Annotated in this window: 200 protein-coding genes and 1 pseudogene (1 of these 201 only partly in view); 117 read left to right on the forward strand and 84 right to left on the reverse strand. The window is 44.9% G+C overall.

All coding sequences use genetic code 11. The annotated features are described in order from the left end of the window. From OC193_RS22870 to maiA, 6 genes are all read left to right on the forward strand, one after another. Positions 1-2362, forward strand: the 3' portion of a protein-coding gene (locus OC193_RS22870; RefSeq protein WP_048660534.1) for a response regulator. Its footprint begins 71 nt before the window's first position; 2362 of the gene's 2433 nt are visible here — the last part of the coding sequence; its start codon lies off the left edge, out of view; it ends in the stop codon at positions 2360-2362. A 324-nt stretch (positions 2363-2686) separates the two neighbouring features. Continuing rightward, entirely contained in the window at positions 2687-3346 is a 660-nt protein-coding gene (locus tag OC193_RS22875) for an HAD family hydrolase (protein WP_048663992.1), read from the forward strand. A 389-nt stretch (positions 3347-3735) separates the two neighbouring features. Next, on the forward strand, positions 3736-4809 hold the full coding sequence (gene hppD, locus OC193_RS22880; RefSeq protein ID WP_016798489.1) for a 4-hydroxyphenylpyruvate dioxygenase: 1074 nt from the start codon (positions 3736-3738) through the stop codon (positions 4807-4809). Beyond that, entirely contained in the window at positions 4802-5932 is a 1131-nt protein-coding gene (locus OC193_RS22885; RefSeq protein ID WP_048660536.1) for a homogentisate 1,2-dioxygenase, read from the forward strand. The genes hppD and OC193_RS22885 overlap by 8 nt, the downstream gene beginning before the upstream one ends. 12 nt (positions 5933-5944) lie before the next feature. Beyond that, positions 5945-6982, forward strand: a complete 1038-nt coding sequence (locus OC193_RS22890; RefSeq protein ID WP_048660537.1) for a fumarylacetoacetate hydrolase family protein — start codon at positions 5945-5947, stop codon at positions 6980-6982. A gap of 21 nt (positions 6983-7003) precedes the next feature. Continuing rightward, positions 7004-7708: a maleylacetoacetate isomerase gene (gene maiA, locus OC193_RS22895; RefSeq protein WP_048660538.1), complete on the forward strand. Its 705-nt coding sequence runs from the start codon at positions 7004-7006 to the stop codon at positions 7706-7708. 211 nt (positions 7709-7919) lie between these two features. On the opposite strand, the gene OC193_RS22900 is transcribed toward maiA, so the two are convergent. Then, the gene (locus tag OC193_RS22900) at positions 7920-8849 is read right to left on the reverse strand and encodes a carbamate kinase (RefSeq protein WP_048660539.1); all 930 of its coding nucleotides are present in this window, start codon (positions 8847-8849) and stop codon (positions 7920-7922) included. 614 nt (positions 8850-9463) lie between these two features. Here OC193_RS22900 and OC193_RS22905 point away from each other — a divergent pair. Both OC193_RS22905 and OC193_RS22910 read left to right on the forward strand, forming a co-directional pair. Further along, positions 9464-9997, forward strand: a complete 534-nt coding sequence (locus OC193_RS22905) for a DUF2975 domain-containing protein (RefSeq protein ID WP_048660540.1) — start codon at positions 9464-9466, stop codon at positions 9995-9997. Positions 9998-10006: 9 nt separating this feature from the next. After that, on the forward strand, positions 10007-10222 hold the full coding sequence (locus OC193_RS22910) for a helix-turn-helix domain-containing protein (protein WP_048660542.1): 216 nt from the start codon (positions 10007-10009) through the stop codon (positions 10220-10222). 228 nt (positions 10223-10450) lie between these two features. Here OC193_RS22910 and OC193_RS22915 read toward each other — a convergent pair whose 3' ends face one another. Next, positions 10451-12457, reverse strand: a complete 2007-nt coding sequence (locus OC193_RS22915) for an acetoacetate--CoA ligase (RefSeq protein ID WP_048660544.1) — start codon at positions 12455-12457, stop codon at positions 10451-10453. A 199-nt stretch (positions 12458-12656) separates the two neighbouring features. On the opposite strand from OC193_RS22915, the gene phhA reads away from it, so the two are divergent. From phhA to OC193_RS22940, 5 genes are all read left to right on the forward strand, one after another. Beyond that, entirely contained in the window at positions 12657-13451 is a 795-nt protein-coding gene (gene phhA / locus OC193_RS22920) for a phenylalanine 4-monooxygenase (protein WP_048663990.1), read from the forward strand. Continuing rightward, entirely contained in the window at positions 13441-13779 is a 339-nt protein-coding gene (locus OC193_RS22925) for a 4a-hydroxytetrahydrobiopterin dehydratase (RefSeq protein WP_048663988.1), read from the forward strand. The genes phhA and OC193_RS22925 overlap by 11 nt, the downstream gene beginning before the upstream one ends. Before the next feature lie 343 nt (positions 13780-14122). Further along, positions 14123-16696, forward strand: coding sequence for an HD domain-containing protein (locus tag OC193_RS22930; RefSeq protein WP_162200899.1), 2574 nt, complete (start codon positions 14123-14125; stop codon positions 16694-16696). 372 nt (positions 16697-17068) lie between these two features. Next, positions 17069-17278, forward strand: a complete 210-nt coding sequence (locus OC193_RS22935) for a DUF3283 family protein (RefSeq protein WP_008216860.1) — start codon at positions 17069-17071, stop codon at positions 17276-17278. Positions 17279-17374: 96 nt separating this feature from the next. Beyond that, the gene (locus OC193_RS22940) at positions 17375-18091 is read left to right on the forward strand and encodes a YebC/PmpR family DNA-binding transcriptional regulator (protein WP_017057670.1); all 717 of its coding nucleotides are present in this window, start codon (positions 17375-17377) and stop codon (positions 18089-18091) included. Positions 18092-18257: 166 nt separating this feature from the next. On the opposite strand, the gene OC193_RS22945 is transcribed toward OC193_RS22940, so the two are convergent. After that, a complete protein-coding gene (locus OC193_RS22945; protein ID WP_048663985.1) occupies positions 18258-18509 on the reverse strand; it encodes a DUF2798 domain-containing protein in 252 nt (83 codons plus the stop codon). Positions 18510-18594: 85 nt separating this feature from the next. On the opposite strand from OC193_RS22945, the gene OC193_RS22950 reads away from it, so the two are divergent. After that, a complete protein-coding gene (locus OC193_RS22950; RefSeq protein ID WP_048663984.1) occupies positions 18595-19494 on the forward strand; it encodes a LysR family transcriptional regulator in 900 nt (299 codons plus the stop codon). Between the two features lie 17 nt (positions 19495-19511). Next, the gene (locus OC193_RS22955) at positions 19512-20387 is read left to right on the forward strand and encodes an NAD(P)-dependent oxidoreductase (protein ID WP_048663982.1); all 876 of its coding nucleotides are present in this window, start codon (positions 19512-19514) and stop codon (positions 20385-20387) included. Between the two features lie 85 nt (positions 20388-20472). On the opposite strand, the gene OC193_RS22960 is transcribed toward OC193_RS22955, so the two are convergent. After that, positions 20473-21702 (reverse strand): ROK family transcriptional regulator, encoded by a 1230-nt coding sequence (locus OC193_RS22960; protein WP_048663980.1) that lies wholly within the window; start codon positions 21700-21702, stop codon positions 20473-20475. A gap of 223 nt (positions 21703-21925) precedes the next feature. On the opposite strand from OC193_RS22960, the gene OC193_RS22965 reads away from it, so the two are divergent. From OC193_RS22965 to sodC, 8 genes are all read left to right on the forward strand, one after another. Continuing rightward, positions 21926-23449 carry a glycoside hydrolase family 32 protein gene (locus OC193_RS22965; protein ID WP_048660550.1) on the forward strand — a complete coding sequence of 508 codons (1524 nt, stop codon included), beginning with the start codon at positions 21926-21928 and terminating at the stop codon, positions 23447-23449. Between the two features lie 225 nt (positions 23450-23674). Next, entirely contained in the window at positions 23675-24727 is a 1053-nt protein-coding gene (fba, locus tag OC193_RS22970; RefSeq protein ID WP_048660554.1) for a class II fructose-bisphosphate aldolase, read from the forward strand. An 18-nt stretch (positions 24728-24745) separates the two neighbouring features. Next, positions 24746-25600, forward strand: coding sequence for a PfkB family carbohydrate kinase (locus tag OC193_RS22975; protein ID WP_048660555.1), 855 nt, complete (start codon positions 24746-24748; stop codon positions 25598-25600). Beyond that, positions 25579-26235: a nucleoside/nucleotide kinase family protein gene (locus OC193_RS22980; RefSeq protein WP_048660556.1), complete on the forward strand. Its 657-nt coding sequence runs from the start codon at positions 25579-25581 to the stop codon at positions 26233-26235. The genes OC193_RS22975 and OC193_RS22980 overlap by 22 nt, the downstream gene beginning before the upstream one ends. A gap of 42 nt (positions 26236-26277) precedes the next feature. Continuing rightward, positions 26278-27723, forward strand: a complete 1446-nt coding sequence (locus OC193_RS22985) for a sugar porter family MFS transporter (protein WP_048660558.1) — start codon at positions 26278-26280, stop codon at positions 27721-27723. A 397-nt stretch (positions 27724-28120) separates the two neighbouring features. Beyond that, positions 28121-29641 (forward strand): catalase, encoded by a 1521-nt coding sequence (locus tag OC193_RS22990; RefSeq protein WP_048663972.1) that lies wholly within the window; start codon positions 28121-28123, stop codon positions 29639-29641. A 113-nt stretch (positions 29642-29754) separates the two neighbouring features. Then, complete coding sequence (locus OC193_RS22995) at positions 29755-30219, forward strand: ankyrin repeat domain-containing protein (RefSeq protein ID WP_048663971.1); 465 nt, start codon at positions 29755-29757, stop codon at positions 30217-30219. A gap of 38 nt (positions 30220-30257) precedes the next feature. Then, positions 30258-30770, forward strand: coding sequence for a superoxide dismutase family protein (gene sodC / locus OC193_RS23000; protein ID WP_048660561.1), 513 nt, complete (start codon positions 30258-30260; stop codon positions 30768-30770). Between the two features lie 89 nt (positions 30771-30859). Here sodC and OC193_RS23005 read toward each other — a convergent pair whose 3' ends face one another. Continuing rightward, a complete protein-coding gene (locus OC193_RS23005; protein WP_048660562.1) occupies positions 30860-31789 on the reverse strand; it encodes a LysR family transcriptional regulator in 930 nt (309 codons plus the stop codon). A 127-nt stretch (positions 31790-31916) separates the two neighbouring features. Here OC193_RS23005 and OC193_RS23010 point away from each other — a divergent pair, with 127 nt between their 5' ends. The 14 genes from OC193_RS23010 to rlmJ all read left to right on the forward strand — a co-directional run bounded on the left by OC193_RS23010 (position 31917) and on the right by rlmJ (position 50211). Further along, positions 31917-32354, forward strand: coding sequence for a carboxymuconolactone decarboxylase family protein (locus OC193_RS23010; protein ID WP_048663970.1), 438 nt, complete (start codon positions 31917-31919; stop codon positions 32352-32354). Positions 32355-32624: 270 nt separating this feature from the next. Next, the gene (locus tag OC193_RS23015; RefSeq protein WP_048660564.1) at positions 32625-33299 is read left to right on the forward strand and encodes a hypothetical protein; all 675 of its coding nucleotides are present in this window, start codon (positions 32625-32627) and stop codon (positions 33297-33299) included. An 86-nt stretch (positions 33300-33385) separates the two neighbouring features. Beyond that, the gene (locus OC193_RS23020; protein ID WP_048660565.1) at positions 33386-34084 is read left to right on the forward strand and encodes an ABC transporter ATP-binding protein; all 699 of its coding nucleotides are present in this window, start codon (positions 33386-33388) and stop codon (positions 34082-34084) included. Then, positions 34072-35361, forward strand: a complete 1290-nt coding sequence (locus tag OC193_RS23025; protein ID WP_048663969.1) for an ABC transporter permease — start codon at positions 34072-34074, stop codon at positions 35359-35361. The genes OC193_RS23020 and OC193_RS23025 overlap by 13 nt, the downstream gene beginning before the upstream one ends. Next, a complete protein-coding gene (locus tag OC193_RS23030) occupies positions 35354-36136 on the forward strand; it encodes an outer membrane lipoprotein-sorting protein (RefSeq protein WP_048663968.1) in 783 nt (260 codons plus the stop codon). Before OC193_RS23025 ends, OC193_RS23030 begins: the two co-directional genes overlap by 8 nt. 9 nt (positions 36137-36145) lie before the next feature. Further along, the gene (locus OC193_RS23035; protein ID WP_048663967.1) at positions 36146-37438 is read left to right on the forward strand and encodes a hypothetical protein; all 1293 of its coding nucleotides are present in this window, start codon (positions 36146-36148) and stop codon (positions 37436-37438) included. Further along, complete coding sequence (locus OC193_RS23040; RefSeq protein WP_048660569.1) at positions 37438-38472, forward strand: sensor histidine kinase; 1035 nt, start codon at positions 37438-37440, stop codon at positions 38470-38472. Before OC193_RS23035 ends, OC193_RS23040 begins: the two co-directional genes overlap by 1 nt. A gap of 72 nt (positions 38473-38544) precedes the next feature. Continuing rightward, positions 38545-39366, forward strand: a complete 822-nt coding sequence (locus OC193_RS23045; protein WP_048660571.1) for a LytR/AlgR family response regulator transcription factor — start codon at positions 38545-38547, stop codon at positions 39364-39366. A gap of 175 nt (positions 39367-39541) precedes the next feature. Further along, positions 39542-42304 (forward strand): M16 family metallopeptidase, encoded by a 2763-nt coding sequence (locus tag OC193_RS23050; RefSeq protein WP_048663966.1) that lies wholly within the window; start codon positions 39542-39544, stop codon positions 42302-42304. 325 nt (positions 42305-42629) lie between these two features. After that, the gene (locus OC193_RS23055) at positions 42630-45398 is read left to right on the forward strand and encodes a M16 family metallopeptidase (protein ID WP_048663965.1); all 2769 of its coding nucleotides are present in this window, start codon (positions 42630-42632) and stop codon (positions 45396-45398) included. Between the two features lie 270 nt (positions 45399-45668). Then, on the forward strand, positions 45669-46133 hold the full coding sequence (locus OC193_RS23060) for a hypothetical protein (protein ID WP_048660665.1): 465 nt from the start codon (positions 45669-45671) through the stop codon (positions 46131-46133). Positions 46134-46403: 270 nt separating this feature from the next. Next, the gene (secD, locus tag OC193_RS23065) at positions 46404-48203 is read left to right on the forward strand and encodes a protein translocase subunit SecD (RefSeq protein ID WP_080967405.1); all 1800 of its coding nucleotides are present in this window, start codon (positions 46404-46406) and stop codon (positions 48201-48203) included. Between the two features lie 2 nt (positions 48204-48205). Next, entirely contained in the window at positions 48206-49144 is a 939-nt protein-coding gene (secF, locus tag OC193_RS23070; protein ID WP_004732672.1) for a protein translocase subunit SecF, read from the forward strand. 200 nt (positions 49145-49344) lie between these two features. After that, positions 49345-50211 carry a 23S rRNA (adenine(2030)-N(6))-methyltransferase RlmJ gene (rlmJ, locus tag OC193_RS23075; RefSeq protein ID WP_048660574.1) on the forward strand — a complete coding sequence of 289 codons (867 nt, stop codon included), beginning with the start codon at positions 49345-49347 and terminating at the stop codon, positions 50209-50211. A gap of 269 nt (positions 50212-50480) precedes the next feature. Here the strand turns inward: rlmJ and OC193_RS23080 are convergent, their stop codons facing one another. From OC193_RS23080 to OC193_RS23095, 4 genes are all read right to left on the reverse strand, one after another. Next, on the reverse strand, positions 50481-51302 hold the full coding sequence (locus tag OC193_RS23080) for an HNH endonuclease (RefSeq protein ID WP_048660575.1): 822 nt from the start codon (positions 51300-51302) through the stop codon (positions 50481-50483). 207 nt (positions 51303-51509) lie between these two features. Next, positions 51510-52598: an alkene reductase gene (locus tag OC193_RS23085; protein WP_048663963.1), complete on the reverse strand. Its 1089-nt coding sequence runs from the start codon at positions 52596-52598 to the stop codon at positions 51510-51512. 58 nt (positions 52599-52656) lie between these two features. Further along, a complete protein-coding gene (locus OC193_RS23090) occupies positions 52657-53850 on the reverse strand; it encodes an MFS transporter (protein ID WP_048660577.1) in 1194 nt (397 codons plus the stop codon). Between the two features lie 85 nt (positions 53851-53935). Next, a complete protein-coding gene (locus OC193_RS23095) occupies positions 53936-54619 on the reverse strand; it encodes an SDR family oxidoreductase (protein ID WP_048660578.1) in 684 nt (227 codons plus the stop codon). A 125-nt stretch (positions 54620-54744) separates the two neighbouring features. Between OC193_RS23095 and OC193_RS23100 the strand changes: the two genes are divergently transcribed. From OC193_RS23100 to OC193_RS23120, 5 genes are all read left to right on the forward strand, one after another. Next, positions 54745-55668 (forward strand): LysR family transcriptional regulator, encoded by a 924-nt coding sequence (locus OC193_RS23100; protein WP_048663962.1) that lies wholly within the window; start codon positions 54745-54747, stop codon positions 55666-55668. Positions 55669-55787: 119 nt separating this feature from the next. Beyond that, positions 55788-56180: a GFA family protein gene (locus OC193_RS23105; protein WP_048663961.1), complete on the forward strand. Its 393-nt coding sequence runs from the start codon at positions 55788-55790 to the stop codon at positions 56178-56180. Positions 56181-56208: 28 nt separating this feature from the next. Continuing rightward, positions 56209-56670, forward strand: a complete 462-nt coding sequence (locus OC193_RS23110; RefSeq protein WP_048663960.1) for an OsmC family protein — start codon at positions 56209-56211, stop codon at positions 56668-56670. A 127-nt stretch (positions 56671-56797) separates the two neighbouring features. Further along, complete coding sequence (locus OC193_RS23115; RefSeq protein WP_048663959.1) at positions 56798-58030, forward strand: MalY/PatB family protein; 1233 nt, start codon at positions 56798-56800, stop codon at positions 58028-58030. Positions 58031-58249: 219 nt separating this feature from the next. Continuing rightward, positions 58250-58594, forward strand: a complete 345-nt coding sequence (locus tag OC193_RS23120) for a ribosome recycling factor family protein (RefSeq protein ID WP_048660583.1) — start codon at positions 58250-58252, stop codon at positions 58592-58594. Positions 58595-58752: 158 nt separating this feature from the next. On the opposite strand, the gene OC193_RS23125 is transcribed toward OC193_RS23120, so the two are convergent. The 16 genes from OC193_RS23125 to OC193_RS23200 all read right to left on the reverse strand — a co-directional run bounded on the left by OC193_RS23125 (position 58753) and on the right by OC193_RS23200 (position 71340). Further along, positions 58753-58992 (reverse strand): RNA recognition motif domain-containing protein, encoded by a 240-nt coding sequence (locus OC193_RS23125; protein ID WP_048663958.1) that lies wholly within the window; start codon positions 58990-58992, stop codon positions 58753-58755. A 107-nt stretch (positions 58993-59099) separates the two neighbouring features. After that, positions 59100-59765, reverse strand: a complete 666-nt coding sequence (locus OC193_RS23130; protein ID WP_048663957.1) for an SDR family NAD(P)-dependent oxidoreductase — start codon at positions 59763-59765, stop codon at positions 59100-59102. Between the two features lie 242 nt (positions 59766-60007). Next, positions 60008-60271, reverse strand: coding sequence for a hypothetical protein (locus tag OC193_RS23135; protein ID WP_017061275.1), 264 nt, complete (start codon positions 60269-60271; stop codon positions 60008-60010). 226 nt (positions 60272-60497) lie between these two features. Then, positions 60498-61040, reverse strand: coding sequence for a DUF3833 domain-containing protein (locus OC193_RS23140; RefSeq protein ID WP_048663956.1), 543 nt, complete (start codon positions 61038-61040; stop codon positions 60498-60500). Then, positions 61037-61612 (reverse strand): chalcone isomerase family protein, encoded by a 576-nt coding sequence (locus tag OC193_RS23145; RefSeq protein ID WP_048663955.1) that lies wholly within the window; start codon positions 61610-61612, stop codon positions 61037-61039. The genes OC193_RS23140 and OC193_RS23145 overlap by 4 nt, the downstream gene beginning before the upstream one ends. A 3-nt stretch (positions 61613-61615) precedes the next feature. Continuing rightward, entirely contained in the window at positions 61616-62137 is a 522-nt protein-coding gene (locus OC193_RS23150) for a DUF2878 domain-containing protein (RefSeq protein ID WP_048663953.1), read from the reverse strand. Beyond that, positions 62115-63395, reverse strand: coding sequence for an SAM-dependent methyltransferase (locus OC193_RS23155; RefSeq protein ID WP_048663951.1), 1281 nt, complete (start codon positions 63393-63395; stop codon positions 62115-62117). Before OC193_RS23155 ends, OC193_RS23150 begins: the two co-directional genes overlap by 23 nt. A gap of 105 nt (positions 63396-63500) precedes the next feature. Beyond that, entirely contained in the window at positions 63501-64307 is an 807-nt protein-coding gene (locus tag OC193_RS23160; protein ID WP_048663950.1) for a DUF1365 domain-containing protein, read from the reverse strand. Next, entirely contained in the window at positions 64304-65575 is a 1272-nt protein-coding gene (locus OC193_RS23165; RefSeq protein WP_048660593.1) for an NAD(P)/FAD-dependent oxidoreductase, read from the reverse strand. The genes OC193_RS23160 and OC193_RS23165 overlap by 4 nt, the downstream gene beginning before the upstream one ends. A gap of 2 nt (positions 65576-65577) precedes the next feature. Then, positions 65578-66309, reverse strand: a complete 732-nt coding sequence (locus OC193_RS23170) for an SDR family NAD(P)-dependent oxidoreductase (RefSeq protein WP_048660594.1) — start codon at positions 66307-66309, stop codon at positions 65578-65580. After that, positions 66309-66740 carry a nuclear transport factor 2 family protein gene (locus OC193_RS23175; RefSeq protein WP_048660595.1) on the reverse strand — a complete coding sequence of 144 codons (432 nt, stop codon included), beginning with the start codon at positions 66738-66740 and terminating at the stop codon, positions 66309-66311. The genes OC193_RS23170 and OC193_RS23175 overlap by 1 nt, the downstream gene beginning before the upstream one ends. Before the next feature lie 14 nt (positions 66741-66754). Further along, positions 66755-68200 (reverse strand): deoxyribodipyrimidine photo-lyase, encoded by a 1446-nt coding sequence (gene phrB, locus OC193_RS23180; RefSeq protein WP_048663949.1) that lies wholly within the window; start codon positions 68198-68200, stop codon positions 66755-66757. Continuing rightward, entirely contained in the window at positions 68197-69144 is a 948-nt protein-coding gene (locus OC193_RS23185) for a YbgA family protein (RefSeq protein WP_048663947.1), read from the reverse strand. The genes phrB and OC193_RS23185 overlap by 4 nt, the downstream gene beginning before the upstream one ends. A 144-nt stretch (positions 69145-69288) precedes the next feature. Beyond that, positions 69289-69969: a ChrR family anti-sigma-E factor gene (locus tag OC193_RS23190; protein ID WP_048663946.1), complete on the reverse strand. Its 681-nt coding sequence runs from the start codon at positions 69967-69969 to the stop codon at positions 69289-69291. Next, positions 69962-70609 carry a sigma-70 family RNA polymerase sigma factor gene (locus OC193_RS23195; protein ID WP_048663944.1) on the reverse strand — a complete coding sequence of 216 codons (648 nt, stop codon included), beginning with the start codon at positions 70607-70609 and terminating at the stop codon, positions 69962-69964. Before OC193_RS23195 ends, OC193_RS23190 begins: the two co-directional genes overlap by 8 nt. A gap of 110 nt (positions 70610-70719) precedes the next feature. Further along, positions 70720-71340: an LON peptidase substrate-binding domain-containing protein gene (locus OC193_RS23200; protein WP_048660600.1), complete on the reverse strand. Its 621-nt coding sequence runs from the start codon at positions 71338-71340 to the stop codon at positions 70720-70722. Positions 71341-71592: 252 nt separating this feature from the next. On the opposite strand from OC193_RS23200, the gene OC193_RS23205 reads away from it, so the two are divergent. Continuing rightward, on the forward strand, positions 71593-71979 hold the full coding sequence (locus tag OC193_RS23205) for a tautomerase family protein (RefSeq protein ID WP_017070218.1): 387 nt from the start codon (positions 71593-71595) through the stop codon (positions 71977-71979). A gap of 125 nt (positions 71980-72104) precedes the next feature. Here OC193_RS23205 and OC193_RS23210 read toward each other — a convergent pair whose 3' ends face one another. Then, positions 72105-72902, reverse strand: a complete 798-nt coding sequence (locus tag OC193_RS23210) for a DUF4344 domain-containing metallopeptidase (RefSeq protein WP_048663943.1) — start codon at positions 72900-72902, stop codon at positions 72105-72107. Positions 72903-73228: 326 nt separating this feature from the next. Here OC193_RS23210 and OC193_RS23215 point away from each other — a divergent pair, with 326 nt between their 5' ends. Together OC193_RS23215 and gltS are read left to right on the forward strand one after the other, a co-directional pair. After that, entirely contained in the window at positions 73229-73585 is a 357-nt protein-coding gene (locus tag OC193_RS23215) for a YibL family ribosome-associated protein (protein WP_017060971.1), read from the forward strand. Positions 73586-73900: 315 nt separating this feature from the next. Then, on the forward strand, positions 73901-75127 hold the full coding sequence (gene gltS, locus OC193_RS23220; RefSeq protein WP_048660602.1) for a sodium/glutamate symporter: 1227 nt from the start codon (positions 73901-73903) through the stop codon (positions 75125-75127). Between the two features lie 201 nt (positions 75128-75328). On the opposite strand, the gene norW is transcribed toward gltS, so the two are convergent. From norW to OC193_RS23240, 4 genes are all read right to left on the reverse strand, one after another. After that, entirely contained in the window at positions 75329-76498 is a 1170-nt protein-coding gene (norW, locus tag OC193_RS23225) for an NADH:flavorubredoxin reductase NorW (RefSeq protein ID WP_048663941.1), read from the reverse strand. Between the two features lies 1 nt (position 76499). Continuing rightward, entirely contained in the window at positions 76500-78005 is a 1506-nt protein-coding gene (gene norV / locus OC193_RS23230; protein WP_048663940.1) for an anaerobic nitric oxide reductase flavorubredoxin, read from the reverse strand. Between the two features lie 294 nt (positions 78006-78299). Then, complete coding sequence (locus OC193_RS23235; protein ID WP_048663939.1) at positions 78300-78956, reverse strand: NAD(P)H-dependent oxidoreductase; 657 nt, start codon at positions 78954-78956, stop codon at positions 78300-78302. A 291-nt stretch (positions 78957-79247) separates the two neighbouring features. Beyond that, positions 79248-80114 (reverse strand): hypothetical protein, encoded by an 867-nt coding sequence (locus OC193_RS23240; protein ID WP_048663938.1) that lies wholly within the window; start codon positions 80112-80114, stop codon positions 79248-79250. Between the two features lie 617 nt (positions 80115-80731). Here OC193_RS23240 and OC193_RS23245 point away from each other — a divergent pair. The 3 genes from OC193_RS23245 to OC193_RS23255 all read left to right on the forward strand — a co-directional run bounded on the left by OC193_RS23245 (position 80732) and on the right by OC193_RS23255 (position 84543). Continuing rightward, a complete protein-coding gene (locus OC193_RS23245; protein WP_048663935.1) occupies positions 80732-82624 on the forward strand; it encodes a PTS mannitol transporter subunit IICBA in 1893 nt (630 codons plus the stop codon). A gap of 183 nt (positions 82625-82807) precedes the next feature. Then, positions 82808-83956 carry a mannitol-1-phosphate 5-dehydrogenase gene (locus OC193_RS23250; protein ID WP_048663933.1) on the forward strand — a complete coding sequence of 383 codons (1149 nt, stop codon included), beginning with the start codon at positions 82808-82810 and terminating at the stop codon, positions 83954-83956. Between the two features lie 50 nt (positions 83957-84006). Continuing rightward, positions 84007-84543, forward strand: coding sequence for an MltR family transcriptional regulator (locus OC193_RS23255; RefSeq protein ID WP_196299425.1), 537 nt, complete (start codon positions 84007-84009; stop codon positions 84541-84543). Positions 84544-84841: 298 nt separating this feature from the next. On the opposite strand, the gene nagB is transcribed toward OC193_RS23255, so the two are convergent. Further along, positions 84842-85642, reverse strand: coding sequence for a glucosamine-6-phosphate deaminase (gene nagB / locus OC193_RS23260; protein ID WP_008216780.1), 801 nt, complete (start codon positions 85640-85642; stop codon positions 84842-84844). 581 nt (positions 85643-86223) lie between these two features. Continuing rightward, positions 86224-86577 (reverse strand): DUF413 domain-containing protein, encoded by a 354-nt coding sequence (locus tag OC193_RS23265; protein WP_019819999.1) that lies wholly within the window; start codon positions 86575-86577, stop codon positions 86224-86226. A 154-nt stretch (positions 86578-86731) separates the two neighbouring features. Here OC193_RS23265 and OC193_RS23270 point away from each other — a divergent pair, with 154 nt between their 5' ends. Next, positions 86732-87622 (forward strand): LysR family transcriptional regulator, encoded by an 891-nt coding sequence (locus tag OC193_RS23270; protein WP_029405267.1) that lies wholly within the window; start codon positions 86732-86734, stop codon positions 87620-87622. Between the two features lie 193 nt (positions 87623-87815). Here the strand turns inward: OC193_RS23270 and OC193_RS23275 are convergent, their stop codons facing one another. After that, positions 87816-88019, reverse strand: a complete 204-nt coding sequence (locus OC193_RS23275) for a hypothetical protein (protein WP_048660610.1) — start codon at positions 88017-88019, stop codon at positions 87816-87818. 236 nt (positions 88020-88255) lie between these two features. Between OC193_RS23275 and OC193_RS23280 the strand changes: the two genes are divergently transcribed. From OC193_RS23280 to OC193_RS23290, 3 genes are all read left to right on the forward strand, one after another. Then, positions 88256-89632, forward strand: a complete 1377-nt coding sequence (locus OC193_RS23280) for an AlkA N-terminal domain-containing protein (protein WP_048660611.1) — start codon at positions 88256-88258, stop codon at positions 89630-89632. Positions 89633-89657: 25 nt separating this feature from the next. Beyond that, entirely contained in the window at positions 89658-90140 is a 483-nt protein-coding gene (locus tag OC193_RS23285) for a methylated-DNA--[protein]-cysteine S-methyltransferase (RefSeq protein ID WP_048663930.1), read from the forward strand. 171 nt (positions 90141-90311) lie between these two features. Continuing rightward, positions 90312-90698, forward strand: coding sequence for a hypothetical protein (locus OC193_RS23290; protein ID WP_048663929.1), 387 nt, complete (start codon positions 90312-90314; stop codon positions 90696-90698). On the opposite strand, the gene nhaD is transcribed toward OC193_RS23290, so the two are convergent. Together nhaD and OC193_RS23300 are read right to left on the reverse strand one after the other, a co-directional pair. Next, complete coding sequence (gene nhaD, locus OC193_RS23295) at positions 90695-92134, reverse strand: sodium:proton antiporter NhaD (RefSeq protein ID WP_048663927.1); 1440 nt, start codon at positions 92132-92134, stop codon at positions 90695-90697. The genes OC193_RS23290 and nhaD overlap by 4 nt on opposite strands. Positions 92135-92383: 249 nt before the next feature. Next, positions 92384-92560 (reverse strand): hypothetical protein, encoded by a 177-nt coding sequence (locus tag OC193_RS23300; RefSeq protein ID WP_017061524.1) that lies wholly within the window; start codon positions 92558-92560, stop codon positions 92384-92386. Between the two features lie 526 nt (positions 92561-93086). Here OC193_RS23300 and OC193_RS23305 point away from each other — a divergent pair. The 4 genes from OC193_RS23305 to OC193_RS23320 all read left to right on the forward strand — a co-directional run bounded on the left by OC193_RS23305 (position 93087) and on the right by OC193_RS23320 (position 95830). Beyond that, positions 93087-93824 (forward strand): nucleoside recognition domain-containing protein, encoded by a 738-nt coding sequence (locus OC193_RS23305; RefSeq protein WP_048610036.1) that lies wholly within the window; start codon positions 93087-93089, stop codon positions 93822-93824. Then, positions 93824-94291: a YjiG family protein gene (locus OC193_RS23310; RefSeq protein ID WP_004737023.1), complete on the forward strand. Its 468-nt coding sequence runs from the start codon at positions 93824-93826 to the stop codon at positions 94289-94291. Before OC193_RS23305 ends, OC193_RS23310 begins: the two co-directional genes overlap by 1 nt. Before the next feature lie 619 nt (positions 94292-94910). Beyond that, positions 94911-95297 carry an MAPEG family protein gene (locus OC193_RS23315; RefSeq protein ID WP_048660615.1) on the forward strand — a complete coding sequence of 129 codons (387 nt, stop codon included), beginning with the start codon at positions 94911-94913 and terminating at the stop codon, positions 95295-95297. An 8-nt stretch (positions 95298-95305) separates the two neighbouring features. Then, the gene (locus OC193_RS23320; protein WP_048663924.1) at positions 95306-95830 is read left to right on the forward strand and encodes a hypothetical protein; all 525 of its coding nucleotides are present in this window, start codon (positions 95306-95308) and stop codon (positions 95828-95830) included. A 42-nt stretch (positions 95831-95872) separates the two neighbouring features. Here OC193_RS23320 and OC193_RS23325 read toward each other — a convergent pair whose 3' ends face one another. Together OC193_RS23325 and OC193_RS23330 are read right to left on the reverse strand one after the other, a co-directional pair. Further along, a complete protein-coding gene (locus tag OC193_RS23325) occupies positions 95873-96508 on the reverse strand; it encodes an START domain-containing protein (protein WP_048663921.1) in 636 nt (211 codons plus the stop codon). Between the two features lie 181 nt (positions 96509-96689). Then, the gene (locus OC193_RS23330; protein WP_048610296.1) at positions 96690-97166 is read right to left on the reverse strand and encodes a YHS domain-containing (seleno)protein; all 477 of its coding nucleotides are present in this window, start codon (positions 97164-97166) and stop codon (positions 96690-96692) included. Between the two features lie 110 nt (positions 97167-97276). Between OC193_RS23330 and OC193_RS23335 the strand changes: the two genes are divergently transcribed. Next, positions 97277-98101: an AraC family transcriptional regulator gene (locus tag OC193_RS23335; protein ID WP_048663918.1), complete on the forward strand. Its 825-nt coding sequence runs from the start codon at positions 97277-97279 to the stop codon at positions 98099-98101. A gap of 230 nt (positions 98102-98331) precedes the next feature. After that, positions 98332-99210 carry a 6-pyruvoyl trahydropterin synthase family protein gene (locus tag OC193_RS23340; protein WP_048663916.1) on the forward strand — a complete coding sequence of 293 codons (879 nt, stop codon included), beginning with the start codon at positions 98332-98334 and terminating at the stop codon, positions 99208-99210. Positions 99211-99307: 97 nt separating this feature from the next. Here OC193_RS23340 and OC193_RS23345 read toward each other — a convergent pair whose 3' ends face one another. Both OC193_RS23345 and OC193_RS23350 read right to left on the reverse strand, forming a co-directional pair. After that, complete coding sequence (locus tag OC193_RS23345; protein WP_048663913.1) at positions 99308-100348, reverse strand: acyltransferase; 1041 nt, start codon at positions 100346-100348, stop codon at positions 99308-99310. Between the two features lie 122 nt (positions 100349-100470). Beyond that, positions 100471-101427, reverse strand: a complete 957-nt coding sequence (locus OC193_RS23350; protein ID WP_048663911.1) for an AEC family transporter — start codon at positions 101425-101427, stop codon at positions 100471-100473. Between the two features lie 160 nt (positions 101428-101587). Between OC193_RS23350 and OC193_RS23355 the strand changes: the two genes are divergently transcribed. Together OC193_RS23355 and OC193_RS23360 are read left to right on the forward strand one after the other, a co-directional pair. Next, positions 101588-102181: a TetR/AcrR family transcriptional regulator gene (locus OC193_RS23355; protein WP_048663908.1), complete on the forward strand. Its 594-nt coding sequence runs from the start codon at positions 101588-101590 to the stop codon at positions 102179-102181. 175 nt (positions 102182-102356) lie between these two features. Further along, positions 102357-103205, forward strand: a complete 849-nt coding sequence (locus tag OC193_RS23360; RefSeq protein WP_048660625.1) for an alpha/beta hydrolase — start codon at positions 102357-102359, stop codon at positions 103203-103205. Positions 103206-103327: 122 nt separating this feature from the next. Here OC193_RS23360 and OC193_RS23365 read toward each other — a convergent pair whose 3' ends face one another. Together OC193_RS23365 and OC193_RS23370 are read right to left on the reverse strand one after the other, a co-directional pair. Further along, complete coding sequence (locus OC193_RS23365) at positions 103328-105868, reverse strand: glycosyl hydrolase family 18 protein (RefSeq protein WP_048663907.1); 2541 nt, start codon at positions 105866-105868, stop codon at positions 103328-103330. 394 nt (positions 105869-106262) lie between these two features. Beyond that, the gene (locus OC193_RS23370) at positions 106263-106727 is read right to left on the reverse strand and encodes a DUF2850 domain-containing protein (protein WP_048660628.1); all 465 of its coding nucleotides are present in this window, start codon (positions 106725-106727) and stop codon (positions 106263-106265) included. A 308-nt stretch (positions 106728-107035) separates the two neighbouring features. Between OC193_RS23370 and ppnP the strand changes: the two genes are divergently transcribed. After that, complete coding sequence (gene ppnP, locus OC193_RS23375; protein WP_017057600.1) at positions 107036-107317, forward strand: pyrimidine/purine nucleoside phosphorylase; 282 nt, start codon at positions 107036-107038, stop codon at positions 107315-107317. Positions 107318-107534: 217 nt separating this feature from the next. Here the strand turns inward: ppnP and OC193_RS23380 are convergent, their stop codons facing one another. After that, positions 107535-108407 carry a pirin family protein gene (locus tag OC193_RS23380; protein ID WP_048660629.1) on the reverse strand — a complete coding sequence of 291 codons (873 nt, stop codon included), beginning with the start codon at positions 108405-108407 and terminating at the stop codon, positions 107535-107537. A gap of 158 nt (positions 108408-108565) precedes the next feature. Between OC193_RS23380 and OC193_RS23385 the strand changes: the two genes are divergently transcribed. Beyond that, on the forward strand, positions 108566-108850 hold the full coding sequence (locus tag OC193_RS23385) for a hypothetical protein (RefSeq protein WP_048614058.1): 285 nt from the start codon (positions 108566-108568) through the stop codon (positions 108848-108850). Positions 108851-108875: 25 nt separating this feature from the next. Here the strand turns inward: OC193_RS23385 and OC193_RS23390 are convergent, their stop codons facing one another. Further along, entirely contained in the window at positions 108876-110066 is a 1191-nt protein-coding gene (locus tag OC193_RS23390) for a diguanylate cyclase (RefSeq protein ID WP_053083655.1), read from the reverse strand. A 315-nt stretch (positions 110067-110381) separates the two neighbouring features. Between OC193_RS23390 and OC193_RS23395 the strand changes: the two genes are divergently transcribed. The 7 genes from OC193_RS23395 to OC193_RS23425 all read left to right on the forward strand — a co-directional run bounded on the left by OC193_RS23395 (position 110382) and on the right by OC193_RS23425 (position 120774). Next, positions 110382-110720: a DUF1840 domain-containing protein gene (locus OC193_RS23395; RefSeq protein WP_048660631.1), complete on the forward strand. Its 339-nt coding sequence runs from the start codon at positions 110382-110384 to the stop codon at positions 110718-110720. A gap of 394 nt (positions 110721-111114) precedes the next feature. Further along, on the forward strand, positions 111115-112509 hold the full coding sequence (gene uhpT / locus OC193_RS23400; protein ID WP_048660632.1) for a hexose-6-phosphate:phosphate antiporter: 1395 nt from the start codon (positions 111115-111117) through the stop codon (positions 112507-112509). A gap of 189 nt (positions 112510-112698) precedes the next feature. After that, entirely contained in the window at positions 112699-113307 is a 609-nt protein-coding gene (uhpA, locus tag OC193_RS23405; protein ID WP_048663905.1) for a transcriptional regulator UhpA, read from the forward strand. Then, positions 113307-114803 carry a signal transduction histidine-protein kinase/phosphatase UhpB gene (uhpB, locus tag OC193_RS23410; protein ID WP_048663903.1) on the forward strand — a complete coding sequence of 499 codons (1497 nt, stop codon included), beginning with the start codon at positions 113307-113309 and terminating at the stop codon, positions 114801-114803. Before uhpA ends, uhpB begins: the two co-directional genes overlap by 1 nt. An 8-nt stretch (positions 114804-114811) precedes the next feature. Then, positions 114812-116152, forward strand: a complete 1341-nt coding sequence (uhpC, locus tag OC193_RS23415) for an MFS transporter (RefSeq protein ID WP_048663902.1) — start codon at positions 114812-114814, stop codon at positions 116150-116152. A gap of 298 nt (positions 116153-116450) precedes the next feature. Next, the gene (manA, locus tag OC193_RS23420) at positions 116451-117656 is read left to right on the forward strand and encodes a mannose-6-phosphate isomerase, class I (RefSeq protein WP_048663900.1); all 1206 of its coding nucleotides are present in this window, start codon (positions 116451-116453) and stop codon (positions 117654-117656) included. 202 nt (positions 117657-117858) lie between these two features. After that, positions 117859-120774, forward strand: a complete 2916-nt coding sequence (locus OC193_RS23425) for an alkaline phosphatase family protein (RefSeq protein ID WP_048663898.1) — start codon at positions 117859-117861, stop codon at positions 120772-120774. A 27-nt stretch (positions 120775-120801) separates the two neighbouring features. On the opposite strand, the gene OC193_RS23430 is transcribed toward OC193_RS23425, so the two are convergent. Beyond that, the gene (locus tag OC193_RS23430; RefSeq protein WP_048663896.1) at positions 120802-121272 is read right to left on the reverse strand and encodes a GNAT family N-acetyltransferase; all 471 of its coding nucleotides are present in this window, start codon (positions 121270-121272) and stop codon (positions 120802-120804) included. A gap of 147 nt (positions 121273-121419) precedes the next feature. After that, complete coding sequence (locus OC193_RS23435; RefSeq protein WP_048663894.1) at positions 121420-122598, reverse strand: DUF5666 domain-containing protein; 1179 nt, start codon at positions 122596-122598, stop codon at positions 121420-121422. 84 nt (positions 122599-122682) lie between these two features. Here OC193_RS23435 and OC193_RS23440 point away from each other — a divergent pair, with 84 nt between their 5' ends. Together OC193_RS23440 and OC193_RS23445 are read left to right on the forward strand one after the other, a co-directional pair. Further along, the gene (locus OC193_RS23440) at positions 122683-123351 is read left to right on the forward strand and encodes a response regulator transcription factor (RefSeq protein ID WP_048663893.1); all 669 of its coding nucleotides are present in this window, start codon (positions 122683-122685) and stop codon (positions 123349-123351) included. Beyond that, positions 123323-124600 carry a sensor histidine kinase gene (locus OC193_RS23445; protein ID WP_048663891.1) on the forward strand — a complete coding sequence of 426 codons (1278 nt, stop codon included), beginning with the start codon at positions 123323-123325 and terminating at the stop codon, positions 124598-124600. The genes OC193_RS23440 and OC193_RS23445 overlap by 29 nt, the downstream gene beginning before the upstream one ends. A 74-nt stretch (positions 124601-124674) precedes the next feature. On the opposite strand, the gene OC193_RS23450 is transcribed toward OC193_RS23445, so the two are convergent. From OC193_RS23450 to OC193_RS23460, 3 genes are all read right to left on the reverse strand, one after another. After that, positions 124675-124932, reverse strand: coding sequence for a YdcH family protein (locus OC193_RS23450; protein ID WP_009846137.1), 258 nt, complete (start codon positions 124930-124932; stop codon positions 124675-124677). A gap of 207 nt (positions 124933-125139) precedes the next feature. Then, positions 125140-126129 carry an oxygen-dependent tRNA uridine(34) hydroxylase TrhO gene (trhO, locus tag OC193_RS23455; RefSeq protein WP_048663890.1) on the reverse strand — a complete coding sequence of 330 codons (990 nt, stop codon included), beginning with the start codon at positions 126127-126129 and terminating at the stop codon, positions 125140-125142. A gap of 261 nt (positions 126130-126390) precedes the next feature. Further along, positions 126391-127539 carry an aminotransferase-like domain-containing protein gene (locus tag OC193_RS23460; RefSeq protein ID WP_048663889.1) on the reverse strand — a complete coding sequence of 383 codons (1149 nt, stop codon included), beginning with the start codon at positions 127537-127539 and terminating at the stop codon, positions 126391-126393. Between the two features lie 115 nt (positions 127540-127654). On the opposite strand from OC193_RS23460, the gene OC193_RS23465 reads away from it, so the two are divergent. Then, positions 127655-128524: an AraC family transcriptional regulator gene (locus OC193_RS23465; protein ID WP_048663888.1), complete on the forward strand. Its 870-nt coding sequence runs from the start codon at positions 127655-127657 to the stop codon at positions 128522-128524. Between the two features lie 24 nt (positions 128525-128548). Then, the gene (locus tag OC193_RS23470; protein ID WP_048663887.1) at positions 128549-128791 is read left to right on the forward strand and encodes a hypothetical protein; all 243 of its coding nucleotides are present in this window, start codon (positions 128549-128551) and stop codon (positions 128789-128791) included. A 163-nt stretch (positions 128792-128954) separates the two neighbouring features. On the opposite strand, the gene OC193_RS23475 is transcribed toward OC193_RS23470, so the two are convergent. The 3 genes from OC193_RS23475 to OC193_RS23485 form a co-directional block, all read right to left on the reverse strand. Further along, positions 128955-131810 carry an FAD-binding and (Fe-S)-binding domain-containing protein gene (locus tag OC193_RS23475; protein WP_048663886.1) on the reverse strand — a complete coding sequence of 952 codons (2856 nt, stop codon included), beginning with the start codon at positions 131808-131810 and terminating at the stop codon, positions 128955-128957. Positions 131811-132239: 429 nt separating this feature from the next. After that, positions 132240-133379 (reverse strand): FMN-dependent L-lactate dehydrogenase LldD, encoded by a 1140-nt coding sequence (lldD, locus tag OC193_RS23480; protein ID WP_048663885.1) that lies wholly within the window; start codon positions 133377-133379, stop codon positions 132240-132242. Positions 133380-133584: 205 nt separating this feature from the next. Next, positions 133585-135276, reverse strand: a complete 1692-nt coding sequence (locus OC193_RS23485) for an L-lactate permease (protein WP_048663884.1) — start codon at positions 135274-135276, stop codon at positions 133585-133587. 233 nt (positions 135277-135509) lie between these two features. Between OC193_RS23485 and OC193_RS23490 the strand changes: the two genes are divergently transcribed. The 10 genes and pseudogenes from OC193_RS23490 (at position 135510) to OC193_RS23535 (ending at position 148094) form a co-directional block, all read left to right on the forward strand. After that, positions 135510-136427: a LysR family transcriptional regulator gene (locus OC193_RS23490; protein ID WP_048663883.1), complete on the forward strand. Its 918-nt coding sequence runs from the start codon at positions 135510-135512 to the stop codon at positions 136425-136427. A 62-nt stretch (positions 136428-136489) separates the two neighbouring features. After that, positions 136490-136679, forward strand: a pseudogene (locus OC193_RS23495) (prolyl oligopeptidase family serine peptidase); the annotation flags it as partial. Positions 136680-137040: 361 nt separating this feature from the next. Then, positions 137041-138324 (forward strand): carbohydrate porin, encoded by a 1284-nt coding sequence (locus tag OC193_RS23500; RefSeq protein ID WP_048663882.1) that lies wholly within the window; start codon positions 137041-137043, stop codon positions 138322-138324. Positions 138325-138905: 581 nt separating this feature from the next. Further along, positions 138906-139913: a LacI family DNA-binding transcriptional regulator gene (locus OC193_RS23505; protein ID WP_048660655.1), complete on the forward strand. Its 1008-nt coding sequence runs from the start codon at positions 138906-138908 to the stop codon at positions 139911-139913. A gap of 18 nt (positions 139914-139931) precedes the next feature. Further along, the gene (locus tag OC193_RS23510; protein WP_048663881.1) at positions 139932-141179 is read left to right on the forward strand and encodes an ABC transporter substrate-binding protein; all 1248 of its coding nucleotides are present in this window, start codon (positions 139932-139934) and stop codon (positions 141177-141179) included. A 67-nt stretch (positions 141180-141246) separates the two neighbouring features. Then, positions 141247-142233, forward strand: coding sequence for a carbohydrate ABC transporter permease (locus OC193_RS23515; protein ID WP_048663880.1), 987 nt, complete (start codon positions 141247-141249; stop codon positions 142231-142233). Positions 142234-142279: 46 nt separating this feature from the next. Beyond that, positions 142280-143128, forward strand: a complete 849-nt coding sequence (locus OC193_RS23520) for a carbohydrate ABC transporter permease (RefSeq protein ID WP_179946899.1) — start codon at positions 142280-142282, stop codon at positions 143126-143128. 17 nt (positions 143129-143145) lie between these two features. Further along, entirely contained in the window at positions 143146-144495 is a 1350-nt protein-coding gene (locus OC193_RS23525; protein ID WP_048663879.1) for a GH1 family beta-glucosidase, read from the forward strand. Next, positions 144495-145586 (forward strand): ABC transporter ATP-binding protein, encoded by a 1092-nt coding sequence (locus OC193_RS23530; protein ID WP_019826228.1) that lies wholly within the window; start codon positions 144495-144497, stop codon positions 145584-145586. Before OC193_RS23525 ends, OC193_RS23530 begins: the two co-directional genes overlap by 1 nt. Positions 145587-145679: 93 nt before the next feature. Next, positions 145680-148094: a GH36-type glycosyl hydrolase domain-containing protein gene (locus OC193_RS23535; protein ID WP_048663878.1), complete on the forward strand. Its 2415-nt coding sequence runs from the start codon at positions 145680-145682 to the stop codon at positions 148092-148094. Between the two features lie 59 nt (positions 148095-148153). Here the strand turns inward: OC193_RS23535 and OC193_RS23540 are convergent, their stop codons facing one another. Continuing rightward, the gene (locus OC193_RS23540; protein WP_048663979.1) at positions 148154-149101 is read right to left on the reverse strand and encodes an aldose 1-epimerase; all 948 of its coding nucleotides are present in this window, start codon (positions 149099-149101) and stop codon (positions 148154-148156) included. Positions 149102-149165: 64 nt separating this feature from the next. Here OC193_RS23540 and OC193_RS23545 point away from each other — a divergent pair, with 64 nt between their 5' ends. Together OC193_RS23545 and OC193_RS23550 are read left to right on the forward strand one after the other, a co-directional pair. Continuing rightward, positions 149166-152240 (forward strand): GH116 family glycosyl hydrolase, encoded by a 3075-nt coding sequence (locus OC193_RS23545; RefSeq protein ID WP_048663877.1) that lies wholly within the window; start codon positions 149166-149168, stop codon positions 152238-152240. 97 nt (positions 152241-152337) lie between these two features. Continuing rightward, complete coding sequence (locus OC193_RS23550; RefSeq protein WP_048660661.1) at positions 152338-153351, forward strand: LacI family DNA-binding transcriptional regulator; 1014 nt, start codon at positions 152338-152340, stop codon at positions 153349-153351. Positions 153352-153534: 183 nt separating this feature from the next. On the opposite strand, the gene OC193_RS23555 is transcribed toward OC193_RS23550, so the two are convergent. Both OC193_RS23555 and OC193_RS23560 read right to left on the reverse strand, forming a co-directional pair. Continuing rightward, complete coding sequence (locus OC193_RS23555) at positions 153535-155163, reverse strand: ABC transporter ATP-binding protein (RefSeq protein ID WP_048663876.1); 1629 nt, start codon at positions 155161-155163, stop codon at positions 153535-153537. A gap of 12 nt (positions 155164-155175) precedes the next feature. Beyond that, positions 155176-155670 (reverse strand): hypothetical protein, encoded by a 495-nt coding sequence (locus tag OC193_RS23560; RefSeq protein WP_048663875.1) that lies wholly within the window; start codon positions 155668-155670, stop codon positions 155176-155178. A 240-nt stretch (positions 155671-155910) separates the two neighbouring features. Between OC193_RS23560 and OC193_RS23565 the strand changes: the two genes are divergently transcribed. After that, positions 155911-158271 carry a Lon protease family protein gene (locus tag OC193_RS23565; protein ID WP_048660664.1) on the forward strand — a complete coding sequence of 787 codons (2361 nt, stop codon included), beginning with the start codon at positions 155911-155913 and terminating at the stop codon, positions 158269-158271. A 161-nt stretch (positions 158272-158432) separates the two neighbouring features. Here OC193_RS23565 and OC193_RS23570 read toward each other — a convergent pair whose 3' ends face one another. Next, positions 158433-159179, reverse strand: coding sequence for a flagellar brake protein (locus tag OC193_RS23570; RefSeq protein WP_048663874.1), 747 nt, complete (start codon positions 159177-159179; stop codon positions 158433-158435). A 274-nt stretch (positions 159180-159453) separates the two neighbouring features. Here OC193_RS23570 and OC193_RS23575 point away from each other — a divergent pair, with 274 nt between their 5' ends. The 3 genes from OC193_RS23575 to OC193_RS23585 are packed head-to-tail and all read left to right on the forward strand — an operon-like array spanning position 159454 to position 162039. Continuing rightward, on the forward strand, positions 159454-159738 hold the full coding sequence (locus tag OC193_RS23575; protein WP_048658906.1) for a GNAT family N-acetyltransferase: 285 nt from the start codon (positions 159454-159456) through the stop codon (positions 159736-159738). Positions 159739-159749: 11 nt separating this feature from the next. After that, positions 159750-160868, forward strand: coding sequence for a phosphotransferase (locus tag OC193_RS23580; RefSeq protein WP_048663873.1), 1119 nt, complete (start codon positions 159750-159752; stop codon positions 160866-160868). Further along, the gene (locus OC193_RS23585) at positions 160858-162039 is read left to right on the forward strand and encodes an MFS transporter (protein ID WP_048658908.1); all 1182 of its coding nucleotides are present in this window, start codon (positions 160858-160860) and stop codon (positions 162037-162039) included. Before OC193_RS23580 ends, OC193_RS23585 begins: the two co-directional genes overlap by 11 nt. A 100-nt stretch (positions 162040-162139) precedes the next feature. On the opposite strand, the gene OC193_RS23590 is transcribed toward OC193_RS23585, so the two are convergent. Continuing rightward, positions 162140-163054 carry a DMT family transporter gene (locus OC193_RS23590; protein WP_048663872.1) on the reverse strand — a complete coding sequence of 305 codons (915 nt, stop codon included), beginning with the start codon at positions 163052-163054 and terminating at the stop codon, positions 162140-162142. A gap of 414 nt (positions 163055-163468) precedes the next feature. On the opposite strand from OC193_RS23590, the gene OC193_RS23595 reads away from it, so the two are divergent. After that, the gene (locus tag OC193_RS23595) at positions 163469-164377 is read left to right on the forward strand and encodes a LysR family transcriptional regulator (protein ID WP_048663871.1); all 909 of its coding nucleotides are present in this window, start codon (positions 163469-163471) and stop codon (positions 164375-164377) included. An 80-nt stretch (positions 164378-164457) separates the two neighbouring features. Here the strand turns inward: OC193_RS23595 and OC193_RS23600 are convergent, their stop codons facing one another. The 3 genes from OC193_RS23600 to OC193_RS23610 all read right to left on the reverse strand — a co-directional run bounded on the left by OC193_RS23600 (position 164458) and on the right by OC193_RS23610 (position 168431). Further along, positions 164458-165978 (reverse strand): DUF1254 domain-containing protein, encoded by a 1521-nt coding sequence (locus OC193_RS23600; protein ID WP_048663870.1) that lies wholly within the window; start codon positions 165976-165978, stop codon positions 164458-164460. Positions 165979-166476: 498 nt separating this feature from the next. Then, complete coding sequence (locus OC193_RS23605; protein WP_048658912.1) at positions 166477-167400, reverse strand: LysR family transcriptional regulator; 924 nt, start codon at positions 167398-167400, stop codon at positions 166477-166479. 137 nt (positions 167401-167537) lie between these two features. Beyond that, positions 167538-168431, reverse strand: a complete 894-nt coding sequence (locus tag OC193_RS23610) for a DMT family transporter (RefSeq protein ID WP_048658913.1) — start codon at positions 168429-168431, stop codon at positions 167538-167540. A 124-nt stretch (positions 168432-168555) separates the two neighbouring features. Here OC193_RS23610 and OC193_RS23615 point away from each other — a divergent pair, with 124 nt between their 5' ends. Together OC193_RS23615 and OC193_RS23620 are read left to right on the forward strand one after the other, a co-directional pair. Then, positions 168556-169038: a MarR family winged helix-turn-helix transcriptional regulator gene (locus tag OC193_RS23615; protein ID WP_017054932.1), complete on the forward strand. Its 483-nt coding sequence runs from the start codon at positions 168556-168558 to the stop codon at positions 169036-169038. A 275-nt stretch (positions 169039-169313) separates the two neighbouring features. Then, entirely contained in the window at positions 169314-169616 is a 303-nt protein-coding gene (locus tag OC193_RS23620; protein ID WP_048658914.1) for a hypothetical protein, read from the forward strand. Positions 169617-169644: 28 nt separating this feature from the next. Here OC193_RS23620 and OC193_RS23625 read toward each other — a convergent pair whose 3' ends face one another. Beyond that, complete coding sequence (locus tag OC193_RS23625) at positions 169645-170550, reverse strand: LysR family transcriptional regulator (protein WP_048658915.1); 906 nt, start codon at positions 170548-170550, stop codon at positions 169645-169647. 203 nt (positions 170551-170753) lie between these two features. Between OC193_RS23625 and OC193_RS23630 the strand changes: the two genes are divergently transcribed. Further along, positions 170754-171191, forward strand: coding sequence for a DoxX family protein (locus OC193_RS23630; RefSeq protein WP_048658916.1), 438 nt, complete (start codon positions 170754-170756; stop codon positions 171189-171191). 128 nt (positions 171192-171319) lie between these two features. Here OC193_RS23630 and OC193_RS23635 read toward each other — a convergent pair whose 3' ends face one another. Continuing rightward, positions 171320-171760, reverse strand: coding sequence for a GlcG/HbpS family heme-binding protein (locus tag OC193_RS23635; protein WP_008220964.1), 441 nt, complete (start codon positions 171758-171760; stop codon positions 171320-171322). A 103-nt stretch (positions 171761-171863) separates the two neighbouring features. Beyond that, positions 171864-173489 carry a malate synthase A gene (aceB, locus tag OC193_RS23640; RefSeq protein WP_048663869.1) on the reverse strand — a complete coding sequence of 542 codons (1626 nt, stop codon included), beginning with the start codon at positions 173487-173489 and terminating at the stop codon, positions 171864-171866. A 313-nt stretch (positions 173490-173802) separates the two neighbouring features. Between aceB and gcl the strand changes: the two genes are divergently transcribed. The 5 genes from gcl to OC193_RS23665 all read left to right on the forward strand — a co-directional run bounded on the left by gcl (position 173803) and on the right by OC193_RS23665 (position 179754). Then, on the forward strand, positions 173803-175575 hold the full coding sequence (gene gcl, locus OC193_RS23645; protein ID WP_048613984.1) for a glyoxylate carboligase: 1773 nt from the start codon (positions 173803-173805) through the stop codon (positions 175573-175575). A 116-nt stretch (positions 175576-175691) separates the two neighbouring features. Next, complete coding sequence (gene hyi, locus OC193_RS23650) at positions 175692-176468, forward strand: hydroxypyruvate isomerase (protein WP_048663868.1); 777 nt, start codon at positions 175692-175694, stop codon at positions 176466-176468. A 37-nt stretch (positions 176469-176505) separates the two neighbouring features. Continuing rightward, on the forward strand, positions 176506-177402 hold the full coding sequence (locus OC193_RS23655; RefSeq protein WP_048663867.1) for a 2-hydroxy-3-oxopropionate reductase: 897 nt from the start codon (positions 176506-176508) through the stop codon (positions 177400-177402). Between the two features lie 260 nt (positions 177403-177662). Next, complete coding sequence (locus OC193_RS23660) at positions 177663-178973, forward strand: glycerate kinase type-2 family protein (protein WP_048663866.1); 1311 nt, start codon at positions 177663-177665, stop codon at positions 178971-178973. A gap of 163 nt (positions 178974-179136) precedes the next feature. Beyond that, positions 179137-179754: a TetR/AcrR family transcriptional regulator gene (locus OC193_RS23665; RefSeq protein ID WP_048663865.1), complete on the forward strand. Its 618-nt coding sequence runs from the start codon at positions 179137-179139 to the stop codon at positions 179752-179754. Positions 179755-179816: 62 nt separating this feature from the next. On the opposite strand, the gene OC193_RS23670 is transcribed toward OC193_RS23665, so the two are convergent. Then, entirely contained in the window at positions 179817-181067 is a 1251-nt protein-coding gene (locus tag OC193_RS23670) for a sensor histidine kinase (RefSeq protein ID WP_053083654.1), read from the reverse strand. 56 nt (positions 181068-181123) lie between these two features. Continuing rightward, positions 181124-181822 (reverse strand): response regulator transcription factor, encoded by a 699-nt coding sequence (locus OC193_RS23675; protein ID WP_048663863.1) that lies wholly within the window; start codon positions 181820-181822, stop codon positions 181124-181126. Between the two features lie 193 nt (positions 181823-182015). Between OC193_RS23675 and OC193_RS23680 the strand changes: the two genes are divergently transcribed. The 4 genes from OC193_RS23680 (at position 182016) to OC193_RS23695 (ending at position 188563) form a co-directional block, all read left to right on the forward strand. Then, on the forward strand, positions 182016-182849 hold the full coding sequence (locus tag OC193_RS23680) for an efflux RND transporter periplasmic adaptor subunit (protein ID WP_048663862.1): 834 nt from the start codon (positions 182016-182018) through the stop codon (positions 182847-182849). A 2-nt stretch (positions 182850-182851) separates the two neighbouring features. Next, complete coding sequence (locus OC193_RS23685; RefSeq protein ID WP_048663861.1) at positions 182852-185914, forward strand: efflux RND transporter permease subunit; 3063 nt, start codon at positions 182852-182854, stop codon at positions 185912-185914. Between the two features lie 194 nt (positions 185915-186108). After that, a complete protein-coding gene (locus OC193_RS23690) occupies positions 186109-187545 on the forward strand; it encodes an amidohydrolase (RefSeq protein WP_048663860.1) in 1437 nt (478 codons plus the stop codon). 274 nt (positions 187546-187819) lie between these two features. Next, the gene (locus tag OC193_RS23695; protein WP_048658929.1) at positions 187820-188563 is read left to right on the forward strand and encodes an oligogalacturonate-specific porin KdgM family protein; all 744 of its coding nucleotides are present in this window, start codon (positions 187820-187822) and stop codon (positions 188561-188563) included. Positions 188564-188683: 120 nt separating this feature from the next. Here the strand turns inward: OC193_RS23695 and OC193_RS23700 are convergent, their stop codons facing one another. Next, positions 188684-189328 carry a MurR/RpiR family transcriptional regulator gene (locus OC193_RS23700; RefSeq protein WP_048658930.1) on the reverse strand — a complete coding sequence of 215 codons (645 nt, stop codon included), beginning with the start codon at positions 189326-189328 and terminating at the stop codon, positions 188684-188686. 171 nt (positions 189329-189499) lie between these two features. Between OC193_RS23700 and OC193_RS23705 the strand changes: the two genes are divergently transcribed. The 6 genes from OC193_RS23705 (at position 189500) to manA (OC193_RS23730) (ending at position 198388) form a co-directional block, all read left to right on the forward strand. Beyond that, positions 189500-190903, forward strand: coding sequence for a PTS fructose transporter subunit IIC (locus tag OC193_RS23705; protein ID WP_048658931.1), 1404 nt, complete (start codon positions 189500-189502; stop codon positions 190901-190903). An 83-nt stretch (positions 190904-190986) separates the two neighbouring features. After that, positions 190987-193644 carry a glycoside hydrolase family 38 N-terminal domain-containing protein gene (locus tag OC193_RS23710; protein ID WP_048658932.1) on the forward strand — a complete coding sequence of 886 codons (2658 nt, stop codon included), beginning with the start codon at positions 190987-190989 and terminating at the stop codon, positions 193642-193644. Positions 193645-193655: 11 nt separating this feature from the next. Further along, positions 193656-195356, forward strand: coding sequence for an alpha-amylase family glycosyl hydrolase (locus OC193_RS23715; protein WP_048666219.1), 1701 nt, complete (start codon positions 193656-193658; stop codon positions 195354-195356). Between the two features lie 3 nt (positions 195357-195359). Further along, positions 195360-195980 carry a fructose PTS transporter subunit IIA gene (locus OC193_RS23720; protein WP_048658934.1) on the forward strand — a complete coding sequence of 207 codons (621 nt, stop codon included), beginning with the start codon at positions 195360-195362 and terminating at the stop codon, positions 195978-195980. Between the two features lie 13 nt (positions 195981-195993). Then, positions 195994-197157 (forward strand): glycerate kinase, encoded by a 1164-nt coding sequence (locus OC193_RS23725; RefSeq protein ID WP_048658935.1) that lies wholly within the window; start codon positions 195994-195996, stop codon positions 197155-197157. A gap of 43 nt (positions 197158-197200) precedes the next feature. Then, a complete protein-coding gene (manA, locus tag OC193_RS23730) occupies positions 197201-198388 on the forward strand; it encodes a mannose-6-phosphate isomerase, class I (protein WP_048658936.1) in 1188 nt (395 codons plus the stop codon). A 164-nt stretch (positions 198389-198552) separates the two neighbouring features. Here the strand turns inward: manA (OC193_RS23730) and OC193_RS23735 are convergent, their stop codons facing one another. The 6 genes from OC193_RS23735 to uraH form a co-directional block, all read right to left on the reverse strand. Further along, a complete protein-coding gene (locus tag OC193_RS23735; protein WP_048663858.1) occupies positions 198553-200949 on the reverse strand; it encodes a hypothetical protein in 2397 nt (798 codons plus the stop codon). Between the two features lie 189 nt (positions 200950-201138). Further along, the gene (locus OC193_RS23740) at positions 201139-202377 is read right to left on the reverse strand and encodes an alpha-xenorhabdolysin family binary toxin subunit A (RefSeq protein WP_048658938.1); all 1239 of its coding nucleotides are present in this window, start codon (positions 202375-202377) and stop codon (positions 201139-201141) included. Positions 202378-203144: 767 nt separating this feature from the next. After that, positions 203145-204509 carry an 8-oxoguanine deaminase gene (locus OC193_RS23745; RefSeq protein ID WP_048658939.1) on the reverse strand — a complete coding sequence of 455 codons (1365 nt, stop codon included), beginning with the start codon at positions 204507-204509 and terminating at the stop codon, positions 203145-203147. Between the two features lie 162 nt (positions 204510-204671). Further along, the gene (locus OC193_RS23750) at positions 204672-206123 is read right to left on the reverse strand and encodes a nucleobase:cation symporter-2 family protein (RefSeq protein ID WP_048663857.1); all 1452 of its coding nucleotides are present in this window, start codon (positions 206121-206123) and stop codon (positions 204672-204674) included. A 225-nt stretch (positions 206124-206348) separates the two neighbouring features. Continuing rightward, the gene (locus OC193_RS23755; RefSeq protein ID WP_048663856.1) at positions 206349-207692 is read right to left on the reverse strand and encodes an NCS2 family permease; all 1344 of its coding nucleotides are present in this window, start codon (positions 207690-207692) and stop codon (positions 206349-206351) included. A 512-nt stretch (positions 207693-208204) separates the two neighbouring features. Continuing rightward, on the reverse strand, positions 208205-208558 hold the full coding sequence (gene uraH / locus OC193_RS23760; RefSeq protein ID WP_004732855.1) for a hydroxyisourate hydrolase: 354 nt from the start codon (positions 208556-208558) through the stop codon (positions 208205-208207). A gap of 398 nt (positions 208559-208956) precedes the next feature. Here uraH and puuE point away from each other — a divergent pair, with 398 nt between their 5' ends. The 5 genes from puuE (at position 208957) to OC193_RS23785 (ending at position 213432) form a co-directional block, all read left to right on the forward strand. Further along, the gene (puuE, locus tag OC193_RS23765) at positions 208957-209877 is read left to right on the forward strand and encodes an allantoinase PuuE (RefSeq protein ID WP_048663855.1); all 921 of its coding nucleotides are present in this window, start codon (positions 208957-208959) and stop codon (positions 209875-209877) included. A 23-nt stretch (positions 209878-209900) separates the two neighbouring features. Beyond that, a complete protein-coding gene (uraD, locus tag OC193_RS23770; RefSeq protein WP_017061596.1) occupies positions 209901-210416 on the forward strand; it encodes a 2-oxo-4-hydroxy-4-carboxy-5-ureidoimidazoline decarboxylase in 516 nt (171 codons plus the stop codon). 123 nt (positions 210417-210539) lie between these two features. Next, positions 210540-211526, forward strand: coding sequence for an allantoicase (gene alc, locus OC193_RS23775; protein ID WP_048663854.1), 987 nt, complete (start codon positions 210540-210542; stop codon positions 211524-211526). A gap of 14 nt (positions 211527-211540) precedes the next feature. After that, the gene (locus OC193_RS23780; protein WP_048663853.1) at positions 211541-212101 is read left to right on the forward strand and encodes an ureidoglycolate lyase; all 561 of its coding nucleotides are present in this window, start codon (positions 211541-211543) and stop codon (positions 212099-212101) included. A 14-nt stretch (positions 212102-212115) separates the two neighbouring features. After that, on the forward strand, positions 212116-213432 hold the full coding sequence (locus tag OC193_RS23785) for a urate hydroxylase PuuD (protein WP_048663852.1): 1317 nt from the start codon (positions 212116-212118) through the stop codon (positions 213430-213432). A gap of 189 nt (positions 213433-213621) precedes the next feature. Here OC193_RS23785 and OC193_RS23790 read toward each other — a convergent pair whose 3' ends face one another. Continuing rightward, positions 213622-214068, reverse strand: a complete 447-nt coding sequence (locus OC193_RS23790) for a TetR/AcrR family transcriptional regulator (RefSeq protein WP_048663851.1) — start codon at positions 214066-214068, stop codon at positions 213622-213624. Between the two features lie 219 nt (positions 214069-214287). On the opposite strand from OC193_RS23790, the gene OC193_RS23795 reads away from it, so the two are divergent. Continuing rightward, positions 214288-214506: a hypothetical protein gene (locus OC193_RS23795; RefSeq protein WP_132970713.1), complete on the forward strand. Its 219-nt coding sequence runs from the start codon at positions 214288-214290 to the stop codon at positions 214504-214506. Positions 214507-214594: 88 nt separating this feature from the next. On the opposite strand, the gene OC193_RS23800 is transcribed toward OC193_RS23795, so the two are convergent. Both OC193_RS23800 and OC193_RS23805 read right to left on the reverse strand, forming a co-directional pair. After that, positions 214595-215335 carry a MipA/OmpV family protein gene (locus tag OC193_RS23800; RefSeq protein ID WP_048663849.1) on the reverse strand — a complete coding sequence of 247 codons (741 nt, stop codon included), beginning with the start codon at positions 215333-215335 and terminating at the stop codon, positions 214595-214597. A 708-nt stretch (positions 215336-216043) separates the two neighbouring features. Next, positions 216044-216718 (reverse strand): M15 family metallopeptidase, encoded by a 675-nt coding sequence (locus tag OC193_RS23805; RefSeq protein ID WP_048663848.1) that lies wholly within the window; start codon positions 216716-216718, stop codon positions 216044-216046. A 219-nt stretch (positions 216719-216937) separates the two neighbouring features. Here OC193_RS23805 and OC193_RS23810 point away from each other — a divergent pair, with 219 nt between their 5' ends. The 3 genes from OC193_RS23810 (at position 216938) to OC193_RS23820 (ending at position 218820) form a co-directional block, all read left to right on the forward strand. Further along, complete coding sequence (locus OC193_RS23810) at positions 216938-217177, forward strand: hypothetical protein (RefSeq protein WP_048663847.1); 240 nt, start codon at positions 216938-216940, stop codon at positions 217175-217177. A 31-nt stretch (positions 217178-217208) separates the two neighbouring features. Then, a complete protein-coding gene (locus OC193_RS23815; protein WP_080967407.1) occupies positions 217209-217676 on the forward strand; it encodes a GrpB family protein in 468 nt (155 codons plus the stop codon). A 619-nt stretch (positions 217677-218295) separates the two neighbouring features. Then, positions 218296-218820 carry a hypothetical protein gene (locus OC193_RS23820; protein ID WP_048663846.1) on the forward strand — a complete coding sequence of 175 codons (525 nt, stop codon included), beginning with the start codon at positions 218296-218298 and terminating at the stop codon, positions 218818-218820. On the opposite strand, the gene OC193_RS23825 is transcribed toward OC193_RS23820, so the two are convergent. The 10 genes from OC193_RS23825 to OC193_RS23870 form a co-directional block, all read right to left on the reverse strand. Then, a complete protein-coding gene (locus OC193_RS23825; protein ID WP_048663845.1) occupies positions 218817-219698 on the reverse strand; it encodes an AEC family transporter in 882 nt (293 codons plus the stop codon). The two genes, OC193_RS23820 and OC193_RS23825, sit on opposite strands and share 4 nt — an antisense overlap. Before the next feature lie 287 nt (positions 219699-219985). Further along, on the reverse strand, positions 219986-221320 hold the full coding sequence (guaD, locus tag OC193_RS23830; protein WP_048663844.1) for a guanine deaminase: 1335 nt from the start codon (positions 221318-221320) through the stop codon (positions 219986-219988). Between the two features lie 59 nt (positions 221321-221379). Next, complete coding sequence (gene xdhC, locus OC193_RS23835) at positions 221380-222261, reverse strand: xanthine dehydrogenase accessory protein XdhC (RefSeq protein WP_048666220.1); 882 nt, start codon at positions 222259-222261, stop codon at positions 221380-221382. A gap of 65 nt (positions 222262-222326) precedes the next feature. Then, a complete protein-coding gene (gene xdhB / locus OC193_RS23840) occupies positions 222327-224717 on the reverse strand; it encodes a xanthine dehydrogenase molybdopterin binding subunit (RefSeq protein ID WP_048663843.1) in 2391 nt (796 codons plus the stop codon). Further along, positions 224710-226155 (reverse strand): xanthine dehydrogenase small subunit, encoded by a 1446-nt coding sequence (gene xdhA, locus OC193_RS23845; RefSeq protein WP_048663842.1) that lies wholly within the window; start codon positions 226153-226155, stop codon positions 224710-224712. Before xdhA ends, xdhB begins: the two co-directional genes overlap by 8 nt. A gap of 445 nt (positions 226156-226600) precedes the next feature. After that, positions 226601-227335, reverse strand: a complete 735-nt coding sequence (locus tag OC193_RS23850; RefSeq protein ID WP_017630710.1) for a GntR family transcriptional regulator — start codon at positions 227333-227335, stop codon at positions 226601-226603. A 194-nt stretch (positions 227336-227529) separates the two neighbouring features. Beyond that, complete coding sequence (locus OC193_RS23855; protein ID WP_019821260.1) at positions 227530-228216, reverse strand: DNA-3-methyladenine glycosylase I; 687 nt, start codon at positions 228214-228216, stop codon at positions 227530-227532. 97 nt (positions 228217-228313) lie between these two features. Next, entirely contained in the window at positions 228314-228811 is a 498-nt protein-coding gene (locus OC193_RS23860; protein WP_048663841.1) for a GNAT family N-acetyltransferase, read from the reverse strand. 42 nt (positions 228812-228853) lie between these two features. After that, positions 228854-229480: an HD domain-containing protein gene (locus OC193_RS23865; protein WP_048663840.1), complete on the reverse strand. Its 627-nt coding sequence runs from the start codon at positions 229478-229480 to the stop codon at positions 228854-228856. A 196-nt stretch (positions 229481-229676) separates the two neighbouring features. Continuing rightward, the gene (locus OC193_RS23870) at positions 229677-230336 is read right to left on the reverse strand and encodes an HAD family hydrolase (RefSeq protein ID WP_048663839.1); all 660 of its coding nucleotides are present in this window, start codon (positions 230334-230336) and stop codon (positions 229677-229679) included. Positions 230337-230686: the final 350 nt, after the last annotated feature.

Below are 230686 nucleotides of genomic sequence, written 5' to 3' on the forward strand. Positions count from 1 at the left end.
CTTATTCACAGTTATAGTGACAGGTCTAGGGTTGTATGTAGAGTACCAAAGTCGAGTTTCTTTTATTAGTTCTCAGATCGAACAGGTTAAGTCTGGCTATCTTTCTGGCTTAACGGCCAGTTTATGGGTTGAAGATCGAGATCAGTTGCTTGTACAAGCTGAAGGTATCTCACGTCTTCCTTCAGTTAGTTACCTTCTTATCGAAAATCCTGATGAGAAAATTCTAGAATTAGGTCAAAAGACCGAAGGTCAGTCTTATTCCCAGTCTTGGGAAATGGTGCATCAGATGGGGGGCTCAGACTTCCAGTTAGCGACGCTCACGGTGCAGTCTGATTTGAGCATGATCCTCAACGACTTTGAAGAGCGTGTTCTCTTATTGCTTGCCTTCGAAGCCGTTAAAATCTTCTTATTGTCTCTAGTTTGTTTAACTATCGTGTATCGTCTGGTCGTAAAACGTTTAATGACCATGTCTTCTCAGATCAACCAGCAACAGGTTGAAGACAACAAACCGCGCTTCATAACACCAACCGAATCTACTTATAGCGACGAGATCTCGACATTAGAGAGTAGTTATAACCAGTCTGTTGAACGTATTCGTCAACAGTATCAAGAGTTGATTAAAGCTAAAGAGACGGCTGAAGTTGCCAACCGTAACAAGAGTGAATTCTTGGCTAACATGAGCCACGAGATCCGCACCCCAATGAATGGGATTATCGGGCTGTCGTCTCTACTTTCCGAAATGGATATGCCCAAAGAGCAAAAAGAGTACGTCAACATGCTCAATACCTCTTCGCTAACTCTTCTAGACCTTATCAATGACATCTTGGATTATTCGAAAATTGAAGCGGGTCGTTTAGAACTTCAGCAAGAACCGATGAAAATGATGGGCATTGCTGCCGATGTAGAGTCGACCTTCAGAGTCAAAGCCGAACAAAAAGGGCTCAGATTCCAGCTGGCGATTGATCCTAAGATCCCAACCATGGTGATTGGCGATGGAACCCAGTTAAGACAAGTCCTGAATAACCTAGTCGGCAACGCAATCAAATTTACTGAGCATGGTCATGTCACGCTCTCACTTCGCTTGGAAGAAGTCATCGAACCAGAACAAAAGCTCAGAATGAAATTTGAGGTTACCGACAGTGGTATCGGTATCGCAGAAGACAAGCAACAATCGGTGTTTGATAAGTTTCAACAAGCTGATGGCAGTACTACGCGTATTTACGGAGGCACCGGGCTTGGTTTAACGATATGCGATAAGATCGTAACCCTAATGGGCAGTAAGCTTGAGCTAACCAGTGTCGAAGGTAAGGGAAGTACATTCTACTTTACTGCTGACTTTGACCCGTGTTTGGACGTCGACGAGAGCAACATTGATTTTAATAAAGTCTCTGTTCTACTGGTTGATGATAGCCAGCTGAACATGCGTATTACCTCTACACAGCTTCAGTCATTTGGCGTGACCTCCAAGTGCTGTGAAACCGCTACTCAAGCGTTAGATCTGGTTTCAGAGTCTGTGGCGAAGTCGTCACCTTATGATCTGGTGTTGATTGATAAAGTCATGCCTTCCATTGATGGGTTCCAGCTAGCAAGAAGCTTAATAGAACTATTTGGTAAAGATTGTCCTAAGTTGGTAATGATCTCTGCCGACCCAAGAAAACAAGATGAAGTACGCGCTAAGCAAGTGGGGTTTGTTGCATACATTGCTCGTCCTTATCAAGATAACCAACTTAAATGGACCGTCAGTGAGGTACTCGCAAGATCGGCGGATACCTCAACCTTCACCTATCCAAACAGAGGTGAAGTCGCATTCAAAGACAATGAACCTGTGCCGCTCACCAAACCTGAAGCAGTTGTTAAAGAGACGTTGACAGCCTCTGTTAAAGCCACACAAACAGATAAACAAGTTCTAATCAAAGAAGAGCCAAAGCCTGAACCCGAAGCCGTTTCGTTTAGCGGTAAGGTATTGGTGGTTGAAGACTCAAGAGTGAACCAACAAGTCGCCAAAATGATGCTCAAGAAGTTGGGTTTTGAAGTCGACATCGCAGACAACGGTAAAGTTGGAGTCGAGAAATTCAAATACAATGAGTACGTGATGATTTTTATGGATTGTCAGATGCCGGTTCTTGATGGCTTCGAAGCGACTAAACAGATTCGAGCGCTGGAGGAGGGAACTTCTAAACATATTCCTATCGTTGCGCTCACTGCCAACGTTGTACAGCGAGACAAGCACTTGTGCTTCGATGTGGGGATGGATGAGTTTTTACCTAAGCCTGTTAATCAAGGCAAGCTGAGAGAGATTGTCGCGAGCTTTATGTCGAAAGAGACGGAATCGAGCAAGGAACATGAGCAGAAAATTGTTTAGGTTCAACTAGCTGACGTCTCGCTAAAGCATACTCAATCAAATAAAACTCCGACTGAATCCGTCGGAGTTTTTTTAGCTAATTAGTACTTGGTTAGCTAATACATATTGAGTTAATCAAAACATTTAGTTAGCCAATGCACCGCTTATCAATACAGATTGAATTCATAAGCTGTTGTACTTAAGACATAAGCAAGGAACGGTTGTCATATGGGTGAAATGCAACTGCCACGAAAATACGCTTAATTTGTCACAATTTCGTAATAGCATACTGCCAACTTGAACTCCTGTTTAACCTTAACGAAATTCAACCTGTGAGAGCCTAAGATGTTCAAACCTTTGTATGTATTTGATATGGATGAAACGCTGATCAATGCCGATGCAGCGATGCTCTGGAATGAGTTCTTGGTTGAAAAGGGCATTGCCACTGCGCCTAACTTTATCGAAGAAGATCAGCGCTTAATGGGCCTGTATTCGGAAGGTAAGCTGAACATGGAAGATTACCTCACGTTCGCTATGCAGCCATTGGCGGAAATGCCAACAGAGCAAGTGACCGCCTTGGTTGAAGAGTGTGTCGAACAGCATATTCTGCCTAAGCAGTTCAAACAGTCGAAACCTTTGATTAAGCAGTTAGAGAATGATGATATCGACATGTTGATCATCTCAGCCAGCGTTACTTTCCTAGTAGAAGCGGTCGGTCGCAAGATTGGTATCGAGAACGCACTCGGTATCGATTTAGTCGAAAATCAAGGCCGTTTCACGTCTCAAATATCAGGCGTGCCAAGCTACCGTGAAGGTAAAGTGACGCGTTTGAAAGAGTGGTTAGACAATCAAGAAACCAACTACTCAGACATTCACTTTTATACCGATTCAATCAACGACTTACCTTTGTGTGAACACGCTGATTTTGCGTATCTAGTGAATCCATGCCCGCGTTTGAAAGCACTGGCCGATCAACCGAACTGGTCGATTCTCAACTGGGATTAACGCGAATCCTATATTCGAATTAGATTCGTTTTAGCACTTATCAAGCCGCTGACTACAGCGGCTTTTTTGCATCATCAGTCTAATATTCGATTTATCGCCTTAGCTGACAAAATTACACATGTAACAATTCAATAACATCTCTTACTCTGCTGTAAATCAAACCACCATCTTTCAATCCCTTGATAGCACTCACTTTCTTGTCGTTGTTATTTGCCTGTAACAAATATTTTACAAATTGACGGGTTTTTAGCGTGATTGCCCATTTCCTTGCATGCATTCCAATCTGCCGGCTTGTGGGCCAAATTTAATTAAGGATAAAAAACACACAGCACTTCTTTAGCAATAAGAAGTCACGTAATACAAAACCAATAGGTACAAGGAGAAAGTTCATGGTGGAGTCATACAACCCGCTTGGCACGGATGGATTCGAGTTTGTTGAATACACGGCCGTTGACCACAAGGGAATTGAGCAACTTAAAGCGCTGTTTGTGTCACTTGGTTTTGCTGAGATCGCCAAGCACCGCTCAAAAGAAGCTTGGCTGTATCGACAAGGTGACATCAACTTTATCGTCAATGAACAGCCTCACAGCCAAGCGGAAGCGTTCGCTAAAGTGCATGGGCCATCGGTATGTGGCATGGCGTTTCGTGTCAATGAAGCAACGGCTGCAATGGAGCAAGCGTTTAAGGGCGGCGGTGAAGAGTACAAAACGGAAATAGGGCCGATGGAACTGAGCATCCCTGCCATTTACGGCATCGGTGAAAGCCTGCTCTATTTTGTGGATCGTTATGGCAAGCAGAGCATCTACGACGTTGATTTCCGATTCTATGATGACGCGCAAGAGCGCATGGCGAAAGCGGATGTTGGCCTTTACGAGATCGATCACCTTACGCATAACGTGAAACAAGGCAATATGGATCTGTGGTCTGGTTTTTATGAGCGTATCGGCAACTTCCGTGAGATTAGATACTTCGATATTGAAGGTAAGCTGACCGGCCTTGTGAGCCGCGCAATGACTTCACCATGTGGCAAAATCCGCATCCCTATCAATGAGTCTTCAGACGACAAATCACAAATTGAAGAGTTCATCCGTGAATATAACGGTGAAGGCATTCAACACATCGCACTTGCTACAGATGACATCTACAAAACAGTGAAAACCCTGCGTGATCGCGGCATGGACTTTATGCCAACCCCAGATACTTACTATGAGAAAGTTGACGATCGTGTGAAAGGCCACGGGGAAGATACCGATCTGTTGCGTGACCTACGCGTTCTGATTGATGGCGCGCCGACCAAAGACGGCATCTTGCTGCAAATTTTCACGCAGACGGTAATCGGGCCTGTGTTCTTTGAAATCATTCAGCGTAAAGGCAACGAAGGCTTTGGTGAAGGTAACTTCAAGGCGCTGTTTGAATCGATTGAAGAGGACCAGATTCGTCGAGGAGTATTAGACGATGCATAAATGGATCTCATTTCCTCATCGGGAGGGTGTGTGCTCTAAACAAGCGCACGCCGACTTCCCCGAAGAGGCAATCTATGAGCGAGAGGCGGGCCGAAGTGGTTTCTTCGGCCCTGCTGCTCACTTTCATCACCAACACGCCCCAACAGGTTGGTCGGAGTGGGAGGGCGATTTACGTCCTCGCGCTTTTGATTTTACGCTGGTGGAGAAAGCTAGCCAGATAACCCCTTGGGCGGTGCCTCATCTTTTGCACAACGCAGACTGCAAAATCCGCGTATGGCGCATGGATGAGAAGATGGATTTCTTGGTGCGTAACTCTGACGGTGATGAGCTGCTGTTCATTCATCAAGGCAGCGCCGATCTCTATTGTGACTATGGTCATCTAGAGGTGAGTGAAGGGGATTACGTGATGATCCCGCGCTCAACCAACTGGCGCTTGGAGCCAAGCGAGCCGATGTTTATCTTGATGATTGAGAACACAGACGCGGCTTACTCGTTGCCAGAGAAAGGCATGGTCGGCAATCACGCGGTATTTGATCCGGCGGTTCTTGAAATCCCGTCGATCAACGATCAATTCCGCGCTCAGTATTCTGAAAACCAGACTCAGGTTCAGGTGAAGCGCCACGACAAAGTCAGCGTGATCACCTATCCGTTCAATCCATTGGATGCAATTGGCTGGCATGGCGACTTAGCGGTGGTGAAAGTGAATTGGCGCGATATCAGACCGCTGATGTCGCATCGCTACCACTTGCCACCTTCTGCACACACTACCTTTGTTGGCGCAGGCTTTGTGGTGTGTACCTTTGTGCCGCGCCCGATTGAGAGCGATCCAGGTGCGCTGAAAGTACCGTTCTACCACAACAATGATGATTACGATGAAGTGCTTTTCTATCACGCTGGTGACTTCTTCAGTCGCGATAATATTGAAGCGGGCATGGTGACCTTCCATCCAGCTGGCTTCACGCATGGGCCTCACCCTAAAGCCTTTAAGGCAGGTCAGGCGCATAAGAAAAAGTTCACCGATGAAGTCGCGGTGATGATCGATACTCGCCATGCACTGCAGTTCTCTGACGAACTTGATAGCGTTGAGAACAAAGAATATGTCTACAGTTGGCAAGAGAAGTAAGGGGCAACAAGGATGAAATTAGCAACCAAGAAAAATGGCACTCGCGATGGCCTATTGATGGTCGTGAGTAAAGATCTCAAACAGTGCGTGCCAGCGACGGAGATTTTCCACGCAATGCATCTTGCACCCACCATGCAGGTAGCCTTGGATAACTGGGACAGCGTTGCTCCTCAGTTAGAAGAGTTATACACCTCGCTCAATAACGGGCATGTGACGGGAAGTGAAGTGTTTGCCACTCAGTATTGTGAATCACCATTGCCACGCGCTTATCAATGGGCGGATGGCAGCGCCTATGTAAACCACGTTGAGCTGGTGCGTAAGGCGCGTGGTGCTGAAATGCCAGAAAGCTTCTGGGTTGACCCACTCATGTATCAAGGTGGCTCAGATGCGTTTATCGGGCCGCGTGACAATATTGAGTTTGCCAGTGATGAATGGGGTATCGATTTCGAGGGTGAAGTCGCGGTTGTCACCGGAGATGTACCAATGGGTGCCAGTGCCAAGCAAGCGCATGATTCGATCCGTCTGCTGATGCTGGTGAATGATGTATCCCTGCGCGGCTTGATTCCGGCTGAGCTCGCGAAAGGCTTTGGTTTCTTCCAGTCTAAGCCCTCTTCAGCGTTTTCTCCGGTTGCCGTTACGCCTGGTGAGCTAGGTGAACAGTGGAAAGGCAGTAAGGTACACCTGCCACTGACTTCAACCTACAACGACACACCTTTTGGGTGTCCTAATGCAGGTGTGGACATGACCTTCAATTTCGCTGAACTGATTGTCCATGCTGCGAAAACTCGCCCACTGTCGGCAGGTGCAATCATAGGCTCAGGTACGGTATCGAATAAGCAAGGCACTGACCACGGCACCTCAATTGCCGAGGGCGGAGTGGGTTATTCATGCATTGCTGAAGTTCGTATGATTGAGACGATTCGCGATGGTAAGCCGTCGACTCAATTTATGTCGTTTGGTGACTCGATCAAGCTTGAGATGTTTGATGAGGCGGGTGATTCCATTTTTGGTGCGATAGACCAAAAAGTGAGCCAGTATCGAGCGGTATAATCCACGTAATAGGGTTTCAGTATGAGCGAGAGCATCGTGAACAAGAACATTGTACTTTACGGTTACTGGCGCTCTTCGGCTGCCTATCGGGTGCGTATTGGGTTGAACCTAAAGCAACTCAAATACGAGTCTAAATCGGTGCACTTGGTGCGTAATGGCGGCGAGCAGCATGATCCACAATATCGCGATCTCAATGCTAGTGAATTAGTGCCTGTGCTGGTGGATGGTGAAGTTCAACTCAATCAGTCGCTGACGATCTTGCAATACTTGGACGAAAGCTATTTGTGTGAGAGCAGCCCAGACACCTCGCTCATTCCAGAGCAAGTGCCGCTGCGCTATCAAGCGTTGGCAATGGCTCAGGACATTGCGATGGAAATTCACCCTCTGAACAACCTGCGCGTGTTGCAGTATTTGGAGCGGGAATTGTCGTGCGAGCAAGAGGCAAAAATGGATTGGCTTCACTATTGGATGAGCCAAGGCTTTTCAGCGCTAGAAGAGAAGCTTTCTAAGCATCGTCAAACACACGGTGATTCAGTTTATAGCCTGACCGATTCACCATGTATTGTCGATATCTGCTTGGTGCCGCAGGTGTATAACGCGCTGCGCTTTGGCGTTGATATGTCACCGTATCCGTTGATTAACTCGATTGTTGAGGCGTGTAATCAGTTGCCCGCTTTTATTGAGGCGATGCCAGAGAATCAGGCGGATGCGAATGAGTCCATGTAGATTCATTGATGTAAACGCAAATACTCTTCCCTTGCGCTACCAAACCGTTTCTTGAAAGAAGCTGTTTCCAAAAATAAAAATATTAAATGCAGTGAGTGAATGAATATTTATCCCATTTGGTACTAATATGGCCTTAATAAAAAAGCCTCGTTATTAAATAAGAGGCTTTAACCCAAGGTTTTATATTAGTGGTGATTATCATTCGATAATGCTAATAATAAATAATACCTTCGCCTTTCGTAATTAGAGTACCAGCTTCATTGGTGATTATTTTATCTAAATCAAATAGTGAACCAATCGCCGCATTACCCAATCCAGCTTCAACGAATTTACAAACGGCATCAATTTTTGGCCCCATAGAACCAGCAGGGAATGAAAATTCTGCTAAACCAGCAGGCGTTGCTTGCTTCATTTCTGCTTGGTCTTCTTTACCATAGTTACGGAAAATCGAACCATCGGTTAAGATAATAAATAAGTCAGCATGGATTTTTTCAGCCAGTAATTCAGCCGTAAGATCTTTGTCAATTACGCACTCTACGCCAGTACTCTTACCTTGCTCGATACTCACGGGAACACCGCCGCCGCCACAAGCGATAACAAGATTTTCTGTATCTAGAAGAGTTTCAATTTGCTGAATTTCAACAATGTTTTTGGGCAGAGGAGAAGGCACAACGCGACGGTAGTACTCGCCATCAGCTTTAAATTGCATTGTGCTCTGAGCCATTAACTCTTTAGCTCGTTGCTCTGTATATACAGGGCCAACAAATTTAGTCGGGTTAGCAAACGCAGGGTCTTGTTTGCATACTTCCGTTTGCGTGACTAGCGTCGCTACGTCTAATTCAGGGTCAATGTTTCTCAGCTCTTGTTGTAACATGTAGCCCACCATGCCACAGGTTTGAGAGCCGAGTACATCCATTGGGTATGGTGTCGTCTCTGGCGAATATTCGCTATAAGCTGCGTTTTGCTCCATCAACAAACCCACTTGTGGGCCATTACCATGAACGATAACAATCTCATGCTCGCGTGCTATCGCAGCAATACTCGCCGCTGATTTGATGATATTTTCACGTTGGTTCTCAGCCGTTAATGCTTGGCCTCTTGCTAAAAGAGCGTTACCGCCTAAAGCTAATACTATGCGCATGATAATGTCTCCGATCATTTAATAATGATTTTAGTTATTTTACGTAGGGATTAACCGCTTGTTTCTAATTAGATTCAAGCTTATTAATAACAATGACTAGGTTTTGTTAATTACTCTTAAGTAATTAACATGCCGAGATAGTATGGGAAAATAATCGTTCTAAATGTGATAGCCATCAAATTATCATTTCACTAGAAATGGAGCGGTGGAAAAGGAAATTATTATTATTCGATTAAATATCCATAAGCTTGTGTGTAATCTAGCGGTGGCGTCTTTTTTGGTATAAATGATTCGTCTTTAGTGAATATTATCTCTGGCTATAAAATGATTAATTTTCTAATTTTGTTTTAAATATGACGTTCAGATCTCATTAAGAAGTTTAGAAAAGGTACGGGGTCAAACTGAGGCGAGGGTTCACGAGCTGCTTGGATCTAAGTCTTCTTTAGCATTTTCTCCGGTCGCATTTACACCCGATGAACTTGGCGAAGAGTGGAAAGGCGGTAAGGTGCACTAGAATGAAATCGATAAGTTCTTATCGTAAAGCGATAATTTCTTATCGATTTTTATGTTTTATCTGTTAGTATCACGTCATCGCAATCAAATGAGCAATCATCATGAATAATCTACAAAACATTCGAATCCTTAGTAATCGTTTATTAATCGTCTTATGGGCAGTACTTATTATTAACCCTATCTTTACCCTGATTATGTGGTTTGGCAGTGTCTATGTGCCTAATAACGAGTATATCTCTTCAGAATTCTCTTTTCCTATTGAACTTCCTTTAAGCGCTGGCCATGCCACTATGGGTTACTTGGTCGTTAACTTAACTGTAATCGTAGCGTCATTAATCACCTGGCAATTGATCAAATTATTTCAACGATACAGCAAAGGGGAGATTTTTGGCCTCAATAATATTCACCACTATAAAGCTATTGGGAATCTAGTAGTTCTTTACGTATTGGTTGGCTGTTTAGATGGTTTATTATTAGGGCCAGCGTTAACCTATGGTCAGCAAGATATGAGCTTTACTTTTGACATCGCAGACAGTGACGTTGCATTACTGATTTCTGGTATTATTATACGCTTAATTGCTCAAGTTATGACTGAGGCCAAAGAGCTTCATGATGAGCAATCTCTAACGATTTAGGGACTCAATATGTCTATAGTAATTAATTTAGATGTCATGCTCGCAAAAAGAAAAATGCGCTCAAATGAATTAGCAGCGTTGATAGGTATTACTGAACAAAATCTATCCATATTGAAGCGAGGAAGAGCAAAAGCAATTAAACTGCAAACTCTTGATACCATTTGCCACCACTTGCAATGTCAGCCCGGGGACATTCTTGAGTATGTCTACGAAGACCATGACTAGACACATATCGTAACAAGATGTAAGTGTCTATATAAATGATAGCTCCTATTAATCGCTTACTGTAGTGGCGCACTGAATTTGACGTCTTAGGTTGAGGTGTAACTATAGTGGCAGACGGATTTTTTCCACCTACCAAAATATAGCGAATACGAAGATCAGAGAAGCCCTCCACGGTGTTCATTCGTGGAGGGCTTTCATTTCTAAATTACGCTCTTTTATGCCTAAGCGCTAAAGCGAAACAACGCGCTTTATCTCTTCCAAAACCTTGGCGTTAGCAATGGCACCGAGATTTTCTACATTCTTACCATTTACAACCTGTTTCACCGCCAACTCCACCAACTTACCAGAGCGCGTTTTTGGCACATCGCTGATCGCAAATATCTGGCTTGGCACATGCCTTGGTGAGCATGATGATTTGAGTTTACTTCTGATGGCTGTCAGTAACGTTTCATCTAGACTCACATCTTGCTGCAGTTGGACAAACAGCCATATCTGCTCATTGCGGTCGACATCTTTACCGACGGCGATGGAATCTATGATGCCCTCAATGTTGTTCACTTGTTGGTAGATCTCAGCAGTACCAATACGCACACCACCAGGGTTGAGTGTGGTGTCGCCTCGCCCGTAGAACAGATAACCGCCATGCGCGCTCTGTGCGACCTCGTCACCGTGATGCCATACATTTTCGAACCTGTCCCAATAAGTGCTGTGATAGCGCTCTCCGGTGTCATTCCAGAAGCCAACTGGGAAATTGGGGAGGGAATTGGTACACACCAGTTCACCACGTTCGTGATCGACTTTATGGCCCGTTGAATTGAATACCTTGATGTCGACGCCAAGCCCTGCCTGTTGGCACTCACCGCGATACACTGGCGAGATAGGGTTACCCAACACAAAACAGCCACAAATATCGGTACCGCCAGAAATGGATGCTAAATGCAGGTCTTGTTTGATGTGTTTGTAAACGTAATCAAATTGCTCTGGGTAAAGCACAGAACCTGTTGAGCACAGTGTTCTTAAATGAGGCAGAGAGTGGTTTTCTAATGGCGAGAGCTCTGCCTTCTCGATCGCTTCTAGATACTTGGCTGAGGTGCCAAATGTCGATACGTCAGCTCGCTGCGCCAAATCCCATAGAACATTGGGTTGCGGGTAAACCGGGCTACCATCAAAGATCACTAAACAAGCGCCGCTGGCAAGCGCAGAGACGTGCCAGTTCCACATCATCCAACCACAAGTGGTGTAGTAGAACACGCGGTCGTTTGGCTTAACATCGCAATGAAGCTGATGCTCTTTTAGGTGGTTGATGGTGGTGCCACCAACCGAGTGAACAATACATTTTGGCTTGCCTGTTGTGCCGGAAGAGTAGAGTACAAACAATGGTTCATTGAAGCTGACACGCACAAATCGTACAGGTTGTGGCTGATAATGATTGATCATGCTGTGCCAGCTTCGAATCGACACATCATTTTCAAAGTCATTCCTTCCCAAGTAACCGATCTGACACACCTGTTTTAGCTCGGTTAAGTGCTCGATGATTTCACGGTTCTTGTCCGTCATATCGAACGTTTTGCCATTGAAGGTATAGCCATCACAGGTGAACAGCACCTTGGGTTTCACTTGGCCAAATCGTTCAATCACACTCTCGACACCAAAATCAGGCGAGGTCGATGTCCAAATCGCGCCCAAGCTGGTGGTTGCCAGCATCGCTATTACGGTTTGTGGCAGATAGGGCGTATACGCAGCAACCACATCACCTTGCTTCACTCCGCTATCGACAAGCCATTGCTGAACGCTAGAGACCGTTTCACACAGGGTTTTCCATGTATAACTCTGTTGTTCGCCACGTTCATTCTCAAACCAAATCGCCAGTTCATTAGGCATGGTGTGCGCCAAACTCAGCAAGTTCTCGGCGTAGTTTACTTGTGCATTGGGAAACCAAACCGCATCACGATTCGATTTAGGCTGCTGCCAGCGGCTCTCACCTTGAGCTTTGATTGTCTCGCTTTCTGCCTTGTTAGTAGAGCCTTGCGAGCCAACCATTCCACAAAACTGCCACACGTTTTTCCAAAACGATTCCGGATGTTCTACAGACCATTGATGGAGTTCGGCGTAGCTTTTTACGTCCCTATCTAGGTTTAACCCAGATTGTTCAAGGCTATCGATAAATCGGGTTAAGTTGGCATCGGCGATACGCTGCTCGCTTGGCTGCCAAATGGGCTTATTGCTTTCGTGCATTCCTTTACCTTTAACAAAAAGTTAACGTTTTCAGTCTGGTATTTAGGTTTTACAAAGTCAAAAGTTCAGCAAAATAAGCGTCTGGCGGAATTGTGTAAATAAAATGTTACACGATCGCCTGTTTCGAAAAATCGCGCAAATTGGCGCTTATAAGGAGTGGAGATAGGCTTAAAGTGAGACATTCGAAAGGAGGTGTGTAATGACTCAATATCATTCTAAGCCCGTGAGCCAAGAGGGATGGGTTGAGTGGAGCCTCGAAGAAGATGCCATTTGGCACGACTTGGTGAAAAGGCAACTGGACGTCATTAGTGACCGCGCTTGTGATGCCTATTTGCACGGTTTGACCCTGCTGGATCTGCCATTAGACAGAGTTCCTCAGCTTCCAGAGATAAATAAAGTGCTAAAGGAAACAACAGGTTGGCAGGTTCAGCCTGTTCCGGCGCTAATCGATTTCGACCGTTTCTTTGATTTGCTCGCTAATAAGAAATTCCCCGTCGCGACATTTTTGAGAACGCGAGATGAGTTCGATTACTTACAAGAACCTGATTTCTTTCATGAAATTTTTGGTCACTGTGCCATGCTTACTAATGCTGATTTCGCAGCATTCACTGAGCATTATGGAAAACTAGGCCAAGCTGCGACATCAAAACAGCGCGCTTATCTTGCCCGTTTGTATTGGTTTACGGTCGAGTTCGGTTTAGTAAAAGAAAGCCAACAACTGAAAATCTATGGCGGTGGCATTCTCTCGTCTCCGGCGGAAACCATGTACGCATTGGGCGGTGATTTGGCGGTTCGCGAGCGGTTCGATCTGCAAACGGTTTTAAGAACTCCTTATCGCATCGACATCATGCAGCCGAAATATTACGTGATCGACGAGCTGTCTGAGCTCTTCAAAATCAGTCAGGAAAACCTATTACAGCAAGCTGATCTCGCGATTGATGCGGGGTTACTACCACCACTTTTTGAACCCAAGGAACCAACAAATGTTGAATGAACAAAAATGCGAAGCCTGCAGTATCGACGCGATTGCCCTGAGTAAAGGCGAGCAACAATCTTTACTGTTGGAGTTGTCTGATTGGCAGATCATGGAAAGAGACGGCATCCCACAGCTTGAGAAGGTGTTTAAGTTTAAGAACTACAAGCAAGCATGGGCATTCAGCAACAAAGTGTCAGAGTTGGCAGAAGAAGAGTTCCACCATCCTTCGATCTTATTGGAGTGGGGCAAAGTCACCGTCACTTGGTGGAGTCACTCAATCAAAGGTCTCCACAAAAATGATTTCATCTGCGCCTCACGCTGCGATGTATTCGCGGTGAGTGAGTAGCCACTGATTAAACCAAGAGAGGTTGATGCAAAAAGCTGCCAATGTTCGTTCAGCCGAATGTTGGGAGCTTTTTAGTCTATCAAGGGCAAACGAAGAAATTAGAAATCTCATTCAGTTCAATGCTAATAAGTAAGGTAATCGTATTATATACTCGATTGCTTCCGCTCTAAAAGTTAAGCATTGGTGTGCAAAAATAGCATAGTTGGTTACGTGCATATTTCTTAACCAGTTCATCCATTCATGATTAAGTGCAAATAAATGCAATGAAATAAGATATCAAGATTCTTCTCATTAAATTCATATGTTATTATTTATCAAATATATCAAGAATTTAGGTGGAAATTTGCTTTCATACCAACAAACTTATACTTGGAAAAGTACTTTAGGGATTACTGATGACGGTAACCAGAACGCTATAAATCGCTTAAAATCCAACTTTGAAGAAATGCGTACCAAAGTGGCTGTTTTAGCGAACGAAATCGCTTCCTCACTCCCTGATTTTACAGTTCATGATATCTCGCATATCGATTCATTGTGGGAAATGGCTGATATTATCTGTGGTGATGACTATCCACTTAATCCGATTGAAGGTTTTGTCTTGGGAGGTGCATTTCTTTTACATGATGTTGCTATGTCTATCCAGTCATATCCTAATGGCGTAAGTGATTTAGAGAAACTAGATTTATGGAAAGATACAGTAGTTCAACGGCATAAGGCTTTGGGCATACCCGCCCCTAGCCGTTTTGAGTATGAGGAATTAACGCCGCAGATTAGAGATTACGTAGTTTGTACACTTTTACGTAAACTTCATGCTGAAACGGCGGAAAAAATTGTTAATTTTTCGTGGCCTAATAAAGTCGATCAGTCACCAACTTTTTTGATCAACGATGTCGAGATACGTCAAGGACTTGGGCGTCTCATTGGTAAAATTGCCCATAGTCACTGGTGGGATTTAAATAAAGTAGAATCCGAATTCGAACGACAAATTGGTGCGCCAGGTTGGTGTTCAAGAGAATGGAAAGTCGACCCTTTGAAAGTAGCATGTGTTCTAAGAGCTTGTGATGCTTCACACATCGATGCAAGAAGAGCCCCTTCATTTCTAAGGACTGTTAGAAAGCTTGACCCATATTCTGATTTACATTGGGACTTCCAATCAAAGCTACTTAAACCTTATCTGTCCGGTGAAAGCTTATATTACAGTTCTGCAAGTTCTTTTCCTGTAGAAAGTGCTGATTCGTGGTGGTTGTGTCACGAAGCTCTCGAAATGATCGACAATGAGCTACGGTCTGTTGACTCTTTATTAACAGATAAACAAATGCCTCGTTTCTCTGCTAGAAGGGTCTTTGGTGTGGAATCACCAGAACGGTTGACTTCTTTAATCCCGACCGATGGATGGCAGCCAATTGATGCAACTATTCACATAGGTGATTTACCGAGCATCATCCGCTCCTTAGGGGGCTATGAACTATACGGAAATAAGCCAGAGACGGCTCTTCGTGAGTTAATTCAAAATTCATCTGATGCCATCAAGGCTAGGAGAAAACTTGAAGGACGCGATAATGAATGGGGTAAAATTCAGATAACAGCATTTCAAGAAAGTAGCGCTATAGCGATATCGATAGAAGATAATGGAATCGGTATGTCTTTAGATGTGATCAAGAAATACTTATTTGATTTTGGCTCAAGTTACTGGAATTCAGAGTTACTGCAAGAAGAACATCCAGGATTGATTTCTAAAGATGTCCCTCATACTGGTAAATACGGAATCGGTTTCTTTTCTATTTTTATGATGTCGGATCAAATTAAAATTATTACAAGAAAGTGCACTGATTCACAACAGAGTACCAAGGTCATTGAGTTTAGGGAAGGTTTGTCCAGAAGGCCAATTATACGAAATGCTCGAACAGATGAGTACTTGATTGATGGTGGAACAAAGATATCTCTCAATATTAATGATAATAGTATAATTGAAAGGTTATTCCCAAAAAATGAAGATTTTCAAACAGATTTAGTCATTATCTGTAATAGACTCGCACCTGCTTTAGATGTTGATTTACATATATCAGACTTAGTACATAATACTGAAGTTACACATACTGCTAACAGTTGGATGAAAATGTCTGATCCAGATTTTTGTGCTTATATGAATACAATTAGGCCTCCTCACTTACGTCTATCTGATACAAATTATGATAATGAATTAGCTACTAATGTTAAGTTCTTGTACGACGAATCAGGAAAGCCAATTGGTAGAGGATGGATTAGACGTAAACCTTATTCAGAAAGTGTCCCTGGCCTAATTGTGGTAAACGGGCTAACAGAAGGCGGACTTCGTAACGTATCAGGTATATTTTTTGCAAGAAATGAGAATGCAGCAAGAGATGTTTGCTCGTTAATTGCGACAAATGACGAACTTGGAAATTGGGCAACAGAGCAGTTTGAGTTAGCTAAAAAACTATTCGATAACGATAAACTCTTCGAGTGTAGCTCATTCATGAAATCACACTATGCAAGGAATAAAGATATCCCTTTCATAAGCTGTAAAGATCGACAATATAGTGAATTAGAATTCATTGATCATATCAAAGATATAGACAAACTGATTGTCACTAATCACTATTTTATGAAAGGTTCAGCTTCTACTTATGATAACTTAGAAATCTACGATAACGTTTATTTTATTGATTTGCATGGAAATGAATCAGTATATCAACTCAATGCTCGAAGAATTGATAATTATCAAGAAATAGAAAAGAATAATGCATTTTACCGTGTGTCAGAACTATTATCTGAAGCTTGGGGGATGGATGTTGATTTTATAGTTGAAAAGCATCGTGATCGTCATAATAATATACCAATTGCAAAGAATAATAATATAGAGCTAAGTGAGTATGGGTATGTTTTTGATAGGATATAATAGAAACTAACTGTCCACACTAGTTCAGCGTATTACTTAATAATATGTGTAGATATGGCGATGGATTTCTAGTGCAGATTGAGCAATAAGATCTGTTAATACTTATTGTGACTTTACAATTTTTCCTGACGGTATACTTGTAAAGTCGCGCTGTGTTTGAATTGACCACCGCAAGCCCACATATCGAAATTTTGCTTTTTGCTTTGTTTCAACAGTTCGATCAAATGTACTTTTCCGCCCCAACTTGACCTGCATCAGTGACTTGTTTGGTTTCGGGTCTCATAAACCCTTTCTGTTACTCATAGTATTGGTTTTATGAGGCTGCTCTATGATATATTTCTCGGCCAAGTGTATTACAGACGAAGGCTAGCAATGTCTATCAACCTTTCACTCCTTCCACCCAGCGAGAAAAATAAAATCGAACTGGATAAGCAAGCATCGTTTCTTGTATGGAAACTGAAGCAAGCGAAATGTGGCCCTGAAGCCATTGTTGAAGAAGCAATGAAGCTAGGTGACCCAGATGAAAAGGTGTGGTTTGAACAGTCTGTAGAAAAATACAAACGGGTAATGGGTGTCGCATAAACGCAGACAAACCTTGCCCAGCAATGCTGTAGAATTGAAATGACACAGTAATTTGCTAGAATTTGCACCGTTAATTGAATCAGAGAGAAGATCCCGATGGGAAGAAGTTTTGAAGTGCGCAAGGCCTCAATGGCGAAAACTGCAGGCGCAAAAATTAAAGTTTATTCTAAATACGGTAAAGAGATTTACGTACTGGCTAAGAACGGCAGCTCTGACCCAGACATGAACCTACCTCTTAAGCACCTGATTGCTAAAGCGAAGAAAGACCAAGTACCAGCTCACGTTATCGACAAAGCGATCGATAAAGCGAACGGCGGCGGCGGTGAAGACTTCCAACCAGCTCGTTACGAAGGTTTTGGCCCAGGTGGCACAAGCGTAATCGTTGACTGTCTAACTGACAACGGCAACCGTACTTTCCAAGACGTTCGCCAATGTTTCGTTAAGACTGGCGCGAAAATCGGTGTTGAAGGTACTGTTTCTCACATGTTCGCTCACCAAGCTGTATTCCAGTTCAAAGGCGAAGACGACGAGATCATCCTAGAAACGCTAATGATGGAAGACGTAGACGTGACTGACGTTGAGCTAGAAGACGGTGTTATCACTGTATTCGCTCCAACGACTGAGTTCTTCAAAACGAAGACTGCACTAAACACTGCGTTCCCAGAGCTAACTCTAGACGTTGAGGAAATCACTTTCGTTCCTCAAACGACTACGCCAGTAGCTGAAGAAGATTCTGAGAAGTTCCAGAAGTTCTTAGACATGCTTGACGACTGCGATGATGTTCAGCAGGTTTACCACAACGCTGAGCTGTAATCTTTACAGTAACAACAGTTATTAAAAAAACCGAGCCTAGTGCTCGGTTTTTTTATGGGCGCAATTCAGGCGTTTATCCATGAACAGCGTTTTTTGAACGCATCTCTTTGATCGCAGCCTCTTAATGATATTGTCTAGAACATAGCTCCTGAACATTAACCCTTGATCATCGTTCCGTGATCTCAGGTTTGCAAAGCGTTCTCGGGCGACAAATCCATGCAGAGAGTTTTCTGATCAAAGGGAGCACGGTGAGGTTGAGCACGATGGCACACGGCCAAGCAATGAAAAAGCTTTGCATCCAGATTGGCGGCCATTCGCGGCTGAACCCCATTTTGTAGCCAGAAATTAACCCAGACATGATGGTCGCCATGGTCAGGGAGGATAAAATCGCGGTTACCCAAAATTGTTTGTTGTTCATATTATGTTTCTCCCGTGATTTTCTGTTGTTGATGAGATAAGGTTACTCCTATCCATTAATGAGAAAAATAGGCACATATAGAAGTATGAATTCCATATTTGGAAACATTGATGATCTGTTCTTATTCTGTGCAGTGGTTGAAGAGGGCTCTTTGCTATCAGCCTCGAAACGGCTGCAACTGCCTGTGTCGACTATGTCACGTCGGTTAACCGCATTGGAAGATCGCCTTAATATCCGACTTTTGGAAAAGAAAGGTCGTGAGCTGGTGGCCACTAAAGATGGTGAAGCGGCCTTTGCAGCGCTGAGTAGCAGCATGGAGTCACTGCATCAAGGGTTTAGTAGCTTGCTTGAAGAGCGCGATGCTATCCAAGGCAAAATAAAGCTCGCGGTGCCTCATAACTTCTATAGCGGTTTTCTTCGCCCGACTGTCGAGCAATTCCTTGCTGAGTACCCAAAAGTACAACTCAACCTCATCTTGAGCCAACAGCAAGTGGTGCCTGAAACCGATCGTGATTTGTTGATCACGTTTCAAATTTCCGACATGGACGGCATGATTGCGCGACCACTCTTTAAGGCCAAGCACGGATTTTTTGCGAGCCAAGAGTATCTGGATTCTCGTGAAGAGATTAAAAAGCCAGACGATCTCGAGCATCAAGAGTGGATTAATGTCGATGATGTGTTTGATATGCCGCTCTACAAATCTGGTCAGTTAGAGCAGATGGTGACGATCAAACCTAAGTTCATCGTTAACGATATTTATGCGGTTGCGGCCGCTGCGCAAAAGGGATTGGGCATCGCCTCACTGCCTTTTCGTCATGTTTCTCCGGAAATGAATCTGATTCAAGTGCTCCCTGAGTATCATCGGGGTGATCGCCAAGCATATTTAGTGTACAAAGAAAGAAAATATCAGCCGAAGGCTTTGACTTTGCTTATCGAGACCTTGATTGAGAGCGTTCGCTCGTTCCATCACGATGAGCTGAGTTAAATGAAAAGGAGAAAGAAATGAAAGTAAGTTTTATCGGGCTAGGCGTAATGGGTTTCCCAATGGCAGGCCACCTAGTCAAAGCCGGTTTTGAGGTAACGGTATTTAACCGCACTCATAGCAAAGCACTAGACTGGGCTGATAAACACCAAGGTAAAGCCGCTGAGAGCGTAGCTGAGTGTGTCGCTGAAGCCGACGTAGTATTAGTTTGTGTTGGCAACGATGACGACGTACGCAGTATGACAACCAGCGAAACAGGCGCACTGGCAGCAATGAAGCCAAACGCGATTCTTGTTGACCACACCACAACGTCGGCAGTCCTGTCTGAAGAGCTTGAAGTCGCTGCGAAGGAAGCTGGTGTTCGCTTCATGGATGCACCAGTGTCTGGTGGTCAAGCGGGCGCAGAAAACGGTGTGCTAACTATCATGTGTGGTGGTGAACAAGAGCTATTCAACGACCTTCAACCTGTATTCGAAGCTTACGGAAAATCGTCGGTTCTGATGGGTAAAGTCGGCCAAGGCCAACGCGCAAAAATGGTTAATCAGATCTGCATCGCGGGTGTATTGAACGGTTTATCTGAAGGTTTGGTACTTGCTGAAAAATCAGGTTTGGATATCCCAACTCTGGTTGATTGTCTTAAAAACGGCGCAGCAGGCTCATGGCAGATGGAAAACCGCGCTACCACAATGGCGCAAGACAAGTTCGATTTCGGTTTCGCAATTGATTGGATGATCAAAGACTTAGGCTTCTGCCTAGATGAAGCAGAGCGCCAAGGCATCCAGCTTCCACTGACTGAAAAAACCAACAACGCATACAAGGCATTGTCTGCCGAAGGACAAGGCCGCATGGATACATCAGTATTGATGAAAGCTGTCGTTGAAGAGACGAAGAAGTAGCAAGACAGAAGTAATTGAAGCTTCGTTTAGATAACTAAAAATAGCCGCTGATTAGTGGCTATTTTTTTGTTTGTGTTAGCTAACTTTATTTAGAACTTTCAGGTGTGTTGGTGGCTTTAATCCCTAGATGTGCTAAAGGCAGAAGTAGCTCATTTGACATCACGTTGTGATAGTTACCTTTATGAACCAAATCTTCATCACTTTCATCAAGAACCAGTTCGATATTGCTTGCCAGATCCGGAAGCAATAAACGAAATGTGTATTCCTTTACACGATTTAAGAAATCAGCCCCTAATTGCGTCAGTTCATCACCAATTACCACTAAATCAGGGTTTAATTGGTTAATATTGTTCACTAATCCATGTGCTAAGCACTTAGCTAAGTAATCAACCGCGTTTATCGCAGCAGATTCTCTGTCATGAAATGCATTTACTACCATTTCAAAGTCCGCGGATACTAATGAGGCCTCTTCCTTGTAACGTTCAATCAAGGCCGTTGTTGAACTATACAGCTCAAGGCAACCTAGATTGCCACACTTACATTGCGGCCCTTGAAAATTGATCGATGTGTGACCAATTTCTCCAGCCGTCCCTAAACTACCGTGATAAACCTGCCCTTCAATCACTAAGCCCGAACCGACCCCCTGCCCAAGAGAGACATACAGTAAAACGCTTGCTTCATAAGTGCTTTGTAGCTGGCGCCAAACCGCGAGTGCAGCCAATTTTGCATCATGGCCTGCATAGATTGGATAGTCTGGAAATTGCTCTCGCATGTGGGAAATAAAATCAACATCTTGCCAATTTTTTGCGTCGGTCATCAGTATAATTTTATTATCTTGCTCTAAGAATGGGCCGGGCATCGCAACCGAGATCCCTAAAACATCACCTTCCTGCTCATTCAGAACATCGCTCACTTGCTTGGTCAAATACTCGATCAGCTCTTCTGGGCTATTATCAGTATTAATTGGTTTGACTATGCTGGTTAGCGAAACACCATTGAGATCGTAGGTATCAATTGAGAAGTTAGTACGCTGTATTCGAACGGACACAATTCGTAGATGTTGGGTATTGAACCCCAGATAGATAGAGCTTCGACCACGTGCCGCTTTTCGCACACCAGTTTCAACAATAAGTCCTTGTTCTATTAGAGGTTTTATCGCTCTAGTTACCGTCGCTTGGTCAAGTCCAACCAATTGGCTGATCTCTTTTCTGGAGCAACTACCACTATTGTGAAGTGCATTAAGAATGACGCGCTTATTATGATTTTGTACATCATCTAACGAAACGCCCAGTCCGCTTCTCATAGGCTTATTCATAGTTCTCCTGACCAATTTGATCTGCAATAACGTTCCAATGGATCTACACAATATATAGAAAAAGTTAAGTTTCAATAAAATCATATAGTTAGAAATTGAGTCTACTTTACTTATGTGAGCGCAATCTCAAGTTCATCATACTATATTTGTTAGCTGCAATTAAATGAAATATATTTGATTGCAGGTTGCAATTAAATATATTTCGATAACATTGGAGGTCCTTGTGGTATTCGATAAGAAGAAGCATCAGGCAATTATTGATCAAGTTGAAGAATACATCGCTGAGCATAAAGATACGGTTAAGCAGCACCATTGGCGTGAACATTACCATTACCAAGCACCGGTAGGCTGGATTAATGACCCGCATGGACTGATTCAATATCAGGGTAAATACCACCTTTTCTATCAACATCATCCTTTTACTGGCAAGTGGGGAACCATGCACTGGGGACATGCAGTCAGCGAAGATCTCATTCACTGGGAAACACTGCCAGAAGCTTTAGCACCAAGCGAAGAATATGACGGCTGGGATGGCGGAGGTATCTTCACGGGTAGTGCTGTGAATAACGATGGTGTGATGACTCTTTTCTATACGGGATGTGCACAAGCTCGCCAAGTTCAATGTATGGCAACGTCGACTGATGGCGTTAACTTTGACAAATATGACGGGAACCCAATCTTATCTGATCCACCAGAGGGAATTAATCTACATGACTTCCGCGATCCAAAGGTTTGGAAGCATGAAGGCTCATGGTACATGGTGACCGGTGTAACAGATGGCGTGAGCGATCTAATTAACCCATCAAACTACGAGACCAATGGATTCGGTAAAGTCTGCCTTCACAAATCAGACAATTTAACCGATTGGGAATTCGTAGGTTATTGTGTAGAGAGTATGGGCGAACTCGGGACAATGCTTGAGTGCCCAAATATCTTCAAATTGGGTGACAAACACGTCCTTATGTATTCACCTATGGGTATGCAACAGCGTCAAGTAGTTTACCTTGTTGGTGACCTTGATTACCGAACCGGTAAGTTCCATTGGTCTACGATGGGCTCTCTAGATTGGGGATTCGACTACTACGCACCACAAGTGTTCGATGATGAAAATGGGCGCACTCTCATTCAAGCTTGGATTGGTTCATGGCCATTCATGCCATGGTGTGATGGCACTTACGATACCAGTGAACTGGGTTGGTACGGTAGTATCACTTTGGCCCGAGAAGTCTCTTTATGTCACGATGGGAAACTGAAGTTCACGCCTGTGCAAGAAGTTGAAAAATTGCGCCATTCGCCAAAAAGACATACAGAGCTCCAGTTAAACGATGGTGAAAAATTCGCATTTGAAGCTGGTGATAATGTTCACTGTGAAATCATTGCGGACATTGACCTAGCTGCTAGCGATTGTGACAGCGTTGTATTTGAAATTCGCAGTAAAGGTGAGCAGAAAACACTGATTGAGTTGGATCTAAAGAAAGGCGAATTGGCTTTTGATCGTACTCAATCGGGCAGTCGTTCGGCCTTACGTAGAACATGTCCACTAGAGTGTGCGAGTAAAGATCGAGCAAACATCCGTATCTTTATGGACAGTATTTCTGTTGAAATCTTTACCGATGGCGGCCGTACTGTGATGACCAATAACATCTTCTCTGATGAAGATAGTGCAGGTCTCTATGTATACGCTAAGAACGGTAATGCAAGAATTGAGACACTAAAAACATTCGGTATGAAAAGTGTTGCTGAGTAACTGATTCAGCTTTCTCCTTCTTCTTTTTAGCCCAGCTTATTGCTGGGTTTTTTTGTCCCTCAAAAAATATTCTCTTAGAAAAAGTCCTTTTTATCCAATTCAAATAGCGATCCTCAAAACAAAAACACGATCCTTTTCACATTCTAAATTCTATTTAATTGTTTCTTGCAATTAAATTGAGTAAATTTAATTGCAAGAAACAATTAAATCACTTTGGAGAAGAAAATGGCTATCGTTACACTAAGACAATTACTGGATCACGCAGCAGAAAATGGTTACGCAGTTCCAGCATTCAACATCAGCAATATGGAGCAAGGACTTGCTATTGTTCGCGCGGCAGCAAAATGTAATTCAGGTGTCATTCTGCAGGCGAGCATCAATGCTCGTAAAAGCTACGCTGGTGACGTGATGCTTTATAAGATGGTTTGCGCTCTCGCTGAGATGTTCCCGAAAACACCAATCGTTCTTCACCAAGATCATGGCAATAGCGAAGAAACATGCTTGTCAGCAATTCGCCACGGTTTTACATCGGTAATGATGGATGGCTCATTGGAGCGTGATGCTTCAACACCAAGCAGCTACGATTACAATGTAGATATTACTTCTCGTATCGCTCAATCTGCGCACTGGGTAGGTGCTTCAGTTGAAGGTGAGTTGGGTTGTATTGGCTCTTTAGAAACTGGTGAAGCTGAAGCTGAAGATGGCGTTGGTGCTGTTGGTATCCTTGAAAAGAGCCAACTGCTAACAGACCCAGATCAAGCCGTTGATTTTGTGAAAAGAACAAAGGTTGACGCACTAGCTATCGCTTGTGGTACAAGCCATGGTGCTTACAAGTTCACTCGCAAACCGGATGGCGATATCTTAGCGATGAACGTTATCGAAGAAATTCACTCGAAGCTCCCAACGACTCACCTAGTTATGCATGGTGCCTCATCGGTTCCTCAATACCTTCAAGATATGATCAATGAGAATGGCGGTGAAATGCCTCAAACATATGGTGTGCCAATCGAAGAAATTGAGCGCGGTATCAAACATGGTGTTCGTAAGGTAAATATCGATACTGATTGTCGTATGGCGATGTCTGGTCGCTTCCGAGAACTAGCGATGAAAAACCCACAAGAGTTTGACCCTCGTAAGTTCCTATTAGCAGGAATGGATGAGCTAACGGCACTTTGTTTAAACCGATTTGAACGATTTGGTTGTGCTGGTCACGGTGACAAGATTACACCAATTTCTATGGATGATATGGCTGCACGCTACGCTAGCGGTGAGCTGTAATTCAAAGGAGTTCTACGTATGGGAAATTGTGTATTTATAGGCAGAAGCACGATTGATTTGATGAGCTTTGTTGAAGTGATGCCTGATCCTGATCAAAAGGTGAATGCAATTGCTGATTTTATTGGTGGTGGGGGGTCTGCACTCAATGCTGCCATTGCATGCAACGCATTAGGCTCTGATGTACACCTTTGGACATGTTTAGGTAAAGATCACCTCTATAAATCGATAGTGACAGCAGAGCTTAATGAACACGAAATTTCGGTTGTGGATTTAAGTTTAGACGATGAATACCAGCTACCACTATCGAATATTATCTCTGCAAAGCAAACGGCATCTAGGCTCATCGTCAACGCCAGTCAGCCCGATTGCGAAAAGGTGATGAGTTTAGACCCGAAGTGGCTAGATAATGCAAAGCTCGTATTACTTGATCAATATGAGCATCCGTTTGTTAGCGCAAACGTACAAGCTTTGGCTGAGTTTACTGGGGATATTGTGTTAGACGCTGGTACTTGGAAATCGCACAGCGACCAGTTTTTATCTCTCTGTACAATCCCTATTGTTTCAGAGGAATTCACCAATGGTGACAAAGACAAAATGCAGGCACTTTGCGACCAATACGGGATCAAAAAGTGGGCAATGACGCTGGGCGACAAAGGTGTTTTTTATAGTGATGAGTCCGGTAGCGGGTTAATCCCTGCACCTAAAGTGGATGCTATCGATACGCTAGGTGCTGGAGATATTTTCCATGGGGCTTTTTGCCATTACTACTCGGAGAGTCAAGATTTCCAAGGCTCTCTGAAGAAAGCTAGTCACATAGCGGCATTATCATGTACCGAATTAGGAACCAGATCATGGCTAAAACACATTCGTTAACGGTTGATGACATTGCAAGCGTTCCTCAACTGGTCGCCAACACCTACCAAGAGTCTGGGAAACAGATTCTTGTCATCGGTATCTCTGGTGCACCTGCGACGGGTAAATCAACGTTGTCTGAATCCCTACTTTCTGGACTATCAAAGTTAGGCCTCAAAGCCCAACTGTGTCCAATGGACGGCTTTCACTACCCCAATTCGGTACTGAAAGAGAAAGGACTGACGTCAGTCAAAGGTAGCATCGAAACATTTGATGTAACCTCATTAGCACATTTGCTTTCCAAAGCGGTGACGCCAAACACTGACGCATTCTTTTGGCCGAAATACTGTCGTGAGTTACACGATCCCATTGCAGAAGGTTTTTTAATTGAGTCAGACACTCAAATTATTTTACTCGAGGGCAATTACATCTACTCAACCGACGAAGACTGGCGACCAGTCAGCGATTTAATTGACTTGAAGATCTTTCTCACAGCAAGTGAAGAAGTACTCAGAGAGCGATTAATATCAAGACACCTAGCTGGTGGAAAGTCGAAAAAAGAGGCGCTCGATAAAACCGAGCGCGTGGATCTAGTCAATGCGTTAAAAATAAAACAATACGAATCAAACGCAGACTACGTAATCCAGACGCACTAGAACAGCGTCCCATGTACCCTACAATTCTCATGGAGAGATCAAATGATTCTTAGCGAAAACAATAAGAAGATGTTCTTTTTAACATTCATTTGCGCTGCGGCAACGATTGGTGGATTCCTATTTGGGATGGACACCATTGTTATTGGCGGCACGATCACGCAAATCACACAACAGTTCGAATTATCGACCTTACAACAAGGCTGGTATGTATCATCAGCGCTTGTGGGGTGCTTATTTGGTAGCATAATCGCAGGTCCTATTGCTGACTATGCTGGGCGTAAAAAACCTCTGATGCTAGGTGCTTTACTAGCTATCGTATCGGTGCTTGGCTGCATGTACGCAGACTCATTCAACTTACTGATCTGGGCACGTATCATTGGTGGCTTTGGCATCGGTATCGCGACCGTGGTTTGCCCAATGTACATTGCAGAAGTAGCTCCAGCAAGGCATAGAGGAAAACTCAGTAATCTGTTTCAAGTTGCCATTGTGATCGGTTTAACTTGCTCAGTGATCACCAACACATTGATTGTTAACTACAGCCAGGCTGCCGTTGTTACGGGTCATTACCTTGACCATTTCTTTATTACTGAAAACTGGCGTGGCATGTTCTCTGTTGAATTTTTGCCTGCAGTTATTTTCCTTGGTTTGGTAGCATTTTTTCCGGAGTCACCTCGTTGGTTGATATCTAAAGCTAGAGAAAAAGAAGCGGCTAACATTCTGAGAAAGTTCTTAACCAAGGGTGAAGCAGAAGAAGCGATTATTGAATGTCGTCAGGTAATTCGCTCAGAGAAAGCAGGATCATATAAACAATTAGTCAAAAATCCAGTGATGCGTTTCGGCTTGATGACGGGTGTATTACTAGCAATATGGTCAGAGTGGTCTGGCGTAACTGTTGTGATGTACTACGGTCCTGTAATGCTAGAAGAGATAATGGGCAACCAAGGTTCTGCACTGGGAGGTTTTGGTTGGATCTGCTTAGTAAGCGTTATATTTACCTCTTTATCAATGGTATTCATCGATAAAGTGGGTCGCAGAAAAATGCTAATAACCTCAGCACTTGGTTGTTTCACTTGCCTGATTGGTTTGGCAATATTCTTCGACAGACCTGATACTCCACCTATGTTGATAGTTGGATTAATGGCGTTCTTTGTTGCCTTCACAGCACTCGGTTTAGGCCCTCTGAAGTTCACGATTTCAGCTGAGATTTTACCAACTTCAGTCCGTGGCCGCGCGGTCTCAATAACAACGGCAGCAATCTGGATTCAAGGTGTTATCTTGAACTCATTTACACCAGCTTTTAGAGAATCATTTGGAACATCGGCACTGTTCATCATGTTCGCGATTATCCTGCTTGGCCAAGTTTGGTTTGCCATCAAAATCCTTCCTGAGACAGCAAATCGCAGTTTAGAAAGCATCGAGAAAGAGCTAAAGCAACGATTTGATATAAAAGAGGTCGAAGGTAAAGAACTTCAACCAAAGCAAGTATAACGATTTAATTAATACTGTTATGAGTAGAGCCTCCACCATTTAGGGGGCTCTTTATTTTCAAAAAACTCACCACATACATTCTCCACTCCTACCCCAACCCCACCATTCAATCCTCATTATTACCATTCGTCGCATTGATAAAACGGCGTGACAGTTTGTGGCTAACCTTTCAACGTCACCTTTGAAAGGGATTAGAAATCGCGAGTATTTGGGCTGTTATTTTTCTCTATTCGAACCAATTGAATCACTCCATCGTTTTCACCTATTGAATCTATCGTTATTTCCCATTAAACAAATGTAAACATTGAAGTTATATTCTTGGTGGGCAGAAAAGAGCTTTTGAATATCCATTAACCACTCGATTGGTTTGATGGTTAGCACGCATTGGAGAGCAACCATGCAGATGTCAAAAAGCTTTTTATTAATTACAGTTGGCTTAGCCAGCACATCTCTACAGGCTCAAACCCTGACCAGAGACAACGGTGCACCAGTCGGTGACAACCAAAACTCCATAACAGCAGGTGAGAATGGCAGTGTATTGCTGCAAGACGTCCATCTGATCCAAAAATTGCAGCGTTTTGCCAGAGAACGTATTCCTGAGCGTGTTGTTCATGCTCGCGGTACGGGCGCACATGGTGAATTTGTCGCTTCTGGTAATTTTAGTGATTTAACGGTTTCCGACCCTTTTACTAATAAAGGTAAGGTGACTCCTGTTTTCGTTCGTTTTTCGACCGTTATTCACTCAAAAGGATCACCAGAAACACTTCGTGACCCGCGTGGTTTCGCCACCAAATTTTATACTGAACAGGGTAACTGGGATCTGGTAGGGAATAATCTGCCAGTGTTCTTTATTCGTGATTCGATTAAGTTTCCGGATATGGTGCACTCTCTAAAACCGTCTCCAGTAACCAACGTTCAGGATCCAAACCGATTCTTTGACTTCTTTAGCAGTGAGCCGGGTGCGACCAACATGTTGACTTGGGTGTACAGTAATCTAGGTACGCCAGCGAGTTATCGCACAATGGATGGCTTTGGGGTTCATGCCTATAAGTGGATCAATCAGCAAGGCGACGTGAACTATGTGAAGTTCCAATGGAAGAGCCAGCAAGGAGTTAAAAGCCTTCGCCCTGATCAAGTCACTGAGATGCAAGGTAAAGAGTTCAACCATCTTACCAATGACCTTTATGCTGAAATTGGCCGAGGTAATTACCCTAAGTGGGATCTTTACGTGAAGGTACTATCTCCTGAGGCATTAAGTAAACTTGACTATAACGGACTTGATGCAACCAAAGTATGGCTGAATGTACCGGATCAAAAAGTCGGCACTATGACGTTGAACCGTCTACCTGAAAATTTCTTTTTAGACACCGAACAGGCGGCATTTGCGCCTTCGAATCTAATTCCTGGTATCGAGCCGTCTGAAGACCGTTTGCTGCAAGGTCGCTTGTTTGCTTACGCCGATACACAGCTTTATCGCTTGGGCGCTAACCTGTTTCAACTACCCGTTAACCGACCGTTAGCGCCAGTGAGCAACCATAACCAAAATGGCTTGAGCAACAATGCAACGCTGACTAATGGTGATGTGAACTATGAACCAAGCCGAAAACTAGAGTTGGCAGAAGATGTTCAATTCAATGCCGTAGAAACCAAGCTTGTTGGTACGGTGCAACAAAAAGCGATCAGCAATCCTCGAAACTTCTATCAAGCGGGTGTGCAGTACCGCAGCATGAGTGAACAAGATAAAAGTGACTTGATTACAAACTTAGCAGGTGACCTAAATAAGGTTATGGATAAAGAAGTTAAGGAAATCATGGTGAGCTACTTCTATCGTGCAGATAAAGAGTATGGAACGCGTTTGGCTAAAGCAACTGACACAAGTCTCTCACAAGTCAAAAAACGCTCCCAAGCGAACGACTAGGCAGTACTGTAAGGCGTAAAGTTTTGGCCTACGGGAGATTTATCTGCTCTTTTCTGCCCGAAAATCAGGACTCCTGTAGGCCATTCTCTAATTATGTTAGTGAGGGGGAATAAATGAAAATCGTATTTTTGCTTAGTTCCATTGTTTTTGCTTTGAGTTTATCGTTCAGCTTATTGGCTGCAGATAACCAACTGGAAGAGGAGTACCAATCTCTGGTTGGGCTGTTCTTTGATGCCGCACGTATTGGTAACAATGAAGTGATCGATGCATTTGTTTCTCAAGGTTTCCCCGTTGATCAACGCAATAACCAAAGTTATACCGCACTCATGGTAGCCGCTTATCAAGGAAACAGAGAAACCGTGAGGCTTTTACTCGATTCGGGTGCTAATGCATGCCTGCAAGACAAACGTGGAAACACCGCTTTGATGGGGGCATTGATTAAACGCGAAATCAGTATTGCGAAAGACTTGTACCAAGCGGAGTGTTCCCCAGAATTGCGTAATAAAGCAGGACTTAATTTGAAAGAATTTGCCGAAATCTATGGTCAATCCAATGTGCTGAAATCCCTTTCGCACTAAATGAAGTGTGCTAATAACAATAAAAAGGACGTAATAATATGAACAAAACAACATGGCTTGCTGCACTCGCCCTTATCTCTTCTCCTGTTTTTGCTGAAGTAGTGAATGTTGAAATGATCGATCTTGGTTCGGGTCAGTCAACCGGAACTGTAATGATAAGCTCAAGTGAATACGGAGCTGTTTTTACGCCGGAATTGAAAGGTTTACCTGCTGGTACACATGGCTTCCATGTACACGCCAATGGTTCATGCGACAGCCTCACCAAAGATGGCAAAATCATACTCGGTGGGGCTGCAGGCGGACATTATGACCCAGAGAAAACGGGTAAGCATGGTTTCCCTTGGACGGATGATAATCACCTTGGTGATTTACCACCGCTTTACGTCAATGCTCATGGTGTAGCTGACCAGCCAGTAATGGCGCCAAGAGTGACATTGGATGACGTGAAAGGCAGAGCGTTGATGATTCACGCTGGCGGTGACAACCATTCTGACCATCCGGCTAAACTTGGCGGCGGTGGTGCGCGCATTGTATGTGGCGTGATTAAGTAATCTCTTCTTTAAGAGTTACAAAAAGCGCTCCAACCTATTTGGGGCGCTTTTTGTATTTAGGGATGACACTTATCTCTACAGAACTATTATTAATCACTTAGACTTCTGTTTGGATGGACGCTCTTCAAAGGCTTTAGTTTTTCAATTAAAAAATCAATAAACAAACGGATATGAGGTCTTGGGTATTGAGTGTTTTTATATATTGCGAATATTTCACCACTCCCTTGCTCACTGTGCATTGATGTCCAGTGAGGGAGTAAATCCGTTAACTGTCCATTTTCTAAGTACGGCTTTAGCATCCAGTCAGACAACAACAGCACGCCAACTCCGCTTAGCGCAGCATGTAAAAGAGGTGAGCCGCCTTTTGATATCAAATTGCCTGTCACTAACACTTTTTTGTTAACTGAATTTTTCTTAAAGTACCAATAGTTTTTTTGCCGTTCATGGCTTATCAACAAACAGTTGTGATCTTGTAACTCTTCGGGTTTATCGATAGTTCCGTACTTTTCAATATACGACGGGGCTGCGACCAATGACGCGTTATTTGTCAGTAGATGACGAGCTTTGAGTCGACTGTCTTGTGGTGTACCAATACGGATAGCGACATCAATATTTTCACTATTTAAATCGACCACGTTGTTATCCAACTCTAACTCAACTTGTATCTTAGGGTATCGTTCAAGGAACTCTGGAATTAGAGGAGTAAGACACAAATTGCCAAAGCTTTCAAAAACTGAAATACGTACTACCCCTTCTGGAGTACCTTGATTGCCTAGCATTTCTTCTAACAGTCTATTGCTATCTTGTAAGATCTTGGCTGATTTTTGGTAAAAATATTGACCTTCCTCAGTCAGTATTAGCTGTCGTGTACTGCGTTTAAAAAGCGAAGACTTAATCTTACTTTCCAAGTTATCTATATTTCGTGCGACCGAAGATGGAGCCATATTGAGAGCTCGGCCTGCCTGAGAAAAACTTCCAGACTCCACGACTTGGTCGAATATTTTTATCAACTCTAACACACGTTCACCTTTGCGTTTGGTGCATAACTAATTCACATAATATGTGTATTCCGCTTATATTTCGAGTTGTGCACAATAGCCCTGTCGCATTGATAGCGACATCCATCAATCAAATTAGGGTGCCAAAATGTTAAAACGTATCGATCTCGCACAAGTTCAACCTGATGCTTTAAGTGCAATGCTGTCTATCGAGGGCTATTTATCTGATGTTGAATTATCTAGCGAACTAAAAGAAATGATCAAAATCAGGGCGTCAATCATTAATAAATGTGCTTACTGTATTCAAATGCACACAACTGAAGCATTGAAGATCGATATCTCACAGCAGAAACTGTTTGCTCTGTCAGCATGGCAGGAGTCACCACTGTTCAATGAAACGGAGCGAGCAATTTTGAGCCTAACGGACGAAATGACGCTGATTTCAAATTCGGGTGTTTCGGATACGACTTATCAGCAGTGTCTAAGCTTATTAGGAGAAGAGTTACTCGCACAATCTATGATGCAAGTAATCATGATTAATGCTTGGAATCGCTTTGCACTTGCTACAAAAATGACTCACGGATAAAAATCAGAACAGATCCAGATAGCTGTAACTTAAAAAGGTTACAGGCTCTTTTGAGCTTGTAACCTTCTGAACTAATTAGACCTATTTTTCGTAATTTTTGGTACTAGGGCTGAAAAGCGTAATTACTCGTACTTTTGGTTTATCGTTCTCCCCATTCACGCCCTCGCTTAACCATTCACTCCTTGTTATTACCATTCGTCGCATTGATAAAACTGCACGACAAATTCTAGTTAACCTTTCAACGTCAACATTTGAAAGGGATTAGAAATCATGACTACTGCAAACACTACTTACTCACTTACTTCTCTATTTAAACGTTCATTACTGATTGCTCTTGTTTCGTGTGCACCGTCATTAGCTTTGGCGAACCCAAGTTCAGACGTGCTTGATATTTACAACCAAGCGGCGCAAGGCAATGAAGACCTGGTCGACGTGGCTTATGAGCGCCTTAACGATACGCTGCAACAAGACGGTGCTACACCACTAACCTTGGTCTACTTAGGCAGCACAGAAACTTTAATGGGGCGTGATGCGTTCTTGCCTTGGAACAAGATGAAGTATGTCGAAAAGGGTCTATCGACTATTGATAAATCATTGGTGCTGCTGAAAGACGAAGAGCAACCCATTCATGAACAGCCTCGTGTTCAAGGATTACCTGATTCTTATCTGACTCGCGCAATGGCCGCGGTGACTTATACCTCTCTACCAGACATGTTTAATCACTTTGATCGCGGTTATGACCTGTTCCTATCGCTACTCGCGGAAGATGAATTTCAACAACAGCACTTCTCTGCGACCTCGTGGATTTATCGCTACGCCATTACCGCTTCGATTCGTGCTGAAGATCTTAAGCAAGCACAAGCGTGGCTAGAACAAATGGAAACAGCCGATGCTGGCAATATCGAAACTATGACTGCGAAGGCCCTAATAGCGAAAGCCAACTAACAGCTGCGAATGCTAAATAATGGACGCGAAAGCTAAATAGTAGCAGCGAACGCTTAAGAATGGATTGGTAATCAGAGGACAACGGAATGATTGAATTTAAAGGTATCGGCAAATCGTATCTCACTGGCGGTCAAAGTGTAGACGCTCTCAAGGGAGTCGATGGCCAAATCCAACGCGGTGAAATGGTGGCGTTGTGTGGCCCTTCTGGGTCAGGGAAAAGCACGCTGTTGAACATTCTTGGTTTGTTGGATATGGACTATCAAGGCGAGATAAACATTGATGGTAAAGCGTATCCGACTGAGCAAATTGCCGCTGCGCGTTTTCGTCGCGGGTCACTGGGTTTTGTATTTCAGCGCTTCAATCTGGTTCCTGTAATGACTGCGCTTGAAAACGTCGCTTATCCATTGATGTTGAACCAATGTTCGAAACAAGAACAGCAGACCAGAGCGCAAGAGATGTTAGAGCGTGTTGGGCTAGGAGATTACGTTCATCATCGCCCAGACAACCTTTCAGGCGGTCAGCAACAACGTGTCGCGATAGCCAGAGCACTGATCCACAACCCAAGCTTAGTGATTGCCGATGAGCCGACCGCGAGCTTAGACAGTCATACCGCAAACCTTGTGATCGACATTATGAAAGAGCTTGGCCACGAAATGGGCACTACCTTTATTGTCGCAACGCACGACCCAAGAATGGCGCAGCGCTGCGACCGAGTGATTGAACTTATCGACGGTCAACTGGCGCCACAAGCCACAGCAACGGAGGCTATCTCATGGGCAAGTTAACACAAAGAATGAGCACGTTTTTGTTTCCAACCTCTGTGCGTTTGGCATGGCTCAACTTATTGAGAAACGGTCGACGTAGTCTGCTTTCGGTGTTGATCATCGCGATTGCCGTATTTGCACTGACGTCGGCAGGAGGCTATGGGCTTTACACCTACGAATCCTTAAGGGAATCGACCGCGCGCGATACTGGTCATCTCACCTTGAGCACGCCGGGTTATTTTGAACAAGATGAAGACATGCCGCTGAGCAATGGTCTCGATAACGTTCAAGCGCTAACCAAGAGCATTATTGGCGACAGCGACGTTCGTGGTGTGCAGCCACGAGTCTATTTCAGCGGTTTGGTTTCTAACGGCAGTAAGTCGACCATCTTTATGGGAACGGGCGTCAATGAGCGTGAGTTCGACATGAAAGGACCTTTCCTTGATGTGCGCAGCGGTCAGACTCTCTCGGATGTGAAATCACCAAGATACGACAACCAAGAGCCACAAGTTATGCTCGGAACCGACCTTGCTCGTAACCTCAAAGTGGCCGTTGGTGATTGGGTCACATTGCTTGCGACCACCAGTGATGGCGCATTGAATGCCTTTGATTTTAAGGTGCAGGGCATTTACTCGACAGGTGTACCTGAGTTGGACAAACGTCAGTTGTACGTACATATCACCACCGCACAAGAGCTTTTAGCGTCAGATAAAGTCAGCACCTTGTCGGTATTTCTTTTTGAAACCAACAAGACTTCGACAGTTCAACAACGCATCCAATTGGCTTTGGACAAGCAAGTTGGTCAACAAGGCTCAGATATTGAGATCACTCCATGGCAAGATCGTGCGTTTTTCTACACCAAGGTTAAAGACCTTTACGACCGTATCTTCGGCATCATGGGCGCAGTGATGGCATTGGTGGTGTTCGTATCTTTGTTTAATACCATGACCATGTCGGTGACGGAGCGAACTCGTGAGATTGGCACTTTGTCGGCGCTCGGTAGTTACCCTTCTGAAATCGTCGCAGGCTTCTTAAAAGAGGCGGGATTACTGGCGGTAATTGGCAGTGCGATAGGCGCACTAGTGAGCGGTTTAGTGTCGGTGTTATTGCTGGTGGTTGATGTGCAAATGCCACCACCTCCGGGAAGAACCGAAGGTTACCCACTCAATGTTTACTTCTCATTGGAATTGGTTGGTTACGCCACTTTGGGTGTGCTGACGATCTGTTTGCTGGCTGCTTATTTCTCTGCTCGCAAAGGCGTAAATAAGCCAATCACGGAGGCGCTGGTTTATGTATAAATTTACTCGTTCACTCACTATTTTAGGTTCTTCGTTGGCTTTGGCTCTAGCATCGGCACCAAGCTGGGCTATCGATTCACAGCAAGTTACCGAGATGATTGCTAAGGCAGACAGCTACCGCTTGAACAGCGAACAAGCGTCGAAAGTGGTTTCTCTGGTGGCGCTATATCAAGATGATCAACTGGATAAAACCCGTGAATACAACGTCTATACAAGACCAAATCGAGAGTCATTAGTCGTCTTTAAATCAGCCGTCGAGGCTGGGCAAAAGATGCTGATGATTGAAGATAACTATTGGTTGTTGATGCCGAAATCTCGTCGACCTATCCGAATCACACCAATGCAGAAACTCTTGGGTGAAGCTTCGGTCGGAGATATATCGACGCTGACTTGGAGCGAAGATTACCAAGGTGAGTGGGTTGCTGAGCAACAGGTTGAGATGTCAAGTGGTGATCTGCTTGATACCCATCACTTAAAACTCGCGGCGAAAACCAAGGGTGCGAGTTATCAGTCGATTGATCTGTGGTTAACAGCAGACCGAGCGTTTCCAGTTAAAGCGGATCTGTATCTGCGTTCAGGAAAACTGGCGAAACAAGCGTGGTTTACTGAAGGCGTGCGAGATGGATTACCAACAGTAGTGTCGATGACCTTGCTCGATAAGATTCAGCCGAGTAAGAAAACTGTGATTGAGTACCGCGAAGTGATTGAACAAAGCTTGGAAGACAAATACTACAACCCTGCTTATTTATCTCGTAACAGCGTGTCTGGGCTGTAGGTGGATGTCATGAAAGCTTCCGATCTTAAGTCTCACATCAAGTTTTTAATCGCTACTTTACTTGCTTTGTCTTGTGTGAGTAACACGCTTCAAGCGGACGATCTGAGTTTAGCTTGGGACTGGCAATTGAGCGCTGAGTCGGTTGAATCGAGAGAGTCGCCATTCACTCCTTCAGCATCTGATAATCGTCAGTCGCTCAATGGCTTGCTGGATCTAGAGGTTGGATATAACAATTGGCTTGGCCTGTTTGCAGTAAAAGCCAACGATATTTTGAGCAACAATCCTCAAGGGCAAGAGGCGAGCTTTGAATCGGAATTCATCGTGCGCGAGTTGTTTTGGCAAGGTGGTGTTGAGGTGTCTAATGCAGCGTTCGGTGACCACTACCTCGATGTGACGCTCGGCAAGGTTCGCCTAGATTGGGGCGTGGGCTATGGCTACCGACCGCTAGACATCATCAAGCCGTATCGACAAAACCCAGTAGGCATTGTCGCTGAGGAGGGGGCGGGTGTTGCGTCGGCGTCACTGTTCGATATGACGGGCGAATGGACACTGCTTTACAGCGATTCGTCTTGGACTTCTCAAGACGTAAATGAATTCGAAAAGCAGAACCAGCAACAAGGATTTGGCTTACGTCGTTACAACCTAGTGGGTGACCATGAGTATCAGTGGGTCGCTTATTATGATGATGTGCGCCACGGCTTGCTTGGAGCGAGTTTGGTTTCGGTCTTAAACCTTGCATGGGAGTTTCATGGTTCGGTGGTCTATCAACGACAAAGCCTTGGCTACAGTCAGCCGGATTCAATGCTTAAACCGGTTTATCTTGAAGAGCAGGACGAAGCTTATCAAGCGTTAGCAGGACTAACATGGGCCAATGACACGGGCCACAATGTGGTGTTGGAATACTGGTTTGATAGCCGCGCTTGGAGTGATTCTGAGTGGCAAAACGCAATAGAAAGTGCCGAGTCTTTGTCGGTTAATCCGCTAACAGCATCATTAGCAGGTTCTTACGCTCAAGGTTATCAACACGCCAATTTGGTTCAACACAACATCATGTTTCACTGGTCTTTGGACTCAACACATGGCTGGCTTGAAGGTATCACACCGACATTCGACGTGATGTTGTCTCCTCAAGGCGGCGGCTTTATTGCCACTCAGTGGCTTAACTATCAGGCTATAGATAATGGCGATTCATCGTTGGATTTGGAACTTGCTGCACGCTTTCTAGGCGGTAAAAGTGATTCTGCTTACGCCAACTTACCCGATAGTCATATGATTCTTTTAAATATCAAAGGACGATTTTAATGGACACTTCTTCAAACAGTCAGTTTTCATGGATTAAAAGCTTTACGCTGACCACTTTGTTTTGTTTTGTTATCGCCATCACCACACAGACTATTTGGGGCGGCGATCTTGTGGTCAACCTTGCGATTAGTTTTGGTTTTGGTTACAGCGCAGTCGGTTCTTCTTTTATCTTGGTTAAGTTGTTCAAGAGGACATCCAGAACGCTTGAAGTGGGTATCTCAATGGTGATCGCGATGACCTTTGGTACCTTGAACGCGCACTATTGGCTGAACGGATTCTTTGGGGCGAATATTTCTGATCTTAAATCTGTAGTGTTGTTGGGTGTGATTTTCTGTTCGGTTTGCTACTACTACTTCTATACCCGAGAGCAGCAGTTACGTGCCGATAACGAATTGGAAGTGGCCAAACGTAGACAAGCAGATCAAGAAAAGGTCGTAGTACTTAGTCAGCTTAAACAGCTGCAAAGCCAAATTGAGCCGCATTTCTTATTTAACACGCTTGCGACCATCAATGTGTTGATTGAAAGTGATAGCGTGAAAGCGAAGTTGATGCTTGAAAAATTGACTGACTTGTTGCGCGTAACGCTAAAAAACAGCCGCACAGAGCAATCGACCATCGCACAAGAGGTCGACTTGTTAGACGCGTACCTCAACATTCAAAAGATACGTTTAGGTGATCGATTAGTATACTCGATTGAAACCAACGACATCAGCGACCAGCAAGTGATTCCCCCCTTCTTGATTCAACCTTTGGTTGAGAATGCGTTAACACACGGAATTGAACCTAAGGCCTCTGGTGGTGAAGTAAATATCCGAATTGCTCAACAAACCGATCAGATAAAAATTGAAGTATCAGACAGTGGCGCGGGGTTGAAAACGCCCTCTATTGCTGCAGGCCATGGTGTTGGATTAAGTAATATTCGCCAGCGTATTGATACCCTTTACGGAGATAAGGCGAGCCTAACGATTACTGAACAAGCTGAAGGTGGGGTGGTGTCAACGATCTTGCTACCGCTGACTGTCGCAGCTGCCTAGAATTTCAGACCAGAAAGCACAGAACAGTGACGAAATATAGACGATTTACAGTGTGAATTTAAAGGAATAATCATGAATAACCCAGCATCAAAGCCAAGTGTCACGGCGATAATCGCAGACGATGAAGCTCTGTTAAGGCACCATCTCGACAAGAGTTTGGCTGAGGTTTGGCCGGAGCTAGAGATCGTCGCTAAGGCACAAAATGGGCTAGAGGCGATGCTGAGTATTCAGCAGCTCGAGCCTGATGTGGTCTTTCTTGATATTCGAATGCCAGAGCTGGATGGTATCTCGCTCGTGAAACAATTGAACAAGCTAGATTCGCCGCCATTGGTGGTTTTCATTACCGCTTACGACGAATACGCAGTCAGAGCTTTTGAGCACAATGCGATGGATTACCTGCTTAAACCCATCAATGAAGAACGCTTACTGGCCACATGTCAAAAGGTTCAAGCGCGTCTGTCGATCAACCAAACGCAATCAGGTATTACGCCAGAACAACCGGATATCACGGCGTTAATGGCTCAGCTTCAACAATTATCCCAACCAACTCAGCAGCAAACGTATCTAACGTGGCTCAAAGCCAGTGTCGGAGAAGACATCCACCTGATTGCCGTCGATGATGTGGCGTATTTCAAAGCCGAAGACAAGTACGTATCGATATTCAAAAAAGGCCAAGGCGGTTCGCTAGAGGAGTTTATTCTTCGCGTATCATTAAAAGAGCTGATTACCCAACTCAACCCAGATGAGTTTTGGCAGATCCACCGTTCCGTGGTGGTGAAAGTATCTGCGATAGATAAGGTGAAAAAAGGCCTCTCCGGCCAGATGTCTGCGTATGTGTCAGGTGAAAAACTACCCATCAGCCGCGCCTCGCAAGCGTTGTTTAAGGGTATGTAGAGAACGAATAAAAGGCGCTACATATCGGCTCTACAACTAATTCATGTAATTTATAAATTAAACACTTTCATACTTATATCGAGTGACTCTAAAATTTTAGTCGTTTGATTTAATGGCGAATTATTACACTTTGGCGATCGGATATATTGGAGGAAAGCCCTTCAAAGAGATCGTTATGAAAGCATACTATTTAGTCGTCGTACTGAGCTCCACATTGCTAGGTTGCAGCTCTACTCCTCAGCAACAAACGTTATTGAAATCCGATCCGTATTGGGTCAAAGGAGAGTTAGATAACGGATTAACCTACCATGTCTACCCTGACCAAGAACAATCGGTCTCGGTACGCTTACTAGTGCATGCCGGATCTTTGCAAGAGAGCGAAAAACAGAAAGGGTACGCCCACTTTGTTGAGCATATGGCGTTTAATGGCAGCAAGAACTTTTCAGGAAATGAGGTGGTCGAGCTATTTGAGCAATCTGGTGCCAGCTTTGGTGCAGACTTAAATGCTTACACCTCTTACCAAGAAACCCTCTATAAGTTAGATCTACCCGATAATAAAAATCTAGACAAAGCGCTGGCTTGGTTTAGAGACATTGGCGATGGTTTACTGTTGTCCGAAGATGAAATCGAAAAAGAGAAAGGTGTGATACTTGGGGAGTTTCGATACACGCGAGTTGAAGATAAGCCTCTCTCGTTTAAGTTCTACGAGCATCTGGTTGAAGGGACGACTTACCAAAGTAACGATCCTCTTGGCAATAAAGAGTCTGTTTCTAATACGAATGTTCAAGAATTAAAGAACTATTACCAAACCTGGTATCAACCTCAGTTAACCGAAGTGATTGTCTCTGGCGATATTACTCTAGCAGAAGTGATCCCTTTGATTGAAGAAACTTTCTCTGGTTGGCAAAGAGGTACAACACCGGTTCCTGTGAAGAACACGTCAGCGGATTACAATACTCAAGATTTTGTGGCGTATGGATCTGGGGGCGAGCCACCGAGCATCGGGATAGTGGTTGATCGTGGGGAAAGAGTGACACAGAGCCATGAGCAACAACATCAGCTTTGGTTAGATGATATTGCTCAACAACTTATCCAACAAAGGTTGAATTCTGATTTTGTTGACGCTGCATTACCCGTGCAGTGGGTTGCTTCAACACCCTACTTATTAGAGTACCAAAGGTATTCCATTACTACCGTCGGTTTTCCTGTGGATAGCCGAGAGCAAAGTCAGCAGCAGTTTGTTTCTACTCTCGCCTCTTTGCGTGATTATGGCGTAAGTGAATATGAGTTGGCGAGTGTGCTACAGCAATACCAAGCGAACCTTGATGACATTAAAGTTAACTGGGAGAGAATGGACGCAGTAGCTCATGCTGACGGTAAGTCGACGGCACTGGTAATTGACCAGACGGTTCAATCACAGCTCGATTATAAATCGAGTTTGAAAGAGTTTCTTTCGAGTACGGATCTGAAAGCCGTAAATGATAACTTAGATGATTTACTTTCTAGCCCATATATTTTGGGATTAGGCTTATCGTCTAAAGAAGACTTGCAGGCAATGAATAACGAGATAAAAGGTGTCAGAAAAGCCTATAAAAAGACAGGCAACAGGCCATTGCTCGTTACTGCTAGCTCGGCGTTTAGTGTGCCAATGTCTCAAGGCGAAATTGTAAAACAAGTTCAGGTGAGTGACGATCCTAATTTGAAGCAGTGGACATTAAGCAACGGCATTGAAGTTTTGTATCTCCGTAACTCTGAGGCTGGTAATAGTGTTGGGGTTTACTATGCAAGTGAGGGGGGGAAAGCGGCGTTGGATCCTTCGCTGTTTCCTGCTGTAGAAATTGCTCTGCCAGCTTCGATTCGTAGTGGTGTTGGTAAATTTAGTGGTTCGGAGTTAACCGCTCACTTGAGACGCGAAGACATTGAAATCTATCCCTTCATCAACTTTACTCATCATGGCTTAGAAATAAGCGCCAAGAAAAAGACGCTTGCAGAGGGTTTAGCTGCGCTCCACACCATTGTAACCGAACCTAAAATAGACAGTGATCAGCTTGAGGCTGTGAAATCTGAATTTGCTCAAGATCGTACAGCATATTTAGAAACTCCAGTTGGTCAGTTTATTCAGATGGTTAATCGCAATAGCTATCAAACAAGCAGCCGTCACATGATGCTTGAAAGTGACGATATCAAAGCTGTCACGTCGCAAGATATACTAGACGTGCACCATCAACTCTTTCAAAAATTAAGAGACAATACATTGGTTATTGTTGCTGATATTAACCCTACTGAAATTAAGCCTCTTGTGCGTCAATATGTTGCATCATTGCCATTAGAAGCCGCTATGTCTCCGGACTATCAGGTGGCTTATAGTACTGATTCGAAAGAACGAATGGATATATCCGTCAATAATGAAGACAGCAGTCAGTATTTGTTACGTGTGATTTCCCAGCAAGCTCGAGATAAAACCGCAAAAGATGTTTTTATGGACGATATGCTTCAGCGTGTATTGTCGAGCCGTCTAACGGCTTATGTTCGTGAAGAGTTGGGTTTGGATTATGCGCCTTATGTGTACTCGGTCGCACAAGACAGTGAGCCAAGTTATGACTGGCTAATCGGCTCTCTAACGGCCCCAGAAAACTCAGATAAAATTGAACAGGCGATTGATAAGGTCATCGCTGAAGCAGCAAAAGGGATTTCTGAAGATGAGACTCGAACAGCCGCTAAGCAGCTTGTAGCAGATCTCACTCCACTAAAATATAAGCCCACTCAACAAGCTTGGTTTATTTCTCGTTATCTGATTCATGATTATGGTTTTGAGGCGTTGTTCGACCTGCAGGGGACGGCAGACTCAATTTCTAGTCAAGACATGACAGAGTATGCGAAAGAAATTTTTGGTGATAACAGCTATCAGCTGAAGAATTTGTTAAGCCCACAAGGTTAGGTCTAGTTAGGTGAGTGGTTTTTGTTGAAAGCCACTTCTACTCTTTATATATGGATTCACTTCCAAGCCAAATGTTCAAGCATTTGGCTTTTTTATTGTGCTGAATCTTTACGAGGTTTGGTAGAACCACTCAGCGGCCTCACCTCTCAAGCCCTGTTTAAAGGCATGTAGAGAAGTGGTTTAAAAGTATGTAACGATCTCGCAAATCGCATGGTGATTTATAAAATGTAGATCAAAATCACAAAGATACTCATCCGGTTCAGTATTAAATAATAATCGTTAACTCAATCTGTATATTGTCGATGAATGACATTAAGAGGTTGTTATGAAAAAATATTATTTAGCGACGGCACTATGCCTCACCTTAGTTGGCTGTAGCTCAACATCAAAAACTACCGGAACGCCAATCCAGCCGGACCCGGCATGGACTTCAGGCCAACTAGAAAATGGCCTTACCTACCATGTTTATCCAGATCATGAAGAATCCGTATCTGTACGTTTAGTCGTGCACGCGGGTTCGATTCAAGAGACTGACCAGCAAGAAGGTTATGCACACTTCTTGGAACACATGGCATTCAATGGCAGTAAGAATTTTTCTCAAAATGATGTGATTCGTCTATTTGAAGATGCAGGCGCTAGCTTTGGTGCAGATATCAATGCTTACACCTCTTATGAAGAGACGGTCTACCAGTTAGATTTGCCAGATAACATCCAATTGCAGTCTGCTTTGACGTGGATGCGTGACATTGGCGATGGTCTTGATCTATCAAGTTCAGAAGTTGAAAAAGAAAAAGGCGTAGTTCTTGGTGAGTTCCGTATGGCTCGCCTCGATGATAAGTCATTCGGAGATATATATTATGATCACTTCATTGAAGGTGGTCCGTACGAATCGCAAGATGCACTAGGGACTAAATCGTCGATTGTGAATGCCACTCCTCAAGGCATCACCAACTTTTATCAGGCTTGGTATCAACCTCAAATAGTTGAGCTGGTCGTTTCAGGTGATGTGGACATCAAAACCGTGATTCCTCTCATTGAAGAAAAGTTTTCTAGCTGGGAGCGTGGCGACACGCCAAGACCAGAGAAACAGAAATTGACCTCGTTCAATGAAGATGATTATGTCGAGTACGCAGGAAGAGAAGCGCCAAGCATCACTCTGACGTTTAACCGAGGTTTAAACAGAGTCGAAAACCACGCTCAGCAGCATCAACGTTGGTTAGATGAAACCTCTCAACAATTGATTCGACAACGATTAGAAGCAGTATTTAATAATGCCGCGCTGCCGACTCAATGGATAGCGTCTGATGGCTATCGAATGGGTGCTCTGCACTATTCGTCAATAAGTGTTGGGTTTCCGGCTGGAGACCGTGAAGTAATCCAACAAGATCTGCTTTCTACATTGGCGTCATTGCGTGATTTTGGTGTTTCGGAAACAGATATTGTTGGCGAACAGCACTACTATCAAGACTTACTCGATAACATCGAGCATGACTGGGATAAAATGGACAGCGTTGAACACGCGAACTACAAAGCGAGTGCTTTAGTCACTGATCGAATCGTCCAATCACAGAACGACTATCAAGTAAGTTTGGAAGCCTTCATTGCTAGCTTGAGCCTTGAAGTGATCAACGACAACATCAAAAATCTACTTTCTGATGATTACTTTATTGTTATTGGGATGGATGACTCTGAAGACAGAACTGCTGTCGTCAATTCTTTAGATAGTTTAAAAGCCACGTATAGCGAGGCGGGAATTCCGCCGCTTGCGATTGGAACAGTCAGTGCTTTTGCAGTACCTAGCTCGCAAGGCGAGGTTGTACTTGCGGAACAAATGTCCGTAGATCCATACCTCCAAAAGTGGACGTTAAGCAATGGTATCGACATGTGGTACCTGCGTGATTATGGTGCGGGCGATGATGTTGGTTTGATGTACATGAGCCTCGGCGGAAAAGCCGCTTTGGATCCGAGCTTGTACCCTGCCGTTGAAGTTGCGTTACCTACCTTCGCTCGAAGTGGTGTCGGTGAATTTACGGGTTCTGAGCTTTTAGCGTACTTTGATCGTGAAGATATTAGAGCTGATTCCTTTATTGGCAACACTCGCCATGGTGTTGAGTTTAGTATTAACAAAGATGGGCTTGAAGACACGTTTGCTGCGCTTTATACCTTCATAACTGCGCCTAAAATTGTTCCCGAGCAGTTAGATGCAGTGAAGCAGGAGTTTGTACAAGGTCAAGAATCTTTCTTGAGCAGCCCTGTTGGTCAGTTTGAACGAGCGGTAAACCACAATATTTATCGTCAGGAAAGTGGACATTATCTTGTAGATAAAGAGCGTGTTGAAGCGGTTTCTGTGGAAGACGTCGCTAATCTTCATCAGCAGCTATTTGGCCAATTGAGACACAACCAGCTGGTGGTCGTGGGTGATATAGACCCAAGTGAATTAAAGCCTTTGGTTGAGCAATACTTGGCTTCGATTCCATTAGAAAAAGCCGAGGTTCCGGACTTTAAGGTGGCTTACAAGCAACCAACTGAAACACGCATTGATTTAGCCATCAACAATGTGAATAGTGCAGAGTACATCCTACGAGTCATCTCTCAGCCTAGTGTTGAAGTTAAAATGTCGGCAAAAGATGTTTTCATGGAAGATTTACTGCAACGCTTGCTAGCTACTCGTTTAGATACCTATATTCGTGAAGAGTTGAGTTTAGATTACTCTCCATATACGTATTCAGCGTCCGCAGATAGTGAATTGAGTGGTGAGTGGGTTATAGGGGCGATGGTAGCGCCGGAGAACGTTGAACAAGTCGAAGTGGCGATCGATAAGGTGATTGCAGACCTTTTACAAGGCGTCTCTGAAAAGGAAATGCAAGCAGTCGTGAAACAGTTTGAAGCTGATTTTACGCCTCTAGAGAATAGCTCTATCGACCAAGCGTGGTTTGTGTCTCGTTACCTGCTACATGGTTACGGTGTCGAAGCTTTGTCTCAAGTTGAGCGTGTTGCGAGATCGGTCTCTGTCGAAGAGATGAATGCGTTGGTGCAAAGTATCTTTGGTGAAAATAGCCGTAAGGTTAAGAACATCATGCGTCCTAAAGCCTAAAGCCAACAAAAGAGACAACTCAAAGCCAAGCGAGCACCGCTTGGCTTTCTTGTTTTTCCACCATTCATAACATCTATGCATCACCTGTTGTTAAGCCGTTTTAGATCTATGTAAATCTAAATTGCGAGAACGCTTAATCGGTTGCCTCGAATCATTTTCTAAAAAAATGTTTTAAATCAAGACAGCGTTTCATTTGTATTGTAGATTGGCGATCTACGAGAATATTATTTGGATATTAGATTGCTTAAACTGGGTACCCGATTAGTCTTAATGTTGTTTTTACTGAGCTTTGGCTTAGTGAATTCTAACGGCTATTCGTTTCCTTCTAAGCCGTTTCAAATATACTCGGCGCAAGAGCAATCTTCACAGAATGATCTTTGTAAACAAGCCGCTACGGATAATCCGTCGAGCTACTTAGAATGCGATAAGGCTCAGTTTGGCAGCGTGCCTTCTGGTGACAGTTCCAACTATCACGACACCGAGTCGAGCCTCCAAGCAGCAAACTTCAGACGTATGCTCAGTAACGAGCAAGAAAGCGTGGCCGATCTTGAGCCTGCTTATCATCTACTGATCGACTTCTCTCCCCCTTCAATACTGGCTTCTCTGCTTTTCAACACACCGTTGTTGGATTCTAAGCAGCATTGGACCAGTATTGTGAGTTCTCCGTCTTCCCGGCTCTCTGGGTGGAAAGAGGGCAACATCCAATACTCGCATTTCCGAGAACTTCTTAGCTAATCGTTTGACCCTAAATTGGTCGTATCGGTGGTCACTTTGTGCCCGTTGAACTCGCCCATTAATCAAATATAGCGACACACCATTTTTAGCATTACTACTCAATCAGTTGGTTCTGGTTATGGCTAGTCATCGCTCGTGTTCGCAAAACATTAGTTGTACCAATCGTAGTAAATAACAGGTCACCCTAGCGGGTTAAAATGCTCGGCCACTGCTTTTTTCCGGCGCTATTTTTGAGCACGTGTTTACGATGATTGGTAAAAATAAGAGATCTTGACTGTGAAAAAACGCATTCCAAGAAAACAAATTAACCACTACTCAAAGTGGAAATACGTGGTGCTTATTGCCACCATTATCATCATGATTCTGAGTGCTCTACCTTCTTGGTTTGGTGAGAATGCATCGGTTCAAATCAGCAATCGTTCTGAACAGACAATCGACGCCACTCAAATTACTCAATACCTTGCGAGCGAGGGTATTCAAGCCAAATCAGCCTTTCAAAAAGACAAACGTTTAGTCGTGATCTTAGAAGACGCTGAACAACAAGCGAAAGCCAAAGAGGTGCTGAATGAGCGCCTATTGGATAACGCGACCGTTGCGTTAGCGATGGAACCAGCAGCACCTAAATGGCTAACTGACATGGGTTTTGCGCCGATTCAGTTAGGCCTTGATTTGCGTGGTGGTGTGCAGTTCTTATTGGAAGTGGATATGGAGCCGGTTTATCACGCGCAAGCTCAAGCGATGGTCGACGAGATCACCAGCGAAGTGCGTTATGCACGCGGTAAAGTGGTGAACAATCAAGTTGAATTTAACTTCCGTACTGATGCCGATTTCGAGAAAGCACAAAAACTGATTCGTGAAGAGTTCCCACAATGGCAGCGTGACCGTTCAGATAAATCGCTAACGTTAACTCAGTCTGAAGAAGAGCAAAGAACGCTACGTAATCTAACGGTTCAACAAAACCTGCAAATCATGCGCAGCCGTATTGAAGAGCTAGGCATCACTGAGGCATCGATTCAACGCCAAGGTGAAAGCCGTATCCGTATCGAACTTCCGGGTGTGCAAGACCCTGCAGCCGCGAAAGACGTGATCGGTGCTACGGCTTCGCTTGCGTTCTACTCTGTGTACGACAACGCAACGCGCAATACTCAAACTCTGAAAGATTCAGATGGTAATCGTGTCGTGGTTGCTCGCAAAGCGGTATTAAGCGGTGAACACATTATCGATGCACGCAGTGGCATTGGTGAGATGGGCAGTGCAGAAGTAAACATTACGCTGGATTCTTCTGGTGGTAAGAAAATGTCTGAGTTTTCTCGCCATAACATCGGCAAGCCAATGGCGACCGTTTACAGCGAATACAGCCGTGACAGAGCGGGTAACAGCGAAAAAACCAGTGAAGTGATCAGTGTGGCGAACATCCAATCTCAACTGGGTAGCCGCTTCAGAATCACAGGTGCAGGCAGCATGGCAGAAGCACAAGAGCTTGCTCTACTGCTACGTGCAGGTTCATTAACAGCGCCTGTTACCATCATTGAAGAGCGTACTATTGGCCCATCTCTGGGTGCTGAAAACGTAACGAATGGTTTTGCTGCTTTAGCGCTTGGCCTTGGTCTTACTCTAACGTTTATGGCGCTATGGTATCGCCGCCTTGGTTGGGTTGCGAACGCTGCATTGGTCGTCAACATGACCACACTATTCGGTTTGATTGCGATGCTCCCGGGTGCGGTATTAACTCTGCCGGGTATTGCGGGCTTGGTACTGACCGTCGGTATGGCGGTAGACACTAACGTGCTTATCTTCGAGCGTATTCGAGACAAAATGAAAGAAGGGCGCAGCTTTGCTAGCTCTATCGATCGTGGTTTCGATAGCGCCTTCTCTTCAATTTTCGATGCTAACGTCACCACCATGATCGTTGCTGTGGCTCTGTACACTATTGGTAATGGACCGATTCAGGGCTTCGCTCTGACACTGGGCTTAGGTCTTCTAACCAGTATGTTTACGGGCATTTTTGCTTCACGAGCGATCATCAACTTGGTTTGGGGGCGTGACCAGCGCCACGATGTAAGGATTTAAGCATGAGTACTTCAAAAATGACTATTTCAGACCGCTATTTTTCAAATAGTAATATGACTCGCCTTCGTAAGGTGATGTCTGTGATTTCCATTGTGCTGTTCATGAGCTCTGTGATGCTGGTGGCAGTGAAAGGTTTTAACTGGGGCTTGGACTTTACCGGCGGTGTGGTTGCCGAGGTTCAGCTCTCTGATCAAGTAACCAAAGATGCGCTGAAAACCAAACTTGATACGGCTTTCCAACAAGATGTGCAAGTGGTTGGTATGGCAGAACAGGATCGCTGGACAATTCGTTACAGCCAACTGACAGACGCGCCACAGCCAAACTTAGTGGATGCTTTGTCTTCTGTAAGTGATCAAGTAAAAGTGCTCAACAGCAGCGTGGTTGGCCCTCAGGTAGGTCAAGACATGGTTGACCAAGGTGGCTTGGCGGTATTGGTGTGCTTCCTAATGATCATGCTGTACCTGAGTGTACGTTTTGAATGGCGCTTGGCACTCGGCGCACTTGCCGCGATCATCTATGACGTGACGCTTATCTTGGGCCTGTTCGCTTTTACTCAGTTTGAGTTCAACCTGACTGTATTGGCTGCCGTGTTGGCGATTTTGGGTTACTCATTGAATGACTCGATCATCATTGCCGACCGTGTTCGTGAAATGCTGCGTGGTAATCCAAACGGTGACACTGATAACCTACTTAACGAATCGGTTAAAGCGACCTTCTCACGCACCATGGTGACTTCAGGTACAACGCTTATCACCGTATCAGCGCTTTGGCTACTTGGTGGTGCGGCGCTGCAAGGTTTTGCGATTGCCTTAGTCGTAGGTATTGTCAGCGGTACGTGGTCTTCAGTGTCTGTCGGTATCACACTGCCTAAGCTACTTGGCCTACAGCCTTGTCACTACCAAGTGAAAGCGCCAGTAGAAGTTGAGGGCGAGTACCCTTAGGTTATCTATTGGTTAACAGTACGATTTAGTCAGTAACGTCAATAAGCCCTTCGTTTATAACAAAACGAGGGGCTTTATTTTTTATAAGAGTCAAACAGTTACAGAAAAGAGAGCCTATTTCAAAAAACGATGGATTGAGCAGGCAAGCCCTCATGATATGAAGTATGTTTAGATGACGTTCGTAGAAATGAGGCAAGGGAATGGAATATCGACATCAATGTCATGTAGGCGACCATGGTGATGCACTGAAGCATCCAGTATTGAGTGCACTGGTTCAGTCATTAATGCAGCAGCATTCACGCCTCAATGTTATCGACACGCACTCTGGTACAGGGTGTTATGACCTCACTACAGCTCCAAGTAATCACGCGGGTGAGTTTGCTGAAGGGGTCGGGTACTTGTGGCGAAACAAGGCTTATCTTCCTCCGGCATTTGCTTCATTTATGTCGGTTCTGGAATACTACAATCCGAATCAACATATCTCTCTTTATCCGGGTTCTGCGGCCATCACCTATCAACAAGGCCGCAGCCAAGATAGCTTCTATTTTTCAGACATTCAGCAAGACGAAGCTGACCTATTACAAACTAACATTGAGAAGTTGCAACGCGATCTCGATGTCTCAAGTAAGCTCACCATTACCGCTGGCGATGGGCTCAAAGCGCTGCCTGATGATGTAGCTAAACACGATAATCATCACTTAATTGTTATCGACCCGCCCTATGAAACCGATTCTGAATACCTTGAAGTAATTGATGCCTTAGTTAAGGCGTATCAGCAGTCTGATAAGGTATCGGCCCTGATTTGGTATCCGCTTTACACGGATGATAAGAGTTCACTGATTCTGAACCACTGCGTGACAGCGGTGAAAGATGGCTTGCTACCAAGTCCGATTAAGTCGGAGCTTCGTCTTCGAGATCCCAAGGGTGATGATCGCCTGATCGGCAGTGGTTTGCTGTTGTTCAACCCACCACAAGGCATTGCGGGAACGGTCGCAGATACGCTCGATTATTTACACAGCCAACTCGCGACTAATGGTGAAGGCTATTGGCAAATGAGAAGCTTATAGATCTGATTTTTATGGGTTTTATGATGATTTTCTAGACGTCACTCACTAAATCACTGTTATCTATGTGGTTTAAATTGACCAAACGCTAACTTTTATCGATTGATTAATTGCAGTGAATCATTTAAAAATAGAATATCAATGCGCACAAGTGCATAATGGCTCATAAGTTAAATAATTACCCCTAATTAATATCAGATTGTGGTTTACCCCCTAAACTGCATAAGGCTCGCACTAGTCATGCGAGCCTTTCTTTTGCCTGTAGGAAATGTTTACAACAATTGCTCTTCAATCTTTAGTGCTTTCTCGATGAGTTTCGCATTGAAATCTGCAGCTTCCACTGAGTAGTGCGCTTTACGATGGCAAGTCGGACAGAGTGCAATCACGTTTTCAGGACAATCTGCACCACCATCCGCCAACCGTGTCAGGTGATGTACTTCTAGGTAAGGACCTGACTTGGTCTCAAAAGGCGAAGGCACTTCACAACCTTCACAGATACCATCTGCTCTCTTTTTCGCGTAAAGTTTAATGGCTTCACTACGATATTTTACATGTGTGAGTTGTTCTTTGGTGTCAGTTTTAAGTGGCGTCGAAGCTAAAGCGATGTCTCGTAATTGCTTTAATGATTTACTTTTAGTTGGCTTAGTAAGGTATGACATTTTTGGAGTTTGAATTGTATCTCCAATACTTTGCGGGACGATATCTAAATGGAAAACTATCGCATCACGGAGTTGGCCGTTCTTGTCGGGGCGTTGCTCGATGTGATGACAGATGTAGTTACAAACACCGACGAATCTAACAAAACCAGTTGAGACAGATTCAAATAAGAGAATCTCTTTGAGGTTGTTTTGGTGCTCAAAGATGGCCAAGTTTCCTTTAACCATTTTCATGTCACCTTCTTGCCCTTCTCCTGTATATCGGAAAGTGCCGTCTGCACTAAAACCATCAGAGTAGCCAAACTCTTCGCCCGCATCGCTAGTGAAGATAAATACATATGGGTGAGCAGCCGGCGTAGCGATACCACCGTATTGTTGACCTTTGTAATGACCGTGTATCTCTGCACGTCGATTGTAAACCTGTCCTACATTGAACAATGGAGAGTCCTCATTTATCCGTTTGAATTGGAATTATTATTGATACTTTTGTAGTTTAAATTATATTTAAAGTTTAAATATAACAGTGGTTTAAGTGAAAATATGCAAGTGGATTCTTGGGTGTGGAAAGGTCTCGGCTCGGTCACGTTTCTAGAGAGACAAGCCTGCTGGACTCAGCAGGCTTGGTGTTTGTTTAATGCTTTATCATTACAAAGCTGGATAATCGGTGTAGCCTTTTTCGTTGCCGCCGAACAAGGTCGCGCCGTCGAGTTCTGATAGTTTGCTGCCGTTTTTTAGGCGTGACACGAGGTCTGGGTTGGCCACGAATGGGCGACCAAATGCGACAAGATCCGCGTAGCCTTTGCTTAGTACTTCTTCGGCGCGTTGTGGTGTGTAACTGCCTGCGACGATGATTGTGTTAGAGAATAACTCTCTTAGTTCTACTCGGAAGCTTTCAGGGATAACAGGTGCATCATCCCAATCGGCTTCTGATAGATGCAGGTAAGCGATATCACGCGCTTGCAGTGCTTTTGAGGCCTCCAAAATTGTTGGCACAATGTCTGGGCAGTTCATGTCTTTGAAGGTGATGAATGGGGCTAAACGTACGCCCACTTTGTCCGCGCCAATCGCATCAATCACTGCATCAACTACTTCAATTAGAAAGCGAAGTCGGTTCTCACGGCTTCCGCCGTAGTTGTCGGTACGTTTGTTCGAGTTCGTTCTTAAAAACTGATCAATGAGGTAGCCATTGCCTCCGTGGATCTCGACACCATTAAAGCCTGCTTCAATGGCTTTCTTCGCTGAATTAGCAAAATCTTGAATGACGCGATCGATGTCTTCTTGGGTCATCTCTCTTGGCTGGATGCAATCCACCATGTTGCCGTTACCATTCTCATTGGAAATCCATACTTGAGTTTCTATTGGCGCCAAAGCTGACGGTGCAATTGGCAACTTGCCTTTTTGAAAGGTAGGGTGAGACACACGGCCGACATGCCATAACTGGCAGAATATTGCGGCACCTTGTTCTTTCGCGGCTGTGGTTACTGATTTCCAACCTTCGATTTGTGCATCGGTATAAACGCCGGGTGTGAATGAGTAGCCTTGAGAGTCGTCGGATATTTGTGTGGCTTCGGTGATGATTAAACCTGCACTGGCGCGTTGCTGGTAATAGGTTGCCATCATATCGTTTGGCACGTTTCCAGGTTGACTAGTACGAGCGCGAGTCATGGGTGCCATAACGACACGGTTTTGCAGTTCTAGGCCTTTGAGCTCTGATGTTTCGAATAATTTGTTCATGGTATCTACCTTGTTTTAATTCAGTGTTTTTAGTTTTGTATTAGGTCTATAAGTCGCGTTATTTGCTTTCTGCTGGGCTGAAAATAGAGTTGCTCTGAGGCTTGTCAGCTCGGTTGGCTTTAGCGATAAGTAGCAAGCCAATGACAGGGACAACAACGGCTGCGAACGGAATCATTCCTGCGCCTAGTTGGCTGTCGAGTACCATTCCGCCAAGGAATCCACCAAAGGCATTGGCTAAGTTGAATGCTGAGATATTCGCAGTTGCTGCTAACTCTTGGCCTTCGCCACCGTGGTTCATCACTCGAAGTTGCATGGCAGGAACGTTCGCAAATGATGCAATACCAAAGACAAATGCAGCTGCAACGAATAGGGTTTTGTTGTCTACCACTAGGCCCACCACAACCAATGACACGATCATTGCGACTGCCCAAAACATGGAAGCTTTGCCTAGGTCTTTATCTGAAGAGCGACCACCCAATGTGTTACCTATAATTAAGCCGACACCTACTATCACTAAGATCCAAGTGACCGATTCTTGGCCGTAACCCGTGATGTGCATAGCGATAGGTGCTAGGTAGCCGTAGAGCGTCATAAAGCCAGACCAAGCAAAAGCGGTGATCGCCAAGCTGATAAGCAGCATTGGATTTTTGAACGCCATAAGCTGAGTTTTGATGTCTTTCGCTTCGCTATGACCTGTTGATTTGATTGACGTTAAGATTGAAATCATCGCAACTGTGCCAAGTGCCGCAACGGTAAAGAAGGTGGTGTGCCAACCGAATTGCAAGCTCACCCATGTACCTGCCGGAACGCCAAGAACGTTAGCGAGCGTTAAGCCTGCGAACATTTGACCAACGGCGCGACCTGCCATTTTTTCCGATACTAAGTTGGTTGCAACAACCGCTCCTATGCCATAGAAAGGTCCTTGCACTAAGCCTGCAATTACGCGGCTCGCGAGTAGCAATGGGTAGCTTGGTGCGAGTGCCGACAAGACATTGCCAATAATGAACAGCGCCATTAAACCAATCAGCACCATCTTTTTATTAAATCGGGCAAGGTAGATGGTTAAGATCGGGCCGCCGATAACGATAGCTAATGCATACGCACTGATTAGATAGCCAGCTTGGCCTTCTGTGATCGAAAGGGAGGTCGCAATTTGTGGAAGAATGCCTGCGATAACAAATTCAGCCGTACCAATCGCAAAAGCAGCGAGTGTCAGTATCCAAACTTGGAATGGAATCTTTTCTTGTTTCATGATGAGTTACCTATGTAAATTCTTGTTTGTTAGGACGTTTAGATACACGTCCTAACGATTGTTCTTTGTGTCTTTGCTAAGTGTTTTAGCCGAGCAGTGCACCACCATCGATGTCGATGATTGAGCCAGTCACGTATGGGTTATTAATCACGAACAGGTAACCCATCGCGATTTCTGAAGCTTCGCCAACCTTGCCTGCGGGTAAGTTGTTTTTGGCGTTGTCGTACATGGCTGAGCGAGCTGTGTCGTCCATGTTTTTGTAGGCTGTTGTCATGGTTAAGCCCGGGCTTACGGCGTTCACTCGAATTGGTGCGAGTTCTTTCGCAAGCACCTTAGTTACGCTTTCAAGTGCGGCGTTGATGGCGGTTTTTACATAAGTGCCAGCGACAACCTTGCGTGACAACATGCCTGTGGTGAGTGTGATAGAACCGTTGGGTGTCATGTAACGCGCAGCATGCTTAGCTACGTTTAGGCTGCCCCAAAACTTGGTATCAAATGCCGTTTTTGCATCTTCAAGAGCAACATCTGTCACTTTTCCTGCCGGAGCGGATGAGCCCGCTGTCACGACTAAATGATCGAAGGGACCAATGGATTCGAAGTATTCGCAAATCGACTTTTCATTGCTGATATCAACACCTGTGTGTCGACTGGCAATGTGCACTGTGCTGTTGTCGTTTCTCAATTGCATTGCTAGTGCTTTGCCGATGCCTGATGTGCCACCAATGATGACGAAAGTGCTCTTTTCTTGGTTCGCTAGTGTGTTGTTCATGGTCTGAATTCCTGCGTGTTCTGCTGATGGTTGTCATTATATTTGTTCGACTAAATTTGATAATTGGGTAAAATATAAATTCATTATTCGGTTTAAATGAACAATAAAGCGAGAGCACGAATAGCATGGATAAGTTTTCAGACATGGCGATGTTCGTCAGTATCGTGAAGCACCAAGGGTTGGCAGCAGCAGGGCGAGAGCTAGGCTTATCACCTGCGACCATGACGGCAAGACTGCAGGCACTGGAAGAGCGATATGGTGTGAAGCTGTTGAATCGAAGTACTCGACATGTGTCTTTGACTGATTCAGGCGAGCTATATCACAAGGCGTGTTTGGAGATATTGGATAACGTTAGCGAAGCCGAAAACCTGATTCAAAATGGCGTCAAAGAGGTTAAAGGCCCACTAAAGATTGCGGCACCTAAAGACATCGGAAAGCAGTACATCCTTCCTATTCTGTCGGAATTTTGTCAGCAGTATCCAGACGTTATTCCCTATCTGTATTTGAACGATAACCTATCGAATATCGCCGAATCAGGCATGGACATCGTGATCCGCTACGGCGAATTGGTTGATAGTAGTTTGATCTCTAGACGCTTATCACCAAGCCGACGCGTGCTGTGCGCTTCACCAGAATATCTCGCCAAACACGGCACGCCGATCAAGCCACAAGATTTGGTTGAACATGACTGTTTGGCTATGCTACGCAGTAATGAAGAACTTAAAACATGGCACTTTCAAGATCATGATATGAAGAAGGCTGTGACGGTTGTGCCGAAGCGATTTTCAGACGATGGCGAAGTGATTCGATACTGGGCATTGCAAGGAGAAGGAATTGCGTTGAAGTCGGTACTCGATGTGCAAGATGACATCAATAACCAACGCCTTGTTACCCTGCTCAACGGCTATATGAAAAACTTCAATACCTCGACCTCTGTATCGAGTGCCGACTTAAATGTGGTGTACATCAGCAAGAAGTATCAACCTAAGCGTATTCGGTTGTTTCTTGATTTTCTGTTTGAACGCTTTGGCGATTTGGTTGAAAAGTGAAGTTAGATTAGCCGAGAAGCAGCGCATGACAGATATCTCGAACTCAACACCCGGCTACGGACAGAGGGCATTGAACTGGTTATGATACGACCAACATAAGGATGTGATTGGAGAGAAAAATGAAAGTCGTCGGAGATACGGTCATCGAACCTTTTCACAAGGCAACCTGCCATTGCGGTGCGGTGGAACTTGAGCTCAGTTTACCTAACGGAATAGAAAAACCGCGTCGATGTGATTGTTCTATCTGTCGTCGTAAAGGCGCGATAGTCGGCTCTGTCGCGCTTGATGGGATCAAGATCGTGAAAGGTGAGGAGCATCTCAAGCTTTATCAATTCAACACCAATACTGCGAAGCATTATTTCTGTTCGAACTGCGGTATTTATACACATCATCAGCGCCGTTCAAGCCCAAATGAATATGGATTTAACATTGGCTGTTTGGAAGGGGTAAACCCTTTTGATATTGGCGATGTGGTCACCAACGACGGTGTTAATCACCCTGCTGACCGTTAATTTATTGAGCATTAAAAAGGAAATGTTTATGTCTGAATATGGTGCGGTCATTCGCTGGCAAAAAGCGGAAGATGAAGCCTTTAGCGACAATCAATACAGCCGTGGCCACACATGGGAATTCGATGGTGGTGTTACTGTACCTGCTTCGTCTTCTCCTCATGTTGTGCCACTACCGCTGTCGGTTGAAGCGAATGTTGATCCAGAAGAAGCATTTATCGCGGCACTTTCTAGCTGCCACATGCTGACTTTTTTGGGCATTGCGGCTAAGCAGAAGTACGTGATCGACTCTTATGTGGATGATGCGATTGGTGTGCTTGAGGAAGATGAGTCAGGTCGTTCATCCGTAACTACAGTGATACTGCGCCCTGAGATTGTGTTTATTGGTAGCAAGGTTCCTACCCGTGCTCAACTCGACAAGCTGCACCACTTAGCACACAAGAATTGCTTTATCGCTAATTCGGTCAAGACGGAGATAAAGGTAGAGATATGAGATTAATTTGTATTGTTCAGATTATTTTCTAAAAGTTTCGTCTTTTTGATTTTGCCATCGTCTTAAGGGTATTCATGCAGTCTAGTTGATTGCAAAAAAGACCGAACAACCTATTGAGGGCTCCTCCATGACAGCGTTTAAGAGTACATCTAACTACGGTGAGAATGCGTTTATCAAAAGCAAACCGCAGATGCTACAGAACATTTATAACACCACAGATGTATTCCCATACTGGGTTGCCGATATGGATTTTCAGGTAGCGGAACCGATCACTCAAGAGCTTAATCGTTTGGTTGAGCGTGGTGTGTACTCTTATGAGTTTCATGAGCAAGCGGTGTTTGAGGCCCTTTCTCAATGGTACTCAAAGCGTTATGGTTTGAACCTTTCGGCTGATAAGTTCGTTCAGGTGCCGGGTGTGCTTTCTGGTATCGCGTTGTTACTGCGTCAGTTTACTAATGAAGGTGATGGTGTGCTTATCCATACGCCGGCGTATCACCAGTTTTCTAACTTGGTGAAAAAGGCTAACCGCAAGGTCGTGAAGAGTCCCCTTATTAATGATGAGCAAGGTTACCGCATTGATTTCGACGTCATGGAACAACAGATCATCGAACACAAAGTAAAAACGATGATTTTCTGTAATCCTCACAACCCAACGGGTCGTGTGTGGACGCAGCAAGAAATTGAACAAGTCATTGAGATCGCCAAGCGTCACGATGTGCTGATCATCAGCGATGAAATCCACTCAGACATTATCTTCGAAGGTCACGCTTTTACGAGCTTGACCAGCTTTGATTACGATAAAGTCATCTCTTTGATTGGATCTCCGGCGAAAACCTTCGGCATGCACAGTATCTCAAATGGTTATGTCTATACCAATAATGATGAGCTATTTGAAGCGTTCAAAGCCAATGTAGCGGCGATGTACCTTGACCATGGCAACGCGTTCAGCACGTTTGCAACCGTGGCGGCCTTCGAAAAGGGTGAAGAGTGGTTAGATGGTATGTTGGCGTATCTGCAAGACACAGTTAAGTGGATTACCGAATTTGCAGAGCAGCGAATTCCTCAGTTAAAAGTATTCCAACCGCAAGGCACTTACCAAGTGTGGTTTGATTTTTCTGAGTTAGGTTTCTCGGAAGAAGAGCTAAAGAACGTGGTGTTTGAGCGGGCTAAAATGGGGTTAACGCCGGGCGGCTGGTTTGGCGCTGAAAGTTATCATTTTATGCGAATGAACATCGCTACTTCGCGTGACAATATTGAGCAATCATTTACTGCGTTGGCCGATGCGATTGATGGCTTTAAGCGAGGCTCTGTGGTGGACTTAAATTGTTGCGATAAAGGAAATGCTAAAAGCTGCTGTTAAATCCAATAGTACACAACAAGCATTAGAATCAGAGCGTGTAACGGCACAGCTTTAAAGTTCGATTAGAATAAAATAACCGCGAGTCTGCATAGCGCATGACTGGCGGTTTTTTTGTGTCTGTGTAATTCTACTCATGGTTTTATTGAGTTGTGATTGAAGTGCCGATTTTGCAAGTCCATAGTGCTTCAATGATTGATAGAGATTGATTGGCAGAGAGTTATGTTTAGCGTTCCACTGAATAGTTTTGTACATCGTGTGAGTGATAAAAGCCAAGTAATGGCGAATGCGACTGAGTGTGGATGCCAGTTGAAGCGAATTCGTCGTTCACGCAATTGGTTATTAGTGGCTCAAGAACATCAACTCATTGAATTTAAAACCCTGCTCACCCATGAAAAAGACGGTTGGATTGCGGTTGCGATAGACAAAGTACTGCCTAAACCTGTGGTGTGTTTGGCATCGCTGTTAGCAGCAACACCCTCGATGACTGTCGCTCAGCTGGTGATGGAATCTGGATGTTCAATGGCAGAAGCAAGGCGTGCGATTGATGAACATGAAGGGTTATAAACACGAGACTTAAGTAAACCGGTCATGTTGTGAAAAGATAATCGGGAGCAGCAAAAAGCCCGTAACGATATTACGTTTTTCAGCGGAATATCGTTACGGGCTTTATCATCGGTGCTGCCGTTAAGCTAAGCCATGTGGCTTATGAAGCATTGACTCGATTAAGAGTTAGCCACTTTTACACGAATCGTGTTTTTGCCAAGCTTAGTCATGTTCAGCTTGTTTAGTGCCGTTTTAGCTTCTTCGTGCTCTGGCATTTCAACAAAAGCAAAGCCTTTTGAGTCGCCAGTTTCTTGGTCTAAAACTAGGCTGCACTCTTTTACTGAGCCAAACTCAGAAAATAGCACTCGGATGTCTTGCTCAGAAGTAGAGCGCGATAGGTTACGAACTAGAAGTTTCATAATAAACCTTGAATATGAATTTACGCCGAGCATTGTCGCACACTTTCATGCTCACCCTCACAAATAATTGTCTCGCGACTCTATTTCCTTGGCGCTCTGTCTAAGCACTAGCCGCGGTTTATCGTGATGTCCGATACGAAGCCATGCTCAGTGCTGGTTAACGCCTGTTGCAGCATTTGAGCGGCTTCTTGAGCAGTCATAAAGCTTGAGGTATCCATGTCTTTGCCGCTTGTATTCCAAAACTCGGTCGCCATTCCTCCAGGATAAACCGCCACGATTTTCATCGGGTGACCTTTTAGCTCTAATCTTACTGATTCGATAAAGCCTTTTACGGCCCACTTGGCAGCGCAATAGGTGGACTCTTCTGCCTTAGCGCCTTGGGCCGCAGTCGACATCACCACAGCAATGGTGACAGGTTGATCCTTATAACGCTGAACAAGCTCGCGAATCAAAAAGATAGAAGAGTCGATATTGTTCTTCAGCATGTCGCTGATGGTAGCCGGGTCTTGCTGTTCAATCTTACCGAAGTACCCACTGCCAGCACTGTGGATCACCAGCTTAGGCATTTCAGGTAACACATCCAATAACTCGCTCACTGAGTGTGGGTTACAGAGGTCACTCGCTTGGCTAATAGTATTCGCTGGTAGGTTTTGAGCCACTTCAGCTAAACGTTGTGCGTTGCGACCTGTAATGGCTACACGCTGAGCGTCGTTAGCATATTGTTTCGCGAGAGCTGCGCCTAAACCGCTGCTTGATCCGGTAATTAAAATCATACTGTCTTAAATTTGTAGAGTTGATTCGAGATAGTAAGGGGCTAGGCTAAGATTTTCTGAGATCTATGGCTAAAGTTAATCGACAGCTTGGGTGATAGGTTGAATGGTAGGGCTGAAATAAGAGTGTGGAGAAAGCCGTTAAGGATCGACTTGTTTGGTCAGAAATAACACCGCTAAAAAGTAACAGAACTAACAAGTAAAAGCGCCGGCATGGAGCCAGCGCTTTGAGTAATCATAAGTGATTATTCGTCGTCGAACTGTTTGATCGTGAACGCGTCCTCGATACGGTTAAGCTCTTCTTGTTCTTTTACTCGCTTCTCTTCTTGAAGCGTTGCTCTCGTTTCGTTGAAACGTTTCTTCTCTGACTTAGTCAGGAATTTTACAGCTTTTTTGTTGGTCAGTGCGTAAGCAACTACGTCTTCACCTTTTTCTCTGCGGTCGTTTACGCGTTGTGAGAAACGTTCATTGTCGCGAGCTTTACGCTCCGCTGAGGTCAACTTGCTCATGCTTTAAAGCCTTTTCAATTATTCATGGTAGGGAATCTACGCTTAGCGAAACAAACAGGAACTACTGAGTATGAGTCTAGCCCATTTGTGTGCTGGTGGCGCATCTTAGCACAGAGGCTTGAGCTTGCAGGTATGCAATTCGCGGGAACAAACAAAACAGCCCACAAATTTCATTGTGGGCTGCGTGCAGCAGTGGCGAAGGTCAGAATCAGAAATGACAGTTAAATCATATCTTCTCTATGTATAAGATGACTTCTCCGACTTTAAAGCCAAACTTGGACATCTCAGTCTTGTTGAACAAGCGTTTGTCGTCCATCAAGAACATCCAATCATCGAGCACCACTTCATAGGTGCTGCCGTCGACTTCTATTTCTAAGTCGTATTTCCAATATAGAGCAGAACCTTGAGTCTCCCCATAAGCGGTTCCAACGACATCGTTGGCGGTCCCAGAATAGGTGTTTTCGCCCGTTTTTATCAGATTCCAAACGCGAGTTGAGCGTTCGCCATCAGCAAAAGAGAACCACTCTTTTATCTCTCCGTTGTCACCGTCCCAAGTCGCGATCAGTTTGGCATCGAAGCGTCGCAGTAGGTTACCAGAGCGGTCGAGCACCATGCCGTAGGCCATTAGCTCGCCATTAAAAAAGGTTTCAAGCTTTAGCTCTGGCGTAGTGTCGACATGGTCCTCTAAACTTGCAGAACCACAACCTGCCAGCCAAGTGAGTGAAAAAAGTGCCAGAGCGAATTTTATTATTGTTGTTTTTGGATTCATTTGTTTAAACCTAAAAGTTGTTTACGTAGGCCGGGTTCGGATGTGTTCTCAGATAACCAAATCGCCAGAAACGCTTCGCCAAATTGTTTGTCTTGGATTACTCCGATAGGTTGCTCATCAAAGTAGAAGCGGCTGACATTATCTTCAGCGACACGTATGGTGAGAGTGCTTCCTGCTTCTACGTTCGGCCACATCGCGTATAACGGTTTCAACCAACGCTGAATACTGTTATTTGAGTAACCAAGCTTGTTCCATTGATCTTCGGTTGCATCGACTAAGTCTTTGCTGTCGATAGCGCGGTAATACTCGAGTTTCAGTGCGCGTTCTGAGTTGGTTGGTGTGGCATAAAATTCAGCAGAGTAGAGTGTCCAAAATAGGTAACTCATTTCGCCTTGGCCACGTTTATTTAAGTCATCGACCGCAGAGGCTTTAGTGTTTCCGGAAAATAACAGCGCAGCAAAAATTAACGAGAGAGTGATAAAGCTTAGAAGTGTGTTTTTTGCTTGCTGATGAGCGCGAACCATATCGTTCTCAGGTTTGAACGTTTGTGTCGGATTGCGTTGATAAGCCATAAGTCACCTCGATATTGCCATTTTAGGTTGTACTAAGTTGGAGTAGGCGGCCACCAGTAAGGGCAACAAAATCCCCCAACTTATTGCAAGGGCAGCAACTACCGATGCATCTGGCCAAGTAGTCAGGAGGGCGCCTGCTTTGATGCCTCCCCAATAACTACTAGTACCTGCTACGAACCCTATGACAAACAAGATCACTTTTGAGCATTTTAAAAGCCAATTTAGGCTGTGGTTAAAACTGATTAAGAACATGATCCACAGGCAAACAAGCCACACTGGAAACCACGATTGATTAGCAATTGCAGAGTCGACGGCAAACACGCCGAAGTGAAAGAAGAGGCTATCAAGTAATAGCCCTAATGGTAATAAGATGAGTATCTTAAGATCGCTACTGCGAGTCGGTGATAGGAGGAAATGAACCACTACAATCAGTGGTGTGACGAACGGGGCTTGCGCGGTAAAGAAGGCACTGCAAACCCAGGTCGCTTGAAACAGTACGAGATTAATAATCCAAAACCGTTTCATCTTTTGCTCCAAAGTAACGAGGTTTTCTTGCGATTAAATGGTGAGTGCTGATCACTCGCTCTTTGAATGCACCTTCACAGTAACAGAAGTAGAAGATCCATAAGCGCTTAAACTCTTCTGAATAGCCGAGAGACTCTAGTTCTTCCCAGCTATTCTCAAAGGCGATATTCCAGTCGTTAAGCGTTCGAGCATAGTGCAGGCCAATGTCGTCAATTTCTTGAATCACAAGATCTGTACTAGTCGCAAGGTGTTGGGTCATCACTGAAACCGAAGGTAAACAACCGCCGGGGAAGATGTACTTCTGAATAAAGTCAACGCCCTTACGGTATTTATCGTAACGGCTGTCAGCAATCGTAATTGCTTGAATCAGCATCTTGCCTGAGGGCTTGAGTAGCGACGAACATTTTTCAAAGAAGGTTTGTAGATATTCATGGCCGACCGCTTCTATCATCTCGATAGAGACCAACTTGTCATACTCTCCTGTAAGGTTGCGATAATCCTCTTTAAGCAGGGTGATTTTGTCGGTTAAACCAAGTGCTTTGACTCTCTGTTCCGCAAGTGCGTGTTGGGCATCTGATATTGTGGTTGTGGTGACATGACAACCGTAGTGCTGCGCCATAAAGATGGCTAAGCCGCCCCAACCTGTGCCTATCTCAACCACGCTATCCTTCTCAGACAACTCTAATCGCTCACAAATGGTTTTCATTTTGTTCTGTTGAGCTTTGGATAGGGTTTGTGCATCTTCGCTGTAGATAGCGGAAGAGTACTGCATCGAGCTATCTAAGAAGCGCTCATACAGCTCGTTGCCAATATCGTAGTGGGCGAGAATGTTGCGCTTGGAGCCTTGTTCGGTGTTGGCATTCTTACGACGCAGCAAGAGGTTTTTGATGCGAGAAATCCACTGTGTCTTGTCATCAAGTTCATCCAATTGGGCTTGGTTACGAGCCATGATTTGAATCACACGCGTCAGATTTGGACTGGTCCATTTGCCATCGATATAGGCTTCAGATGCCCCAATGCTACCGTTGATAACGACATCTCTAAAAAAGGTCGCATCATGAATCACGATTCGACCTTTCAGTTCGGCTTCTCGATCACCAAATACTGAATGCTGGTCGCGCTCAATGATCTCAAGCGTCGCGAATTGTAGGCTTTCTAAAACCTTGAAAATTAAAGCTCGATATTTACAGTTGCTTGAAACAGCAACGGCTTTAGCTTGTTGTTCAATATTGTTGTTTTGTTTGGCAAGCTGTTCCATGTAAACCTCGCTGATAACTCATTCTAATATTTTGTGCCAACTAAGCTGAGTTTTGCTCCTTGGTTGGAACAAACCCAAGCTTTAATTGAGTTCTTTCATGTGCGCTTAAGACGTTGAGTCTGGATGCGCCACAAACGGTACTTTTTTCAGGAATAATTTGAGAGCCTGATAATAAATTCCCATCACGACTTTTATCGTCATCGCCGGAATCTTGAACACCGTCCGTCTAATGTTTGTCTTGGTTACTGACTGTTTGGTCAGGGCCAGTGTCGCATCGAAAAGCTTGTTGTCTCGGCGGCTTTCGATGTGAACTAACGTGCGTTTCGCTGGTGGCTTAATCTTCCAAAAATAAGTCATGTTCAAATCCATGAACGGCGAAACGTGAAACTCTTTTTCTACCTTCAACTCTTGGTGCATGTCGATCAGATAGTAGTGTCTTTCTCGCCAAGGCGTGTTACTCACTTCTGCCAACATGTATTTACAATCTCCAGTTTCGTCATAGCAGAAGAAACAGTTGATTGGGCTGAAATAGATGCCTAAGCAGCGGCACTGAGCCAGCATCGTCACACGGTTTGAATCAGACCAAACCCCACCAAGTTGTTGCACTTTGGAAGCTATACGTTGCTTAAGTGATTTTGGTTCATTCGTAGTGACATTTTGTTTTTTTTCAGTGAGATAATCCGATTCTACAAAGCGAATCGGGTTATACCATCGAGTGCCGAACAGCGCACTGCGCGATGTGGTTTGGGGCAGTTCGTCAAGATCGAGCCCCATCATATACAGCTGATAGCTGAACTCATGTGTGATGTTGCCAAAGCGGCGATGTCTGACGTTGCCCCAATAGATACCGCTGAGCTCTTCACTCTTTTCAGATGCGATCCCCATCTCGGGTGTCAGGGTTTGACTGTTCATAGCACTGAACTCGTACTCAAATCCAAACCGAAGCGTTTGGTCACATCGAGTGCACTGTGGACACCGTCTTCATGGAACCCGTTATACCAATAAGCACCAGCAAAGTGAGTCTGGTTTTTGCCACAAATCTGCTCGCGTTTGTGCTGAGCTTCAACCGTGTTCGAATTAAGTACCGGGTGATGATAAACAAAGCTGCGAATGATTTTCTTTGGGTCGATGGCTTCGCTCTGATTCAAGGTGACGCAGAAGGTGTCTTGGCTTTCGATGCCTTGCAGAATGTTCATGTTGTAAGTCACACAGGCAGGTCGTTTACTGTCGCCATCTAACATGTAGTTCCAGCTTGCCCAAGCCAGTTTTCTGTCTGGTAATAAGCGAGTATCGGTGTGCAGAACCACTTCATTGCGACTGTAAGGGATCTCGCCCAGTACCTGTTGCTCTTGTTCTGTCGCATCACCAAGCAGACGTAAGGCTTGGTCTGAGTGACAGGCAAAGATTACTTCGTCGAAGTTTTGCGTGCTGCCATCTTCAAATTCAACAGTGACGCCCGGTTCTTGGCGAGTGACTTGTTTAATCGATGTATTCAATGTAACAGGCTTACTCAAACGTGAAAGGATAATTTCAACGTAAGAGCGTGAACCTTTTGGAATCACATACCATTGTGGACGGTTCGCAATATCGAGTAGCCCGTGGTTGTAGAAAAACTGGATGAAGAACTTCAGCTCAAACTCTTCCATTTCCTCTAAGCTTGTCGACCAAATCGCCGCGCCCATCGGCAAAATGTAGTGCTGACTAAAGAAGTCAGAAAAATGGTTTTCACGCAAGAAACGGCCAAGGGTAACGTCTGGTGTGAATTCATTGCTTTCAAACTGAGCCTTGCACAGTTTGTTGAACTTGAGAATGTCAGAAACCAAAGACCAGAACTGAGGTTTGAAGATGTTACTCCTCTGAGCGAACAACGAATTAATGCTGTGGCCGTTGTATTCAAACTTAGTAGTAGTGTTGTGGACGCTGAAGCTCATCTCGGTAGGTTGCCTTTCGACCCCGAGTTGTTCTAGAAGCTGATTGAAATTCGGGTAGGTTCGATCGTTGAATACGATGAAACCTGTATCTATCGAAAACGCCGAGCCTTGATGTTCAATATCAACGGTCGCGGTGTGACCCCCAACATAATCGTTCTTTTCGAATACCGTTACGTCGTGGTGCTTATCTAATATGTGCGCGCAAGTGAGTCCAGAGATGCCTGAACCAATAATGGCGATTTTCTTCATTGTTATACCATCCTTGAAGCGAGTTTTTGCCAAACTGGAGTTGGAAGCATTCTTAGTAGCTTCATCAACATGATGAATCGTCTTGGGAAATCGATTTCACTCTTTCCTTGAGCGATACCATTTACGATTCTTTGAGTTGCGGCCTCACTACTAATAATCATAGGCATAGCGAACGTATTTCGCTCGGTTAATGGCGTTTCAACAAAGCCAGGGTGCACAATTGAGACATGAATGTTGTGCGTTGCCAGATCAACCGAAAGTGTTCTGCCTAAGTAGGTGAGGGCTGCCTTTGAAGCGCCATAAGCCTCGGCTCTAGGTAAAGGTAAAAAGCTGGCGCTGGAGCTGACTATAACCAAACGGCCGCCGGGCTTGATGTTTTTTAACCAGGCTTTAAGGGCGTAGCCAATTGAAATTAGGTTTATGTTGATGACGCGCTCGAAAAGTTCGGCATCAAAATTCAATGGGTCGTCGATGTATTCACAATCACCCGCATTTAGAATCAGCAGATCGAGCGGCTTGTCTTGGTCGAGTTCTGGGAAGTTGTGGTAATCGGTCAGATCGAAACAGAGCGGTGAAATGGATGAATGTGCGATGTCTGTATCGTGAGAATCAACTAAGGCTTGCAGTTTGTCTGGGTTGCGGCCACAAGCAATCACCTGATGCCCTTGCTGAGCGTAATCTTTAGCGAGGGATTGGCCGATACCTGAGGTCGCGCCTGTAATCATAATACGCATTATCGGCTCGCTCTCTTTTTGATGGATTTAATCGCGCAGCCCAGTACTGGAATGTGTTCATACAACATAGAACCGACGTCGAGGTAGTCTCTGTGGTAAATCACCTGACCGTCGAACATCTTGAGGTGGCTGTGTCCTTGTACTTCGATCGGCTTTTGCCCATTTAGTTGCTTGTGAGCAAATTGCATCGTCCAGTAAACCGAAGCTTCATCGTTCACTTCGAAAGTGTGTTCAATGTGGAAGTAACAGCTCGTCACTTGGGTGTAGAGGTTCTCGAAGTAGTGAGTAAGCGCAGAAATACCGCTGACATGGTGCAGCGGATCTTGGAATTCAATATCAGGGTGATAAACCGTCTTCAGCACGTCGAAATTGTCTGTTCCGAGTTCTCGATACATGTTGAGAAAGTTATCAAGCCATAGAGAGTTATCCATAATATTCACTCTAATTATTTGAAGAAGGCTAAGGCTCTCAATCGTGCTTGTTTGTGCTCAACGATGGGTTGCCAGTATTCGCTGTCTATCCCGTTTTTAGCGATAAAGTCATGTGGAAAATGCACATGCTTATCAGGGATGTTTTGCAGCTCTGGTATGTACTTACGAATAAAAATTCCTTTTGGATCAAACTTTTCACTCTGGGTGATTGGATTGAAAATTCGAAAGTAAGGTTGAGCATCGCAGCCAGTACTTGAAGCCCACTGCCAGCCACCGTTGTTGGCGCTAAAGTCACCGTCGATAAGGTGTGACATAAAGAAACGCTCGCCCCAGCGCCAGTCAATAAGCAGGTGCTTGGTTAGGAAGCTTGCCACCACCATTCTTAGCCTGTTGTGCATCCAGCCCGTTTCAACCAGTTGACGCATGGCTGCATCAACCAATGGATATCCGGTTTTTCCTTCGCACCATGCTTTGAAGCTAGGGTGATCTTGATACCAGTCTAATCCATTGTATTTTTGCTGAAAGTTCGCTCCTTTAACCAGTTTAGGATGGTGGAACATCAAATGCTTATAAAAATCACGCCAAATCAATTCATTAAGCCAAGAAAAGGCCGGCAGCTGAGTATCAAACAACAAATCGGGTTGTTGCTGAATCAGCTGAATCGCTAGCCAACGTGGGCTCACAGCGCCAATCGCCAAATAAGGTGATAGACCAGACGTGCCTTTTACCGAGGGAATATCTCTCAGGCGCGTGTAGTCGTTGACTTTATTGGTTAAGAAATTCGGGATCACATTGCCCAATACATCTTGGCTTAATGGCCAGCGGCTTGAATCAACACGCGGAAAGTCAAAATCATAGTCAGCGGAGATTCTTGAAGCATTTAAGTCGTCAGGAAGTTGTGATTGTGGACGCTGAGTTTGTTGAAGCTGTGTTTGTTGAAGCTTAGCGGGCACGATAGGAGCCGGGCTACAGATGATACCTTTCACCTGAACTTCTTTTAACCAAGCGTTCTTAAATGGCGTAAAGACTTTGAACATCTCGCCTTGTTTGTTAAGAACGCTACCTAATGGCAGCATAACGTCACAAGAGCTGATCTGAAGGTTTACCCCATTTGATATCAGTTGCTGGTCACGGGTTTGTTCATCTACCTCAGGTTCTGAATTTGCGTATACGCACTTAGCATCAAGTTGTTCGTATAATTCGATGAGCTGTCGGGCTTGGTCATCAAAATCGCTGGCTTTGAGATGCAGCAATGAAATCCCAAACTCAGCGAGTTGGGATTCGAGCTGTTTTAGGTGACGATAAATGAAATCGGCTTTGATGGGGGCAAGGTGGTGTTGCTGCCATTGCTGTGGTGTTGAAATAAAAACGGCGATAGACACGCCGTTTTCAACTGCCGCGACGAGCGCTGGGTTATCGTGAATCCGCAGGTCTCGTCGTATCCATAGAATGTTGCTCAATATCCGTATCTCAGTTTAAGTTCTTGTGGGTGAGGGTTTAGGTAAACCTGTGACTCCAAGTACTCGTTTGGGTACTCCATTAGGTAGTGGTTGATCAGTGTCAACGGCACTAGTAACGGAATTACGCCCTCTCTGAATGATGTAATTTGGCTTGAGAGTTCTTGCTTGTGAGCACTGCTCAGCTGCTTCTTGAAATAGCCTTGCAGGTGTTGCAGAGTATTGGCGTGAGTACCACGGTTGGCATGATGTGATAACGCCGTCATCAGGCCTTTAATATATTGGTCTGCAAGCTCATTAATGTCGAGTTTATTGCTCGCTAGCAGATTGCCCAAACTTTTGTAACTCTCTACGTGGTGACACATCACTAGATACTTGTGCGCACTGTGGAACTGGATAAGCTTGTGTTTTGTTACACCCTCATCCACAAGGTCGAGCCACTTTTGATAGGTGAAGACACGAGTCATGAAGTTCTCGCGCAAAATAGGGTCGTTAAGTCGCCCGTTTTCTTCAACAGGAAGTAACGGGTTAGCGTCCATGATCTGCTTAGTAAACATGCCAATACCAGTCGACTCAGAACCACGACCATGGTGGTGGTACACTTTCACTCGCTCCATACCGCAAGTTGGGCTCTTTTGGCAAACAATGAATCCAGCAATGTGCTGATTGTTCTTCGAGTAGTTTTGACCGAACTCGATTAACTCATTGGTCACATCACCAGAACCGTCTGGACGGGAGACGTGAATGATATCGTCTAACATCCGAGTCTGGCGAATAGTTGGGCGAGGCGTTGGCAGACCAACGCCCATCTCTGGACAAACGGGTTCCAACTCAACGTAATCTGCTAAGTCGTCTGTGCAGAAGCGAGAACGTTTATGGCCAGTATCGAACCGAACTTTATGACCGGCGACACATGCACTAATGCCTATTTTTATTTTCTTATCCATTGGTCAATTCCTTACGCTCATTGCTCATTATTGTTTTTATATTATGTGGCTTGTTGCTTATTCCAGTTTACTTTAGTCCGGTTGTTACCTTTCCACCTAGCCAACGCTGTGCATCTTGTGATCTACCCGGTAAATCCTTCTTAACTAGTAAATGTATTTACCTAGTGGGTTGAACAGTTGGCTGACACCTTTAGTGAAGTACAAGGCATCACTTGAAACGGTCAAGCACACACAACCTTCTTTGGTCGCAGGTTGATGAGTGTGACTGCCATCTAGCCAGATGAAGTCGCCTTTGTTGTAGACGCCCATTTCGTCTTCGAAACTGCCTTCTAAAAGAAGTGTAATTTCGAAACCTTTGTGAGTGTGGCAAGGCACTTGTCCGTTTTTATCGATATGCAGCAAACTTGTGTGATGTGCTTCGTCATCGAAATCGAGTCTTGCGCGTGAAATTTTGCCTAGGTTCATCCAATCTTTTCTCGCCACCGAGTTCAGAGCGCGAGGAATAGTGAATGTGGTATCTGCAACGGTAACTTGCTCTACCTTTGGCTCAACTTCCACTGACTGAGATAAATCAGCAGTAATCTGCTCAATTGCATCAAAGTCGAAATCCATGTCGTCCATTGAAAAGCCGCCTGACTCTTCGTTCGTGAACGCAGGTTCTTTATCAAAGGCATTGTTCGCCGCCTCAGCGGTAAGCTGCTTAACCTGCTGTTGGCAATGTTCACACAGTTCTACGTGACTAGAAACAATCAATGAAACAGAGTCTGCAAGCGTGCCATCGACAAAATCTTTCAAAATTTCAGCATTTGGGTGATGTTTAATCATGGCTTTGTTCCCCCATGTGAACCTTAAGTTTGGCTAAAGCGAGTCTTAGACGTGATTTCACGGTTCCAAGTGGGACGCCAAGTTGTTGTGCAAGCTGTTCTTGAGAGAGCTCTTGAAAGTAGACACCTTTCACAATGGTTTTCTGAGCCAGAGGCAGCTTCTCTATTTGTGTCATTACGTGTCGGCTCATCAAATGATCGCCAAACGGTAATTCATCACTTTGAGATTCCGCAACCATCGCGTCAATAGGCCAGATGTCGTCTGCGATTGTCTGTTCCGCTTTGGCTTTTACTTTGCGTAACATATCAAACGCAGCATTTCGCATGACTGTGTAGACCCAAGTCGTCGCAGCGCCCTTATCTTCATTGTAAAGGTGGGCTTTCTTCCAAACGTTAGTCATGGTGTCTTGAACCAGCTCGTTCGCAGCAGCTTCACCGCCTAACTTGCTGATTCCGAAACGCTTTATCTTGGGGGCAAAGAACTTGAACAAACAGGTAAATGCCTGCTTGTCTCGGTCTGTACCAACTAAGATCAACCAGCTTGAAAGCTCTGTTGGAACCTTGGATTCGTTCGTTGTTTTTTTGTCTGGGATAATGACATGCTCCTTGCCTTTCCCTGAACTTCTACTTTCGACTTGCATAGTAAATAACCATCATGCGAATTTGAGTGGCACTACGTGAAAGTTGAAGGCCGGGATCACTTTAATTTAAATTATTTTCCACTATACAAAATTATAGTGAAGAAAAGTGCTTATTGCCCCGTAATGATTTGATTCAAAAAAGGAACTAAAGAAGGAAAGCTAGCGGGCTCGGTGAACTCTGTTTTCTTTTCCAAAGGGATAGGCATCATTTCGAGTAGTCGCGCGCAAATCCATTGCGGGCTTTCGAAATCAGGAGTGGGGTAAAGGGTTCTTATCGAATCGTGGTCGCGAAACAGCTGAACCAAAAACGCTGTAAACACGTTAGGCACGTCGTAGTCGAGAACCGGCCAATGGGGCAGTGGTCTGAATTTGCTTTTGATCAAGCCAGCAGTGTCTCTGTGAGAGGAGTGAAGCTGCACTAGCTGCTGGCCTTCCACATCGATTTCCAATATCTGATCATCAGCCATATTAAAGTCTACGATGGATACTTTTGTTCCCCAAGAGCTAAGGTGATCAGCGTTTACGTTGTCTTGAGTAGCAATGATAAAGCCATCGCCCTGCGCTGCGTGTGCGACCATCGCAAGGTATTTGGGCTCGAAAATGCGTAGCCTTTGACGACCTCTTGGTAACAGGAAGATGGGGAGCGGAAACACAGCGACTTCTAGCGAAGACTCTGCGGGTGTTTCTGGTTCGGCGTCTGTCCGTGTGGCCTTACTAGGTGAATTCGGCACATAGTACTCCTTAATTCAAATGTGATTTTAGAAGATATACGCCGGGATAGCGGTGTTCGATCAATTCGCTTCGACTTATGTTTGCAAAGGGATAAGTATTTTGTTGCACCTGTTCATAAATTCATTGTTTTTACCTTTTCTCACACGTGTCATTAGGTAGTATATGTACAAATAGTAAGCGAATGGGTGGTCGCTAGACGATGCTTCTATCTAACGTTCCTCTATACCTAACATCGCATCAAAGGAATGGTCATGATTGTTATTTATGGTATCAAAGAGTGCTTAAATCCAATTAAGTTGCAACTATCAAACGTGTTGCAGCAGTGTTTAAACAGTGAAATGGGTTTGCCTGATGACAAGCGCGCACATCGGTTTGTGCCATTGGAACGGGATGACTTCTTTTACCCGGAAGGAAGAACAGAAGCCTATACCGTCATTGAAATCAATATGATGGAAGGTCGAGCGGTGAACACCAAGAAACGCCTAATAAAGAAGATATTTTCTGAAATAGAAAAGCAGTTGGCTATCTCTCCGATTGATATTGAAATCACCATCAAAGAACAGCCATCGCACTGCTGGGGATTTCGAGGTATGACAGGCGATGAAGCTCAAGATCTTAAATATAAAGTGAAGGTCTAGGGCTTAAACTCTTAACTCTTAACTCTTAACTCTTAACTCTTAACACATAAGACTTAAGCCAACCTATCGAGTGGCGGCTTTGGAGTTTGATGCCAAAGCCGTTTTATCTCGTTCTTGACACACCTTTAAGTATCGTCACTCTCTTTTAAATACTGATGCCAATTTTCATTGATCACATCAAAATGCTCCACACAGAACTCTTTCCGATCTTTCAAATAGTCATTTTCCACTTCATCGAGCAAGTTCTTATAGGCATCAGGGTCGCTGCCATACACCAAGCATAAAGTAGAGAAGTAACGCTGCAGGTCGAAACTGTGCTCGTCGATGTATTCCCCTAAGTCGTAATATTCTGGGCGGTCTTCTGATTCGAAAGCGAACATGTCTGCTGCGCTGATCGCGGCATCGGCGCCATGTTCCACATAGTTAAGTAATAGGATGGTCGCTAGGTTGTCGACCGCATCTTCCTCTTTGCCCAAGATGGCAATCTTTTGGTCTTCAATATAAGCATGTCCTGCTTCGTGCAGCAGAGTGTGTAGTAAGGTATCGATAGCGCCAGTTTGCGCAGATTTTCCATACTCTTTTTCGTATTGGTTCTTCTCAAAGTAGTTAAGTGATTCAGCGTAAAAGCGGTAAGGGATCAGCACTTGATGGGTTTGTGGATCGTAGAGGGGCCCGTCCTCTCCGCCATATTGAATGGTTAATGGCTTCTCAAACATGAAGAGTTGGTTTGATAGATCGACCACGGTGTCATTAACGCCACTGATTTGAATCTCGCGTTTGAGCTGCTCTTCTTCGGAATTTGTCGGTGCAGAGTACTCGACGATTAGGTTATTTTGGGGTGTTTGTTCACTAGATGCATAAGTTGCGGCAAACATTGAACTCAGGGCTAGACTGTAGGTCAATATTCTTTTCAATAATGTCATCGGTTATCCTTGTGATTACGTTGCGAATCAGAGTCGTTGCAGGGGAGGATACCCCAAGCTGTGTACCCTGAGTTAGTTACTGCGTTAGAGTATAAGTTTAGACGGAATTTTGATGTATCGAGGACTGCAATTTTTGAGGTAGACGCTATCCTATCAATGAATAATCCGCTCAGAGGCTCGCCACAAAGAATAGGTAACCTGAATGAACGGTATCGATGTGATTTGTTTCTGTTGGTAATTAACAGATAAATTTCGGTTCAAGTGAACCCTTGTGCTATACTCCGCGCCCCAATCCGAATTGGCTTGTTAAATCTTAGGAAATTATTATGAGTGTTAAAAACGAACTTCAACAAATTAACAACCGTCTAGACAAGTGTCGCCACAAGTTAGATGCTGCTAAAACTCGTAATGATCGTCCTGTTGTTCGTCAATTCGAGGAAGAGATTAAGAAGCTAACTAAGAAAATTGCCCAGCTTAAACACAAAGAAAGCTACGATGTGAACCAAGAGCGTAAGTCTTTGGTTGATATGCCATTTAGCCGTGAGATTACAAAAGCTGAGCAAGCGGATATGGGTAAACTTAAAAAGTCTGTTAAAGGACTCGTAATTGTTCACCCAATGACGAAGATCGGTAAAGAACTTCGCATTGAGGTTATGACTGGTTACGCACCGAAAAAATTCTAATTACCAGCGATGGTAATGAAAGAGGAGCTAGTAATAGCTCCTTTTTGCTTTTTTAGGTATTAAAAAAGCAGAGTCAGCGGCAAAATTACTCACGCCGCTTTTAACTTTTTGGAGGTGATTGTTGTCACAAATCCTTTTATCTCCTATAAAAGTTAACGAGCTACTAACATGGCACTAAGTGTTCGCAGTAATGTGTTCGCTTCTCGAATCTACAATTTCTCTCCAGTTTGCATAAATATAGGTAGAGCAGCACAGATAATTACAGATAAAACTAGACTCATTAAGGAAGATGAGAACGTAAAAAATAGAGGTTATATGAATCAATTAATTTCAATTGGACCACTAGAATCCTTCCTAATCGCGATTAGTGTTTTGTTTCTAGGTCATTTCGTCAATGCAAAGCTTCCTGTTCTCAAAAAGTACAACATTCCAGAGCCCATTGTCGGCGGCTTGATTGTCGCTTTTGCTATTACAGCCCTGCACTTTAACGGCCTTGATCTAGAGTTTTCTTTGCCCTTGCAGAACACCTTTATGTTGATGTTCTTTGCAACGGTCGGCCTTGCGGCTAACTACACACAGCTGATGAAAGGTGGTGCTAAAGTATTCCTATTCTTAGGGGTAGCGTCGGTCTATATCATTATCCAAAACGGTGTAGGCGTAACCTTAGCAACGGCACTAGGCCTTGAACCCTTGATGGGTTTGATTGCTGGCTCTATCACGCTTTCGGGTGGCCACGGTACAGGCGCGGCTTGGTCGCAAACTTTTGCAGACACGTTTGGCATTGCAAATACGCTAGAAATCGCAATGGCTTCAGCGACCTTTGGTTTGATCATCGGTGGTATTATTGGTAGCCCAGTGGCGCAAAAGCTGATTGATAAAAACCAGCTTGAATCTGAGTACGGTACTGGCACGCAAACGCACGAACGCTTCCCTGAACTTGTTACTTACAACGAGTATGAAGAAGACAAAGTGACGGCGAAGAAGGTGATTGAAGTGTTGTTCATCCTTCTTATCTGTATCACGGGTGCGAAGTACCTAGAGCAGTGGGTGGCGACTTTTGAAATTTCTTGGTTGATGATTCCTGACTTCGTTTACGCGTTGTTTATCGGTGTGTTCATCACTAACGTGTTTGAAGTGACTAAGCTGCATAAGACTGACAGCGAAACGGTCGATATTCTTGGTACGGTATCATTGTCCCTGTTCCTTGCCATGGCGCTAATGAGCCTTAAGCTTTGGAACATCTTTGACCTTGCGATTCCGTTTTTGGCTATCCTTGCAGTTCAGGCTGTGGTGTTAGGTATTTTCTCTTACTTTGTGACATTCAAAGTAATGGGTTCTAACTACGACGCAGCGGTTATGGCGGGTGGTCACTGTGGTTTCGGTCTAGGTGCAACACCAACAGCGGTAATGAACATGGGTTCTTTGGTGAACAGATTCGGTCCGTCACCCCAAGCCTTCATGGTTGTGCCAATTGTTGGTGCCTTCTTTATCGATATCGTTAACCTGATTATTCTTCAAGGTTACATCTCGTTTATCGGTTAAAGTTCGCCTTTGTTTAAGTGCGGTAAGCTCATCGCACTAAGATGAATACAAGAAAGCCAGTCTGTTGACTGGCTTTTTTATTGCTTGCTTATACTAGAGTTGCTCTAGTATAAGCATCAAATTTTCCCGAATTTGATGTGCATTTTTGTGTTGACTACAGTCGACCAATATAATGAGTCGACTGCTTTTACACCTTTGTGCTTATGATGGTGAACTTATTTGCAACTCCTTTAGCAAAGGAAATGCGGCTTTGATGTGCTCTCCTGTGACAATGAACCCAACCAACTGGTTATCTTCATTGAAGCCTTTGGCGACTATACCTTTAGGATCGAATCGAGTTTCCCAGCTCTGAGCAGTGTGAATATCGCGCCCTGCAAGCTGAATAGGATAACTCGGTGTTTTCACCTTGGTGATCATATGAGGCAAGCTGAGCTTTGCTTCGCCTACTTTGCTCTCTCCTTTATCCATAGTCAGCTGCTTCGCCAACACGTTTGCCGACAAGATTGCTGGCTGTAAATAGGCCATCACACGACCTTCAATTTCAGCGCAATCACCAATCGCATACACATTGTTGGCACTGGTTTTCAGGGTGTCATCGACCACAATACCTCTGTTGACCTCAATTCCCGCTTGCGTGGCTAAAGCTGTATTTGGCCTTAACCCTGCTGCGGCAATCACGATATCTGCTCGTATTAATCGAGAGGCGGTAGTTTGTAGCCTGACTCCATCATGAAGATAAGTCGCTCGACAAATCGCAGAGTCGGTTTCGACGGTAACCCCTGCTTTTGCTAGCTCCTTTTCCAGCTCAAGTGAAACGAAAGGCGGCACTAAGTTATTCAATAGATAACTTGCGGGTTCGATTATCGTGACACTTTTGCCCGTAGTTTGAAGATCGAATGCAAGCTCGACCCCAATCAAGCCTCCTCCAATCACAGTGACTCGCTGTGCTTGATCAACCTGCGCTTTGTGTTTTTCGAACTCTTCCAAGCTATTTAACGTAATGGTCGCGCTGCGTTTAAGCCCTTCCGCTGGTGGTATGAAAGGTGTCGCTCCCGTTGCTAATACCAACTTCGAATAGTGGATGATTTGCCCATCAACATGAACACACTGCTGCTTGGTATCGATTTCACTTACAAGCGCTTTGGTTTTGATAACGACGTTGTATTGCTCAGCCAACTGTTGAGCGCTATGTATTGCCAGTGTTTCTGGCGTTTGTGCTTGGCTGAACGCGTGCGAAAGATTTGGCTTACTGTACTCAACGCCAGCATCTGCCGTGATCATAGTAATCGCGATATCTTGGTCAATTTTACGTACCATCTTTATGGTTTGAAGGGCAGCGAAACCGCCGCCCACAATCACAATGTTCGACATGTTACTTCTCCACAAACACTTCTTTGCCTAGATGACATTCTGGGCAAAGGAAATCATCCGGCACTTGTGCCCATGGTGTTCCTGGTTCAACGCCTTGGTAGGGTTCACCCAGTTGTGGATCGTACACCCATTCACACACAGTACAGCGCCAGCAAGTGCAGTCTGCGCTATGTACAGGCTTATCTTGCGCTTCTTCTGGCTTCTGCTCTGCCGTGTCTTTGAGCTCGGAAGTGGTGTTCTCCGGTGCCGGTGTGGCTTCGAGCGGTGTTACATTGCGTGATACTTGTTTTGGTGTGCTCACTTCATCGGCTTCTGCACGCCACACCTCAGCCAATGTCATGCCGTAATCAATACATTGGCGAAGTGCGTCGGTATCCGGTTTCCAGTGAATATGCTGAGGTGCGCTCACTTCGAAGTTGGCTTCACGTAAGCGAGCATCGATGCGTTTTACTGCGCCGCCAGTCCAACCTGAAGAACCAAATGCTGCGGCTCTTTTTCCTGCAAAGCGCAGGCCGTGTATTTCTTCAAGTAGCGCTGCGATTTGCGGCATCATCACGTTGTTCATGGTCGATGACCCAACAAGCACACCCTTCGAGCGGAAGATATTGGCAAGGATGTCATTCTTGTCGTGCTTAGAGATGTTGAAGACCTTGATTGCTGTTTCTGGGCTGCCTTTGCGGATACCTTTGGCGATCGCGTCAGCCATCATGCGAGTGTTGTTGGACATGGTGTCGTAGACAATCGTGATACGATCTTCTTTGTAGGCTTTCGACCACTCGTAATATTGCTCAACGATTTGAGTCGCATTGTCGCGCCAAATACAACCGTGAGAAGTCGCAATCACATCGATCGGCACACCTAAACTCAACACTTCTTCTATCTTCGCTTTTACTAGAGGTGCAAATGGCGTCAGGATGTTAGAGAAATAACGCAGACATTGATCGTGAAGCTCTACTTGGTCTAGCTGGTCGTTGAATAGGTTTTCGTCACAGTAGTGTTGGCCGAATGCATCATTACTGAACAGGATTTCATCGCCAGTTAAGTAGGTCGCCATTGAGTCTGGCCAGTGCAACATCTTCATCTCAACAAAGATAAGTTGCTTGCCGTTACCGACATCGAGCGTGTCGCCGGTTTTTACGGTTCTGAAGTTCCAATCTGGTTGATGGTGATGGCCAACAATCGAGTTAACACCAGCTTCTGTGCAGTAAACCGGTGTGTTTGGAATTTTGGCTAATAGTGCAGAAAGGGCTCCGGAGTGGTCTTCTTCAGCGTGCTGGCAAATGATGTAATCGATCTCATTGATATCGATTTCCATCTCTAGGTTTGCAAGGAATTGCTCAGTAAAGCGATGATCGACAGTATCGACAAGCACTGTCTTCTCTTCACGGATCAGGTACGAGTTATAACTCGTACCTTTGTTCATGTGGTATTCCTTACCGTGGAAGTGCTCGGTTTCCCAATCGTGGACGCCGACCCAGTGAACATTTGATTTAACGTGAATAGTCATAATGATAGTACCTTATTGAAATATCTAAGGCTCTCATTGCACTAGTTGTGCCATGTTTTTAAGTTATTGTTTTGGTTGTTTTTGTTTGATTTTTGAGCTCCTGTTTGTGTCTTTATGACTTGTTGGTTTTTGTAATCATATTGATTTTAACGTGTCTTTATGACTAGTCGGTGGGTAGTGGCTTGGATAAATAACAGATATAAAAAAGGCCAGACGAGCGTCTGGCCAAATAAAGCAGTGCGATTTGTTTGTTTCAGCTATTACAGCGTTGTGCCTATTATAGCGCGGTAACTGTTATAGCGTGGTAACGACTTCATCAAGAGCTAGACGCGCTTTTGGTTTACCGTGGTTGTAGTCTTCGCCGTCTTTGTGGTAGCCGATAGCTAGCGCTACATCAACAACGTGGCCTTCTAGTTCGTCAGCAAATTCTTCGCTGATCATAGCAGCGTCTACACCTTCCATAGGTGTTGAAGCGATACCTAGGCGAGCAAGTGTGTGCAGTGTGTTACCTAGTGCGATGTAAACTTGAGACTTAGTCCAGTTACCGTTGAAACCTGTTTCGTCTGTGTTCATTTCTGCAAATGCGTAAGCACCTAAGAATTGCTCGTACATTTCAGCTGGTAGGTGACCAGAGCTTACTTCTGTATCTGCACGCTTCGCGAATTTCTCTTTAGTGTATTTAGGATCGTGAGCAAACAGGATCGTGTGTGACGCTTCTTTCGCATGTGGTTGGTTAAACTGGAACATGTTTTCGAAAGTATTGTGGAAGCGTTGTTTTGCTGCGTCACTCTCAATGATGATGAATTTCCAAGGCTGAGAGTTGATAGAAGAAGCTGACAAACGAAGTGCTTCTTTGATTACTTCCATGTCTTCCGCAGAGATGCGCTTTTCTGCATCGTATTTTTTAGCTGTGTAGCGAGTGTTTAGATCTGAAATGATTGGATGAGTCATGTTGAATCCTAATATCTATCAATATATATGTTGTAGGGGTTTATGTTCGGTAACGTCAACAATAAACGGATAACGCATTTAGACGGCTCTCAATAGATTGAACGTCTAGATAGTTATCGAACATGCCCCAATTAAATCGAGTATCTGCGGTAGCTCAAGTCGATGGGTGTAAGATAATAGAAGATGGGGTGGGGAAAAATAGCGAACATATCAAATCACTATGGTAAATAATTTCCATAATGAGTAATTAAATGTGATCTTGATGTGTTATGGCGCGCTAAGATCAGTCGCTTAGTACGCCTTGATGCCATATTGACGCAATAATGGTGGAAGTACACTGTCTAGGTTTGGGATATCTTCTGGGGTGAGTTCAATTAAGCTGAAGCCGTGTTCTGCGTATGTTTCTCTCGTTTCAACGCGTTTGTCTTCTGGGATAGGTGCAGAGTCCGTTCCCCAGAACTGGATGTATACCTTGCCATTTGGCAGGTAAAAATCACTGATCACTTCTTTTGATATTGGTAGTGGACGCTCATACGCATGCACTACTCCTGCCATATAAAGCCAGTTATCGATGATCAGCTCTCCCTTTGAACGAACATAGTGCCCATCTAAGGTTCGGTGTTTCGCCTCAAATTTCTGACGGAAGCTAGAAAACGACACATCGGTCGAGTGGCTTTCTGCATCGTGGCCTAAGAACTCGACAACAGATTGCTTTAATCGTTTATTGCGGACTAACGAGTCGTGCCACACCACAAATAAATTCTCAGTCGCTTTGTCTTCTCTTTGTTCACCTCCGGCTTTTAAGCCTGTGGAGGTGACGTGCCAGCCATCTTCTTCTTTCTTTATCCACCCAAGTTCATTGAGCAATAAGTTGATCTTCTTGGCGCTGAGCTCAAAGGCGTGACCAAGTTGCGTCGCGGTTAATGTTTTGCCAGAGAATGACTCTAAGTCGATAAGCAGTTTTTCTGGCCATACGATAAAGACACCAAACTTTTTGTGCTCCACATACTCCCCACCAAAACTTTCCCCTCGCTCTGTCAGTACCCAACGCTCTTGTGAACGCACAATATAGCCAGCGGTTTTTAGATCACCAAATAGCGCTTTGGCTTCTACGCCTTTCTGTTTCGCGAGTGCTGATGTGGAAATTTTGTCTGACATAGTCTTTTCTCAAAGCAGAGCGATCTGCGGATTCAGGTTGAGGCGGTGGTGAATATGAATAGGTAAATACAATAACACATCTCTTGTCGCTGACAGCAGTGCGTTGTGCTCAGCTTTTGCTGAAATAGTGTGGTGAAGGTGCGCATGATGCACAAGCCGATAGTGTAATCGAGAAGATGCGATAGGATAATTTTGAGTGTGATCTATATCCCATTGGTTTTGTAATTAAATTACACAATGCCAATTCATACTCAAGAGTGTGCGTATATTTCACACTTTGTATGGCGTTCTTTTATACGTGGTTTATAGTTTTATGGAGTGAACTTTTATTAAGTGTGATTTTGATCACCATTTATTTTTTATGGTCGCGAGTGAAAGTGTGATCTTGATCGTGTGTTAATGAGAGTTATTCTCACTAATTTTGTTTTGTAATTTAAATTCATGACATTTTTGTGATCTAAGGCGTTACTGTTAACCACAAAGTGTTTTTTGTGTGTGATGGTTATCACGAAAGTTGGGCTGGAGTGCATTTTGGGAATGTTGTGATACATTTTAATCAACTTTTGAGCACACACTTTCGGTCATTTGACCAACCAATACACTACGGGGTTCTACCTATGTTATCACCAGAAGCTAAGATCAAGGTTCAAAACTTTGGTCGTTTCTTATCTAATATGGTAATGCCAAACATCGGCGCATTCATTGCGTGGGGTTTCATTACTGCACTATTCATCCCAACAGGTTGGTGGCCTAACGAAACGTTAGCATCAATGGTTGGTCCTATGATTACATACCTTCTACCACTATTGATCGGTTACACCGGTGGTAAAATGGTTGGTGGTGACCGCGGTGCGGTAGTCGGCGCTATCACAACAATGGGTGTTATCGTTGGTACTGATATCCCAATGTTCATGGGTGCAATGATTGTAGGTCCACTAGGTGGTATCGCAATTAAGAAATTCGATGAAGCTGTTCACGGTAAAGTGAAGAGTGGTTTCGAAATGCTAGTGAACAACTTCTCTGCTGGTATCATCGGTATGATCTGCGCAATCATCGCGTTCATCGTGATTGGTCCTGCAGTTAAAGTTCTGTCTTCTGGTTTAGCGGCTGGCGTTAACGTGATGGTTGAAGCAGGTGCACTACCTCTTGCATCTATCTTTGTTGAACCTGCGAAAATCTTATTCCTAAACAACGCAATCAACCACGGTATCTTCTCTCCACTAGGTATCCAGCAATCTGAAGAAATTGGTCGTTCAATCTTCTTCCTAATCGAAGCGAACCCAGGTCCTGGTTTTGGTCTTCTACTTGCTTACATGGTGTTTGGTAAAGGTAGCGCGAAGCAATCTGCTGCTGGTGCTTCTATCATCCACTTCCTAGGTGGTATCCACGAAATTTACTTCCCTTACGTTCTAATGAACCCACGTCTAATCCTTGCTGTAATCGCAGGTGGTATGGCGGGTGTATTCACTAACGTAGTGTTCGATTCTGGCCTTATCTCTCCAGCATCTCCAGGTTCTATCTTCGCAGTATTGTTGATGACACCTAAAGGCTCTTACATCGGTGTGATTCTTTCTGTTATTGCTGCAACGGCTGTGTCTTTCATCGTAGCTTCAATTCTACTTAAGACTTCAGCTCAAGGTGACGACGAAGATTCACTAGAAAAAGCCTCTGCTCAAATGAAAGACATGAAAGCGTCTTCTAAAGGTGCAGCAGCAGAAACAAACGTAAACCTAGCGGATGTTAAAGCTGTCTATGTAGCTTGTGATGCAGGTATGGGTTCGAGTGCAATGGGTGCTGGTCTACTTCGCAAAAAGGTAGCAGCAGCAGGCCTAGACATCGAGGTAACCAACTACGCAATCAACAACCTACCTGCTGATTCGCAAATCGTTATTACGCATAAAGACTTAACAGACCGTGCACGTAAAACCGTACCAGGTGCAATGCATATGTCTCTGAACAACTTCCTAGACGGTGGCGTATACGACCAGCTAGTCGCTGAGCTTACCGACGCTCAAAGTGGTGAAGCGAAAGTAGAAGCTCCGGCTCCTGCAGCCGCTCCAGCACAAGAAGGCAACAAGCTTGCACTAACAGACGACAGCATCTTCCTTGGCCTAAAAGCGACTCAAAAAGAAGACGCAATCAAGTTCGCTGGCGACCAACTGGTAAAACTTGGCAACGTATCGCCTGAATACGTAGCTGGCATGTTTGCTCGTGAAGAGCTTGTGTCTACCTACCTAGGTGAGTCTATCGCAGTACCACACGGCACAATCGAAGCGAAACAATACGTACAAAAAACCGGCATCGTTTTCTGTCAGTACCCTGAAGGTATTCAGTGGGGCGAAGATGAAGATGATATCGCTAAGATGGTTATCGGTATTGCCGCACAAGGCGATGAGCACAACATGGTGCTGATGGCTATTACCAATTCACTGGATGATGAAGAAGCTGTGGAATGCCTACAGAACACAACAAACCCTGCTGATGTTCTACGTATTCTCAACGGAAACTAAAAAGCTCTAGTCAAGCTCCTGAGTGAAGGAGGCCGGTATCCCCCTACTGGCCTCATTTTCGGTCTTAATCTCTCTAAGAAGATTCAGTCTGAATAGCTTACTGCTTAATGCCTAGGGCACATCGTCAAGGCATGTTGTTGAGCAGTTAGCTATCTAGATTCAAATATTTATAAGGTCAAAATTATGAAAGCGTTACATTTTGGTGCAGGTAATATCGGTCGTGGTTTCATTGGTAAGCTTCTTTCTGACGCTGGTATGAAGGTTACGTTTGCTGACGTAAATGAAACGGTTGTAAATGCGTTAATTGAACGCCAAGAATACCCAGTTAAGATTGTTGGCGAAGAGTGTGTTGTTGAAGTTGTTAAGAACGTAACGGCAGTAAACTCAGCAACAAGCGCAGTGGTAGATTGCATTGCTGAGTCTGACATTGTGACAACAGCAGTAGGTCCTACTGTTCTTAAAATTATCTCTAAGTCTATCGCTCAAGGCATTGAAAAGCGTGCAGCAGCAAACAACACTGCACCAATGAACATCATCGCGGCAGAGAACATGGTTCGCGGTACTAGCCAATTAAAAGCAGCAGTTCTAGAGCACCTTTCTGATGACATGAAAGCCTTCACTGAACAGCACATTGGTTTTGTTGATTCAGCGGTTGACCGTATCGTTCCACCGGCAGAAGCTGGCGAAACAGACCCACTAGCAGTAACGGTTGAAACGTTCAGTGAGTGGATCGTAGACCAAACACAATTTAAAGGTGAGATTCCAAACATCCCAGGTATGGAATGCACAGATAACCTAATGGCTTTCGTTGAGCGTAAACTGTTCACGCTAAACACAGGTCACTTGGTAACGGCATACCTTGGTGTGCTTGCGGGTCACGAGACAATTAAAGATGCTATTGAAGACCAATCGATCTACTCTGAAGTAACAGCAACGATGGAAGAGAGTGGTGCAGTTCTGATCAAGCGTTACGGCTTCGATCCTGAAGCGCACGCGGCATACATCCAGAAAATTCTTGGTCGTTTTGCGAACCCGTTCCTACGTGATGAAGTGGATCGTGTTGGCCGTCAGCCTATTCGTAAGCTGAGCCCACAAGATCGTCTAGTCAAGCCATTGAACGGTACGCTAGAATACGGTCTTCCTAATGCACACCTAGTAAAAGCGATCGCAGCTGCGTTCCATTACAAGAATGAAGATGACCCACAAGCGGTTGAACTTCAGGCAATGTTCGCAGAAAAAGGTTTTGCTGAGACATTAGCGCATTATTCTGAGCTGAATAGTGACTCAGAAGTTGTTAAACTAGCGGAACAAGCTTATCTAGCATTGAAATGATAAATCATCAAAGTGCCACACCTGTGGCACTTTCTTATTACCGAGCCGTTATGCCAATACATCCTAGCCATGAAACTGAATTACTCGAAGCCCTATCAGAAGCTGAGAGTGCTGGCGCCTGCCTAATGGCGGCTTACGATGCATTGGATGACACGGTAGATGCCGTATTAAAGAATATCTTTAAGAAAGATGACACTGCAATTAAGTTCGTTGTAGAACCTCTTCTTAACAGCGGTGGCCCGTTAGGCGAGATTATGATTCGCGCTAAGCTACTATTAGGGCTTGGTGTCATCAGTAAAGAGCTTTATGACGATTTAGAGGTTTTCGTTACCTTGAAAGAGTGGGCGAAAATACAGGGTGACGACACCAGTTTCACAGAAGTCGACATTATATTTGAGCTTAATAAGGTACACGCGATTCAGCGTATTATGCCAATCGAATATGATGTGGAGATGGTGGAGACCATGTCTGGTCCAATGCTTGAAATGTTTTTGGGGCGACATAATCAAAAAGTGAAGTCGACGATCGTTTTAGCTATCACTGACATTATCACTACCTTGTGCCGAGATAACGCGCTGAGTTCTTAGCTTTAGTTTATAGTCTTGCTTATCTTGTTTTTCATCCTACATATCTTGTAGCTGTTCGTTCGTTTCAATCCAAAATTTAAAATGATGGCGGTTTCTCTAGTTTGAGAAATCGCTTTTTTGTATTCACTCCAGCCCTCCTATTTCTTCCGAGCTAAGCATGACACAAATTGACGATTCTTATGTCGATTACAATCTGCACGTTTTGTTTTAATCGTTGGATAGTCTTGTACCTTGACTGCGAAATTCAGGTACAAAAAAAGCCACATAATGTGGCTTTTTGTCTCAACAAAACCTGAGATTATAGGTCTTGGATGTTTTCAGCTTCTAGCTCTTGGAAGTAGCGTAGAGTCTTAACTTTTAGCTCTTGTTGAGCAGGCTCATCAGCAACGATGATAGCTTTACGGTGCATCTGTAGAGCTGTAACAGTCCACATGTGGTTTACAGAACCTTCGATAGCCATTTGAAGTGCTTGAGCTTTGTTGTGGCCTAGAGAAAGGATCATTACTTCTTCTGAATCTAGAAGAGTAGCAACACCGATAGTTAGTGCGTATTTAGGAACTTGGTTGATGTCGCCATCGAAGAAACGAGAGTTCGCGATACGAGTGTCTTCAGTTAACGTTTTGATACGAGTGCGTGAAGATAGAGAAGAACCTGGTTCGTTGAATGCGATGTGACCGTCGATGCCTACGCCGCCCATGAACAGGTTGATTTTGCCGTATGAACGGATTTTCTCTTCGTATGCTGCACAGTGAGCATCGATGTCTTCAGCTTGACCGTCTAGCAGGTTGATGTTTTCTGCTTGGATATCAACGTGGTTGAAGAAGTTCTCGTGCATGAATGTGCGGTAAGACTCTGGGTGGTTAGGGTCGATACCAACGTACTCATCCATGTTGAATGTTACAACGTGCTTGAAGCTAACTTCGCCAGCTTTGTAAAGTTCAATTAGCTCAGCATAAGTAGTTAGAGGTGTGCTACCAGTAGGAAGACCTAGTACAAATGGACGCTCAGCAGTTGGAGCGAATTTGTTGATCGAATCTGCGATATGACGAGCAGCCCATTTACCTACTTTTGCTTTGTTGCTTAATGGAATAAGTCTCATTGATTTTGCCCCTAGAAATAAAATTTTATAGTGTTCTGAAACATTAATTCGCATTATAAAATAAGTTATCAGGTTCCGCTATTGTTTTAGGTCAATTTTTTGCTTTTTTCGTTGTATCTGTGACTAGAACTCTCAAAATTGCACAATAATTGTATGGATATTTGGTGGCGTTAAACAAGATTAATACGCTTGTCATATACAGGAATGTTGATTTGATTCAGTGCCTGAAAGGGTCTGTGCGTTTCTGCAGATTTATAAGCTTTGGCGTATTAAAGAGCTGCTGCGTACTCACTGGCTTTGAGAGTATAGTTGAGGCGTGAAAAATAATGATGGCAATGTGCCACTATCGTGATAAAAGGAAGTTGTTGAGCGAGGTTCGAAGAATTTAGTCGGGTTAGACACACTTAGGGTGACTAGAATAGATGTTGATTCACGCTATCGCTATGAATTATCTATAAATATTGGTAAATCCGAACAGGTTAGCTAAACTTACCAACTAAGAAGAAAAAGCGAGCTTGAAGTGTAAGCATTGAAGGAAAAAAAAAGCCCAAAGTGATGAGGTATCACCTTGAGCGATTTTACTAATCTTCTAACACTAACTCACTTTCGTATTCTTCCCTAGGCACTTCGCCGCGTTTGCAGCCGTTTAGGGTATGAAAGCGACGGCGTCCACGAGCTAGTTGAATGTACTTCAACCAAACACGCTCTAACTTGGACTTTGCCTTATGAGGGTGAGACAACACTTTAATGAAGTGTTTTTCTTCTGCATTGATTGGTGCTAGTTCACCAGTTTCAAGTGCAAGCATAGTGTCACCAAACAAGGTTAGGATTTCCTCTTCTGACAGAGTAAAATCACCCGACTTAGCGAACCCTCGTGGGAATTTAATGGTGTCATAAAAACGTTTTTTTCCGTGACGGAATTCGGTCTCAGACATATCAGCCTCAGTAATGTGGTTAGATAGAAATTAGTGTTTATTGCTCACGCGAAAATATTGTTAAAAGGCTAAAATAGGAAACAAAACGTTTTTGCCTTTACGATAAACAATCCTAGATCGGCTAGTTAGCAGATTTATTACAGAGATGTATTTGATGGATGTGAAAGTATTTAGAACCTTTCTTGAGGTTGCAAGGGTGCGCCATTTTGGGCGTGCAGCTGAAAACTTGTATTTAACGCAAGCGGCGGTGAGTGCGCGAATCAAGCAGCTTGAAGGCTATTTTGATACTCAACTCTTCATTCGTGACCGCAATAACATCAAACTCACATCTTCCGGTGAACGTTTGATTGGTTATGCTGAAGTGATGGTTTCCACCTTACAACAAGCGAAATTTGAGCTGTCGTTAGAGAGTGGTAAAGCCTTGCAGTTAACGCTGGGCGGCACGCCGAATATTTGGGATGCGTATCTGCAAAACTGTTTAAGTGTTGTGACCGACTCTTTTGGTGGTTATGGCTTTATGGCAGAGGTGATGGGGCGCGAGCAACTGAACCGTAATTTGTTAGAACGAACCTTAGATATGGCTTTCGCGTTCGATCAGATCAAAGCGGAAGAGCTGAACTGTAAAAAAGTCGCTGATTTGGTTTTGGTGTTGGTATCAACGCAGCAAGATGACCTGGAATCTGTATTCCAACATAAGTATGTGTATGTGGATTGGGGAACGCGTTTTGGTTCTGAACACGCAGAACGTCACCCTAAAGTGCCAGCGCCGTATCTTCGTACCTCTACGGCTCGTATCGCCCTTGATTTCATTTTAGAGAAAGGTGGTAGTGCATATCTTCCGGTATCTCTAGTTGAACCTTTTATCGATTCGGGTCAGCTGCACAAGGTGAAAGGGGTGGAAGACTGGTATCGCCCAATTTATCTGAGTTACCGCAAGAGCAGCACCTCGGTGGATGCGATCATGCAGGTTGAGAAATTGGTTAATGAGATTGACCCATCGACCGCTTACACGCTGCAACAAGCCGCTGAACAAGCTCCTGAGTAACGGCATTTGCTATAACCAATATGCTTTGTTGTTTAGGTTAAATAAAAAATGGCTCCTAATTAGTTAGGAGCCATTTTTGTTTTAAACCAGAGATGTACTTCTTTTCGGAACTAGAGATCGTTTCTCATTCCAATAAAATCGTTTAAGCCTGGTATATCTAGCCCTATTTTAAGGCTCTATAGTGTTAACACACTTATAGGTTCATGAGATTCTCAATAGACTCTTCGAGAGAGTGTGACATGTACGAATGGATTGTGTGGCCATCCGTTGCGTCAATCTCAATCTTAGAAATCCCGTTATCTGCTTTGTTTTCAAGAAAGCAAAGAGATTGCTCGACTGATTGACTGGTGAGAACCTGTTGGTTTGATAAAACAATACGACATGTGTGTAGAACCATAGCCTTTTCCTTTTTATATTCGATAGGTCTCTGCATCTTGGCGTGCTAAGTACCGATCGTTGACGTTGTGAGAAGAATTTCTTCTCAAGATTAAATTTAGTCGAATTGAATAAAAAGAAAACCCTTTTTTGTGATTTATCTAACCTTCAGTTCCGAAAGTGGCTAGCGACTATGGTGGTTCACGGTAAACTTTTAGTTATCGGATCGAAAGCGATGGCAAATGGGAAGAGTACAGCATGTCGAAAAATATCAATCACAACAGCACCTTAACGAACGAGCAGTGTCATCTGGCTCGATATGCGCGAGATGCTCGCTTTGATGGAATGTTTTTCACAGCGGTGAAAACGACAGGGATATTTTGTCGCCCGATTTGCCCAGCAACGCCACCTAAAGAGGAAAACGTCGAATACTTTTCCCATCAAGCTCAGGCGCTAAAGGCTGGGTATCGCCCTTGTTTACGTTGTCGACCAGACAGCGCACCTTTTTCTCCAGCTTGGAAGGGCGTCGAAACCACTTTCTTACGTGCGATGCAGTTGATTGATAATGGCGCGCTGAATTCAGGATCTATCGTCGATCTTGCGACCCGTTTAGGCATTTCCGATCGTTACTTACGAACCTTATTCGACAATTACATCGGTGTGTCACCCAAGCAATATAGCCTTTATAGCCAGTTGATGTTTGCTAAGCAGTTGCTGCATACCAGTAGCATGAGCATTACCGATGTAGGTTTTGCGAGTGGCTTTAATAGCACACGTCGTTTCAATGATGCCTTTCAAAAAGAACTGCAGCTTTCGCCAAGTCAAATTCGGCGGGCAAAGCTAAGTGATAGTGTGAGTAATCATATTCAGCTTGGTTTTCACGGTCCTTTGGATTGGAAGCACCTGTTAGCTTTCTATCGACGAAGAATGATTGAAGGCTTAGAAGAGGTAGGTGAGGACTATTACCAGCGAACGGTAAATGTGAACGGGTCGAAGGGCTGGTTCCAGGCGACTCTGGCTAAAGATAACCGCTTGGATATTGAATTTGAGTTGGACGATATAAGCCATTTAAGAAGCTTGATTGCGAATATTCGACGTATGTTCGATCTTGATGTCGATATTGCAAAGGTCGAGGCCTTCTTTGAGACTATCGATCCTAACTTGGTGGCCAAGAGTGGTATCCGTATCCCTGGCGTATGGAATCCTTGGGAAGCAGGAGTGAGAGCGATCCTCGGGCAGCAAGTCTCGGTAATCGCAGCGATTGGCCAGCTCAACTTATTGGTTAAAGAGCTTTCTGATGCATCCGAGAAAGCGTATTTCCCAACGCCAAAGCAGATAGCGGAGGCTGATGTTAGCTTCTTGAGAATGCCGGGAAGCCGCAAAGAGACCCTAAAGCGTTTTGCCGAATACATGGTCGACAATGAAGCTGAGCATCCTTCCAAATGGATTGAGCTAAAAGGCATTGGACCTTGGACGATTCAATATGCACTGCTTCGTGGGTTAAGCGAACCTAATCATCTGTTGGTTGGTGACTTGGTGGTGAAGAAGTTTATTGAGCATCGCCCTGCTATTAATACACAAAGCGTGTCGCCGTGGGGCAGTTACGCCACATTCCATTGTTGGAATCAATCTTAATCGGAATACTAAGCGAGGAGATATTATGGCTAACCGTTTTACTTATTATGAGAGCCCATTGGGAACCGTAACTTTACAGGCGAACAATGAGGGCTTGCTCGGCCTTTGGTTTGAAACACATACCACCAAGCCGGAACAGTTGGGTGTTCAAGATGATAGCTTTCCGATCTTTGCATTGGCTATCGAGCAGCTTAATCGCTATTTCTCAGGCGAAGCTATCCAATTTTCTGTGCCGATTGCAGCCAAGGGCACGCCATTTCAGCAGTCGGTTTGGCAGGCGCTGACGACCATTCCTTATGGAGAGACTTGGAGCTATGCACAACTGGCCGATGCGATAGGCAATCCGAAAGCCGTTCGTGCTGTGGGTTTGGCGAATGGCAAAAATCCGGTTTCAGTGATTGTGCCGTGTCACCGTGTGATTGGCAAAAATGGCAAGCTGACGGGGTATGCAGGTGGCGTAGTACGTAAACAGCGCTTGTTGGTGATAGAGGGAAGAGAGCAAGACTAGTAAGCGATTTGGCAACGAGCCTGTCGTGATGCTGGCTGAGGATTACGTAGCACTCAAGGACAAAAGCTAATAGTTCTTAAAATGTGACTTTGCATTAAAATCAACGCTTTCTGGAAAATATCTATTTGGTTGCATATTCTTTGACTATGTTCTCTAGGCAAGGATGCCCAAATGAATAGATTTCCCTTATTAATATCTGGCTGCAGCTGCGCATTATTGCTGACAGGTTGCTTAACTGATACCAGCCGACCTTTCGAGGTCCCACAACTTGTTATATTTAAAGGCGTGTACGAGAACGCTGACAATGACAGCTATTTGTATTTCGAGTCGGGACAAGTGATTTATCAAACAACGGATAATTCCGTGACTCGAACCTATCGTGTTGAAGGTGATTTGCTCAACATTAAGTTGAATTCAGCGAATAGCCGAGAAGATTCTGGATTGGTGATGCGAATACAACACGAAGGCGCGGTGCTAACCTGCAATCGGTGTCCAGCGATGCAGTTAAGCAACGTCTGGACACGCGTTGAACAACCTTTGAAAGGATCATCGAATTAGAAAAGCCCGCCATTTAGCCATAAGTGAGCAGCGATACTGACGGCATAGCCAATCATGATCACTGGCATCCATTTCAAGTGGCCAAAGAAGGTGTATTTGCCATGCGCTGCCCCCATTAATGCTACTCCAGCTGCACTACCAATAGATAATAAGCTACCACCAACTCCAGCGGTTAAGGTGATCAGTAGCCAGTTGCCCATCGACATTTGTGGCTCCATGGATAACACGGCAAACATTACCGGAATGTTATCGACAATCGCAGATAGAATCCCGACCATAATGTTGGCCCAAATTGGATCCCATTGGCTATACATCACACCAGACGCGAGTTCCAAGTAACCAAGCAAGCTTAAGCCACCGACACACATCACCACGCCGTAGAAGAACAGCAGGGTGTCCCATTCGGCATGCGACACTCTCCGAAATACATCAAAGGGCACGACTGAACCGAGTCGTTTCAATGCCCCCTCATCATTATTGGCAATCGCCACTGCCTTTTTCTTCGCTAGTGAATTCGGTAAGGTCTTACGCAAGAAATACCCAAAGAACTGTAGATACGCCAGCCCCATCATCATCCCCATGACCGGAGGGAAGTGGAGTACGGCATGGAAAGCAACCGCAGTGGCTATCGTCATGATGAACAAGAACACGATGCGTCTTGCACCACGTTTTAATTCAACGTGTTGATGCACCGTATCGGGTTGGGTTGTTGGAACAAAGTAAGACATGATCAGTGCAGGGACGAGGTAATTCATCACTGAAGGAATAAATAAGGGAATGAACTCACTGAAGCTCACATAACCAGCTTGCCACACCATCAGTGTTGTGATGTCGCCGAATGGGCTGAATGCGCCGCCAGCGTTAGCGGCTATTACGATATTTACACAGGCTAAGTTAACGAATTTAGGGTTGGATCCTGCGACTTTCAGAACCACGGCACACATCAATAGAGCTGTCGTGAGGTTGTCTGCGATAGGTGAGATAAAGAAGGCCAGAATACCGGTTAGCCAGAACAGAGATCGGAAGTTAAAGCCTTTGCCGACCATCCAAGCTTGCAACGCATCAAACAGTCTTCTCTCTTCCATGGCGCTGATGTAAGTCATAGCGACGAGTAGAAAAAGTAATAGCTCGGCGTATTCAAGTAAGTTGTGTTCGAGCGCTTGTTTAGCGACTTCAACGAGGTTGTGTTCTTGGTAGGTAAAACCAATGATTATCCAAATCAGGCCGGCCGCAAGTAGCACAGGCTTGGATTTTCGGAGCTTTAGGTACTCTTCCATCATCACCACAATGTAGGCGATAACGAAAATGGTCAGTGATAGGTAGCCGACAAATGAGTTAGTTAGCTTGAGAGGCTCCCCTAATTGAGAGGTAGCCGCGCCTGCTACTGAAGAAAAGAAGAATAAAAAGAGAACAGCAGGAAGCTGGATACCTAACATGAATTACGCTCCAAAGTTAATAAGTTATTAACACGCGTAAAAGCGTAGACCTAAATAACCATGTGGAGTGTGATAGATATCTTAATAATTCAATAGATTATAGTGAAAGCAATAGACTGTGATGAAAACGAAATACTTGTTTGAAGAGAAAAGAGAAAAGAGAAAAGAGAAAAGAGAAAAGAGAAAAGAGAAAAGAGAAAAAGCTCTATCGGATTTAATGCCGATAGAGCTTACTCGGAATTGCCAATACTATGCAGCATTGAGATCAAACGTCAGTGTTTGTTCTGCAGCACATACTTCAACAGGCCAGCCATAGGATTGGTATTCAAGCGCAAGTTTGTCCGCTACTACGCGAGATACCGTTGCAGTGATCCACATGCCTTTGCCCATTACTTGATATTTAAGCGTTCTCATTTCCATAGTCATCACCGTTCTCCTTTTATATTGGCAGCGCGAAGTCTATAGCACCTCTGAGGGCTGAAATTTCGAATCAAGCTCAAATGCTTTATAAAATGGCTCACTGTTTGAGCCTGGCTCAAAACTCAATCAACTAAGGGTAAACGGTTGTATTTTGGAAGCGAAGTCACCATTTAAGTGTCTGTATTATAATTGAATTAAAATTTAACAGAAAAGCAATGTAAGAGATCTCTTACAACATTACCAGAGATTGCACTAGGTGAAAAATTTTCACTAGAAGCCAGATTTTTGTGGCGATTGTGTGCGTTTTTAGTTGCGCTGTTGAAGCAAGATTTGTTTAGTTTTGTATGTGAAATATTCTAATTTATTTAGCGTATGGTCCTGCTTTTAAATCCAAATCACAGTTTTATATGTTGCTGTGTTTCTTTTATTCAAACCGATACGCTATTTGATTTTGGTCATTAACCTTTCGCTCATTAGTTTGCACTATCTATACGTGTTCTGTTCCACATAAACGAGATGTATAGAGGTCCTTATGACTAATCCAACCAAAACCGATCGTAAAGTCACGATCGGCAGCTATATCGCACTCGCTTTCGCGATTGTGTTCTTTTCAGGCTTAATGCAGTCCAATGAATGGTATGGAGTGTTCGATTTTACAACGCTCAACGGCTCATTCGGTAAGGTCGCTTACGATGTGAGTGAAACGGCCGATGGTATTCAAGCAGCAACGACGTCACTGCGTGGTAAAGGCGGTAGTGGTGCTCGTGACGGTTTCATTTTTGCTTTGACACTTATTCCGACCGTGATGTTTGCACTAGGTATGATCAACGTACTTGAGCATTACGGAGCATTGGATGCAGCTCGTAAACTGCTGACACCTCTGCTTCGCCCTCTGATGGGTATTCCGGGTAACTCAGGCTTGGCACTGATCGCTTCTTTGCAAAGTACCGATGCGGGTGCAGCGATGACACGTCAGTTGAAAGACGAAGGGCATCTAACTAAGCGTGAAACTGATGTCTTCACCATGTTCCAGTTTACGGCGGGTGCAGCGATCGTTAACTTTTTCTCTTCAGGTGCCGTGCTGTTCACTCTAACGGCGATGGATGGTTCTTTAGCGGTAACATCGTCAATTGGCTTGGCTGTCGCTGTGATGTTCATCTTTAAGTTTGTCGGCGCGAACCTGTTCCGTATCTACCTGAATATTACTGAAGGCAAAGAAGACAAACCAAAATCAGACAAAGAACAAAAACTGGAAGAGGAAGTAGCATAATGAGCGAAGTTAAAGCAAAGAAACCAATGGTTACTGATATTTTCGTTGAAGGTGCTAAGAAAGGCTGGGTTATTGCGACTACTTCTACAGTACCGAATGTTCTGATGGCGTTTGTGATCATCAAGGCATTGCAGATTACGGGCGCGTTGGATCTGATGGGCAGCGTATTTGCTCCAATCATGGCGGTATTTGGTTTACCTGGCGAAGCGGCAGCGGTATTGATCGGTGCGTGGATGTCGATGGGTGGCGCAGTGGGCGTGGTTATTACGCTGTTTGACCAAGGCATTTTGAACGGCAATCATATCGCTATTTTGGCGCCAGCTATCTACTTGATGGGTTCTCAAGTGCAATACATGGGTCGTATCATGGGACCAATTGGTACTGAAGGTCGCTACATCCCGGTGATGATCGCGATTTCGGTATTGAATGCCTTTGGTGCAATGTTCCTGATGAACATTATTTTGTAACGTAACTTTTAACGGCTAGCTACTAATCGCTTTTAGGCGTTATAAAAAAGGAAACCCCGTTTGGCTTTCACCAAACGGGGTCTATTCTTTTCGTAGCCATCCTGCTACTGCGCGTTACTTATCTTTCAATAGGTAACTAGTGCTCCCTGCATCGTTCCTTGACGTGGCTAAATCCTTTAACCTATCCAATTCATCGCCTTCCTAGCGGTGTCCTTGCAAACTCATCATCCTGATAAGCGACTCTATCCTAGAGCATAACTTCCTTGCTGATAACTCATCCTAAGCCATCAAATCTTCATCCTGAAGATACCTAATCCGTTAGGCTTTTTCCTGTTCCTGCCAACTCCCTGTCGACATGTGTATTAAACACTGCAGAGGCTTTACTCACAATCCACCTCAAGCAGATAATCTGCAGGTTTATCCAAAGAAAACTGTGCGGACTCATACAAAACAAGGGCTTGGGTTTGTAATCTAGGATTTTTCTGCGAAGCTTGATTGTAATCTCTTACGTTTTTTGTGAGAGATCTCTTACACGTGCGCGGGCGTGAATGCTCATTATTTTATGAATACAGATACTATGAGGTAGCCCGCCGAATAAACTAACCAGTAGGAAATGATAATGGTTACAGCGTTATATGCTGCGTTGCTCACTTTGGTTATGCTATGGCTTTCCATTGAAGTGATTAAGCAAAGAAGAAAGAATCAAGTGGCACACGCAGATGGTGGTATTGAATCGTTACAAGTGGCTCGTTCCGCTCAAAGTAATGCTATGGATTATATTCCGATTACAGTGATACTGATGGCGTTGCTAGAGTTCAACGGCGCTAATGTGTGGCTGATCCATGTTATTGGTATTGCTTTTGTTATTGGGCGTATTGTTCATGGAAAAAGTATTCTTGCTCGCAGTCTAAAGGGAAGAAAGCAAGGCATGTATTTGACCTTTGCCAGCATGGTATCTTTAGTTGTCCTAAACTTAGCTTACCTACCTTTTGATAAAATGTTCTAGGAAGCATTATGGCGTTGCGCCTTCCACCTGCTTGGGCGATTGTCCTCGCAGGCTTGATACTCAACATCATGGCGATTGTCATGTCGAGCTTGGTGCTCGATAAAATTGAAGCTGAGAAAGCGGAATATAACGATCGAAAATTCGGCAATGTGTACTCAATACAGCTTGCTTGGAATACGATTGAAACCCTAGAGCGCAAGCGCGAAGCGATTCTGATTCACCTTGATAAACCAGAAACGGTGCAGCCTACCACTGTTCTTGATGAAGCACTGCGTGGGCAACTTAGGCGTTGGGTGAGTAGCGAAGTGCCAAATATCTCTTTGGCTAAGTTGCCGAAACTGATGATGCTGATAAACAGTGCTCAAGAATCGCAACGAACTCGAATCGATGACTACTATTTGGATAACCTGACCTTAGTTGAATTAATCCAAAGGCTTGATGAGAAAATGGCTTTCTATAAGAATATTGCCCTGTTTCTTCAGGTGTTTGGTTTGGCGCTTATCTTAGCTCGTGACCTCGCTAGAAGACCTTAGTCTTTAACTTTATTTCCTCTATTTACTTGTCTACTTTTACCTTTAGCGAGACTCACTTGGCAGGTTAGGATGCTGTTGGCCTTGGTACTTTGGTAACTGTTCTTTCAGTCCCTTAAACGTGCTCAGTGCACTGCCTATCGATAACTTGTTCATCAACCAATTCGGTAGGATGCCACCTGCGTTCGCATAAGCGGTGTAGGTGATGTAGGTATTGCCATTAGTCAGCGGTTGCAGTGTCCAAAGTGCGTCCACATCATAGATTCGAATGTACCCCGACTCTTTCGCCAAATAGTTCGACGCATCCTTTATCGACAAGACAAATTGCCCATCCTCGATACTGTATTTTGAGTAAGTCACCATGTCTCTATCTCTGGCAGGCCAAGGTGCTTTGAATTGGGTATAGACGATGTTTTCATCTTCAGATATCTGCATCAACACACGGCTTTGCGACACATTATCTATCCAGTTTGGCACGTTCTCGCTGTCTTCAAGCAACAACAAAAAACCGGAGTAAGTGGTGGGCGTTTGCATTTGCGCTCGTATTTCGACCAAGCCTTCACGGTGTGGCCTTTTATCAATCATGATGCCATCTTCACTTTTGACGAACTGCCATGGGTTGGCATAACTCAGTGTCGATAGGGCGCAGAGGCCGAGTACCAAAATCCTAGGTAATGTCATTATTCTTCCATAAAAAGAAAAGCTTATCTGCTAGGAGTATAGAATAAAATGGGCTTGGTAGGTGTTACCTATCGCTTTGGGTTCACCTCTTTTGGAAAAATCACAATGAAAACGGAAGCGTTCGGCCGCTTCCGTTTTATTCTTGGGTAATGGATAAGTGCTGTAGGCGAGAACTTAGAACCTAGAGCTTATAGGCTTCTACGGTTTTGATGGTTGTCCAGTTGCTGTTAGCGTCTTGGATGAACTCTTGTGTGTTCTCCAGCCAGCGTTTTTGAACCGATTTGTCTAAGTTCAGATACAACTTCCCATCTTCCACCTTCCAAGCGAGAGGGTCGGTTTCAAACTTCTTACCCATCGCTACCCCAAACGCGCAGTAACCGCCATATTGAGGGGCATAGGCTTCTGGATTGGCTCGAAATTCATCTCTGTTTTCACTGCTCGCAAAGTTATAGATCGCATTCTTGTAGGTCGCTGTGAACTCTGATGTGCCTTTTACTGGGCCTTCATTGGCAAAGTAAGCGACAGGGTCATAACCTTTAATCGCGAGATCATTGCTGTCGACACTCATATCAAGGTCTGCTGCCATTAACGAAAAGCTGGTGCCTAGTAACGCGGCCAATAGAGTGATTTTTTGACTGGTCGATTTCATGTGTGACATATCAAGTTCCTTGTCAGTGTTGGTTATCTTGTTTGAAATAATTTAGCCCACTCGCCCGGTCTATAGAGGGACAAAAGAACTAAAAACTAAGCGAATCGTTCGGAGGATGCATGGATCTGCTTTCACAATTAATGGAACACTTCTCGATACGCACTGGCGTTTTCTATTCAGGAAACCTGTGTGGAGTATCGTCATTTAACGCGCAACAAGGTAAAGAGGGGCATCTTCATGTATTGAGCGCAGGGGAGTTGAGCTTGTCTAGTGCTCACACGGAACACCGGCATTTGTCGCAGCCTTGCATTGTTTATCTGCCGAATAGCACACCACATGCGATTGAAGGTGTGGGAGACGGTGCGGAGGTCGTGTGTGCGAACGTGGAGTATCGTTCAGGACAGATGAATCCTTTATTGTCGGCTCTGCCTGACGTAATAGTGATTCCGTTTGAGGATGCGCCTAACTTAATGCCAGTGATTGAGGTGTTATCTAATGAATCGAGCCAAGAATCGTCGGGGCAGCAGTACTTAATGGATAAGTTGAGTGATGCCTTGATGGCTTTGATTTTCCGTCATCTCATTGAACAACAGAAAATTGATAGCGGCGTTTTCTCGGCTCTTGCTCACCCGCGATTGGCTTCGGTGGTCACGGCTATTCATCGATTACCTGCTCGTCATTATTCGATCGCCGAAATGGCGTCACTGGCCGCGATGTCTCGCACTCAGTTTATTGAAGCGTTTAAGCGAGAAGTGGGTGAAACGCCGGGAGACTATGTGCAAAAGTGGCGAGTCTCTGTGGCTCAATCCTTGTTATTGCAAAATAAGCCGATCAATTGGGTTGCTGATGAAGTGGGTTACAATAGCTACTCAGGATTCTCACGTGCTTTTCAACATGTTGCCGGAGTGTCGCCGCGTCTTTGGCTGAAGCAAAATGTGTCGTGAAACGCCGGGCAACCTTACGCGATTTATGGCTATTCGCATGAGGCTGGCCTATGTTTTAGCGGAAATTGAGCGTAGTTTGTTCATTTCTCGAATGACGGTGTAAAAAGGTGGACTTTATAAGCTCGTTGTAACATCCTGCCCGTCCTATTTTATCAGACATCAATGAGACGAAGTGCCTGCTGAACATTATTCAGCCTCCCGTATCTCATTAAAGCACTAAGGAGTTCCACTTGAACCTATTTGTAAGAGACCTTACCGTTATCGATTCTTCATACATCTGTGAACACAGAGGGGTCGTAGGAGATAGTTGGATTTTAGATGTCACCATGTCTGGTGAATTGAATGAAATGAGCATGGTTCTGGACTTTAGTAGAGTCAAAAAGCAGATCAAACAGCTGGTTGATCAACATGTCGATCACCGCTTACTGTTGCCAATGAAAAACGCTGCAATCGTGCATCAAGCAAGTAAACCGGGCTACGCTAAGGTGGATGTACTGCGTGGTGACAAGAGCCTACACCTGCACTGCCCTGATGAAGCATACTGCTTGATTGATGCTAAAGCGATCACCATCGAGAGTGTGACCGCACACGTTTACAATATTCTTCGCGATAACCTACCAAGTAACGTCACAGGGTTAGAGATCACCCTACGTCATGAGAACATTAATGGCGCGTTTTACCACTACACCCATGGCTTGAAAAAGCATGATGGCAACTGCCAACGTATCGCCCACGGTCACCGTTCTCCAGTCGAAATTGTGGTTGATGGTCAGCGTGACGAACAACGCGAGCAGGCGTTTGCTCAGCGCTGGGAAGACATCTATTTAGGCTCTAAAGAAGACCAAGTTTCAGTTTCATCACTTAACCTGAGTGAACACGCAAAAAGTGTTGATGACGAAAGTCACTATGGCTTCCGCTACACAGCGCCACAAGGTGAATTTGAGTTAGCGATTGCTAAGAGTGAAACAGAGATCTTGCCAACGGATACCACGGTGGAATTACTGGCAGGCTATATTGCAGATCAAGTTGCTCCAAGTTTGGTAGAAAACCAATCACTACAAATTGTGGCTTATGAGGGGGTAGGTAAAGGCGCGATGGCGTTCCGATAACACCTCACGGGTGACGCAAGTTCACTTTCTATCAGAACAAAAAAGGCAAGATAATCCGTTATCTTGCCTTTATTTTTTGTTGCTCTTTAAAACTGATTTAGCGAAGTAGCACGCGTCGTAATGGTGTTTTTTCGATCCCAACAACTAACCCGAAGCTCAACAATACGGTGCCAAAAAATACGGTCACGTCTTTTGCTAACTCAGTGATACCCAAAACTCCGCAGACGTTGAACAGCACGATAATGATCAAAAGGTGGCAAACGTAGATACCCAACATACGATTCGAGATCGCGCGAACCCACGCATAGTCGCCGATGTTTGGATTAGCCAAAAGCCACATAAACACGCCCATTCCCCATAGTGCCGTACCAAACAAGAAATCATTCATGTTGAACCCGACGTCGAACGTGGTGAGCCATGCCGCCTCAGCAAAGTGAATCAACATGCCTAACACTAATAACACCAACGCTTTGGCTGACGACACCTTCCATTGATTCTGACGAATGAGGAAGCCTAAGGTCACCATTAACGTGCTAAAGAACGGGCCGTTACGAGTAAAGAAAGGTGCGCTCAGGTCGGTTAAGTTCGCGTAGCTGCCCGCTAAAACACCATAGACGTAAAGCAGAATAGCCGTTGGTAATAGTAGTTTGTCGAGTTTCATTTCGACCATTAGAGCGATGATCAAAACGGCACACACAAGTGCAGGAATAAACCACAAGTGCACCAACCCACCCTCTAAGAAAGAGTTGAGCGGGGTGTTCATTAAAAAGCCCCAATAGCCTTGGCGTTCGCCTAAGTAACCGAACTCTTCCACCTTCGCGAGGTTGAATGGCATGACTAGGCAAATGATGCTCCAAACTAACCAAACCTTGAGTAGTGGCTTGGAGTAGTTGACCACGGTTGTCCAAGGCGATGCGGTCAGCTTAGGTTGAATCAGATACCCTGAGATAAGGAAGAAAAGAGGCACAGCGAAGCGAGCGGTTTGGTTAAGTACATAGCCAATCCAAGGCACTTCATCGATTTGCCAATAAGTAAGTGCCATTTGGCCATGTAAGCCGATGATCGCCAAGATAGCAATCACTCGACCCAACTCAATACTGGCGATGCGTTGTGAAGGCGTATGTTGAACGGAAGACATATCAGATCTCTAAGAAAATTTTCGTAGAATCTAACAGCCTTTTTATTGAACCAGTTAGCGCTAAATCAAGGGTTGCGACCTTTGTTTTAAGGCTTATCTTGATTCTTTGAAGCCTGTCGCAGCTATATTAAATCCATTGCAGTAAGTGCAAAAATACCGAGAGTACAAGTGATAAGAGAAACAACGGTAGTAAGCGCGATAATATTGGCAGCCAATGTTGAATTCCCGCCCATCGCACGTGCCATAACATAGCTCGCAGCAGCGGTCGGCGCGGCGCTCATCAAGAAGATAAGGCCTAGATCTAATCCTCTAAAACCGAAGAACAGGGCAGCAAGCGTGATCAGTAGCGGAGCTAAAACCAGTTTGTATCCGGTAGAGAACCAAGTTGGGCCCTTATCTTTTTTCAGCGAGCGTATATCAAGCGACCCTCCCGTGCACAAAAGGGCTAACGGTAACGTCATGTTTGCGAAATATTGCCCTGCATCGGTCACCATTTTCGGTACTGGGATCGATAGTAAGTAGAACAATACACCTGAGGCGATCGAGATAATCAAAGGGTTTTTGGTGAGTGTTTTAACGATTACTTGAATGGCTTTGTCACCCGACTCTTGTCCCTTTGGAGTGAGCGCGATAACCGCCTGAATATTATAGAGAACCGTCAAGGAGGCGACATAAAGTGCTGCGAGTGCGACACCATCGTTGCCGTATATATTGGCGACGTAAGCAAGCCCGATAATAGCAGTGTTGGCACGAAATCCACCTTGCACTATCACACCTTGGTCTTGAGGCTTTTTAAAGGTAATTTTAGTGCTGACAGTGGTGAACACGAAGAAGGCCAGGTTGGCTAACAAGCCAAAGATGACGAGCTTTCCACTGGCGGCAAAATCGTGGTTAGATTGAACAATACTGAGGAATAACATCGCGGGTAGAGTGACTTGAAACACCACCTTGGATGCGACATCAATGAAATTGTCATTGATTAAGCCAATTCGCTTGAGCATGACACCAAGAAACAGCATTAAACAGATAGGGCCCGTTACTGACGCCGAAAACGCAAACTGTTCCCAAAGTGTGTTCATTCTTCTTCCTTTGTTAGTCGATTTCAATTTCCTTGAATACTGTCGCATTTTTCCACAATTATTAGACAAGAGAAATTAATTCCCAGTGGTTAGGCAAAAAACTTTGAAAAAAAGAACGAACGTGCTAAAAATAATCCATCAGACTTATCATTGGTGAATAATGAGCAAAGGAAAGATAACCAAAGAGTATATTTTGAGCCATGCATTTGCGCTTGCAAGTGAGAATGGGCTTGAGAGTTTGACGATTGGCGAGTTGGCCAAGCAATGTGGCATGTCTAAGAGTGGCTTGTTTGCACATTTCAACTCTAAAGAGAACTTGCAACTCTCTGTACTCGAGTATTCCAACGCCATATTCACCGAAAGAGTCATCATTCCCGCAAGAGTACTGGGAGATGGTGATATTGAAGCGAAATTGAAACAGCTGCTCGACAATTGGTTGGGCTGGAATCATTCGTTCCAAGGCAGTTGCATGTTTATTGATGCATGGAAAGATGCGGGCAGTGAAACGTCTGTGATTCAGAAAGCACTGCAGAAAACGATTTCAGTGTGGATTGATTACTTGACGATTCAGGTAGCAAAAGCGGTGGAGAGCAAACAGTTCAGAGCCGATTTAGATCCTAAACAGGCAACCTTTGAGTTATACGGCCTCTACTTGAGTGCGAACTTGTTCTACTCGTTACGAGGCCAACAAGCGAGCCACACGCATTTTTGGAGTGGTGTAGATCGCTTAATTGCTAGCTGGAGAGCGGTTTAACTCGCAAACCATGTGACTTTGCTTAACTAAGGTTGCAAAAGACTTTAAGAGAAGTGGCGGCAAGCAGTCATAAAAAGCGCTATCGCCATTTTTTATATTAATAAATAGCACGGTCGTTCGTTTATTTTTGGCCGAGCTCGATCCGCCAATGATGATGGTGATACAAGGAACGGTCATGAGTGACAAAATCTATTTTAATACATCGAACAAATTCAGCTTTAAGCGCAGCCTGATTGGTGCAACAACCAACCTGCATTACATTCTCGCGCCGAGCCATGCAAAGAAAACAGCGCGCAAGTTATTGCTCACGCCAATGCGTACCGAGCAGAAAAATGCTGATCCACAAGGGTTGATTAAGAGTGAAATCAAAGGCCGTGATGGCGTGCTAAAAACGTACTCTCTGGGTACAGGCCCAGTTTGGGTGCTGACTCATGGTTGGTCTGGTACGGCGAGTCAGTTCTTTCCTCTTATGGAACATATCGCAGCCAAAGGCTTTACGGCTCTGGCTTACGATCATCCAGCTCATGGTGGTAGTGATGGTGTTCATGGTCATATCCCTGCGTTTGTGAATGGCTTGGAAGCGATTCTAGATTCGGTTGGCGAAGTGGCAGGCTTAGTAGGTCACAGCATGGGTACCGCTTCTGCGTTGGAATGTAAGCACGTTAAATTGGAAAACAAGCCATTATTGCTGATTGCACCTGTACTGGATTATCTAGAAAACCTATTTGGCAGCGTTGCGCGTTCAGGTTACTCAATGAAACTGTTTGAGGCGGTAGTTGGAGAAGTAGAAGAGCAGTTTAACTACCCAATTCAGTCGGTGGATCCCTATGGAAAGCTAGCGCTTCGTGAGTCTCAAACGATCATCGTACATGATGAGCAAGATAAGTTTACTAAGTTTGATGTGTCTCAGCGTGCTGCTAATGAAATGGGTCGCGTTACCTTGATTACTACTCAAGGACAAGGCCATGGGCGAGTGATGAAATGCCAGCAAGTGTTCGAGAGCTTTGATAACTTGATTGGTTAACTTTAACTAATCAAGCAAGTAGAACGTGGGTTGAGAAAAAAAACACTAAAAAGGCCAACCAGACATTATCTGGTTGGCCTTTGCTTTTAGGTGCTTAGTTGGTGTTTAGCTCAACCCTATTTTTAGTTAGCACAGCTTGCTGGGCCGATCTCTTTCCACACGCCCCATTGGCCTGTCGTTGTTGGATCTTCACCTGTTGTCCACCATTTCGCTTCCCAAACCTTACCGCCTTGAGTCACTTGGTCGCCGCCAGTGTAAACCGCGCCTGAATCCCAAGCGTTAGTACACGTACCGCCGCCTGTGGTTTTCTTAAGAACTTTCACTGATGCAGCCGCGACTGATGTATCGGTACCATCACTCACTGTCACAGAGAAGTTCAGTACTGTATCTTGCGTATATTCCGCCGCGACAAAGCTTACTGAAGAACCTTGAATCGTCGCATCAATACCAGCAGGTACATCCCATGTGAAGGTCAATGTGTCTTGGTCTGCATCGCTTGAAGCCGAAGCATCAACCACGACTACATCACCCGCATTAACTTCAGCCGGAGCCGTAAGCACAGCAACTGGTGCTGTATTGACTGGGCCTGTGTCTTTAGGGGTTACCGTTATAACAACCGTGTCAGTTGACGTTGCGCCTTCGTTGTCTGTTACGGTTAGGCTGAATGTTAGAGCTTCTTGTTGTGCGACTTCAACAACATCGAAGCTTGCAACAGCTGCATTGGCATTAGCCAGTGTTACGGCAGTTCCGCTTACTTGTGACCAAGCGTAGCTCGCGATTGTGCCGTCGCTGTCTTTTGAAGCGCTGCCATCTAGAGAAACAGAAGCTGGGCCTTCAACAGATTGGTCGGCACCTGCTGCTGCAGTTGGTTTACGGTTTACAGGATCGGTGGTGCCACCTGCTAGACCTTCATGCATTGCATTTAGGATATCGCCGTTATCTGCATCAATTTCCCAAGAGAAGAGACCTGCAAGACCAAGACTACGAACGTACGCGCCTTTTGCTTTTACCGAGCGGTCATCATCAAATGTGATTAGCTGACCTGAGGTGCGATTCCAAACGTAAGGTGCTTCTGCCATTTCGTCGTAGCCGTATTCGAAGCCATTGATACCTTGGTTGTTAGCACCAAGCATGTTCGCCTTAATGCCTTTGTAGTCGATAACGCCATCTTCCCAGACACCTTGTACAGAGCTGCCTTTCAGTTTGCCGTTACCAACCCCTGTCATAGGGTCGCTCGGATCAGAAAGTGATGAGGGTAATACGCCTTCCCAACCACGACCGTACATCGCTGTACCAACAACAAGCTTGTTGGCTGGAACACCTTGCTCAAGAAGCAGTTGGATGCCGTTGTCTGTGGTGTAAGCTGGGCCTGTGTATGGTTCGCCATTTTCATCAAGCCCAGTGCCATCACATTGACCAGGGCGCATGAAGTTACCGCAGTTCAATGCTGTTTGGTGACCCAATACGTTATTCCAACCGCCGTAGAAGTCATAAGTCATCGCAAAGATGTAATCCATGTATTGGATAGCATCTCCATAGTTCACGTCTTCAATTTTATCGTGGCCAACACCGATGGCTGATGTGAGTTCGTAAGTGCGACCATTTTCAGCTTCTAGCTCATCGAGCATCACGCGTAGTTCTGCCATCAGTGCTATGTAAGCAGGGCCATCGTTTACAGGATCACCAAGATCAGGTGCAGCACCGCCGCCACCAGGGAATTCCCAATCGATATCGACACCGTCGTAGAATTTCCATGTGTTGAGGAATTTCTTAACAGACGCGACGAAGGTGTCTCGGTTGGCTTTGGTTGTGAAATCAAAGAACGGGTCAGATAGCGTCCAGCCACCAATCGATGGGATGATCTTCAAATCAGGATTACGCTGTTTGAGCGCCATCATCATTGCGTAGTTACCCTTGATAGGTGAGCTGTATTCGTGGCCCGCTTGAGGGAAGCTCTTCTGGAAAGCGGCCCATGGGTCATGAATCACCACTTCGTAATCGTTAACACCCTGACAAGCTGTCATTAGTGCGTTGTAGCTGTTTCCACCTACCGATTTTACTGATTCGTTAGGACCACAAATTGGGATGAAGCCGTAAAGGATGTGGGTCAAGTTATCAGCGGGTAGGTTATCTACCGTGTAGTCACGACCATAAATACCCCACTCAACAAAGTAAGTACCTACTACCGTGTTTGGATCGGTGTTGTATGACTTGTTGTTTGGATCCACATTCATCGCAAGTGGTGCTAAGTGCGCGCCATCGGTATCGGCAATCGTGATTTTAGCGGGTGCGCTTTTGCTACAACCTGTTTCGTCACACGCTTCAATTTCCATATCGAACAAGCCGCCTTGGCCGTATTCGAATGAGGCCGTGGTTTGGCTGCCAGTGATTGGGCCTGTGGCGACTTTAACGCCATCAAAGTAGATGTTGTACGTGTTTCCTGACGTTCCGCTCCATTGGTTGAACTTGACGTCGACCTTTGCTTTATCGTGATATTTCACCATCTGGTTGTAGCCAGAGGTGGTTTCCATCGCGAGTTCAATTTTGGAAAATTGCAGGTTGTTGGAACCGTACATGTCGATGCTAGGTGCTGTTGGAGCAGCTAATGCTGTACCAGATAGCGCTAGAGCAATGCTCGCAGCACAGGTATTTATACGAATCATACTTTTTCTCTCATTCCTTGAAGGTTACGAGAACCAAATGGCCCCATAAAACGGCTCCAGTCAGTTTTGAAGGAGCTTCCCAGTCAGTATTCGAGAGAGTTTTAATTTTATAACTGAAAATAAATCCGTTTTCGATGGACAACTAAAAAATTGTATCTTGTTACAATTCTGTTGCTTAATGAGTGAGATGCTGAGTCCATGTTTTATAAAATAAAACATCCTTCAGTAGGAAAATCTCACAAGTGAAAATTCACGACATGAAGTTATGAAAAGGTGCGACAAACTATAAGAAAATACTGTGAATTGAAGCAGAATCACAAAGTGAAGTGTGTTGAGCGAGCGAGGCCAATCGACGAGTAGGCTAATGCATCTGGAAGCAAGGAGAAGAGGAGGTTTATCTTTTGAATTGCTCAGCTAGGGAAGCACGTCGTTGTTGCATGACACTATGGGTATCACCAATTGCAGTATCTTCGTAGCCTTCTTTAACAAATTGCTGAGACGGTACGCTTGGCTCTAGTCGCTTCAAGCGAGGTGAATCATAGGTGCCGCTGATGGTGTAAACGGTGGTTCCAGATCCTGTGTTGATCGTGACAATCTTACCGTCAAAATCGAATGAGGTAGTGATAAGACGATGATTCATCATCACACCTTTGTCTGAAAATGTCAGGATATCGGTGTTGTAAGGTGGAGCCGCAATCTCTATCCATGTGCCATAGACATTACTTGGACTGACAGATTGCTGGTGGGCTTGGTAAGCAAAGTAGCCGGCGGTGAAGGCAACCATAAAGCCAACTAATAGGAAGCCGTAGAGTAACGAGTTGGCAAATAGGTCTCTGCTTTTAGTCGGATTTTTTGCCATTATCTCTTCATTTTTCGACTGATATTGTCTTAGATTCTATTAACTAAAATCTTAGTTTGCAAAAATTGTTATAAGAGTTAGAAGCAGGATCGAATGTTCTAATAGATTTGATTGCGTTAGTGGTTTTTTAGCCTTGCTCCTCAGTATTTACGTTATCAATGAAAGCGAATTCCAGAAATGCTTAAGCTATGCGTATTTATTTCTTGTAGGAAAGTCTCGAATTGGTTAAAACAATTATCACCTAAATTTACGCATAGGCTTACTCGGTGAGCTCAATAAGTGCAATTTGAAGATAACAAGGAAGTACAATGATTAAAGAAAATACATACTTTGAAGGTGGCGTTAAGTCGTTAGCGTTTAACCAGTCTGGTGCTGATGTGAGTGTTGGTGTCATGGCGGCTGGTGAGTACACGTTTGGTACTGCAGCTCCAGAAAAGATGACCGTTGTTAAAGGTGCTTTGATTGTAAAGCGTGTTGGCGATGATGATTGGACGACATACCAATCTGGTGAGTCTTTTGACGTTGCGGGTGACTCTTCATTCGACCTACAGGTAAAAGAAGCGACGGCTTACCTGTGTGAGTACTTGTAATCAGGTCTAAATTTGTTCAATCAGGGCATCGTTTGTCCCTGCTTGAATAGAAAAAACCACGCTCTAGGAGCGTGGTTAAATAAGTGATAGTAACCGGCAGTGGATAGTGTCACTTGTTTTTGTAGTCATCAAATGGATGACCAAATCGTTGTTCGTTGCAAAATCTCTTCAATCTTCAAAGCTCAAAGCTCAAAGCTCAAAGCTCAAAGCCAAGACATCAGTAAGTCTCAAACACACCGTTGTTGTAGTCTTGAATTGTCTGTTCAATCTCTTCCATCGAGTTCATGACAAACGGACCATAGTGAACAACAGGTTCATTAATCGGTTCACCGGAAAAAATTAGTACCCCTGAATCTTCCAAGCTACCCAAAGCCAGCAAGTCAGCTTTGGTAAGCAGGGCAAGTTGACCTTGGTTGATCACTTTGTCGCCGATCTTAATACTGCCTCGGTACACGTAAGTCATGGCATTATGATTAACATTAGTCCCTAACGTGACTTTTTGCCCAGAATGAGAGCGCCAATCCGCAACGCTTAATGGCACACCTGTTTTCTGTAATGGACCTTGCGATCGTAAAGCCTCTGAATCATCGTCAGTTTGGTTGTGCAGTTCAAACTCTCCAGCAATCACTCTTAACAAACCACTTTGTTCATTTTGATGTTCCGCGATGCTTTCACTTTGATAATCGTGATACTGCGCCGGTTGCATTTTGTGTGTCGCAGGTTGGTTTATCCAAATCTGAAAACCATGCAGCGCACCTTCTTCCATCATTGGCATTTCGCTGTGAATGACACCACGGCCTGCGGCCATCCACTGTGCGCCACCGCTGCGCAGCTCTCCAACATTCCCCATATGGTCTTTGTGTTGGAAGTGACCTTGGAGCATGTAAGTGAGCGTTTCTATCCCACGGTGAGGGTGTGGAGGAAAGCCGCCAACATAGTCTTTGCTTTCATCCGATTTAAGTTCATCAATCATCAAAAATGGAGAGAAGCGCGTGTTATTAAAACCCGTGAGTCGTTGGATTTTGACACCATCACCGTCTGAGGTGGCATGCGCTGCAATCACATGATCTACTGCTCTTACATTCGTCATTTTGAAACCCTCATATACTTGAATAGCTGTAGTTTATGTAATTTGATTGAAAAAGAAGATGGCACAGCGTTGAGTGACTTATTCGAAAATCTTGAACAGGTAACAATATGAAATTATGTCTATACTTGAATAGAGAGTAGACCGCCAAGGAGGCCGCTATGGCAGTTCAGCAAAAACATGGCGAAAGGCATGGTCGGATGGGTTTTGATAACGACTTTACAACGGAGCAAAGTCAGCGTTTTACAGAAGTTGCAAACAGCGCGGTTAAACGCCGCGTCAAAAAACGTGAGATTGAAGCACCGTTTATTCAGTCGGCTAAGCAAGCTGCTTTTAAAACAGTGGTGAGGCGACCTAAAGGTAATAACCCAAACCGAACACGGCAAGTCATATGGATTATTATGATCGGGTTAGTGAGCCTTTGGCTTATGTACCTTGCAGGTTAGCAGCGCCGCTAAGTTATAGGGCTGGCTAGCGTTGACGAGTTTTTAATAGCGTAACATTGTTCCCTTCGATCTTTGCTTCAAGACAATCTTCAAGTTCAGAAGAATCTGACCCTGAGCAGGTTAGATTCGTAGGTAGTTCTTCTATCAAGGTTGATACTGGGTTGTCGTGATAATAAGCGTATCGGTTTTTTCCTGAATGCTTGGCGACATACATCGCTTTATCAGCACACCTCGTCAGCTCATGTAATTCTTGGGCGTCTTGTGGGTATAAAGCAACCCCAACACTTAGCGTCAATTCCTTGATTCTCTCGTTTGTTTGGCAACCACTTTCGAACAGCCCGCAAATCCTATCTAAAATACCGTCTAGATCTTTACGAGAGGGTACATCGTAGAGCATAAAAACAAACTCGTCTCCAGCAAAACGCGCAATCGAATAATCGTATTCATGGCTTTTTCTGTCTCGGGTTCGAATATTGTTGCTCAAGCGATTGGCAAAATGCTGCAAGACACTGTCTCCGACGTCGTGTCCGTAGCTGTCGTTAATGCCTTTAAAGTCATCAATATCCAAAAAGACCAGTGCGGTAAGTGATCGCTCACTATCCACCGTAATTAATTTTTCTGTCGCCCAGCGTTCAAAGCTCCAACGGTTAGCTAAGCCGGTAAGTTGATCTCTGTAGGCCAGATCTTCGATGCCTTCTTTATACAGACGTTGGATATAACTGACGGCTTTGGTGTAGTAATAGGCGGATGTGTGGCACACCAAGCTCATGGTAAATAAACTAAGAATAAATCGATGGGTACTGTTAAAGGGTAAAGAAAAGTTGTTTGGCATGGCGGTAATCAAGGTGCTGATAAACAAGCAAAATGAGGTGCTGAAGATAATACCAATTCTGAAATCATTAATGAAAATGACCGCTGCTAGAATTGGGTAGAGCCAAAGTATTCGGTCGGGGATGGCGTGACTGTACAAGAATAGGATGACGCCCTGTACAAGAAGAACACTACTCAGAATCAATTCGGAATAATCAGAGCTGGCTACTTTTCTCACATAGAATGCATTGGAGATGGCAATAATCGCGAAGCACAGCTCGAAAATTGAAAGGGTATAGTGTTGGCCTTGGAAGTAAGCCCAAGTATAGAAAATGAATAACGCAGCGGCAGTCAGTGAAAAGGAGTGGACAATTTTTTGTTTACGGGTGGATCGTATGTCCGCCATTTCTTCTAGGTGTCTGCCGACCAGCCTTTTCATGTGATTTGTGCCAAAGATTTTGATAATGGTGTTAATAGTAGATTAAATAATGAGCTATGCGGAGGTTTAGATAGCTATTTAGTGTGATTGTACTCAAGGTTTCATATTAAAAAATAATCAACCGAGAATTAATCGTGATGTGTATCACTGACGGTGCAGACCCATTCGAAAATAAGACTATCAAGATTCGAGTCATAAGAAGCGGCTTGGCGATTATCTACTTGCTTTCCAGAGAGTTACTCAACATAGTTTGTTGGTAACCAAAACTTAGAGAGGCTCATAATGTTAATTACCTTTAGTTGCAAGGCTCATGCTAGCGTCACGATGTTTGGGGAAGTCGGTCTTCAGTTCATCAAGATGCTTGGGCATAGCGGCACCGTCCCAGGTGCCATTGATGCTTCAGAAGTTTCTCAAGCGTTAAATAACTTACGTGCAGCGATCGCCTCTGAGCAGAGCAAGCAGGTAGAGCAAGAAAATACTGATGACGACAATGAAGAAGAGGTTGTTGAAGCGCCTGTTAATCTCGGTAGCCGAGCATTCCCACTGGTGGAACTATTAAAATCAGCCATCAAAGATGAGTGCGAAGTGATGTGGGAAGACGGCAGCGGTAAACGACTGTAGTACGATTCGTAAAAAGCCTATTGGCTCTATTTTAATAGGCATGAATGTTGAGTCAGTATCGGTCACACCTTGGGGGTTGATGGTGATGAATCGATACTGGCGCTTTGTTTGTTGCGCAGTGTTTGGCTTGCTTCTGTTTGTTTAAAAGGTTCATCAGCCTTGAGATGAGTTACTTTTGTTATCGTAATATCAATCCATAACAGATCGTAAACAAAGTGATGCTGTTCACGCTTTCTTGACTCCCAATTCTGAACTAAGAATTTTTCCTAGTTATTCTAAGACCCTCTCTCATGCGGTCGATTTTTAGACTCCTTATTATTTCACGGTCAACTAACAAAGATTGCATGGCCGCAATTATGCCGTGCAGACCTCACAAAAAATAAGAGAGTTCACAATGTTAAAGTTCCTAGATCAGGTTCGAAAACCGACACTGGATCTTCCGGTCGAAACCAGAAGAAAAATGTGGTTTAAACCATTCCTGCAATCTTACCTAGTGGTGTTCATTGGTTATTTAACCATGTATTTGATCCGTAAGAACTTCAATGTCGCACAAAACGACATGATTTCTACTTATGGGTTATCGATGACGGATCTAGGTCTTATCGGTCTGGGTTTCTCTATCACTTACGGTATCGGTAAAACCGTCGTTTCCTACTACGCCGATGGTAAAAACACTAAGCAGTTCCTGCCATTTATGCTTGTCCTTTCTGGTATTGCCATGTTGGGCTTCAGCTTCAGTATGGGTGGCGGCAGTGCTAGCTTATTCATGATGGTTGCCTTCTATGCATTGAGTGGCTTCTTCCAAAGTACAGGTGGACCTTCAAGTTACTCAACCATCACTAAATGGACGCCTCGTAACAAGCGTGGTTCTTATTTAGGCCTTTGGAATATGTCACATAACGTGGGTGGTGCAGGTGCTGCTGGTGTTGCTCTGTTTGGTGCAAACTACCTATTTGATGGCAACGTGATTGGTATGTTCGTGTTCCCATCGATCATTGCGATTGTGGTTGGTTTTATTGGTATGCGCTTTGGTAATGACTCTCCAGAAGCATACGGCTTAGGTACGGTTGAAGAGTTGTTTGATGAAGAAGTCAGCGAAGAAGATACCGCTGCTGAAGAAAATCAAATGACTAAGAAAGAGATCTTTGTTGAATACATCCTTAAAAACAAAGTGATTTGGTTGCTCTGTTTCGCGAATATCTTCTTATACATTGTTCGTATCGGTATCGATCAATGGTCTACCGTTTATGCGTATCAAGAGCTAGGTCTATCAAAAGAAACCGCGATTTCAGGTTTCACGCTGTTTGAAGTTGGGGCACTGGTCGGCACGCTAATGTGGGGTTATTTATCTGATCTTGCGAATGGACGCCGTGCTCTAGTTGCTTGTGTATCGCTTGGGTTGATTATCGTTTCTCTAGAGTTCTACCAGCATGCAACAAGTGAGTTCATGTACCTAGCATCCCTGTTTGTGCTTGGCTTCCTAGTGTTTGGCCCTCAGTTGCTGATTGGTGTTGCTGCGGTAGGTTTCGTGCCTAAGAAAGCAATCAGCGTTGCGGATGGTGTGAAAGGCACGTTTGCTTACCTAATCGGTGATAGCTTTGCAAAACTTGGCTTAGGTATGATTGCGGACGGAACACCTATTTTCGGCTTAACAGGTTGGAAAGGAACGTTCGCTGCACTCGATACCTCAGCGGCTATTTGTATCGTATTGCTGCTATTTGTTGCGGTTGCTGAAGAGAAGAAGATTCGCCACGCGAAGAAAATGCACTTAGCGGCTCAAAACGCCTAGCTTGTCTCGCGGACTTGTTTTCGCAAGCACAGTTTCGGGTAGATAGTCTCACGTGCTTTATTGCTTTAAAGCTCGTGAGATCATACCAATCGTTAGTTCGATTCAGTATCATCTCTATCAATAAACTTAATTTTATATAGCTCCTGTTGGGGCTATTTTTCTTTCTTACTCTTAATTTTGGTTAATATCATGATTAATGTTGCGCTTGTTGATGACCACGTCATTGTTCGATCTGGCTTTGCTCAATTACTCAGTCTTGAAGCTGATATTACGGTCGTGGGTGAATTCAACTCTGCTGCAGAAGCTCGTCTCGGACTGCCAAGCTGTCACCCTGATGTCGTGATCTTGGATATCTCGATGCAAGACGAAAGTGGTTTGAGCTTATTGGAAGAGATCCCATCAGGCATTGCCAGTGTTATGTTGAGCGTTCATGACTCTCCGGCGATGGTTGAGAAGTCATTAGAGTTAGGAGCCAAAGGTTATCTCAGCAAGCGCTGCAGCCCCGATGAGCTAATCCAAGCCGTACACACGAGCGCAAATGGTGGCTGTTATCTCACACCCGATATCGCTATAAAGCTTGCGACACCCATGAAGAATAAAGCCTCTTTAAATCAACTTACCCGCAGAGAGAGTGAAGTGTGTCAGTTATTGGCCACGGGGCTCGATGTAAAATCTATCGCCGTTGAGCTAGGGGTTAGCCATAAAACGGTGCATGTACACCGTGCCAATGCGATGGACAAACTCAATGTTAAGAACAACGTTGAGTTAGCTAAATTGTTCACACAAGACCAGTACTAATGCGTTCCTATCTAGCCACCTCCCTATGTGGGGTTTTTATGGCTGGTTGTGCATGGTTCTGTTTGTGGGTTATTGCCTTCTATTTCATTAATGACCCTGAGTTAGCCATTCTGCTTTTCCCATTTTCACTTCGACTGGGAATGACGCTGCACACTCGCACTCATTATTGGCCTGCTATCTATATTGCAGAGTGGGGGCTTGCTATCGCTTTAGCTTTACTGCTTGATGAGCCTCAATGGCTGACGATACTCATCGCCAGTGGATTGAGTATTCCTGCCACTCTAATTGCCAAGCGTTATTATTATGGTGACCAGAATCGTCACTTGTTAGTGATGGCGAGCTTAATCATGGTTACAGCATTCATTAATGTTGCAGTGGTGGGTTCTCATGTTCCGGCTGTTTACATGGTGTGGTTGGTGAGTATCACTGGCGGATTGATGTTGGTGCCGATGTGTTATCTGGTCTGGAACTACCTATTCCAAAACAAGTGGGCGCCACTGAGCTCTTACTTAATCAATAATGTCGTTGAGTTCAAAATCCGCCACATCGCTTTGTACAGCGTGTTGTTGGTCACCAGTATTTTGATTCAAACCAGCTTGCCAGATGAACTAAGACGCTTCGCCCCATTCTGTATGGCGATCCCTATCATCTTGCTCGCGGTTCGTTACGGGTGGCAAGGTGCTTTACTGGCGACCCTGTTAAATAGTGTCGCGTTGATTGCTGCTCACAGTGGAACATCTAAACTCGAAATTACCGATTTACTCTTGTCTCTGTCTGCTCAAACCATCACCGGTATTTTGCTTGGCCTTGCGGTTCAAAAACAAAAAGATCTCAATGCGAAACTACGAAGTGAGCTCTCCAGAAATCAAAACCTTTCACGCCAGTTAGTGACAGCTGAAGAATCGGTTCGTCGTGATATTGCGCGTGAGCTGCATGATGAAATCGGCCAAAACATCACGGCAATTCGTACTCAGGCAAGCATTATTAAACGCGTCGATGCCGCTGAGATGAGCGTTCGCTGTGCGGGGACGATTGAGTCATTGTCTTTGAATGTTTATGACACCACCAAACGTCTACTTACAAAACTAAGACCTAAGATGTTGGACGACCTTGATCTAAAAGATTCTGTTGAACAGTTAATTCGAGAGATGGAGTTTTCGGATCACGGCGTTGATATCCAGTTAGATTGGCAAGGTGATTACTCGTGTTTGAGTGACACGCTCAAGGTCACTATCTTCAGGCTGTGCCAAGAATCCTTAAACAATGCCCATAAATACGCGAGTGCGAGCGAGATTAAAATTGAACTGATTTTAGATGATCAGGCTTATCTTCAGATATCAGATAATGGCGTTGGTTTTACAGCGCAAGATCTTCTCAAAGGAATGGGTGTTCGTGGTATGCAAGAGCGTGTTCAGGCGCTCGGCGGCAAGATGACAATTAACGCGAATGGCTCATCTTCGGGTACCAATATCAGCGTTACATTACCTAAAGTGTGAGAACGAATATGTTTGGATTTCTGCGCTCAGCTACGTCAAAGAGTCATTCTCTAAGTGATGATGAGGTCAATCAGAGTTATCGCTACTGGCGCCTACACATCATGATAGGGATGTATGTCGGCTATGCAGGTTTTTACTTCACCCGTAAAACCTTTAATTATGCCGCGCCAGCCATGATTACTGACCTTGGCTTGGACAAAGGCGATATTGGCTTAATTGGCACGCTCTTTTATCTTTCTTATGGCTTATCGAAATTTATATCAGGCACGATATCGGATCGTTCAAACCCACGTTACTTTATGGGACTTGGCTTAATCGCGACTGGTCTGATAAACATCGCGTTTGGCTTTTCGAGTTCGTTAGCGGCTTTCATCTCGCTGTGGGTACTTAATGCATGGTTCCAAGGTTGGGGCTGGCCATCGTGTTCTAAGTTATTGACGACTTGGTATTCTCGCTCCGAAAGAGGTTTTCGTTGGGCAATCTGGAATACAGCACACAACGTTGGTGGGGCGCTAATTCCTATTCTTGTGGGTTATCTGACGCTGCAATTCAGCTGGCGAGCAGGGTTTATCTGGCCGGGTGTGATTGGCGTTTTTATTGGTCTGATTGTTTGTTGGCGTTTGCGTGATAAGCCCACCACCATGGGACTTCCAACGGTAGGAAAGTGGCGCAATGACCATCTAGAGTTGGCACAAGAGAGCCACGGACAAGGGTTAAGCTATCGAGAAATCCTGAAAACTTACGTATTCAGCAACAAGTACATTTGGTTGCTCGCTTTTAGCTATGTGCTGGTTTACATCGTAAGAACGGCGGTTAACGACTGGGGTAACTTATACCTAACCGAAGAACACAATTACAGTTTGATCAATGCCAACGCTGCCTTATCTCTGTTCGAGATTGGCGGTTTCGTTGGTTCACTTGTTGCTGGGTGGGGATCTGACAGGTTGTTTGGTGGCAACCGTGGCCCGATGAATATTTTGTTTGCCATCGGCATATTTCTTTCAGTCTCTGCATTGTGGTTGATGCCTTTGACCAACTTTGTGTTTCAAGCTGCTGGGTTGTTTTGTGTAGGCTTTTTTGTTTTTGGACCTCAAATGCTTATTGGTATGGCGGCGGCCGAATGCTCACATAAAGATTCTGCCGGGGCAGCGACAGGCTTTGTTGGCTTATTTGCTTACATGGGAGCAGCACTCTCGGGTTATCCATTAGCGCTCGTTTTAGAAACCTACGGTTGGAGTGGGTTCTTCATTACCATCTCTACTTGTGCTGCTGTTATCGGGTTACTGCTACTGCCTTTCCTGCAAGCTCAATCACCTCAGAAAAGTGCAGAGGCTCGTTCTGGCTTTTAAGGACCCTTCTCGATAACAAGATAGTCACCATTGTTTGCATTGTAGAAGCTTGTATCACTGCTGTAACCAGTGTGATACAAGCCGCTATCTTATTTTCGGCGCTTTCTATGCGTGATATTCAAATGTGACTCTTTTCACGCTTTTCATCGTTCTCACCTGTTTCTAAGAAATTTTCCTATTGCGTCTAAGACCTCATCTCATGTGGGTTCTAGCTGCTCTCTGTAGTCTTTCTAATTATTTACGTTATTAGAAATCAGCTCTCTGAATTGTGTTCAAAGGGCTCACTACGGAAAACGCCATGTCACTCAGCCACTTCTCAGAACACTCATTTTTCCCAATGGAAAACACCATCCAGAATTATGCATGGGGGAGCATCTCTTCGATACGTGAACTGTTTGGTTTTAAGAATGAGTCACAAGAGCCACAAGCGGAAGTTTGGATGGGAGCGCATCCGAAAGGTTGCTCAATGGTCAAGCTGGACCAACATTTGGTGCCTCTCTCTGAGCTGATTAACAAGAATAAACCGGCCTATTTATCAAACGATATTGCGCAGGAGTTTGGTGAACTGCCGTTCTTGTTTAAGATCTTAGCGGCAGAAAAAGCGCTATCGGTTCAGGTCCATCCAAATAAGCACCAAGCTGAGGTTGGCTTTGCGAGAGAAGAGCAAGCAAGAATCCCCCTAAACGCAGGGAACCGTAATTACAAGGATTCGAACCATAAGCCTGAATTGGTTTACGCGATCACTGAATATCAAGCGATGAATGGCTTTCGAGAGTTCGATGAAATATTAGGTTTGTTCAAAAAGTTAGATTCGAGCGAGCTGGCTGGTTTGGTCGATGAGTTTGGTAACAATCTTGATTCTCTAGGTTTAGAAACGTTTTTCCGTGACCTTTTAACTCTAGATTACCAACATAAACACCGAGCATTAGAGCAACTTCTGACTTATGCAGTCGCTCACCAAGATCAATCTGAGTTTGCTTTGGTTGTTGAGCTTAGCCATCAGTACCCGAACGACATCGGTCTGTTTTGTGTTCTGTTGCTGAACTTGATTACATTGAAGCCGGGTGAAGCGATGTATTTGAATGCGAACACTCCGCATGCTTACATTAAGGGAACCGGGCTCGAGATCATGGCAAATTCAGACAACGTGCTAAGAGCTGGTTTAACGCCAAAACACATTGATGTCCCTGAATTGGTCGCCTGCACAGAGTTTACGCCAATTCCGTTTAAACACTTGTTATTGGCGCCCTCCAAGCTGGGTCAATGTGATAGCTATGATATCCCGGTCACTGACTTTAATTTCAATATCTTTCATAGCCCCAAGCAAGAAGAAGTCATCACAAGCGGCGCTGAAATTTTAATGGCAATAGATGATGATTTAACGCTAGTGAGCCAAAGAGGTGAGCACTTAACCCTTACGAAAGGGCAATCGGTATTTATCCCAGCCTATATTGGTCATTATGAATTGAGCAGCAACGGCCGCGTTGCCAGAGCGTTTAATTAAGGGATTCGCTGTCGTATAACGTTGGAGAGTTTTCGGCTGGGGATATGTGGTAAAGCCTTGGAGATATGAGTAACAATAAACACTTCATAACAATAAGAGTTCTTTGGATTTAAAAACTGGCTTTCTCATAGGTTGACTAATAAATGTAAACTGAAACAATAAGCTACATTTATAAAAAGTGTGTTGATCTAAAGGAAATTTGATGAGCTCTTATTCTCACGTTCGCAGTTACGCCAGTTTGTTCAGTGCCTTATCGTTGGCGGTTGCGTCAGCTCCGAGTGTCGCTGATATATCAACAACGCCCGTCATTGGTGGCGTGTTTAGCTCCAGTGAAGTGTTGAAAAATCAGGTGCTTTCAAGCCTAAGTTATTCTGCCAAACTCACTCGTGATGCGGCTCTTTTCACCATTGGTGGCGTTACATTAGATGCGTATATTCTCGCTCTTCCTTTAGATGTCAAAACAAAAGCCAGAGTCGTTGCTCAGTTATCTAACCCGACGTACTCAATTCCTTTGGGTTATTTTCTCTATAGTTATTACGACCGCTATTCGGGTTTGGGCAGTGAAGATGTGTTCAAATCTTACTTGTCGACGGTTTATGATAAGCAGGCGCTAAAGGGCTTTGAACATAGCCTCTATCATGTTGGAGATAAGCCAACCTCAGAGCATCACGAGCCAGATACCTCGACTGAAGCAACGGGACATCATGAAGGGATTCGTATCGATGAACAGTTCATTGCCAACATGGTGGTTATCTACGATGCGTTATTCGAAATTGGTGTTTGGCAGGATATGGACACGCTCCCTGCGAATTACACATACTTAACCAATAGCCCTGAAGATCTAGCGATCATCGCTCAGATTCAACCGATCATCGTTGATTTGATCGGTAAAGCGGCATTGGGAATGGATGAAGGTGACATGAAGTCTGCAATGTTGGCGATTGCAGAAGATGGTAAACCAGAAAACGCTGATAAGCCGAATAACAAAGCACAAGCACTCACCATCACGCTTATTGATTTTGTGCGCTTAAACTTGCTTAAAGCTTATCGACAATTTGTGTTTAAAGAAGAGCGTGCAGAAGCGCTGGATGATTGGATGCAGCAAGCGTTTAGTGGCCAGCCTGATGCGCTCATTCAGTTCTTAGAATCCCAACAGCACAAACGTTTTGCGGTTCAAGTGACCGTCGATGGTTTACAGCAAGGATTGCTCGAGGGGTTGGTCGATGAGAATGCGCCTTTCATCTCAGTGGCTTACCAAAATCATAAAAACCGAGCGCAATACAAACCTCAGTTAGAAACGGTGATTGAGCCTGAGCATCAACAACAAGTGAGGTTCATGGAAGTTCTGTCTGAACAAACCTACCGTGATCCGAATTATCTTCCGTTCTTCAAAAAACTCTATCAAGAGCATCGAGACAATATTAGCCGAGTGGGTATCTCTTCAACTCCCACAATCAGCGTACGTAACCTACCTATCATCAAAACGGGCGCAAAAGTGTCTGGTAACGGTGGTACGGGTATCCCTAATTTCCACTTTGTCGACCGAGAGATCGACCGAGCGTATTACTTCTTTGGTAATGATGCCCTGCAGTTAGATGTGCTGATGGCAGACAACAAGGTGCAAACCATGTTTGATCGCCTTGATTACTTTAAAACGCTGAACTGCAACGCTCAATACGATTGGAATGCTCACACCACTTACGATGGGTTAGTAAACCTAGGTTTGGGTGAGTCACTGCGTGATTATGGCGAGAAACGCTGCGTTAAAGAACTTCAGGAACGTTCTGAAGTCGAAGTAACACTGCGAGAAAAGCGTGCTGCCTTGATTGAAGATATCGAAGCGTATCTGTCTATATCTGGCTTTGATTTTTTCACTAAGTTTTCAAAGAAGGCTCAGGTTAAACAATCGATTACTCAGTTTGCCGAGTTAGATGGAAAAGGGATGCCAGATTACACCTTGGTGTATAACCCATGGCCGGATCACTTTGCACACTTTACCGGTCCTTTTAGTGACGAAATTCTGATGCCGACCGGAGAGCTTAATCGACTAGACTATTGGATACGCCAGATTGAAGCGACCTACCGCAGTGCCGGCGTTTACGATAAAACGCTGTGGGGCATGGCAGGGGATCATGGTTTAACGCCGGTGTTCTACGCGCTCAATCCCGAAAAGCAGGTATTTGAAGGCTTACAAGCAGAGCTAGCGTATCCAATTTTGGTTAAGAAAATATCTTCAGACGAGGGGGAAGGGCCTAAAATCACCAATACCCTAAGCTACCCAAGTTCAAAGGCGTTGGATGTTGTGGTTGCTTCTACTGCTGGTGGTAACTTCATGATGGACTTCTTTAATTCGGCTCACGGGTGGCAGGTTCAGCCGGTTTACCAAGAACTCACGCAGTGGTCTCCGATTGCGGCGCCAACTGGTCAGAATATCGACATCATCAATCAGATAGCGCAACGCTTGCCTGAGAGTCTTGATTATATGGTCGTCAGAGAAAGCATATGTGATCAACAACGTTGCGCTGTTCGTGTGATTGGCAACCGTGATTTAAAGCGGGTCGATGAATTGATCACACGTGAAGGTGACAAGCTTTTTTATGAGTCATTGGAAGACAACCGAGCGCCGATTTTGCTCGATACGCAAAGGTTAAATCCATACCTAGCATCACCAAGCGAAGCTGATTTTGCACAGTATTCTCGATTGGTTGAAAAATGTATTAACCGAGCGGTTAAGGCGGATGTGACAACGTGGTGTAGCAGTGCTGAGTGGACTTCATTGACGCAACCAACACCTCGACCAGATTCAGTAAATCAACTGGCTAATATCTACCTTGAAGATAGGGCTGGCACGGTTAACTTGTTCCCTAAAGCGGGAATTGGCTACAACACTAAGGTACCGGGGCGTCATGCTGGTGAGGATTACTTAGAGAAAGATGCCTTCATCGGATTCTGGGGAGTGCCAATTGGCGATAACTCTCAGCAATTGAAAATCGAAGCTAATGGCTCTTTGGCTCCAACGCTGTTTGAGTATTTGACCGGAGAACCTGTGGTCGAAGGCGAGAACGGTTGGGGTTTTCCGTCGTTGCTGAATAATTTGGATGTGTCAGTTGATCGCTAGGACTTCGCTTTCTACCTAACTGGCTGTTTATAAATGGTTAGTTAGGGTGAGAGTCATCCCTACAAAATTCTCATCGCTGTCATCAACAATTTGGTAGCCAAGCGCCTGATAAAAACTAATGCCGCGAGTGTTACTTCTAAAGCTCGACAGAGTGACTTGCTCACGTCGCTCTTCCGTGGCTCTCTTATGTATGAGAGTCATGGCTTGCTTGCCAAGTGAGCGGCCTTGGTTTTGAGGAAAAATGATCAGCAGATGAATATGGTATGCGTTGTCATAAGGCTTAAAACACACAAGCCCAACCCTTTGTTTTCCAAGGTATACCCAATGAAACCAAGAGGGATGGTAATCGTTTAAAAGTCGTTGGCGTTGGAAGTCGTCATCCCAGCCGAAAACGTTATCTACGTGTATGAAGAGCCCTTGCTTAACAAACGCAAACAGTTCTTCGAATTCAGAACTGGAAACGAGTTGGAGTTGTATATTCTCTTCTTTTATTGCCACTTTACTTCCTTTTTAAACGCCTTTTGAATAAGCAAACAGTAACATAATTGAATAGGTAGGCTGCACTTTAGGTGTGGGTTGTTTTGATGCAAAAAAGCCACGCGTAGTGCGTGGCTTCTATACTTAATATCAAGAATATTCTATGCGTTAGTTATTGTCTTCAGCTTCGATTTCGCTAGCGATGTATTGGTTACTCACCTTATACGTTTCTGCTTCAATACGTTGACCTTGTAAAGTATAGAAACTTAGACCATCTTCATAGCGAGTATTTTGGTTAACGTAGACGGTTTGACTACCTGCAGTTGTCTGAATAACAAAGCTCAATGTTTTGTCATCTGTGCTCTGAACTTCGCCTTCAAAATCAACGTCATTATCATTCCAATCTTGCGAATCATCGTTGTGTTCAAATTCGATTTCGGTAGCAACATTTTCGCCGTTCGCTTTTTTCGTTGTTACTTCGACTTCTGTACCTACGGTCAAGCTTGATTGGTTACCATCTTCGTAACGAGTGCTGTCATTGACAACAAAGCGCCCTTTGTAGCTTAAATCAAATGATGATTTGTCGTTAGCTACCCAAGTAATAATGCCTTCGATTTCCGTGTCATTGCTTACTTCGCTAAAATCTTCGACTTCCACTTCATCTGCTTTCAATACAGAGCCTACCATTGAGCCTGTCACTTCAACCCAAAGACCGTTAGATAATCCGTTGCTGCTTCTATCGTTGTCGATGTGGGAATTTGAATAATCAACGCTTAGGTTTGCGCCAAGTTTGAATGTTTTCGCGTTGCTGTCTAACTCGCTAATCAAACCTTCAACTTCAACCGACTCTGTTAAGTTAGAGTGCTCGAATTTCACTACAGACAATACTTTGTAACCTGCATTCGCTGTCGGTAAAGAAGAGACCATAACCCAATCGCCATTTTCAATTTCACCTGACAGATTTGTAAAGGTCAATGCGATGCCATTGACTTTAAATGTACCATTATTATGGTTGGTGTCTGAAATAAGACCAACGATGGTCGGCTCAAGGCCAACTTGAGTCCCGCCAGTGTGAGTTGAAGCGCTGCGAGCATTAGATGAAATGGAGACCATCATATTCTTTTCTAGGTCTGTAATAGCCACGTTTTCACCTGCGTAGTTCGCACTGTCTACTTGATAGCTATAACCATTCACAACAATGGTGTTGCCAGAAACAGAGTCAATGGTACCTTGAACTGCTGATGGAGCTTGCGTGTTGTTATCGTTGCTTCCATTGCTATTGCTGTCACTACCGCCACAGCCAGTTAGAATTAAACCGACAACTGAAATCAGCGCTAACTTTTTCATCTATATACTCTTTATTTAGTTTATTGAGGGTGTATCTTATAAACTCAAACGTGAAGCACTCGTGAAGAAAGGTGAAATAAATCGATGAAAGTTTTGCTCGTTGATGACAGCCACAATGTTGCAGAAACCATTGCCGATTACCTAGAGCTGGAAGGGATGGTGATCGATTGTGCTTATCATGGTGAAGCGGCATTGAAGTTAGCGTCTGAGAATCATTATGACGTGATTATCATGGACATCATGATGCCTAAATTGGACGGTATTTCTGCTGTCAAAAAGTTACGAGAAGAAGTGCAATGCCCTACGCCAATTCTTTTTTTAACCGCTAAAGATAGGTTGGACGACAAGATTGCGGCCTTTCAAGCGGGCGGAGATGATTACTTGGTTAAGCCTTTCGCCATGCAAGAGCTCAGTTTAAGGCTCAACGCATTGGCAAGCCGAGGGCCACGCCAAGGTATAGGAAAGCTGAGTTTTGCCGATATCTCTCTCAACTCGCAGACCGACGAGGTATACCGAGAAGGTAGGCTTATTAAGTTGAGTCGTATTCAGCTCAAGATACTAAAAGTCCTTATGCGTCATGCTCCAGCGATTGTTTCAAGAACTGAAGTGATTGATTCTATTTGGGGTGATGAATCGCCAAGCAGTGATGCACTGCGAAGTCATATTTATGGCCTGCGTAACGCGCTCGATAAAGGGTTTGAACATTCACGATTAGAGACTATTCATGGACAAGGTTACCGACTCAAAGCATAACGGCTCAAGCCACGGCGATTACCCGAGCATCTACCGAAAAATCCGCCGCAGTTTTGGCTTGATGACCTTGGTCATGTTCGGGCTTTTTTGGACAGTGATTTATATCGCTGAAAACCAGATGGAAGTGATCAGCCTCCATCACTGGCTAGACACTGAAGCTAACCGTTATACGTCTGAATATCAGTTACTTGGCGAAGATGCGTTGTTGCCGAATCAAAACGAGTTTTCGAGTTACTGGAGTGAAGCGGAACTGCCTAATTGGTTAGCTCGATACAAACAGCCCGGCTTCTATGAACATCTGTTGGGTACGGAAGATAAACACTTTTACGTATTCGAGCACCCATCAGGCGAAGGGTTGATGTATATCTTGTTTCAAGATGACGCTGACGACTACCTCGACGAGTATGAATGGAGCCTCCACAACTACACCCTCATGCTTGGTGGTTTAACGTCCATTTTTATGGTTTTGTATGGAATCTATGTTGTACGCTCGCTGTCGAGGCCACTCAATCAAATAGAAAAGAAAATAGGGCAAATGCACCCTGAGCAGCCAAGTTTTGAAGTCGAGACGTCTTACGCTGAAACACGACATATTGAGCAAACACTTTTAGATTCAAAGAATCACATTTCAGGATTTTTTCAGCGGGAAGAGGAGTTCAATCGATTTGCCTCTCATGAACTTAGAACCCCGATTATGGTGATTAAAGGGTCGGCTGATCTGCTAACTAAAGTACCCAATCAACCTCCTGTTGCGTTAAAAGCGATTAATCGCTTGCAAGAAGCGAGTGAACAGATGCGAGTGCTGACTGAAATGTTTTTGCTGCTTGGTAAAGAGAGTATCGATGAGCACCATTTCGGTCACTATGACCTGGAAGTCGAAGTTCAGAATCAGCTGCTTGAAATGGCGCCTTTGTTTGCCAAGCAGGATGCGAATTATAACCTAGACGTAAAAGGGACTGTCACTGTGTATGCGCCAGAGAGCTTTATTACTATTGTATTGAATAACTTAATTAAAAATGCGTTTAGCTACAGTGTTGGCGATGTTGGAATTGTGGTGACAGGTTCTCAATTAGTGATCACTAACCGTCATGATGGCAATGAGACTTACAATGCTGGCTATGGTTGTGGCCTAGTGATTGTGCAACGAATTTGTGAGCGAATGGGTTGGAGTTTTGAAACTCAAGATGATGGGCTTCAATTCAGTACTTACTTAGATTTCTCTGTGAATAATCAGGTGGGTAGCAGGTAGTTTCGATTACAAAAAATGAACCCATTGAGAAGGAGAGTAGTGTGGCTAAGTTAGCCACACTAGCATATGAGTTGTTATACGATCTTAAGCGCGTGATGGCGCGTGAGCTGTTTGTGTAGCGAGTCTTTGAGCTCCATGCGTTCTACTTTGAGGTTGTGCATGCTGTCGTCATCGATAGGGCTGCCAGAGATTTCTAGCTGACGGATGTCGTAGTCGAGTTGGTGGTACTTCTGCATGTCTGCTTTGAATTTTTCGTCGTCGTGGTTGAGCTGAACAATGTCTAATTTAAGATCTGGGAAATCTAAGATAAAGGCATGGTTTTCATTGAGCATTGGCACTTCCTCTCTAGTCGAATTATTAACAGTATAGAAGTAATTTTTCGAAAGAAATGTGGTTCAAAACACAAAGCCGTAAAGCGATCAAAAAAGGGCGCAAACTCGAGGGATCATCCTCGAACTTGCGCCCTTTTTAATGTTCATAGCTATATATTCAAAGCTATACGTTTAGAGCTATACAGTTATAGGCCTAAATCAGAAAGCCTACTTTGCTTTCTTACCAGAACGTTGTTGCTCTTTGTGCGCAAGCTTCTCTTTTTTACGTTGCTCGATAAGGTGAGCAGCATCGCCGCCTACGTGGGTTTCGCCACGAGCATTCGATAGCTGAACTTGCTTTTCACGTTCGCGGAAACGCGCTTTCTGCTCGTCGCTGTGTTTATCAATACACTTAGGGCAGCTTACGCCTTTCTCAAAGTGCTCAGACGCTTTGTCTTCGTCTGTGATTGGCAGGCGACAAGCGTTACACACGTCGTAACCGCTCTTCTCTAGCTGGTGGTTAACTGCAACACGACCATCAAATACGTAGCAGTCGCCTTCCCACATGCTCTCTTCTTCTGGTACTTCTTCTAGGTACTTAAGAATGCCGCCTTCAAGGTGATAAACCTCATCAAAGCCTTGCTCTTTCATGTAGGCTGTTGATTTTTCGCAACGAATACCGCCAGTACAGAACATCGCGACTTTCTTGTGCTTCTTAGGATCAAGATTTTCTTCAACGTACTGAGGGAACTCACGGAAGGTTTCAGTGTTTGGGTTTACAGCATTTTTGAATGTGCCGATGTCCACTTCGTAGTCGTTACGAGTATCAACCAGAATCACATCAGGATCAGAGATCAGAGCGTTCCACTCATTTGGTTTCACGTAAGTGCCTACAACGTGGCGTGGGTCGATACCCTCTACGCCCATGGTTACGATCTCTTTCTTAAGCTTAACCTTGGTGCGGTTGAATGGTTGTTCTTCGTTGAACGACTCTTTGTAAACAACATCAGCCAAACGAGAATCTTGTTTGAACCATTGAAGAAGAGCGTCGATAGATTCGCGCTTACCTGCAACAGTACCGTTGATACCTTCGCTTGCAAGTAGCAAAGTACCGCGGATTTGGTTGGCTTCTAACACGTCGGTTAGTGGTTGGCGAATTTCTTGGTAATCATCAAGTGCCACGAATTTATACAGAGCACATACAACATATTGAGACATGGTTTTTCCTTTCTGCGAGCTGGAACGTAAATCCAGAGCGGTTACCTATTCTGATCATAGCTGGGTAACTAAACCTAGCTTGTCATGATGGCTTATTAAAATCCGCCGCAGTATAACCAAGGCGATGTAGGACAAAAACCAACCAAATGTAGGGCTATTTATCACCTCACTTTTTGTGGACTTACAGTTTGAGGAACAAAAAGGCCCTGCTGTAAAACTACAGCAGGGCCTTGGTATTAATCTGTCTGACTTAATCAGCGGCTACGCTTGGTTAAGTACTTCCGCTAAGCGTTTTACCGCTTCGGTTAATTCTTCTGGATTAGCATTGGTGAAGTTTAGGCGTAGCGCGGCTTTTGCTTCATCGGCCTTTGGATAGAATACTGGGCTTGGTACTACTGCTACGCCATTCGATAGCAAGGTTTTCGCTAATTCGAAAGTGTCACACTCTGGGATTTCTACCCAAATGAACATCCCGCCATCAACGGCTTTTAACACGCAATCTGCAGGCAGTTGTTTTTCTAGCTCTGAAAACAGAACCTCATAACGGGACTTGTACAGGGTGCGAATGTTTTCCATGTGCAGATTGAAATCTTCATGTTTTAGAAGACCAACAAGCAATGCTTGCATAGGAACGCTTGAGTGCAAATCCGCGCCTTGCTTCACTTTAATCAGTGGCTCAAGGTAGCTGCGTTTACCTGTCACCGCACCAATACGTAAGCCTGGAGATGCAATCTTAGAGAATGAACGAAGAACGATAGAGTTGTCAGGGCAGAAAGATGAAACCAACGGCAGCTCTGTTCCTGTGAAACGCAGCTCACGGTATGGCGCATCTTCAATGAATGCCACGTTGTACTTGATACACAGCTCAGCGACTCTTTGACGAGTTTCTGTTGTCCAACAAACGCCAGTCGGGTTATGGAAATCTGGCACCGCATAGAACATCTTCGGAGATTGCTGTGCGAAGCACGTTTCTAGTTCGTCTAGGTTAGGGCCAAATTCAGTTTGAGACACAGTCACAATGTTTGCCTGAACCAAACCAAACACTTGCATCGCACCCAAGTAGCTTGGTGCTTCCATCACAACCACATCATTTGGATCAACATAGGCACGAGCAATCAAATCCAGACCTTGCTGAGAGCCAGTACAAATCATTGCTGTGTGAGTTTCTGGCAGTTGGTAGCTTTGTGTTAGGTGGTCAAGCAATGGGCCGTAACCCGCAGTCGAGCCGTATTGGAAAACTTCAGGCATGTTCGCTAGGTTTTCTAGTGTAGGCTTCATTAAATCGATAGGGAATGTTTTCGCATCGGGTAAACCACCGGCCAATGAAATGACATTTGGATCGCTTGCGGCAGCGAGGATCTCTCGAATGTATGAAGATTGAATCTGTTGTAATGACTGTGCGATTTCCATGTGTTGTGTCTCGTCGTTTTTCGTTTTTATTCTATCGCTTGATATTACACGGCAATTGTAAAAATAAGCGTGTCCGTTTATGCTCTTAAACATGTCCATTTATGCTATTTAAACGATGTCGCGTCAACACATATCTCGAATCAATGATGTTCTGTTCCATATTCACCAAGACATTAGCCAACCTTTGTCTGCCAAAGCGCTCTCTGAGATCGCTGCGTATTCAGAGCAACACTTTCATCGTATCTTTAAAAGTGTGGTAGGGGAGTCATTGCATCAATACATTCGACGCACTCGAATGGAGTATGCGGCCAATCAATTAATGTTCGATACCAGCTCATCTGTGGTTGAGATCGCCCATAAATGTGGCTTTAGCTCGGTGTCTTCGTTTAGCCGCGCATTTAAAGCGACCTTTAATATGTCGCCGGGCGAGTGGCGTAAACATGACTTACAGATCGCAGAAAAACCTTACCTTAAAGATCCCGAAGTGGCGGCAGGCTATTTGAATGTCTCGCAGCGGGAGTTGCCGGAACCTAAAATTGTTGAAGTATCAGACCGAATGGCAGCTTATGTTCGACATACGGGCTATAACCGATCCATTCGTAATGCTTGGTTGATATTGAAAGCATGGGCGAACTCTGAACAGCGTGACTTTTCGAGTCAGTTTGGTTTGCATCACTCTAACCCTGCTTGGGTTGAAATGGACCAGTGTCGCTATGTAGCCTGTATCGCGATTGATGAGCCGATTAAGTACCGCAGTGTGGTTAATCAGATGGTGATTCCCGGCGGTTTGCATGCCGTGTTTCGACTTAATGGCCGTTATGGTGAGCTGCTACCACAGATCAGTATGGTATTAGAAAAATGGTTACCGGCCTCTGGTTTCAAACAACGCTCGACTCCTGCGTATGTGCATTATCATCGGAACCATTTTCTCAATAGTGATGAAGTGTTTGAGCTTGATTTCTATCTGCCAGTGAGTTTTTATTAGTAACCCCATTCTTGAGGAAAAATTATGTATCTCGTTTTGTATTGCCACAATATTGGTATGACCGATTTTTCATTCTTTGAAACGGAAGACTTCGACAAAGAAGAGGGCTATATCGTGCGAGGTAAGTGGCCGAACGAGAAAGCGTTTCGTGATTACTTGACCAAAGAGTTCGGTGAGATGAGTGAGTTTCAAATGATCGACTTAATTGCCAAAGGCGCAGAAGCAGAACACTACTCACCAGAAGAGTTGATGCGCTTAGCTGTCTAGCCGTTAGCTCAGTAACCACTAATCCAGTAACATTTAGCTCAGTAGCAACCAGCTCAGTCGCATGTTTCAAACTTCCGAATAAAGAAATGGCAGCCTGATTGGGCTGCCATTTTTCGTTTAGGTTTAGGCAATTTGCTTGAAACCTTAAGTAGTGAAATTGGGGCTATTGCGCCACTTCATCCACCAAGTACAAGATTGATTGATATGGAATGCCACTGTGGTGTGACAGTCCTATCTCACAGGTTCGGCTGTTACTGAATCCACGAGTACAGTTGCTCGGCACTTGTTCCTTAAGTGGGTGTACCGCCGCTTCATTCAGCTCTGGAGTGGTAAAACCTTTATCACCCGCCCAACCACAGCATTGAATGTGCTCAGGAACGATGACCTCTTCGGTACAGGCTTTAGCAAGGCTCAACATCGCGCCTTCTAAGCCCATTCGACGAGAGCTACAAGTCACATGCAACATCACGGTTTCTTGCAGTGGCTCAAGTGTCAGATGTTCAAGCAAGTATTGGTTCACAAACCCTGTCGGCTCTAGCACTTCTAATGGCTTGGTGAACTGCTCAATACTGCGTTTAGCACACGGGCTGGTATCCATTAATACTGGGTATTCACCCTGACGACTGGCTTGCCATAAGACTTCTTCCAGTTGTTGTGCTTTCGATTGAGCTAAGTTGGTCATTCCTTTGCTGTCGTAAGGCATGCCACAACATTGGTCATCGAGCTTCTTCGGAAGAATCACCTCAAATCCGGCTTTGTTAAGCAAAGACATGGTCACTTCAGTTAGAGGACGTTGATCGCCCGCATCGCTTTGCTGTCCCATGGTTCGACTAGCACACGAAGGCAGGTAAACTACCTTCTTATGATTGTTTGAATTTTCTGCCGTCATTGGAGAAGAGGTCAGTGTATGACTGTTGGACTGTGGCATTTCTGGCATCCAAACGGGTGTCGCACCTTTAGTCATCGAGCGCAAGCCATTGGTTAGCTTACCGACTGTGTTTGCGCCTAATACTTTACTCGCCACTTGGTTGGTTTTGAGGCCAGCCTTGGTCAGCTTAGTGGTGGTGGAGAAATGATCCGCCGTCCATTTGGCTATTGGTGTGAATTTCTGATATTTGGCAACACGAAGCTTCTTCACCAAGTCGCCAGTATTAATGCCTACCGGGCAACGCTCGGCACACAGGCCTGTCGCAGCGCAGGTATCAATGCCTTGGTACTCAAACGTCTTTTCTAGCTCGCTAGCTTCTATCTCTTCACCTGCTGCTCGGCGACGTTGCAGTTCTCGGTACAGCACAATACGTTGGCGTGGTGATAGGGTCAGTGTGCGAGACGGACAAACAGGCTCACAGAATCCACACTCAATACAGCGGTCAACAAGGTCGTCAGCAGCAGGCATCGGCTTTAAGTCTGTGATGTGGGAATTTGGATTGTCGTTAATAATAACGCCGGGGTTGAGCAGTCTTTCTGGGTCAAACAGCGCTTTGATTTGTTGCATCAAGGCGTAGCCATCTTTACCCCATTCTAATTCGACATAAGGGGCCATGTTGCGGCCAGTGCCGTGTTCTGCTTTCAGTGAACCTTGGTATTTCACCGCGACCAGTTCGGCAACGTCATCCATGAAACCGCCGTATCGATCGATCTCTTCTTGGCTGTCGAAGCCTTGAGTAAACACAAAGTGCAGGTTGCCTTCGAGGGCATGACCAAAAATGATCGCTTCGCTGTAGTCGTATTTATCGAACAGCTCTTGCAGTTCTCGAATGCCGTTAGCGAGGTTTTCAACGGGGAAAGCCACGTCTTCAATGATAACGGTAGTACCAACTTCACGAACCGCGCCAACCGCTGGGAACATACCTTTACGAATGCCCCACAGAGTTGCGACTGTCTTTGGATCGGAAGTGAAAGGCACTGATTCAACAATCGTGTAATCAGCTAATGCGTCCAAAATTGATTTACATTGTAAATCTAAGTCCTGCTGGGAGCTGGCGTGTGATTCAACTAAAATCGCCGCCGCTTCTAAATCTAAGCTCGGCATAAACGCAGGCATACCTGGTTTATCCGCGACTGAACGTAGTGCTCTGCCGTCCATCAACTCAACCGCGGCAACTGGAGTTTTAGACAGAGTAGTGACGGCTTTACTGGCTTGCTCGATGTCGGCAAACACTAACAGTGCTGAGGCTTTATTCGGGTGTTCAATCACCGTGTTGTAGGTGATCTCAGCGATGAAGCCTAGCGTGCCCTCTGAACCAATCATCAGATGTTTAATGATCTCGATTGGATCGTGATAATCGACCAAGGCATTGAGCGCGTAGCCCGTGGTGTTCTTAAGGCGGTATTTATGACGGATTCTGTCGGCGAGTTCTTGATTCGAGCTGGTTTGACGGTGCAGTTCAACAATGCCATCAAACAGCGCTTTGTGTGATTGTTTGAAGGCTTCAACGCTTGCACTATCTGCTGTGTCTAAAAGGGTGCCATCGCTGAGTACGACTTTCATACTTTCGACGGTGCGATAAGAGTTTTGCGCGGTACCGCAACACATACCACTGGCGTTGTTCGCTGCAATTCCACCAATTTTACAGGTGTTGATAGAGGCTGGATCTGGGCCGATTTTACGTTGGAAAGGGGCGAGGTACTTATTAGCATCGGCGCCAATCACGCCGGGTTGCAGGATAATTTGATTACCGTTATTGACGATTTCGTGGCCACGCCAGTCATCGGTCAGAGTGATGAGTATCGAATCTGAAACCGCTTGCCCTGAAAGACTGGTACCTGCGGCGCGGAAGGTAAAGTGAATACCGAGTTCACGACAGCTTTGAATGGTGAAAATCACTTCGTCTAAGTTCTTAAGCCTTAGAACCATTTTCGGCACCAAGCGATAAAAACTCGCATCGGTGCCGTAAGCCAAGCGCTTTGCCTCTTGAGTGACAATGCGTTCCGTTTCTATTTTTTGAGCCAGTATCGCTTCAAGCTGCTGATAAGCTTGTGCGTCTACTACTCGCTCATTAGATGTGGTTGTCTCCATCTTTGCTTCCTTGTGCTTCTTATTTGGCACTGGTTAGGGCGTGTTGACCTTTCGTGGTTAAATTTTGTTCGAGATAAAAGCGTTTTAATCGCGGCGAGGGGGAAGTAGCCTAGTCACTCTAAGCAAATCCCCCTCAACAAAGAGTAAAACGCTTTTAGCCGAACCCTTCGGGCAGCGTTTGCTGGCCATTTCTACTACGTTATCGGCTTCTCATGTAGGCTAGCTACACATCGACGCCTCTGCCTTGTATAAATACCCAGCAACTCGCTGCAAAAATCAGCTCGAAAGATCAACACGCCCTAGTTTTTAATTTTATTTTCCAGTGCTTAAACGGTGTCACAACGGCTGTGGAATTGCTGTGACACCGATTGAACTTCAGTCTAAGTAGACCAAAGCATTAGTCCGAATCTGAATCCGAGTCGTGGCGGGTTAATCTAACCCCACCAAAGATTCACGAGTTAAGTCTTTGATTGTCTTTGCACCTGTTAATGTCATCGCAACACGCATCTCTTTATCGTAAAGGTCGAGTAGGTTTTCAACACCTGCTTGTCCTTGCGCTGCTAATGCGTAAACGAAAGAACGGCCAAGCAAAGTGCAATCCGCGCCCATTGCCATCATACGAACCACATCTAAACCTGTCCGGATACCTGAGTCGACCAGAATCTTGGTGTCGCCTTTAACTGCGTCAGCAATCGCAGGCAGCGCTTTGGCACTTGATAGAACGCCGTCAAGCTGACGACCACCGTGGTTTGAAACGACGATGCCGTCTGCGCCAAATCTCACCGCGTCTTTTGCATCTTCTTCGTCGAGAATACCTTTGATGACCATTGGGCCGTCCCAGAAATCACGAATCCACTCTAGGTCTTTCCATGAAATTGACGGATCGAAGTTATCACCCAACCAACCGATGTAGTCTTCCAGTTTGGTAGGAGAGCCACGGTAAGTAGAGATGTTGCCTAGGTCATGTGGTTTCCCCAGCAAGCCGACATCCACCGCCCAACTAGGATGACGCATAGATTGGAATACGCGGCGTACTGCTGCATTTGGCCCACTCATTCCGGAATGCATGTCACGGTAACGTGCCCCGGGTACTGGCATATCAACGGTGAAGACCAGTGTGGTCACGCCTGCTGCTTTTGCACGCTCAAGCACGTTCTTCATGAAGCCGCGATCTTTGAGCACGTAAAGCTGGAACCACATTGGGCGTTCAATCTTAGGTGCAACCTCTTCTATTGGACATACCGACACGGTCGACATCGTAAAAGGGATGCCTTTGTTATCTGCTGCTTTTGCTGCCTGTACTTCACCACGTCGCGCGTACATGCCCGTTAGACCAACAGGAGCCAGTGCGATTGGCATTGCTAGCTTTTCGCCAAATAGCTCGGTTTCTAAATTTAGATCCGACATGTCATTGAGTACACGTTGCTTGAGCGCGATTTCTGCCAGATCGGCCGTGTTGCGGCGTAAGGTGTGTTCTCCGTAAGAACCGCCGTCAATGTAGTGGAAAAGAAACGGTGGCAATTTAGCTTTTGCTGCGGCGCGGTAATCAGTCGATGCGGATATGATCATAATTTCAGTCCTAAATTCTTGGGATGTTGCTCTTCTATGAGAGCTTGGCTTGGGCTGCTTTAATTCTTAATAAAATGGCGTTAATACCCGAGGGTGTTGATGTGTTTTAGTATCCATTCCGAAACTCATCAACTGTCTTGTTAGACGGTGTTGCAGTCGGGGAATTGAGTATTAACGCCAAGTACTTTTGTCACGACTTACGGGTTTACATAAGTGCGTCTGTCATTTTGAAGCCGTAGATAACCACTAGGCCGATGATTCCTGTCATCACCAAGTAGTAAAACGTTGGGATGATTGTCTTACGTAGGGTTGCGCCTTCGCGTCCTAATAAGCCCACGGTTGCTGATGCGGCTACCACGTTGTGAATCGCAATCATGTTACCGGCTGCTGCACCAACGGCTTGCAGAGCAACAACCACTGCACTAGAGATAGTCAGAGTTTGCGCGACTTCGAATTGGAATTGGCTGAACATCATGTTTGAAACCGTGTTCGAACCTGCAATGAAGGCACCTAGCGCACCAACCGTGGCACTCAGCGCTGGGAATGCGCCGCCGACTAGGTCAGCTGCGAAGTTGGCAGTAGTTACTGGCATACTTGCCAAATCAGCGCCGTTAACACCAGAGTTAATGAAGATACGAACCATTGGGATGGTGAACACCAATACAAAGCCTGCACCAATCAGTGTCTTGCTCGACTCACCAAAGGCTTTAGCCAGTGGAGCTGCGCTGCGTGATTGCATTAGAACCGCAACTAGCGCGACGAAGACCAAGATGCCGCCTGGTAGATACAGAGGTTGAATAGCAGTGCTTACGCCAGTCTCGCCAAGGATGTTGCTGAACGATAAGCTCACGCTCTTAAGCAGGCCTTTGAACTCAGGGCTCACACGGCTAGCAACCAGAGTCATAGCGAGCAGCACGTAAGGTGCCCATGCCATCGCCATACTCATCTTCTTGTGGCCTTGGTTGTCGTCTAGATCGATTTTCAGAGAACCTAGCCATTCTGCTGGCCATTTGTCTTCGCTTTCAAAATCCCATTTTGATTTTGGAACTAGGAAGCCACGTTTTGCTGCAGTAACCACAATTGCTAGGCCAACCAGACCACCAATCAATGATGGGAATTCTGCGCCTAGGAAGACACCAGTCAGTGCGTAAGGAATAGTGAAAGCAGCACCCGCGAACAGTGCGAACGGTAGGATATCTAAACCTTCAGTCCAGCTTTTGTTTTTACCGAAGAAACGAGTCAGCATCATTGCCATCAGCACAGGCATCATCACACCGACAGAAGCGTGAATCAGCGCGACACTTGACGTGATTTGTTGTAGGTAAGCATCCCAAGTAGAGCCGTGAGCAATCAGGCTTTCACCGATGTTGTGCGTGTCCAAACCTTTGTTCACACCGACGATAATTGGAGTGCCAACCGCGCCGAATGATACTGGTGTCGATTGGATCATCATGCCCATCAGTACCGCAGCAAGCGCAGGGAAGCCGATAGCAACCAGTAGCGGTGCTGCAATAGCTGCAGGTGTGCCGAAGCCAGATGCCCCCTCAATGAAGGAGCCGAAACACCAAGCGATGATGATCGCCTGAACACGACGGTCAGCGGATATGTCCGTGAAGCCGTTACGGATGGTGGTGATAGCTCCGGTGTGTTTCAAAGTGTTTAATAAGAAGATGGCGCCGAACACAATCCAGAGAACCGACACGGTAATGCCGAAGCCTTGAAATACAGAAGCCAGCACGCGAGTGCCAGACATATCCCAAGCAAATAGGGCAATAGCAACGGTTAATGCAAATGCCACTGGCATCGCTTTTTTCGCAGGCCAGTTCAGGCCGACCAGCAGAATCGCTGCAACAACTATTGGTGAAAAGGCCAATAGAGCTAGTAGAGTTTCACTCATGGGTACTTCCTCGTACTGTTTTCAAACGTTCATGTTTGAAGTAGATAACACGTTATGGGTTGTCATTTTTGATTCGCTATTGGCCTCTAAGCGGGAACCATTTAGGTGCGAATCTTGTAATTGGAATGACTCTTTTGTAATTGTTTTGTTAATTTGGCGTGAATTTACCCCTTTATTTTTTATTGATATAGGGAAATAATGAAAATAATTAATTCCAAAATTGGCATAATCAGATGCGAGCAGATGATTTGATCCTGTTTTCACAGGTAGTAGAACTGGGCAGTTTCAGTAAGGTAGCAGAGCAAAATAACCTTACAAATTCGGTAGTTAGTAAAAGAATTGCACGCCTAGAGGAAGAAATTGGCGTGCAATTATTATATCGAACGACGCGTAAATTGACCCTGACTGAGGCGGGCAAGGCAATTTTGCACGGAGCCAAAAATGTGAAGCAGGCGACTCAAGAGGCTATGGACGCAGTTTCAGGCTTTGGTGAAAATGTCAGCGGTCATATCAAAATGTCAGTGCCTACTATCTCTGGAGATTTGATTCTGGCAGACGCCGTTGCTGAGTTTTGTAATATGCATCCAGGTTTAACAGTCGATATGTCACTGGACAATCGCTTTGTGGACTTAGTAGAAGATGGTTTGGACTTGGTGATTCGTACCGGTTACCTAGAAGACTCCAGCTTGATTGCGCGACACATATTGGATTCTCAATGGGTAGTGTGTGCCTCGTCCTCTTATATTGCCAAGAACGGTAAACCGATGCAGCCCAAAGACTTAGTGGAGCACAACTGCTTGCAATACGCCTATCAAACCACAGGGGCGAGTGAGTGGCAGTTTCTGCATAGCAAAGACGGTTGTACAGACAACGACAAATATATCGTGCGTGTTTCGGGCTCTTTCTCGACAGACAACGCGACTGCATTGAGAAAAGCGGCGCTGGGCGGTCATGGGGTCGCGTATGTGCCACGTTGTCTGGTTTATCACGATATTCGCAATGGTCAGCTGGTGGACATTTTCCCGGATTTAGTTGGCAAAAAGTTGGGTATTTATGCGGTGTACCCTTTTACTCGCCAGCCCCCGAACAAAATTAAGCTACTGATCGAACACATCAGAACGCGTTACCTGACGATTTCACACTATTTCTAATGCTATGAGTTTTCTCCATGTTTTGATGAGTAGAGTCATAGCGTTACAGCATATAAAAGAAGGATCACGACGACCGCGTGGTATCTGCACACTCTTATAAGTTCATGGCTGAGCTGCAAGACAAGTATGAAGGTGGTGCGCCTGGGATGATTCGTATTGATGTCAATGCGGATCATGGTGCCGGAATGCCATTAATTAAGGCTATCCTATGCATTTACCCTGTTTAATATGGGCGTTGAAACGTTGAGCTAATTTTCCCAATATCAGACATTACCCTTCCAATAAAACCTCAAAATCTAGCGCAGACTTTGAGGTTTTTCATATATATGAAAGCCAATCAAAGCTGCACCATATTTCCCCCACTTTTACACTCTGTTTTCCGTGATAGACCCCGCCATTATTGATGAAATGAAAGCGATTTCAAGCTGCTATTTTACGAAGTGTTTAGTGTAGGTGGTTGATATTTAATTGATAATTTTAGCTGTGAACTTTCTAAAAGTTTCATGGGTTTTAAGCTAATTTATCAGTGTGAACAGCGACTAACTTTTCAACGCTTTCATTGCTTAATATTTCCCTGTTCGATGAAAACTCAAAAAAATAATAGGGAATTACAATGCAAAAATTTAAGCTTTTGCCAATAACAGTCGCAGTGGCGGCTTCGCTTGCTTCACTTTCTTCTTTTGCTGCTGATACTAATATCGAAGCATTAGAAAAACGAATCCAAGAGCTAGAGTCTAAGGTTGTTGACATTGATTATGTTAACGATCAACAACCCGCGGTTTTAACTGCAGAAACTAAGGTGCCAGATGGCATCGTCTTCTCTGGTTATGCTCGTTACGGCGCTCACTACAAGAGTGGTGATGAGCGTTATGTAGACATCGGTACAACGGGTCGCTCTGTTGGTCGTTTAGGTAACGAAGCTAATGGCGGTGAAGTTCAGTTAGCTAAGCTTTTCCAAGCTGACAACGGTGCTATCTGGGACATCGTGTTCATGGCTGACCATTGGGAAGCTGACGCTTGGGCTGACGACGGCGGCCTAAGTATGAAAAAAATGTACGCAGGTGTAACCAACGTATTTGAAAGCCAGCCTGAGCTTTACATGTGGGCTGGTCGTGACTTCCATCAACGTCCGCAACAAGGTTTGAACGATTACTTCTGGATGACACACGATGGTCAAGGTGCTGGTTTTAACAACTTAGATTTCGGTGGCGCCAAGCTAGACATGGGCTTCGTTGGCCAAGTGAAAGGCGGCCTCGTAAATGATAACGGCCGATACGCTGTGACTGCAAAATTGCATAGCATTAATGCTGGTATTGGTAACTTAGATTTTTATGCGAACTACGGTTTTGCTTCTGATGAAGCTGACGTAGCTGGTGAGCCAAAAGTTAGTGATGAAACGGCATACTTAGTAGGCGCGACATTAGGCTTGGGTGAGTCTAACAAGTTGGTTGTTAAGTATGGTGACGGTGCGGATTCGTCAGTATATGACCTGAAAGGTGACTACCAAACGTTGTACGCAAGTGTTGAAGGTAGCTATGCAGCGACAGACAAGTTCATCATCGACTATTTAGTGTCATATAAAGACAACTCTGGCTCAGACCTAGATCGCGAGAACACGGAATACGCTGGTATCGTTCGTCCACAGTACCAATGGGATGATGTTCATTCTACATGGTTAGAAGCGGGCTACGGCATGGTTGATTACGATGACGACGGTGAAGAGAACGCATGGAAAGTAACGCTTTCTCAAAACGTTTCTCTAGGTGGCTTACCTTGGAGCCGTCCAATGCTTCGTTTCTACACAACTGTGGGTGATGTAGAAACCAAAGGCAACACAGTGAAGACAACGAATGTTGACACATTGTCGTTCGGCGCAATGTTTGAAGCTTGGTGGTAATCACCGATATAGAAAGAGCGGCTCTTTGAATTCGGCATATTTTCAAAGAGCCATGCTTTCGAATATCCATGCTTTTCAATAGTACGTAAATACTGTCCATTTTAGCCCTAAAGGCAGATTGATTAGGGCACGTTTCAATTAACTCCATTCTTGGGCACATTTTTGTGCCCTTTTTTTCGCCACTAGGTCAAGGATGCACTATGAGACTTTCTTCCATCGTGTCTCTAGTATATTTAGGTTTCTCTGTACTGATCGTGATTATGCATGGTTAAGCATCAGTAGCAATAAAGACATAACGACTCGAATCGAAAACATCACCCAATCGCGCTGATAGAAAAACTGAGTTTAGACGTGCTTGTTTGATCTGAAGAACAAGTAACCGATAGGCGTCCTGATAGTATTAACAATAATCTCATGAAACAGTTTCATGGCGTGAAGTGAATCTGTAAGCGCTTTCATAATTTCCACAACTGGCCTTTTCACCTCCAAGTTTAGTGTGATGACACTCACTTCAAGGAATACGTAATTTCTTAATAATCGTTTTGTAAGCGGTTACAAGCTAATGAAGTATCGAGGTTCGAGTGGCGACAATTAAACACGTATCAGAACATGCAGGTGTGTCTCAAGCGACAGTGTCTAGAGTGATCAACGGCACCAGTAGAGTGAGTCATGACAAGAAATTAAAGGTTGAAAAAGCGATCAAGGAGTTGGGTTATCGCCCGAATTCTATCGCTCAAGCCTTAGCTTCAAGTCGTACCGGTAGTGTTGGCGTTGTTGTTCCAGAACTTGGTGGCTCTTTCTATTCAGGCATCTTGCATAGCATAGAAGAAAACCTACGCCGCTTTGGTTACCACGCTGTTGTTGCGGCGGGCTCGAACACCGAACAAGGGCAGCGCGAGTCGGTGGAGTTTCTGTTGGGGCGTCGTGTTGATGCTTTGATTCTTCATACTCAACTGCTCAGTGATGACTATTTAATTGAATTGGAAGAACAGGGGACTCCTGTGGTTTTAATTAACCGCTTCATCCCAGAAATGGCGATGAGTTGCATTGATATTGATAACGAAGTCGGGGGGCTACTTGCTACTCAATATCTTTTGCAAAAGGGACATACAGATATCGCGTGTATTACCGGGCCTTTAGATAAAGCAGACGCTAGGGGGCGTTTGCAGGGGTATCGAAAGGCCTTGGAAGAAGCGGGTGTGCCTTACGATGAAGCTTTAGTCTCGGAAGCGGGCTTTACTGAAGAGACTGGCATCAGTGCTATGAAGAAGCTGATCAACCGTAAGTGTAAGTTTACGGCGGTGTTTGCTTCTAATGATCACATGGCATTTGGCGCCTTCGAAGTTCTGCATCAAGAGGGATTGTCTGTTCCGAAAGATGTTTCTCTTGTTGGCTTCGATAACACTATCTTCGCGCGCTATCTGACCCCTAGTTTGACCACCATTAATTTCCCTATTGAAGAGATGAGCATTGAAGCAGTGCAGCTCACTCTGCAAAAGCTAAAAAAAATCAAACATGACGTGAACTTTAAATTGCTGCCGACGTTGGTCACTAGAAACTCGGTATCGGATTTACTCGTTACCCTATAAAAACATTAAGGATAGAACATGAAATTTAAGACCTTAGCGCTTTCATGCGCGGTTGCTTTAGGATTAGGTACAACAGCTGCAAATGCAGCAGACAAAGAAATTCGTTTCGACGGTTTCCCTGATTTCGATAGCAGCCTGAAGGTATTACTGCCTGATTTCGAAAAGAAAACAGGGATTAAAGTTGATTACCTTATGAATAACCACGGTGACCACCACACAAAACTAACCACTAACCTAGCAACTGGCTCAGGTGCGGGTGATGTGATTGTTGTGGACGTTGAGAAAATCGGTCCATTCGTTGGTTCTGGCGGCCTAGTTAACCTGTCTGAAAACTATGGTGCAGATAAATACGAAGAACGATTCGCTCCATACGCATGGGCGCAAGGCAAAGGCGCTGACGGCGACATGTACGGCATCCCTGTCGATCTTGGTCCAGGTGTTATGTACTACCGCACCGACGTGTTTGAAAAAGCAGGCATCAATGTAGAAGACGCAATCAAAGATTGGGATTCATACATCGCTGCGGGTGAAAAACTGAAAGAGCAAAACGTACAACTTATCGCTTCAGCAGCCGACGTTGCACAAGCGATCATCTTCACAACAGTTCCTGAAGGTGAAGGTCTTTACTTCGATAAAGATGGCAACCCAGTGGTGACATCTGAGCGTTTTGTTCACGCTTTTGAAGTGGCAAAAGAGATTCGAGACAAAGGCTTAGATGGCCGCATTCTGGCTTGGTCTAACGAATGGTACGAAGGCTTCCGCAACGGCACATTTGCAACTCAACTTTCTGGCGCTTGGCTACTTGGTCACCTAAACAACTGGATTGCTCCTGAAACCAAAGGTAAATGGGCAGTAGAAAACCTACCTGATGGCATCTACGGCAGCTGGGGCGGTTCATTCCTTTCAATTCCAACTCAATCAGATAACCCAGACGAAGCTTGGGCTCTTATTGAATACATGACAACTGACCGTGAAGTACAGCTTAAGCACTTCGAAACGATTGCTGCTTTCCCTGCGAACATCACCACGTATGACGATGAGCTTTTCCAAGAAGAGATGGAGTTCCTAGGTGGGCAGAAAGCGCGTCTTCTATTTGCTGAAGTGGCGCAGAACATCAAGCCAGTATCTCCAGCTCAAGGCGACCACGTAGCACGTTCTATAATTTTAGAGAACGCATTGATGGAAGTGCTTGATGAAGGTAAGGACATCGAGACTGCATTGAAAGAGGCAGAGCGTCTAATCAAGCGTCGTACGCGTAATCTTTAATTAGTTTTTATTTTGAGTAAGTGAGGAAGCGTGGATAACGCGCTTCCTTTTTTAAGAGGTCGTTACTATGAATCATACAGCGAGCACAACGATAGAATCTGCGGACAAAAGCCTTTTTTCTCGTCTGAATATGAAAGCGCTTACACCGTATGGATTCCTTCTGCCGTTTCTGATCATTTTTTCTGTATTTGGGATCTTCCCGCTGTTGTTCTCTGTTTACCTGTCGTTCCACGAATGGAACCCAGTACAGGGCATGGACGCAATGCAGTTCGTTGGTTTTGAGAACTATCACATTGCATTGACTGACCCGTGGCTATGGCGTTCATTAAAGAACACATTGTGGCTAGCAATCACATCGGGTGTGGCTCAGCACTTAGTCGCTATTCCAGTGGCTTACATGTTGGTTTCAATGGGTGACCGTATGCGTCACTGGCTAACATCGGCGTACTTTCTACCGTTCATCACATCAACGGTCGCAGCGTCACTGATTTTCTTCAATATGTACTCTCCTAACTCAGGAATCATTAACCAAACGCTAATGGCACTGGCCGATAGCACGCTGTTTGGTTGGGCGTTTGCTTGGGTTAACGATTTCCAACCAATCCGTTGGTTAGACGATGCGACTATGGTGAAGCCGTCTATCGCGATCATGGTTTTCTGGAAATACACCGGTTTTAACATCGTCCTTTACACCACAGGTTTAATGACGATTCCTAAAGATATTTTAGAAGCTGCTCGTATGGATGGTGCTAACGCCTTCCGCCGCTTCTGGAACATTTCACTACCAATGATTCGTCCATTCATATTCTTTGCTATCACGATGACCATCATCGGTAATCTGCAAATGTTTGAAGAACCGTTCGTTCTAACACGTGGTACAGGTGGTACGGGTCAATCAGGTCTAACTATCTCTATGTACCTCTACAAAGTGGGTTGGGAATGGTTAGAAATGGGCACAGCGTCAGCGATTTCATGGCTCCTGTTTGCACTCATCGCAACGTGTACCTTGGTTCAATTTTTATTCTTCGGTAAGAAAGGCTTAGGGGAACATTAAGATGTCGACATCAATTAAGACAAATACCTCACCACTAAGTGGCCTAATGCCAAGTGAACGCACCATGTACATCATGACTAAGATCTTGATGGTTATGCTCGGCATATTACTGGTTGTTTCCGCAATCATTACGGTGTTCCCGTTTGTGTGGTCAGCACTGCTTTCAACACGTGACCGTTCGGAGATCTTCGGTTCAGGCATCAGCTTTGCGATTGGCGATAGCCTAATGGTGAACTACGCAAAACTGCTGGAAATCATGCCGTTTTGGAAAGCGATGTTTAACTCGATTTACGTGGCTTTCTTAGGCACCACCATCTCACTGCTGTTCTGTAGCATGGGTGGCTACGCGTTTGCTGTGTTTAAGTTCCGCGGTAAGAACGTGTTGTTCGGTATGCTGGTTGGCTCAATGGCGATTCCGCCTGTGCTTAGCTTGATCCCTTACTTCATGATCGTGAAATTCTTAGGCTTGCTCGATAACCACATGGCTGTATGGCTACCGTTCACAACCACGCCATTTGGTATCTTCTTGATGCGTCAGCACGTGATTGCATCGATTCCTAAAGAGCTATTAGAAGCGGCGAAACTAGATGGCGCAGGCGAGTTCAGAACGTACTGGAGCGTGGTACTGCCACTAATGAAGCCAGCACTTGCAACATTGGCTATCGTGCAGTTCGTCTTCTTCTGGAACATGTTTATGCAACCTCTTGTGGTGCTAAATAACCCAGACAATTATGTGATTACACAGGCGCTACGAAGCGTTCAAGGTATTCCGAATACGCCATGGGGTGCGGTAATGCTAGGCACCACAATTTCAATTTTACCACTCGTAATTACATACCTGTTCGCATCGAAACAGATGATCAGTGGTTTAACGTCCGGCGCAGTTAAAGGTTAGGTTTAAGGGTTATAACAATGCATAAATTTCAACTTCCAAGTGATTCAAAGTTACGCAGTAAGGAATTTGTATTCGGTGTCGCGACATCTTCATACCAAATTGAAGGCGGCGTTGAAGAGGGCGGTCGTACACCGTCTATCTGGGACACGTTTTGTAAGACGCCAGGTAAGGTAGATAACGGCGACAATGGTGATGTGGCATGTGATCACTACCACCTATGGAAGCAAGACATCGAGATGATTCAAGGCTTAGGCGTTGATGCTTACCGCCTATCAATTGCATGGCCACGTATTCTGCCGCAAGACGGTGTGGTGAATCAGCAAGGCCTAGAGTTTTATGAGCAGATCATCGATGAGTGTCATGCTCGTGGCATGAAGGTGTATGTGACTTTGTATCACTGGGATCTGCCACAATACCTTGAAGACAAAGGCGGTTGGCTAAACCGTGAAACGTCTTACAAATTTGCGGAATACGCAGAAGTCGTGAGTAACTACTTTGGCGACAAGATTGATGTTTACACAACATTGAACGAACCGTTTGTGTCTGCATTCCTTGGTTACCGTTGGGGCGAACACGCGCCAGGCATCAAGGGTGAGAAAGAGGGCTACTTAGCATCTCACCACCTAATGTTGGCACACGGTTTGGCGATGCCGATTCTTCGTAAGAATGCGCCTCATGCTAAGCATGGCGTGGTATTTAACGCGACTCCGGCTTATCCATTAACACCACAAGATCAAGGCGCCGCAGACTACTGCGAAGCGGAGAACTACCACTGGTTTATCGACCCAGTATTAAAGGGTGAATATCCGCAGTTAGTGGTTGAGCGTCAAGCGATGAACATGCCAATGATCCTTGAAGGTGATTTAGACATCATCAGCGCACCTGTCGACTACATTGGTATCAACTACTACACACGCAATGTCGCTCGCTTTAACGAGAATGGTGATATTGAATCAGTCAAGCAAACCGATGCTGAACACACTTACATCGGTTGGGAGATCAACCCACAAGGCCTAACTGATTTATTGGTAAGACTGGATGCTCGCTACGAAAATATGCCGCCTATCTACATTACGGAGAACGGTGCTGCAGGTAACGACGAGCGCGTTAATGGACAAGTGATGGATGATCAACGTGTTCGCTACTTCCAAGGTCATATCGAAGCGGTTCACAACGCAGTTGAAGCCGGTGTGAAAGTGGATGGTTACTTCGCTTGGAGTCTGATGGATAACTTTGAGTGGGCATTCGGTTACTGCCAGCGTTTTGGCATCGTCCACGTTGATTACACCACCCAAGAAAGAACATTGAAACAGAGCGCAATTGCGTACCGAAATATGCTTCTAGAGCGCGCTGAGGAGAACAGATAATGGCTAAAGTAGAATTTAAAAACATCAAAAAATCATTCGGTGATGTTGAAGTTGTCAAAGAGTTTGATTTTACAGTTGAAGACGGTGAGTTCGTGGTTTTCCTTGGCCCATCTGGATGTGGTAAATCGACAACGCTACGTATGCTTGCGGGTCTTGAAAGCATCAGCTCTGGCGACATTGTGGTTGGCGGTAAGTTGATGAATAAAGTCGACGCGAAAGACCGTGATTTGGCGATGGTATTCCAAAGCTACGCTCTGTACCCACACATGACGGTGTACGAGAACATCGCCTTTGCGTTAAAACTGAAAGGCATGCCGAAAGCAGAAATCGACGTAGAAGTACTAAAAGCGGCGAAAATGCTAGAGCTTGACCCGCTACTGAACCGTAAGCCAAAAGAGCTTTCTGGTGGTCAACGTCAGCGTGTGGCAATGGGTCGCGCAATGGTTCGTACACCTAAGGTTTTCTTGTTTGATGAGCCGTTATCTAACCTAGATGCAAAACTTCGTGGCGTGATGCGTGAAGAGATCAAACACCTACACCGCGAACTAAAAACCACAACGATCTACGTAACTCACGATCAGATCGAAGCGATGACATTGGCGGATCGCATCGTGATCCTAAAAGACGGTTATGTTGCTCAAGTGGGCACACCAACCGAGGTGTTCCAACGCCCAGCTAACAAATTTGTCGCGCAATTCATTGGTAACCCGTCAATGAACATGTTGGAAGCGAAGCTGATTGAAAAAGAAGGCGAATACTTTGTTGAACTTGGCGATGTTCATATCCCACTGCCGGAGCGTTTTAAGTCTCTGGCCTCTAAAAACCTAGCGCTTCACTTTGGTGTTCGTCCAACAGATATCCATCTACGTGCTGAGCAAGTCGACCACGACCGAGTGCTGCCATTCCCTGTGAAAATCAAAGACAAGGAACTGTTGGGCGCGAGCATTCTTCTGAAAACAGAAATTGGTGGTCAACCGCTGATGGTTGAAACCCAAGCCGCTGAAGTGGACGTGAAAGAGCTGACACTTTACTTGGATTTGGATGCTTTCCACCTGTTCGATGCACTGAGTGAGAACTCGCTAGCGAGCTAGCTAGTCAATTTAAATCAGCCATTGAGCTGACTCCAACCAACTTACGACAAATTGTTTTGGCTCCTCCTGATTTGGGAGGGGCTAGGGATAGTGATGATGAAATTCGGATATTTTGACGATAAAAACAAAGAATACGTAGCAACCACACCATGCACACCGATCAAATGGTGTAACTACGTGGGCACATTAGATTTCGGTGGCATTGTCGATAGCAACGGCGGTGTGTTGTTGTGTAAGGGCGACCCCGCACTGAACCGTATTACCAAGTACATTGCTCAGCTGCCAAGCTCAGATTTCAAAGGCTCGACTCTGTACCTCAAGGTGCGTGATGAAGCGGGCAACGTAGAGGTGTTCTCACCTTTCTATACACCGACTCTGAAGCCGCTTGATAAGTTTGAAAACCACACAGGCTTGTCTTACACCTCCATCATTGCGGAAGCGTTTGGTGTGCGTTGTGAAGCGACGTTCTTCGTACCAAAAGCTGACCAAGTGCTATTACAAGACATCAAAGTCACCAACATGTCAGACAAAGCGCTGCACGTTGATGTAGTGCCTGTCTACGAATTCACACACTTTGATGCACTTAAGCAGCTATTGAATGCGGATTGGGTTCCACAAACCATGACACTGAAAGCACACCAGCAGGAGTCGGGTCACACCGTGCTTGAGCAGTATGCTTTCATGAAGCGTGACTATGCAGTAAACCTGATGACCGCGGATCGCCCTGCGACGTCGTTTGATGGTGATCGCCAATCATTCCTAGGTCAGTTTGGCTACGGTACTTGGGCTGCCCCACAAGCGTTAGAAAATGATGAGCTTGGCAATACAGAGTGTCTGCGTGGCGATAACATTGGTGCACTAAATCTGCGTTTAGGATGGTTATCTCCAGAGCAGACAGAACGTACGGTTGTACAAATTGCACAAGAACAGAGCCTAGAAGCTGCACTTCCTCTGCTGGCTAAATATCGTGACCATCAAGTGGTTGATTCAGCTTTCGCTGAACTGGCTGAGCACTGGGACACATACTTGCAAGCGGTTCAGGTTGAAACACCAGACCCTGCTATGAACTCGATGCTTAACGTACATAACCCACGTCAGTGTCACACCACCAAAAACTGGTCTCGTTACCTGTCTCTGTACCAGCTTGGCTATGGCGCACGTGGCATCGGTTTCCGTGATTCTTCGCAAGATACGTTGGGCGTGATTACTCATATGCCAGAAGAGGCGCGAGAGTTTATTGAGCGTCTACTATCGGTGCAAAACACCAATGGTTCGGCGATGCATCAGTTCTTCCCCTCAACCATGGAAGCGAACGCTGGTGACTCACGTGAAGAAGAAGATCGCCCGGATTACTACGGTGATGATCACCTGTGGATCATCTACGCGGTGACGCAATATGTGAAAGAAACGGGCAATGCAGACTTCTTGAATAAAGAGATCCCGTTCTATCAAAAAGACAAAGCGGGCAACCCAATCGAAACGGGAACAGTTTGGAACCACCTGTGCCGCGCGATTGAATTTACCTACACCAATACTGGTGAGCACGGTCTACCGCTGCTAGGTTTTGCAGACTGGAATGACACGGTGAACCTGCCAACGGGTGCTGAGTCGATGATGGTAGCCAACATGTACGGCAAAGCCCTGCTCGATATGCTGGACCTTTGTGAGCTACGTGGCGAAGCGCAACTGACGACTAAGTTTAAAGATCAGTACCAACAGATGCAGAGTACGGTGAATGAGTGCGGTTGGGATGGCGAGTGGTTCGTTCGTTACTTTGATGAGCAAGGTTTGCCAATCGGTTCTCATAAAAATGAGCAAGGGCAGATCTACACTAACGGTCAAAGCTGGCCTGTAATTTCTGGTTTCGCGACTCAAGAACGTGCAACGCAAGCGCTAGATTCGGTTTACAACAAACTGAACACCACCAATGGCATCAAACTTTCAACACCGGGTTACAACGGCTTTGATCCACAGCTAGGTGGCGTATCAACATACCCACCGGGTGCGAAAGAGAACGGCGGTATCTTCCTGCATTCAAACCCATGGGTGATTATCGCAGAAGCGAAAATGGGCAACGGCGAGCGTGCTTATGAGTACTACCGTCAAATTAATCCGGCTTCGAAGAACGACGATATTGATACCTTCGAGTCAGAGCCATACTGCTACCCACAAAACATCTTGGGTGACGAACATAAACAGTTCGGCTTAGGTCGTAATGCATGGCTGTCTGGTACTTCATCTTGGACATACGTTGCAGGTACGCAGTGGATTCTGGGTGTTCGTCCTGAAGTGGATGGTTTGCTGGTGGACCCTTGTATTCCGGCTGAGTGGCCTGAATTCAAAGTCCGTCGTCAGTTCCGTGGCGCGACATATAACATCCATGTCTCGAACCCGAACAATGTGTGTAAAGGTGTGGTTGAAATGAAGGTCAATGGTGACCTGATTTCAGGCAACAAAGCACCGGTATTTACATCGGGTGAGCACATGGTAGAAGTGGTATTAGGCTAACAAAGAGAAGGGCGCTTTATGCGCCCTTTATTGCTTTTTGGTTTCTCTTTAGTGTTGTTTTATTTTGGTTGATAGCTGGCCTGGCATTGCCAATTGAAGGTTTGAGACTGGTTCGGGCTAAGCGTCAGTAAGCCAATTTGGTTATTGAATGCATCTGCAGGGCAAGTCATTGGTTCTATTGCAATGCTTTGCTCGCTAGCCGGCGTGTACAGCTGAACGAATGGGTAGCTTGCATCTTGTTGATAGTGAATCGCAGCTGATGAATCTGAGCGCGTCAAAGTCAGTTGGTTGGTTGTTTTCGAATCAAATTCAAAGCAGTGATTTAGGCTTTGACTGGTCAGGGAGTCACCTAAAGACAAACGGTCAAAAACCTGTTTTTCACCATTGGGTAGGTCGTTCTCATGTACGACCTCAGCGCAAGGCGACATAGTCAATTCACACTGTTCTAGGTCATTGCCGAGCGAGAAATAAGGGTGCCAAGCATCACCGAATGGGAAGGCGAAATCACCACAATTAGAGACAGTTGTTGAGCAAGAGAGCTTACCCGTTGTGTCGATAGTGAAGGTGACTTCAAGGTTAAAAGCGAACGGGAAAGCAGGGTGCAAAGATGATGTCTGATATTGCAGCGTCACACTGGCTGATTTTTCATTGGCTGCGCTGTTTTTGATTGAAAAAGGTTGGTTGTAGAGCAAGCCATGTACGGCGTGATCAGACCAAGGGAAGTTAGCTGGGAGTTGATGGTTTTGGTTGTCGAAACTGTAGCGACCTAAGTTTAAACGGTTTGGAAAAGGAAATAATTTAGCACTGCGGGAAAAGAACGGATGTTGGTTGATCAGTTCATCATAATTCTGATAGCCACAAATAAAAGAGAATGGACTGTTATTTACAATGTATTTATTTAAAACAGCACCAAACCCATTGATTATTTGAAGTTCTATACCATGCTGCTGATTTATTAATGTGACAGAGTCAATATTTCCAAATTTTTCATTTATAATTTTAAACATGTTGATGTCTCCATTTTTGAAAGATATTAACAAGAAGAAAAAAATATTCAATGGCGGTTTTAACATGAATAATAAAATTCCATATTCAAGCTATTCAGGAAATTCAGAACACTTGTGTAAAAAGGGCGACGCAGTTGAATTTATTCAACCTTGGTACACGCCAATTTCTACGACACCAGAAAATACAGGTATGGCGATCGGTGGTATCGGTAATACTTTTACATTGACGCCAAATGGTAACACGCCAAACTTCAGCTTTATTCCAGGAATATTTGTCGACTGTTCAGAACAAGTTATTAATTTTAATGATTTTTATGCGTCAGTGATGGATGTGCCGACCATTGAAGCGCTTCAGGTTGTTAACGAGCAAGAGCTTAGTGTTCATCTGAATTTTTACCCAGCGCTATTCGATGGAAAGAAGATAGATAAAGAAAACATTTCGAATGCGATTAACCTCATTCGTGCTGCATTAGAAAATGGTAATTTCTATAAAGAAAATAAAGATAATTTTATAAAGTGGAATGTCGAATTTTCTAATAAGACTCAATTATTAATAGAATCAGATTCATCGTCGATTGATTGTCAATTATATGTAGCCTTAGATTTCTTTAATGGTTTGTTAATAAATGATACAACGAGACAGCTATCACTAACTGCGGGAAATAATAGTGATATAGAAAGTGTTAATGGTAGCGATATCGAATATAAGGCTTTATATCCATTAGCTGAATATAAATATAATAGTTTTGATGGTATTAATATAAAGCGAAAGGTAGTCTCGCCGATCGTTAAAGAGGATAAGCGCCTCTGTTCTATGCCGATGCACTGGAACCACTTCCAGATTACTAATGAATCACAGCAAACACGCGTGATTACTCTTGCTCAACCTCTACAAAACTTGATTGGTTCAACCTACCGAAAAGGTCGTGATGGGATTCAAGATTCGGCGTGTACCTTATCTCAAAACCCGATTGCTCAGCAGCATAAAGCGGTGAAGGTTAATGATGAAAGCCACAGTTTTACTGGTGTTCAGCTCACTAGTCAGTCCCCTTATCAAAGTGACATTGAGGGTGAGGTGGTGTTTGGTGTTCAAGCCGAAAACCGTTTGACTAAATCTGGCAAGGTATCGGTGTCTGTTAAGCCAACGCTTTATACTTCAAAAGTGACCCAGCAAACCGAGTTCGCACTGAAAACAGGCCGTACTAATACAGAATTCCAAACTGGGATCTACACTGGGCGCGAAGCATTGAGTGCATTGGTCGTGGTTCAGGTTGAGTTGGAGCCGGGCGAATCCGTTGACCTGCGTTTCGCACAGGTGATGGCACACAGTAAAGTTATGCTCAATGGCTGGCATTCAGACAAGGCTTACACGCAATTCTACCCACAAGCAAAGCCTGCCTTACCGATGTTAGAAGATGTTTTGCCAAAGCTTGAGGTGATTGAGCAGAAGATTATTGAGCAACAGACCGCTTTCCTAGAGCAAGCTCAAAGCAAAATATCACAGCCTGAATCAGCGCTGCGTTATGCGACGATGGCGATGAACTCACTGTCGTTTTTAGCCGAATCTACGGTATGGGATAAAGAAGATAAGTTCCTAGTGAAAGAGTGTGTTGATTACCCATTCTTTAACTCTCTGGATGTGTATTTTTACGGCTCGTTTTCACTGCTTTACTTGCTGCCGGAGCTTGATGGCTGCGTAATGAAAGAGTTCTCAAAAGCGATTTTGGCTGAAGACTTTACTCAGCGCCGATACTGGGAATATGAAGCAACACCGAATGCCGAATTGATCGATGAGAAGTACCAAGGCGTGCGTGCTATTCGAGGTGCGGTTATTCATGACTTGGGTAGCCCGTTCGACATCCAGCCTGACGCGTACAGCTGGCACAACGTGAAAGAGTGGAAGGACTTAGCACCGAAATACATTCTGATGGTGTACCGTCACTATCAAAACACACAAGATATTTCTGTAGTTAAAGAGTGCTGGCAGGCTGTGACTGAGAGCATCGATTTCTTATCGAACTTGGTCGCTGAGGGCGATGATTTACCGCTAACCCGAGGCACAGACGATACCTTCGATAACCTGGCTTCTCATGGTATTTCAATTTACTGCGCGAGCCTTTGGGTTGCTGGCCTGCAAGCGGCGAGCGAACTTGCGCAGTTGATGGGTGAAAACGATCTAGGCGCGGGTTATCTAGCACGTTCTAAAAAGGCATTAGCAACGGTTGAGCAAACCTTGTGGGATGAAAAAGAAGGCTACTACCATTTCTTCGTGACGCCAGTTCAAGCTAAGCATCTAACGGGCGAAGGCTACCAAAACCTGGAAACCTTAGGCCTGACTTTGACGGGTGAGGCGATTGCTGACAAGAATACGCTCAATGCCTATCTCAATGAGACAGATACCTCCATCAACATCAGCAAGGTATCTCAAAGAGTCTCTAAGAAACGCTTACTGAGTGAGACCGCGCCTCAAGCCTTTACTCAAGAATATCTAGAACTAGTACCAGATTCAGACAACAGCTTTGGTGATGCAATGCTTGCAGACAGCTATCTCAAGCTGATTGGTTTGGAGGGCATTTTCCCGCAAGAGCGTATTCAACGCGCATTGGACTATGTTTATAAACATAACTTTGAGATCAACAGCCCTAAGCTGGGTGTGGCGAATATGACATTGGTAGATGGTTCACCACATGAGGCTTTTCAGGCACAAGATGTGTGGATTGGTGTGCAATTTAGTGTCGCAATAGCGTTGAGTTTAGCGGGCAAATCGCAGCAAGCAGAAACATTGATGGACACCGTGTATACCGCGCTGTATGACTATTCAAAAATTCCATTTGCCGCGCCAGAAGGGTTCAATTGCTCAGTCTCATTTGATGAGAAAGATCTTTCAGAGTCTTTTAAATTGTCACAAAATGATGCGAAAAAGTGGCTTACTGCACTTAAATTGCAAAAGTGTGTGCTGTCTGACGGTCGAGTTAGTCCTGACCTGACTAAAGACAGTGATAAATTTGTTAGTATGTTGCAAGGCGAAATTTCAGCGAAACAAGCCATGATTCTTCACAAATGGCTACTGAGCACCGGGTTGAAATACACCGCAGGTCGTTATTTCAGACCGGGGATGATCTTCGCCTACATGTATTAACTTAATGATACGAGTTTCAACGAAAGCTGTGGTATGCAGGTTGAAATAGGTGGGGAGCTTTCGGGCTCCCCAAATGTCACGGGATTAGGGTATCGAGATGCGCACTAAAACTAAAAAAACAACCGTATACGATGTAGCGAGACTCGCTGGTGTTTCCCCAAGCACGGTTTCTCGTTTTCTTAATCGAACCACTTATGTGTCGGATGATAAAAGCCAGAACATCGAGCAGGCCATCAAAGACACGGGCTACAAGCCCAATTTTCAGATGCAGGAGAATATCAATCGCCGTTCATTGACAATCGGTGTATTGGTGCAACACCCTGACAGCCCTTACACCAGTCGTATTCTCAACGACATGGAGAAAACTTTGATTGCTCAAGGTTACTCTTTGGTGATTGCGACAGGACATTGGCAGAAAAAACTGGAATTACATGCACTGGAGTATCTGGCGAAAAGTAATGTTGATGGCATGATCATTGTGACCGGAAGCGTGAGTAAAGAAGATATCGCCAAATATGCACAAGACATCCCGGTCGTGGCGGTAGGGTACGACATTATTGATGACAACATCCGCACGCTCAACATCGATAATGTGCTGGGCGGCTACATGGCGACCCTGCACTTACTGCAACAAGGGCATGTGAATATCGCTCATATTAAAGGGCTTTCAAGTCAACCTGATGCGGGGAACCGCTTTGAAGGCTACAAGAAAGCGCTGCAAGAGGCGGGTATAAAAGTGATGCCAAAACTCGTCAAACAGGGTGACTTCAGTAGTGAATCTGGTTATGAGAAAACCGTTGAATTAATAGAGTCAAAGGTTCATTTTTCGGCTCTGTTCGCAGCCAATGACCAAACCGCTTACGGGGCGATTAAGGCGCTCCATGACCACGGCTACAAAGTACCAGAAGATGTGTCGGTGATTGGCTTTGATGACTTGCCAACATCGAAGTATTTCACGCCAGCATTAACGACCTTGAGACAGCCGATTGAAGAGATTGGAGAGGTGTGTGCGCAGTCGATTTTAAACTTGCTGTCAGGCGAGAGGCATGAAGCGCGATTACCACCGATTGATTTAATCGTCAGAGAGTCGACCAAGTCTTTGTATCGCTAGGTTCCTATTTTTTAGTCGAGAGACTGGAGATTATTATCTTTCAGAAACGAAAAATGTCGCATCCATGCGACATTTCTCTTTTGGCGGCCAAACCAGTTTTGCTATATCCATTCTAGAGTGCAATCCATTAGATGCTTTTTCAGAATGTACTTATAAGACGCTGTTAATGTTGATTAGTTCCCTCTATGCGGCATTTTTTTTCGATTTATTTTCTAAGTCGAATGACGCTGCGATGAGTTTCTTGGTGTAGTCGTTTTTCGGCGCATTGAAAATCTCTTCTGCAGACCCTTCTTCCATCACTTCGCCCTTCTGCATCACCAGCACGCGATCCGACAGAGCTTTCACTACCGAGAGATCGTGGCTGATGAATAGGAAGCCGATATTGTGCTTAGCTTGAATGTCTTTCAGTAGGTCGATCACGGTCAGTTGTACTGAGCGATCGAGTGCCGAAGTTGGTTCATCCAGCAAAATGAAAGAAGGTTCAAGAATCAACGCGCGAGCAATCGCGATACGTTGTCTTTGTCCACCTGAGAATTCGTGCGGGTAGCGGTTAATTGAGTTTGGCTCCAAGCGAACCTCAATCAGTGCTTTGCGCGCTCTTTCTAAACGTTCTTGTTTTGACAAATGAGGTTGATGTACCGTTAAGCCTTCGGTGATGACTTCCCCAACCGTCATACGTGGTGACAAAGAACCATAAGGGTCTTGGAACACCATCTGAACATCTTTCTTAAGCTTATGGCGTTCTTTGTCGGTTAATAAACTGACATCTTGGCCTTTATAAACAATACGTCCGGTACTTGGCAGCAAGCCGATTAACGCTCGTCCCAGTGTTGATTTTCCTGATCCGGATTCACCAACAATACCCAAGGTTTCGCCCTGTTTAAGGTTTAGCGAAATGCCTTTTACGGCTTCGAAGTACTGATTTTTGCTCTTGATAAAATGTGATTTAACCAAGAATTGAACTCGGATGTCGTCCGCACACAATAGCTCTGGGGCTGATGCCTCAACAGGAACCTTAGCGCCTTTCGGAATCGAGTTAATCAGCATGCGTGTGTAGTCGTGTCTTGGGTTTTCGAATAAGGCTTGAGTCACCCCTTCTTCAACCAGTTCACCTTTACACATCACCAGAACACGGTCTGCAAAGTGTTTTACTACGCCAAGGTCATGGGTGATAAATAAAATCGCCATGCCCATCTTGCTTTGAATCTCTTTGATAAGAGAAAGTACTTCCGCTTGAACGGTCACATCCAATGCGGTGGTGGGTTCATCTGCAATCAGAATATCCGGTTCATTGATCAGTGCCATTGCGATCATGATGCGCTGTAACTGACCACCCGAAAATTCATGCGGGTACTTGGTGTAAGCCAGCTCTGGCATAGGTAAATGCACCAGATTGAAGAGCTCTAGTACACGCTGTTTTGCTTTTGATTTCGATACCTTTCGGTGACACATAATGGCTTCTGCCACTTGAGTGCCGACACGCAGGTATGGATTCAAAGATGTCATTGGCTCCTGAAAGATCATGCCGATTCTATCGCCACGAATCGACTGCATTTCTCGCTCAGTTTTGCCAAGAATCGATTGACCTTCAAACTCGATATCTGATTGTTGATCGATAATCGCGTTATCAGGCAGCAAACGCATCAGCGCGTTGGAAGAGACGGATTTACCTGAACCTGATTCACCAACAATGGCTAAGGTTTCGCTTGAGTTAAGGGTAAAGTTAATCTTTTTGACCGCATCAATGATTCCATCATTGGTTTTGAAACTTACGGAGAGGTTATTAACTTTAAGAATGGCCCGGTCCGACATGATATATCCTTATCAATTTAAGACATTAGGTGAAGATTGAACTTCTGACGTTGTTTTTAGTTGCCCAAAATGGTGATGAGCACGTTGAATTTGTTCTAGTTCGAGCATCCAATGCGAACTGCGCTGAGCACTGCAAAAAGCAATTAAGTGATTGAGCAGGTCTTCACTCTGCTTTTCCAATAGCCCATAGGTGCGTTGAATCAGATCAGTGCTTTCAAGCGAGATAAATTGCATCAGTGCATAAGATTGATTCAAGGTGTCGAAGGCTTGTTGGTGCTGCCCTAAACGGTTGAGAATCTCAGATTGAGCAACACTCGCATCTCTCAACCCGGCAAGCAGGCAGGCAAATTGGCAAGGCTTGATATCGCTTTGGTATGCTGCATCTTGTATGTGATGAGGAAGTGATGTTAGAACATCACCATACAGGCGCTGTGCTTCAGGCCAGTGACCTTGTTCCATTAACTGTTCAGCTTTTAGGTAGTGCATCCAGCATCGTTCAATTTCCATATCCACATCCTCAATTTATAATATCTGAAAATGTTAATGATATTTATTATCAATTGCAAATTAAAATCATTCACATGTTAAGTTGATGAATTAAATGACGGGCTATTCCTAAAAATGGCTTAAATTGTGTGTTATTTGTTCAGTTGAACAGCTGTGTAGCGTAAGTCACTAAATTTGTAGGAAATTACATCTACACTGATTTTATCTACACCTAAGTAATGAAGGACTAAGGAGGCGGCGATGGCGATGCAAAGACTCAATACAGAACAGCTGTATCAGGTAGCAGAACTCGAGAAGTTACCATGTAAGTCGACCAAAGAACTGGCTCCAATTGACGAGATCGTCGGGCAAGAACGTGCTCAAAAGGCCGTTGAGTTCGCGATGTCAATCAAGGAAAAGGGTTACAACATTTATGCGATAGGGCGAAATGGTCTGGGTAAACGCACCATGATCTTGCGCTATCTAAACCGACACCCTCAAGAGGTTCAGGAGCTTTTTGATTGGTGTTATATCGCGAACTTTGAAGATATTCGTACACCTAAGGTACTCAAGTTACCAAGAGGCGTCGGTAGTAGCTTAAAGCAAGACATTGAAAAGCTGATGCGTAAATTGCTGAAAGGTATGCCTCTAGCATTTGATAACGAGATGTACTTTAGCCGTGCTGACAGGCTTAAAAACCAATTAGCAGCTAAGCAGCAAGCCGCGTTAGAAAGCATTAGCCAAGAAGCGAAAGACAAGGGCATTAACCTGACGATCACCACTCAGGGTGATTACCAATTTGTGGCAATGAATGGCGATGATCTTCATACCGAAGAGAGCTTTGATCTGCTTTCGCCGGAAGAACAAGATCAATTTGATAAAACCATTGATGGGTTGGAAGTCGGACTGCGAACCATTTCTCGTGAATTAACGGAACTTGAAGAGACGTACACTGAGAAAATTCAAAAGCTGAATGATGACACAGCACGAGATGTGACTACTCACTTTATCAAGCAGTTAAAGCAGGATTACAGTCAATATCCAGAGATCAAGAAGTACCTAACGGCACTGCGTAAAGACATTGTCGATAACGCTGACATCTTCTTAGAAGAGAGCACCGAGCAAGCCGAAGTGGCGACTGCTTCTTTGGATAAGAAAATGCCGCGTCGCTACAAGGTTAATGTGATTGTTAGCCAGAAGGAGGAGGCGATGCCGATCGTGGTAGAGGAAAACCCAAATTACCACTCTCTGTTTGGCCATGTGGAAACAGCGACTTTTAAAGGTACCGTATTTACCGATTTCTCCTTGATTCGCGCAGGTAGCTTGCACAGAGCAAACGGCGGCGTATTGTTGATGGATGCGGTCAAGGTGCTTGAGCAGCCGTACGTTTGGGAAGGCTTGAAGCGAGCGCTGCGTTCACGTCAATTGAGTTTCACTTCATTAGAAAAAGAGGTGACCTTAACGGGGGCGGTATCGCTTGATCCTGAACCGATTCCATTGGACGTTAAGATCATTCTGTTTGGTGATTACCGAACTTACCAACTGCTGCAACATTACGATGCGGAGTTTGGTGAACTGTTCCGTGTGACAGCCGATTTTGAAGATGAGATGAAGCGCACTCCCGATTCTGAAATGCATTACGCGCGCTTTATTTCGAGCATCGTACATGACAACAACATGTTGCATTGTGACCGCAAAGCGATTGCTCGCATCATTGAGCACAGTTCTCGTCAGGCGGGTGACCAAGGTAAATTGTCTCTGCACTCGGCACACATTGCCAATCTGCTTCGTGAGTCAAACTACGTTGCGAGAGGCTCAAAATCGAACCTGATTCGTGCAACGCACGTCGACCAAGCGTTATCTAACCAACAGATGCGTGTTGGACGACTGCAAGACAGTGTGATGGAAACCTTTACTAATGGCACAACGCTGATTCATGTCGATGGTCAGGCGGTTGGGCAAGTGAATGCGCTTTCTGTACTTAGCACGACGGATCATATGTTTGGTGCGCCGAACCGAATCACGGCAACCACCGCTTACGGTGATGGTGAAGTGATTGATATTGAAAGAAACGTAGACCTAGGTGGCAGTATTCACTCGAAGGGTGTGATGATCTTGTCGGCTTACCTTTCTTCTGTGTTTGGTAAAACGGCCAAAGTACCACTCACTACTAACATTACCTTCGAGCAGTCGTATGGTGGCGTCGATGGTGACAGTGCGAGTATGGCCGAGTTCTGTGCGGTGGTATCTGCATTTTCTAAGCAACCAAACCGTCAAGATATTGCGATTACGGGTTCGATGAACCAGTTTGGTGAGTCTCAACCCATAGGTGGTGTAAACGAGAAAATTGAAGGTTTCTTTGATGTGTGTGAAATCAAAGGGCGTTCAAACGAACAAGGAGTGATCATCCCGCGTTCAAATGTTCACAACCTGATGCTGCGTAGCGACATCGTAAAAGCGGTTGAAAAGGGCGAGTTTAATATCTGGGCGATTGACCATGTAACAGAAGCGATTGAGCTGTTCACAGGCAAAGCCGCAGGTGAGGCAAGTGATGAGGGTAGCTACCCAATTGATACTATTTTTGGTATCGCTCAAGCGAAACTGAACGCACTGCGTAAATAGCTAAATACAAAGTTTAATAGCTAAACAAATAAATAGCAGTCAAAACGCAAAAGCCATCGTTTAGAGTCGATGGCTTTTTTATTGGTTGAGGTTTGGCTCGCTAGGAGCCATTTTTTTTGGTCAGCTTACGGTATTCGGAGAAAGTAGCGTCTTAAAAGGCGTTAACCGTTTCGTAAGCAGAGCTTGGTGCCATCAAACTTTAATTTTGCCAACAAGTGCTTAGCGTTGGCTCGGCCAATATCATCAAATTCGACACCGTATCGAGCGTAATGCGTCGATTTTTGCAGATTACAAATGATGCCCCTCAATGGCGGAATCAGCGGGCCATTGTAGTTTTCAGGCGTAATCTCAATCGACACTCGATCGGCAATCTGAATCGCGCGAGAAGTCGGTGAGGTCACAAAACGACAACCACTTTTCGATAAGTCTCTTATCTCACAGTTTGCTCGTTGGTCGTTGAAGATGATTCTTGAAGCTAGATTCACTTCATATCGGGTCTCTTTACGCAGTTGAGTCACTTGCATGGTACTTGGTGTAGAGAGCACTAAAATCGGAAAGGGTTCGCCAATCCTATGGTGAATTTGGCTTCTAAAGTGGATAAGCGCCCCTTCACCTCGCAGAGAATACGCACGAGCGGTCATCCAAAAGCCTTCTTGAAAGAAAAAGTTCAGATCTTCATTGGATACCTCGGGAACCTCAACCACAATACAGTTATCACTGTGCGTACCGATAAACTTGGTGGTGGCGAGAAACTTCGTGCCAACGGGAGTCGAGACATTTAATGTCAGTTCACTGCCGTGCTCAATCATGGCCAGCGCATCAGTGCTATTGATAGTGGAAACAGTGCGATTACGAGGGTCTTGAAGTGCCTGATTATGCTCCAAAGGCTTCTTCAGGGGTGCGTTCATTATATGTTCTCCATGCGCCAACATGCGTCTGTTAGTTATATTGGTAACTTGCTAACAAGGGGTTATTACGTGCTAGATTGGGTAGACGTACTCACATAGATTTATAGAGTGCCTTCTATCATTGCTGATTTTATATTAAGCCGATTGCACTGAATTATTTACTGTGTTTGTAAGTACTTAGTTTTATTTATATGCACTTGCGTTAGTCTATTACAAGGAACTCATACTTCAAACTTTTATTGTTTGTCGTGTCAATTATTTGCAGGAGTTGAGAATGCAGGCAGTAAAATGGGATCAAGAAGTGAACCAGATCACAGTTGAGCTAGAACCCAACCAGTTCGCGGTTGTTAAGTATCAAAAGGACGGAGATGTACTACATATCACGTCGACTCGTATTCCTGATGAACTGCAAGGCAAGGGCTTTGGTAAGATGATGATGGAGTCGGTATTGCCTGAAATTGAACAAGCGGGCTTCAAAATTGTGCCGGTTTGTAGCTATGTGGTTCACTACATGAATAGGCAGCCACAGTGGTCACATCTTCTATCCGATAAAGCATAACAACGAGTAATATGTCTCAATCAATACCGTCGAATAATCGAGCTCAAGCTACAGTGAGCTCAAGTCAAAATCAGCCTGAGCTTTATCAAAAGATAGCGACCTGGTTGGGTTGTTATGAAGGATTTGATGTCGAAGTGATTCAACGCCTGTGGGGCGGGTATGGCGAGTTAGTTCGCTTGGTCTTTGCTAAAGATAATAGCGCTTCGATGAACAGCGTTATCGTTAAACATGTCGCGCTGCCAGATAAAGCGGAACACCCTAAAGGCTGGAATACTAAACTCTCTCATCAACGCAAAGTTCACTCTTACCAAGTGGAAACGGCATGGTATCAGTCCTTCACTCAACAATGGGACGATCGTTGTCCTGTTCCTGTTGGACTGCATTGTGAGCTACAAGAGAATGAGTGGCTTATCGTGATGCAAGACCTAGCAGATATAGGTTTTCCGTTAACCTCTCAGTTTGATGTACCTGTTGTTTCTGACTATCAGGCATCTAGTTACACACGAGAAGAGCAAAAACAACGCGATGCTTGCCTTAAATGGCTCGCTAATTTTCACGCAAAGCACATCAATATCAATCAAGAACAGTCGTCGTCATTGTGGCAAGTCGGTACATACTGGCACCTAGACACTCGCCCCGATGAGCTGAATGCTTTGGCTGATGTCCCACTGAAGAATCAAGCTAAGCACATCGACCGTTTATTAAAAGAGTGTCCATATCAAACCTTGGTTCATGGTGACGCTAAGCTAGCCAACTTCTGTTTTGATCTAGAGAGCGAAAACGCCGCTGCCGTCGATTTCCAATATGTGGGTCACGGCTGTGCGATGAAAGATGTGGCTCTATTTATGAGCAGCGCAATTAGGCCGCAAGATTGCCAAGAGTACGAGCAAAAGGTATTAGATATTTACTTCCAACACTTGAAAGATGCACTCGCGCACTATCAGCCACACCTTTCTTTCGATGATGTTGAAGCCGCATGGCGACCAATGTTTTACGTGGCATGGGCTGATTTCCAACGTTTCGTGAAAGGTTGGAGCCCTGAGCATTGGAAGATTAATCCGTATACTGAGCAGTTGACCTTACGAGTGCTCACTCAATTAGACGAACAGGAGTCCGTCAATGTTCGATAGAACCGCGAGCTGGAAAACGCCGCAAAACTTTTTATTACTGATTTCGATTGTTGTACCTATCGCGTTTTCGAGCTGGATGGCTCTGCTTAATAATTTCGTGATTGAGAAAGCGAACTTTGACGGTGCCGATATAGGCTTGCTGCAAAGTGTTCGTGAGATACCCGGCTTCTTAGCATTTACTGTGGTGTTTGTTTTAGCCTTCATACGTGAGCAACGCTTCATGTTGATATCGCTAGCGATGCTGACCGTGGGCACGGCGATTACCGGTTTATTCCCTTCACTGACAGGCCTTTTGCTTACCACCATTTTGATGTCAACGGGTTTCCACTATTTTGAAACGTTGAAGCAATCTTTGTCACTGCAATGGCTAAGCAAAGAAGAAGCGCCAGAGATGCTAGGTAAAATGATCTCGGTGGGCGCACTTGCGTCTCTTCTCACCTATGGCTCTATTTGGGTGATGCTAGAACAGCTAAAACTCGATTTCGCTTGGGTATATGGTATTACCGGAGGCATCGGTTTCGTTCTGGTGTTGGTGATGACCTTTGGTTTCCCTGAGTTTCAAACCAAGACCCAACAGAATAAGAAGTTAGTGCTAAGGAAGCGTTACTGGCTCTACTATGCGCTGACGTTTATGAGTGGCGCGAGAAGACAAATATTCACCGTGTTTGCAGGCTTTTTGATGGTAGAGAAGTTCGGTTACTCGGCTGCTGAGATTACGCTATTGTTCTTAATCAACTACCTATTTAATTTCTTGTTCGCAAAACGCATTGGCAAGTTCATTGGTGTGGTTGGCGAGCGCAAGGCGTTAATCTTCGAGTATGTCGGTTTGATCGGTGTGTTTGTTGGATATGGTTTGGTGCAAAGTGCTGAGTGGGCGGCGGCGCTTTACGTGGTCGATCATCTGTTCTTTGCTTTGGCGTTAGCGATTAAAACTTACTTCCAAAAAATTGCAGATCCAGCAGACATGGCCTCAACCGCAGGTGTTTCTTTCACCATCAACCATATCGCCGCGGTTGTTATTCCAGTCGCGTTTGGTGTGATTTGGTTATCGTCCCCTGCAACGGTTTTCTACATCGGTGCTGCGATGGCGGCGGTTTCTTTGGCGTTGTCTTTAAACATTCCTAAGACACCTGAAGAAGGCAATGAAGTGCGAATGTTTAGCTGGCGTTAACGCTAGGTAGAGACAAATAAAAAGCTCCAATATCGCTATTGGAGCTTTTTTGTATGTGTTAGGTCGAGAGATCTAATCAATCAAATAGGTTCCAGTAGGATTAGCTTCTTACGGTTTTTAATCCTGTGCGTAACTTGAAGATGCTCTTTGGTGCTTTAGTTAGCAGGATGCCACAAAGCAGAGGGATCATCATAAGCAGAGACTGTTCCGATAGCACCTCACCATTGATGTAGCAAGAGATCAGCAGTGCAACCACTGGGAAGATAAGGAAACAAATGGATGCTTGGAACGGTGTCGAAACCTGACCGAGTTTGAAGTAAGCCACAATACCGCCGACACTCGCTACAAAACCTAGGTACACGACCGCTGAGATAGAATCCCAAGTGAAAGATTCTACGTTCACGTTCTCACCAACAGCCGATACAGCAAACAAGAAAATCGCAGCAATAAAGCTTGGTACAGCGTTGTAAGTCAGTACTTCGATGCCTTTACTGTGCTTTTGTACCAACACATACATCACCGCGTGAATCGCAACCGCAAGGCCTAAGCAAACCGTACCGATAAGGTAATCGTCGCCACCCATCTGCATTTCGTTACCAAGGATTAAACATAGGCTCACAACAGCAGTAATCAGACCGAATATTTGATGCTTTGCTAAGCGCAGACCAAGGAACAGACCCGACATCAGCATCACAGCTACTGGCATGTTGGCGAAGATGATCGAAGCCAAACCAGAAGAGATGTATTGCTCACCGTAGATCATTAAAGTGAACGGAATAGCAAAATACATCAGTGCCACAATCAGTAGCCATTGACGTTTACCTTTAGGAAAAAGCAGAGGTTGGTTGAACACTTTCGCCAATACCGCAAGCAGCGGTGCGGCCAGTAAAAAGCGCAATGCCGTGGCAAAAACAGGTGGGATAGAATGCAATGCCACTTCCATAGCGAACCAAGTGGTTCCCCAAATTAAGCAAACAGAGACAAAAAGCAAGATAGTTAGCGACTTCGAATTCATGGTGACTACTCATTAATAATTATTTTAAATCATAGGCTTGTAGCGCCTTAATGACGTGGCACAGTATAAGGAGGTAGTCGGAGAAAAAATTTGTCTTTTTGTCTCTAATTGAAATGAAGTGTAGAAATTAAATCTCTAATATAACTATTGAGAAGCAAATATTTTCACCAATTGATATCTTTATAAAGTCATTATTCTTTGCGAGGTTTAATTTTTACGAATGGATGTATGATTCCGCAACGTAAGACAAATGATATATTTACTCGACTTCGGAGTCTTGTGGGCCGTGGTATTTAGATAACGTCTGTAAAAAACGCTACTGACAACAAACTTATAGCATAGAGTGTTGAAGGTTTATTTGGTTCACGTTCATACTGAACTAGAAAGGCAAAGCATGGAAATGAGGTAGGGCATTTGAAAAACACAATCGACTTAAATCTGTATCGATTTTTGGATTTGCTTTATGAGCAACAATCTCAGGCGAAGGTTTGCCATATTCTGGATATCAGCCGAGCAACGTTTAATCGCCACCTTTCGGATTGTCGAGATTTGTTTGCTAATGAGTTATTCATTGCAACCAAAGGTGTTTATGCGCCGACCTTGTTCACCACTCAACTAATACTGGTGGTGAAAGAACCTTTAGAAAAGCTAGAGCAAGCGCAGCAAATATCGCAGTCGTTTATTGGTACCGATTCGAATATTGAGTATGTTTTTCATGCTGCGAATCCATTGAGCACACTGTTTACGGTTCCTCTGTTGCAGGGTCTTACCAATGAGGAGTCGAAGCCCAAAATATCCATGATGGACTGGTCGTTAGATGGAGTCGAATTTCCCAAAGCGGGCACCTTGGCGATTGGTGTGTCGGGCTATCCAAATGAACTGAATGATCGCATTGTAGAACGTAAAGTGGGGTCGTTAGAATTGTTTGCTTATGTGGCCGATACACATCCTCTAGCCAAAAACGAAGCCATCGACCTCAACCAGTTAGAAAGCTTTGATACGGTGCGTGTTTCGATGGGGTCATTGGATGCGAACTCCTATTACGAGCGCCTAAAAAAGCGCACAGGCTTGGTATTGCAGCAGAAGCTGACTGTGGCATCGGTCTCCTCCGCGTTGGAATGTGTGCAGGTGAGCCAGTATGTGTACGTTGGCTTTGATATGGGTTTGGCTTCTATCCCTAGTGGGCTCAGTAAACGGCCTGTTTTATTCAACGGCGAAGCGGTGACTTTTGATGTTGGTATCCAGTACCACCGTGCTTGTTATCAGCACCCGATAGTCAAACGTATTGAGCAGATCTTAAGTGAGAGCCTAGAAAGTTATTGATCATATAGATGATGACAACAACAAAAAACGCGCCGATGAAGGCGCGTTTTAGTTACTGTCTCATTGAAGACTACTAAGCGTTACAACTTAACTTCTTCAATGTCGCTTGGCTTCCATGTTTGGTCATACCAAGCTTCTTGAGGACCGTAGAGTCTTAGAATCGTGAACCAACCTTTACCTGGTACCGTTTCAATCCAGTTCGCTTCTTTGCCTTTTGGAGCGGTAGGGCCAAAGTACAGATCAACCGAACCATCTTTGTTTTCGATAAAATCATCGCGCTGATTATTCTTACTTGGCAGCGGTTGGCTGGTTTGCAGCTCTGAACGTGTTTGCGTGTCGTAAGCCACAATAGACCAGAAGTTCTTAGCAGGAACATTCGCTGGAATATTCAATTTGTAGTGCTTGCCACCATCGAAATATTCACCGTCTTTCGCTTGATCAAGCAGCGCGTATTGAGAGCCCTTTTCGATAAGCTTCAAAGCCATCGCTGGTGTATTCACTGTCGCTACATAGAAGAAGTAAGAGCGTGCATCTAGGTTGCGTCCACCTTCACCTTTGTCGACTAACCATTGGTAATCCTTGCCGATAAACGCCGTTTTCCATAGGCGGTCTTCATAGATGTAAGCCTTCTTGTCTCTTGGCTGGAAGTACAGAGATCTAGCTGTTGCATTACCAATCGCGACACCATCTTTCATCAGCTTTTTCATGCGTTCATCGGGCGCAAAAGGTTTGTTCTTTTGAATGCCAATGCTCGACATGAGTCCACGCAGCTCAGGGTCGATGAATGAAATCGGCTCTTTATCTAGCACCGTTTTAATCTCTGTGTAGAAGTGCCCGTCATTTGCATGAATGGTATTGAACGGTTTGCCACTCCCCGAGATGAACTCCATTTTTGGTTGGTCATCTTTCTTCGCTAGTGGGTAGATTTTAAGTTTCTCTTTATAGGCTTTCACCGCGGCGTCGGTCTTGCCATCTTTAAGGAATCCGCGAGCGATGAACCAGTTGGTGTAGCTGGTCGATTGTGAAACAAAGTAGCCTTCAGGTACTTCGCCTTCGTAGCCCGGAGGAAGAATCAGGTACTTACCACCTTTGCCTTTATCTGGCCCCACGATGCCTAGGTCGGTAACAAAACGGAAAAACGCATCGTTCACCGTAGTTGGTCCCATCCCTTCTGGTACTTCAATTACGGTTGGACCATCTTTCTCAAGGTCTAGGAAAACCGAAGCATAAACGGTGTCGGTGTTGCCTGTTAAAAATAGAGGGTTTGAATCCATCAGATTATCGAACACCACCACTTGGTTTGATGATGTTGAACCTATCTCAGCATGACCAACGCGCAGTGCTTCAACCGAAGCCATTGGAATCGCATTGAGGAACACCTCTGTTGAGCGAATCGTATCTAGGTTGTCATACAGCTTTTGCGCGGTTTCAGCCGTTGGTGCACCATCTTTAAAGTTCAGCTCACCGATGCTGGTTTGCACCGTATCTGGCGTCATAATGCTTGGCGGAATATCGGTATTGTAGTTCTCAGTCGCCAGTACTTGGTGTGAGATAAAAATACTGCTCGCTAATACAATTGCTTTTAGCTTCGACGTAATCATGATGTCACCTTTCAGTTTCGTTTCGATGTGCTTACTTTATGCTAGTCGAAAAAACATATCTGATACGCGGCAGGCTCAAAAATGAGTCTTAAAATACGAGGGATGATCGAATTCTCTAAATTAAGGGTGTTAGTGGGTTTACTTAGGGAGTTTAAGAAGTGTTTAGTTATGAAAAAGCCCCTTTACTGAATCAGACTATAAAGGGGAGAGAGCTACCACACGAAACGGTAAACTAAAAACGAAGGTTGAAACCTAGTTCGACGCTGCCATCTGAGCGCGCAGAATCATGCTGGATGACATGTTTCTGACCAAAGGTATATTTCAAATAAGGTTCCACCCATTTGGATTTGAGGGTAAAAGTAACATCTTGCGTTTATTATGTGGCGTTCCTAGCCGATGGGAGAAGTATATGGATTGCATAAAAAAGCCTCTAATCCCTTCTCGGAATAGAGGCTTTAACGTTGGGTTATTAATAAAGGAGAGTAAAGACGCTGATAACTACTGGTTATTATTGAGTAGGTTATCCAATATCTTTTTAAGCCACAGGGTTGTCGGACTGTTACGATGTTTGTGGTGAAAGTATGCACAAACGATAGGGTTGATATCCTTGTTGTCAAACAAGATGTCGATGGCTCGTAAGGAGGTCTTCTTCTCTATGCCTAAAAATTTCGAGGCAGGGAACATCATATCGGAGTTTTCTACGACGTCGATAACTGCTGATGGCAGTTCCGAACGAAAGCCAATTCTTGCTTCAAGACCTTTTATTTTCAGAATTTTTTCAGCAAGCGTTTGATGGGAATTCCAGTCAATCGCAATGATAGTCGCTAATTCAAATTTGACGCCATCTTTCACTTCAATGGAGTCTTTTTTGTAAGGGTGGCCTTCTCTTAAATAGCCTTTAAAGCTGTCTTGGGCTATCGGTTGCTGTAGTAGTTCTTTGGGAGCGTGGTTAATTTCATAATTGAAACCAATCAGTACCTCATCATTAATGATGTCAGCCATTGTTGTTTTAGACCAGTTTAATAACTGCACTTGAACATGTGGAGCTTGAGAGCGAATGGCTTTGAATAACTTACTTGATAGTGAACTGAGAAGGAAAGGAGATAACGCTAACTTGAGGGGCCCGCGTAGTTCACTAGGGTTGAATTCATTACTATTATTGAGTGCTAAAGAAAGATCATCCAAGATTGGCGAAATACTCTCGGCGAGCATATTGGCATGCTCAGTTGCACGTAATCCGTGGTGCGTTTTTACAAATAGCTCATCGTCGAAATGATCGCGCAATCTTTGTAGAGCTTTACTGATCGCCGGTTGAGATACGAACAAGCGTTCGGATGCTTTTCGCATATTTCGCTCTTGATGCAAAATGATAAAAGTCCGTAATAAATTCAAATCCAAGTTGGAGAAGAGATCCTTTGCCATAGTCAGTACCTAAAGTTATGAGTGATTTAATATTAAGGTGACACTCACGTCAGAACAAATAGAATATTTGTATAGTTAAGAGGCAGATAAAACAAAACCCGCACTTGGCGGGTTTATTAGTAACACTCTAAATCTATTTACTGCGTAACGGGTTTGACCGCTTTGGTTTGTCTTACTGCAAGGATAAGTTGCGGTAGTAGTGACATCACGATCATGCCTGTCATCAGTGAATACTGTACTGGAGTAAAGGATTCACCCATTAACACCATACCTGTCACGATGCCAGCAACAGGGTTAGCGATGCCACCGAAGGTGAAATCAACCACAGACATGCGTTGTAGCAACCACACATACATGCCGTAACCAAGCGCCGTATTCAGCCCAATTACCCACAATAGACCCATAGCGTTGCGAGTATCGAAATGAGTGACGGCATTAACATAAGGTTGTGGGTCAATGAACGCATGAACGCCAGACGCGACAGACAAAATCGTACCGCCTAAAATCAGCTGCCACGTTAATACCTTCCACCAGTGCATGCGATTACCCAGTGATTTGGTAATGCTGCTGCCGATAACGATACACATTATCGCAGCGAACATGGCACCCAAACCGATAGGGTTCAGTGCGATTTGACTTGGGTTGAACAGAATCCACGCTAAGGTGATCAAGCCAATACCAGACAGGGCTTGAATTAGGTGCGGGCGCTGCTTTTTCACTACCCAATGGAAGATCATCGCGAACACCGGTACAGAGATCATACCCACGCCAGAAATCGCTGAAGGCAACGTTAGTGCCATCACGAAGATCAGGCCAAAGAAGGTCGCAATATTGATAAGGCCCAATGTGAAAATGATCTGCCACTCGCCTTTTTTAGGCAGTGTCGGTTTTACTGCTAGCAATAACAAACCAGCAGGTAACGCACGCAAAGCACCCAATAATAATGGTGGCCACTCCTGTAGCGTAAATTGCGTCACTGCATAGGTTGTTCCCCAGAAGAACGCGGGGATCATTGCTAATAATATGTTCATTTAAAATATCTTTACGTTAAGATAACTATTGTGTGAACTGTATACTGAGAACTAGTGGTTGTAAAGTATCTTTATGTTAAACTAGTTTGAAGTAATCAAGACTAATAACGGAGCGAGATTGCAAATGGATGCTATCGACCGCGTAGTAGAGCAATGGGCAAAGGAAAAGCCTGAGCTAGAAACTGAGCCTATGGCTATGATGGGCCGGATTATGCGTATTGCCAAGTATATGGAGACTCAGGTTGCCGAGCTTCATAAAAAATACGACATGAAACTCGGCGAGTTTGATGTGCTAGCCACCTTGCGACGTTCTGGAAAGCCTTACCGACTCACTCCCTCAGAGCTGATAGGTTCGATGATGCTGACATCAGGTGCGATGACCAATCGCCTTGATAAACTGGAAGCCAAAGGGCTGATCAGCCGTGAGCACAGTAAAGAAGACAGACGCAGTGTGAGTGTTCAGCTAACCAAAGATGGTCTGATTCTGATTGACCAAATGATGACTGAGCATGTCGAAATGCAGAAAAAGCTGGTTAAATCTCTGTCTGCGAGCCAGAAGAAGAACACCAACCAACTGCTAAAAACATGGTTGAGCGCTTACGAGTAACCGACTTGTTGAATCAGGTTACTGAACGTAGTGAATTGAACGAGCTTAATTTGATATGAAAACCGAAGTGATGAACTTCGGTTTTTTTGTGTCTTCAATTTGGTGTCGCGCTATTTAGTATCTGTTAATTTGGGAACGGCACTGAGCCAGAAAACCGAACAAGTTCCATCGATGTAATTCAATATTTTAGGACATCCTATTTAAGACTTCCCGTTATCAATAGATGCCACCCATCAGTATATTTCTCGTATTCCCACAATACAGAGATTACTGAAATGAAACTTAAAATAGCCCTTAGCGCAGCACTACTAGTGACGTCATTTGCATCCCACGCAGAGTTGAAAATGTCGATCAACGAACAAACCAATGGCGTCGTCGTCACGGTTTATCAAGATGGAGAACGCGTTCCTAACGCTCAGGTCGTCACCAATATTCGTGGGCAACAAGTGACAGAAACATCAGACAGAGGGCAAGCATTTTTCTACAAGGGAAATATCCCGAGAGTGTACCAATTTGAAGCAACTACAGATCAAGGCGAGAGTGTCCAACAAAGCCGATTCATTGGACGAGATAAATAGATTTTCGGAGTGTCTTAATAGAATCGAACTAGTGAGTTTGAGCCGACGCTCTCCAGCACTTTTCTAACTTTTTCAAAGCGAGTGTTTTGGCTTTTCCCATGTTGCCTATTTGCCACGCGAGCACGATATCAACGGTTCTTGCGTGGCCAATTTCCACTAAACTTCCGGCTTCTAACTCGGCGCTTATAAGCTGTTTAGGCAGGGTACCGATACCAAGGTTACGTTGAATTGCCGTTAACTTACTGCTCATTGAACTGACCGTACTGGTTTTCTGATTCAATAAAATATTTTTAGTGGTCTTAGGCGCTGATTTGGCAGTATCTGCGACTGCGATGATCGTGTGTCCCCGACGAGTTGATTCACTGAGCGGATTCGGCTCGCTTAAAATGGGAGCATTTTTCGCGGCGACCCAGATCATCTCTACGCTGCCGATGGTTTTAATGTTCACGGTATTCGGTAGCTCGATATTGGGCATCGATGAGATGAGAATATCTGCTTTTCCTGAGATTAACGCTTCCCAGCCTCCCGACAAAATATCCTCTTGGACATACAGTTGCGTGCTGCATTCCGTTGCCATATCTGCGATTAATGACAACGCAATGTCTTGTCCGATAATGCCGTCATAGGAAACAAACAGTTCGCTTTCCCAACCGCTGGAGAAACGTTGTACTTGGTTTATGAGTTCATCTGATCCCGCGAGCAACTGGCGACCATTTTCCACCAACATTTGTCCTACTTGAGTAAATACGGCTCTGTGTCCTGAACGATCTAAAATCAAGATACCGAGATCCTCTTCCAACTTTTGAATCTGATAACTCAATGCAGAAACGGATCGATTGAGATGCGCAGAGGCTGCGGAAAACGTTCCTTCACGCTGTAGAACATCCAGTATTTGTAAGGTATCGAGCGGCAGTGTTTTCTTCAGAGTCTTCATAAAATCAATAAAAATTAGGCAAGTGTTCCAGTGAGCTTAAGGTAATGGTAACAGTAATAGGGCTTTTTAATCTTCGGTTTTAGCCAGTAATTTGTATGCGAGTATGTCTACTAAAATTTCAAACAAGTTGTTCTATTTTTCTCGTTATCATCTTAATGCCAAGTCGAATAACCTACGTGTAAATTTTTAAGAAGGCTTAGTATATGAACACCAGATGGAACGACACATTGACTTTTCTCGCTCGTATTTTATTAGCTTACTTGTTTATTCAAGCGGGGTGGGGAAAGTTATTTAGCTATGAAGGAACGGCGGGATACATGGCGTCTCAAGGCGTCAGCGCTCATTTTTTACCTTTAGTTATCCTACTTGAACTTGGTGGCGGGCTTGCGATTCTAGCTGGGTTTATGACTCGCTTTACTGCGCTATCGATTGCATTTTTCTCTTTGGTTTCTGGTGTCATGTTTCACTTCGACCCAAGTTCATCGGGTCAAATGATTAACTTCTACAAAAACTTCTCTGTTGCTGGTGGGTATCTGGCTTTAGCGGCTCTAGGGGCAGGATCGTTTAGTGTTGATTACTGGTTGTCTAACAAGCTGAAGCAAGACACAAAATGGACGCGCTTAATGGTTCTTGTACGTTAGTGCTCTTTGTCTAATCACACGTTATTCGTTAGTGTGGTTGGCGCAACTTATGAATAAAAAAACCGAAGCTATCTGGCTTCGGTTTTTTTGTTCCTGTCTAAGAATTTCAAGTACAGAGAGTTAGCGAGTTAAGCTTGTAGCATCTCGTCACTGAATAGTTCTGCACAACCAATGCCATTAATGGCGCAGCTTTCATCGATGTCTGAGATGTCACCGCTCACGCCGATAGCACCCAGTACGGTTTTATCCTTGTCTCGAATCAGTAGTCCCCCTGGAACAGGTACCATGTTTCCGTGTGCGAGCACGTTTACGGCGGAGATGAATGCTGGTCGGTTGTCAGCATCTTGGGCGAGTTTTCTAGAGGAACAACCCAGTGCGAGTGCCCCCCACGCTTTAGCAATCGCGATGTCTGGTCGCATCATGCTAGAGCCATCTTGACGTTGCAGAGAAATCAGCTTGCCACCGCTGTCTAAGACGGCGACCGTCAAAGGTTCTGTGTGGATCTTGTTTCCTGCTTTTAAGGTTCCATCGATGATGGTTAACGCTTGTTGTAGAGTCAAACTTCCCATGTTATCTCCTAGTTTTTCAAGGGGCATACGTACCAAGCTTAGCCAGCCAATCATTACTCTTGTTTGTGAATATCATTGACTGATTCAGATCGGTACAAGAGTCCTAACTGGACTCTTGTAATAGCCCATAGCTGGGTAAAGTTAGGAAGGCAGCGAACTTTTCGGCTGTAGAAAGTTGATAGAAAAGATCAGCTGTCTCTTCAAATCGACCTGCTGTATAGCGCGAGTCACCGACTTCATGTTTTATTGTGTCTAACTCTTGGTAAAGCCAAGAGTGGAACAGTTGTTTGGTAAAGGTTTGGCCGTCATCAAGCGTGACGCCGTGGTGGATCCATTGCCAGATGTTGGCTCTTGAGATCTCTGCGGTGGCGGCATCTTCCATAAGGCCGTAGATAGGTACACAACCGTAGCCTTGAATCCAAGCCTCGATGTAATAAAGCGCAATACGGATATTCTTGCGCACACCGGCTTCGTCGCGGCTGCCTTCACAAGGTTTTAGCAACGAGTCGGCATTGATTACATGCTCCGGGCTTTGAAAATCCATTTGGTTTACTTTGCCATCTAAGTGCTTATCAAAGATCGACATTGCCAAATCAACCAGTGCAGGGTGCGCGACCCATGTGCCATCGTGTCCGTTCTGAGATTCTCTTTGCTTATCTTCGATTACCTTGGCGGTTACACGTGCCATTTCTTGCGGATCTTTCGCTGGAATAAAAGCCGACATACCACCCATCGCCAGTGCACCGCGAGCATGACAAGTACGCACTAACAACTGGCTGTAGGCATTTAGGAACTCTTGATCCATACCGATCCCGTGGCGGTCAGGCAGGATGCGGTCTTTATGGTTTTTCAGCGTTTTGATGTAGCTGAAGATGTAATCCCAACGGCCACAGTTCATTGCCACGATATGATCACGCATTGCGTACAAGATCTCTTCCATTTGGAATACTGCTGGAAGTGTCTCAATCAAAACCGTCGCACGAATGGTGCCTTTGGGCACGTGGAAATAGTTTTCGGTGAAGCTGAAAATATCGTCCCACCACTGTGCTTCTTCCATACTCTCAAGTTTGGGAATGTAGTAGTAAACCCCTAAACCTTGTTGTGCTCGTGATTGATAGTTGTGGAAAAAGTACAAGGCGAAGTCCATCAAGCAACCGCCGATAGGCTGATTGTTGAATTGGATGGATTGCTCAGGAAGGTGGATCCCTCGTGGGCGTGCGATCAGCAGTGCAGGATCGTCGTTTAATTGGTAACGCTTCTGCTTCTTCTCATCGAAATAACTAATGGTGCCAAGGTTGGCATCTCTTAGGTTGATTTGCCCTTCGACCATGTTGGCCCAAGTAGGAGAAGACGCATCTTCAAAGCAGCACATGAAGACTTTCGCGCCTGAGTTTAGCGCGTTGATCACCATCTTTCTTTCGATAGGCCCGGTGATCTCTACTCGGCGATCCAGCAATTCTGGTGGCGGTGTCGCCACTTTCCACTCTTTATTCTGGCGAATGGAAATGGTGTCTTTTCTAAAATTGGGTAACTCACCCTCGTCATATTGAGCTTGTTTTACGTCGCGGCCACTTAGCAGGGTATGACGGCGATCTCCAAACTTATTGACGAGAGCTTCTAAGAATTTTAATGCATCTTTAGACAAGATCTCTTTGTACTCGGAGTTGTCCATCTTCCCAAGTACCTGCATACATTGTACTTCTTCTCTCTCTTTTACGTCATTCATCATTCTTGTCTCCTTTAAACAATACGATGTCACTTTGTATACAAAGTGCTCTTTTTAAGGGTATTTATATTGTAGAAATTGTAAACAAGCAAACGGTATTTAACATTTATTTATCATTTGATCTTTTTGTAATTTATTTTTACGTAAAGATATTTTATGTAAAGCAATGAATTGTAAGCTTTTCGGGGTAAGTGCGTACTTAATGTGATGGGTTGGTGTAACAAAATTGTTTCATTTTGGGGTTGATAAATAGCGAGGATGGTTCATAGTACACAAAAGTTAGTTTAATTGTATACAATCTGAACTGGAGGTTCGAATGGCAATTATGAAAGCGATTGAAGCAGCGGTAGAAGTGCTTAAACGTGAAGGTGTAGACATCGCATTTGGTGTTCCCGGCGCAGCAATAAACCCTATGTATGCGGCTATGAAAAAGCTCGGAGGAATCGACCACGTCTTAGCTCGCCACGTAGAGGGAGCATCCCATATGGCTGAAGGGTACACGCGTACTAATCAAGGCAATATAGGTGTGTGTATTGGTACTTCTGGCCCTGCCGGAACGGACATGATCACGGGTCTTTATTCTGCGTCTGCTGATTCGATTCCAATTCTATGCATCACAGGCCAAGCGCCCCGTGCTCGTCTTCATAAAGAAGATTTCCAAGCGGTCGACATTGAATCTATCGCTAAACCAGTCACTAAATGGGCAACCACGGTGCTGGAACCTGCACAAGTGCCACGCGCATTCCAAAAAGCCTTTCATTTGATGCGTTCGGGTCGCCCGGGGCCAATCCTGATAGATCTACCGATTGATGTTCAGCTGGCTGAGATTGAGTTTGATATCGATACCTATGAACCGCTAGAACCTTACAAACCGCAAGCAACTCGCGCGCAGGTTGAGAAAGCATTAACTATGATGTCTCAATCTGAAAAACCGCTGATTGTATCGGGCGGTGGCGTGATTAACGCTGGCGCATCTGAATTGCTCCAGCAGTTTGCAGAAATCACCGGTGTGCCAGTAATCCCAACCTTGATGGGCTGGGGCTCTATCCCAGATGACCATGACTTAATGGCGGGTATGGTGGGGCTACAAACTTCTCACCGTTACGGTAACGAAACCATGCTCAACTCTGACTTCGTGTTTGGTGTCGGTAACCGCTGGGCCAACCGTCATACCGGGTCCGTGGATGTTTACACCGAAGGTCGCAAGTTCGTACATGTGGACATTGAACCAACTCAAATCGGCCGTGTGTTCTGTCCGGATTTGGGCATAGTCTCTGATGCGAAAGCAGCATTAGAGCTAATGGTTGAAGTGGCGCAAGAGTGGCGTGATGCTGGCAAGCTGCCAAACCGAAATGCTTGGGCAAGTGAGTGTCAGGAACGCAAGTCGACCATGCTGCGTAAAACCAATTTCGATGAAGCGCCAATGAAACCGATGCGTGTTTATGAAGAGATGAACAAGGCATTTGGTCGTGACACTTGTTATGTGAGTACGATTGGTTTGTCGCAAATTGCTGCCGCTCAGTTCCTGCATGTTTATAAGCCTCGTAACTGGATTAACTGTGGTCAAGCTGGCCCGCTAGGTTGGACAACACCAGCCGCATTAGGCGTACGAGCTGCTGATCCAAATCGCGATATCGTCGCTATCTCTGGTGATTATGATTTCCAATTCATGATCGAAGAACTGGCGGTAGGTGCTCAGTTCAACCTGCCATACATCCATGTACTGGTGAACAACTCTTACCTAGGTTTGATTCGCCAAGCGCAGCGCCAATTTGATATCGATTATTGTGTACAACTGGCGTTTGATAACCAGAACGCACCAGAGCTTGAAGGCTACGGGGTAGACCATGTCGCAGTTGTTGAAGGCCTAGGTTGTAAGGCGATTCGAGTTCGTGAACCAGAGCAAATTGCAGCAGCGTTTGAGCAAGCAAAAGAGCTGATGAACAAGCATAAAGTCCCGGTTGTTGTTGAGCTGATTCTTGAGCGAGTAACCAACATAGCGATGGGCGTTGAGATTAATGCGATCAACGAATTTGAACCGCTTGCGGAAAGCCGCGGTGATGCTCCAACGGCGCTGGCGTACAAGTAATCATTAAGTAATGTGTATCCGTAGAGCTGAGGTTTAGCCCTACGGAAAGCCTCCGATAGAGCGAGGCTTTACTACAAACAACCAGATTTTTACAGATAAAGCATAAGGACAGAGTCATGGCAAAATTTGCAGCAAACTTGTCAATGTTATTCACGGAAGTTGATTTTATGGACCGCTTTGAAGCTGCCGCAGAAGCGGGCTTTCAAGGTGTGGAATATCTTTTCCCTTACGCCTTTGATGCTGAAGCAATCAAAGCAAAGCTCGACGCTAATAACCTAGAGCAAGTGCTATTCAACCTGCCCGCGGGTGATTGGGACGCTGGCGACCGTGGTATCGCGGTCGACCCTGCACGAGTTGAAGAGTTTCAAGCGGGCGTACCTAAAGCCATCGCTTACGCAAAAGCACTCGGCTGTACTCAAGTGAATTGCTTGGCCGGGATTGTTCCGCAAGGTGTGACCCAACAAGACGCGCAATCAGCGTTTGTGATTAACCTGCATTACGCGGCAAACGCGCTAGCAGCAGAAGGCATCAGCTTAGTGATAGAAGCGATCAATACCCGCGATATTCCGGGCTTCTTCTTGAACACCACTGAGCAAGCCAAAGCGATCATTAAGGAGGTTGGGAGCGATAACCTTTCTATCCAATACGATATTTATCACATGCAAATTATGGAAGGCGATCTTACGCCGACCATGCAACAGAACATTGGTCAGATCGCACACGTGCAACTGGCGGATAATCCAGGCCGACACGAACCGGGTACCGGAGAAATCAATTACCCATTCGTGCTCAATTATCTTGATGAGCTTGGCTATCAAGGCTGGGTTGGCTGCGAATACAAGCCAAAAACAACGACGACAGAAGGCCTTGGTTGGCTACACCAGTACCGTTAATTGCGTCTGGTAACCCTCAAACGTTAAGGAGAACAACATGTCTAAAATTGCATTTATCGGAACTGGCATCATGGGTAAACCTATGGCGAGTAACCTTCAGAAAGCAGGTCACGATTTGATTCTGTCGGATCATTTTAATGCAGCACCTGCCGATCTTGTGGCAGCAGGTGCAACGGTCTACCACTCACCAGCAGAAGCGGCAGAGGCGGCGGATGTCATTATCCTAATGGTGCCTAATACGCCTCAAGTGGAAGATGTCCTGTTTGGTGATAGCGGTGTCGAGCAAGGCCTAACGGCGGGTGGAGCGGCTGGAAAATTGGTTATCGATATGAGTTCAATCTCGCCAATCGCGACCAAAGCGATTGCCGCACGAATCAACGAAGGTGGTGCGTCATACCTAGATGCTCCAGTGTCAGGTGGCGAAGTCGGTGCTATCAATGCTGCGCTGACTATCATGGTTGGTGGTGAGCAAGACGCCTTTGATAAAGCACGTCCGCTATTTGAAACCATGGGTAAAAACATCACGCTGGTGGGTGATAACGGTGCTGGCCAAACGTGTAAGGTTGCGAACCAGATCATCGTTGCTCTGAATATCGAAGCGGTATCCGAAGCCTTAGTATTTGCCTCAAAAGCCGGTGCTGATCCAGCACGTGTACGTCAGGCACTATTGGGCGGCTTTGCCAACTCTAAGATCCTGGAAGTGCACGGCGAGCGTATGGTTGAAGGCACATTCGACCCTGGCTTTAGAATCTCACTACACCAGAAAGACCTTAACCTTGCGCTAACGGGCGCACAAGAGCTAGGGGTTGCACTGCCAAATACGGCTAATGCTCAAGAGTTGTTTGGCGAGTGTGCCGAAATGGGCGGTGAAGGCTGGGACCACTCTGCACTTATCCAAGCAATAGAGAAGCGTTCTGACCACTCGATTCGTTAACCTCGTTTTAATGATGAATACGGGCTGGCATCGTATGTAATGTCGAATAGTGAATCTACTTTACGCCTCGACAATACATCGATGAGTAAGCCCACCAGTTTCAAACAGTTTGTTTATAAATCGCGTAGTTTCGTCTCCTTTTATACGCGTTCCTGATACGAGGCAGAGGTTGAAGTTGTTCCTTTCCAACTTGATCTTAGCAGGCACCCTTTGGCCTTGTATCGGGGTTCTTTTTTTCTCCGTCAACTAAGGAGTGGCTGATGGACATTGATGCTAAGCAGTTTCTGCAAACCCTTTTCTCAAGTGCTGTTAATCAGGCGCTACCTAAAAATCACATCGAACCTTTTCTTCCTCAAGACATTTTTTATCGCTCTGCTAACCAAGCTGGGCGAACTGTGGTGATAGGAGCAGGAAAAGCAGCCGCATCAATGGCAGCTGAGCTTGAAGCGGTTTGGCAGGCAAAGAAACAACAAGACCTTGCGTTGCGTGACCTTGAAGGCCTGGTGGTGACTCGTTATGAGCACACCGCCCCTTGCGAACATATTGAGGTGATTGAAGCGGCGCACCCAGTTCCGGATGCGATGGGCTTAGAAGTAAGCCAACGTATGCTGCAATTGGTGAGTGACTTGAGCGCTGACGATACGGTTATTTGCCTATTGTCTGGCGGCGGCTCTGCTTTGTTAAGTCTGCCCGGTGGTGACATCAGCTTGGCAGAGAAGCAACAAATCAATAAAGCACTGCTTAAATCTGGCGCGGCTATTGATGAGATGAACTGTGTGCGTAAGCATTTATCGTCAATCAAAGGTGGGCGACTAGCAAAGGCCGCTTACCCAGCAAGAGTCGTCTCATTGGCGATTTCAGATGTGCCGGGTGATGACATCAGTGTGATTGCATCGGGCCCAACCGTACCAGACACCACCACCCGCTTTGATGCGATGGCAATACTGGAACGTTATCGAATTGAAACACCACCTTCGGCATTTGAATGGTTGAACAACCCAGAATCAGAAACCGTGAAACCAGATGACGCGTGTTGGAAAAACGCCGAGCACCATATTATCGCCACACCAATGTCGGCATTGGAATCCGCTGCTGCAGAAGCTGAAGGCTTGGGCATTCAGGCTTATGTGTTGAGTGATTGCATAGAGGGGGAAGCGCGAGATGTCGCGAAGGTTCACGCTGCGCTGGCTAAGCAAGTGGCCAATCATAAGCATCCATTTGAGGCGCCTTGCGTGATACTTTCTGGTGGCGAAACCACAGTAACCGTTAAAGGCAATGGTCGCGGTGGGCGTAACTGTGAGTTCTTGTTGAGCCTATATAACGAGCTCAAAGGTCAAGACAATATATTTGCATTGGCTGCCGATACCGACGGGATTGATGGTGTGGAAGACAATGCGGGCGCGTGGATTACACCTCAAACATGGCAACAAGGTTCGAGCCTGTCGCTTAAAGCGCAAGACTACCTCGATGCCAACAACAGTTACGATTTCTTCAAGCAAGTCGATGTGCTTCTTACCACGGGCCCGACGTTGACTAACGTGAATGACTTCAGAGCGATATTGATTCTTTAATTTGGACAGTTCAAACGCAGGGTATGGAATGGTCGCTTCTTAACAAATAGAGCGACCATTTTATTGTTATCAATGCTGTGACCTTGAGTTCTGAAATTATCTTCTGGACTAATGAAGCACGTTGATTACTATGATTTCAGTAACGAGCTGTAAAGGATGCAATATGTCTAGGATCAGACAAAAGAATCAAGATTTAATCATCGAAGTCGCGTGTGAACAATTCGCCACTCATGGTTATGCCGCAACAAAAATGGCCGATATCGCAAAAGCGGCCGACATTCCCAAACCTAACGTATTCTATTATTTCAGCTCTAAAGATAAGCTCTACAACGCTGTGCTTGAAACCGTCACTCAACCTTTACTAGAAGCGTCTCGTCCGATTGAAGAACTCAGCGATCCTGTTGAAGCCTTGTCTCAGTATATTCAAACCAAGCTGATCATTTCTCGCGACCATCCACACGCCTCTAAAGTGTTTGCCAATGAAGTGATGTCCGGCGCGAAAGTGTTACCAAAAGAGATCGGTGACGAGCTGTATAAACAATCCCAGATGATCCTCGATAAGTTCTCAACTTGGTCGGCGCAAGGCTTAATGGATGACGTCCCTGCACACCACCTGATGTTTACCATCTGGGCAGCCACCCAAACCTACGCCGATTTTGGCTGGCAGATTTGCAGTGTAATGCAGAAAAAGCAGCTCGATGATAAAGACTATGCCGATGCCGCTGAGTTCATTACTCAACTGGTGATTAAAGGCTGTGGTGTGAAAGGAAAGGCGGAGTAGTTTATTGCTCAGATTCATTAAAAAGGACATCACTCGATGTCCTTTTTTGTTTTTGGCGGCTGTTAATGAGACTTCCTTTCGAAGACGGCGGTACAGCCAGAGTTGTTTGGTGTCGAATCTGAATGCGTGTTATCAATCAGCATTGAAGTCCAGCCATAGCTGTCACCGATACGTTTAACGATGATAAGGCCAAGGCCGTGTTCCGTTTTGGCATCTTCGCTCAGGCCTGTTCCAGTATCAGAAACTGAAATGGTATTTGAGTTGATGGTTACCGTGATTTTACCTTGCGTGGTAAATCGGATCGCGTTTTCAATGTAGTTCTTCAGCACCATGTTCACCAGCGCTAACGGCATGTTGAGCTTGGTGTTTGGTTCAACATTCAGAACTAACTCCACGCCAGCCGCTAGCATGCCGCGGTACTTCGATATATCGATAGATTCTTGGTTAATCGCTGTAAGTGTTTTGTCCGTTGAAGAGTTCTCTTGTTTAACAATGCTCAGCAGCACTTCAACGGTTGCGCTCATGCCATTGGCTGCGCCCAGAATACGCTCACGTTGTTTGGTTTGAAATGCTAGGTCGTTAGGCTTCATTGCTTGAAGTTCCGCTGCGCCTGTGACAATCGAGATCGGTGTTTTTAATTCATGGCTCGCGTATTTGGCAAACATCATCTCTTGCTTGGCAAGCCTGTCTTTCATTTTTGAGTAGCTGTTGAGGTGCGAGGTGAGCATCTGCAGCTCATCAACCGTGCGCTCCGGCACTTTGAAGCTGTCTGACTCATGTTTACTGAGTTGAGTACTGAGATCGGAAATTGGCGCCATTAGCTGATCAAACACTCGTTTAAGGGTTGCTCGTAAAACGACGATCAAACTTAGCATCAATAGTGTTGAGATTATCATTAGTACACCCCAACTATCGTCCCATAAATCCATCTCAAAAGAGCTGATGGTGATGTAAGTCGGAATCGTTTGTCCTTGGTCTTCGAAAGTAAAGTAGTAAACGACGACTCCAGGGATAAGCATGTGCTCTTCAGAAAGTCTAACTTCAAAGTACTGGCGAGCTACCGTATCAATAGCCATTGGTGGCAGCTTTTTCAATTGGTCGGTAAAGTCGCCTTTACCATAATAAACCGTCACGTTGTCCGAGAGCTTTAAGCTGCCTTCAGGGGATAGTTGATGGTAGAACTCCTCAGCTACGCCTTTGAATGATTTGAGGTGGTTTTCGATTTGGGCTTCTTCCTGCCAAACCAAGCGAAGCGAGAACACGAAAAACACTACACATGAAGAAACCAAAGCGATGACCGAAAAGGTACGCATGGTACGGATTCTGACATCCTCGATTGAGTTTCCTAACTTAGTTCGAATCTTCATCTTTATTGAGACTCACTATCAGACAAGATTAATTGAAAACCGTGTTTTGGAATTGTTTTCAGCATTGGAAAGTCGAACGGTTTATCGAGCACGTTTCGTAGCAGGTAGATATGGCTGCGGAGTACGTCTTTATCTGGAATGTCCTCGCCCCACAGCATGTATATCAAGCTTTCACGAGACACGACGCCACCTTGAGCTTTCACCAATTCTCTCAGGATCTGAAACAAGATAGGTGTCAGGGTTAGGGGTTGCTTATCTCTTGAGGCTGTGTGGGTTTTCTCATCAATCGTTACCTTGCCATAGCTCAAGATCTTTTGAGCAACCAAGCCTTTATTGCGTTTGATAAGTGCTGATAGACGAGCCTCTAATTCTGGAAATTTAAACGGCTTAGTGACAAAGTCATCGGCTCCAGAATTAAAGCTACTCAATAGGTCCTCTTGGCCATTCAATGCAGTTAGCATCAAAATCGGTGTCGTTATGCCATTTTGACGTAATTTCGAAGCCACCTGCATTCCGTCAAGCTTGGGTAGCATGACATCTAGGATTATCGCATCGAAGTCGTTTTGCATTGCTAGATTGAGGCCTTGTTCGCCATCGGAAGCATAATCTGCAACGGCCTCTTTAACCTCTAAGAAGTCGGCAATAATGCCTTGAAGTTCGATATTGTCTTCAACAACCAAAATACGACTGCGCTCAAGCATCTGTCTCACCTAAAGATTTGCCCCTATCAACAATGTAGCCTATCTAAAATTATGTCGAATTTATGTCTAATTGATAGTGTTGAGCACAAAAATACAACGTCATCCGATTATTTTTAAATGTCGAATCCACTTCGACTTAAATTCGACAAAGTGAATTTAACAATAGCCCTCGTCAATAGGTGAGGGTTGAATTATGAACACTAAAATTATCGCGCTTGCAGCTCTTCTTGGAGTTTCTACAGCTCAAATATCACTAGCTCAGGCAACCGAGCTAATCGGTCACGTTCAAGGTCTGAACAAACACAGTGTGGTGGCAGAGGTGCCCGGTGTCGTTGAGATGAATAACCTTGAAGTGGGTGACGCCGTAAACCAACAACAAATACTGGCTCAGATAAAAGCCGATGATTTTAAGTTTAGCGTCAATAAGGCTAAAGCCAATCTTGTTCTGGCCGAGGCGGACCTTGCGCTACGAAAAGCAACCTATAACCGCTATCAAGCTCTTATTAAGAAAAACAGCCTGTCAGTGGGGGAATTAGATACGGCAAGAGCGAAGTTTTTGAGTGCCAAAGCCGCGGTTTCGGTTGCTCAAATTGATTACCAACAGTCGCAAGTGGATCTCGAAAACACTCAGATTGAGTCCCTAATTTCGGGTTACATCTCCAACAAACCAACGCAATCAGGGGCTTGGGTGAGCGAGGGAGATTTGCTCTATGAAGTGGTCAACATCGACAAAGTGACTCTGTCGTTTATGGCGAGTGAGTATGACTTAAAGCACTTCACTGTTGGTCAAGAAGTGGTGGTGTGGTCTGAAACCAACCCAGAGATAAAAATGGAATCTAACGTGCAGCGCATTGGTGTCGAGATGCAGAATTTGACCTACCCAGTATTGGTCGAGATCACCAACCAAGGCCATGAGTTTAAGCCCGGCATGTCGGTTTACGCTTCGACAGATCTTTCCATTCAAGGCATCACAACGGCTCAAGTCGCATTGGATCAAGCAACATCAAACGAAGGTAAAGGGCAGTAACGATGAACTTCTTAGCATACTTCGCGAATCGTCAGTTTTTGGCCCGTATCATCACAGTCATGGTGTTGCTAACGGGCGCTATGTCGTTAATGCAGCTCAATTTACAAGAGTACCCAGATGTTGCGATGGACACGGCGGAAATTGAAACCAGTTATCCCGGTGCAACAGCTCAAGACATTGAACTGAACATCACCAATCCTATAGAGAAAGAACTTCGCTCTGTGGATGGCATTGCCTACTTTTCGTCTGAATCTTCAGAAGGGCGTTCTTTTATCGAGGTTGAGTATTTGCCCGGTGAAGATGCTGCGGTGATCTTACGAGATATACAGCAAGCGGTAGACCGAGTCGGGAACCTGCCGAAAGACATTGATTCGCCGCCAGTTGTGACTCAGCAGAAAACCTCTTCTTTGGATGTGTATCACTTTGGTGTGAGCCTATCAGAAAGCAACACCGATCCCGCTTCATTGCAGCACTACGCGTATCAGTTAGAAAAGAGAATCAACAACCTTGGTGGCGTAGGTTCTATCAAGCTTTCTGGTTTTAATGAGCGAGAGTTTTGGGTTGAAGTAGACCCTGAAAAAGCACGCCGTTACCAAGTCGCCTTTGATGATATCAGCACCGCGATCGAGCAGCACAACCTGTCGCAGTCGGGCGGATTTGTTGAATCATGGAGCCAAGAGCAGAAGATCGTCACCATGACTAAAGTGGCGTCGGTCGATGATGTGTCTAACATCGTGATTAAGGCGCTGGATTCTGGTCAAGTCGTTCGCGTGTCTGATGTAGCGAACGTTATCGATACTTTCGCGCGAGCAACAGAAGATCCGGTGATGAGCGGTAAGCCTGCGGTGATTTTCTCTATCACAAACAGTGGTAGTGCCGATGTAACTGCTACTATCGACAGTATCAAGGCTCTGTTAGACCAAGAAAGCGAACGCACTGGCGGAAAATTCATCTTCCAAACAAGTCTAGATCTTGGTAAAGACATGGGCGAGAAGTTCTCTATCGTGGCAACCAACGGTGCGATAGGTTTAGTGCTGGTTCTACTGATCTTGAGCATGATCCTACAACGTCGTGTCGCTTTCTGGGTGTCGGTTTCTATTCCGTTTTGTGTGTTTGGTGTGATGATCGTTTTGCCTATTATGGGGCTTAATTTAGACAGCATCACGTTGGCTGCACTGCTGTTGGTGATAGGCATTATCGTCGACGATTCAGTGATCATTGCCGAAAGTATTTTCCAAGAAAAGGAAGCGGGTAAAAAGGGTGTTGATGCTGCGGTATCTGGAACGCTAAAGGTGATTAAGCCGTTGATGGCGAGCCTAGTGACCACTGCCTTAGTGTTTATCCCAATGATGTTTATTCCTGGCACCATGGGCAAGGCGGTTGCGGTGATTCCGATTACCGTTATTGCAGCACTTGTGTTCTCATTCATTGAATGTACTCTCACGCTGCCTGCACACTTAGCCTCTGCGAAAGAGAGCAGCTCAAAGGCGCAAAAAAAGGATCGATTTGAATGGATAGCGAACCACTACCTTTCGCTGCTCAATCTCGCTCTGAACTATAAGAAGTCAGTGATTGCATTGGCGTTAGTTGGATTCGCCATTTCTGGTTTTTTAGTCTCTTCGTTGAAAGTGGATATCTTCCCGACAGAAGCGGGAAAATACATTGAGGTGTATACCGAAGTTAAGGCTGGCACTCCGCTAAGCAAGGTGCGAGAAGCCCATCAGTCGATAGAGCAAGCGATTGAATCCCTGCCAGAAACGGAACTGGTCAGCTACGAATTGGTTTATTCATCACCAGTATCACAGGGCACTATTAACCTGACGAACTTTGATCAGCGTAGCCGTTCAGCTGAGCAGATCATTGCATCACTGAATGAAGAGCTAGCGCAGTTGTCAGGTGACATGTTCATCAAGTTCTCAATTGATGCTGGTGGTCCGCCTCCCGGTGAGCCTGTTGAGGTTCGAGTGCTTGGTGGAACAGAGAGTGAACGCAACCAAACCGTTGAGCTAGTGATGGCTTGGCTCGAAGATTACCAAGGCGTGACCAGCATCAACCACAGTGAGGCACTGAAAGATCCTCAACTAAATATTGTTCCTCAATATCACTGGTTGGCGAAATACAATTTGACGGTGAGTGATTTATCGAATGCGCTGCGTGTAGGATTTGATGGTAACAGCGTGACATCCACGTGGCTCGGGGATCAAGAAGTTGATATTCGAGTGGTATTGGACGAGCAATTTCGTGACCTTGAAAAGTTGAAGACCACTAAAATCTACACGGCCGATGGACAGCAAGTACCGTTGAGTCGCTTGGCTATGGTTGAGCAGATAGAAATCCCGCGACTCATCAAGCACTACAATGGTGAGCGCGAAGTTACGGTATCCGCTGCATTGTCTGATGAAAGCATTAGTCCAGTCGCATTAGCCGATGAGCTAGTCACAGAGCTTACAGGTCAATACCCATCAAGCGTGACGATTAACGTAGGCGGTGAAGCTGAAAGCACCAACGAGACGATGAGTGGCTTTATGGTGGTGTTCCCTGCAGCGATGGTGGCGATCTACTTTGTATTGGCGGTAATGTTCAACTCATTACTTCAACCACTGCTCATTATGGCGGTTATCCCGTTTGCGATCATGGCTTCGTTGATGGCATTGGTCGTACACATGCAGCCGATGTCTCTGTTTGGACTGATTGGCGTACTTGGAATGACGGGTGTTGTGGTTAATAATTCTTTGGTGCTGATTAACCGAATCAACGAATTAAGAATTGAAGGTCTGAACGCGATAGATGCAGTGACTCAAGCTGCGGTCAGTCGTCTGCGTCCGATTGTGATGACATCGCTGACCACGGTGGCTGGTTTGCTGCCTCTCGCCTACGGGTTAGGGGGAACGGATGTGTTTATGGGGCCAATGTCGCTTACGCTGGGCTATGGTCTGTTGTTCTCATTGCCTGTCGTACTTTTGGTGATTCCTGCTATGTATGCGTTGTTCTTTTCTAAAGGCTCGGATTCGAGAACTGAGGACAGTTTGCACGTTGAGAACACGTTAAACGCCAAGGAGTCATGAAACGCGGTTTTGTGACCCGTTGTGCAATAACTCATTTAACTTGAAATCGGTTCGATTAGGTATGCCATTTCATTTAAATAACAGGTTATAGTGTCGCAAAAATTAGCGACACTTATTGTTCTTAGAAGTGAATAGCTCAGAACACCAAAGTGAAGCTTCTAACAATATTACACGCACAACATATAGGTTTAGCAATGACGCTTAAAAGCTTGGCATGCACCATCAGCGCAGTTCTACTGGCAGGCTGTGGTTCGACGGTCGCGACTCAAACATACAACGCCGATCTGATCATCACCAATGGACAGGTTCTAACAATCAACTCTGAAATGGATGTGATTGAAGACGGTGTGGTAGTCGTTAAAGATGACCAGATTATCGCAGTCGGTAATGAGGATTTGATTACTCAATATCGCGCTGAAAAGGTGATTGATGCTCAAGACGGGATTGTTATGCCGGGCATGGTCAATGCTCACAACCACCTACCTATGATTGCATTTCGTGGTTTAGGCGAAGAGGGTATTTCGAATCGCCTGTTTGCGTACTTCTTCCCGCTAGAAGCCGAAAAGCTTAGCCGTGAACTGATTTACAACGCGACTAAGCTTGGCTCTATCGAGTTGGCGCAAAGTGGTGTAACAACTTACGCTGACATGTATTACCACATGGATGAAATGGCAAAGGCGACCAAAGAAGTCGGCCTGCGCGCCGTGCTCGGTGAAACCGTGATTAAATTCCCTGTGGTTGATGCCAAAGAACCTTATGGCGGCATCGAGTATGCCAAGGGCTTTATCGAGCAGTACAAAAACGATGAGTTAATCACACCCGCTTATGCACCACATGCGGTGTACACCGTGAGCAAAGACAAGCTGCAAGAAATCAATAAACTGTCGGCTCAATACGATGTACCTGTGTTGATTCACGTTGCTGAATTCCCGAATGAAGAAAAGCGCATCAAGGACGAAACCAAAGCGGCATCACCAGTCGAATACATGTACGAAATTGGTGTGTTGGATGAGCGAGTCGTGATTGCGCACGGTATCCACCTTTCAGAGAACGACCAAAAGCTATTGAAACAGGCCGATGCGGGTATCTCATACAATCCAATGGCTAATGCCAAGGGTGCGACGGGAATCGCACCTGCGTGGGAGATGTACCGTGCTGATATGCGAATCGGTTTGGGCACAGACGGTCCTATGAGCTCGAACCAAGTCGATATCATGCGTACGCTAAGTTACGCAGCAAACATGCAACGCTTAAAGCATTCTGACCGTACGATCATGATTCCTGAGCAGGTGATTGAGATGGCAACATTGGGTGGTGCGAAAGCCCTACATATGGAAGACCAAATCGGTTCTCTTGAAGCAGGTAAGAAAGCAGACATCGTGATTGTAGAGACAACATCGGCGAACATGATGCCAAATTACGACCCATACGCGACCTTGGTTTACCAAGCGAATCCGAGCAACATCGACACCACTATTGTTAACGGTCAAATCGTAATGGAAAATCGAGTGATGCAAACCGTTCAACTGGATGAAATACGCCAGAGCGTCGATGAGTTTGAAACAGATATTAAAGCGTTTGCCAAAGAGCTTTCTAAGAAAGCGATTAAGTCGAAGAGCTTGATGGATTAGGCTCATTTAGCGTTCAATGTTACTTGTCAATTGTGCTTAATCAGAACTGACGGGTGGTTAGGTTACCGTCAGTTCTATCATCTGTTTTTCTGGAAGAATTGCTCACGGTTTACGGTTAAAGCTCGTTTGGATACTGGTTTTGAATGTGACCAATCTTCAAGTTGAACCGTGATACATCGAATGTACCACAATACTTTTTACTCATTGAATACCTCAGTTTTATAGTGGCGGCGACGTAAAAACTCGTCCCTCTAATAAAATATAAAGGTTGAAAATGAAAACCCAAGTCCTACTTTGTTCTACTCTTATTGCCCTTTCTTCAATGCCTACTTTTGCCGGAGAAACCAAGTTAGATGTGCGTTTTGGTCATAACACGGCATCTGATATTCGTGATAGCCGTGTCAAATTCATGCATACTTTTGATACAGGTTTCTACTTTAGTGCGGAGGCTGCTCAGATACATAATGATGGTTACTTTGCCGGTAATGATTCAAACGATGAAGATAAAAATGGTCTAAAAGCAGCCGCTCAAGAATTTGAAGCAACTTACAAATTTGAAATTAATGACCAGTGGTATTGGGCTCCAGGTCTGGTGACGGTCACCGCTCCAAACTGGACGGAATATCGCCCTTATCTAAAGTTGGGAACAAGCTTCGAAAATGGCGTGTCTTTAACTGGTCGTTACCGTTACAACTGGTCTAACGATGCAAATGGCAAAGACTATCTAGACGGCAGCGGCACGACTCGTGGCGCGTCTAATCAGTTTGATATCTGGCTATCAAAAAGCTTTGGTGACGTAGGTTTAATGTATAACCCTCGTTATCGTTATCAAGATGGCGTCGATCAAGGGACGGGTCGTGACGATTATTGGGAACACACGATAATGGTTAACTACCAGATTAATGAAACTTGGACACCATACATGGAGCTTGTCTCTGTCGATGAAACTTACGTGGATTCTAATGGTAATCGAGAAAATGACTATGCGGTGCGTCTAGGGTTTGTCATGAACCTTTAATTTAGCCGTTCTAGAACAAGCTATGTCCTTGAACATATATCGATTCTTGGGTATGTGTGGAATCCAAAAGAGCAGCCATTGAGCTGCTCTTTTTTGTTTGAGAGAACTGAAAGGTTGATATTAAAAAGTCAGCAGTTCTTTACCTATTTGATCAATGATTTGCAATGTGTGTATCTGAGACTCCCTGCCATACAAAGAAATACCATCTACCTGCTCCTCCAACGCGACGTTTAAGTGACAAACTTGGTCGAGAGTTGATCCATTGTGGCTTATCCCTAGTACCTTGAGCCCTTTTCGTTTTGCATTCTGTGCCATTTCTATCACAGCATTAGTCTCGCCAGATTTACTGATAAGCAGCAGGGTGCCGAGCTCAGCTCTAGTCAGTTGATGTATGTCTGTGATCACCAGATGAGGCACATTGGCTAACGACAGAAATCGAGAAAGATAGCTGACACTCACGATGGACGCGCCACGTGAGTATAAATACACCACTGGTGACGACTTGAGTGTATTGGCTACACCAATAATCTGTTGCAGGTTCGTTTCATTCGACGGTTCAGTTACTTGCTGTTTTAGCTCGCTTGCTAACTTGTAACGTAGCTCCGTATAGCTTGCGTAACCCATCTTTTTACAGACACGGTTCACCGAAGTTGTGGTCGTTAAAGCTTTATTTGCAATGGTTTTGGCGGAAATATCTTGAAGCTCACTGGCGTGGCTGATCAAGTATTCATAAATCGCACGTTCTATACCTTGAAATGTGTTCATTGCTCTCAGCTATTATTGAATAGGCTATCAATATTACGCGGGAAAACGAGAAAAATACCATGACTTCAATCACAGATGTATCGTGATACGTCACTTGTACCACGAAACTGTGTCGTCATACATTCCAGCTTCATATACTGGCTGCAGTTGATAATTACAAGGTACTAAACCATGGCTAAGAAAAAACTGGTTGCAGTGACCGCCTGCCCTACAGGCATTGCACATACTTTCATGGCAGCTAAAAAAATTCAGAGTTGGGCTGAGAAGCAAGGCTATGAGGTTAAGGTGGAAACTCAAGGTAGCGATGGTGTTAAGAACAAACTAACGGCACATGACATCGCCACTGCCGACGGTGTTGTATTAGCAGTAGACGTGCCAATTATGGATATGGAGCGTTTTGACAATGCGAACCCACTTCAAGTTCGTACTCAAGAGCTCATTAAGCGTGTCGACGATTTACTCCCTACCGTTTTCTTACGTGGTAAAGAGAAATCGGATGCGGACGTTGAGATTCATGATGAGAAACGATCGGCTTACCAAGTTGCGATAGGCCACATTATGACAGGTATCAGCTACATGTTACCTGTGGTGGTATTGGGTGGCTTGCTGATGGCCGTGGCGAAAATTACTGGTGAGTTTGTTGATATCTCGGGTACGCCAATTGAGACTCTGGATAAGCTTGGTTTTATGACGATCAAGTTTATGTACCCAATCTTTGCTGGTTACCTAGCCTATTCGATTGCGGGGAAACCAGCCCTGATTCCTGCCTTCATTGGCGGTTTGATGACAGACGAGCCGTACAAACGATTTTTCGACTTGGAAGGTTGGGCTCCCTCAGGCTTCTTTGGCGCGATAGCGATTGGCTTCATCGTCGGCTATTTGGTTCGCTATCTAAATGATGTTATTCGGGTAAGAACCGATCTTACAACGTTGAAAACTATGCTGTTAGTGCCTGCAGTGACGGGTGTGGTCATGGTGTTAACGATGGAGTACGCGATTAACCCATTCTTTGGTGCACTTAATCTCGCAATGGTCCATTTCTTTACTGAAGCCGGTGACGCAGGCCGAGGTATCTACTCAATGGTGATAGCTGCCGGAACGGCATTTGATTTAGGTGGTCCGATAAATAAAGCTGCTGGTTCGGTTGCACTAGGCCTCAATGGTATGAGTGAAGGCTTTGACCTAATAGCGCGTGAGCTCGGCATCGTGATTCCACCTATCGGAGTTGGTTTAGCGGCGATGTTAGATGGCAAATTCCGCAAACGTGTGTTTACTCCAGAAGAACAAACCGTAGGTAAAACTTCTTTAATGCTTGGCATGATCGGTATTTCAGAAGGTGCAATTCCGTTCATTCTTAAGAACCCTAAGATGATTCCAATCATGATCCTTGGCTCAGTTATAGGCACTCAATTAGCTGTGGTTCTTAATGTTTTCCAAAGCTTGCCTCTACCCGCTGTTTGGGGGTGGTTCCTGTCTTCAGACCCAATTAGCTACACATTATCTGTATTCGTTGGTTCAGGGTTTATAGCGATAGCACTCTTGCTGTGTACGAAACCTCAGCCGAGCAATGCCTAAGTAGGCTGCCTCATTATTCAAAATTAGAGAGGGGGAGTAAGTACTTCTCCTTCATTCAAATTAAGACAAGTCGAGATAAATCAATGGCTAAAATTCATGTAATTCCGCATACACACTGGGATCGTGAGTGGTATTTTACTCAACAAGACAGTGACGTCTTAGCTGCATACAACTTTACTAAAGTGATTGAAACGCTAGAAGAACAGCCAGAATACAGCTGTTATCACCTAGACGGTCAGTCTTCAATTGTTGAGGATTACCTTAAAGTCCTGCCACACATGCGTGAGCGCTTGGCACAGTTGGTCGTGGATAAGCAACTATTCATTGGTCCTTGGTATACCCAAACGGATACTTACAACGTCGCTGGTGAATCGATTATCCGTAATCTGAAATACGGTATGCACATTGCCGAAAGCTTAGGGCACAGTATGAAGGTTGGCTACTTGCCTGATACCTTTGGACACAACGCGCAAATGCCAACGTTATTTAAAGGCACCGGTATTGATAACATCATCTTTTGGCGAGGCATTGACTACGACCAACAAGTAGAACGTTCGAACTTTAACTGGCGCTCGGCTGGTGGTGATGAAATTTATGCTTATAACTTGGTACATGGTTATGGTGCTGCGAAGAATATGGTTGCAACATCGGAGCATTTAGACAAAAAAATCTTCCCAATGGTTGAGAAAATTAAATCACTTTCTGGTTTGAATGAAGTGCTGATCCCATCGGGTGGTGACCAAGTCAATATTGATCCTGAGCTTCCAAAAACGTTACAGGCAGCAACGCAGCGCTCCCCAGACAACGACGTGTACGCAATCTCATCGATGGAAGCATTCGTTGATGTACTCCGAGCTAACAGTGATAGTTTCGAAACTTACGACGGTGAATTCAAAGTCCCGCGCTATGCTCGAATTCACAAGACGATTGGATCCGTTCGATACGACATTAAGAAGCTTAACTTTGATATTGAGCAGTTCCTAATTAAGAAGCTTGAAGTGGTTGTTGCTATAGCTAAAGCGCAAGGCATCACGGTACACACAGAGCTGATTGATATCGCGTGGAAGAAGATTCTTGAATGCCACGCGCACGATAGCATTGGTGGTTGTAACAGTGATGCGACTAACGCCGATATCATGCACCGCCTCAAGCAGGCTCAAGAAATCTGTCATGGCTTATATAACCTAGTGATTAAAGAGATTGCGAGCAGTTGTCACGATGACGAGTTGATGTTGTTCAACGGACAACTTCAACCTTACACGGGGTTCGTTAAAGCGGTTGTATTCAGTTCGCATGAGAACATCGTCATTACTGATGGTCAACAAGAGTGCGCAATCGAAGTGATCAAACGTGAAACTTTAGATGGTGGCAAGGTCATTGAGGTCACTAAAGATGGTGAGAAAGAAGTATCCGTGCCGCCTTACTACCGTTTTGAATTAAACATTTCGGTGAATGATTTACCTGCTATGGGATATCAGGTATTTGAGGTTCAGAGAAGCAATCAAAGCAACCGAAAAGTTGAAGTACGAGATCAAACATCGATAGAGAACGGTTCGCTTATGTTGACGTGTGAGGGGAGTCAACTTCAATTAGTCGACAAAAATACCAACCGTGTTATTCCTCAACTTCTCACGTTTGAGGAGCAGGCGGACGACGGTGACTCTTATGATTTCTCGCCACTAAGAGGTGATACACCACTTTATAACCAAACGATTGAACTCATTGAGACGCAGATTGGTGACACCGAACAAGTGATGAAGGTACGAGCAACATTAGACATCCCTGTTGATCTTGATGCCCGCGTCGCGAATCAAAATGATCACCAAGCGGTGTTTGATGTGATGTTAACGCTTTGCAAAGATAACCAGCAACTCGTTGTAAGCATTGTCACGATTAACCAAGCAAAAGATCATCGAGTGCGTGTCTTGGTCAATTCTGATGTTCAAACTAACACTTCGATCAGTACTCAGCCATTCGCTTTGATGGAGCGACCTGTCGAACCATCGATTTCTGGTTGGGAGAAAAGCTTCCGTGAGTGCCCAATTGATGTAGAAACCACTGATGGTGCCGTAGCACTAGCCAGCGAAAACAAAGCGCTAGTCATTAATGGCAGCGGCCTTAAAGAGTTCCAAGTTATCAAAGGAGAGCACTCAGACAAGATTGCGCTCACTCTATTTAAATCAACGGGTGTACTTGGAAAAGATGATCTAGCGTGGCGACCTGGCCGAGCTTCTGGCATCAATAATACGGTTGTTCATACACCGGATGCTCAATTACAAAAATCCATGCAATTTAGTTTTGCTCTCGCTCTTACTGAAGATGCGCACCACAGCACGGTGCGTAAGCTAGAGCGCCAATATCTCGATGTGCCGTTTAGCTACCAAAAACAAACACTGAACAGTTTTGAGAATCGATTAGAGCGTTTCCAAGTGCGGTTCGACGCACGTGACCGTTTGGCCTCGTTTAGCCTGTTGTCGATGACTCAAGCATTAGAGTTATCGAGTATTGGTCACTCCTTTTATAAAAAAGAAGCAGTGATTATCCGATTATTTAATCCTACGGATTCGGAAGTCGACCTTGATTTAAATGCGTTTGGGCAATTCAAACAAATAGAGTTGGTGGATTACCGAGAACAGCCAAAATTGTACACAGGTTCTGGAATCGATACTGGTGGACAGAGCTGTGTTGTGAAGCCCAACAACAGTATTGATGTACGCGTAACGTTTAACGTTGCTCGATAAGGATTAAGAACATGATTGAACAAATGATTTTCAATAAAGTTGCTGATATTTATGGCAAAGAGCATGCAAATTCAATTACTAAAGAGATCTTAGCCTTAATTGAGAAATGGAAACCAAGCGCTCCGCAATACGCACCGTGGGTGGATGAACATACATCTTACTTGATTACTTACGGTGACAGCTTTGCTCGTAACGATGAAAAAACGTTGAGTAGCATGAAGATTTTTGCTGATAAGTACCTAAAAGGTTCAATCAGCAACATCCATATTTTACCTATGTTTCCGTACACTTCTGATGATGGCTTTAGTGTGGTCGATTATCGAAAAGTCGACGAGAAATTAGGCGGCTGGGAACATCTCAATGCCTTGTCTGAGAACTTTGATTTGATGTACGACTGCGTGATCAATCACATCTCAAAAAGCAGTGATTGGTTTCAAAGTTACTTAGCGGGCGATACGCAATACCAAGATTACTTTGTTGAGTCTGACCCAAGCCTGGACTACTCGAGTGTTACGCGCCCCCGCGCCTTACCGCTCCTGACACCGTTTAGTAAGGCTTCGGGTGAGACATCTCATGTGTGGACTACCTTCTCTGAAGACCAAATTGACATTAACTTCCGTAGCCCGAAAGTGTTGCTAGAAAGTATCGATATTTTATTGATGTATGCAGTAAACGGTGGCCGTTCAATACGCCTAGATGCCATTGGCTTTATTTGGAAAGTGTTAAATACCACGTGTATTCATTTGCCGGAAGCGCATCAGATTATCCAGCTATGGCGAATCATCTTTGATGAGACGGTTCCTGGCGCGTTATTGATCACTGAAACGAATGTGCCACACAAAGAAAACATTTCTTACTTTGGGCAAGGCAATGAAGCGCACATGGTGTACCAATTTCCGCTTCCTCCTTTGACGCTGCATGCTTTCATGAGTCAAAACAGTTCTGTATTGACTGAACGGGCGAAAGGCCTAACCGAAGAAGCGATGGCCTCACTGCAGCAAGGGAATAAGACAACTTACTTTAATTTCCTTGCGAGTCATGACGGTGTCGGTGTTCGCCCAACGGAAGGGATTCTGACCAACGAAGATCGCTTGTTGATGTGTGAACAGGTTGAGCGTAAAGGTGGCCGAGTAAACTATAAAAACAATAGTGATGGCTCTCAGTCTCCTTATGAATTGAATATCAATTATTTAAGTGCGTTAACTGAAGCTTCCGATAGTGAGGATGACAAAGCGAGAAAATTCTTGGCGGCTCAATCTATCTTGCTTTCATTTATTGGTGTGCCTGCCATTTATTATCACAGTTTATTGGGTAGTGAGAATGATATTAACGGAATGGTTGAATCAGGTATTAACCGCAGAATCAATCGTGAGAAGTTCGATTTAGATGAGTTAGAGGCGGAGTTAGCAGAAGCTGGTTCACTGCGCCAACAAGTTTACAGTCAAATGGTTGAGTTGGTGAGGTTGCGTAAAACTCAACCTGCATTTTCCCCACTTGCGAACCAAAAAGTTCTGTCACTAGGTGACAAGGTGTTTGCATTACAGCGCGGCGAAGGAGATGAATCCATTCGTTTCGTTTTGAACTTAAGTGAGGCGCCGCAAGAGATTTGCCTTGATGCTGGTGGTTATGACTTGATTAGTCGTGAACAGTTAACAAGTGTCTTTACATTGAAACCGTATCAATTTGTTTGGCTAAAGAGTCATAAGGAATAGCGCATGAAACTATCTAACCTAACATCTGAAAACTTGATTCTATTAGATGCGGTATTTGACGATCGATTCGCAGCGATTCAAGCACTGACTGATAAAATTGACCAAGCAGGTAAGTTGACCAATAAACAACAGTTTTTAGATGCAGTTATGCTTCGAGAGAGCGAGGGCCCAACGGCGCTCGGTGAGTATTTAGCAGTGCCTCATGGTAAGTCCACCGCGGTTATTGAACCTACTTTTGCTTGTGCTTTTGTGAAAGATGAGTTGATGTGGCAAGGCATTGATGGTGATGAACCAGTGAATATGATCTTCTTGATTGCCATCCCGCCAGCTGAGGCCGGCTCAACGCATATGGAAGTACTGACTACGTTAACCTCTTCTCTTGTTGATGATGATTTCAGAGAGGAGCTATTGGCTGCTAATTCGACCAAACAAATTATGACGTTGTTTGGTGCTGGCGACGACAGTGTTCAACCAGACCATAACGATGAAAGCGAAGTCACTTCAGAGTCGAGTACACAACCAGACGATGAACCTGAAATGGCAAAAGATATCAGCCAGGTTACCTACCCGGTGGTTCTTGGTGTCGGGCTTCTTATTTCCGCGTTTTTGTTTCTACTGCTTTAGGTGACTTCAAACGATGAAAATAGTGATTGCACCAGATTCATTTAAAGAGTCGTTAACGGCTAAACAAGTTTGTGACGCTGTTGAGAAAGGCTTTTCTGAAGTGTTTCCACAGGCTCAATATGTTCATCTTCCTCTTGCTGATGGTGGTGAGGGAACGGTTGACATATTGATGCAAGGTTTAGAGGGCGAGATACGACTTTCGCCTGTGACCGGGCCGCTAAAGTTAGATTCACTCGACTGTGGTGTGACGGCTCAATGGGCGCTACTTGATGACGGCAGTACTGCCTTAATTGAAGTGGCGGCGGCATCAGGCTTAGACCTGCTCGATGTTTCTCAACGTAACCCTGCAGTGACCACTACCTATGGTACTGGCGAGCTAATATGTGAAGCTTTAGATCTAGGGGTGAGCAAAATAATGCTTGGCCTAGGTGGTAGTGCAACCAACGATGGCGGGGCTGGTATCGTACAGGCCTTAGGTGGAAAGCTACTGGATCGCGAAGGTAACGAATTACCGAAAGGCGGTGCTGCGCTTTCTAATCTTGCCCGCATCGATTTGTCTGGTGTTCATCCCCGTTGTAAGCAAGTGGAATTCATAGTGGCATGCGATGTTGCGAACCCACTTGTTGGGGTTAATGGAGCTAGTGAGGTGTTTGGTCCTCAAAAAGGAGCGTCTTCAAGTTTGATTGCTGAATTAGAGCGTTGTTTATCTAATTTTGCCAACGTTGCTTACTCAATAACGGGTGTCGACCGTTGTTCTAGTGCTGGGTTCGGAGCTGCGGGTGGGACCCCTTTGGGTGTCTCCTTGTTATTTGATGTTCAAATTAAGCCTGGAATTGAGATGATTTTAGATGCGTTAGACGCAGATAAGGTTCTAGAACAGGCAGAGCTGGTGATTACGGGCGAGGGTCAAATGGATAACCAAACCCTGCAAGGTAAAACGCCATTTGGCATTGCTAAGCGAGCTAAGGCGAAGTCGATTCCAGTGATTGGAATTGCAGGTTCTTTAGGTTCTGAAATCGATGATTTATACGCCACAATCGACAGTGCTTTTGCCTCCGTTCGCTCACCGCAAAGTCTTGAACAAGTGCTTCAAGAGGCGAGTATGAACGTGACTCGAACGTCTAGAAATATCGCGGCTACCCTCAAGCTGGGCGCGTCAATGATTAATACTAAGTAGTTGACTATGTTTGATTACTTGCAAGTGATACAAAGAAATATCTATGTCTTTATTTAAATTAGATAATGTTATTCAACATTACCCGTGGGGAAGCAAGCAGTCTATTTCTGAACTGTTTGATATTCAAAACCCTAACGCCGAGCCTCAAGCTGAGATTTGGATGGGGGCTCACCCTAGAGGCTGCTCAAGAGTTGCTGATACAGGTCAGTTGCTATCGGAGGTTTTAAGCCAAGACTGCAAGGGAATGTTTGGGGAATACACGGAAGCAAGGTTCGGCGAGCTACCTTATTTGTTTAAAGTTCTTGCGGCAGAAACCCCTCTATCGATACAAGTACACCCAAGTAAGAAAAAGGCCCAGCTTGGTTTTGAACGAGAGAATAAGCTAGGCATTAGTTTGGATGCATCGAATCGAAACTACAAAGATCCTAACCATAAACCTGAGCTGGTTTATGCGCTGACTTTCTACAAAGCTATGAATGGTTTTAGGCCTATTCAGCAAATTATAGAGCTGTTTAAAGAAGCAGAGATTAGCGCACTGGATATTGAAATATCAGCACTAGCAATTAATCCCAACAGCGAAGGTTTGAAAGTGTTTTTTACCTCGGTGATGACACTTGAAGGTGAGCGAAAAAAGTTAGCGTTAGAGCAGTTGTATTCAGCTTATGAACGTAGACCGAAGACTGCTATGGGGCGTGAAGCATTACAGTACAGCAAAGGCTTTGAACAGCATTATGTCGATGATATTGGTTTGTTTTCGCCACTCATGTTGAACACAATCGAGCTTGCACCGGGTGAAGCAATGTTTTTGCATGCCGAAACCCCGCATGCTTATATCGAAGGCACTGGGCTAGAGATTATGGCGAACTCAGATAATGTGTTACGTGCAGGTCTCACTCCTAAGTTTATCGATGTACCTGAATTGATTGATAATACGTGTTTTGAAACGACGGATATCGAAGGCATCAAACTGAAACCTATCGAGAAAGAAGACAAGTTGAGCTTCCCTATACCTGTTGATGATTTCGGCTTCGACATCTTGTCAGTGAGCGAAGAGATCAGCCAACAGTATCTACGGAGCGCAGAGATTTTATTTTGTATCGGTGGTGAGGTAACGATTTCAACTAAAGAGCACAAGTTAATGCTGAGTTCAGGCGAGTCAGCGTTCATCAGTAACGATGCTGGAATGTATGAATATCAGGGACAGGGAATACTTGCTCGAGCGTACAACTAAGTCGAAATCTGGCTAGCTGTTCAGTGCCGAGTTGTTATTACTCGATCTATCTAGTCAAGTTAACAAGGCCGACATCATGTCGGCCTTTTTTGTTGCTGGCTTATCCCCTTAACCTTGGTTCCGCTGATGAAAGCAACGCTTCGGTTAACTAAAGTAGCACTTAGCTAATTAGAGCAGCTATTGCCATTCGGGATACCGCTGCCTAAGAATTCGACGCGAATCTGTTCGACATCTTTTAGATATTGGTTGTTGGCTTGGTCTGTCTCATCGAAATTGTTGAGTGTGACATTCCATGAGGTGAATGGAGTAGGTTGGAAGTACGCGTATTCAAACTTATTCGCTACGGCACCGTCGGTGATGATGCTGACATCGTTGGTGGTTGGATCATCTATTCGGTAGTAGAACGCACGAGACACGGGGTTTGAGCTGAACTGATAATCTTGGTTTTCATATCGATCGGCATAGTTGCCTGAACTGGAGACTCGCAGATTTAGTTGTTTGCCATAAGGTAAGTTTCCACCCTCTAAGAACACTCGTACCGTGGAAAGCCTAACGCGGTCAAATGAACACAATTGGACTTGCTCTAGTGGAATAGAGAAATTTAGCTGTCCGGTTGTTGCAAAGTTCTCTAGTTGTTCTGGGCTAGAAATAGTGTAGTTATCGATGGTGAAATCTTGTGGCGCGGGTTGGAAAGAAGATAGAGCATTCACATACTCACTTTCGATGGACGCCAAATCAAATTGGTAGTCCAAGTAGCTTTTGTTCAGAGATGGCGTGATCTCGCTTGGCTTCAATGCCCAGTATTCGTATGCCTGAACATAGTTAGACAACGCAACGAACATCGGGCGTTTGAAGTGCATCAACACTCTTGATAGTTCACGTTCAATCGAATCGAAGCTGTCGGTGTCTACTTGATAACCCTCAATAGCATCATTTAGTCTTTGTTGTTGATTGATGGTTACGTTGTTAGTTAACAGTAAGTCGACCAGCTTTGCTTGCTCCTGAGCGAAATTAAGCTGGGTGATGTTAATCGCCTTGCCGAGTAGTACCTGTTTTTCTAGCTCAAGTAAGTACTGCCTTGTTCCTTTAATTCCCAAACTATCGGCATATCTTAAGTTACTGCGGATCTCGGTGATCATCAGATCCCACGCTAGATTACTTTCATTGATAGTTGGGATGTTGAAGTTAAAGCCATCCATCGCTTCCGATATCTTCTGGAACTTGATGGTTGATTTAATATCCGCGGTGAGCTGAGAGATACCAGAAATCGTTTTGGTGACGCTATCAATAATGCCCGTGACCGACTTGATATTGGTGACGAGGTTTTTGGCTTTTTCTAATGCTTCTGGGGTTTTAGCCAATTGCTCGGTTAGGTCATTCACCCCAGAAAGGTTACCTGTGAACACGCCACTCACTGCGCTACCAATCTCAGCGATTGCTTTGAAAATCGCCAGTGCAGCGTTGAGTTGCTGCTGGGTTTTCCAATTCTCGACGCCAACTAAATAAGTCGTTCTTGCATCGAGAGTCACTAACTCCTGAGCTTTGTATTGGTTATCTACCTCGGTCAGGCTATCGCCTATTTTGTCTATGTTGGATTGGGTTTGTGTGATGATCGAGCTTTGAGCGCGAAGAACGTCTTCAATGTTAGCGAGCGCTAACTTAGCGGCTTCTATTTTGTCTTCAATGACGGTGTTTCTGTCTTGAATAATGTCCCATTGAGCTTGATACGCGACCATCGCATTCAGGTACGCTTCGTACTTGTCTTGGTAAAGTACTTTGTCGAGATAAGGAACGTAGTGGCTCTCTTTGGTGCTGAAGTTAATGAATTGCTTGAACGCGACCGTTTGCAAGTACAGGTCTGAAAGAATCGGGTCGTCTTCCACCACAGAACCTGAGTAACGTAGGCTCTGCTCAATCCAGTTGATAAGGTCGAGGCTAAGTTCTGGGTTGGTGTCGAACAAGCTGGCAGCCATATCAAAAGAGCGATTAATTATGTCGGTAAAAGGTTCGGTAGCCAGTTTCATTTGCCCGGTAATGTTTGAGTCGATGGTGGTTCTTCGGTAGTGCTCTCCTGCTAAGACAACGGATTCACCATCTCCTGTATTTCCTGTTAGGGCGTCTCGTGTAATGCTGCCATCGCTTTGGAAAGCGAGCACATTAATCGGTGTTTCTATTTCACCAGCAATCACAGAAATCGATGCTGCAGAACCTTGTTGTCCGAGCACAAACGTTGGCGTACCTGGACCAACAATTTTGCGCGCAAAAATCAGGATGTTTTGGTTGTTTACAAGTAAGTTGAAGTTCTCTGGTACTTCGATGGTGTCTGCAAACACGACGATTTTTGAAGGGTTGGTGACGTATAGGTTCTGTTCCGCTATCCAATCACTGAGGTTGATGTGCAGATCGGATGTTGAGCGAGACAATACGCCAACATCTGAATAGGCCGATTGAACCCAAGTTGGGTATTCAGTTGAATTGGGTAAATTGTTCAGTTCAAGCCAGTCGCTAGAAAAAGCCTGTGGAGAAAATGAAAGAGAAATAATAATAGGTAGAAGTCTCATATTTATATCCTGTCGAAATTAGTATTCGCCAAATTTTTGGTAGCAGAAGCCAACACCTTAATTTTCATAAGGTGCGGCTTACTATTCGGAGGGTTATTTGGCTATCTCGTTATATTTTTAGCTGTCTCGTTTGCATATAGCGCTGCTTTTTCGTTATTCGTCGCGCTATTTCTTCGAGATGTATAGGGACTATTCCATTTCTTGAATGTACGCATTGTTTGCGAACGCTTTTGCTTTCTCGCTGATATTACTCCAGTTACTTTCTGCAACCGTTGTATTGGCAAGCGCACCTATCGCACCAAGCATTGCGTCGTCTTTCATGATGTCGGCATTATTCTGGGCTTGTTCTAATGCCACAAGCAGTGAGGTGAAGTCGGCATTCATTTTCTGCCAATTCAGTTTCAGCTTATTAATATGTGGAATCGCATTTTCAATTTGTTGAGAGATCATATCGATACTTTCTGAAGAGCGATGATAAGAGTTATATATTTTCTGCGTGTAAGTTAACTGCTCTTGAAGCTCTTTTACTTCGTTTTGTAATTCGTTACGAAGTTTACGTGCTTTTTCTGCTTTATCGCCATATACGCCCATGATTGGACCTGCAACCAGAGGGAACCATGCATAAGTCACCGCAGTAGAGGCGACAGTAACGTAGTGAGTGTAATCTTTGTTGAGTTGAGTAATACGCGCATTGATGTCATTCACTCGTTGTTGAAGCGCGCTGCCATCGTCGCTTAGGTAACTGTTGTGAGTGCCTTCCAACACATCTAATTGCAATTTTTGAGTGTCTAATGTAGCTGAAAATTCTAATAGGTTGCCGCCAGCGTCAGACACTTCTTGCTGGTATCTCATTGAAAAACTTTGCAGGCTTTTCAGGTAAGCGATCGCCACCTTTCTATTGCGTTCTACCGCTTCGATATCTTCCGGGAGTGGCGAGAATGCTTTGGCCAGCATTTCATTCAAAGCATCGCTTAGTGGGTTAAGCATGAAGTCTTTAATTTGGACGTAATTGGCCAAGCTTAATGACAGGTCAACGATGCTTGGATAAAGCTCTTTTTTCCAATAGAAGGCGGTATCGTGAATACTTGAGTACTGCTGAACCAATGCTTCGAAATTAGAGAAAGGAATGTCGTTAGGAATACTTAAAGTCGACTTCATACTGGCTTCTGTCACGGGCAGTGCCAAAGCGCCTTCAACATAGGCTTGGATCTGATACCACTCTTGCTGTTTGAGAATAAAGTTGTCGGTATCTAAATCAATAAAGACGCCGTTCTCACCGATTATCGTATCGTAGGTGACTTGAGGTATGTTTTGTTCAGCTGACGCTTGGTTAATTTGAACTGGCGCTGCTTGAGAAGTGAAAGCAAAAGAAGAAAGTAGCCCAATTGAAATCGAAGATAGTACGAGTGTTTTAGTGATTTTTTTCATCGTTTAGCCCTGTTAGATTTGTTATTAGCTTTTTACAAAGACAATAATCCCCCTACCATTCGATGGCATTTTTAAATATTTATGAAGGGTTATTGAATAGTTTTATATTGTTATTTTTATAATTATTTTTTTGTTTTTAAAATTGACTCCTTTAATGTGTTTTTTGTTTTTATAAGATTTGCTCAATCTATAGTAGATTTATAATGAAAAGTTCTATTTAGATCACACATTTGAATTCATATTGATTGATTGTTGATCTATTGAATTTAATGATATTTAAGTCACTACTCTTGTGTCTTTTGTCAGGCTAGGTGTGGAAAGGTCTCGAGAGGTTTTTATTCTATTCATAAATGCGATAAGTGATAAAATTATAATTATCCTCATAATTTCAATTATTACTAAATCTGTTGATTAATTTGATGAATATATAAATAGAACGAGCGTTTTAAATTTGATCTGTGCCAGATAATGTTCAGGTTTTATATTAAGGAAAGTTTCTGTTAGTGGCTTTTTATTAGCGAGTGTTTTATTAGTGGAGCTTGTATTAGGTATAATTAAATTAGATTATCTTTAATTAGTGGCATTGTTTTGGGTTTATTAAGGCTGGCTTTATTTAACGAAATAGATGGATACATAGGTGAGAGGACATCATGTTCATGGGGTTTTAGAATGTTTGCGATATTTTCGAATCATTGTGGATGTTCTGGATGTTTACCCATCAAAACCACTCACTTCTGCTCGCAGTGTTTGATGGGCAAGTGTCTTAGTTAGTTGTTATTCATCGCCAACTTACCTAGCTTCATTGCAGCAGCGTGATGACGGTGCATTAGTTGCTCCATGTCTACGCCAATCACGGCGCCATCGTTGACTCGCCATTTTCCGGCAACCATCACTTTATCCGCTTGTTGAGCGCCGCAGAGTAGTAATGCAGCCAGTGGATCGTGGCTACCAGAGAAGCGAATGTCATCGAGTTTGAACATCGCGATGTCGGCTTGTTTGCCAACCTCTAGCGTGCCGATATCCGTTCTGCCCATTGCAGCAGCAGATCCGGATGTCGCCCAACGAAGTGCGTCTAAGTGAGATACGTTTGCTGAGCCATATTGTAGGCGTTGTAGATACATCGCCATGCGTACTTCGGCAATCATGTTAGAACCGTCATTCGAGGCTGAACCATCGACACCCAGTCCGACTTTTACGCCAGCGGCTTCAAGGTCGTTGTTCTTACAAATACCGGAAGCCAACATCATGTTGGAAGTTGGGCAGTGACTGATACCAATGCCTGCTTTACCCAAGCGCTTGATCTCTTCTGGATTGAAGTGAATACCATGAGCAAGCCAAGTGCGTTCATTCAGCCAGCCCACATCTTCTAAGTAATCAACTGGGCGCAAGCCAAACTTCTCAATACAGAAGTCTTCCTCATCTAAGGTTTCGCATAGGTGCGTGTGCATCATCACGCTTTCACGTTCACTGATCTTGGCTGTCTCTTTCATTAGATCAGTGGTTACTGAGAACGGCGAACAAGGCGCGAGTGCTATTTGAATCATTGCCCCTTCATCACGCTGGTGGTAATCACGAATCAAGCGCTGGCTGTCATCAATGATGGTTTGTTCGGTTTGAATGGTGTGTCGTGGAGGTAGCCCACCTTCATCTTCCCCAAGACTCATTGAACCACGTGTGAATATGGCTCTAACGCCCAGCTTCTCTGCGGCCTCGACTTGTAAATCAATAGCGTGCTCAAGTCCATTAGGTAGCAAGTAGTGGTGATCGGATGCAGTAGTACAGCCCGACATCATTAATTCAACCAGCGCCAATTCTGTAGCAAGGCTCATCATCTCAGAATCGAGGTTGGCCCAAACTGGGTAGAGGCTTTGTAGCCAATGGAAGAGTTCTTTATTGAGTGCGCCCGGGTAGGCTCGCGTTAGGGTTTGATAGAAGTGGTGGTGCGCATTGATAAGCCCAGGAGTCACAACATGACGAGAGGCGTCGACGCTGTAATCTACGGGTGAGGTCGGCTCTTTGTGTTTGCCAACCAGCTCAATGATTTTATTACCTTTAATGACAATGCCGCCTTCTGCATCAGCAAGTGAGCCAGTGTAGATTGCGAGAGGATTCTTAATCCAGATGGTTTCCATTCATAGTAGTCCTTAGCCATCTCAGCCTTTTCAGGGAAGAGGGTCTTTATTTGGTATTTGTTGTTGAAAGATAAATTCGAATCAAGGGCGATGAAATATTCAAGTGTTTTCGTTACGCCCGTGATTCTACGGAAATCAGTTTTTCGCTAATTAGCGATTTAGCTAGTTCGTTTTTGGCTCAGGGTTATCTGATCCCGTTTGAACGTCAGGTTCTGTTGTTGCTTGTTGAATCTCTGATTGCTCGTTTGAGTGTAGCTCTTCTTCAGCTTGTTCTTTCATTTCTAGTTCAACTTGCGCCTGGCTTTCGGCTAACGCTTCTTGCTCTTCTGCTCGTGAAGACTTCGGCAATACAAGGTTAAGAACAACCGTCATGATGGTGCCAGTCGTAATGCCAGAGTGCAGGAAGTTCGCTAAATCGTGTGGCAAGTGTTGCAGCAATCTTGGCTCGAAAGTTACGGCCAAGCCAGACGCCAAACCTACACAGATTACCAAGGCATTTCGCTTGGTGTCTGCGGCCTTGATCAACATGCGGATACCCGCGTAAGCAATCATTCCGAACATTACAAAGCCCACGCCGCCTAAAACGGGTTTAGGGATTGTGACGGCAATAGCGGCTAATTTCGGGAATAAACCACCTAAAATTAACAAACCACCTGTTGCAGCTACTACATAGCGACTTGCAACACCAGTGATACCAACAATACCAACGTTTTGGCTAAATGATGCTAGTGGCATCGCTGTTAAAATCGAAGATAAGGTGCTGCCAAGGCCATCGCCTAGTAATCCACGTTTTAGATCTTTACCGCTGACTTGGGTTTGGCAGTTGTTGCCAAGTGCCATGAAGTCGCCAGTTGCTTCCGCGATAACCACGATGTACACCAAGCTCATGCTGATGATGGCACTCGCAGAAAAGGTAAAGCCGTATTTGAAAGGTTCAGGGCCACCGACCCAAGCGGCAGAGCTGATTTGTTCAAGGTCGACCATGCCAAGCGATAGCGCCACAATGTAACCGCCTGCTAGGCCAATCACGATAGCGGAGGCCGCAACCGCGCCTTTACAGTAAACCGATACACCAACCACGATGCCTAGCGATACAAGGGCGAGAAACAGTTTAGGTAGAGTGGCGAATTGTTCCGTGTTGGCAGGAGAGTCGCCAACCCAGTTCATGGCAACCGGTAAAATGGTTAAGCCGATTAAGGTAACCACAACACCACTTACCACGGTCGGGAATAGCTTGCGAACCTTGTCCATATAGAAGCTGGCACCAATGACCACAAACGAGCCGATAAGCGCCGAGCCCATGATAGCGGCGACACCACCTTCGTTACCGATCGAAATAGCCACACCTAAAAAGGCAAAGCTTGAACCCATCACCACGGGCAGTCGAATCCCCACTGGACCAAAACCAAGACATTGCGCGACAGTCACAATACCTGACGCCAATAGCGCTGCATTGATCAGTGAGACGATCTCGGTGTTGGGCAGGCCGATGGAGGCGCCGACAATAAGAGGGACAGCAACGATGCCACCAATCGAGGCGAGCATATGCTGTAAAGCGAGTAGAAGGGTTAGCCCATGGGGCGGTCTTTCATTAAGGGTGTACAGAAGTTTCATTTGATATTCCTCTGCCTGCGTTTCCGTTTACAGGCGATTGGCGGTCAAATAATGACTTCTACAAACTGCGTAGGGTCATAAAAAAGGTGCACTGAATCGGTAGGGATTCTGCTCTCTTGCCATCAATACAATTAGCTTTCTTAAAAATCATATTGTTGCTTGGCTCGCGAACCAGCCAAGCAACGTTGTGAGCAATCAAGAAATGACTGCTCAGGAGCTATAGGGTTAACCGATGAACACCAGCTTGGCGATGAAGATAGCCGCTAAGAAGTACATCGAAATTGATACGTCTTTTGTTTTACCTGTTGCAAGTTTCAGCACTGTATAGGTAATGAAACCCAGTGCGATACCGTTAGCGATAGAGAAGGTCAGAGGCATCATTAACGCTGTAATCGCAGCTGGAGCACCGTTGGTAAAGTCTTTCCAATCGACGTGCTGCATGCTGCTCATCATCACGAATGCCACGTAAATAAGAGCACCAGACGTTGCGTAAGCAGGGATCATACCTGCTAATGGCGATAGGAAAATCGCTGCTAAGAACAACACACCAACCACAATTGCTGAAAGACCAGTTCGTGCGCCTGCTGCAACGCCCGCTGCACTCTCTACATAACTGGTTACTGGCGGACAACCCACACACGCACCTGCCACACTTGAGATACTGTCAGCTTTCAGTGCTTTGCTAAGACCTTCAATTTTGCCCGTTTCAGGGTTAGTTAGGTTTGCGCGCTCTGCCACGCCCATCAAAGTACCTGCGGTATCGAACATGTTTACAAAAAGGAAAGCCAAGATAACGCTGATCATCGAAACATCAAGCGCACCCATAATGTCCATTTTTAGGAATGTAGGCGCTAAACTTGGTGGTGCTGCGAAGAAGCCGTTGTAATGCACTAAGCCAAGCATCATGCCGACAAGCGTAACACTCAAAATACCGATTAGCACCGCACCAAAGACTTTACGCTCACTGAGTACCGCGATGATAAGAAATGCGATAGCAGCCAATAGCGCTTCTGGTTTAGTGAAGTCACCTAGTGATACCAAAGTAGCTGGGTTTTCGACGACGATACCTGCTGTTTTTAAGCCAATCAGGCCTAAGAACAAACCAACACCCGCTGTCATGGAGTAACGCAGACTCACCGGGATACTTTCAATTATCCATTGGCGGACTTTGTAAAAGCTCATTCCGACGAACAAGATACCTGAGATAAACACAGCACCCAGTGCCACTTCCCAGCTGTAGCCCATTTCGCTTACTACCGTGAACGAGAAGAAGGCGTTTAAGCCCATGCCCGGTGCAAGGCCGACAGGCCAGTTGGCAAATAAGCCCATTAACAAACAACCGATCGCGGCACCAATACAAGTAGCGACGAATACCGCCCCTGCATCCATACCCGATGCGGCCATGATTTGTGGGTTAACGAAGATGATGTAAGCCATGGTTGCGAAGGTGGTGACACCGCCGACTAACTCATTTTTTACGCTACTTCCGTGGGCCTTAATTTTAAAAAACTTCTCTAAAATTCCGTTGTTCGCATCTTGGTTGAGTATTTCTGTTTTACTCTCACTCATGTCAGCAAGTCCTTTTATGTTGTGATCCATTTATTGAATACAGCGAGATTTCAATATTAAGTTTTAAGGTTTTTTCCTAGCCGCTATTTCTTTAGTTATCTGTTGTTTAGTCATCAACTTCTAACTATTAACGTTGTTAGTATTTTTATATGAGCGTGTTGAGGGTCTGTTGACCTTTCGCGGTTAAATTTTGTTCGAGATAGAATCGTTTTAGGCGCGGCAAGGAGTATGTAGCCTAGCCACTCTAAGTAAATACTTCTTAACAAAGCATAAAACGATTCTAGCCGAACCCTTCGGGCAGCCTTTGTGGTTCATTTCTACTGCGTTATCGGCTTCTCATGTAGGCTAGCTACACATCAAAGCCTCTGCCTTGTAGAAATTTTCCACAAAGCGCTGCAAAAATCAGCTCGAAAGGCCAATAGACCCTACTGAGCGCGCATCATTTTAGATGCACGCACTAATCTGTTTAATATTTGTCGGTTGAGCCTAGTTCGAAGTTCTAGGACACGGGACTAACTGCCCCGATAGGTTGAGAAACTGTAAGGCGAGACAAGAAGAGGAACGTGATAATGCGCTTCTGGATCATCTAAGCCGAAACGAATAACCACATCGTCTAGGAAAGGCACACCATCCAATTCCACACCTTTGCTTTTGTAGTAATCCGCAACGTAGAACACCAATTGATATTTCCCCGGTCGGAAATCATTCCCTGCCAGAATCGGCGCATCGGTTCGGCCATCGGAGTTCGTGATTACCGTCGCCAGCTTTTCTGTTGAGTCTTCATTGACCTTATAAAGCTCTACCTTGATCTCTGCACCCGGTAAGCCGTGAGTCGTGTCTAATACGTGTGTTGTTAGTCTTCCCATAGTCCTTTAATAGCGCTTTTGGCGCTCCTCTGTTCCGTGGTTTATCTGTCTGCTTCGACCTTGCAAAGAATGCAACTGGTCACTTTGTTATCACTAACTATGTACGAACTGTACACAATTAGTAAAGCTAATTGTTGGAAAAATGTTAACCATTGTGTCGTTTTTTCTGAATTTATAGATCTTGATTATCGTTTTTTGGTGAGCTTGTGTTTTGTTAACTTATTGTTTTTAAATGAATGAGGTGCGTAAATTTAACTTGAATAACAAAATCTTTACATTGAGATAAATAATTGTATACAATAAATGTACAGGGGTAAGGTTGCTTTGTTTATCGAGAATCCATTTGGTGACTCAGTTAAAGAGCGGCTAAGCCAACCACTTATGTTAGGAGTACTTGGATGAATAAGGATTATTCAAGAAATTTGATCGGTTACGGAGCCAACCCTCCAAACCCTCAATGGCCAGGTAATGCGCGCGTCGCGGTTTCTTTTGTATTGAACTATGAAGAGGGCGGTGAGCGTTGTTTGTTACATGGAGACGACGAGTCTGAAGCCTTTCTCTCAGAGATCCCGTCAGCACAGCCGATCAAAGGCGAACGTCACATCAGCATGGAATCCATCTATGAGTATGGTAGCCGAGCGGGTGTGTGGCGTGTTCTTCGCTTGTTCGATGAATATGAAATCCCACTGACTGTATTTGCGGTCGCTATGGCAATTGAGCGTCACCCAGACGTAGCAAAAGCCATGATAGAAGCGGGTCACGAAATCTGTAGCCACGGTTATCGCTGGATTGACTATCAATACATTGATGAGTCAGAAGAGCGCGACCACATGACCAAAGCTATTGAGATCATCCAACAAGTGACGGGTCAACGACCACAAGGTTGGTATACCGGTCGAACGGGTCCAAATACGCGTCGGTTGGTAGCAGAAGAGGGCGGTTTTCTTTACGACTCAGATGCCTATGACGATGACCTGCCTTATTGGCACACCGAAACCGGTCATCCACAACTGGTGATCCCATACACACTCGATGTAAACGATATGCGCTTCTCAACCGCGCAAGGTTTCAACTCGGGTGAGCAGTTCTTCCAATATCTAAAAGACACGTTTGACACCCTTTATATGGAAGGCGAAACCGCACCGAAAATGATGTCGGTTGGGCTGCATTGTCGTCTTATTGGACGTCCCGGTCGTATTGCTGCATTAAGACGTTTCTTAGATTACGTAAAACAGCACGACAGTGTGTGGCTATGTCGTCGAATCGATATCGCGAACCACTGGCACCAACATCACCCATACAACGAACAACAAAATTAGAACGAACAGCAAGGAGGCTTAACGTGACTGAATTTCGATCTTGCCAACCAACAACCATGAACCGCGATACCTTTGTCGCGCACTTTGCTGATGTGTACGAACACAGCCCATGGGTTGCTGAAGCGGTGTATGACCAAGGTTTGAATGCCGAAGATGACCATATCGAGAATCTTCATCTAAAAATGGCATCAACCTTGTTAAATGCCGATCAAGGCAAACAGTTGGCTTTGATCAATGCTCACCCGGATTTAGCCGGTCGAGCAGCAGTAAACGGCGAACTCACCGAGTCGTCGACCAAAGAACAAGCGGGGGCGGGCATCGACCAGTGCAGCGCCGAAGAATTTGAAAAATTCACTTCTTACAACAACAGCTACAAAAGTCGCTTCAATTTCCCTTTTATCATGGCGGTGAAGGGAGCCAATCGTTACCAAATTCTTGAGTCGTTCGAGATGCGATTAGGAAATGATAGTGAAACTGAGTTTGCTACGGCGATTCAAGAGATCAACAAGATCGCGATGTTTCGTCTCTGGGATATGTAAGTTAACGGAGTTAACAGCTATCTCAGCCCAGTCTTAGTGCGCCAAAGGTTTGATTTGTAAAAACATAAGCCACTAAGTTCTCATTTTATTATTACTTGATTAATTTCATAGGATTACACGGACATGACCCATAAATTTGAACAGTACATAAACCTTGCAGACGAAAAACTCGGCGCAGAAGCTATTTTCGCAACCGACGATTTTTTCGCAGATAAAAGCCGTCTACTCAGTCACGTAGCACCAGAGTGGAAAGACGACTTATACGACGATAACGGCAAGTGGATGGACGGCTGGGAAAGCAGACGCAAACGCGGCGAAGGTTACGATTACTGTGTCGTTCGTCTTGGCCTAGCTGGCACCATTGCTGGCGTTGATATTGATACCTCATTCTTCACAGGTAACTTCCCACCTTCGGCATCAATTGACGCGTGTTATTCACCACAAGGTGAGCCAACTGACTCAACAGAGTGGCAAGAAATTCTGCCTTCAATGGCACTACAGGGTGATCATCATCATCTTGAAGACATCGAAAGTGACCAAGTATTTACGCACCTACGTTTGAACATCTACCCAGACGGCGGTGTCGCACGCCTACGTGTTTATGGCCGACCAAGCGTGGATTGGGACGCAATAGATTCTCAGCAACAAGTCGATCTAGCAGCGGTTGAGCACGGTGGTCGAGCACTCGCATGTAGCGATGAGCACTACGGCAACAAAGCCAACATCTTAGGCCCAGGCCGCGGTGAAAACATGGGTGATGGCTGGGAAACAGCACGTCGTCGTACACCGGGTAATGACTGGGTAATCGTGGCACTAGGCCACCCAGGTAACATCGAACGTATCGTTGTGGATACGGCACACTTCAAAGGTAACTACCCAGACAGCTGCTCAATCCAAGCGGCTTACGTGAAAGGTGGTACCGACGATCAAGTGGAAACACAAAGCCTATTCTGGCGTGAACTCTTGCCAGCACAAAAGCTGCAAGCGCATGAGATTCACGAATTCATTTCTGAGGTAAACGACCTTGGTGCGATTACCCACGTACGTGCAAACATATTCCCAGATGGTGGTATTAGCCGTTTGCGTCTATTTGGTACGAAAGCGAAATAGGTAAGGAAACGAGTATGAGTAGTGGAATACGTCGTTTATCTATCGAACCGTTAACCAAGCAGGCTTTTGCAGAGTTTGGCGATGTTATCGAGTCCGATAATAGTGATTTCTTCATGATCAACAGTGGATCAACACGTCGCTACCACAAGCTAGCGACAACGGATGTGCAAGACCAAGACGGAGAAGCGATCATCAGCATCTTCCAGGCCACACCGTTGAGCTACCCACTGACCATCAAAATGTTAGAGCGTCATCCACTTGGCTCTCAGGCATTCGTTCCATTACTTGGTCAACCCTATTTAATTGTTGTTGCACCAAAAGGCGATAACCCAACGTTAGCCAATAGCCGAGCTTTCTTGAGCAACGGCCGTCAAGGAGTGAACTATCACAAAGGGGTGTGGCATCACCCAGTTCTCGCGCTCACCGATCAAGACCAGTTCTTGATTGTCGATAGAGGCGGAGAAGGACATAACTGTGATGAAGTTTATTTCGAGAACGATCGAGTGGCATTGCATTTGGAAGATCTGCCAACGGAAGACAACAAGGAAGAACAACGCTTAGCTAAAGCGTTGTGATACAGGAGTTTATTATGGATCCGCATATTACAGAGTGGTTGAATTTAGCGATTCGCTGGATTCACATGATTGTTGGTGTTGCGTGGATAGGCGCATCATTTTACTTTGTTTGGTTAGAGAACAACCTTAACCGAGTTAACCCTAAAACGGGCCTTTCAGGCGACTTATGGGCGATTCACGGCGGTGGTATTTATCACCTAGAGAAGTACAAACTTGCACCACCAGAAATGCCAGAGCACCTGCACTGGTTCAAATGGGAAGCCTACTTCACGTGGATCACCGGTGTGTGTCTACTGGGTGTGGTTTATTACCTTAACGCTGAAATTTACCTGATTGCACCGGGCTCTGGCCTTGATTCAACAACAGCAATCGCGATTGGTATTGGTTCATTCGTTGCTGGTTGGTTTATATACGACTTACTGTGTGACTCACCATTAGGTAAAACCCCTGTGTTGCTTGGCGTTGTGCTGTTTGTGCTGCTCGTCGCTGCAACCTATGGCCTAACTCAAGTGTTCAGTGGGCGTGGTGCTTACATCCACGTGGGTGCCATCATTGGTACCATCATGGTGGGTAACGTATTCCGCGTTATCATGCCTGCGCAGCGCAACTTGGTGAAAGCGATTGAAGAGAAACGCGAACCGGATCCGGCATTGCCAGCGAAAGGTTTACTGCGCTCTCGTCACAACAACTACATGACACTGCCAGTGCTGTTCATCATGATCAGTAACCACTTCCCAAGCACTTATGGCTCGGAATACAACTGGTTGATCCTTGCAGGCTTAGCGATCTTCAGTATCTTGGTGCGTCACTACTTCAACACACGTCATGGTAGTCAGAAGTTCGCATGGACCGTGCCAGTCGCGGCATTGGGTATGATTACGCTCGCGTTTGTTACCTCACCTTACGCGAAAAAACAGATGACTCCGGTTGTGCAAGCGCCAGTGGTTCAAGAAGCGCAAGTGAGCGAGGCAGAATCTGCTCCAGAAGAACTTGTTGCGAACAGTACCGCTTCGGCAACGACTGATGTTCAACAGGCTCCAGCACACGCAACGCAATCTGCTAGCGCAGGCGTCAGCTTTGAAACCATCAACAAAGTCATTCAAGAGCGCTGTTCTGTGTGTCACTCATCAACCCCTAGCCATGCTGCTTTTGCTGCTGCACCTGGTGGTGTGATGTTTGATACGCCAGAAGAGATTAAAGCCAACGTACCAAGAATTGTTGCTCAAACCGTAACAACCAAGGTGATGCCGCTCGGCAACATGACTCAAATGACTGATGAAGAACGCGCACTCATCGGCACTTGGGTAGAGCAAGGCGCGACGCTTCAATAACCGTACTTTGCAACAACCGTACTTTGCAATAAAAGTACTCAGCATCCTTTACCTAAGAGCATGAGTCTTAGGTGAGGCTTGGGGAGAGTTTGGTTTACGGGCACGCGCCAAACTCATCCCACCCTGTTTCCCCGGTTCCTATAGCCGGGGCTTTTTGTTTTTGGACAATCGAGTATTAGGAAAGGCGAATTAAGCGGATTTTCGAGATTGGATATTACAAACGGCATAGCCAATACAGTGATAAATACAGTCGAGCACTTCTTGCTTTTCACCTTGGATTTTGGCTTGCAGCCCTTTGATGCCTTTCTCAGTTGGCATAATAGGGCCGAATGCGACAATAGCCGCTACAAAACTAGGTTCGTTATCAATGGCTTTCTGCCACGTCTTAGAGAAGGCCGCGGTTGACTCGTAGTTTAAGTGCTCATTGATGATCTTAGCAAAAAGAGGCTCAAGCTCTTTGGCAATATCGGCTTTTCTGTCGAAGTGAGCATTAATCCCTGACTTAGACACACCGGCTTTTTTAGCAATATAAGCAAAGGTTGCCTTATCGAAGCCTTCATTTAATGCGATATCAAATGCAGCATCGATGATCTTTTGTCGTGTAATAATCGCTTGTGCAGCGCTTGCTCTTCCCACTCTTGCCTCCGAACGTTGGATGATGGTTGTATTTTATGTGCCATCGATAATAAGCAGTAACAGGCCGTAGAATAAAGGCACAAAGCTTGCGATACAATCGATCGTTGAGTAACTGAACATTAATGGCTCAAAAAGGCCTCATCGAGTTCATGCTATTGAAATTATACATTTAGCATATAAAATAGAGGTTGTTAACCTTTATTTTTTGAAAGGCTCGAAATGATGACTAACCTGATACATTCCCCATTGAGCAGTCACAAACTGAATAGCGCCACTGATTACATCAACACCACGTTTTCAGCGAACAAGGCCGACCTGTCAGCCAAGCTAGATAGCCACAAGCAAATAGTTATCTCATCGTCGAATGGAACGGTATTAAAAAGGATTCAAGGGGAAGATGTGGTTAAGAAAATGAATAAAATAGATCTGTACGTATAGCGGTTTCAACTTGCGTTCAGGTTGTAGAAAGTCCTTTTTCTAAACCGGTTTCATTGATATTCAGTCGCGTTAAATGCGCTCAAGCACATTAGAAAGTGTAACTTACTCCAACATTCCCAATAACCGATGTTGTACTTTCAAGTATCGGGCTTTTCTCGATTTCAGAGTCGAGGTTTTCATATCTAACCCCTCCCGTTAAACGTAACTGCTTTGATAAGTGCATGTAACCCGTCAGACCGACAAAGTAGCGTCCACTCCAGTTTGGGTTAAATTCTTCAAAGCGAGTATTGGCTGCTTCAGACGCCGAAACACCATACAAATGCTCATTCAATTTATCGCTATTGAGTGAATATCCTATCGCTGGGATCAAACCAAATGGCCCCATATTGATGTGGTAGCTGTAACGAGTTTCTGCATAAAGGCCATTGTGAACTGAACCAATATCGGTACCCACACCTGCTCTGAGCTCTCCAACATTCGTCGTCAATACATAAGCGACCCCACCCATGAATGAAGGATCGCGATCATTCAGCTTCTTGATATAGGGATCATCGGATTCCTTCGCGTCTAAGGTGCGAGGATCGTAGGCCGCAAAGATAACGAGATTGTTCACGCTGCCTTTTGGAGCCAAGCGATAGCCAGCTTGGACACCTTCAATGAAAAAATGGCCATTATCGTAACTAATGAGAGGGAACGGCGTAACTTCGGTATCGCCTCCCTTGTAAACATTTGGCGAGTAACTGGCGGTTAGGCCTACGCCAATTTCAGCATTAATTGGTGCCGATAAAGACATGGCTAAAATGAGGGTAGTGAGTGCTGCTTTTTTCATGTTTTGCTCTTGTAAGGGGTGACCCTATATTCAAATTTAGGAATCCAACTCCAATAGAGTTGAGCGGTTATTCTAACTTTTGGTTACGAAGTAGCTTGACGACAAGTGTGACTAAACGTAGACTTCAAAAAAATAAAGGATGACGCCCCTTATTTTGGGCGAGTATAACAACAGTTCGTTGGCTTTGGCTAATTAATAATTAGCGGTAAACAAAAATCACGACCAAATAAAGGGTGTTAACCTTTAAAATATCTATGAATATTAGTGTGTTAGTTACATGTTTAGAGCCGGTAAGGCTTGTTTCTGGAGAGAGTGATGGGAGAGGAAGTGGAACCAATTTACATTTTTTTTTGTATTAGCAGCATCGTGATGAGTGCTCTATGCATTGTCGCTGCATTGCTGGTTTATCGCATGATTAAGCGGAACATAGAGGACAGATGATGACCCTTTTAGATTGGATTGTTAGCAAAGTAACACACGGTATTCCAACAACCATTTGCCAATCCCTCAACTAGGACATCAGCTTTAGATGAGGTTTCGGGGGAGTTTGATCGCAGGCATACGTCAGACTCATTTTCCCCATCTTCCCCGGCTCCTATCGCCGGGGATTTTTTGTTTTTGGATGAGAGAAAGTAGGGTTCTATTTAGGGTTAATGGCTTTCAGTAGAAGTAGAATTTAATAGGTATTGTGGTTTCAGCTACTATGAGTCAGTTAGCCTTGATATGTCCTATTTCTATAGCTGAATAGACAGCGTGTGGGGCTTCAGCCACTCTAGCCCAATATTTGTCTCCATAAGACCAATGCCACCACTCAAATGGGTAATTGATAAATCCCGCTTTTTCCATGCACTCAAATAGCACTCTTCTATTTTCAATGACATCAGATTCAAGCGATCCACAAAATGAATAACACTTCCCTTGTGAGATCGTTGCATCTTCATCATATTGACAGCCAAGGTCAATTTCATTACCTAGGCGGTCAACTAAAGACACGTCGACAGCTCCTCCAGTAGGATGGCCTGCTACATTCGGTGGAGCTATATATTCCGCAGTGATCTCATGAACTTCTTGAGATGTAAGGTTTATATGTTTTTCTGAGCAAAATAACTGAATTAACCTTCGATTATAAATAAAGCTTTGAAAAGACTTCGGTCTGTATGTTTCTTTTACAGATAAGTAGATACCCTCAGGTAAGCACAGTGACGCGTCACTTAATCGTTTGACCACACTTTCTCTAGCTATAAATTGATTTGCGTAACCGAGTTCAACCTCATAATCGAGGACTATTTTTGTTCCTTTTGGATTAATGGGAACGATGGGCTCTCGGTTCTCGATTACGGGCATGTTTTGTACTCGAGGGTCTAATAAACTTATGTTTTTCAATGAAAACTGCCTATGGAAAATGTAGTCTTAGATAGACGATTATTATGTAAATATCTAAATGTTTGTCTTGTTAAGGTTAGTCTTTTGTTCAAAAACCTAAATGTTGAATCTAACACTAGATCTAACGGTTTTTACGTGCGTAGTCCTGTATAAGAAACTTGATATGAATCTCTACCCATGGCATTTTCTGTTCCAAATTGACTTTAATTAGGACAGAAAATGGAAGAGGTGATAGTCGCGTATTTTAGGGCATTAAGCGCATTCTTCAGATATATGTTTCAGTCGCTAGTGATCGAACTTATTGGTTACGGTTCTGGTTGGATAGTCTGCAAGGTATTCACATTAGGGCGCTTCCCCCCATTGATTCCAACTGAAAAAGAGCGAACCAGAATCTCTTATATCGGGGCGATTAGCATTGCGCTATTTCTGTTAGCTATTGGTGTGTTCAATAGTTTTTAATGCTTAGAGCCAGTCATAGAAGTGAGGAAGTATGAAATTCTACCCTGCTGAACAATACCAAACGGCTTGTCATGAAATGTTTGCTCGATATGAGCGTGACATCAAAACGCTAATCCTTAATGCGAGAGTTGAGCACGTGGGCGCATCTTCGATTCCATCAGCCGTGTCTAAGGGCGATTTGGATATTTTCGTAGGTGTTGAGCTTGGCGAACTTGAGTATGTTATAGGGAGACTCACAACACTAGGCTTTACAGAGAAACTCGATACCTTAAGAACGCCGGAACTGTGTATGTTGGAGTCTACATCTGGGGATGATGTGGCGTTGCAAGTTGTCGGTGTTTATTGGCTATGGTGGAACTTAAATGTTGATAGTCTATTGAAGTTAGACTACCAACATTTATTGATTATGATTTTGCGGATTCTGCTTTATCAAGAACCGAATCGTTATAAGCTTTGGTGCCCTTGTAACCTAGGAAAAGTGAAACTATCCATAAAATAAATGATACTGGGGAAGCAATAACGGTGATCGCACAAACTACGATGAGAATTAAGTTAACAACTCCCCACATTACGCTCCCAGCATACATCTGAGCACCTCCAGGTATTACAAAACCTAACAGTAGCGCTATCATAGGATTTTTCATTTTGTTTTGTATGCGAGCTTGTTGAATTGCGTCATTCATAATTATGCTTCCTTATGCATTTAGTTGTTATTCGCGCACTCTATAGTTATCTTATTTTTAGTCAAGAATTTAGTTAACTATTTGATTTGATTGGTTGGTTTTTGATCTGGTATTTTTCATAGTAATGAATTTTATAATTTCATTACTATGGTTTATGGCTTGATCTGGGACATAGGGAGGACTATCGCTCTATTGTTTATTACATTACTTTTTGTGCTGTTTTTACTTTCCTCTTACACTCTTTTCTAATATCGAACCTAGTATCAAATTACTCTTTGTCATATAGGCAAGTAACTCATTATGAAGCACTTCTTCGATAGCGAACTCATGCTCTCTAGCTCCTTGAATTTCGTTTTGCTATCCCTTGGGCTAACGCTCCTCTTACACATTCCAATTTGGTGTGGCTTCAACTTGAGCCGACGTAAATGGAAATTGATGGACTATTTGTGGCCGCTGCTCGCGGGTATCGGCATGCTAGGTGCGGTGTCTGAAATTCGGGCATCGGTAGCCGGTGATTGGGTCGAGACAGAACAAACTAGAGCCGTCACTATTTTAGAGTCGATTCAGCAGTTCTCTTTGGACAAACTAAGAAGCGACATCTGCACAGGTCAGCCATCTTTAGATTCTCACGGACAGCACCATGAGGCGTGTTTATGGTATTTGAACACGGCTATTACATTCAAAGATGTCGATTTCACTCTGTTGCCCAACGCCGCTGATTTTACGGTTCCTGCGCCTAGCGTATCGCTGGTGGAAAGCGACGCCGTATGGGTGAGTGGCATGTTGAGTCAGTATGAAAAGCAAAAGAACCAATACATTAAAACCAGAGAAGCGCAGGTGAAGCAGCCATTAGAAAGCATTTTCTGGTATGTGAGTCCTTACTTAGTCTGTTTCGCAATTGCGTTGCGTTTGACGAAAGTCACCGCAGAGCTCAAATTAGATAAATGCGTAAAAAACTAACTCGATAAAGACAGCGCGAACGATAACAAAATGGGCAAGGTGACAACACTCAGAAAGTTGCCGAACAACACCATAGACGCGACCTTAGGTGGCTCGACATTGAACCTTTCTGCGAACAGATAGTTCATAACGGCGGGTGGTAGCATGGTGAACAGCACCATCATTTGTAGGTGCAGTGTTGGCAGCGGGATAAAGAAGTAGATGATGGTGAAGGCAATGGCGCCAGTAAACAGCGATTGAGCGGTACACAACAAGCCAACTTTTAATCCGCTCAACCTCAAGTTGACCATTTGCGAACCCAGCGATAGCAGCATGATAGGCACGGCAGCTTGCCCAAGCAGCGATGTGGCTTGGTAGATTGGATTCCACACTGCAATGCCAGATAGGTTCAACGTCATCGCTAATGCGGCGGCTAAGAATATCGGCATCTTGAGGATCTGTTTGATCGGATTGCCTTCGCTTAGTAGCGCCAAACCAACACTGATGTGCACACACGCCGACACCACAAACAGTAATACCGCAGGGGCTAATGCACTCTCGCCAAAAGTATAAGTGAACAAGGGAATGGCGAGGTTACCACTGTTACGAAACATGTGTGGTGGAGCCCAGGCTTTGAAATTGAGCTTAAAGATCTTACAGATTGGAATCATCAACAATGCTGGCACTAACACCGCAACCAAAGAGGCTGAAATCAGTGGTAGTTGCTCGGTGTCGAGAGGCATGGTGGTCAGCGATGCAAACACCAAAGCAGGAATACAAACATCCATGTTGATGCGATTGATCGGTTTGAAATCGGGTTTGAGCCAACGGCCGACCGCAAAGCCAGCACTGGCTAAAGCAAAAACGGGAAACAGAATGCTGACGACCTGTTCGAACATAGAATTCCTTTCTAGATTGAGTGCTTCCATTTAGCTGAGAAACGAATGTTTTAGAGAGACGCTAAAGTGAAGTATGAAGTCGAGATGTATAAACATTAACCTATCAATATAATGACTTGGCGTCACCGAAGATCGTTGTTTGTGAACGGTTAATTTATATTTCTTTGAATGAAGCACAAAAAAGACCAGTGGCATCAGCAACTGGTCTTTAAAGGCTAGATAAATCTGGACGGATTTTTAATTAACGACGGCTGCCGCTGTCTAGCGATTGTTACTCGGTTTTGAGTCTAGCTAACGAGCTTCTTGTAGTCTTTGAAATTCACATCGTAGGCTTTCTCACCGTAGATGTAAGTCTCGCTGACGGTTCTGTCGTCACCTAAGCTCATCAATACAAATAGCTTCTCTTCAAGCTTGGTCGCTTGTTCCATTCTGAAGCGCATCAATTGTGTGGCGTGTAAGTCGAGCACCACGAAATCCGCTTCTTTTCCTACTTCCAAGTTACCGATCTTGTCTTCTAAATGCAGAGAACGCGCGCCACCTAATGTTGCTAAGAACAGCGATTTGGCTGGGTGCAGCTTCTTATGTTGTAGCTGCATTATCTTGTAGGCTTCACTCATGGTCTGCAGGATCGAGAAGCTAGTGCCTGCGCCCACATCGGTACCCATACCAACGCGAATGCCGTGCTCTTCCATTTCGGGTAGTCTGAACAGACCTGAGCCTAAGAATAGATTTGAGGTTGGACAGAAAGCGATAGCTGATTCAGTATCGGCTAGGCGCTTACATTCGCAGTCAGACAAGTGAATGCCATGGGCGAATACCGAACGTTTGTGCAGTAGGCCATAGTGGTCATACACATCTAAATAGCTATCACGTTCAGGGAACAGTGCTTTTACCCATTCAATCTCTTTCTCGTTTTCAGAAAGGTGCGTGTGCATGTACACATCTGGGTACTCTTCTAGCAGTTTACCAACGGTAGCCAATTGCTCTGGTGTGCTGGTTGGCGCAAAACGAGGCGTTACGGCATAAAGTAAACGGCTGCGGTTATGCCATTTCTCAATCAGTTCTTTGGAGTCAGCGTAGCCAGATTCTGGGGTGTCGGTGAGGTAGTCTGGCGCGTTGCGATCCATTAAAACCTTACCTGCAATCATACGTAGGTTGCGCTTCTCAGCTTCTTCAAAGAATACGTTAACCGACTCTTTGTGCACCGTGCCGAACACGAGTGCAGTGGTGGTGCCGTTACTTGCTAATTCGTCTAGGAATAGCTTCGCCACTTTGTGTGCATAGACTGGGTTTTTGAAGCGTTTCTCTTCTGGGAAGGTGTAGTTCTCTAACCAATCGAGTAGCTGCTCACCGTAAGACGCGATCATCCCTGTTTGAGGATAGTGGATGTGCGTATCAATAAAGCCTGAGGTGATCAGCTTATCTTTGTACTCTTTTACTTCGAGTGTTTTAGGCTGGCGAGTTAATACGTCATCGGCATGGCCTAAATCAACGATGTGGCCGTTCTCTACTACTAAAACACCGTCTTCAAAATAGTCGTAAGACTCATCGATACCGACGTCTTTTGGGTCGGCTACGCTGTGTAAAATACTGGCGCGATAAGCTTTGCGTTGCGTTGTCATGTTTACTTCCTTTTAATGACTTCAGCGACGTGATGGCCACTGAAGCTTTGCGACTTGTATTAGGCGATCTTCTCTTCCAATGGTGGTTCGCCTACATCGCTTGGTTGACTGTGTTGATCGGTCAAATCCTGATTTCGATATTGTTTGGTTGGGCGCTTTTGTTCAAGCGCTTGGCCTTGATAGTGTGCGATCAGTTCACCCGCAACCGATACCGCAATTTCGGCAGGATGTTTGCCATTCATAGCGCTAATACCAATCGGGCAAATCATGGTTTCGATTTGTTCTTGGCTGTAGCCACGTTGCTCTAAGCGGAAGTCGAACTTCTTACGCTTAGTGAGCGAGCCGATCATGCCGAAGTAACGGCTGTCTTCACGGTCGATAATGGCTTTAGTTAAGTCGAAATCAAGCTGGTGGTTATGCGTCATCACAAGGTAATAGCTGTTCGGCGGCATGTGTTTCACTTCTCCGACTGGATCGTCTGAGACAAGCTTTTTCACACCGTGCGGTAGCGTTTCAGGGAACACTTCTTCACGTTCATCAATCCAGGTCACACGGAAGGGCAGGGTCGCGACAATGTGCAGCAGCGCTTTGGCAACGTGACCTGCGCCAAACAGTACAAGGTGGTTTTGCTGAGTGCCAATCGGTTCAAAGCTTAACGTTGCCATTCCGCCACAACATTGGCCCAAACGAGCACCTAGGTTAAAGCGCTCCACTTTGAGTGATTTTTCGCTGGCAATCAGCATTTCGCGCGCCATTTTAGTGGCCACATGTTCAAGGTGACCACCACCAATCGTAGCGATGATTCGGTCACGAGTGACAAGCATCTTGGTACCCGCATCGCGTGGAACGGAACCTCTGTCTTCAAGAACCGTCACCATTACACATGGCTCGTAGTTCTCTTCCAGTTTTGCCAGTTCGTGAATCCAATTATCCTTAAACATATGTCCTCCTAAATCCCTTCTGTGCTTCCCTAGCCGTTTATTGGTGTCTTAGATACCTATCAGCCCTAAGCCGTTTCTGATTGAGCGTCGACCGAGGTCGGAGCCGTTTCAGTGACTTCCTGTATCGCCATCAGAATGCGCTCTGGCGTTGCAGGTGTGTTGAGCTTAGGAATCGCGCCATCGACAGCGACATAGCTAATCGCATCTTTCAGTGCGCTCCATACCGACATACCCAACATGAAAGGGGGCTCACCCACGGCTTTCGAGTTGAAAACAGTGTCTTCTGGGTTGCTGCGGTTTTCCAAAAGGTGCGTTCTGAAATCAATCGGCATATCAGCAATTGCAGGGATCTTGTAACTTGCAGGGCCATTGGTCATTAAGCGGCCTTGTTGGTTCCAAACCAATTCTTCCGTTGTTAACCAACCGACACCTTGCACAAAACCACCTTCGACTTGGCCGATATCAATTGCTGGGTTCAATGAAGCGCCCACGTCATGCAGAATATCAACACGCAGAATCTTGTTCTCGCCGGTTAGGGTATCGATGATGACTTCTGAACAAGATGCGCCATACGCGTAGTAGTAGAACGGGCGGCCGCGCGCTTTCTCGTGATCGTAATAGATCTTTGGAGTGCGGTAGAAGCCCGTGCTCGATAGCGAAATTTGGTTAAACCAAGCCAGTTCAACAAACGAGTTGAAGGTCATGATCTCATCGCGGATCTGCACCATACCGTTCTTAAACACCACTTCTTCAGGCCACACTTTGAAGTGCGAAGAAGCGAAGTCGATCAGGCGCTGCTTAATGGTTATTGCGGCGTTTTGCGCGGCCTTACCATTGAGGTCGGCGCCCGATGAGGCTGCGGTTGGTGATGTGTTCGGAACTTTGTCTGTGTTTGTAGCGGTGATCTGGATACGTTCGACATCGACTTGGAACTCCTGTGCAACGATTTGTGCCACTTTGATGTTCAAGCCTTGCCCCATTTCCGTACCACCGTGATTCAAATGAATACTGCCATCGGTGTAGATATGGATGAGCGCACCTGCTTGGTTCAAGAAAGTCGCAGTAAAGGAGATGCCGAATTTCACTGGTGTGATCGCTAGGCCTTTCTTCAAGATAGGGCTTTGCTTGTTGAACTCGGCAATGTCTTTACGACGTGCGTGATAGTCACTGCTGCGTTCAAGCTGTTCGGTTATCTCAGGTAAAAAGTTGTCTTCAACGGTTTGGTAGTAATGGGTCACGTCACGGCCTACTTCGCCGTAGTAGTTCGCCTTACGTACTTCCAAAGGATCTTTTTTCAGGTAACGCGCAATCTCGTCCATGATGTGTTCAATGGTCATCATGCCTTGCGGGCCACCAAAGCCACGATAAGCGGTGTTCGATGCTGTGTTGGTTTTGCATCGGTGACCGACCACTGTCGCATCGCCTAGGTAATAAGCGTTGTCTGAGTGGAACATCGCACGGTCGACGATAGAGCTTGATAAGTCTGGTGAGTAGCCACAGTTACCTGCAACGGTAATGTCGGCACCTTGAATCACACCATTGTCGTCAAAACCGACGGTATATTGGTTGTAGAACGGGTGGCGTTTACCGGTTTGCTGCATGTCTTCATTACGCAGCAGACGCATTTTGGTAGGTCGGCCTGTAAGGTGGGCAATCACCGCAGCCATACATGCTGGAGAGGCTGCTTGGGTCTCTTTACCACCGAAACCGCCACCCATACGACGCATATCAATCACGACTTTGTGCATCGGTACGCCAATCACTTCAGCAACCAGCTTTTGAACTTCGGTCGGGTTTTGTGTCGAGGTGTACACGATCATGCCGCCATCTTCGGTTGGCATTACGCTACTGATTTGGGTTTCTAGGTAGAAGTGCTCTTGGCCGCCGATCTCCAGGTCGCCAGAGATCACGTGTTTTGCTTTTGCCAGTGCGGCTTTAGAATCACCACGCTGTTGAGTGTGGCTTTCTGTCACGAAGTGCTCTTTTGCCAGCGCTTCTTTGACATCAAGAATGGCAGGTAGCTCTTCGTATTCAATAATCGCCGCGTGTGCGGCTTTGCGTGCGGTTTCTAAATCGTTGGCTGCTACCGCAATCACGGGCTGTCCATAGTATTCAACTTTGCCGTCTGCAAGCAGTGGGTCACCCGGTAGGATGGCACCGATATCTAGTTCACCCGGAACGTCTTTGGCTTGAATGGCAATCGCTACGCCTTCGAATTCGTAACACGGTGATAAATCTATCTTGGTGATGTTGGCGTGTGCTTGAGTGCTCAGGCGAGCGTAAACGTGCAGCTGATTTGGGAACTCAAGGCGGTCGTCAATGTATACCGCTTCGCCCGTGACTTGCTTGGCTGCACTGTCGTGTTTAACGCTTTTACCTACGCCAGTTTTTAGGTCTTGTTTTGCAATGGTAACCATCTCTTCGTGGGTCATCGCATGCTTGTTTGAATTAGACATAAGACGTTACCCTTGTTTCGATTTGGTTGTTTTTGTTCTGCTGTTCAATGAAGTAGCGACGCAACATATTTGCTGCCGACAATGAACGGTATTCTTGGCTTGCACGGAAATCGGATAGCGGTTCAAAGTCGTTATACAGTTCCTGCATCGCTAACTTAATATTAGCGTCTGTCCACGGTTTGCCTAATAACGTGTTTTCACAACGCGCCGCGCGCTTAGGCGTTGCAGCCATACCACCAAAGGCGATACGAGCGTAAGAAACCTTGCCGTCTTCAATTTGAATATCGAACGCACCACACACCGCAGATATGTCATCGTCTAAACGTTTAGACAGTTTGTAAGCTCGGAAGCTGTCGTTAGTTGGCTTGGGAATGATGATCTGTTCAATGAACTCACTCTCTTTCTGCGCCGTCACTTTGTAGCTGATGAAGTAATCTTCGATCGGCATTGTGCGTGACTCGTCGCCGCAACGAAGTTTGATCTTCGCGTTAAGGGCAATCAGCAGAGGAGGGGTATCACCAATAGGTGAAGCGTTGGCAACATTGCCACCGATGGTGCCTTGGTTACGTACTTGCAGGGAAGCAAAGCGGTGCAGTAGCTCACCAAAATCTGGGTAGTGTTTTTTCAGTAGTGTGTAAGAGTCACTGATTGGAAGGTTGGCACCAATGATTAAGTCGGTGTCGGTCTCTTCGCATACCTTCATGTCTTCAACAAGGTTTACGCTGATCAGTGTTTCAATCTCGCGATGGAATTGTGTCACTTCCAGTGCTAAATCCGTGCCGCCAGCAACCAGCTTAGCGTTCGGGTGTGCTTGAAAAAGCTTGGCCAACTCATCCGTGCTTTTCGGGGAAAAAGCGGTGAGGTGACCAAGGCGTAAGTTGGCTTCGGTGTCTTGAATATCTTCTAGCTTCTTGATGGTGTTGCGTTCAAGCTCAGCGAATTGGTCGATCAAAGGTTGGTCTGTTGAAAGCGACATCGCAGCATCAACAATTGGTCGGTAGCCAGTACAGCGACATAGGTTACCCGCCAGTGATTCCATGACGTCTTCTTTGCTCGCATCGGGTTTGTTCTTGCCTAGCGCAAACATCGACATGATGAAGCCCGGCGTGCAGTAACCACATTGTGAACCGTGAAAATCAACCACCGCTTTCTGTACAGGGTGCAGTGACTTATCTCGGTTTTGTAGATCTTCCACTGTGATCAGCTGTTTTCCGTGCAGCGCTGAAACGAACGTAAGGCAAGAGTTCACCGAGCGGTATTGCAGCTGTCCATCCACCACTTCACCTAAAACGACGGTACATGCGCCACAGTCACCAGACCCACAACCTTCTTTGGTACCTGTTTTATTAACCTTGGTACGAAGGTAGTTGAGCACTGTCATATTCGGCGACAGATTGTCTTCACGTCTTATTTCCTGATTGAGCAAAAAAGTAATCAAGAGACCTCCTTGTAAATCGACATTTTTCCATGTGTATTCTTTTTGACTTCTAGGTCAATAATTATCCATCCTGACCCTGTGGTCAACTATTTATTTACAAAAATGCAACAACATTGCGACTTGTCGGATTGTATACAATTTATATTTGGCTGTAGTTGCTTGTTTTATTGGGATTTAAATTGGAATTGCTGAGTTTTTTGGTGTGAATGAAATAATGACTATGTATACAAAATAAAGACAAGAATTTTGGCATTTGGGAGCAAATGCTATAGAGGATAAGAGCACTATTCTGCTCAGAATTAAGAGTGTTTTGAGGTGAAATGCGCCGATCTTCGCGTCTATCATTATGGGGAGAGCATAAAAAAGAGAAGTAAACGCAAAGGCTTACTTCTCTCCCGTCTTGTTAACAAAAAGTTGTTAGAGCTGAATTGGAATGGTCAATTCGCTATGACTTGTTCTTAAGCAGATCTGAGAACACAACATGCAGGTCGCTCGATGCGGTGCTGCTGTCTAGGTTGAGCTTGGAACGAATGTGGCTTAGGTGTTCTTTCATCAACTCGACGGCTTGCTCTTCATCGCCAGACTCAATCGCATCAAGTAACCCTTCGTGTTCATCCAAAGAACAGTTCGAGTGATTACCTGTTTCGTATTGAGCGATCAGCAGTGAGGTTTGCGACACTAGGCTGCGCTGGAAGGCAAGCAGTGGTGCGTTTTCTGCCATTTCTGCCAGTTTGATGTGGAACTCACCAGACAAACGTAATCCAGAGCCGTAGTCACCTTGGTCAAAGGCGCAGTTCTCTTTTGCGACCAATTTTCTGCACTCTTCTATCTGAGCTTTGGTCGCATTTTTTACTGCAAGTTCAGTGATAGCAAGCTCCATCACTTCTCGCGCTTTAAATATCTGTTTGGCTTCGTCTACCGTTGGCGCAGCAATCATGGCACCTCGGTTTGGACGGATCACCACAACTTGTTCTAAAGAGAGACGCAATAAGGCACGGCGAATGATAGTGCGGCTAACGCCAAAGATCTCTGCTAGTGCTTCTTCGCTTAATTTGGTGGCTGGTGGCAGCCTTTGTTCTAGTATCGCGTCGAAGATATGGCAGTAAACAACATCGTCTTGAGTCTGGCCTGTTACTTTTGTTTTTACACCTTTGGAGACAGAATTTTTGAGAGCTGTCATAGAGATAAGGGCCCTTGTTTAGTCGAGTTGGGTTGGTCGAGAATAATTCATGAGTGTTACTCTATATTGTATACATTTATCTATACAATGCCACCGGATGAAAGTGCGATGCACGCTTATTTGTTAATGACTTATAACATTTAGTTTGCAGTGAACTGTGTGCAATCTAAAGCTTTAAGCCACTCTTCTTAAAACTAGACGCGATTATCGCCACAGCTGTACGCGACGATCTGGCTGATTTCGCTCAGGCTGCGACCTGATTGCTGCTGCCACTCGTTGAAAGCCTTACTTGCCGCAACTTGTGCTCGCTTAGTGTTACGACCGCTATCAACCACATCTGTGCTGCGCAGGTGCGCTTCAACGTCCGATGATAAGATGAATGTGTCTTTACCCATCTGGCGCAAGGTGTAAGCACCGGTGTTACCACCTAATCGCTTACCGTGTTTCTTCAGGTAGTCCCAAAGTTCTGTAATGCGTTCTGATGGCCAGTCGGCAACCATTTGTGAGAATGAATCGGCTTCACGCTTGGCATTATGAATCATGGTGGCATTGGCAGGGATAGTCATCACCTTAGTAAGGTGACGAATAATACGCGGGTCTTGCGCTTTCTGTTCCCACATCTCATTCGGCAGCATTAGCATCTTTTCGATGTCGAATTCAAAGAACACTTCTTCAAATTGCGGCCATTTCTTCCTCACCACATTCCACGAAATCCCACACTGGAATACCTTCTCGGTAAAGGCGGCTAGCCAACGGTCGTCGGTGATTTGTGATAACTCGGCTTGTGAAAGAGGTGCACGAACAATCTTTTCGAGCTCAGCTGCCCCGCCTTTACGGTGAGCGGCACGTTGGTAAATGGTGTCGAATTTTTCTTGGGTCATTGGAGGTTCCAAACTAAAGCGATTCTTTATGATATGGGGATTAATTTCTATATGAAAAGGAGCTTAAGCCATTGTCTTCAAATCAAATGAAAGCCAATTAAGAGATCTTTAATTCCATTTGATACAGGGGCCACGTTTTGCCATTGAACTCTTTGACGCTCGGCTCTTTGTCTACCACTTGAAAGCCGGCTTTGTCGTAGCATCGTTTCGCACCATAGTTTTGCTTGAATACGGCTAAGGTGATGGTGGTGACATCTGGTATTTCTTTCGCCGCTTCTAATGCACTTTCAAGCATGGATTGCCCAAGCCCTTTGCCTCGTTGGTTTGGGTGAATCGCAACTCTGCAGAAACGAAGCTCACTGTCTGACATACGTTGAAACTCCATAAAACCGAGCAAGTCATTAGCATTCGAGTTAGTGCTAGATGTGGAGAATGTGTAAAGCTCGACATGGGGCTCTTGAGAACGTTCGATTATGGAGGCGGCTTCTAACGGCCAACCAAAGGTTCGTCCGCCCCATAGTACGTAGTCTTCGAGTGATGTGAACCAAGTGACGATCTCGTCGGCGTCGGATGCTTTAAAGCGGTTTATTTCCATATCCTTGTCTCTTCCTTATCGCGTGTCTCTTTTTCTAAACCGCTAAACTTCCGCACCCAACTGCTCAAGGAAGCCACGCATGTAATTGGTGCGCTTGTTGGCTTCTAACTTGGCGGACTCTGTATTCATGGTTTCAGCGAGCTTAAACAGCTTCACGTAGAAGTGGTCGACGCTGTAATGCTTGTCATCCAAGTTACGATGTTCCGCGAACGGGTCTTCGTGATTATAGAGTTCAGCGTTAAAGCTCTGGCCAACGTATAAACAGCGAGCGATGCCAATCGCACCGAGAGAATCTAGGCGATCAGCATCTTGAACAATCTGTGCTTCCAAGGTTTCTGGTGTGATGTTAGCGCTGTAGCTGTGAGTGACAATCGCGTGATGGATCTCGTCGAGATAAGACGCGGGATAGTCGATAGATTTGAGGAAAGAGATCGCCTTGTCTGCTGCCATTTGTGAGCTTTTGGCTCTGTCTGGATGGTTCTTAGGAAAGGTGAAGCAATCGTGAAGGTAAGCGGCAGGTAAAACGACTTCAAGCTTAGCCAGTTCTTGAGCACACAAAGCTTTGGCGGTTTTAACGACGCGCTTAATGTGGCTAATGTCGTGCGCTGCATCTTGTGTCATTTCTCGTTGTGCAAAATCAAACAGTTGGTCTTCAAATTTTTCCTTCACGCGTCTCTTTCTCCATATGTAGACGTTAGCAATCTTGTTGATCACCTAGCATTTATTTCACATCGACTTTAACAGTTTCAAGCGCGATTTTTTATCTTTTATAAAAACTATACCAACAAAAAAACCGACTCTGTGAGTCGGCTTAATAGAGAGGCTTGTCTACGTTGATAAAAGCATTATCAACGGTAGTGAGAGCCTAAGCTGCAGCTTGTTGAAGCTGTGCCAATACATGATGTAGAGAAGGGCTGATGGTGTGACCAAGCGCTTTTACTTCGTCACATGGCTCTACTAAATCAGGGATCTGGAAGCTGATCATGTTGGCTGCCATAGAAGCGCGAATGCCGTTGTTTGAATCTTCAAACGCCAAGCAAGTTTCAGGCGCAACACCTAGGCGTTCTGCCGCCAGCAAGTAAATTTCTGGGTGAGGCTTACCGTGAGTCACTTCGCAGCCGGTGCTTAGTGAAGTGAAGTAAGAATCTAGGCCTGCTAACTCAAGCTTCTTCTTGGCGATATCTAGTTGAGTTGAGGTTGCTACCGCGATTGGAATGTCATTCGACTTTAGCCACTCCAGCAACTCAATTACGCCATCTTTTACCGGGATTGCTTGGTTTTTAACAATCGCACTGTAGCGGGTTCGCCATTCGTTATTCAGCGCTGGGTAGTCTAGGTTTTCACCGTAACCATTTCGAAAAATCTGTTCGATGGTTTTTGCATTACAACCAATGATGCCTAGGTAAACATCTTGCAAAAACGGAACACCTTGCGCGTGACATGCTTCTTCAAATACCCGCATACAAAGTCGCTCGGTGTCGAGCAGCAGTCCATCCATATCAAAAATAGCAGCTTGAAAATTCATATACGTGGTTCTTTATGTGTTGTCGTCGTGAGGGCGAGTATTTTGACATAGTGTCTAAGGATAGGCGAGTCAGCGTTGAGTTAGAATCGGAAGTATGGGTGTGCAATATGCTTCTGAATGACTTGAAATCTCATTAATTCAAGTTGGAATAATATCGTTCAGTTATGAGTTTAGTATTTTATAGGCGATACAGATCTAACAGAAACAATTATGATTATTCCACATAACAAATCTAGGTTTTTGGTCTGGCTTCTTATTACATTTCATAAACTTACAAGCCGGTTAGCGTGACCATAATCTTATAAAAAACAATTAACGGAAGCCGGCAATCATAGTGTGACCAAGCAATA

Origin of the sequence: Vibrio crassostreae (assembly GCF_024347415.1) — a bacterium.
In the GTDB taxonomy this organism is placed as follows: domain Bacteria; phylum Pseudomonadota; class Gammaproteobacteria; order Enterobacterales; family Vibrionaceae; genus Vibrio; species Vibrio crassostreae.

Bases quoted from the DNA above. Each gene is read 5' to 3' on its own strand.
- OC193_RS22875 (WP_048663992.1), top strand. From the start codon at position 2,687: ATGTTCAAACCTTTGTATGTATTTGATATGGATGAAACGCTGATCAAT.
- hppD (WP_016798489.1), top strand. From the start codon at position 3,736: ATGGTGGAGTCATACAACCCGCTTGGCACGGATGGATTCGAGTTTGTT.
- OC193_RS22885 (WP_048660536.1), top strand. From the start codon at position 4,802: ATGCATAAATGGATCTCATTTCCTCATCGGGAGGGTGTGTGCTCTAAA.
- OC193_RS22890 (WP_048660537.1), top strand. From the start codon at position 5,945: ATGAAATTAGCAACCAAGAAAAATGGCACTCGCGATGGCCTATTGATG.
- maiA (WP_048660538.1), top strand. From the start codon at position 7,004: ATGAGCGAGAGCATCGTGAACAAGAACATTGTACTTTACGGTTACTGG.
- OC193_RS22900 (WP_048660539.1), bottom strand. From the start codon at position 8,849: ATGCGCATAGTATTAGCTTTAGGCGGTAACGCTCTTTTAGCAAGAGGC.
- OC193_RS22905 (WP_048660540.1), top strand. From the start codon at position 9,464: ATGAATAATCTACAAAACATTCGAATCCTTAGTAATCGTTTATTAATC.
- OC193_RS22910 (WP_048660542.1), top strand. From the start codon at position 10,007: ATGTCTATAGTAATTAATTTAGATGTCATGCTCGCAAAAAGAAAAATG.
- OC193_RS22915 (WP_048660544.1), bottom strand. From the start codon at position 12,457: ATGCACGAAAGCAATAAGCCCATTTGGCAGCCAAGCGAGCAGCGTATC.
- phhA (WP_048663990.1), top strand. From the start codon at position 12,657: ATGACTCAATATCATTCTAAGCCCGTGAGCCAAGAGGGATGGGTTGAG.
- OC193_RS22925 (WP_048663988.1), top strand. From the start codon at position 13,441: ATGTTGAATGAACAAAAATGCGAAGCCTGCAGTATCGACGCGATTGCC.
- OC193_RS22935 (WP_008216860.1), top strand. From the start codon at position 17,069: ATGTCTATCAACCTTTCACTCCTTCCACCCAGCGAGAAAAATAAAATC.
- OC193_RS22940 (WP_017057670.1), top strand. From the start codon at position 17,375: ATGGGAAGAAGTTTTGAAGTGCGCAAGGCCTCAATGGCGAAAACTGCA.
- OC193_RS22945 (WP_048663985.1), bottom strand. From the start codon at position 18,509: ATGAACAACAAACAATTTTGGGTAACCGCGATTTTATCCTCCCTGACC.
- OC193_RS22950 (WP_048663984.1), top strand. From the start codon at position 18,595: ATGAATTCCATATTTGGAAACATTGATGATCTGTTCTTATTCTGTGCA.
- OC193_RS22955 (WP_048663982.1), top strand. From the start codon at position 19,512: ATGAAAGTAAGTTTTATCGGGCTAGGCGTAATGGGTTTCCCAATGGCA.
- OC193_RS22960 (WP_048663980.1), bottom strand. From the start codon at position 21,702: ATGAATAAGCCTATGAGAAGCGGACTGGGCGTTTCGTTAGATGATGTA.
- fba (WP_048660554.1), top strand. From the start codon at position 23,675: ATGGCTATCGTTACACTAAGACAATTACTGGATCACGCAGCAGAAAAT.
- OC193_RS22975 (WP_048660555.1), top strand. From the start codon at position 24,746: ATGGGAAATTGTGTATTTATAGGCAGAAGCACGATTGATTTGATGAGC.
- OC193_RS22980 (WP_048660556.1), top strand. From the start codon at position 25,579: ATGGCTAAAACACATTCGTTAACGGTTGATGACATTGCAAGCGTTCCT.
- OC193_RS22985 (WP_048660558.1), top strand. From the start codon at position 26,278: ATGATTCTTAGCGAAAACAATAAGAAGATGTTCTTTTTAACATTCATT.
- OC193_RS22990 (WP_048663972.1), top strand. From the start codon at position 28,121: ATGCAGATGTCAAAAAGCTTTTTATTAATTACAGTTGGCTTAGCCAGC.
- OC193_RS22995 (WP_048663971.1), top strand. From the start codon at position 29,755: ATGAAAATCGTATTTTTGCTTAGTTCCATTGTTTTTGCTTTGAGTTTA.
- sodC (WP_048660561.1), top strand. From the start codon at position 30,258: ATGAACAAAACAACATGGCTTGCTGCACTCGCCCTTATCTCTTCTCCT.
- OC193_RS23010 (WP_048663970.1), top strand. From the start codon at position 31,917: ATGTTAAAACGTATCGATCTCGCACAAGTTCAACCTGATGCTTTAAGT.
- OC193_RS23015 (WP_048660564.1), top strand. From the start codon at position 32,625: ATGACTACTGCAAACACTACTTACTCACTTACTTCTCTATTTAAACGT.
- OC193_RS23020 (WP_048660565.1), top strand. From the start codon at position 33,386: ATGATTGAATTTAAAGGTATCGGCAAATCGTATCTCACTGGCGGTCAA.
- OC193_RS23025 (WP_048663969.1), top strand. From the start codon at position 34,072: ATGGGCAAGTTAACACAAAGAATGAGCACGTTTTTGTTTCCAACCTCT.
- OC193_RS23030 (WP_048663968.1), top strand. From the start codon at position 35,354: ATGTATAAATTTACTCGTTCACTCACTATTTTAGGTTCTTCGTTGGCT.
- OC193_RS23035 (WP_048663967.1), top strand. From the start codon at position 36,146: ATGAAAGCTTCCGATCTTAAGTCTCACATCAAGTTTTTAATCGCTACT.
- OC193_RS23040 (WP_048660569.1), top strand. From the start codon at position 37,438: ATGGACACTTCTTCAAACAGTCAGTTTTCATGGATTAAAAGCTTTACG.
- OC193_RS23045 (WP_048660571.1), top strand. From the start codon at position 38,545: ATGAATAACCCAGCATCAAAGCCAAGTGTCACGGCGATAATCGCAGAC.
- OC193_RS23050 (WP_048663966.1), top strand. From the start codon at position 39,542: ATGAAAGCATACTATTTAGTCGTCGTACTGAGCTCCACATTGCTAGGT.
- OC193_RS23055 (WP_048663965.1), top strand. From the start codon at position 42,630: ATGAAAAAATATTATTTAGCGACGGCACTATGCCTCACCTTAGTTGGC.
- OC193_RS23060 (WP_048660665.1), top strand. From the start codon at position 45,669: ATGTTGTTTTTACTGAGCTTTGGCTTAGTGAATTCTAACGGCTATTCG.
- secF (WP_004732672.1), top strand. From the start codon at position 48,206: ATGAGTACTTCAAAAATGACTATTTCAGACCGCTATTTTTCAAATAGT.
- rlmJ (WP_048660574.1), top strand. From the start codon at position 49,345: ATGGAATATCGACATCAATGTCATGTAGGCGACCATGGTGATGCACTG.
- OC193_RS23085 (WP_048663963.1), bottom strand. From the start codon at position 52,598: ATGAACAAATTATTCGAAACATCAGAGCTCAAAGGCCTAGAACTGCAA.
- OC193_RS23090 (WP_048660577.1), bottom strand. From the start codon at position 53,850: ATGAAACAAGAAAAGATTCCATTCCAAGTTTGGATACTGACACTCGCT.
- OC193_RS23095 (WP_048660578.1), bottom strand. From the start codon at position 54,619: ATGAACAACACACTAGCGAACCAAGAAAAGAGCACTTTCGTCATCATT.
- OC193_RS23100 (WP_048663962.1), top strand. From the start codon at position 54,745: ATGGATAAGTTTTCAGACATGGCGATGTTCGTCAGTATCGTGAAGCAC.
- OC193_RS23105 (WP_048663961.1), top strand. From the start codon at position 55,788: ATGAAAGTCGTCGGAGATACGGTCATCGAACCTTTTCACAAGGCAACC.
- OC193_RS23110 (WP_048663960.1), top strand. From the start codon at position 56,209: ATGTCTGAATATGGTGCGGTCATTCGCTGGCAAAAAGCGGAAGATGAA.
- OC193_RS23115 (WP_048663959.1), top strand. From the start codon at position 56,798: ATGACAGCGTTTAAGAGTACATCTAACTACGGTGAGAATGCGTTTATC.
- OC193_RS23120 (WP_048660583.1), top strand. From the start codon at position 58,250: ATGTTTAGCGTTCCACTGAATAGTTTTGTACATCGTGTGAGTGATAAA.
- OC193_RS23125 (WP_048663958.1), bottom strand. From the start codon at position 58,992: ATGAAACTTCTAGTTCGTAACCTATCGCGCTCTACTTCTGAGCAAGAC.
- OC193_RS23130 (WP_048663957.1), bottom strand. From the start codon at position 59,765: ATGATTTTAATTACCGGATCAAGCAGCGGTTTAGGCGCAGCTCTCGCG.
- OC193_RS23135 (WP_017061275.1), bottom strand. From the start codon at position 60,271: ATGAGCAAGTTGACCTCAGCGGAGCGTAAAGCTCGCGACAATGAACGT.
- OC193_RS23140 (WP_048663956.1), bottom strand. From the start codon at position 61,040: ATGAATCCAAAAACAACAATAATAAAATTCGCTCTGGCACTTTTTTCA.
- OC193_RS23145 (WP_048663955.1), bottom strand. From the start codon at position 61,612: ATGGCTTATCAACGCAATCCGACACAAACGTTCAAACCTGAGAACGAT.
- OC193_RS23150 (WP_048663953.1), bottom strand. From the start codon at position 62,137: ATGAAACGGTTTTGGATTATTAATCTCGTACTGTTTCAAGCGACCTGG.
- OC193_RS23155 (WP_048663951.1), bottom strand. From the start codon at position 63,395: ATGGAACAGCTTGCCAAACAAAACAACAATATTGAACAACAAGCTAAA.
- OC193_RS23160 (WP_048663950.1), bottom strand. From the start codon at position 64,307: ATGAACAGTCAAACCCTGACACCCGAGATGGGGATCGCATCTGAAAAG.
- OC193_RS23165 (WP_048660593.1), bottom strand. From the start codon at position 65,575: ATGAAGAAAATCGCCATTATTGGTTCAGGCATCTCTGGACTCACTTGC.
- OC193_RS23170 (WP_048660594.1), bottom strand. From the start codon at position 66,309: ATGCGTATTATGATTACAGGCGCGACCTCAGGTATCGGCCAATCCCTC.
- OC193_RS23175 (WP_048660595.1), bottom strand. From the start codon at position 66,740: ATGGATAACTCTCTATGGCTTGATAACTTTCTCAACATGTATCGAGAA.
- OC193_RS23185 (WP_048663947.1), bottom strand. From the start codon at position 69,144: ATGGATAAGAAAATAAAAATAGGCATTAGTGCATGTGTCGCCGGTCAT.
- OC193_RS23190 (WP_048663946.1), bottom strand. From the start codon at position 69,969: ATGATTAAACATCACCCAAATGCTGAAATTTTGAAAGATTTTGTCGAT.
- OC193_RS23195 (WP_048663944.1), bottom strand. From the start codon at position 70,609: ATGCAAGTCGAAAGTAGAAGTTCAGGGAAAGGCAAGGAGCATGTCATT.
- OC193_RS23205 (WP_017070218.1), top strand. From the start codon at position 71,593: ATGATTGTTATTTATGGTATCAAAGAGTGCTTAAATCCAATTAAGTTG.
- OC193_RS23210 (WP_048663943.1), bottom strand. From the start codon at position 72,902: ATGACATTATTGAAAAGAATATTGACCTACAGTCTAGCCCTGAGTTCA.
- OC193_RS23215 (WP_017060971.1), top strand. From the start codon at position 73,229: ATGAGTGTTAAAAACGAACTTCAACAAATTAACAACCGTCTAGACAAG.
- gltS (WP_048660602.1), top strand. From the start codon at position 73,901: ATGAATCAATTAATTTCAATTGGACCACTAGAATCCTTCCTAATCGCG.
- norW (WP_048663941.1), bottom strand. From the start codon at position 76,498: ATGTCGAACATTGTGATTGTGGGCGGCGGTTTCGCTGCCCTTCAAACC.
- norV (WP_048663940.1), bottom strand. From the start codon at position 78,005: ATGACTATTCACGTTAAATCAAATGTTCACTGGGTCGGCGTCCACGAT.
- OC193_RS23235 (WP_048663939.1), bottom strand. From the start codon at position 78,956: ATGACTCATCCAATCATTTCAGATCTAAACACTCGCTACACAGCTAAA.
- OC193_RS23240 (WP_048663938.1), bottom strand. From the start codon at position 80,114: ATGTCAGACAAAATTTCCACATCAGCACTCGCGAAACAGAAAGGCGTA.
- OC193_RS23245 (WP_048663935.1), top strand. From the start codon at position 80,732: ATGTTATCACCAGAAGCTAAGATCAAGGTTCAAAACTTTGGTCGTTTC.
- OC193_RS23250 (WP_048663933.1), top strand. From the start codon at position 82,808: ATGAAAGCGTTACATTTTGGTGCAGGTAATATCGGTCGTGGTTTCATT.
- OC193_RS23255 (WP_196299425.1), top strand. From the start codon at position 84,007: ATGCCAATACATCCTAGCCATGAAACTGAATTACTCGAAGCCCTATCA.
- nagB (WP_008216780.1), bottom strand. From the start codon at position 85,642: ATGAGACTTATTCCATTAAGCAACAAAGCAAAAGTAGGTAAATGGGCT.
- OC193_RS23265 (WP_019819999.1), bottom strand. From the start codon at position 86,577: ATGTCTGAGACCGAATTCCGTCACGGAAAAAAACGTTTTTATGACACC.
- OC193_RS23270 (WP_029405267.1), top strand. From the start codon at position 86,732: ATGGATGTGAAAGTATTTAGAACCTTTCTTGAGGTTGCAAGGGTGCGC.
- OC193_RS23275 (WP_048660610.1), bottom strand. From the start codon at position 88,019: ATGGTTCTACACACATGTCGTATTGTTTTATCAAACCAACAGGTTCTC.
- OC193_RS23280 (WP_048660611.1), top strand. From the start codon at position 88,256: ATGTCGAAAAATATCAATCACAACAGCACCTTAACGAACGAGCAGTGT.
- OC193_RS23285 (WP_048663930.1), top strand. From the start codon at position 89,658: ATGGCTAACCGTTTTACTTATTATGAGAGCCCATTGGGAACCGTAACT.
- OC193_RS23290 (WP_048663929.1), top strand. From the start codon at position 90,312: ATGAATAGATTTCCCTTATTAATATCTGGCTGCAGCTGCGCATTATTG.
- nhaD (WP_048663927.1), bottom strand. From the start codon at position 92,134: ATGTTAGGTATCCAGCTTCCTGCTGTTCTCTTTTTATTCTTCTTTTCT.
- OC193_RS23300 (WP_017061524.1), bottom strand. From the start codon at position 92,560: ATGACTATGGAAATGAGAACGCTTAAATATCAAGTAATGGGCAAAGGC.
- OC193_RS23305 (WP_048610036.1), top strand. From the start codon at position 93,087: ATGACTAATCCAACCAAAACCGATCGTAAAGTCACGATCGGCAGCTAT.
- OC193_RS23310 (WP_004737023.1), top strand. From the start codon at position 93,824: ATGAGCGAAGTTAAAGCAAAGAAACCAATGGTTACTGATATTTTCGTT.
- OC193_RS23315 (WP_048660615.1), top strand. From the start codon at position 94,911: ATGGTTACAGCGTTATATGCTGCGTTGCTCACTTTGGTTATGCTATGG.
- OC193_RS23320 (WP_048663924.1), top strand. From the start codon at position 95,306: ATGGCGTTGCGCCTTCCACCTGCTTGGGCGATTGTCCTCGCAGGCTTG.
- OC193_RS23325 (WP_048663921.1), bottom strand. From the start codon at position 96,508: ATGACATTACCTAGGATTTTGGTACTCGGCCTCTGCGCCCTATCGACA.
- OC193_RS23330 (WP_048610296.1), bottom strand. From the start codon at position 97,166: ATGTCACACATGAAATCGACCAGTCAAAAAATCACTCTATTGGCCGCG.
- OC193_RS23335 (WP_048663918.1), top strand. From the start codon at position 97,277: ATGGATCTGCTTTCACAATTAATGGAACACTTCTCGATACGCACTGGC.
- OC193_RS23345 (WP_048663913.1), bottom strand. From the start codon at position 100,348: ATGTCTTCCGTTCAACATACGCCTTCACAACGCATCGCCAGTATTGAG.
- OC193_RS23350 (WP_048663911.1), bottom strand. From the start codon at position 101,427: ATGAACACACTTTGGGAACAGTTTGCGTTTTCGGCGTCAGTAACGGGC.
- OC193_RS23355 (WP_048663908.1), top strand. From the start codon at position 101,588: ATGAGCAAAGGAAAGATAACCAAAGAGTATATTTTGAGCCATGCATTT.
- OC193_RS23360 (WP_048660625.1), top strand. From the start codon at position 102,357: ATGAGTGACAAAATCTATTTTAATACATCGAACAAATTCAGCTTTAAG.
- OC193_RS23365 (WP_048663907.1), bottom strand. From the start codon at position 105,868: ATGATTCGTATAAATACCTGTGCTGCGAGCATTGCTCTAGCGCTATCT.
- OC193_RS23370 (WP_048660628.1), bottom strand. From the start codon at position 106,727: ATGGCAAAAAATCCGACTAAAAGCAGAGACCTATTTGCCAACTCGTTA.
- ppnP (WP_017057600.1), top strand. From the start codon at position 107,036: ATGATTAAAGAAAATACATACTTTGAAGGTGGCGTTAAGTCGTTAGCG.
- OC193_RS23380 (WP_048660629.1), bottom strand. From the start codon at position 108,407: ATGACGAATGTAAGAGCAGTAGATCATGTGATTGCAGCGCATGCCACC.
- OC193_RS23385 (WP_048614058.1), top strand. From the start codon at position 108,566: ATGGCAGTTCAGCAAAAACATGGCGAAAGGCATGGTCGGATGGGTTTT.
- OC193_RS23390 (WP_053083655.1), bottom strand. From the start codon at position 110,066: ATGGCGGACATACGATCCACCCGTAAACAAAAAATTGTCCACTCCTTT.
- OC193_RS23395 (WP_048660631.1), top strand. From the start codon at position 110,382: ATGTTAATTACCTTTAGTTGCAAGGCTCATGCTAGCGTCACGATGTTT.
- uhpT (WP_048660632.1), top strand. From the start codon at position 111,115: ATGTTAAAGTTCCTAGATCAGGTTCGAAAACCGACACTGGATCTTCCG.
- uhpA (WP_048663905.1), top strand. From the start codon at position 112,699: ATGATTAATGTTGCGCTTGTTGATGACCACGTCATTGTTCGATCTGGC.
- uhpB (WP_048663903.1), top strand. From the start codon at position 113,307: ATGCGTTCCTATCTAGCCACCTCCCTATGTGGGGTTTTTATGGCTGGT.
- uhpC (WP_048663902.1), top strand. From the start codon at position 114,812: ATGTTTGGATTTCTGCGCTCAGCTACGTCAAAGAGTCATTCTCTAAGT.
- manA (WP_048663900.1), top strand. From the start codon at position 116,451: ATGTCACTCAGCCACTTCTCAGAACACTCATTTTTCCCAATGGAAAAC.
- OC193_RS23425 (WP_048663898.1), top strand. From the start codon at position 117,859: ATGAGCTCTTATTCTCACGTTCGCAGTTACGCCAGTTTGTTCAGTGCC.
- OC193_RS23435 (WP_048663894.1), bottom strand. From the start codon at position 122,598: ATGAAAAAGTTAGCGCTGATTTCAGTTGTCGGTTTAATTCTAACTGGC.
- OC193_RS23440 (WP_048663893.1), top strand. From the start codon at position 122,683: ATGAAAGTTTTGCTCGTTGATGACAGCCACAATGTTGCAGAAACCATT.
- OC193_RS23445 (WP_048663891.1), top strand. From the start codon at position 123,323: ATGGACAAGGTTACCGACTCAAAGCATAACGGCTCAAGCCACGGCGAT.
- OC193_RS23450 (WP_009846137.1), bottom strand. From the start codon at position 124,932: ATGCTCAATGAAAACCATGCCTTTATCTTAGATTTCCCAGATCTTAAA.
- trhO (WP_048663890.1), bottom strand. From the start codon at position 126,129: ATGTCTCAATATGTTGTATGTGCTCTGTATAAATTCGTGGCACTTGAT.
- OC193_RS23460 (WP_048663889.1), bottom strand. From the start codon at position 127,539: ATGGAAATCGCACAGTCATTACAACAGATTCAATCTTCATACATTCGA.
- OC193_RS23465 (WP_048663888.1), top strand. From the start codon at position 127,655: ATGTCGCGTCAACACATATCTCGAATCAATGATGTTCTGTTCCATATT.
- OC193_RS23470 (WP_048663887.1), top strand. From the start codon at position 128,549: ATGTATCTCGTTTTGTATTGCCACAATATTGGTATGACCGATTTTTCA.
- OC193_RS23475 (WP_048663886.1), bottom strand. From the start codon at position 131,810: ATGGAGACAACCACATCTAATGAGCGAGTAGTAGACGCACAAGCTTAT.
- lldD (WP_048663885.1), bottom strand. From the start codon at position 133,379: ATGATCATATCCGCATCGACTGATTACCGCGCCGCAGCAAAAGCTAAA.
- OC193_RS23485 (WP_048663884.1), bottom strand. From the start codon at position 135,276: ATGAGTGAAACTCTACTAGCTCTATTGGCCTTTTCACCAATAGTTGTT.
- OC193_RS23490 (WP_048663883.1), top strand. From the start codon at position 135,510: ATGCGAGCAGATGATTTGATCCTGTTTTCACAGGTAGTAGAACTGGGC.
- OC193_RS23500 (WP_048663882.1), top strand. From the start codon at position 137,041: ATGCAAAAATTTAAGCTTTTGCCAATAACAGTCGCAGTGGCGGCTTCG.
- OC193_RS23510 (WP_048663881.1), top strand. From the start codon at position 139,932: ATGAAATTTAAGACCTTAGCGCTTTCATGCGCGGTTGCTTTAGGATTA.
- OC193_RS23515 (WP_048663880.1), top strand. From the start codon at position 141,247: ATGAATCATACAGCGAGCACAACGATAGAATCTGCGGACAAAAGCCTT.
- OC193_RS23520 (WP_179946899.1), top strand. From the start codon at position 142,280: ATGCCAAGTGAACGCACCATGTACATCATGACTAAGATCTTGATGGTT.
- OC193_RS23525 (WP_048663879.1), top strand. From the start codon at position 143,146: ATGCATAAATTTCAACTTCCAAGTGATTCAAAGTTACGCAGTAAGGAA.
- OC193_RS23530 (WP_019826228.1), top strand. From the start codon at position 144,495: ATGGCTAAAGTAGAATTTAAAAACATCAAAAAATCATTCGGTGATGTT.
- OC193_RS23535 (WP_048663878.1), top strand. From the start codon at position 145,680: ATGATGAAATTCGGATATTTTGACGATAAAAACAAAGAATACGTAGCA.
- OC193_RS23540 (WP_048663979.1), bottom strand. From the start codon at position 149,101: ATGTTTAAAATTATAAATGAAAAATTTGGAAATATTGACTCTGTCACA.
- OC193_RS23545 (WP_048663877.1), top strand. From the start codon at position 149,166: ATGAATAATAAAATTCCATATTCAAGCTATTCAGGAAATTCAGAACAC.
- OC193_RS23550 (WP_048660661.1), top strand. From the start codon at position 152,338: ATGCGCACTAAAACTAAAAAAACAACCGTATACGATGTAGCGAGACTC.
- OC193_RS23555 (WP_048663876.1), bottom strand. From the start codon at position 155,163: ATGTCGGACCGGGCCATTCTTAAAGTTAATAACCTCTCCGTAAGTTTC.
- OC193_RS23560 (WP_048663875.1), bottom strand. From the start codon at position 155,670: ATGGAAATTGAACGATGCTGGATGCACTACCTAAAAGCTGAACAGTTA.
- OC193_RS23565 (WP_048660664.1), top strand. From the start codon at position 155,911: ATGGCGATGCAAAGACTCAATACAGAACAGCTGTATCAGGTAGCAGAA.
- OC193_RS23570 (WP_048663874.1), bottom strand. From the start codon at position 159,179: ATGAACGCACCCCTGAAGAAGCCTTTGGAGCATAATCAGGCACTTCAA.
- OC193_RS23575 (WP_048658906.1), top strand. From the start codon at position 159,454: ATGCAGGCAGTAAAATGGGATCAAGAAGTGAACCAGATCACAGTTGAG.
- OC193_RS23580 (WP_048663873.1), top strand. From the start codon at position 159,750: ATGTCTCAATCAATACCGTCGAATAATCGAGCTCAAGCTACAGTGAGC.
- OC193_RS23585 (WP_048658908.1), top strand. From the start codon at position 160,858: ATGTTCGATAGAACCGCGAGCTGGAAAACGCCGCAAAACTTTTTATTA.
- OC193_RS23590 (WP_048663872.1), bottom strand. From the start codon at position 163,054: ATGAATTCGAAGTCGCTAACTATCTTGCTTTTTGTCTCTGTTTGCTTA.
- OC193_RS23600 (WP_048663870.1), bottom strand. From the start codon at position 165,978: ATGATTACGTCGAAGCTAAAAGCAATTGTATTAGCGAGCAGTATTTTT.
- OC193_RS23605 (WP_048658912.1), bottom strand. From the start codon at position 167,400: ATGGCAAAGGATCTCTTCTCCAACTTGGATTTGAATTTATTACGGACT.
- OC193_RS23610 (WP_048658913.1), bottom strand. From the start codon at position 168,431: ATGAACATATTATTAGCAATGATCCCCGCGTTCTTCTGGGGAACAACC.
- OC193_RS23615 (WP_017054932.1), top strand. From the start codon at position 168,556: ATGGATGCTATCGACCGCGTAGTAGAGCAATGGGCAAAGGAAAAGCCT.
- OC193_RS23620 (WP_048658914.1), top strand. From the start codon at position 169,314: ATGAAACTTAAAATAGCCCTTAGCGCAGCACTACTAGTGACGTCATTT.
- OC193_RS23625 (WP_048658915.1), bottom strand. From the start codon at position 170,550: ATGAAGACTCTGAAGAAAACACTGCCGCTCGATACCTTACAAATACTG.
- OC193_RS23630 (WP_048658916.1), top strand. From the start codon at position 170,754: ATGAACACCAGATGGAACGACACATTGACTTTTCTCGCTCGTATTTTA.
- OC193_RS23635 (WP_008220964.1), bottom strand. From the start codon at position 171,760: ATGGGAAGTTTGACTCTACAACAAGCGTTAACCATCATCGATGGAACC.
- aceB (WP_048663869.1), bottom strand. From the start codon at position 173,489: ATGATGAATGACGTAAAAGAGAGAGAAGAAGTACAATGTATGCAGGTA.
- gcl (WP_048613984.1), top strand. From the start codon at position 173,803: ATGGCAATTATGAAAGCGATTGAAGCAGCGGTAGAAGTGCTTAAACGT.
- hyi (WP_048663868.1), top strand. From the start codon at position 175,692: ATGGCAAAATTTGCAGCAAACTTGTCAATGTTATTCACGGAAGTTGAT.
- OC193_RS23655 (WP_048663867.1), top strand. From the start codon at position 176,506: ATGTCTAAAATTGCATTTATCGGAACTGGCATCATGGGTAAACCTATG.
- OC193_RS23660 (WP_048663866.1), top strand. From the start codon at position 177,663: ATGGACATTGATGCTAAGCAGTTTCTGCAAACCCTTTTCTCAAGTGCT.
- OC193_RS23665 (WP_048663865.1), top strand. From the start codon at position 179,137: ATGTCTAGGATCAGACAAAAGAATCAAGATTTAATCATCGAAGTCGCG.
- OC193_RS23670 (WP_053083654.1), bottom strand. From the start codon at position 181,067: ATGCGTACCTTTTCGGTCATCGCTTTGGTTTCTTCATGTGTAGTGTTT.
- OC193_RS23675 (WP_048663863.1), bottom strand. From the start codon at position 181,822: ATGCTTGAGCGCAGTCGTATTTTGGTTGTTGAAGACAATATCGAACTT.
- OC193_RS23680 (WP_048663862.1), top strand. From the start codon at position 182,016: ATGAACACTAAAATTATCGCGCTTGCAGCTCTTCTTGGAGTTTCTACA.
- OC193_RS23685 (WP_048663861.1), top strand. From the start codon at position 182,852: ATGAACTTCTTAGCATACTTCGCGAATCGTCAGTTTTTGGCCCGTATC.
- OC193_RS23690 (WP_048663860.1), top strand. From the start codon at position 186,109: ATGACGCTTAAAAGCTTGGCATGCACCATCAGCGCAGTTCTACTGGCA.
- OC193_RS23695 (WP_048658929.1), top strand. From the start codon at position 187,820: ATGAAAACCCAAGTCCTACTTTGTTCTACTCTTATTGCCCTTTCTTCA.
- OC193_RS23700 (WP_048658930.1), bottom strand. From the start codon at position 189,328: ATGAACACATTTCAAGGTATAGAACGTGCGATTTATGAATACTTGATC.
- OC193_RS23705 (WP_048658931.1), top strand. From the start codon at position 189,500: ATGGCTAAGAAAAAACTGGTTGCAGTGACCGCCTGCCCTACAGGCATT.
- OC193_RS23710 (WP_048658932.1), top strand. From the start codon at position 190,987: ATGGCTAAAATTCATGTAATTCCGCATACACACTGGGATCGTGAGTGG.
- OC193_RS23715 (WP_048666219.1), top strand. From the start codon at position 193,656: ATGATTGAACAAATGATTTTCAATAAAGTTGCTGATATTTATGGCAAA.
- OC193_RS23720 (WP_048658934.1), top strand. From the start codon at position 195,360: ATGAAACTATCTAACCTAACATCTGAAAACTTGATTCTATTAGATGCG.
- OC193_RS23725 (WP_048658935.1), top strand. From the start codon at position 195,994: ATGAAAATAGTGATTGCACCAGATTCATTTAAAGAGTCGTTAACGGCT.
- manA (WP_048658936.1), top strand. From the start codon at position 197,201: ATGTCTTTATTTAAATTAGATAATGTTATTCAACATTACCCGTGGGGA.
- OC193_RS23735 (WP_048663858.1), bottom strand. From the start codon at position 200,949: ATGAGACTTCTACCTATTATTATTTCTCTTTCATTTTCTCCACAGGCT.
- OC193_RS23740 (WP_048658938.1), bottom strand. From the start codon at position 202,377: ATGAAAAAAATCACTAAAACACTCGTACTATCTTCGATTTCAATTGGG.
- OC193_RS23745 (WP_048658939.1), bottom strand. From the start codon at position 204,509: ATGGAAACCATCTGGATTAAGAATCCTCTCGCAATCTACACTGGCTCA.
- OC193_RS23750 (WP_048663857.1), bottom strand. From the start codon at position 206,123: ATGAAACTTCTGTACACCCTTAATGAAAGACCGCCCCATGGGCTAACC.
- OC193_RS23755 (WP_048663856.1), bottom strand. From the start codon at position 207,692: ATGAGTGAGAGTAAAACAGAAATACTCAACCAAGATGCGAACAACGGA.
- uraH (WP_004732855.1), bottom strand. From the start codon at position 208,558: ATGGGAAGACTAACAACACACGTATTAGACACGACTCACGGCTTACCG.
- puuE (WP_048663855.1), top strand. From the start codon at position 208,957: ATGAATAAGGATTATTCAAGAAATTTGATCGGTTACGGAGCCAACCCT.
- alc (WP_048663854.1), top strand. From the start codon at position 210,540: ATGACCCATAAATTTGAACAGTACATAAACCTTGCAGACGAAAAACTC.
- OC193_RS23780 (WP_048663853.1), top strand. From the start codon at position 211,541: ATGAGTAGTGGAATACGTCGTTTATCTATCGAACCGTTAACCAAGCAG.
- OC193_RS23785 (WP_048663852.1), top strand. From the start codon at position 212,116: ATGGATCCGCATATTACAGAGTGGTTGAATTTAGCGATTCGCTGGATT.
- OC193_RS23795 (WP_132970713.1), top strand. From the start codon at position 214,288: ATGATGACTAACCTGATACATTCCCCATTGAGCAGTCACAAACTGAAT.
- OC193_RS23800 (WP_048663849.1), bottom strand. From the start codon at position 215,335: ATGAAAAAAGCAGCACTCACTACCCTCATTTTAGCCATGTCTTTATCG.
- OC193_RS23810 (WP_048663847.1), top strand. From the start codon at position 216,938: ATGGAAGAGGTGATAGTCGCGTATTTTAGGGCATTAAGCGCATTCTTC.
- OC193_RS23815 (WP_080967407.1), top strand. From the start codon at position 217,209: ATGAAATTCTACCCTGCTGAACAATACCAAACGGCTTGTCATGAAATG.
- OC193_RS23820 (WP_048663846.1), top strand. From the start codon at position 218,296: ATGGACTATTTGTGGCCGCTGCTCGCGGGTATCGGCATGCTAGGTGCG.
- OC193_RS23825 (WP_048663845.1), bottom strand. From the start codon at position 219,698: ATGTTCGAACAGGTCGTCAGCATTCTGTTTCCCGTTTTTGCTTTAGCC.
- guaD (WP_048663844.1), bottom strand. From the start codon at position 221,320: ATGACAACGCAACGCAAAGCTTATCGCGCCAGTATTTTACACAGCGTA.
- xdhC (WP_048666220.1), bottom strand. From the start codon at position 222,261: ATGTTTAAGGATAATTGGATTCACGAACTGGCAAAACTGGAAGAGAAC.
- xdhB (WP_048663843.1), bottom strand. From the start codon at position 224,717: ATGTCTAATTCAAACAAGCATGCGATGACCCACGAAGAGATGGTTACC.
- OC193_RS23850 (WP_017630710.1), bottom strand. From the start codon at position 227,335: ATGACAGCTCTCAAAAATTCTGTCTCCAAAGGTGTAAAAACAAAAGTA.
- OC193_RS23855 (WP_019821260.1), bottom strand. From the start codon at position 228,216: ATGACCCAAGAAAAATTCGACACCATTTACCAACGTGCCGCTCACCGT.
- OC193_RS23860 (WP_048663841.1), bottom strand. From the start codon at position 228,811: ATGGAAATAAACCGCTTTAAAGCATCCGACGCCGACGAGATCGTCACT.
- OC193_RS23870 (WP_048663839.1), bottom strand. From the start codon at position 230,336: ATGAATTTTCAAGCTGCTATTTTTGATATGGATGGACTGCTGCTCGAC.